This is a genomic window from Rhizobium sp. Root491 (assembly GCF_001427205.1).
GTDB lineage: Bacteria > Pseudomonadota > Alphaproteobacteria > Rhizobiales > Rhizobiaceae > Agrobacterium > Agrobacterium tumefaciens.
This window is the reverse complement of record NZ_LMFF01000016.1, coordinates 57672-286612: the sequence shown is the minus strand read 5'-3', so window position 1 is coordinate 286612 and position 228941 is coordinate 57672. Positions and strand designations below refer to the sequence as shown.

Sequence of the window (228941 nt, the reverse complement as noted above, 5' to 3'; positions counted from 1 at the left end):
CCGCTGGCCTTGAGCCGCACAGCGTCCACACCACGCGGATGATCCCGAAACGGCTTGACGAATTGCTGGAAGGCGGTTCGCTCTATTGGGTCATCAAGGGCCAGGTGCAGGCACGGCAGAAACTTCTCGACATACGTTCCTTCAAGGGCGACGACGGGATTACCCGCTGCGATCTCATTCTCGGCCCCGAGGTGATCGAGACGTCGCCTGCGCCGAAGCGACCGTTTCAGGGTTGGCGCTACCTCAAGGACAACGAGGCCCCACGCGATCTCGGCGGCGGTGATTTCGGCGGCGAGGAGATGCCCTCCGACCTCAAGCGGGAACTGGCCGAACTAGGCCTGCTCTGATCGTCAATGGATGTGATTGAAATGAAAAAGCCGGCTTCCTTCGCGGAGCCGGCTTTTTCTTTTGGGGAGACGGTATTTGCGTGGGTTTGGGTGGCTTCAGTTGATGCCGCCAACCGCAGTGGTGGCGCGGCCATCCTGTATTTTCACCCAGCGTCCGGGATTGGCGGTGTCCTGACGCTTCAGGTAGGTATATTCGGTCTCCGACCAGTTCATAACCTTGTTGCGCATGTTGTCGAGGACGAAATCACCGCGATCGGTGCGAACGGTCAGAACTGCATGGCCTTCGCCATTCGGCTGCAGAACAACCGTGATCAGCAGGTTATTGGCGGAGAAGCCCTTGTTCATCAGCATTTTGCGCTTCAGAAGCACAAAATCTTCGCAATCGCCGACCGTGGTGGGGTAGGCCCAGCGCTCTTCGACGCCGTAGATTTCCATGTCGGTCATCGGCGTGATCGTGGTGTTGGCGGTATAGTTGACGTCCAGCATCGTCTTCCAGCGCTCTTCGGTCAGTTTCATCGGGCCGTTGTCCAGCGATGTCGGCTGGCATTCGCTCTGATAGGTCTGGCAGAACTCGTAGTGGCCGATCGGCGGGTTGGCCTTGCCGATCACGCGCATGGCGGCGGATGGCGAAGCGCTGGCCTGATGGGCGATGGCGCTGACGATGAATGCGATCAGAAAGAAACCGAAACGGTTGTTTTTGTTCATTGCTTGTCTCCCCGTGTTGAGGAGACACTCGCATGTATATTTTGACCCCGCGGAAAGATGCGCGTGTCAATTTGAGCTTATATTTCAGCAAATTAGCGCTTGTTTTGAACTGTATTCGAGTTAGTTTTTACGCGTGTTTGAAGCAAGTTTTATTACAATTTTACGCATCTCGACCTTAGGTTTTTGGTAGCCATTTAGGCTGCTGTATTGAAAGCGATTTTCGGCACAGAGATATTTTTGCGATGATGGGTAGTCAGGCCGCGGAGCGTATCGAAGACGCGGATTTCCCGTTTTGGGATTGGTGTTTCAAGTCGGGACAGGGCAAAAAGGCAGCGAAAAAAACTTCAAGAAAACTGTTTTTTTCTTGGAAAAAATGCCTGGAGCAGTATTTTAAACTGTCAGCGCAAATGCACGAGCGGCATTTTTGTAGACGAAAGCAGTCTGCTCCCATCATTCCGGCCTTGAGCCGGAATCGGATCGATGTGCGCCTGCGTGGCGGGAAAAGCTCTTTCGGCGCAGAGACTTGTGCTGGCTGTAGTCCGGCTCACGGCCGGAGCGCCGGAAAGCGATTGCCGTGACAAGATCTAGCGAATGCCGCACTTGCCGCACGGACATACCGCTCCACGGTATTACGGGAAATGACCTAGAGAAATTCGATCAGGGCGTCGGGCGACTGGACCCGGTCGAATTCGACCGCAACGCCTTCCATGAAGTGGCGTACGATCTTGCCGCTCATGTTCTTGCCAAGCTGGACCCTGGTGCCGAGTGGAGGCCGGTTTTCGATCTCGATGGCTGCGCCCGACAAGGAAAGGTCGATCAGCCGGCAGGCGAGAAGCACGCCGTCTTCCAGCATCAGATGTGCCCGGGTATTGCGTGGTGTCAGGCGGTCGTGGCGGCGGTCTTCCGGCAGGCCGAGCAGCTGGCGTTTGGCGATCCATGCGAGCTGGGCGGCCAGCTTTTCCCGCTTGCGTTCGGGCGCATTGATGGCAATGACGAAGCCTGACGCGGTAAGCGCCGTAACCGTTCCTTCGATGCGACCGATATGCTGGAGATAGGAGATGACGCGATCACCGTTGCGCGCAATGCCCGAGCAGGCGAACAGCGCTCTTTCGGCGGTCATCTCGGTTGCGGTGCAATCATATTCCTGGTGATCGGGCAACATGAGGCGGCCGGTGAAGGACACACGGACGGGATCGTCGAAGTGAACCTCTTCAACCGGACGCAGGGTTTGGGCAGTGTTGACCGAACGTGATGAGAACATGGCAGCGCAATTGTAACCAGTGATGATGACAAATCTCTACGCCGCCCGGGTTAACAGACTGTATTGTTTAACCCTTACAATTTTTGCAATCGTCAAAATCGTTACAGCTTTGACGTATTTCGTACGAAATTCCGGCGCGATCATACGCGATCCACCCTCACCATGCGGGGTGGGATGCGGCAGTCAGCGGGTTACCGCATGCGGCATCACAGCGGTTCGCGCATTCGTAGAATACGTTGTCGGCGCGATATCCATGCGTAGCAGGCGGCTGCTTTTCATGACGAGGCAACTGATCGGTGCTGCGAATTCGTGACGGGGCCGTTCCGGCAGCAGCGCTCCGAGCAATCTCGGGGCTGTGTCATTATCCGAACTTAGTGGCAAGAGCAGCATTTCGAAAGCAAGCGGCGCCGCGCCATGGTCGTCCTCCGCTTCGATATCGAACACCACGGGCAATTGATGTTGCAGGATGCCGCGTGCGACACGGCAGGGGAAGGTGGCACTTGCCGCTGGCCACAGATCCGAGAACGGGCTGTCGCGCAATTCCCGGCCGAACAGGTCGCACAGGTGCGTGCCTGCAAGGCGGAAGAATGGCGTCCTTTCTCCCTTGTCCACGAGGATGAAGAGGTCGCCGAGATGATGTTTCAGCTTTGCGGGATCGAAGTCTTCTCGGCGGGGCGCAGGTTTATTGCCGCGCAGCGTGTCCCAATAGGCATATATCTCCAGTCCGGCCATGCTCTTCATAGCATCGTTCTCCATGTTCGTTTTTGGGACATCATGTCCATCCGAACGTCTGTTACTTGTGGTGTAGCGAATTTCGTGCCAACCGATTTTGTTAAGGTTAACAAATGGTTGAGATTGCGCGACGACCAAGCTCGTGGCATCGCTGCGGCCATGTCGGGGACATGCTCCCAGTCAGCACAATTAATGCTTTCGCCCGTAATTTTACGGCGGGCGTGCAGGCCGGACTGCCCTTTGGGTACACGCGCTTGAACCGATTGCGGTTTTTGCGTCGTGGCCCGAAAAGCAGGACGGCTTTTTTTTCGCGCGGGCTTCCTATATTGCTCGGGAGACGCAAATTTCCACAAAAACAGGGATGGAATCATGTCCAACGGCGACGGCGAACAGCCGCCGGTTTCGGAAAGTCAGGAACTGAAAGAGGACGCACATAATCCCGTCTTCAACCTGCCGCCGCTTCTGGTCGGCATATTGGCGGCGCTGCTCTTGGCCTTTGTGGTTCCGGCCTATCTTCTTTCGGAGGATGGCAACGGCTGGTTCATCTTCACCTTCGGCTTCATTCCGCTGCGTTACGCGGTGCCATTATCCCAGCAGGGGCTGGAATGGCTCTGGACGCCAGTGACATATTCTTTTTTGCACGGCGGCATCGAGCATATTCTTTTTAACGGATTGTGGTTGATGGCCTTTGGTGCGCCGGTTCTGCGCCGGATCGGAACGCTTCGCTTCGTACTGTTATGGTGCATATCCGCCGCCGTTTCAGCTTTTGGCCACGCGGCGCTGAACTGGGGCGATGTGACGGTTCTGATCGGAGCATCTGGTGTCGTTTCGGCCCTGATGGGAGCCGCGTGCCGTTTCGCTTTCCCGTCACGCGGCGGCTACAGCGCCTCTTTCGGCCATCTGATGCCGAGGCAGAGCATTGTCGCGGCGCTTTCGAACAGGACCGTGCTGATCTTCACGCTGATGTGGCTTTTCGGCAATGTCCTGATCGCGGTCGGCGTGCCGCTGTTTGGCGATGTCGGCGGTGAAGTCGCCTGGGATGCCCATGTCTTCGGCTTTCTGCTCGGCTTCCTGTTCTTCGGCCTGTTTGATCGCCCGATCCGCGGGAACCTTTCCAGTGGAAGTGTGGAACACCCGCTTTAGGGCGATCACGCTCCTTGTCGGCCGTGGCGCAAATTTGCTTGTGCAGGTCCCATCCGGGATTGCATTCGCATAGGCCTCAGCGCACCATGTTCCATGATTTGCAACCGCGGAGAGACTTCGCCGCGTTGCAGATTGCTGACAGGAGGAGGAAGGCATGGCAACATTCGTAAAAGATCTTCTCGACCGCAAGGGCCGGAATGTCGTGACTGTGGGACCGAGCGTAAGCATCGGCGAGGCGGCAGCAACGCTGAATGCGCACAAGATCGGTGCACTCGTCGTGACCGATGCCGACGGCGTCGTTCTCGGTATTTTCACGGAACGCGATCTGGTGAAGGTCGTGGCAGGCGAGGGCGCTGCCTCCCTTCTGCAATCCGTTTCGGTGGCCATGACGAAGAACGTCATCCGCTGTCATCACAATTCCACCACCGACGAATTGATGGAAATCATGACCGGAGGGCGGTTCCGCCATATTCCGGTTGAGGACGACGGTCGTCTTGCCGGCATCATCTCCATCGGTGACGTGGTAAAGGCGCGGATCGGCGAGATCGAGGCGGAAGCCGAACATATCAAGGCCTATATCGCCGGATGAGGTTTCGTTTCCGGCGCGTCCGCAATAGTCATTTCGAAACGACTACGTCATTCCTGTGACACGCGCAGGAATGACGGCCTAGGAGGCTGCGGCTACCGCAAGCTGGAATGCTCAGCACGAATATTTGTAGTGTACGTTAGCGTCGGAACGCCTGCTGCATGCGCTCCAGCTCGGGAACGCGGGCGCGTGTTTCCTCGTATCCCCTGTCGATGGCTTCGCTGGCGCGATGGAATTCCGACAGGCCGATATCGTTGATACGGGGATGCAGCATAAGGTCGGGCGGGTCGCCCGCCAGACGCGAGCGCGAAATCCGGTCCTGAATGATATTGAAGGCCTGCACCATGACGCCCGGCAGGCCAGGGCGCGGCGGACCTTCCAGGGAAGGTGCTGCGCCATTAGGGGGCGAAGAGGAATGTTTGACCACGGCAGAGCGGCCGAACAGATCGTAATTGAGATTGACGGCGACGACGAGCGCCTGCTCATAGGCCCTGCAGACCGAAACCGGCACGGGGTTGACGAGAGCGCCGTCGATCAGGGTGCGGCCGTTGCATTGCACGGGCTCGAAAATGCCGGGCAACGCATAGGATGAGCGCAGTGCGGTGACGAGGTCGCCCTGGTGAATCCAGACCTCGTGGCCGGTGCGCAATTCCGTGGCGACGGCGATGAAAGGGTGCTCGAGGTTTTCGACGCGCAAGCCTTCGAGATGCTCCTGCATGCGCTTGGTCAGCCGCATGCCGCCGAAGAGACCGCCGCCGCCGATCGTCAGATCGAGCAGGCCGGCAATGCGCCGCATCGTCAGCGAACGGGCAAATTCCTCCAGCTCGTCGAGCTTTCCGGCGAGATAACAACCGCCGACCAGCGCGCCTATCGAGGTTCCGGCAATCATGCCGATCTTCACCCCGGCCTCGTCTAGTGCCCTCAGGACGCCGATATGGGCCCAGCCGCGCGCAGCACCACCGCCGAGCGCAAGCGCAATCCGGCGCGTATCAACGACCTCTTTGACGATTGTTTCGGTGTTGCCAGCCGCAAGAGCATTGTGACGATTGCTTCCCCAGCCCAACATGACCGTACACTCCCTGCCTGCTCCCAGGACCCGGTCTGTTCCTCCCCGAATCCTGAATTATTGGTAGCAAATTGGTGCGGCGGATGGAAGGTGGCCGTTCACGTGCCAGAATAGGTAGTCGCCGGGTCGAAATGGCGGGTATCGTCGGTGATTCTGGTGACGGCATTGCCATCGGCCAACTCGACCGTGCGGTAGAAGCAGGAGCGACGGCCGGTATGGCAGGTTGCGTCATGGCCGGCGACGGAGACCTTCAGCCATACGGCGTCCTGATCGCAATCGGTGCGGAATTCCTTCACGGTTTGCAGGTTGCCGGAGGTTTCGCCCTTTTTCCAGATCTTGTCGCGCGAGCGGCTGTAATAGTGGGCGATGCCCGTTTCCAGCGTCAACGACAGGGCTTGCGCATTCATATGGGCGACCATCAGCAATTCACCATCACGCGCATCGGTGACCACGGCGGTGACAAGGCCGTGGGCATCGAATTTCGGTGAGAAGAGACCTGAATTTTCAAGCACTTCCTTGTCCGCAGGCGCGGACGGAAACGAAATGGACATTGCTACCCCGGGGAAAAAGCGGAACCGTTAGCGGTTCCGCACCATGGTCATGAAGCGCACCTGCTCTGCCGGGTCGTTCTTGAAGGTGCCGGTGAAGCTGGTGGTGAGGGTCGTGGACCCCTGCTTGTTTACGCCGCGCATGGACATGCACATATGTTCGGCGTCGATCATGACGGCCACGCCGCGCGGCTTCAGAGTTTCCTCGATGGATCTTGCGATCTGCGCGGTCATGTTTTCCTGCGTCTGCAGGCGGCGGCCAAAGATTTCGACGACGCGGGCGATCTTCGACAGGCCGAGCACGCGCCCAGCCGGAAGATAGGCGACATGCGCCTTGCCTACGATCGGAACCATGTGGTGTTCGCAATGGGAGAAGAAGGGGATGTCGCGCACCAGCACCACATCGTCATAACCGCCAACTTCCTCGAAGGTCGTGCCGAGAACGTCCTGGACGTTCAGCTCATAACCGGCGAACAGTTCGCGATAGGCCTTGGCAACGCGCTTCGGCGTGTCCAGGAGTCCTTCGCGGGCGGGATTTTCTCCTGCCCAGCGCAGAAGAACGCGCACTGCTTCTTCCGCTTCCGTCTGGCTTGGGCGAGCCTCTGCCACATCGGGTTTTGCGCCAGCGCCGGGGAAATTCTTCACGATCGCATCCATTCCGTCTCTCCCGATGCGGGTCAAGGCCGCACCTGAACTTTGTTTTTCGTAGCGGGGACTTCGTCCACCGTTGCTGCTATCTGGTTGTTTTACAGCATTTTGGCAAGGCCGATGCTGATATTTCGGTATCGGAGCCGTTAATTTCATATCGGCTTGATGTCCAGGAAGCTCGTTAGCATATAATGGGAATGAAGGGCAGGAAAGCTCCACTGCGACAAACGCTGTGTTTGAAAAAAATATCCTGTCCCGTTTTTGGGCATTCTTGAACGCCGGATACCTGATGATGGACGATATCTACAACAACCGAATTCTGGAATTTGCCGGAAATATTCCGCTGACCGGCGTGCTTGATGATGCCGATGCCAGCGCTGAAAAACACTCGCGGCTGTGCGGTTCCAAACTCAAGGTCTATCTGAAGGTGGAAGGCGGCATCGTCACGGCTTTTTCACATGAGGTTCGCGCGTGCGCGCTCGGCCAGGCATCCGCCTCGATCATGGCACATCATGTCGTCGGCGCCTCCAGCGGTGAGATCCGGCAGGCGCGGGAAGACATGCTTGCCATGCTGAAACAGGGCGGCGAGGGGCCAACAGGCCGTTTCGAGGATATGCGGGTGCTTTCACCCGTCCGGGATTTCAAGGCACGCCACGCCTCGACCATGCTGACCTTCGAAGCAGTGGTCGATGCTCTCGACCAGATCGAAGCCCGGCCGGTTCTGAACGCTGCGGGTTAGGCGATGTGCGGTGAACCGGACTGCGGACATCAGAAGACGGGGGAGAAGGTCGGGCGATCCCGCAACTGGGGGGGAGTCTTTGCGAAGACCCCAGGCCGTCTTTTCGGTGTTGGCTTCATCCGGCTCTATCAGCTGACTTTGTCGGGTTTCGTCGGCAATTCCTGCCGCCACATTCCTACCTGTTCCGAATATGGCTATGAGGCGATCGCCCGCCACGGACTTTGGCCGGGCGGGTGGATGACGCTGTTTCGCGTCGCGCGTTGCGGTCCGGGCGGCACCAGCGGGCTGGACCCCGTGCCGGAAACGCTGGCCGCTGACAAGCACTGGTGGACGCCCTGGCGATACTGGATGCTGCATCGATGACCTATGTCGCTCTTCTGCACAGCATCGTGCTCGGGGCGGGCAAGCGGCTCATCATGGCCGATCTGCGTGAAATGGCGCAGGAGCTGGGCTTTGAGGAATGCAGGACGCTGGTTGCGACCGGAAATCTGGTCTTCCGTGCACCGGAGGCGCCTGTCTGCGAAATCGAGGAGGCGCTGGAGCGCGCCTTTGAAAAACGGTTCGGCAAACACGTCGATATTCTCGTTCGCTCAGCGCCTGATTGGCTGGCCCTGACTGCCACAAACCCGTTTCCGGATGGCAATCCACCGGATGTCTGCGTAAGGGTGATGCGCAAGCCGCTTGCCGGGGATTATCTTGGACTCTTGGAGAAGTACCGCCAGAAGGAAAAGATCGCCATTGTCGGCGGTGACCTGTGGATCGACTTTTGCGGCAAGCCAAGCGAAAGCCGGCTTCTCTCTGCGCTGACCACGAAGAAGCTCGGCATCGGCACGACCCGCAACGCCAATACCGTCAATGGAATTGCCGAAATGCTTCGCTGAGCCGCCGTTCACCTTTGACTGGAACGGGAAAATTCTTTATCAGCCTGCCTGCCCATCTGCGAAAGAGGGCGTTCTTTTTATTCCAACACCACCCGCATTCGTTGGCGGGACTGGATCAGGAGCATTCGACGATGTCACAAACCGTTTCCCTTACATTTCCCGATGGTTCCGTACGCAGCTATCCCGCCGGCACGACCGGCCGCGAGGTCGCCGAATCCATCTCCAAATCGCTTGCGAAGAAGGCTGTCGCCATTGCGCTTGATGGCACCGTGCGCGATTTGTCCGAGGCAATCACCGATGGCAAGATAGAAATCGTCACGCGTGAGGACAGCCGCGCGCTGGAACTCATCCGCCACGATGCCGCCCACGTCATGGCCGAGGCCGTGCAGGAGTTGTGGCCCGGCACGCAGGTGACGATCGGCCCTGTCATCGAGAACGGCTTCTATTACGACTTTGCCAAGAACGAACCTTTTACGCCGGAAGATCTGCCGAAGATCGAAAAGCGGATGAAGGAGATCATTCAGCGCAACAAGCCGTTTACCCGCGAAGTCTGGTCGCGCGAGAAGGCCAAGGAAGTGTTTGCCGCAAAGGGCGAAAACTACAAGGTCGAGCTGGTCGATGCCATTCCCGAAGGTCAGGACCTGAAGATCTATTATCAGGGCGACTGGTTCGATCTTTGCCGCGGCCCGCATATGGCGTCCACGGGTCAGGTCGGTACGGCCTTCAAGCTGATGAAGGTAGCCGGCGCCTATTGGCGTGGTGACAGCAACAATGCGATGCTGTCGCGCATCTACGGCACCGCCTGGGCGACCCAGGAAGAGCTGGACAATTACCTGCACGTTCTGGCCGAAGCCGAAAAGCGTGACCACCGCCGTCTTGGCCGGGAAATGGACCTGTTCCATTTCCAGGAAGAAGGTCCGGGCGTGGTCTTCTGGCACGGCAAGGGCTGGCGCATGTTCCAGACGCTGACGGCCTATATGCGCCGTCGGCTTGCCAATACCTATCAGGAAGTCAACGCGCCGCAGGTGCTGGACAAGTCGTTGTGGGAAACCTCCGGTCACTGGGGCTGGTATCAGGAAAACATGTTCGCGGTGAAATCCGCCCATGCCTTTACCCATCCCGATGACGAGGATGCGGACCAGCGCGTCTTTGCCTTGAAGCCGATGAACTGCCCCGGCCACGTGCAGATCTTCAAGCATGGCTTGAAGTCTTACCGCGAAATGCCCGTTCGCCTTGCTGAATTTGGCAATGTCCATCGCTACGAGGCTTCAGGTGCACTGCATGGCCTGATGCGCGTTCGCGGCTTCACGCAGGACGATGCGCATGTCTTCTGCACGGAAGAGCAGATGGCGGCGGAATGCCTGCGCATCAACGACCTGATCCTCTCGGTCTATGAGGATTTCGGTTTCAGCGAGATCGTCGTCAAGCTTTCGACCCGTCCGGAAAAGCGTGTCGGTTCCGACGATCTCTGGGACCGTGCCGAAAGCGTCATGATGGAGGTTCTGAAAACCATCGAGGAACAGTCCGGCGGCCGCATCAAGACCGGCATTCTGCCGGGCGAGGGCGCTTTCTACGGGCCAAAGTTCGAATATACGCTGAAGGATGCCATCGGTCGTGAATGGCAGTGCGGCACGACGCAGGTGGACTTCAACCTGCCGGAACGTTTCGGCGCCTTCTATATCGATCAGAACTCCGAAAAGACGCAGCCGGTGATGATCCATCGCGCCATCTGCGGCTCGATGGAGCGCTTCCTTGGTATCCTGATCGAGAACTTTGCCGGTCACATGCCGTTGTGGTTCGCGCCGCTTCAGGTCGTGGTCGCGACGATCACCTCGGATGCGGACGATTATGGCCGCGAGGTTGCCGAAGCACTGCGCGAGGCGGGCATGGCTGTCGAAACCGACTTCCGCAACGAGAAGATCAACTACAAGGTCCGCGAGCACTCGGTGACCAAGGTGCCGGTCATCATCGTCTGCGGACGCAAGGAAGCGGAAGAGCGCACTGTCAACATCCGCCGTCTCGGTTCCCAGAACCAGACGCCGATGTCGCTCGAAGACGCGATTACAAGCCTCGTGGAAGAGGCGACGCCGCCGGATGTGAAGCGCAAGCTTGCGGCGAAGAAGCAGGTTGCGTGACAAAAAACAACGGCCCCTTCGGGGGCCGTTTTCGTTACTGGCTGAGGGAAGTGCGGCCTATTCGAAATCGCCGGTCATGTCTTCCGGCGCCTGATCCTTCATCAGCACTTCCACATCGGCGTCCCGGCCGGACGTGACCTTGAAGTTGCGCTGGTAGACCTTGTCCTTGTTGCGGGCCATGGCGGTATATTCGCCTTCCGCCAGAACCATGGTCGAAAACGCGCTGACGCTTTCGTTCACAACGTCGCCGCCGCCGTTCAGCACCGACCAAGCCGTATCGGCAATGGCTTCGCCGCCCTGTTCGGAGACGAGCTTGAGCGTGATCTGTGCCGCCTGATGCTGCAGGGTCGCTTCGGTCAGCTTGCCTGCCTCCACCTGAATATCGGCGCGCACCACCGCATTGACGTTGCCGTATTCGGAAACGACATGATAGGTGCCGGCATTGAGGCGAACGACGGTGTTGGGCTTGATGTCGGCCATGACAAGGCCGCGCTCGCCATCCGGTCGTGCGTCGGAGGAATAGACGGAAAATTTGAGCTGGTTAGCGGAGATCTGTTTGTCGGAACCCGCGATCGCATTCAGAACGAAACCGCCAGCATCGAGAATCAGCACTTGTTTCTGGACATTACCGGAGCTCGGAACATTGAGTTTCTTGGTAACACCTGCGCGCCCGAAGGCAACGTTGACGAAATATTCGCCGGGTACCAGATGGAACTGCGCCGAACCACCTTCGGAGCTTGCCAGCATCGGCAATTTGCCGTCAGCGCCCGGAATGGGGCTGAAGACGCGCCAGGAAAGGCCTTCCTTCACCGCTTCGCCTTCACTCGTCAGTTTCGCTTCCATGTCAATATCACGGGCGGTGCTTGCGGGGGCATTCGGGGCGGTAGGAGCGGTGAACGCATTGAGTTTCGGCATTTTAGGCGTGCCGCCAAGCTGCTTGAAGTCCTTGAAAGCGTCTTGCGAAAAGGCTGCCTGTGATAAAACGCCGATCGCGGCGAACGCAATGGCCAGACGTGCCGCGATTTTGATTGCCGACATTTTCGATACCGATTGACTTCTTGATTTTCCCGCATCACTTCAAAACCAATGCCGTGGCTATTTCAAGGCCCATAATTTCGCGATGACAGCACAATGGAAGAATTTTGATCATGACAAGTGACATCAAGCTCCTCGACTATCTCAAGGTTCGCCGCTCCACCCCCGCCCTGCAACTTGCTGAGCCGGGTCCATCGAAAGCGGAAATCGAGGAAATCCTGCGCCTTGCCGTGCGCGTGCCTGACCATGGCAAACTGGCGCCGTGGCGCTTCATCGTTTATCGCGGCGAAGACCGCGTGCGTCTCGGGGAAGAAGCGCTCCGGATCGCGCTTGAGAAGAACCCGGAACTGGACCTGCAGCAGCAGGACGCGGAGCGCACCCGCTTCACGCGCGCTCCCGTCGTCATCGCCGTCATCAGCACCGCCAAGCCGCATTTCAAGATTCCGGAATGGGAACAGATCATGTCCGCCGGTGCAGTGTGCCTCAATCTCATCTTCGCCGCCAACGCCAATGGTTATGCGGCGAACTGGCTGACGGAATGGCTTGCCTTCGACCCGGCCTTCCTGTCGGAACTGGGGATTGCCGCAGACGAGAAGGTCGCCGGATATATCCATATCGGCTCGACGACATTCCCGCTTGTGGAGCGGCCACGGCCGGAGCTTGCGGATGTGGTAACCTGGGTTGGGGACGTCTGATGTTCTACACCACCGACACCAACCAGCACGGCCTGCCGCATGATCCGTTCAAGGCTATCGTCGCGCCCCGGCCGATCGGCTGGATTGGCTCTAAAGGCCGGGACGGCTCTTTCAACCTGTCGCCCTATTCGTTTTTCAACGCGATTTCGGACCGGCCGAAGCTGGTGATGTTTTCCTCCAGCGGGCGCAAGGACAGCCTTCGCAATGTCGAGGAGACCGGTGTCTTCACTGCCAACCTCGTCAGCCGCCACCTCGTCGACCGGATGAACGCGTCTTCTGCGCCGGTGAACTATGATGTCGACGAGTTCCGGCTTGCCGGTCTGACTGCCGTTGACGGGCGGGTGGTGGATGCGCCTTTCGTGGGGGAGGCGCTGGCCGTTCTGGAATGTCGCGTGACCGAGATCATCCAGCTGAAGGACATCGACGGCACGCCGGCGGATTCCTGGATGGTGATCGGGCAGGTCATGGCTATTCACATCGACGATGCGATCATTCGTGATGGTCGCATCGATATGGGACTGGCACGTCCGGTGGCCCGTATGGGTTACATGGACTACTGCGACGGCGGCAGCGACGTGTTTCAGTTGAAGCGTCCGTCTACTGCGCCGTAGAACTTCTTCGCCGGCAACTGTTAAATTTTATGGTGAACCAAACGTAAACTATTTGCGCCTAGAGTTTTATACATGGCGGCGGCAATGATGCCGTCGTCCATTGTTGCGAATGTGTTTCGAGGCTCAGGTGATCGTACAGGCATTTCTTCGCTGGTCTGAAAAGGCTGGATCGACCGAGCGGGCGAAGGCCGCCAATGCGCTTGGCCGTGCCTATCTGCATTCAGACATGGCGCGGGAGAACCGTGACGCCGCCTATATGGCGATGACCTATCTTCTTGACGACCCATCTCCGCGCGTGCGGCTGGCACTTGCCGAGGCGCTGGCGGATGATCCCGATGCGCCGCGCGCCATTCTCGTTTCGCTTGCCGAAGACCAGCCGGAGATTGCCTGCACCGTGATTGCCCGCTCGCCGGTTCTTGGCGAGGCCGATCTGGTCGATCTCGCCGGGCGCGGTGAAAGCCTAACACGCGCCTTCATTGCGGCAAGGCGGGGCCTGCCGCGCGGTGTCTGCGCAGCACTTGCCGAAGTCGGTGATCTGCCGGAAACGATGATCCTTCTAGAGAACGACGACGCCTTCATCACACCGTTTTCGCTGCGCCGCATTGCCGAGCGGCATGGCTGCAACGCCGACATTCGCGACCTGCTGCTGTGCCGAGAGGTGCTGCCCGCCGATACCCGCCATCTTCTGATGGCGCGCGTCAGCGAGGCCCTGGCAGGTTCGGCGCTGGTTCATGCCCTGATCGCGCGCAACCGCGCCGACAGTATTTTCCGCGAAGCGGAAGATTCCGCCACCATCCTCATCGCCGCCAATGTTTCGTCGCCGGAGTTGCCGGCGCTGGTGGAGCATCTGCGGCAAAGGCTGGAACTGACACCGGCGCTTCTCATCCATGCCGTCTGTTCGGGCAGGCTGGAGTTTTTCACGGCGGCGATGGTCAATCTCTCAGGTCTCGACGACCGCAAGGTGCGCGCCATTCTGGCGACCGGACGGCCGCACGCGCTGAAGGCGCTGTTCCAGTCCGTCGGTCTTTTGGGCGATGTGGTTGATGTCTTCATTGAGGCGACGCTGATGTGGCGCCGCGCCGCCCGATCGCATCTGTCGCAGGCCGCAGCCTCTGTATCGGCCGAACTTCTTGCGCATTTCAGCAGCGTCGATGGTTCCGAAACGCTTTTCGAACTCTTGCACGCCGTGCGTAAACTGACCATTGCCGAGGAGCGGCAGAAAGCGCGGCACTATGCGGAAGCGCTGACGGTCGAGGCTGCCTGAGGCCTACTTCTCGAACCGCTTGGCAATCCACGAATAGCTGTTTTCCACCATTCTGACCGGCGTTCCGAGCAGGTGCTTCACGCCTTCAGTGGAAGGCAGGATGCGGCTGACGCGGCTGATCGCCTGTTTTGTCAGGCTCTCTTCTTCCTTTTGCGTGACCTGTGCCGATGGCTCCTCTGTTCCGGCCGGGGCCGTGGCGGCGGGAGGCTGCGTTGCGGGCGCGTTGCCCGCAGTCTGGGGCGTCTGCTCGCCCGGTGTCTGGCACACGGCCACCACGACCGGGTAGGACGCATTTGCGAAACGTTCCAGCTCTTCCTCCGACACGGCGTCGCATAGTTCGATGCTCGTCCAGCGCTGCTGCGAGGTGGCGAGGTAATGGCAATCGGTGGCGGTGTCGTCACAGCCTAGGAAGGTCATGAGAACGAGGGCTGTTTTCATGGTGTGTGTTGCCTCTGTCGGGAATTATGCTCTAAAAACTCATCTATCTCGATTGCAGTGACATTACGACGAAATACGCATTTTTTTGAGAGAAAGCAGGCATCGCATTGGCCCCCGAAATCAAGCTTGAAACACCCCGGCAGGAAGCGGTTCTGCGCCTTATCGATCTGTCTAACGTCTATATGGCATCGCTTTATCCCGCCGAAAGCAATCATCTGGTCGATATCGGCCAGCTGGAAAAGGACAATGTCTCCTTTTTCGTGGCGCGGCATGATGGCCGTGTCGTTGGCTGCGGCGCGCTGGTGGAGGCGGGTGACGGTACGGCGGAGGTCAAGCGCATGTTCGTCGATCCGGAGGCGAGGGGATTGCGGATCGGCAAGCTGATCATGGATACGCTCATTGCGCGCGGCGCCGAGCTTGGGCTTACCGCCATCCGGCTTGAAACCGGCATCAGCCAGCCGGAGGCGATCGGTCTTTACCGCAAGGCGGGGTTTGTCGAGATAGAGGCGTTTGCGCCTTATAAGCCGGACCCGCTCAGCCTGTTCATGGAGAAGACGCTTTAAAGGCGAGGCGGGCGCTATCGGCGCGCTTTGCAGAACACTCGATGCCGCCCTTGGCGATGTCATCCTCGGCGTCGTGCCGGGGATCTGCCGACGTCTGGTAACATCGTTGGGTTGCAGATGCCAGGGACAGGCCCGAGCATGACGAAGACGAGGTTTAAGACGCTGCTTTTCGGAACGCCGTCGCTTCGTTGCTATCCTCTTCACGCGCAACGATGTCGTCGAGCGGGTCATTTTCAGCTGTAGGGGTCGGCGGAACGTCGACGGTGGCGCCAGTGGAGATTTCCACCTCTCGCACCCATTCCCGCCAGATTGCTACCAGCAGCGCCATCAGCACCGGGCCGATGAAGAGGCCGAGGAAGCCCATGGTCTTGACGCCGCCGACGAGGCCGAAAAAGGTCGGCAGGAAAGGCAGCTTGATCGGGCCGCCGACGAGTTTCGGACGGATGGTCTTGTCGACGATGAAAAGCTCTACCGAACCCCAGATGAATAGCCCCAGGCCATAAGCGGGAGAGCCGCTGGCGACCAGATAGATCGATACGAGAGTGAAAGAGAGCGGCGCGCCGCCCGGGATGAGCGCCATGACACCGGTGAGCACGCCGAGTGTGACGGGCGAGGGGACGCCGGCAATCCAGTAGGCGATGCCGAGGATTATGCCTTCGCCGATGGCGATCAATGTCATGCCGGTGACGGTGGAGCTGATGGTGGCTGGCACGACGCGGGAAATGCGCTCCCACCGCGTCGGCAGGATGCGTTCTCCCACAAGATCGACCTGATGGGAGAAGCCGGCACCGTTGCGATAGACAAAGAACAGCGCGATCAACATGAACAGCAGGGTCAGCACGAGGTGGAACGCGCCGTTGCCCGCGGCGAGGATCGCCCGGTAGATATTGCCGATATTGGCACCGCTGACGAGCTGGATCACTTCGCCGATCGCACCCGGTGTGCCGATATATTTCACCCACTGCTCGCCGAGCCAGGAGCCTACGCCGGGCAGCGCCGCGATCCAGTCTGGCACGGGTGCGCCCACCTTGTTGACATGCACCGCCCAGCCGAACCATTCGCGGATTTCGCTGGCCGTATAGGAAGCGGCGATGAAAATCGGCACCACGAGGAAGGTGAGGATGAGGATGATGGCGATGGAGGCGCCGAGCGTGGTGTTGCCGCCCACCTGCCGCAGAAGCCGCGTATAGACCGGCCAGCTGGCGAAGCCGATGACAAGGGCGGCCAGAACCGGAACGAGAAAGCCGTGGAAGAAGTAGATGCCCGCAAGGGCGACGAGAACCAGCAGCCAGCGCGCAGCCGATATTGGCGGGATCAGGGCGATCCGCGTCGGGCTGGCAGGACCAAGCCATCTCGGTTCGCCACTGGGCTTACGGCTGTCAATATTACTCACGGCAGGCTCTTTCTCGCATTCTCCCCGAAGGGTGCATTCACTCTGTCACACCAATACATATAAGTGCAATATAGCCGTATCACATTACCGTTGTGTGTTTATCGCTCAGCCTATTGAACGATTTTGGTAAAAATAGAACATCGGTCTTGGCGCGCGCATTGAAATATGACAATTGAACTCCGTTTTTATTGCGGCCTCCGCTTGCCGCGCCCGCTCTTCAGGTCACGCCATGCTGCGCCGTTTCTTCGCCTATTACCGTCCCTATCGCGGTCTGTTCATTCTCGATTTTTCCTGCGCGGTGCTGTCGGGCGTGCTCGAACTCGGCTTTCCGATGGCGGTGAAGGCCTTTGTGGACGTGCTGCTGCCGGGTGGCGAATGGGGCATCATCCTTGCCGCCTCCGTCGGGTTGCTCGTCATCTATGTGCTGAATACTGGGTTGATGGCGACCGTCACCTATTGGGGACATATGCTCGGCATCAATATCGAGACCGACATGCGGCGTCTGGCTTTCGATCACCTGCAGAAGCTGTCCTTCCGTTATTTCGACAACCAGAAGACCGGCCATCTGGTCGGGCGGCTGACGAAGGATCTGGAAGAGATCGGCGAGGTGGCCCATCACGGCCCCGAGGATCTGTTCATCGCCATCATGACCTTCATCGGCGCATTCCTGCTGATGCTGTCGGTCAATGTGCCGCTGGCACTTGTCACCGCCGCCGTCGTGCCTGTCACCGCCTGGGTGACGAGCCGTTACGGTGGCCGAATGACGCAGAACTTTCGCGCGCTCTATGGTCGGGTAGGCGATTTCAACGCCCGTATCGAGGAAAATGTCGGTGGCATGCGGGTGGTGCAGGCTTTTGCCAATGAGGACCACGAGCGCGCGCTGTTTGAGAAGGACAACCAGAAATACCGCCGCACGAAGCTGGATGCCTACAAGATCATGGCGGCCAGCACTTCGCTCAGCTACATGAGCATGCGGCTGACGCAGATGATCGTGATGATCTGCGGCGCCTGGTTCGTGCTGCATGGCGGCCTGACGGAAGGCGGCTTCGTTGGCTTCCTGCTTCTGGTCGGCGTGTTTTTCCGCCCGGTGGAAAAGATCAACTCGGTCATCGAGACCTATCCGAAGGGCATTGCCGGTTTTCGCCGCTTTACCGAGCTTCTGGACACGGCGCCGGATATCGTCGACGCACCGGATGCGATCGAGGCACCGGCGCTTTCCGGCGCCATTGAATATCGCCATGTCGGTTTCGGTTATGCCGAGGGCAAGCAGGTTCTCGACAATATCGACCTGAAGATCAATGCGGGCGAGACGGTGGCCTTCGTCGGGCCTTCGGGGGCGGGCAAAACGACGCTTTGCTCTCTGCTGCCGCGCTTTTATGATGTCACCAGCGGTTCGATCACCATTGACGGCATCGATATCCGCAAGATGAAGCTTGCCTCGCTGCGCAACCAGATCGGAATCGTGCAGCAGGATGTGTTCCTGTTTGGCGGCACGATCCGCGAGAATATCGAATATGGCCGGCTCGGCGCTTCCGATGTCGAAATCATGGATGCGGCGCGGCGTGCCCGGCTCGATGGCGTCATCGAAGCGATGCCGATGGGGCTTGACACCGTCATCGGTGAGCGTGGCGTGAAACTTTCCGGTGGTCAGAAACAGCGTCTTGCCATTGCGCGCATGTTCCTCAAGAACCCGCCTATCCTCATTCTCGACGAGGCGACCTCGGCGCTGGATACCGAAACCGAGCGGGCCATCCAGCAATCGCTGACGGAGCTTGCCAAGGGCCGCACAACGCTCGTCATCGCCCACCGGCTGGCAACGATCCGCGATGCGTCACGCATCGTGGTAGTAGACCAGACGGGTATTGCCGAAACCGGCGCCCATGCCGAGCTTCTGGCCGCCAAGGGCCATTATAGCCGCCTGCATGAGGCGCAGTTCAGCGGGCATCTTCAGGGTCTGAGTTAAGCGGCGCATCTTGCGCCGCATATCAGGCGTTCTCCGCTGCGTTTTCCTCGATGATGCCGGTATTCGGCTCGGGCTTGCCGGGATGGCTGGTGACGAGATAACCCATGGCGACAGCGGCGGCGACGATGACGAGCAGCACCACGCCGCTGATGGTCATCAGCCAGTCGCGCGGCCTTCGCTGCGCCATGATATATTTCGGCCACCGGTAAGGCTGGTTCGCCACGCTGAATTTATTGCCGTCTCGCATGAACTTCCCCGGACTATTGTCGCTTCGTGACAGACAAACGCGGGCATGCACGCGGCAGTTCCGCAATGGCGGGGCAGAGGCGATGACAACGCCGTGAGGTTTCGCGGTAGGATTGGCCGTGGGTCCCCCTTGTTCGCTGGTCACTACGCGACGGAGAAGAGTCTTTTCAGCCCAGAGACTTTGGCTTGCTGGCTTCCGGCTTAAGGCTGGAATGACGGAGGAGGGGTATCATTTCACTAAATCCATGACGCGCTGCGCCGGTGGTTGCGTTCAGGCCGAATGTTACTGCGGCGTCTCGCGCCGGCACACAGCTTCGAAACTCCGCTTGCCAGTCCACACCCTTTTATGCGAATGATTTGCAATTGCATTAATTCAATTTCCATTTGAAAGTTCGCAAGATGGACAAGCCTGTCTTTGGATGGCGGCGGAATGGCGACGATCTCTCGCTGTCCGACGTTCACAGCTCGATCAAGATAAGCCCGAATGCCGGTACGTTTCGCCGGGCGATGGCGTTCTTCGGACCCGGATATCTCGTCGCGGTCGGTTACATGGACCCCGGCAACTGGGCAACGTCGCTCGCCGGCGGTTCCAAGTTTGGCTACACGCTGCTGACGGTGGCGTTGATATCGAACATCATGGCCGTCGTTCTACAGGCGCTCTGTGCCCGTCTGGCGATTGCTTCCGGGCGCGATCTGGCGCAGGCCTGTCGCGATGCCTATCCGAAACCGGTGGCGATTGTGCTCTGGCTGCTGGCCGAAATCGCAATCATCGCGACCGATATTGCCGAGGTCATCGGCACGGCGATCGGCCTCAACCTGATTTTCGGCATTCCGCTCGAACTTGGCGTCCTCATCACGGCGCTTGACGTGTTCCTGATCCTTTATCTGCAAAGGCTTGGCTTCCGCTGGGTGGAGGCGCTTGTCATCACGCTTCTCGGCGTCATCGCGGTGTGTTTCGCCATTCAGCTGGCGCTGGCCGATCCCGACTGGAGCCAGGTGATTCGTGGTTTTGCGCCGACGACGGAGATCGTCACCAACCCCGAGATGCTCTATCTGGCGCTTGGCATTCTGGGCGCGACGGTGATGCCGCATAATCTCTATTTGCATTCAGGGATCGTGCAGACGCGCGCCATCGGCGAGACGCTGGCCGAAAAACGCGAGGCGCTCAAATTCGCGACACTCGATTCAACCATCGCCCTGACGTTTGCTCTCGTCATCAATGCCGCGATCCTCATCCTTGCAGCGGCGACCTTCAACAAAACGGGTCAGACGAATGTTGCCGAACTGGGTGAAGCGCATAGTCTGCTCGCGCCGCTGCTTGGCCTTGCGATTGCGCCGACGCTGTTCGGGGTGGCGCTTTTGTGCTGCGGCATCAATTCCACCGTTACGGCAACGCTTGCGGGCCAGATCGTGATGGAAGGCTTCCTCAAGATGCGGCTTGCCCCGTGGCTGCGCCGCCTCATCACCCGAGGCATCGCCATCATCCCCGCCGCCGGCGTCACCATCGCCTTCGGCGAAAGCGGCACGTCTCAACTGCTGATACTGACGCAGGTGGTCTTAAGCCTGCAACTTTCTTTCGCCGTCTTCCCGCTGGTCATGTTCACCGCCGACCGCGCCAAGATGGGCGAACTGTGCGCCCCGCGATGGCTCTCGGCGTTTGCATGGTTCATCGCCATCGTCATCGCCGCGCTGAACGTCAAATTGCTGTTTGATTTTGTGGGGTGAGGGACGCGTCAGGCCGCGCCTTTCCGAAGCGCGGCCGCCGTTCCCTCGGGATAGACGGCGATGACTTTCAGATAGGCGCGGGCCGGTTGATCCGGTTCGCTGCGGCCCTGCTCCCAATCGCGCAGGGTGCCGAGCGGAATATGGTAACGGGCGGAAAACTCCTCCTGCGTCAGCCTCAGCGCCCGGCGGATGATCTTGATACGCGGCATTCTGGGGGCAGAGGCAAGCTGTTCGGAGGAAAGCGGCGGATTGTCGGGATCGGCAAGCGCATTGGCCTCCGCCTCTTCGTCGGTCATGGCGTGGAGGTGGACCCAGTCGGTTTGATCGGTGTTTCCCACTCTTTCGCTATCTACGCTTGCTCGTATTGTATTGTCTTTTCACGTCGAGAAAATGAATTGTTTCATTTGGTTCGAAGTTGTCGCAGCATGAGTTAACCGAGGTATGCCAACATCAATTTTACAATTTTTTGAGCAGTAGTTTTCGCAAGCTCACCCATCACACTACTTGTAAAATTAGTTGCAATCCATCTAAGTGGCTGAATAATTATGCTATTTATTTGATTTTTTGAGACTTTTAGCGATTTTAAGCTCGATAATCCAATCCTCAAGGAGGTCAGAATTCCTCTTTTTTGTTCCGAATCTTTCGCCTCGAGTTCATTGTTTTTTTCTATTTCATCGATGGTTAGATTCAGGCCCTCTATAGCCTCCTCAAGCTCTTCTCCCTCTTCTAGCTCAATTTCTGTCCAACCGCTTTTTTCTGTACGTTCTTCCTCTGTCCAGAAAAGACCATTCATTCCGGCGATTTCATCCAAAGATAAGTCACCTTGAGCGAGAAAGTAGGCGATGTCAGACGCACTGTTGCGAAGAGATTTTTCTACAAATTGTATGCCTGCTGAAGTAATTCTATAGCGCCACTCAGAGCGCTTTGTTCCAGACCGATGAACTAGAGCCTTATCGCTATATCTGGGGCCATAAAGCTCATCTAACGCGGAGCTGATGAGGTTGCGCGACACAGGTACCGAAAATATCGATTTTATCTCGTCTACCGAAAATGCCTCAGTATCACTGTCGTTGACGTGCTGCACATAGAGCTTTGCGAGCACACATCGTGCTAACGGTATTAAGCGATACGGAACATTCTGAAACATATATATTGGCTACCGTTTCACAACAAAAAAAGCAGCAGCTATGCGCTGCTGCTATCTGAATTTAAGAGTTTTCAGTGTCGCGACCGTCGGGCTCCGTTGCGACCCCTTTAAACTTTCCCTCTGATTGCTTCACTTCCATGAAGTGTCCTGTACGCTCATCCCGCTTTTGGTAATGGCCGTCGGGGCGTTCAAATTGAGTGCGTCCCGTTACCGAACCACGTCTGAAGTTATCACCAGTATTTCGCGCCATGTTTTTTCTCCAATGGCTTAAAATGCCGATGCTACCTCGACTCTGATCCTCAAATATCCCATTATGACCATGCTAACAGCTAAGGGATATGAGTCTTTTCGCCCCGCGTGGGGTTCGGCTTTTTCGCGGTATACAAGCCGGGACCATAGTGTCCCGGCTTTTGTATTTCTGAACTTCAAATCACAAATATGATTCTCGTTTTGTTCCCTTTAAAAATCCAGCCCGACGAAATCGCCGGGCTGTAAATTTCTTGGTTATCCACCGATATCTCAGCTGCAACCGCTCGTCGCACCGCAAGTATCGCACTTCTCGCAGGTGCCGTTGCGCACCATCGTGAAGTTCTGGCATTCCGAGCACATGTTGCCGGTATAGCCTTGCGCGATCGAGCGCATGCGGCGTTCGTTTTCCTTCTTCTTGGCTTCCGCCTTGGCCGATGCCGCGTCGGCGGCGGCCTTGTCGGAGAAGAGGGCGGTGGCGGTCTGCTTGGCTTCCTGGACCACATCGTCGATTACCTCTTCGGCAATCTCTTCCGCCAGTTCCTTGGCGCGTTCTTCATAATCGCGCTTGAAGGAGACGATTTCCGAGGTGGAGATCGCGACTGTCGGTTCCAGCTTGCGGGCGGCTGAGCCTGCAAAGGAAGTGATGTTGGCCGAGGCGCGGGCGGGGGCTGCCGTTGCCGAGCCCTTGGGTTCGGAAGCAGCACGTTCGCCTTCGTTGTTGGAAACCAGCGTCGGCTTGTAACCGCGTGTCCAGCCGGTGGAGAGCAGATTGGTCTTGCCTTCCTGGATACCCTTGCCGAGTGCGGTATTGGAGAAGTCAGACGTATCGACATGAGCAAGGTCGTGGCGGCCGAGATAGGAGACGGCGAGTTCGCGGAACACGTAGTCGAGGATCGACGTGGCGTTCTTGATCGCGTCGTTGCCCTGCACCATGCCGGCCGGCTCGAACTTGGTGAAGGTGAAGGCCTCCACATATTCTTCCAGCGGCACGCCATATTGCAGGCCAAGCGAAATGGCGATGGCGAAGTTGTTCATCATCGCACGGAAGGCAGCGCCTTCCTTGTGCATGTCGATGAAGATTTCGCCGATGCGGCCGTCACCGAATTCGCCGGTGCGCAGATAGACCTTGTGACCGCCGACCGTTGCCTTCTGGGTGTAACCCTGACGGCGGTTCGGCAGCTTTTCACGCTCGCGCGATACCCGCTCGATGACGCGCTCGACGATCTTTTCGGTGATCGTCACGGCCTGCTGGGCGAGCGGCTGCTGGATCAGTTCTTCAACGAAGTCTTCGTCGTCCTCATCTTCCACCAGCGAAGCGTTGAGCGGCTGGGAAAGCTTGGAGCCATCGCGGTAAAGGGCGTTGGCCTTGAGCGCCAGCTTCCAGGACAGCATGTAGGCTGCGCCGCAATCTTCCACTGTTGCATCATTCGGCATGTTGATCGTCTTGGAGATCGCACCCGAAATGAACGGCTGTGCTGCCGCCATCATGCGGATATGCGATTCGACCGAGAGATAACGCTTGCCGATCTTGCCGCAGGGGTTGGCGCAATCGAATACGGCCAAGTGCTCGTTCTTGAGGAACGGTGCGCCTTCCAGTGTCATCGCACCGCAGACGTGCACGTTGGCCGCTTCGATGTCCTTTTTGCTGAAGCCGAGGTGCTCCAGCAGGTTGAAGCTCATATCGGACAACTGCTCGTCGGAAACCTTGAGCGTGCCCTTGAGGAAATCGGCGCCCAGCGTCCACTGGTTGAAGACGAACTTGATGTCGAAGGCGCTTTTCAGCGCGCCGTTGACGGCTTCGATCTTCTCATCGGTGAAGCCCTTGGCCTTCAGCGACGAGGGATTGATGGCAGGTGCCTGGTTGAGATTGCCGTGGCCAACGGCATAGGCTTCGATTTCGGCGATCTGGCTTTCCGAATAACCGAGCGAACGCAGGGATTCCGGCACGGCGCGGTTGATGATCTTGAAGTAGCCGCCGCCGGCAAGCTTCTTGAATTTCACCAGCGCGAAGTCCGGCTCGATGCCGGTCGTGTCGCAATCCATCACGAGACCGATCGTACCTGTCGGCGCGATAACGGTGGTCTGGGCGTTGCGGTAGCCGTGCTTTTCGCCAAGCTCCAGCGCCTTGTCCCAGGCGGCGGTAGCGTGGGCGACAAGGTCCTGATCCGTGCAATCGGAATGGATGAGGGCAACCGGGTTCACCGACAGGCCTTCATAACCGTAGGAAAGGCCGTGGGCGGCGCGGCGGTGGTTGCGGATGACGCGCAGCATGTTGTCGCGGTTCGGCGCAAAGCCCGGGAAGGGGCCAAGCTCGCCGGCCATTTCAGCCGAGGTGGCATAGGAAACGCCGGTCATGATGGCGGTCAGCGCACCGGCGATGGCGCGGCCTTCGTCGCTGTCATAGGGAATGCCCGAGGACATCAGCAGGCCGCCGATATTGGCGTAACCGAGGCCGAGCGTGCGGTATTCGTAGGAGCGTTCGGCAATCTGGCGTGAGGGGAACTGCGCCATCATGACCGAGACTTCGAGAACGACGGTCCACAGGCGAACCGCATGCTCGTAGTCGGCGATGTCGATGCGCTTCGTTGCCTGATCCTTGAACTGAAGCAGGTTCAGCGAAGCAAGGTTGCAGGCCGTGTCGTCGAGGAACATATATTCCGAGCACGGGTTGGAAGCACGGATCGGGCCTTCGGCCGGCGAGGTGTGCCAGTCGTTCATGGTGGTGTTGAAGTGCAGGCCGGGGTCGGCCGATGCCCAGGCGGCGTGGGAGATCTTTTCCCATAGGTCGCGGGCCTTCAGCGTCTTCATGACCTTGCCGTCCTTTCGGGCGGTCAGGTTCCAGTCACCGTCGTTTTCAACAGCGCGCAGGAAGTCATCCTTCAGCGATACGGAGTTGTTGGAATTCTGGCCTGAAACCGTGAGGTAGGCTTCGGAATCCCAATCCGTGTCGTAGGTCTTGAACTGGATGTCCTTGTAACCCTGCTGCGCGAACTGGATGACGCGCTTGACGTAGTTTTCCGGCACCATGTCCTTCTTGGCAGCGCGGATTTCGCGCTTCAGGGCAGGGTTCTTGGCCGGGTCGAAGCAATCGCCGTTATCTGCCTCGCAATTGACGCAGGCCTTCATGATTGCCTTGAGGTGCTTGGCAACGATCTTGGAACCGGTGACGAGAGCGGCAACCTTCTGCTCCTCGTTCACCTTCCAGTCGATATAGGCTTCGATATCGGGATGGTCGGCATCAACGACGACCATCTTGGCCGCACGGCGGGTGGTGCCGCCGGACTTGATTGCGCCGGCTGCCCGGTCGCCGATCTTGAGGAAGCTCATCAGGCCGGAGGACTTGCCGCCGCCGGAAAGCTTTTCGCCTTCGCCGCGCAGGTAGGAGAAGTTGGAGCCGGTGCCGGAACCGTATTTGAACAGGCGCGCTTCACGCACCCACAGGTCCATGATGCCGCCTTCGTTGACCAGATCGTCTTCGACAGACTGGATGAAGCAGGCATGCGGCTGCGGATGTTCATAAGAGGACTTGGACTTGGTCAGCTTGCCGGTGAAGGGGTCGACGTAGAAGTGGCCCTGGCCCGGGCCGTCGATGCCATAGGCCCAGTGCAGGCCGGTGTTGAACCACTGCGGGCTGTTGGGGGCTACACGCTGGGTCGCCAGCATATAGGCAAGCTCGTCGCGGAAGGCGAGTGCGTCTTCCTCGGTGGAGAAATATTTGCCCTTCCAGCCCCAGTAGGTCCAGGTGCCGGCAAGGCGGTCGAAAACCTGACGCGCATCGGTTTCGGAGCCATAACGCTCACCCTCGGGGAGGTCCTTCATGGCCTTCTCATCGGCAACCGAACGCCACAGGAAGGAAGGAACATCGTTTTCCTCAACCTTCTTAAGCACCTTCGGCACGCCGGCCTTGCGGAAGTATTTCTGCGCCAGAACGTCGGTCGCGACCTGGCTGAACTGCGCGGGAACGTCGATATCCGCCAGACGGAACACGATGGAACCGTCCGGGTTCTTGATTTCACTGACGGCCTTGCGGAATTCGATTTCCGCATAAGACGATTGGCCGGGCTTCGTGAAGCGGCGTTCGATGCGCATGGTTTCGTGTCCTCGTCCATTGGGCGCCCGGCAAAGGGCGCAAAAATTCGTTCCAGCCGTGCGAACTATGCGCGCAGCCGGTTTTTGCCGATCTGTAAGGGATGTTCATCCTTGGATGTGATCCCTGTATCTCGTGGCTTATTCGGCTGCAAGAGTCATGTGAGTACTAAATATAGTATCAACAGCTTCCTGCCGCCAGTCCCCGCGTCATGTTTTTGGCGGTATCCGCAAGGCACGCAAAATCCACCGGCGAACCGCCCCCTGATGGTCGGGACGCCCCTTCTGGACTTGCGAACTGAGATTGAAAGGAACCGGCCTCGTTACTTTCCGGTCCGTTGCCGCCGCAACATAACTGTCACTTTCCTCCTGCGGCATAGATTCGTCAAGCCATAGATTGAAACCGTTTTTTAACCACAAGATATTGTGTGCAGTGCCTGTGGAAAACGGGGATAGCAAAAGCGTTCAAAAAAATCAGTGACTTGGCGTGAGACTTTGAAGCTTGCGCGAGGCAGGTTTCCGCAGCGGAAAGCGAAAACCCCGCATTTCCGGGGTGCGGCATAAAGGCGACACTGCGGTTTTTCCGTGTTTTTTTGCCGTTACCAAAAAAGCATTTCCACACAAAAAAACCGCCCCGAAGGGACGGCTTTTCAGGCATGGTTTTGGGTTGCGACAGGCGATCAGCCGCGCGATCCCTTGGCGATCGGTTCCTGATAGGTGAAGCCCATGTCCCAGGGGAAATAAATCCAGGTGTCCTGGCTGACCTCGGTGACAAAGGTGTCAATGGTCGGCACGCCCTTCGGCTTGGCGTAAACGCAGGCAAAATGCGCCTTCGGCAACATTTCGCGCACTTCCAGTGCGGTCTTGCCGGTGTCGGTCAGATCGTCAACGACGAGCACGCCTTCGCCGCCGTCGGACATCAGCTCCGGCGCCACGCCCTTCAGGAGAACCGTGTCGCCTTGGTTGACGTAATCGTGGCGGGTGGCGATGCAGACCGTATCGATCAGGCGGATGTTCAGCTCGCGGGAAATGATCGCTGCCGGCACGAGACCGCCGCGGGTGATACAGACGATCGCCCGGAACTCCCGGCCAAGGCCGGCAAGACGCCACGCAAGCGCGCGGGCGTCGCGGTGAAACTGATCCCAGGTTACGGGAAAGGCTTTATCGGGAAGGGACATGTCGTCTACCATCTGGTCAAAATTGTCGATGGCTTTGGCTAATAGCCGCAAGACCTGCAAAAAGGCAAGCATTGCGCGCAGGCTCTTGCGGCTTCATCCACGGCTACCGGTGTTTAACGCGACAAAAGCGTCATCGCCGTCATGGAATCGAGCAGCGTGCGCGTCACGCCGCCGAACAGGAGTTCCCACCAGCGGGAATGGCCGTAGGCGCCCATGACCAGAAGGTCGATGCTGTGGTCTGACAGCCGGTTTTCGATGGCCGCCTGCGGCGAGATGCCGGCGATTTTTTCCTGCGAGGTTACCGTGACGTTGACGCCGTGGCGGGCGAGTGTTGCGGCCAGTTCGGTTCCGGCAAGTCCAGACGATTGCGTTTCGCTCTCGGCCTGATCGACGGAGAAAATCTCGACGCTCTCGGCTGCAATCAGGAAGGGCAGGGCATCGAAGGTGGCGCGTGTTGCCTCGCGGGAGCCGTTCCAGGCGATCAGTACACGCTTGACCGGTTTGGCAACCGTCAGCACATGCGGAACGAGAAGAACAGGGCGGCCGCTTTCATGGAGAAAGCCGTCTATATCCGAGCGGCTGTCGGAGAGTGCGGAGGAGTTGCTCTGGCGGGCGACGATGAGATCGGCGCAGCGCGCGCTATCGATTGCCGATGACGAGGCGTAACCCACTGAGGTTACAAAGCTGCGCCACTCATGCGAGATGCCATTGGCAGACAGCGTGTGTTCGAAGAGGTTTCCAACATCCGTGGTTTCCTTGTGCGCCACGTCCTGAAGCACCTGAACGGTAGCGGGGTCGGGAATTTCCATCGGCGCGACGAGCGGAACGGCGGCCAGCGTTTCCATGTGCAGGCCAATCACATGCGAGGAAAACTGGTTGGCAAGACTTACCACGAAATCGCCGAGCTTTTGCGTGTTCTCCACATTGTCGATCACTGCCAGTATCGTTTTGTAACCCATTTTTTAGCTCCTCGGTGACGCGTCGTTTTTGGGAGAGTGGCTGCCTTTGCCGGGTGCCACCTTGATTTTGGTCAATCCGCTTCCGTCTCAGGCGGTTGCATCGCCCTTGCTGGCCGACAGTGTTTTTTCCTGACCAATGGTTTCGATCATCGTCGCCACTGCATCCGCCGCCGCTTTCAGGACGGTGGCATCACGGGCGCGCACGACGATCTCCGTCGAAAAGCGTTGTCCGTCATATTTCGGGTAGGAGCCGATGCTGGTTTCCGGGTGCGCTTTCTGGATTGCGGTCAGCGGCGTGCCGATGTCACCTTCGCCATAGGGAGAGCGCACCGACTGCGACATAACTTTCGCGCCGGTACGCAGCGTTGGCATGACATTGTCCAGCATGGCCTGAAACACCTGCGGAACGCCGGCCATGACGTGGACGTTGCCGATGACGAAGCCGGGGGCGACCGAGACGGGATTGGCGATGTGGCTTGCCCCCCTTGGCATGCGGGCCATGCGCTTGCGCGCTTCGGTGAATTCCATCTCGCGCACACGGTACATGTCACCCAATATCCGCAAAGCCTCGGCATCGTGCTCGCAGGGCAGGCCGAAAGCCACGGATACCGCATCAGCGGTGATGTCGTCATGGGTCGGGCCGATGCCGCCGGAGGTGAAGACATAATCATAGCGGGCGCGCAGCGCATTCAGCGCTTCGACGATTGCGTGCTCCTCGTCGGCGACGATGCGCACTTCCTTCAGATCTATTCCGGACATGGTGAGCACATCCGCGAGGTGCCCGATATTCTTGTCCTTGGTGCGTCCCGACAGCAATTCGTCGCCGATGGCGAGCATGGCGGCGGTCACGACGGATGGGGTGGGTGAGGGATTGGACATGGGGGTACTCGTCAGCTGTTTTGTCCGACGTTAGTCCGCCGCCCGGTGAATGCAAAGCGGTTTTGAAAAAATGTCTATCTGTGAAAGGTTGACGTTCCGGCGTTTCGTTCACTGATTGCGAACAGTGCGTATGCGGATGCACCGCTGGTGTGCGACCGGCCTCTGGGCTACCTTTGCATCACATGCTTGTAATGGGTCATCACTAATGATCATCGCGTTCTTAAAAAGGCTTCTGGCTGGTACGCCTGAGACGATTAACCCTAAGGATACAAAGAAAATGACAAAAGTTCTGGTGCTTTATTATTCATCTTACGGCCATATCGAGACGATGGCATATGCCGTTGCCGAAGGCGTGAAGTCTGCCGGCGCGGAAGTTGTCGTCAAGCGCGTTCCGGAACTGGTTCCTGAGGAAGTCGCCAAATCCTCGCACTTCAAGCTCGATCAGGCTGCCCCCATCGCGACTGTTGACGAACTGGCAGAATACGATGCCATCATCGTCGGCGCCGGCACCCGCTTCGGCACGGTTGCCTCACAGATGCGCAATTTCTGGGACCAGACCGGCGGTCTGTGGTTCGGCGGCAAGCTTGTCGGCAAGGTCGGCTCTGCCTTCACCTCGTCGGCCACGCAGCACGGCGGTCAGGAATCGACCATCCTTGGTTTCCTCCCCACCTTCCTGCACCACGGCATGGCCGTTGTCGGTCTGCCCTATGCCTTCCAGGGCCAGATGGGCGTCGATGAAATCAAGGGCGGCTCGCCTTATGGCGCCTCCACCATCACCGATGGCGACGGCTCGCGTCAGCCTTCCGCTATCGAACTGGAAGCCGCACGCTACCAAGGCGCACATGTCGCCAAGCTGGCCGCCAAGCTTTCTGCTTGAGCCTGCATTGCTGGAAAAAGAAATGCGGCCCGAAAGGCCGCATTTTCTTACTCCGGCATCTAACGTCGCCGGTACCGCAGGGAATGATTTTTAAGGCGGGTCAGATCGGCAGGTTGACCATGAAAAGGCAGCTTGCAATCACGACGCCGAGCATGGAAATTTCGAGAAAACCATTCAATCCGTCACGCATTTCAATCCTCCTTGTTGATCGAAGAGAGAACGGAAAAGATTTATCGCGGTTCCATAACAGCAGAATGAAATTTAGGAAATTTTAATGCCCTGCCGCTCCGCCACAATACGGAGTGGACATCGGTGCTTCAGCCGGTAACGACGAAGGCGACCACGAGGTGGCCGAGAAGGCCGATGGCGAGGCAGGAGAGGAGAAATATGAACAGGGCTTTTTTCATGTTTCCAGAAGCTTCCATCTGTTTTTACCCTTTAAACCTGTTGTCCTGACTTGTTTAGCCTCAGGACGCCATTTTAATTCTCGACCATGGGTCTTGATGCCGTCAGGCCTTGATGTCGAGGCCAGCCTCGATTGCGGCGGCGATGAAGGCCTTGCGCGCATCTTCCGGCTTTTTCCTGCCGGCATCGACGGCGGCGCAGACCAGCAACGCCGCGTCCAACGCATCGCCGTCCTCTATCGGCCAATCCTCGATCATGGCCCAGGACGCCGCCTGCGTGGTCTCGATGCTCGTATAGTCGCCCGGCGTTTCGAACGCGATCAGGACGGGTTTTTGCCAGCGCGTGTTCATCGCTCATCCGTATTGGTTGTCGTGCCCGGCTCTAAACCAAGCGGGCAGGATGCGCAATTGGTTTCGGTTGGCTTGCGGTGCAGTCAGTCGTCGCGTCCGAACAGCCAATCGCGAATGATGCGGCGGTCTATGAGTTCGAGCGAGCGATCGGGCGCAATGCGATAGGTTTCCACCGCCCTTGTGCTGCCGTCGATGCGGAACTCGTGGCTGAAGGTGCTGCCGATCGGCGATTTCGTCAGCTTGGTGCGCGGCTGGCCCTTATAGGTGATGCTGCCGGGGATCGGTTCGACATAAGCGGCCGGGCCTGAGGTCGCGCAGCCCGCAAGCGTAAGCGCGATTGCGGCCAATGATACGAGCGTTTTCATCCTGTCCTCCGAAGTGCGTCTGCGAAAACGATATGGAGGCGCAACGGTTCCCCGCGAGTGATAAAGGGCAGAGCTATTCGCACCTGCTACTTGCGTCTCGGATTTTGAGTGTCGCGCGCGACCCAGCGAAAGAAAGCGTAGACGAGCAGGCCGAAGATGAAAAGCGGGATGAGGTTCGCAAAACCGGACATATGATTCTCATTTCTCCCTCCCGATCCGGGGTCTAACCGGAGAGAAAGAGGCAAGGCAAGCGTGGCGTGCAGCGCCGCAGGTAAAATGTCCGTGTGCCTGTTTGGGGAACGGTATGCGTGCGGCGGGAAGATCGCCGGAGAAGAAGGAAACAGGTGAGACCTGGCGCACTGCCAGTGATACCAGGTCTCCCAGTCCCCCGCCAGTTTCAGGGAACGGGTGACTTGATTTAGTATGACGAACGGTACGCGATATACATAGACCGAGAAATTACCTCGAATAAATCGCTACCTTGGTCGATCACCCCGGGGGCGGAGCGTGGTGCGTAGCCAATCGCAGCCGCCGTGCGCGCGCACGACCCGCCGCGTTGTCCGCAAATGCCGTTTAACCCGTTGAATCGGCTGGAGATGAATTCTCGGCCCACGCCATAAGCGGATGGAGGAAACGGAACTTTTTGCATGTTTGGTCATTAAATACAGCGCATACCTATTATTCATGGAGGGCTAAACATGATCGGCACCATTCTCGTTATCCTCATCATTCTTTTCCTGATCGGTGCTTTGCCAAGCTGGGGTTACCACAATTACGGTTATGGTCCCTCGGGTGGCCTCGGACTGGTTCTGGTCATCGTCCTCGTTCTTGTTCTGCTGGGTCGCATCTGATCGATCCGCATTGAAGATGCAGCGACTGACCGCACCCGCGCAAAGCGCCGGCTGCGGGCATTGTTTCTTCTGGAATATGAGTGAGATACAAAAAATGTCGGAATCCGAAGGGCTTAGGACGTGGACGATTGCCCTTTGTCCATCGGATCGGAAAAAACAGCACATTCGGAACGAACCCTCTTGCGCGCATAATGGATTCGTTCTAAATGCCCGCCATCGCTCGAATTCATGAGCGTGTGAGGCCTCGTGGCGGAGTGGTGACGCAGAGGACTGCAAATCCTTGTACCCCGGTTCAATTCCGGGCGAGGCCTCCAAAAACTTCACCGAATAGAACCTGTTTTTTCGAACCTTTGGCTAACCTTGCGGTCATCGGCTGCTCTTGCCGTTCTAAAAAATCCCGGCCATTTCTCTTTTTCCAGCACTTAGGGCTCACCGCGCTTGAAAGCGCAGGCTTGGGCAATTATGAGATTGTTTAAAGGCGAGGGGAGACCCGTGCCGTTTTGAGCTTTTGGGGCCGAGGCTTCCCGACCGGCATCCGCGAAATTGAGGCGATAACGATATGATGGATTTCGAAACCGCACGCGCCAATATGGTCGACAGCCAGTTGCGCACGACCGACGTGACGTCGCATTCTGTGCTGAAGGCGTTTTTGAGCGTGCCGCGCGAAGCTTTCGTGCCGGCGGGTGTGCGGCAGATTGCCTATGTGGACGAGGATCTGCAGATCTGTCCCGCCCGGGATGGTCGCCCGGCCCGTTACGTCATGAAGGCCTCGCCGCTGGCGAAGCTTTTGCAGCTTGCGGCGGTGACCAAGGAAGACGTGGTGCTGGAAGTCGGTGGCGGCGCCGGTTATACCGCGGCCATCCTGTCCCAGCTCGCCGGTTCGGTGGTTTCGCTCGAATGCGACGAAACGCTGGCGGCTGAGGCGACTGAGACGCTGGCCTCGCTCGGATATGACAATGTTGCTGTTGTCACCGGCGATCTCGAAAAGGGTTATGCGGGCGAAGCACCCTATGACCTGATTTTCATCAACGGCTCTGTCGAGGAAGTGCCGGCGGCACTGACCGACCAGCTGCGCGATGGCGGACGTCTGGTTGTCGTTGTCGGATACGGTAACGCTGCCAAGGCAACCGTTTACCGTCGCGATGGCAACAGCACCTCGGCTGCAACCTCTTTCAACGCGTCGATCAAGCCTCTACCCGGTTTTGCCAAGGCGGCCGAATTCGTTTTCTGATCTTTAAAAGCGATCATTGTTCTGGACGCCGGGGTGGACTTTCCGCCCCGGCGTTTGTTTTTGCGGGTGCCGCACCGGCAGACCCGCTTCGCCCACCCAATTGCCCCAAAAGACCATTCTCACAAAGCTGTGCATCACGGCGAAACTTGTCGAATCAGTGATTTAGTTCCTGACTATGCTGCCCTAGACTAAGGGTGATTCGGGGTGTGCGTATTTCTACCCCTTTTCAGGCCATCGGCCCGAAAACCGGAAGCGATTTTCGACAGGAACGGTGTGCAGATTTAAAATTTTGGAGCGTCCTTTGGGCGTCCGTATGGACGCAAGGCGGTCTAGAGAGTGGAAACCGGGGATTGATATGGCTCAGCCAAGCGTAGCGCGTGAACCGTCCATGGAAGAGATCTTGGCGTCCATACGCCGGATCATCGAAAGCAACGAGACCGGGCCTACCGGTGCGTTTTCCGGGCAGTTGCCGCCTGTCTATGACGACGAAGACGATGGCGCAGGCGAAGCGTCCTTCGTGACGGAGGCCATCAGCCCGCCGGCGCGCGTTCCCCCCGCCGCAAACCAGGCATTTGGCGCAAGGCCGGTGCAGGATTTTTCCGCGGCCTCCGAAAAACAGACACCAGAACAGCAGGAAATCTCGGCCGAGAAAAGCATGTCGCTTGCCGATGTCGCCGCCCGCGTTCGCGCTGCCGCCGACCGCAACGCTGCCATGGGGCCGCAGGCATTTGCCGCCCAGGCGCAGCGTGAGCCCGCGCAGGCAGCCCCGGCCGCTCATTCCTCCAGCGTACCGCAGCCTTCGGCTGCGCAACAGGTTGAACGCCCTGCGCCGCAGCGCCCGACGGATGTGCGGCCGCTGCTGGCGGCCGCTGCCGCGAGCACCAGTGAACAGCCGGCAGCTTTTGCCGCCGAGGATCGTGCTGCTGCTGCCGCTGTCGAGAGCGCAGCTTTCGAGAACCGCTTCGACCAGCTGACGCTGCGTGGCGCCATCGAAACGCCTGTAGCCCAGGATCATTTCGAGATTTCGGTGCAGGAACCTGCTGTCGAGATGCCGTCATTCGATCTGGCCGAACCCAAGGAAGAGGGCGGTTTGTCGCTCAACCTCATTTCCGAGGCTGCCGGTGCGCAGATCGCCCGTTCCTTCAGCGAACTTGCGGAAATTTTCGATGGCGTCGAACGACGCTCAATCGAGGATATGGCCGCCGAAATGCTGCGTCCGATGCTGCAGGACTGGCTGGAAGACAATCTGCCGACCCTGGTGGAGCGTCTCGTGCGTGAGGAAATCGAACGTGTGGCGCGCGGCTCGCGCCGCTAGGCTCTGTTCGTCCGCATCTTGTAACATGCGCGAGATAATGAAACAGAGGCCGCTCCGGCACCGGGGCGGCTTTTTTGTTGAAGATGAAGGCGCTATGGGGTCATAGTCGCTGACGGGTCGGTTTCTGTTGACTCTCGACCATCCATCCTTATTTAAAAAATCCACACAAGAACTCTAAAATTCAGGTCAGGAAATGCTCGAAAAGACCTACGATTCCGCATCCGTCGAACCGAAAATCGCCAAAGCCTGGGACGAGGCGAACGCTTTTCGTGCCGGCGCCAACGCCAAACCGGGCGCGGAAACCTTCACCATCGTCATCCCGCCGCCGAATGTCACCGGCTCCCTGCATATGGGCCATGCGCTCAACAACACGCTTCAGGACATATTAGTCCGCTTCGAGCGCATGCGCGGTAAGGACGTGTTGTGGCAGCCGGGCATGGACCATGCGGGCATCGCCACGCAGATGGTCGTCGAGCGCAAGCTGATGGAACAGCAGCTTCCGGGCCGCCGCGAAATGGGCCGTGAGGCCTTCGTGGACAAGGTCTGGGAATGGAAAGCCGAATCCGGCGGTTTGATCTTCAACCAGCTGAAGCGCCTCGGTGCGTCCTGCGACTGGTCGCGTGAGCGCTTCACCATGGATGAGGGTCTGTCCGAGGCCGTTCTCGAGGTGTTCGTCACCCTTTACAAGCAGAACCTGATCTACAAGGACAAGCGACTCGTCAACTGGGACCCGAAGCTGCAGACCGCGATTTCCGACATGGAAGTCGAGCAGCTGGAAGTGAAGGGCAACCTTTGGCACTTCCGTTATCCGCTGGAAAAGGGTGTGACCTATCAGCACCCGATCGCATTTGACGAGGAAGGCAAGCCCACCGAGTTCGAAACGCGTGATTACATCGTTGTTGCTACCACGCGGCCAGAAACCATGCTCGGCGATACCGGTGTTGCGGTGAACCCGGAAGACGAGCGCTACAAGGGCATCATTGGCAAGCATGTCATCCTGCCGATCGTTGGCCGCAAGATCCCGATCGTTGCCGATGACTATGCCGATCCGACGGCCGGAACTGGCGCCGTGAAGATCACGCCTGCGCACGACTTCAACGATTTCGAGGTCGGCAAGCGTTGCGGTCTGCGCGCCATCAACGTCATGAATATCGATGGGACGATCTCCATCAAGGAGAACGAGGATTTCCTCGAGGGCCTAAATCATCCGGCGGCGCTGCACGGCGCATGGGATCGTCTGGAAGGACAGGATCGTTTCTTCGCCCGCAAGGTCATCGTCGAAATCTTCGAGGAAGCCGGCCTGCTCGACAAGATCGAGCCGCACAAGCACGTCGTGCCGCATGGCGACCGTGGCGGCGTGCCGATCGAGCCGCGCCTCACAGACCAGTGGTGGGTGGACAACAAGACCCTGGCTCAGCCGGCCATTGCCTCGGTTCGCGAAGGCCGCACCAATTTCGTGCCTAAGAACTGGGAAAACACTTATTTTCAGTGGATGGAGAACATCCAGCCCTGGTGTATCTCGCGGCAATTGTGGTGGGGACACCAGATTCCGGCATGGTACGGCCCTGACGGGCAGGTCTTCGTTGAAAAGACCGAGGAAGAGGCGCTTCAGGCCGCTATCCAGCATTATATTGCCCATGAAGGTCCGTGGAAGGCCTGGGTCGAAGAGAAGCTTGAAAACTTCAAGCCGGGTGAAATTCTGACCCGTGACGAAGACGTTCTCGATACTTGGTTCTCATCGGCGCTGTGGCCGTTCTCGACGCTCGGCTGGCCGGAAAAGACACCGGAACTGGCGCGGTATTATCCGACCAACGTGCTTGTCACCGGTTTCGACATCATCCCGTTCTGGGTCGTCCGCATGATGCAGATGGGTCTGCATTTCATGAAGGACGATGCCGGCAATCCGGTCGAGCCGTTCAGCACCGTTTACATCCATGCGCTCGTTCGCGACAAGAACGGCCAGAAGATGTCCAAGTCCAAGGGCAACGTCATCGATCCCCTGGAACTGATCGACGAATACGGTGCGGATGCGCTGCGCTTCACGCTCGCCATCATGGCGGCGCAGGGTCGTGACGTGAAACTCGATCCGGCACGTATCGCCGGTTATCGCAACTTCGGCACGAAGCTCTGGAACGCCACGCGTTTTGCCGAAATGAACGGCGTAAAGCGCGATCCGCATTTCCTGGCCGAAACCGCATCGCTGACGATCAACCGTTGGATCCTGACCGAGCTTGCCAACACCGCGCGCGATGTGACGGCGGCTCTTGAGAACTTCCGGTTCAACGATGCATCCGGTATCCTCTACCGTTTCGTCTGGAACCAGTTCTGCGACTGGTACCTGGAACTGCTCAAGCCCGTGTTCGGTGGCGAGGATGAGGCGGCAAAGGCGGAATCGCAGGCCTGCGCGGCCTATGTTCTGGATGAGATCTACAAGCTCCTGCATCCCTTCATGCCTTTCATGACGGAAGAGCTGTGGGCGCATACGGCGGGCGAGGGCGAGGAGCGGGCTGATCTTCTCTGCCTTACCGACTGGCCGACTCCGGAATTCCGCGACGATGCCGCGGCTGCGGAAATCAACTGGCTGATCGATCTGGTTTCGGGCATCCGCTCGACGCGTGCCGAGATGAACGTGCCGCCGGGCGCCACCGCATCGCTGGTGGTGGTCGGTGCCAATACCTCGACAGAAGCGCGGCTGGACCGCCATGCCGCCGCTATCCGGCGCCTGGCGCGTGCCGATGAAATCCGTGGTGCCGATGTGGCGCCAAAAGGTTCCGCGCAGATCATCATCGGTGAGGCCACCGTCTGCCTGCCGCTCGGCAACCTCGTCGATCTCGCGGCCGAAAAGGCCCGTCTCGAAAAGGCGATCGGCAAGGTGGATGCGGAAATGGAACGCATCGACAAGAAGCTGTCGAACGAAAAATTCGTGGCCAATGCCGATCCGGAGGTTGTGGCCGCCGAGCGCGACCGCAAGGCGGAGCTGGAAGTTCAGCTGACAAGTCTTCGAACCGCCCTGCAGCGGGTCAGCGAAGCAGGATAAGGTTCCTGTTGCGTGTAAAATCAAAACGCCCCGTGAAAACGGGGCGTTTTGCGTTCTGTCAGGGCCGGCTCAATTCATTGCTGCGTTGCAATGGCGAATCATGCACTGCGTGACAGCGCGATTATTTCTGCCGCGAGGCGCACAAAACCGCGCAGGAAGACGAAAAAGATCAATAAAAACGGCCTGATAAGCGATTTTCTTCGGAAACGTCCAACTGTGGTTATTTGGCGACATTTCCGGTGCGGATTGGGAGTTTGTTTCGTTTTGTGTCGTTTTTTCTAATTGGATTAGAATAATAGCCTAAAATGATTATGTAAGATGCCAAACATCAAAAACTTACGTAAAAAAATGGCCATCCGGTGGCAACCGCGCCGCGCCACGGCAGATTGTCATTTGCCGCAAAGCATTTCACTCTCTCAATGATCACATTGCCTTGATTGGGGAGAGAGATGGCAAAAACTGCATTTTTTCGCGGCGCAGTATGTTTCGTAGCCAGCATCGCGGCGGTCACGCCTTCACTGGCGGGCGGCCTCGAGCGCGGTGGCTACAATATTGACCTGCTGTTCGACCCGTCCGACTATGTTCTCGACAGTTCTGCTACATTCGTTGCGCCACAGCGCAAGGTTGAGAATGCGCGTGACAATCCGCTGAAGAGCGGTCCGCTGCCTGCGACTTGGTCAAGGAGCGCAGATGACTCTGAAAACTTCTGGTCGACCCGCATCGGCGCCAAGGCGGCAATCGGCGATTTCGGCGACTGCATGTTCGATTATTCGCAGCCTTGGGGCGCGCACCTCAATCCCGGCATCTGGCAGGGATCGAGCTACAATATCGAAACCAAGGTAAAGTCGCACAATTACGCCACCACCTGCCGTGTGAAGTTTGATCTTGGCAAGGGCGACTTCTCGATTATCGGCGGCGGCTTTTACCAGGAGATCAGCGGTTATAAATACCGTCAGGTTCTTGGGCCAGCTGTTCTTGGCCTCAATCCGGCCTGGTCCAGCTTCAGCGGCGTCGGCAAACTTGAGATGGAAGGGGACGGTTGGGGTTGGCGCGCCGGCGTTGCCTACGAAATCCCCGAGGTCGCCTTCCGGGCGAGCCTTGTTTATAACAGCGCCGTCGATCACGATCTGACCGGGTTCGCCGATGTCAGAGGGGTTCCGCAGACGCCGCCGTCCATCTCTCCGACGCTGGCGAAATACGGCGGCAAGCTGGTGCCGATCTATGGCTCCGTTTCAATGCCAGACAGCATCGAACTGAAGGTGCAATCCGGCATAGCGCCGGACTGGCTCGCTTTCGGTTCGGTGAAGTGGACTGACTGGAGCCAGATTCAGGTCATTCCTTTCTGCGCGGTAGGGACGTCCCCCTGCGTTCCGAGCGGCGCTGACACGCTGAACACTCTAGACCTGTTTTATCGTGATGGCTGGACGATTTCCGGCGGCGTTGGTCACAAGTTCAACGAGCAGTGGAGCGGTGCTGTGAGCCTGACCTGGGATCGCGGTACATCGACGGTTATCGGCACCCAGACCGACACCTGGACGCTGGGCACGCAGATCGTCTACTCGCCGAACAAGAATATCGAGTTCAAGGTTGCCGGTGCTCTCGGCCTCCTGACCTCCGGTAGCTCATCCATCAACGGTGGACCTTGCGGTGCGGGCTTCACCTGCGGCAATGAGGCGGGCTACGACTTCGGCAACGATCTCGTGGCTGCGATCTCTACTGGCGTCAAGGTCAAGTTCTGACACCATTCGCCACACCTGAACGAAAAGAAAGGTCCGGTTTACCAACCGGACCTTTTTTCATTCCCGACTATGATTCCTGCTCGATAAAAATTTCTAGCCCGAAAGTTTTGTGACGATTTGGCAACACTTTTCTGCAAGCGTGGTGCCGCGTTGGAATGTGGGCATATCTGTCCATTTCCCGCCACAAACAAGGTGCTTGGCTTCTGTTTATGGACGCGGGGATGGAAGAACATGCAGGCGTTTGATGTGGGCCTGCGGAGTTGCGAAGAGTGAAAACGGGTTTGGATTCAGGGTTTAAGCAAGTAATACGGGAATTTGATCCGGGTTTCTTGTTTGGCGCTGACCGGCAGGCGGTCAAACGCCGTTATATTGCCGGAAATTATGCCTATATCTGTCTCACTGAAAATTTGGAGCAATTACCGCATATGACCACCGGCAGTGCGCTGGAAAGTGCTGCCGGAAAGACGCAGTGTGTTCGAAAAATCGCGACCCGGCGGGGTTCAGCTTTGCAGTATTCCGCTAGTATTGGCTATATGCCGGGAAGAGTGAGAGAAGTTCGCCTAAATGCTGAAATGTGAAGCACATGTTCTAAAGCCGCTCATCATGAGCCTTTTGCTTGCGTCGCTCGCAATGCCGGTGCTGGCTTTTGACATCAACGCAGGCGTTACCAAGGAATCCGGCCCCTTCGACCTGTTCAAGTTCGGCTTCAAGGCCTACAAGAACGGTAACAAGGACGAAGCCGTCGAGGCCTATCGCTATGCGGCCGAAAAGGGCCATACCGGCTCGCGCTGGGCGCTTGCCAATATGTATGCCTTCGGCGATGGCGTTGCCAAGAACGACTTCGAAGCCTTCAAGATTTACAGCGAAATTGCCAGCCAGGGCGTCGAGCCGGGCTCCGAGGATACCGGCTTCTTCGTTAACGCGCTGCTTTCTCTTGCCGATTATTACCGCCACGGCATTCCCGGCACTCCGGTAAAGATGGACCTGTCGCAGGCCCGCCAGCTCTATTTTCAGGTGGCTTCCACCTTTGGCGTGGCTGAGGCCCAGTTCCGTCTGGCGGAAATGATCCTTGCGGGTGAGGGCGGCCGGGCGGATGTGCAGCAGGCCAAGAAGTGGCTCAATCAGGCACGCAAGCACGGCCATGCCGGCGCCATGTCGATTTTCGGTAATCTGCTTTTCCAGGAAGGCCAGACGACGCAGGGGCTCGCCTTCATGACGGCCGCGCTCGACAAGTGCACGGCGGTGGATTGCACCTGGATCCAGACCCTTCAGGAACAGGCTTTTTCGCTCGCGGGTGAAAACGATCGCCGCGCGGCTATCGCGCTGGCGCAGAACATGCAGATCGACGATCCGAACTGACAATTATGTCTATTGTGGCTGAGGCGACTCAGAGCACGTCCTGTTTAAACGGAATCGTTTGACGTGCTCTAACTCTTTGTTTCGGCGCACTTTAACCGGAAATTCTCTAACTCGCCCGGCGAGCGCCGTTCAATTGATCGGCGTAAAATTGAAATAACCGCAGACCGGTACGTGGTCGGACGGTTTTTCCCAGGCCCGCACATGTTTTTCGATGCTCACCGATTCCAGCCTGTCGGCCGCTTCCGCCGACAGCATCAGGTGATCGATGCGGATGCCGTTATTCTTAGGCCATGCGCCAGCCTGATAATCCCAGAAGGAATAAAGTCCGGGTTCATCCGTCGTCGCGCGTGCGGCATCGGTAAAGCCGAGATTTTCCAGCCTGCGGAATGCCGAGCGCGTCTTGGGCAGGAACAGCGCATCGCCAGCCCAGACCCGCGGATCGTGGCAATCGAAGGGTTCGGGGATGACGTTGTAGTCACCCGCCAGAATAAGCGGCTCCTCAAGCGCAAGGCGATCTTCGGCAAAGCGGCGTAGCCGCTCCATCCATGCGAGCTTGTAGGGATATTTGACCGGATCGTCAGGCGGATTGCCGTTCGGCAGGTAGAGCGAGCAGACCCGGATCGCACCGCCATCAACGGAAAACACGCCCTCGATGAAGCGCGCCTGTTCATCGGCATCGTCGCCCGGCAGGCCGCGATTGATCTCGTCGGGCTTCATCTTCGACAGAAGGGCGACGCCGTTGAAACCCTTCTGACCATGGGTCTCGACGTGATAGCCGAGCGCCTCCAGCTCAAGGCGGGGAAAGCCTTCGTCAACCGACTTGATTTCCTGAAGGCAAACGATGTCGGGCGATGAATCCTTCAACCACTGGCAGAGGTTTTCGATACGCGCCTTGACGCCGTTGATGTTCCAGGTGGCAATCTTCATCGGAGTTTCCCTTTTGTGAGGTTACTTTTACCCGATGCAAAAGCGATTGCCACCGTTTTTGGAAACGGCTGGTGAGGATGTGGTGGATAGAGGGGAGGTTGGTAGAGTGAACTGGGCCGCGAAGTCAGCGTCATGTCTCTATCCCCTCATTCCTGTGCTTGTCACAGGAATCCAGCCGACGCGCGTCTGCGCGGCGGGGAGACAGGGATGAGGCAGGAGTGGGACGCGGATCACCTCAAAGCTGAGAGCATTGAGGCAGAGCCGCGGGCCGTTTCACTCAGATCGAGAAGCTGGTGCCGCAGCCGCAGCTTGCGACCGCGTTCGGGTTCTTGATCTGGAAGGACTGGCCGAGCAGATTGTCGACGAAGTCGATTTCAGAGCCGGCCATATAGACAACCGACAGGCTGTCGATCAGCACCTTGGCGTCTCCGCGCGCAATCACGATGTCGTCATCGGCGGGGTCTTCCGCCAGGTCGAACTTGTAGGAGAAGCCCGAGCAGCCGCCGCCTTCCACCGAAACACGCAGAGCCTGCTTGCCCGCATCCGCTGCGACGATCTGGGCGATTCGCTTCGCTGCGGCTTCCGAAAGTGTAATGTCGCTGTTTTCCATGTCGTTCCTCGTGCCGGGGTCAAGAACCGGAGAGCAATAGATTTGTCGCCACCATTATAAACCAGTCAAATAAACGGTCTATAGCGATGTCCGCAACGGCCTTTGCCGCGATGATGCTTTGCGCCGACCTTTGCGATAGGTATGAAGGGTGGATGAAAAGGTCAATGGTCAAAGGCCATGGACTTCGGGTCAAAGGAAGTCCCGGCCAGAGAACAGTACAGGTGGATGAATGATTATAGACCAGCGCGCATTGGGTTTCGGAAGTGGCGAGAGGGCGGTTTTCGCCTCTGATCCATGGACCACGCGCGGGCGTCTTTTTGCCGAGGAAGGTAGCCTGACGCGCTCGGAGTTCCAGCGCGACCGGGACCGCATCGTCCACACCACTGCCTTTCGCCGGCTTAAACACAAGACGCAGGTTTTCATCAGCCCTGACGGTGACCATTACCGCACGCGGCTCACCCACACGATTGAGGTTGCGCAGATTGCCCGCGCACTCGCACGTGCTCTGAAGCTGGACGAGGATCTGGCCGAGGGCGTGGCTCTGGTGCATGATTTCGGCCACACGCCGTTCGGCCATACCGGTGAGGATGCGCTGGATGCGGTGTTGTTGCCCTATGGCGGCTTCGATCACAACGCGCAGTCGCTGCGCATCGTCACCAAGCTGGAGCGCCGCTACGCCGAATATGACGGCATCAACCTGACATGGGAGACGCTGGAGGGGCTGGTGAAGCACAATGGCCCGCTGGTCAATGCCGAGGGCGAGGGCGTGAAGGGCCCGGTTCCGCTGCCCATCCTCGAATATTGCGAGCTGCAGGATCTGGAACTCGGCAGCTATGCCAGCCTTGAGGCACAGATGGCGGCTATTGCCGACGACATCGCCTATAATACCCATGATATCGATGACGGCCTGCGTGCCGGTTATCTGAGCTTCGAGATGCTGGAAGAGGTGCCTTTCCTCAGCAAGCTGATGGCTGAGGTACGTGCGAAATATCCCGTGCTCGACAAGGAACGCTTCGCCAATGAAATCATGCGTCGCCAGATCACCCATATGGTCGAGGATGTAATCGGGGTCGCGCAGCAGAATCTTTTCCGGCTGAAACCGAAGAGTGCGGCCGATATCCGCGCCGCCGATTTTACCGTCGCGACTTTCTCGCCGGAAATGGCTGAAACCGACAGGCAGATCAAGAAACTGCTGTTTGCCCATATCTACCGGCATCCGGAAATCATGCGCATCCGCGCCGGCGCTATGCAGATCGTTACCGACCTTTTCCACCGTTATATGGAAGTGCCGGCAGAGATGCAGAGTCACTACTGGGTGGACAGCATTTCCGGTATGAGCAAGGCCGCAAAAGCCCGCCATGTGGGGGATTATCTGGCTGGTATGACCGACAGTTATGCACTGCGCGCCCACCAGCGGCTGTTTGACCACACCCCCGATTTGCGATAGGGCAGCGGGCGATCGCGAAGCCAACCCGGTTATGATGGCCGGACATGAACAGAAGCCCTTCGCGCAGGTTGGAACGATGAACATTTTTGCCGATTTCGATACCAGGATCAAAAACGCGCTCGAGACTCTCGATCTCGTGAAAGAGAACCGCGAAAAGGTCGATTTCAGTCGAATTACGGTCGAATCCCCGCGCGATCTGAGCCATGGCGATGTCGCAACCAATGCCGCTATGGTGTTGGCGAAGCCGCTCGGCACCAATCCCCGGGCGCTGGCCGAACTCATCGTGCCAGCACTTCAGGCCGATGGCGATGTCGATAGCGTCAACGTCGCCGGTCCCGGCTTTATCAATCTCAAGGTCTCTGTCGGTTACTGGCAGCGTCTTCTTGCCGATATGATTGGGCAGGGCATCGATTTCGGCCGCTCGAAGATCGGCACTGGCCAGAAGATCAACGTCGAATATGTCTCCGCCAACCCCACCGGTCCGATGCATGTCGGCCATTGCCGTGGTGCTGTCGTGGGTGACACGCTGGCGAACCTGCTCGCCTTCGCCGGTTATGGCGTGACCAAGGAATATTACATCAACGACGCCGGCTCGCAGATCGACGTGCTCGCGCGTTCGGTCTTCCTGCGTTACCGCGAGGCGCTTGGCGAAGATATCGGCGCCATTCCGTCGGGCTTCTACCCCGGTGACTATCTCGTTCCAGTCGGCCAGGCGCTGGCGGATGAATATGGCATCAAGCTGCGCGCCATGCCCGAGGAAAAGTGGCTGCCTATCGTCAAGGACAAGGCGATCGCCGCAATGATGGTGATGATCCGTGAGGATCTGGAGACGCTGAACGTCAAGCACGACGTGTTCTTCTCTGAGCGCACGCTGCATGAGGGCAATGGCGGCCCCATTCTCTCGGCCATCAACGATCTCACCTTCAAGGGCCACGTCTACAAGGGCACCCTGCCACCGCCGAAGGGCGAGTTGCCGGAAGACTGGGAAGACCGCGAGCAGACGCTGTTCCGTTCCACCGAGGTGGGTGACGACATGGACCGCGCGCTGATGAAGTCGGACGGTTCCTACACCTATTTTGCCGCCGACGTCGCCTATTTCAAGAACAAGTTCGATCGCGGTTTTTCCGAGATGATCTATGTGCTCGGCGCCGACCACGGCGGCTATGTGAAGCGGCTTGAAGCGGTTGCGCGCGCGGTCTCGGAAGGCAAGTCGAAGCTGACGGTTCTTCTGTGCCAGCTCGTGAAGCTGTATCGCGATGGCGAGCCGGTGAAGATGTCGAAACGCTCAGGCGATTTCGTCACGCTGCGCGATGTGGTGGACGAAGTAGGTCGCGATCCCGTGCGATTCATGATGCTCTATCGGAAGAATTCCGAGCCGCTGGACTTCGATTTTGCGAAAGTGACCGAACAATCGAAGGATAATCCGGTCTTTTACGTGCAATATGCGCATGCCCGTTGCATGTCCATCTTCCGCCAGGCGCAGGAAGCGTTTCCGGGTCTTGCGCTCTCGCAGGACGACATGTCGTCTTCCGTTGCTTTGATTAGCGATATCAACGAGTTGCAGCTGGTTGCAAAGCTTGCTGAGTACCCGCGCCTGATCGAATCCGCAGCCCTTGCACACGAGCCGCACAGGCTTGCTTTTTACCTCTATGATCTCGCCAGTTCCTTCCATGGACACTGGAACAAAGGTAAAGACCATCAGGAATTACGTTTTATTAACGATAAAAACCGAGAATTGAGCATTGCCAGACTCGGGCTGGTGAATGCTGTCGCGAATGTTTTGAAGTCTGGTCTTACGCTTTTAGGAGCGGACGCGCCTGACGAGATGCGATAACATATCACCATTATTTGCTCACAATACGCTGGCAAGAGCTGCAATGCGTAGATGGTGGAACACGTAATGGTCGAAAAAAATGTCGCGTATAACCGGGACGCCCGGTCTGAAGGGTTCGCTGACAACGATCCTCTGGCAGAACTGGCGCGTATCGTCGGTTTCGATGAGCGTCCTTCGCATGCGGGTTCCGAAGCTGCGCCACGCGCCGGCTCTGCGGCAACCCGCCGCGAACCCGAATTCAATCTCGAAGACGAGTTGCTTCGAGAGTTCGAGGTTTACGATGCGCCGCATGCCGATCCGGTCGTTCTTGACCCGGCAAACGATGTGCGTGCGGGCATCCACCCCAGCGACTTCATGCAGCGCGTCGAATCGGTTTTCGCCCGGCGTGAGCCTGAGCTTGCGCCAGCGGACGAACCCGTGTTCGAGGCAAGCCCCGCACCCGAAGTGAGCCAGGAGCCACTTCCCGAGGCCGATCAGGCCTACATTCACAATTACGTCGAGACGTCGACGCAGGACATCCGCGCGGATTTCCGTGATGATGCCGGTGCGGTTGCCGAGGTGTTCGATGTGCATTCGCGCCAGTCGCGCCCTGCCGAGCCGGTGGTTTACCAGCAGGCTGCATGGGAAGAGCCGCAGGCTGTCGAGCCGGCTCAAAGCACCTGGCACGCTATGCCTGAGCTTCCGGCCGATGTTTCGAGCAATATTGCGCATTCCGATCAGAGCCATGCGCCTGAGCCGCAGGCTTTCGATCTTGCCGATGAGGTAGAGATCGCCGTCGCCGAAGCGCCTGCACCGATTTCCGTGCGTCCGCCTTCGCATGGTGGCCGTTCTTCGCTGGAATTTTCCAGCCTGCGTCTGCCGCTTGCCAATTTCGGCGCGCGCCGTGATGTTGCGGCTGGTGATCCCCAGCGAATCGAGCCGAGGGCCGAAGCGCTGCCTGCAGCCCGGATCGAGCCACAGGCCGAACCAGTTCCGGCGCCTGAGCCCGTCTTCGTTCAGGCGGAAGAAACTGCGCCGACCTTTGCGCCTTCGGTTGCAGAAAAGCCGGTTGAAACAAATCTTTCGCCGATGGATGAGCTGATCTACGGCGTTGCGAAATATTCCATTCCCGGACGCGGCGAAGAGCCTGTCGTTCAGGATGCCCCCATCGCACAGGCTGCGCCTATCGTTCCGGCTGCAAGAGTGGAGCCGCCTTTGGTTGCCACGGCGCCGGTTGCCGCAGCCCCTGTAAAGGCAGCCCCGGCCGTAACAGCGCCGCCCGTTCAGGAGCCGGACTTTGGGGATTTCGCAGGTTTCAACGACGATGACTTCGAGCTTGCGCTTGATGATCTCGATCTTGACCTCGACCTGTCCGAAATCGCTGCAGCGGAAGTCGCACCTGCGCCTGTGCCGCAGCCCGTTCGCCAGCAGCCGGTCGCTCCGGTAGCGGTTGCTGCCGCCGCGCCGCAGCCGGTGCGAGAACAGCCAGCACCTCAGCCGCGCCCGGCCCCGGTTGCTGCAATTCCGGTAGCCGCGCCTCCGGTTCAGCCGCGTCCGGTCGCAGCCGCACCGCAGCCGGTTGCACCACAAACGCTGGAAAGCCTGCCTTTCGATCCCTCGCAGATCGGTGAGACGGAAGAACATCCGGAAAATATTACCGAGATGGACGTGCCGGAATTGCCGGTCGGCGTTTTCGAACCCAAGCCTGTCGCCCGTCGTCACGAAGAAGACCTCGATATCGACACCGAGCTCGCAACGCTGTTTGCCCCGGCGGTTGCCGGTGGTCTTGACCGTCACAAACATGCGGAAAACCGGGCTGCTGCCCCGCAGGCGCGTCCTCAGGCACAGGGTCCGGAGGAGGTCGACGAATTTGAGCGGGCGCTGGAAGAAGATTTCCGCCGCTCCATGCAGGAGGCTGCTGCCTCGCGCGGCAATGCGCCGCGCGATGCCGAGAATACCTATGTCGACCATCAGCCGGCCTATCGCGAAGAAGAAGAACGTGGCAGTCGCCGCTGGATCATGCCGGTTGCCGCAGCAATCGGTCTGGTGCTTGTCGGTGGTGGTGTTTACGCGCTGATGTCGGGCGGTTCGTCCGGTGCGGGCTCCAATGGCGCGCCGGTCATCATTTCCGCCGATAACGACCCGATGAAGGTGGTGCCGGAAAATCCGGGTGGCCGCGTCGTGCCCAATCAGGACAAGGCGGTTTACGACCGCGTGGCCGGTGGTAGCGCTGCCGATCCGAAGCAACCGGCGCTGATCTCCAGCAACGAAAAGCCTGTCGATGTGGTCCAGCGTACGCTGATACCCGAACAGCTGCCGCTGGAAGGTGAAAACGACGCGGACATGGAAGCCACCGGAACGCCGGTTGGCGAGACTGAAGATCCGCGCCTGCTTTCGCCGGAAGAAAAGGCCAGCCAGAACGAAGGTGCCGGTGCGACGGGCGTTTCGCCGCGCAAGGTCCGCACCATGATCGTCAAGCCTGATGGTACGCTGGTTGCACAGGAAGTCGATGCGCCTGCTGCCCAGCCACCGAAGGCCGACAAGGTCGCGGAGCTTGCTGCACCGCAGGCAGCCAAGCCGGGTGAGGGCGCTCCCGCCGTCATCGCCGCTTCGCGTGTTCCGGTTGCGCCTGAACACCCGCAGGCCAATACGCCAGCCGCTTCCTCCACACCGGCCTCGCAGTCGGCTGCGCCCGTTCCTTCGGCGCGTCCGTCTGCACAGCCTTCCAATGTGGTGGCAACGGTGACCAATCAGGGCAACGTCCGTCCTGCTGCAACTGCTCCGGCCCAGCCGCAGGCTGCACAGCAGCAGACAGCCGCCGCCATGCCCGCAGCAACGAGCGCGCCGTCTTCGGGTGGTTATTACATCCAGATCGCGTCCCTGCCGAGCCAGGCGGAGGCCCAGAAGTCCTACCAGAACATGTCGGCCAAGTTCGGTTCGGTCATTTCTGGTCGGGGCGTCGACATCAAGGCCGCTGAGATCGCCGGCAAGGGCACGTTCTACCGCGTCCGCATCCCGGCGGGGGACAAGAACGAAGCCGTGGCGCTGTGCGAAAAGTTCCGCGCAGCTGGCGGCAGCTGCCTGGTGGCGCGCTGATAGCGGCTGATCCGGTTGAGTGAAGATTGGGGCTGCCGTCTAAGGCAGTCCTCGCAGTGGGGAAAGGCTTTCCTCACATTCGACGTCATCCTCGGCCCCGTGCCGAGGATCTGCCAACGTTTCGCCAACCGGTCGGTTGCAGATGCTCGGGAAAGGCCCGAGCATGACGGCGGAGGGGTTGTCGACTTATCCCCGACGCCTTGCGGTATAAGGCCATTTCCCCATTCTGTGAGCGTGACATCATGACCGATTGCAAAGCTATGATCCTCGGATGCGGCGGGCTTACGCTTTCCGCTGACGAGATTGCCCTTTACCGCAATGAGCGGCCCTGGGGTTTCATCCTGTTCGGGCGCAATATCGGTGATGCGCAACAGATTACCGATCTCGTCGCCTCAATGCGCGATGCCGTCGCGCGGCCGGATGCCCCGGTTCTGATCGATCAGGAAGGCGGGCGCGTTCAGCGCATCAAGCCTCCGCTTTTGCAAGCCTATCCGAATGCCCGCATTCTTGGCGAGATATACGAGCGTGACCGCGAGGAAGGCCTGCGCGCGGCGTGGTTGATGTCGCGTCTGCATGCCTTCGACCTCATGAAATTCGGCATCAATATCGATTGCCTGCCGGTGCTCGACGTGCCGGTGGAAGGCGCCAGCAACGTCATTGGCAACCGGGCCTATGGCTACAGCCCGACCATGGTGGCGGAGATGGGGCAGGCGGCGGCTGACGGTCTCAAGGCGGGCGGCATGTTGCCTGTCATGAAACACATGCCGGGCCACGGTCGCGGCATGGTGGATTCACACCATGAATTGCCTGTTGTCGATGTGCCGCTGGACGAGCTGGACGCCCATGATTTTGTGCCATTCCGCGCGCTGAACCGAGAATTGATGGCGATGAGCGCGCATCTGGTGTTCAACGCCGTCGATCGGGAGCGTCCGGCAACGACCTCGCCAAAGGTGATCGAGGAGATCATTCGTGGGCGAATCGGCTTTGACGGTCTGTTGATGTCCGACGACAGTTCCATGAATGCGCTGAAGGGCACGCTTGGCCAACGTGCCGCGAATATTGTTGCGGGTGGCTGCGATATAGTCTTGCATTGCAACGGCGTGATGGGTGAAATGCTTGAGGTCGTGAAGGAGGTTCCCGTTCTTTCCGGCCGTTCGCTGGAGCGGGTGCGGGCCGTGGAAGCGGGTTTTCCCGCCACTGATGCCTCCGACGAAGCTGAACTGAGAGCCGAATTCAACGCCATGTGGGCCGTTTCCTGACAATCGGGCGGCGGCCCGGTACTCGGGACGACAGGCCGGACGCCCGGCGGATGGAACAATGGCAGCAGACAAGTCTCGTACTTCAACGCCTATGGACAAGCTCTGGCAGGATGTGACGCCGGAGCGGCTGACGGGCGAGGCCGGGCTGGTGATCGATGTCGCGGGTTTCGAAGGCCCGCTCGATCTGCTGCTACACCTTGCCCGCACGCAGAAGGTCGATCTGTCGCGCATTTCGGTGCTGGCGCTTGCCGAGCAATATCTGCAATTCGTGGAAACAGCCCGCCGCGTGCGCATCGAGCTTGCTGCCGACTATCTGGTGATGGCGGCCTGGCTTGCCTTCCTCAAGTCCAAGCTTCTCATTCCGCAGCAGGCGAAGGATGACGGCCCCTCCGGCGAAGAAATGGCCGCGACGCTGGCCTTCCGGCTGAAACGTCTGGAGGCGATGCGGGAGGCGGCTGAACGCCTCGTCAACCGCGCCCAGCTTGGCCGCGATATCTTCGCCCGTGGCGCGCCGGAGCATATTCCGCATATCAACCGCTCGGCTTACGAGGCGAACCTCTACGATCTCCTGAGTGCGTATGCCAATCTGCGGCAAAGGCAGGCCATCACCCAGGTCACGATTGAAAAGCGGCAGGTCTGGTCGCTGGTGGAAGCCCGGGAGCTTCTGAACAGTCTGCTCGGGGATGTCGGCGAGTGGACGGTGCTCGACCAATATCTGCTGCAATATGTGCCTGACCCCGCGATGCGCGTGACGGCAATCGCCAGCGCTTTCGCCGCCTCGCTGGAGCTCGTGCGCGAGGGATCGCTGCAAATCCGGCAGGAGGGCGCGTTCCAGCCCATCTATATGCGCAGGAGCGAGCGAGATGACCGCGCGCCGAATGCGGAAAGGACTGATAATGACGCATGACGACGAGACCGGCGAAGCCGCCATCGTGGCAGATGGGGCGGCGGATGTGGTTGGGGCCGAGCCCGCGGTATTTTCCGAGCGTCAGCTGAAGGAAGCCGAGCGCATTGCCGAGGCGCTGGTCTTTGCCTCGGCCGAACCGGTTTCAGTTGCCTTCATTGCCGAGCGGCTGCCGCGCGGCATGGATGTCGTTGCCATACTCCACGGGCTGAAGGCCGCTTATGGCGAGCGGGGTGTCAATCTGGTGCAGGTGGGCGGGCAATGGGCGTTCCGCACGGCCGGCGATCTCTCCTTCGTCGTCCATTCTGAGGAAAAGGAACCTAAGAAGCTTTCGCGTGCGGCGCTGGAGGTTCTGGCGATTGTGGCTTATCATCAGCCGGTGACACGCGCCGAAATCGAGGAAATCCGTGGCGTGCAAACCTCACGCGGTACCCTCGATGTGCTGATGGAAGCGGGTTGGGTGCGTTTCAGGGGCCGCAGACGCACGCCGGGCAGGCCGGTGACGATCGGCACCACGGTGGAGTTTCTCGACCATTTCGGCCTTGAGGAATTGCGGGACTTGCCGGGCCTTGAGGAACTGAAGGGTGCGGGCCTGCTTTCGGGCCGTATTCCTTCCAATTTCGGCGTGCCTTTGCCGATGATGAGCGACGAATTGCGCGAAGACGAAGACCCGATCACGCAGCTCGATCTGGAAGAGTTGGGCCTGCTTGCACCTGGTGGCGGCGATGGCGACAATTGATATCGTCTTCATGCGGATGACAAGGCACGAAAACTTTATGCCCACAGCCTGTTGAAGCAACGATTTGTTGTTTGAAAAAGCCTTTCAAACGTCTTACATCGTCTGAAAGCGAAATTCAGGAGTTTCAGTTATGGGTTCTTTTAGTGTGTGGCATTGGCTGATCGTGCTGGTGATCGTTCTCGTTCTCTTCGGACGCGGAAAGATCCCGGAACTGATGGGCGATGTCGCCAAGGGCATCAAGAGCTTCAAGAAGGGCATGGCTGACGAAGATCAGACTCCGCCGCCGGCCGATGTCAACGCGAAGACTGTTGACCACAAGGCTGACGAGATCAAGTAAGCGGCTTGAACCTGCTTGTTTTGAGACTGGCGCTAGGGTCTCGGGAGCGTTTTGATGTTTGATATCGGTTGGAGCGAGCTTCTGGTGATCGCGGTCGTTTTGATCGTGGTCGTCGGTCCTAAGGACTTGCCGCCCATGATCCGCGCCTTCGGTAAGACGATGGCCGGCCTTCGCAAGATGGCGGGGGATTTCCGCACGCAGTTCGACGAGGCCTTGAAAGAGGCAGACATGGACGATGTGCGGCAGACGATCTCCGATGTGCGCAATCTCAACCCGACGAATTCCCTGCGCGATGCTATGAACCCGCTTCGCCAGCTCGGCAACGAAATCAAGTCTGATCTCCAGAAGGCGACAGCCGCTCCCGATGCGATGTCGTCGACAGCAGCACCTGCAACAAGTGAGCCGGTGGCTCCTCTTGTCAGCGTGCCGGAGCCCGAGATGAAGCTTCCGGATGTGGCGCCTGCGGTGGTTCCCACGCCTTCTGCATCTGGGCCGGTTACTGCGGTTGCTGCTGCGGAAGAAAAGCCGAAGCGTGCGCGTGCGAAATCTGTTGCGACCGTTGAAGCCGAAGCGGTTGCCGCCAAGCCGAAACGCACCACCCGCAGCAAGCCTGCCGCAGCGCCTGTTGAAGAAGCTGCTGTCCTGAAGCCGACCTTGAAGGCTGTCGCCAAAAAGGTTGCTGTCAGAAAAGCGGCAGCGGAGAAGGCGGTTGCCGTTGCGGATGCCAAGCCGGCCAAACCGGCAAGAACCAAGGCTGCAAAGCCCAAAAAGGATGAAGCATGAGCGGGGACATCGAGGACAAGCCGCAGCCGCTTATCGAACATCTCATGGAGTTGCGCACGCGGCTGATCTGGTCGCTCGGCGCGTTCTTCGTCGCCTTCATCGCCTGTTTCGCCGTTGCCAAGCATCTCTTCAACCTGCTCGTCATTCCCTATAAGTGGGCGGTCATCTGGGCGGGGCTGGATGTGGCGAAATCATCGCTGATCTATACGGCGCCGCAGGAATTCTTCTTCACGCAGATCAAGGTTGCCATGTTCGGTGCCATGGTAATCTCCTTTCCGGTGATTGCCTCGCAGCTCTATAAATTCGTGGCGCCGGGCCTCTATAAGAACGAGCGCGCGGCCTTCCTGCCGTTCCTGATCGCGTCGCCGATCCTTTTCCTCATCGGCGCGGCGCTCGTCTATTTCTTCTTCACGCCCATGGTCATGTGGTTCTTCCTCGCCATGCAGCAATTGCCAGTAGATGGCGAGGTGGCGATTTCCCTGATGCCGAAGGTGTCGGAATATCTCAGCCTCATCATGACGCTGGTTTTGTCCTTCGGCCTGGTATTCCAGCTGCCTGTCGTCACCACGCTTCTGGCGCGGGTCGGGATTCTGACCAGCGACTGGCTGCGGGAAAAGCGCAAGTTCGCCATTGTCATGGCCTTCGTGGTTGCGGCCGTACTGACGCCGCCAGACCCCATGTCCCAGATCGGTCTTGCGCTGCCTGCGATCATTCTCTACGAGATTTCCATCTACATGGCTCGACTCGTGGAGAAGAAACGTGCTGCGGAATCCAAAAGCACGGAGCTGGAAGAGACCTGACGCTTCGCCACGGTCTTCCTGCTCATCAAATTTCCTCGCGCCGGGCCTTTCGCCCGGCGTTTTGCTGATAAAACGCGAGCGACCAACAATAGTCTGGAACGACGATGCACGACATTAAATGGATACGCGAAAACCCCGAAGCCTTTGATGCAGCACTTGCACGGCGCGGCGCAGAGCCTGCCGCAAGCAGCCTGATCGCTCTCGACGAAAAGCGCCGGTCCGTCATCCAGTCCCTGCAGGACATGCAGTCGCGTCGCAATGCCGCTTCCAAGGACATCGGCGCCGCCATGGCGCAGAAGAACATGGAGCTGGCGGAAAAGCTGAAAGCGGAAGTCGCCGACATCAAGGAAAACATGCCGCGCGCCGAGGAGGAGGACCGCCAGGTCACCGCCGAGCTTAACGACGCGCTGTCGCGCCTGCCCAATATACCTTTCGACGATGTTCCTGACGGTAAGGACGAACACGACAATGTGGTGACCCGCGTGGTCGGCCAGAAGCCCGGCTGGAACCATGAAGCAAAGGAGCACTTCGAGATTGGCGAAGCGCTCGGCTACATGGATTTCGAGCGGGCGGCCAAGCTTTCCGGCTCGCGCTTCACCGTGCTGACCAGCCAGCTGGCGCGTCTGGAACGAGCGCTCGGCCAGTTCATGATCGACCTGCACACCTCGGAACATGGCTACACGGAAGTGTCTTCGCCGCTGATGGTGCGCGATGAGGCGATGTTCGGCACCGGCCAATTGCCGAAGTTTTCCGAGGATCTGTTCAAGACTACCGATGGCCGCTGGTTGATCCCGACGGCGGAAGTGACTCTGACCAACCTTGTCTCCGGCGAAATTCTCGAGCAGGAAAAGCTGCCGCTGCGCTTTACGGCACTTACGCCGTCCTTCCGTTCGGAAGCGGGCTCTGCTGGCCGCGACACACGCGGCATGCTGCGCCAGCACCAGTTCTGGAAATGCGAACTCGTCTCCATCACCGACGCGGAAAGTGCTGTTGCCGAGCATGAGCGCATGACGGCCTGCGCCGAAGAAGTGCTGAAGCGTCTTGGCCTGCATTTCCGCACCATGACGCTGTGCACCGGCGATATGGGTTTCAGCGCGCGCAAGACCTACGATCTGGAAGTGTGGTTGCCCGGCCAGAACACCTACCGCGAAATTTCGTCCTGCTCCGTCTGCGGCGATTTCCAGGCGCGGCGCATGAATGCGCGTTATCGCGGCAAGGACGACAAGGCGACGAAGTTCGTGCACACGCTGAACGGCTCCGGCACCGCCGTCGGCCGCTGCCTGATCGCCGTTCTCGAAAATTACCTGAACGACGACGGTTCTGTCACAATTCCAGACGTGCTGCTGCCCTATATGGGCGGTCTGACACGGATCGAGAAGGCGGCCTGAGGGAGCGCAGCGTCGTGCTATTGGAAGGAGAATCTTCCAATACGCCGACGTCATCGTCGGGCCTGTCCCGAGGATCTGCAACCTGTCGATTGATTTAGACGTGATTAGATCCTCGGGACAGGCCCGAGGATGACGTTGAGAGAACTGCACACCTCACTGCTGGTGGGGAGGATGCTCCGTCCCGGAAGATATGAAAAGCGGAGAGAGAAACATGCGGATTTTGCTGACCAATGACGACGGTATCCATGCCGAAGGGCTGGCGGTGCTGGAACGTATAGCCCGCACGCTGTCCGATGACGTCTGGATCGTGGCGCCCGAGACCGACCAGAGCGGTCTTGCTCACTCCCTTACTCTCTCCGAGCCGCTGCGGCTGCGCAAGGTTTCCGACAAGCATTTCGCGCTGCGCGGTACGCCGACCGATTGCGTCATCATGGGCATCCGTGAAGTTCTGCCGGAAAAGCCCGATCTCGTACTCTCAGGTGTCAATGCCGGTGCCAATATGGCTGACGATGTCACCTATTCCGGCACGATTGCCGGCGCCATTGAAGGTACGCTGCAAGGGGTACGCTCCTTCGCACTCAGCCAGGCTTTCAGCCATTCCGAAGGCCGCGTCGTGCCGTGGGAGGTGACCGAGACCCATGCGCCGGATCTGCTGCGCAAGCTGATGAATGTGGAATTGCCTGATGGCACCTTCCTCAATCTCAATTTCCCCAATTGTGCACCTGATGATGTGCAGGGTGTATCCGTCACCGGGCAGGGCAAGCTCGATTTCGGCCTGACGGTAGAAGAACGCCAGGATGGCCGTGGTCTTCCTTACTACTGGCTGCGCTTTGGCGAACGCCTCGGCACCTTCCTCGAGGGCACGGATATCCACGCTTTGAAGCACGGCAAGATTTCGGTCACGCCGCTAAAGCTTGACCTTACGGATTACACGGTCAAGGATCGGGTTGCGCAAGCACTTGGATTCGGAGTCGCCGATTGAAATCCGCAATGGTTGAAAAGGAAGGTTTTGCCGCTCTCGTTCTCCGCTTGCGGGGCGAGGGGATTTCCGACCTCGACCTTTTGACCGCGGTGGAACAGACGCCGCGATCCAGATTCGTGCCGCCGCAATTCGCCGCTGATGCCTATTCCAGCCGTACAATCCCGATCGACTGCGGCGCCTTCATGGAGGGCGCTGACATGGCGGTGAAAATCCTGGCTCGCCTGCAATTGAAGCCGGGCCAGCGCGTGCTGGAAATCGGCACCGGCAGCGGTTTCATGACGGCGATCATCGCGCGCCGGGTGGAGCGGGTCTTTTCGCTGGAGCGCTACAAGACGCTAGTGCAGCAGGCGCAGAACTGTCTGGACGATCTTTCCATCCGCAATGTCGTCATCCGCCAGGCGGATGGCAGCAACGGTCTGGTCGGCGAGGGCACCTTCGACCGAATCGTCGCCACCGCCGCCTTTACCACCATGCCCCGCTTTTTCGCCGAGCAGATCGTCTCCGGCGGCATGATGATCGCGCCGATCATTCTGGAAGACGGGCGCTGCGTGATGACGCGCTTCTCCAAGACCGGCAGCCGCTTCGAGAAGGAAGAGCTGTTCGAGACGCCCTATCTGCCGCTTGGCAGCCATATTGCCCGGCATTTGTGACAAAATGAAAATATCGAAGGCGATTAATTTTCGTCTTAGAATATTCTAAATCATCACAACCAACTGATTTTCCATAATAATATTGTTCCGACATGACACATGCCGTTTTCGTCATGGTTATCGAAGTGTCAAAAAAGCGCCGAGCGGCTTAACGTTTTAACGGCGTGGTAACACTAACGCGCTTTAATCATAAACATCGACGCATGGTTTTCCCGGGATCGGGAAATGGGCCTTGCAAGAAGTGAAATTTGTGCCGGATCGACCTCGATGCGGCGGGTTGGCGTCAGTGTAGATCGAGTTATGCGTATGAGACATTCGTCTAAAATCGGAAAATCAGTCGCAAAAATGTTCGCAGCGGCATTGCTGGCAAGCGTCGCAACGGGCTGTAGCTCGGATGCAACGCGGTTCAGCGGCCTCTTTTCCAGTGGACCGGATCGGATGACGACAGCGTCAATTCCAGCCCGCCAGGGCGGCGGTGCTTATGGGCAGGCCCCGGTCCCGCAAGGCGACATGAACGGTGGTTATGCCTCTGCGGCACCCCAGGGCGGCTACGCCAATCAGAACATGGCGGCCAACTCCTATCCGTCTTCCGGCGGTTACGGCGGTGGCGTTCAGCCTTCGACGGCCCGTTCGGCTTCGGCCTCTCCGGTGCAGCGCTCCGAGCTGTCGGCTCCGCCGGCGGTGGCAAGCCGCGACCCGTCGACCCGCAACGAAGCCATGGCCCAGCCTTTCCCGTCCGCACAACGACCAGCCGCTCCGTCTCTCGCAGCACCTGCACAGCAGGCTGCCGCTCCCGTCGCCGACAATCTCACCACCGCAACCGTCCGTTCCGACAAGAACGGCTGGCATACGGATGGCGCCTCTTCGGTAACGCTGCGTCCGGGTGAAAGCATCGCGACTATCTCCAACCGCTACGGCGTTCCCGAAAAGGAACTGCTGCGGGTCAACGGTCTGAAGACCGCGGCGTCCGCGCAGGCTGGCCAGTCGATCCTAATTCCGAAATTCGGTCAGGTCCGCAATGCCGCTAAGGCTGCGGCCGGTGACATTGCGCTCAATCGCAACGGCGACGAGCCGAACCCGCTGCGTGGTCCAGACCAGAAGGTAGCCGTGCTGCCCTCGCAGAGTGTTGCCCGCGACAAGGTTTCGGCTGAAAACGGCAAGCTCACACCTCCCGGTGGCAAGCCTATGCCGCCAGCCGGTGGTTACAAGGTTCAGCCGGGCGACAGCCTGGCAAAGATCGCCCGTGAAAACGGCGTTTCGGTTGCAGCCCTCAAGGCCGCGAACGGTATTTCCACCGAAAGCATCCGTGTCGGCCAGACACTCGCCATGCCGGGTGCTTCGACCGACGCCATCAAGACAGCCTCCGTACCCGCAAAGGAAGCGGCCAAGGCAGTGGAAACCGCATCCGCCAAGCCGGAACCCTACAAGGCTCCTGCCGCAGCTGCGACCGTACCGTCCGCTCCTGCCGCAACGGCAAGCGTCGGAGATATCGAGAAGAAGTCCGATATGGCCTCGCTCGCTCCGGAATCCACGGGCATCGGCAAATATCGCTGGCCGGTTCGTGGCGCCGTCATCAACAATTTCGGCGACAACGTCGAAGGCAGCCGCAACGATGGCATCAACATCTCCGTTCCGGAAGGCACGCCAATCAAGGCCGCCGAAAACGGTGTGGTCATCTATGCGGGCAATGGCCTTAAGCAGCTCGGCAATACGGTTCTCGTCCGTCATGACGACGGTAAGGTCACCGTTTACGGCAACGCCGCCAATCTCGACGTGCAGCGCGGCCAGAAGGTTCAGCGCGGCCAGACCATCGCCACGTCAGGCATGACCGGCAGCGCCAAACGTCCTCAGGTTCACTTCGAAGTTCGCAAGGATGCGACGCCGGTGAACCCATCCGGTTTCCTTGAATAGGTATTGCGTCTCAAGGAATGATGAAGCCGGGCCGAACGCCCGGCTTTTTCATTTTTGGGGGTAGGCCAAGCGTCCTCACACATTCGACGTCATCCTCGGGCTTGACCCGAGGATCTATGGTACGGTCGGTTTGCGGGCCCTCGGGTCAAGCCCGAGGATGACGGAGGAGAGGAGGTTGCCGAAACGGCAGTTACGCCTTCACCAGCCCAACCGTCTTTTCGATGAAGTCCGCAATCGTGGCGGTATCGTCGAGATCGAAGACGGGAAGGGTGGTGTCGGTCACCGCGTGGTCGGCGGCAATTGCGATGATGTGCGGATCGCTTCCGGCAAGCGGTTCGGTCTTGGCAGCTTCCAGCCGTCGCGCCTCGATCTTCGGCACCGGCTCGTATTTGTAACCCTCGATCAGTACGAGATCGCAAGGGGCGAGGCGGGCGAGGATTTCCTCGAAGGACGGTTCGGCTTCGCCGCGCAATTCATGCATGATGGCAAAGCGGGTGCCGGAGACGATGGTGACCTCGTGCGCGCCCGCCTGACGGTGACGCCAGCTATCGGCGCCGACCTTGTCGATATCGAAATCATGATGGGCATGCTTGATGGTCGAGACCCTATAGCCCCGGGCCGTCAGTTCGGTGACGATGCGGACCGCAAGGCCGGTCTTGCCCGAGTTTTTCCAGCCGGCAATACCGAAGACCTTCTGGCTCATCATGGTTCCATGCTCTCCAGATAGCTTCGAGCGAGCGCCAGTTCATCCGGCGTGTTGATGTTGAAGAACGGATCGAGGCTGCCCTTGGCCGTTTCCAGCGGCGGGAAGGCGATACCGATCGTGACGTGTCGTGCAAGATAGGCGCGGATGCGCCGGTTTGCATCGTTCTTCAGCCATTCCTCCAGATCGTCCGCGAGCGCCACGGGCCATAGCGCGAAAACCGGGTGCAACTGGCCGCTGGAGGCGGCGATGACGATTGCGTCTTCGGCCATGTGTTCGCAGAGGCGGTCGACGAGATCTTCGGGAAAGAACGGGCTGTCGGCGGGCACTGTCAGGAAGTGGCTTTTCCGGGCGTGATGGTTCTGGAAATGCCGCATGCCGGCGAGAACGCCAGCGAGCGGCCCGGCATGGCCGTTCACGGTGTCAGGCAGCAACGGCAGGCCAAAGCTTTCGGCCCAGCCATTCGCGGCATTGATGGTGACATCCGACACCTGTGGCGCGATGCGGCGCACGACATGGGAAAGCAGCGGTTCGTCGCCCAGCATCACGGTCGCCTTGTTGGTGCCCATCCGTCGCGACAGGCCGCCGGCAAGCACAAGACCGGGTATTTCAAATCGCGCCGTCATTGCCGCTTTTCCTGCAGCCTTACAATATAGGTGGTGAGGAGGGCGACAAGGCCGGTCGCCAGCATCACGAGAAGAAGCGGCCAGGTTCCGTCCTCTTTGGACAGAACCGAGGAGGCAAGCACGGAAAGTGCCGCACCGCCGCCGATGGTCATGGCGCCGCCAAGACCGGAGGCGGAGCCTGCCAGATGCGGCTGGACGCTGACCATGCCTGCATTGGCACTTGGCAGGGTCACACCGTTTCCGACACCAATGAGCGCAAGCGGCACGAAAAACGCATAGGGGCTTTCCGCCCCAGTGGAGATCAGCGCTATGGCTGCGACAATCCCGGCGATGGCGACGACATTGCCCGACAGCATCATGCGGGTGATACCGATCTGGCTCGCATAACGGCCGGAGACGAAGTTGCCGAGCATGTAGCCGCTGGCCATGAAGAAGAATTGCAGGCCGAGCATGGCCGGGGCAAGGCCATAAAGCACGCTGCCGACGAAGGGGGCGCCGCCGAGAAACGAAAAGAACATGCCCGACGAGAAGGTCGAGGTCAGCGCATATCCCCAGAAGAGTGGCGAGCGCAGAAGTTCCGGCCAGGCGTGGAACTGCTGCGAGAAGCTTGCCGATCTGTTGTGATTGGTTTCGCCGAGATCAAACCAGGCGAGCACCAGAATGCCGACCCCGAGCAGGGCAAGAAGCGCAAAGCTGGATTGCCAGCCGGAGATATCGTTGAGCAGACCGCCGACCGTTGGGCCGACCATCGGCACCACCGACATGCCCATGGTCACATAGCCGATCATCGAAGCGGCTTGTTCCATCGGCACCATGTCGCGCACGATGGCGCGCGCCAGCACGAAACCGGAAACGACGGCCGCCTGCGCCACACGCCCGAACATGAAGACGGTTATATCTGGCGCCAGCATGCAGACGAGCGTGGCGACGATCATCATCGCGATGCTGGCAAGCATGACGGGCCGGCGTCCGAAAAGATCGGATAGCGGGCCGATGAGGAGTTGCAGGCAGGCGGTGGCGGCAAGATAGCCGGACACGGCAAATTGCATCACGGCGTAATCGGTCTCGAAATGGAGCGCCATCGCTGCAAGCGAGGGCAGGAACAGGTTCATGCAAAGCGCCGCGACGCCGGCGATAACGACGAGCGTGATGATGTGGGGCGGGGTGGTGCGATCCAGAAAGCGGGCGTTCTTCATGTCATTCTCCCGCTTTTTCCGTAAAGGCAGCTTTCGTTACGGAAACTGGCCGCACGGTGGTCGCGGCAGTGGGCGTTGCGGCGGAGCGCTTGGCCATCTGCGAGCGCTTGCGCAGGCTTTCACGGTAGAAGGTGTAGAGGCCCGAGCCGATGACGATCACGGCGCCGACGATCGTGAAACTGTCGATCTTTTCGTTGAAGAAGAACACGCCGATCATGAAACCCCAGAGCAGGCTGGTGTAACGGAATGGCGCGACGAAGGAGATTTCGCCGGTTCGCATTGCCAGAATGATTGCCTGGTAACCGACCAGCACCAGAACGGCAGAACCGGCCAGATGCGACAGGATCATGAAGTTCATGGGCTGCCAGCCGCCGAAGGGCTGGATTAGCAGGCCACCCACCGCCATGTTGACGGAGGCGGTAACGAAGGTGACGGCAAGCGAGGGGACATCCGCATACATCTTGCGGGTCAAAAGATCACGCGCGGCGGTGACCGCAAGCGAGGCGACGACCAGTAGCGCGCCTGAGGTGAAGCCTTCCGGGCCGGGCCGGATGATGACGAGCACGCCAATGAAGCCGACGATGATCGCCGCCCAGCGCCGCCAGCCGACGGGCTCGCGCAGGAACAGTGCCGCACCCAGCGTGACGATCAGCGGCAGGGACTGCAATATGGCCGAGGCGTTGGAAAATTCTATGAGTCCAAGCGCCGTCAGATAGAGAACGGCGGCTGTCACTTCGCAGAGACAGCGCAGGATGATGATGGGGCGCATCAGGGTTTTCAGCGGCCGGAGCGCGCCGAAGTGCCGGGCGGCGATATAAATCAGCACCACCGTCATGATGCCGCGCACGAACATGATCTGGCCGGTATTGATGTAGGGGGTGACGGATTTCGTCAGGGCGTCGTTGGCCGTAAAGCTTGCCATGGCGAGCGCCATCAGAAGGGCGCCGCGCGTATTGTCCGTCAATGCCATTTCATACTGTCCCAGACCATGCGCAGCCTAACCCCAAATTCCTCTCAGGGGTCGCCCGCCGGGCGGGACCGCGCATTCCTCCATGCCAAGAGACCTGACACGGCCAAGCCGGCATTTCAACCGCTTAAATGGGTGGGTGGACGAGAAACAGGTTCAGCCGCCGGTCACACTCATATGGCGGGCGACAGCGGGGCGCTTGTGGGTGCGATCAATGATGAAATCATGCCCTTTCGGCTTGCGCAGAATGGCCTCGTCTATGGCGCCCGAGAGATAGGCGTCGCTGTCGGAAGCGCGCAGCGCCGTGCGAAGGTCGGCGGCATCGTCCTGCCCGAGACACATATAGAGCGTACCGGTGCAGGTGAGGCGGACGCGGTTGCAGCTTTCGCAGAAATTATGGGTCATGGGTGTGATGAAACCGAGCCTGCCACCGGTTTCCTTCACCGTCACGTAGCGGGCAGGGCCGCCGGTCTGGTAGTCGTTGTCAACAAGCGTGAAGCTTTGTTCCAGATCGGCGCGCAGCCTGGAAAGCGGCAGGTAGCGATCGGTACGATCTTCCTCGATCTCGCCCATCGGCATGGTCTCGATGACAGTCAGGTCCATACCGCGACCATGGGCGAAACGCATCAGCTCGGGAATTTCAGTCTCGTTGAAGTCCTTCAGCGCGACGGCATTGAGCTTGATCTTGATGCCGGCGGCCTGCGCGGCATCCAGCCCTTCCATCACACGGTCGATATCGCCCCAGCGGGTGATCTCGCGGAATTTCTGCGGGTCCAGCGTATCGAGCGAGACGTTGATACGCCGCACGCCGCAATCGGCGAGTTCGGCGGCGAATTTCGCAAGCTGCGAACCGTTGGTGGTCAGCGTCAGCTCATCCAGCGCGCCGGTGCCAATATGGCGGCCGAGGTTCCTCACCAGCATCATGATGTTCTTGCGCACCAGCGGCTCGCCGCCTGTCAGCCTTAGCTTGCGCACGCCCCGTTGAATGAAGACGGAACAGAGCCGGTCGAGTTCCTCCAGCGTCAGAAGGTCCTTCTTCGGCAGGAAGGTCATGTGTTCGGACATGCAGTAGGTACAGCGGAAATCGCAGCGGTCTGTCACGGAAACGCGCAGATAGGTTATGGACCGGCCGAAAGGGTCCACCATCGGTGCTTTGTTTTCCGTCAGGGACTGCGCTCTTTCGAGCGATCCGGGGAAACTGTTCACGTCTCCGTCCTCACTGCGCGATGCGCCGGGCACAAGATTGCCGGGCATGTGCTTTACAGGTGATGTAGTGACTTGCCTATCGCGAGGCAAGTCCGTAATTCTGACGCATAAGACGAGCTTGCGGAAGTGAAAAATGAGTGATGCCTGGCCGACTGAACTGCTTGTGTCGAAAGACCGGCGGCAACTGACCGTTTCCTTCGATGATGGAACCGTCTATCGGCTTGGTGCCGAGATGCTGCGCGTGCTTTCACCCTCCGCGGAAGTGCAGGGCCACGGGCCGGGCCAGAAGGTCACTGTTCCCGGCAAGCGCAACGTGACGATCCGCTCCATGATGGCGACGGGCAATTATGCCGTGCGCATCGTCTTCGACGACGGCCATGACAGCGGCATCTTCACCTGGAGATATCTGAAGGAACTGGGAGAGACAGGCGACGCATCGTTTGCCGATTATGAGCGACAGCTCGCCGAAAAGGGCTTGAGCAGGGAACCGCTATCCCGGTAGGCGGGCGCAAGGCCTGCGGATACTCCCCACCCTCATTCCTGTGACAAGCACGGGAATGAGGGGAGAAGGGCAGCGGCATCTGAAGCCCGCATGCCTTATGGACAAATAACCCGTTGAATCTGCGCATCGTCCATCTGTAAAATCATTTTCGATTTTCATACTGATGCGCTAGGAAGTGAGGGAGGGAACACCCTCGTTCTATCAATTTAAACGGGGTGATGTGTGGCGGTCGAAGCGAACGGAAATGATCTGGCCCAGGTGGTCGTGCTTTTGGCGGCGGGCGTGGTGGCCGCGCCGATTTTCAAGCGCATAGGCCTCGGTTCGGTGCTGGGTTATCTGGCCGCCGGCCTGGTGATTGGGCCATATGGCTTCGGCTTCTTCTCCGATTCGCAGGCGATCCTTCATATCGCCGAACTCGGCGTGGTGATGTTCCTGTTCATCATCGGCCTTGAAATGCAGCCGTCGCGGCTGTGGTCCATGCGGCAGGATATTTTCGGGCTTGGCGCGCTGCAGGTGCTGGTCTGTATGGCGGGTCTGACGATGGTTGGCGTCAGTCTCGGCTTTCCGCTCATCATGTCATTTGTCGCCGGTACCGGCTTCGTGCTGACTTCCACGGCAATCGTCATGCAGATGCTGCAGGAACGCAACAGCATGTCCAGCCTCAAGGGCCAGCGCATCATCGCCATCCTGCTGTTTGAGGATCTCGCCATCGTGCCGCTTTTGGCGCTCGTTGCCTTCCTCGGTGCTGGTGGTGAGCACGTCACACAGTCGGAGCGCTGGATTTCCGTCGGCATCGCGCTTGCCGCCGTCGGCGCGCTCATTCTGGCCGGGCGTTATCTTCTCAACCCGTTCTTCCGCCTGCTGGCGGCGTCTGGTGCGCGCGAGGTAATGACGGCCGCGGCCCTGCTCGTGGTGCTCGGTTCGGCGCTGTTGATGCAGGTCAGCGGTCTTTCCATGGCGATGGGCGCGTTTCTGGCTGGTGTGCTGCTGTCCGAATCGTCGTTCCGCCATCAGCTGGAAGCGGATATCGAGCCGTTTCGCGGCATTCTGCTCGGCCTGTTCTTTCTCGGCGTCGGCATGGCGATCGATCTTGCCGTCATTGCGTCGAACTGGCAGCTCGTGGTCGTCAGCGTCGCAGGTTACATGCTGCTCAAGGCATTCCTGATCTACGGCGTGGCGCGGGCGCTCGGCACCACCAGGCGCGAAAGCCTGGAGCGGGCCGTGTTGATGGCGCAGGGTGGCGAATTCGCCTTCGTGCTCTATTCCGCCGCTGTCAGCGCCGGCATCCTCGACCGCGAAGCCAACGCCATCCTGACGGCGACCATCATCATCTCGATGGTGCTGACGCCGCTGATGGTCATTCTGCACGATCGGCTGGTGCCGGCGGCCGTTCCCAAGACCGATGATCTCGATGTGCCGGAAAATGTCGAGGGCAGCATTCTGCTGATCGGTTTCGGGCGTTTCGGCCAGATTGTCAGCCAGCCGCTTCTCGCGCGTGGCTACACGCTGTCGCTGATCGACAAGGATGCCGACTTTGTGCGCGATGCTGCGGAATTCGGTTTCAAGGTCTATTATGGCGATGGCTCACGCGCGGAAATCCTGCATGCCGCCGGGGCAAGCACCGCGCGTGCCGTGCTGATCTGCGTCGACGACAAGGAAGCCGCTGTGCGGATCGCGGAGATCGTCAAGCATGAGTTTCCGCTGGTTCCCGTTCTTGCCCGTGCCTATGACCGTGGCCACGCAATCGATCTTGTGAAGGCCGGCGTGGATTACCAGATCCGCGAGACGCTGGAATCGGCGATGAATTTTAGCGAGGAAGTGCTTGGCGCCATGGGCGAGGAGCGGGAAGATGCTGCCCGCTTGGTGGAGGAATTCCGCGACCGCGACGAGGAACGTTTCGCGATGGAAGTCGTCGGCGGTATTTATGCGGGCCGGTCGCTGATCCGCGGCAATTCCCAGCCGGCGGACCTCGTTGCTGCACGCACCGCGCGCGAGCGGGCGGAGCGGGAAAAAGCGGAAGCGGCAGAGGAATAACGCGCCCTGATTTATGGGTGGGGCAGATTGATTGCAGGAGTTGGAGCGCACAATGACGGTCATTGGCACGGTTGAGGAATTGAAGGCCATTTACGATGGCACAAGCGAGGCATCTATCACGAAGGTGACAGCCACGCTGACCGCCGAATACCGGCAGATGATCGAGGCTTCGCCATTTCTGGCGCTGGCGACTGTCGGGCCGGAAGGCATGGACTGTTCGCCGCGCGGCGACAAGGGCGGTGTGGTAAGGGTGGCCGACGACAGGACGGTGCTTTTGCCCGACTGGCGCGGCAACAACCGCGTCGATTCGCTCTTGAACATCGTGCGCGATCCACGCGTGGCGCTGATGTTCCTGATCCCGGGCTCGAATACAACGATGCGCATCAACGGCCGCGCTGTCGTTTCGGTCGCACCCGATCTGCTGCAAAGCTTCGAAATGGACGGTAAAAACCCGCGCACCGTCATTGTGGTCGAAATCGACGAGGTCTATTTCCAGTGCGCGAGGGCCTTGATGCGCTCGGAACTGTGGAACCCCGACAACTTCGTGGAACCCGCGTCACTGCCCACACCCGGCAGCCTGCTCAAAGCCGCCAAGGCGGAGTTCGATCAGGAGACTTATGACCGCGAATGGGCGGTTCGGGCGGCGAAGACCATGTGGTGAGGGGTGGCGGTGCGGCTTTCGTCCTGACGAGACCAGCACATTCGCCCGTGAGCCATTGGCTTCTCTCCGCCCTCATTCCTGTGACAAGCACAGGAATGAGGGAAGAGGAGAGCGTCCGTTAACTGCGCCCCCGATAAGGACGCACGACGCCCTAGGTACGATAAATCAGCCAGTTCTTGCCGATATAGTTCTTCTGCATGCCGTCCTCGTAAATGACGGAACGGTTCCTGCCGGTTTCCTTGGCGTGGTAAAGTGCCATATCGGCATGTCCGTAAAGTTCGCCCGGATTGTTTGCCTGCGAGGCGGAGGCGAAGCCGATCGAGATCGTCACCGTACCGTAGTCGGCGCCCGATCTTGAATTGCGGAACGGCGTGCTTTCCAGCGACAGGCGGATGCGCTCACAGATCACCATGACTTCTTCCGGCGTGTTGCCATCAAGAATGATGGCGAATTCCTCGCCGCCGCTTCTGGCGACGAAGCCGTCCTTGCGGACATTGGCGCGGATGACGGAGGCGACTGTGGCCAGTATCTTGTCGCCGACCGGGTGGCCGAACGTATCGTTGATCCGCTTGAAATGGTCGATGTCGAGCAGGATGAGCGTCGTATATTGCAGGCCGATGGAGCTGTTGTAGACGGAGGCCAGCCTGTCATCGAAAGCGCGACGGTTGGAAAGGCGCGTCAGCGAATCGGTATTGGCGATGCGCTTGTATTCATCCAGCTCCAGACGCACCTGTTGCATTTCCTCGGCATGGCGGTTGACGTCGTTGAACGCCTTTTCGCCATCGATGATTTTCGAGCCGGTGGCCTCGGCCAGCAGCGCAACCGCATTTTTCAGGATATTGGTGCTCGATACGGTCTTGTCGTCAATGCGCTGACGGGTCTCGCCGAGAATTCTGTTGTAGTTCTCGATGGAGGACTGTTCGCGCCTCAGCGTTCCGAGAAGCGCCTCCAGTTCACGCCGCAGCTTCTCTTGCGCGTCGTCGATCGAGGCGATGGGATTGCCTTCCCCGTACCGCGCGGACAGTTCGTCCAGATCCTCCTGCGTCACCCGGTTTCCCAGTGCCGCCAGATCCCTCGTCAGCGCCGGGTTCGAGCCGATATAGGCTTCGTAAAAAAGGCTATAGTTGCGCGGGATCGGCGACACACCCATGCTCCGCATGGCGTAGGCAATCTGCCCGGCGATGTCGGGCCCCGTGGATTTGGGCGTGGATGCCGTGTTCATCAAGAAACTCCAGTGAGTCTGCTTATCGACTATGATTATTATTATGTAGGCCGTTTTGAAAAGCTTAATTTATGGGAAACTAATTTTTGTTCCCTGCAATTTTGATCTTCGGCAATTTTTATCTTATTTAGCTGATAATTATAAGTAATTCTCATTTCGAGGAAGTTCCGGAGTTTTTTGATTTCTACTGCTCGTCTTGGTGCCAGCTTCGTATTTATTCTGTCAATCCCGATAGTGATTTTAGGGTGATTTATTTCGGCACAACAACGCAGGGTGATAATCGGGAGATGGTTGAGGCACGGAGTTTTTCATCTGGCAAGACGCCGCTTATAAGCAACGAACTTCTTCGCGCATGTCCGGATACAGCAACGTTACAGTTTTTATTACGTCGTCTCAACAGAAGTGGCTGCAGCCCGTCTCATTTCTGTGACTACTTGCGGTGAAAATTGCGCAAGATTTTGAAACAATGCGTTGTTTTGTCTGCCGCCGGAATATGTCCCGTCAGGCTCTAAGCCGTATCACCGAGCATTCCGCACCGGCGTCAACTGCCGGCGCATTTGGCGGGCGCACGATCAGGCCGTCTGAATGTGCCAGTATGTTCATCATGGATGAATCCTGTTTGGCATAGGCTTGCGCCACCAGAGCGCCGTTGTCATCGGTGCTGAAACGGGCGCGAAGATAATCCTGCCGGTGATCGTTCGCCTTCAGCGGTGTGGCGGTTCGGGCCGTGGTGACGCGTTGCGGCAGAATGCGGCGGGCGATTCTGTGGAGCAGTGGCTCGAGGAACAGCAGGCCGCAGACGAGGCTCGCGACTGGATTTCCTGGCAGGCCCAGAACCTGCATGGCATCGATGGCGCCCACCATCAGCGGTTTTCCAGGACGCATGGCAATGCGCCAGAAATCGAGCTGCATGCCTTCGGCCTTAAGCGCCGCCTGAACGAGATCATGGTCGCCGACAGAGGCGCCGCCGAGCGTCACGAGCACATCGGCCTTTGCCGCGACAGCCTTGCCGATGGCGGCGCGGATCAGCGTGTCGTTGTCGGGTATAATGCCGAGATCGAGAACCTCGGCACCGGCTGCCCGCGCAAGTGCGGCGACACCGAAAGTGTTCGAGGCGATGATCTGGGCGGGAAGGGGCGTGCTTCCGGGCGGCAGCAATTCGTCGCCGGTGGCAAGGATGGCGACCAGTGGCTTGCGATAGACTGCAAGCGTTGCGTGATTCATCGCCGCCGCAACGGTGAGATCGGTGAAGCAGAGTTCGCGGCCGGACTTCAAAACGGTGTCGCCCTCGGCAAAATCCTGTCCGCGCGGGCGAATGTGTCTCCCGGCGGTGATGTCGAAGGCGGTGCGGATTTTGCCCTCGCCGAGAAGCTCGGCATCTTCCTGAATGAGAATGGCATCCGCACCCGCTGGCACCGGTGCGCCGGTAAAGATACGCACGGCCTCGCCTTTACCCACCGTGCCCGCGAAAGCGTGGCCTGCGGCAGCCTGGCCTATGACGGTGAGGACTGACCCGATTTGTGGCGCATCGGTACTGCGCAGCGCATAGCCGTCCATGGCCGAGGCATCGAAAGGCGGCTGGGTCAGACGCGCCGCAAGGTCAGCCGCAAGGACGCGGCCATCGCATTCGGCGAGCGGAAGGGTTTCGCTGTCAACCACAGGAACCGCCGCCTCCAGAAGGCGCGTTACGGCCTCATCCACGGGCAGCAGTGGCTTCATTCAGGTCTCCTGTCGCCGGAAATCGCCCGACTTGCCGCCGCTCTTTTCGAGAAGGCGGATATTGACGATCTCCATCGCCTTGTCGGCGGCTTTGGCCATGTCGTAAATGGTCAGGCAGGCGATGGACACGGCGGTCAGCGCCTCCATCTCCACGCCGGTCTTGCCGGAGAGCTTCACCATGGCCTCCACCCGCAGGCCGGGCAGGGCAGCGTCTTCGGTAATGTCCACCGCAACCTTCGTCAGCATCAGCGGGTGGCAGAGCGGAATGAGGTTTGCCGTCTGCTTGGCTGCCATGATGCCCGCGAGCCGGGCTGTGCCGATGACGTCACCCTTCTTGGCATTGCCATCGCGGATGAGCGCCAGCGTTTCCGGCTTCATCTTCACGAAGCCCTCGGCAACGGCGACACGGACGGTCTCGGCTTTGTCGCCGACATCGACCATATGGGCCTCGCCGCTCGCATCGATATGGGTGAGCTTTGTCGCCTCGCTCATCGGCGCATCATTCCGCCGCCAGAACGCCGGATTGGCCGGTTAGCAGGGTTTTGGTAGCTGCCGTCACGTCGTCCTTGCGCATCAGGCTTTCGCCGACGAGGAAGGTGCTGATGCCGCTCTTTTCGAGGCGCTGGCAATCCTCATAGGTGAAGATGCCGCTTTCGCCGACAAGCAGCTTGTCGGCGGGCACGAGGCCAGCCAGTTTCTCGCTGGTTTCGAGGCTGACCTCGAAAGTGCGCAGATTGCGGTTATTGATGCCGAGAAGCGGCGAGGCGAGCTTCAGCGCCCGTTCGGTTTCTTCCGCATCATGCACCTCGACCAGTACGTCCATGCCGAGTGAAAAAGCCTCGTCTTCAAGGCGTTTCGCCTCATCGTCGGAAAGAGACGCCATGATGAGCAGGATGCAGTCCGCGCCCCAGGCGCGGGCCTCATGCACCTGATAGGTATCGAACATGAAATCCTTGCGCAGCGCAGGCAGCGTGCAGACATTGCGGGCAGCCGTCAGAAATTCCGGCGCACCCTGAAAGCTCGGCGTGTCCGTCAGCACGGAAAGACAGGCGGCGCCACCAGCCTCATAGGCGGCGGCTAGTGCCGGCGGATCGAAATCCGGGCGGATCAGCCCCTTGGAGGGGCTGGCCTTCTTGATTTCGGCAATCAGACCGAATTTGCCCTCAGCCTGCTTTGTCCGCAGCGCTTTGTAAAAACCGCGCGGCGCAGTCTGGCCTGCGGCCATCGCCTTGAGATCGGCAAGTGAAACCCTGGCCTTGGCGGCGGCAATTTCCTCGCGCTTGTAGATCTCGATATTTTTCAGAATGTCGCTCATGGTTTCGCTCTCATTCCTTTTAGTGGTCGGCCTGCCCGGAGACTGTTTCATTGGAGACGGCGACCAGGCGGTCGAGCGCTGCTGCCGCCGCGCCGCTGTCGAGCGCTTGGCTCACGGTCGTCATCGCCTCGCCAAGCGTTTCGGCCTTGCCGGCAATGACGAGGGCTGCCGCGGCGTTGCACAGCGATACGTCGCGATAGGCGTTGCGCTTACCGGACAGAACCTCGCGAAGTGCCGCTGCATTGGCAATGCCGTCGCCACCCTTGAGGTCTGCCATTGAAGCGGGTTCAACACCGAAATCCTTCGGCGTCAGGTCGAAGGTGCGGATCTTGCCGTTTTCAAGCGCCGCCACATGGGTGACGCCTGTCGTCGTGACTTCATCCATGCCGTCGCCATGTACGACCCAGATGCTTTCCGAGCCGAGATCGCGCAGCACTTCGGCAAGCGGCACCAGCCAGCGCGGCGAAAAGACGCCGAGCAATTGGCGCTTCGCGCCCGCCGGGTTGGAAAGCGGGCCGAGCAGGTTGAAGATGGTGCGCGTGCCAAGTTCGACGCGGCTTGGACCGACATGGCGCATGGCGGAATGGTGCAGCTGCGCGAACATGAAGCCGAGTCCCGCCTCACTGATGCAGCGGGCGATAAGGTCAGGGCCGATATCCAGCTTCACGCCGAGTGCGGACAGCGCATCCGCCGTGCCGGATTTGGAGCTTAGCGCCCGGTTACCGTGCTTGGCAACGGGAAGGCCCGTGCCGGCAACGATGATCGAGGCGAGCGTCGAGATATTGTAGGTGCCGATGCCGTCACCGCCGGTTCCGACGATGTCGATCGCGTTTTCGGGGGCCGAAACCGGCAGCATGCGCGCGCGCATGGAGGAGACGGCGCCGACAATCTCGTCTACCGTCTCGCCGCGCACGCGCAGTGCCATCAGGAAACCGCCGATCTGCGATGGGGTTGCTTCGCCCGACATCAGAATGTCGAAAGCGGCCCGCGATTCCTCACGGTTCAGGCTTTCCCCGTTTGCGACCTTTGCGATCAGCGGTTTCAGTTCGGCCATCGTTTCCGCCCCCCGGTTAGAAGCCGACCATCGCCTGATCGGCGAGGGCCTGATTGATGGTCACACCGTAGTCGTTCTGCAGGCGGTTGACCATCTGGTCGAGCATGTCGTCACCTGCCGCGCGGGCGATGGCGGCGAACTGCTGATCGTCATTGGCAAGCGCATCGGCAGGCGCGTTGGTGTCGACTGCCGTGACCTTGAAGAGGATGCGGCTGGAACCATCGGCGTCTGCCGCTGTGCCCGTCATGCCTTCAGCGCCGGAGAATACCGCCGTAATCGTCTGGCGACCGAAAATCGCGTCCTCGCTGGTGCGGCGCAGGCCGGATTTCTGCTCGACGGCAAGGCCGAGTTCGCCAGCCACCGCTGCCAGTGTCTCGCCCTTTTCGACACGTGCCTTCAGCTCGTCGGCCTTGGTGGCAAGCGCCGTGCGCTGCTGCTCTGCCGTCCAGTCGGCCACGACATCGTCGCGCACTTCGGCAAGCGTGCGGTCGCGGGCGGGGATGATCTGATCGACGTCGAACCAGATGTAGCCTTCGCGGCCAAGATTGATCGGCAGGGCTTCGGTGCCGGGTTCGGTCTTGAAGACTTCCTGGGCAAGCTGCGGCGAGGGCAGGTCCTGAATGGCGTCGCCCTTTTCATCAAGACCGGCGGCATCGATGGCGTCGATGGTGACGGGCTTGAGGTTCAGCTGCTTTGCCGCATCGGCAAGCGAGGAGCCGCCGGCACGCAGGTCTTCGTAACGGTCATGCACATTGGTGACTTCTTCGGCTGCAGCAGCGGTGGCGAGGTCCTTGCGGATGTCCTCTTTCGCTTCTTCCAGCGTGCGGGTGGTTTCCGGCTTGATGCCGGTGATGCGCAGGATGACCGGGCCGAAGGAGCCTGCCACGACCGGAGACACGCCGCCATCCTTCTGGACGGCGAAAGCAGCATCGGCAATCGACTGGTCGGGGATCGTGTCCTTGGTGAATTCGCCAAGCGTCACGTCGGAGGCGGTCTTGCCCTGATCCTTAACCACCTGATCATAGGTGGTGTTGCCGAGGCGGATCTGCTCTGCAGCGGCTTCTGCCATTTCCTTTTCCGGGAAGGTCAGCTGCTCGACGGTGCGGCGACCGGCGGTGCGGAAGCTGTCCTTGTGGCTGTTGTAATAGTCGGCGATCTGCGCATCCGTCACCGAAGCCTGATCGGCAATGTCCGATGGTTCCAGCTTCACATAGGTGAACTTGCGGAACTCGGGCGCGCGATATTTCGCCTTGTTGGTTTCAAACCAGGGTGCAAGCACGTCGTCGCCCGGCGCCTTGACCGGCGCAATGACGGCGTTGGACAGGATGACGTAATCGACCGAGCGCTGTTCGTTGCGGTATTGCTTGAGTGCGTCCACCAGTACCTGCGGTGCCTTGAAACCATCGGAAACGGCTTCAACGATCTGGCTTCTGACCGCGACCTTGCTGCGTTCCTTGATATAGTCGTCTTCGCGCAGGCCGGAATTGCGCAGCCGTTCGGTGAACAGGGTGCGATCGAACTGGCCATTAACCGATTTGAATGCCGGGTCTTCGGCGATGAGATTGGCGAGGCGGTCTTCCGAAAGGCCGAGATTCATCTTCGACGCCAGTTCATCCAGCGAGGCACCCGCCGCAAGCTGGCTGAACACCTGACGGTCGATGCCGAAGGCCTTGGCCTGTTCGGTGGTCAGTCTCGCGCCAAACTGGCGGCTGAGATCGGAAACCTGACGCTGATAGGCGAGGCGGAATTCCTGCGGGCTGACCGTCTGGTCGCCGACGGTCATGACCGCATGCGAATTGGAGGTGACGAGTGATGCGGAGACGCCCCAGACGCCAAACGAAACAACAAGCAGGAGAAGCAGCAGCTTGGCTGCCATGGTTCGAGAAGCATTTCTCAGGGAATCGAGCATCGTTATGCAAACCTCACAGGAACGTCATTGCGGTCGCCAGCCGTCCGGCCCGCAACGTATCGGCGTTCCTTAAATCAATCCAATGGGAAATTGAAGGGAATTTGCCTTGGAAAAACGGGGTTTTGAAAACGCTTATGTGATTGGGGCTAGGTTTTTACGCCTTCATCTTCGCCATACTGGCCCTTAAGGCGGCAAAATAAAACCGCCCGGAGCGTCCAGGCGGTTGCGGAGAATCATATTCTGAAAGACGGCTAAGTCTGATGGTTGCGGTCAGAACGCGCGGTTGCGTCTTACCGAGGCCTTGAATTCCTCGTCTTCACGTCGCATCTCGGCGACGGCGGAGATCATTGACGTCACGAACATAATGCTGATCAGGGCAAGAAGCAGTGTCAGGAATGTGAACATGATATCATCTCCGTTGGTGGCGAGGAAATCCTAGTTCCTCATCAGTAATAGGTCATGGACTGGTAGCGGGCGGTCATCTGTGGATAGTCCGGTCCCTGGGCAGCAGGCTTCTGATCATAAAGGCTAAACGTTGTTGCTACCATTGCGATGACCAGTACTGTCCAGGCGGTGCTGATGACGCTGATTTTCGCCGAAGTAGACTGTTTTTCTCTTACAAACATCTGTCTGTTCCTTTGGTTTGATATTAACGCGCCACGTCCAATCATGTTCCGCGTCAACCTTAAAAATCGATTAGCATCGCGCCTGTGAAACTTCCTTGAATGGCTTGTTCATCTGGCGTTCAGGAAACCGGCGACTGGCCTCATTCGAGGAAAAGATACTCGGCTGCGAATGATGCGATGACCGAAAAGACGATCATAAAGGCCAGCATTTTCATTTCTCCGGGGGCTTAACGAGGTGAGGGGCATTTCGGTTTCCCGATGCCGTGTATTTATATAAATGAGCCCTGAAACCGCACTGAACGGCGCATTCATCCGTTGTTCAGACCGCACCGGGAGGGCGTCCGGGTTGTAAAAGTCTTGCGCCGCGCCCATCTCCGTGACAAAAGGCGGCACATAACGCCCACCACTTGAGAGCGATATGACGATTGCCTTTTATCCAGGATCCTTCGATCCGATGACCAACGGACATCTGGATGTGCTTATCCAGGCGCTGAACGTGGCGTCCAAAGTCATCGTCGCCGTCGGCATCCATCCCGGAAAAGCACCGCTGTTCAGCTTCGAGGAGCGGGCGACGCTGATAAGCCGGGCGCTTTCTGAAAGCCTGCCCGGTGAGGCGGCGCGCGTTGAGGTCGTTTCCTTCGACAATCTGGTCGTCGATGCAGCCCGTCAACATGGCGCGCGCCTTCTTCTGCGCGGCCTGCGTGACGGCACCGATCTCGATTATGAAATGCAGATGGCCGGCATGAACCGCCAGATGGCACCTGATATACAGACCGTGTTCCTGCCGGCGGGTACGTCGTCGCGACCCATTACAGCCACATTGGTCCGGCAGATCGCCGCCATGGGCGGCAATGTGGATGCCTTCGTTCCCAAAGCCGTGCTTGAAGCCCTCAACGCCAAGCTGAAGCGCTGACTTCAGCCTCACATTCCGGAGCCAATCCAATGAAACTCGTTCGATTTGCCTTTGCCGGCGCCCTGTTTGCGGGCGCGCTTGCCGCCAGCACCTTCGCTTCGGCTGCCGAATTCCTGACCGTCCAGCTGAAGGACGGCCCCGTCGTCATCGAACTGATGCCGGAAGTCGCGCCCAAGCACGTGGCGCAGATTGAAGCGCTGGCGAAAAAGGGCGCCTATGACAACGTGGCCTTCCACCGCGTCATTGACGGTTTCATGGCGCAGACCGGCGACGTGCAGTACGGCAACATGGAGAAGGGCTTCAACGCCCAGCGTGCCGGCACCGGCGGCTCTGACATGGCCGACATTCCGGCTGAGTTCTCCAAGACACCGTTCACGCGCGGCGTTGTCGGCATGGCCCGTTCCAGCGATCCGAATTCCGCCAATTCGCAGTTCTTCATCATGTTTGCCGACGGTCCGTTCCTGAACGGCCAGTACACCGTGGTCGGCAAGGTCGTGTCCGGCATGGAAGCCGTGGACAAGATCAAGCGTGGCGCCGGCGGCAACGGCGAAGTTTCCAACCCCGACCGGATGATCAAGGTCACCGTCGGCAAGAAGTAAGGTAGGGCAATAGAGCCCGAACAGAGGAGAATAATCATGGCCGAGATCAAGGATCCGGAAAACACCATCATCATGGAAACGACGACCGGCAAGGTCGTGATCCAGCTGCTTCCGGAAGTTGCTCCGGGCCACGTTGCCCGTATCAAGGAACTGGTATCGGAAGGCGCTTACGACGGCGTCGTGTTCCACCGCGTCATCGAGGACTTCATGGCCCAGACGGGCGATGTGAAGTTCGGCAAGAAGGGTTCGGAAAGCTTCAACCCGGCCCGCGCCGGCATGGGCGGCTCCGAGAAACCTGACCTCAAGGCTGAATTCTCGGCTATTTCGCACGTACGCGGCACCTGCTCTATGGCCCGTTCGCAGAGCCCGAACTCCGCAAACTCGCAGTTCTTCATCTGCTTCACCGATTCGCCTTGGCTGAACAAGCAGTACACCGTGTGGGGCCAGGTCATCGAAGGCATGGAAGCCATCGACAAGGTCAAGCGCGGCGAGCCTGTGAAGGACCCCGATTCGATCGTTTCGATGAAGCTTGCTTCGGCGGCCTGATAATAGCGTATAAAGTGTTTACCCGCTCCGCAGGAAACTGCGGGGCGTTTCACATTGATGATGGCGCCAACCTCTCAGACCTCATCCTCGCGACAAGCCCGAGGATGACTTTGAGTGTAGTCGGAAGCCTTGTCATCACCCACCACCCGCCCCATGCCATGCAGGGCGGGTTTTGATATTTCGAGAGCCCTTGCAATGCGCGTAGACCTGTTCGATTTCGATCTCCCCGAGGACAATATCGCACTTCGCCCGGCGAACCCGCGCGATAGTGCGCGTCTTCTCGTGGTCGATCCGAATGCGAACCACATGGAAGACCGCATCGTATCCGACCTGACTTCATTCCTGAAGCCCGGCGACGCGCTGGTATTCAACGACACCCGCGTCATTCCAGCCCAGCTTGAAGGCGTGCGGCTGCGCGAAGGTGCGCCTGAAACGGCAGTTTCAGCCACGCTGCACATGCGCGCCGACCAGTCGCGCTGGAAGGCTTTCGCGCGGCCGGGCAAGCGTATCAAGCAGGGTGACCGCATTCGTTTCGGTTATGAGCGCGACAATGCCTGCGGCCTTGCCCATCTGGAGGCCACCGTCGAGGAAAAGGGTGAGGAGGGCGAGATCACGCTGCTTTTTGACGTTTCCGGACCTGTTCTGGACGAGGCGATCGCCTCCGTCGGCCATATTCCTTTGCCGCCCTATATCGCCGCGAAGCGCCCGGAAGATGCGCAGGACCAGACCGATTACCAGACAATTTATGCCCGCGAGAAGGGCGCCGTTGCCGCACCCACTGCCGGCCTGCATTTCACGCCCGATCTGTTTGCGGCGCTGGACGAAGCCGGCATCGAGCGACATTTCGTGACACTACACGTTGGGGCAGGGACCTTCCTTCCAGTTAAGGCCGACGATACCGACGATCACAAGATGCATTTCGAGATCGGCCATGTTTCGCAGGAGACTGCGGCAAAGCTCAATGCCGTCAAGGCGCGCGGCGGGCGGATCGTTTCTGTCGGCACCACCTCGCTGCGGCTTATCGAAAGCGCCACTGATGAGAATGGCGTCATGCAGCCATGGTCGGGCGCGACGGGCATCTTCATCACGCCCGGATACCGTTTCCGCGCGGTCGATATTCTGATGACCAATTTCCACCTGCCGAAATCGACGCTGTTCATGCTCGTTTCGGCTTTTTGCGGTCTCGAGACGATGCGTGCCGCTTATGCGCATGCCATCGAAACCGGATACCGTTTTTATTCCTATGGCGATTCAAGCCTGTTGTTCCGGAAGAACTGATGCACGACAAATTCACCTTTACCCTGAAAGCCACGAGCGGCGGCGCCCGCCTTGGCGAAGTCGCCATGCCGCGCGGCGTCATCCGCACACCTGCCTTCATGCCTGTTGGCACTGTCGGTACTGTCAAGGCCATGTATCTCGACCAGGTGCGCGAGCTCGGGGCCGATATCATTCTCGGCAATACCTATCACCTGATGCTGCGGCCCGGCCCGGAGCGCGTGGCAAGGCTTGGCGGGTTGCATGAGCTTATCCGCTGGCCGCATCCGATCCTCACCGACAGCGGCGGTTTTCAAGTCATGTCGCTTTCCGGCCTGCGCAAGCTGGACGAGAAGGGTGTGACCTTCAAGAGCCATGTGGACGGTTCGCTGCACCATATGTCGCCGGAACGCTCGATCGAAATTCAGGGCATGCTTGATTCGGACATCCAGATGCAGCTCGATGAATGCATCGCGCTGCCGGCCGACCGCAAGGAAATCGAGCGCGCCATGGAAATGTCGCTGCGCTGGGCGGAGCGTTGCCGCGTCGCCTTCGGTGAACAGCCCGGCAAGGCCATGTTCGGCATTGTGCAGGGCGGCGACCAGCCGGATCTGCGCATTCGCTCCGCCGAAGGGCTGAAGCAGCTTGATCTCAAGGGTTACGCTGTCGGCGGCCTTGCCGTCGGCGAGCCGCAGGATGTGATGCTGGGCATGCTCGACATCACGCTGCCGGTGCTGCCCACCGAAAAGCCGCGTTACCTGATGGGCGTCGGTACGCCTGACGATATTCTGAAATCGGTGGCGCGCGGCATCGACATGTTCGACTGCGTGATGCCGACCCGTTCCGGTCGTCACGGGCTTGCCTTCACCCGTCGCGGCAGGGTCAATATCCGCAATGCCCGCCATGCGGAGGATATGCGGCCGCTCGATGAGCAGTCAAACTGCCCGGCCTCGCGTGATTACTCCCGCGCCTATCTGCATCATCTCACGCGCTCCAACGAGGCGCTGGGCGGCATGCTGCTCTCCTGGCACAATCTTGCCTATTATCAGGAGCTGATGCAGGGTATCCGCAAGTCGATCGAGGAAGGCCGTTTCGCTGATTTTTATGCGGAAACCATAGAGATGTGGGCGCGGGGCGACATAGACCCGATCTGATTTTTCCCGACCCTTTCTCCTGTTCGGACGCTTTCCTTGGCACATGCGCCTTACGTTCTTTTCCGGGATGACACGACCGGCACGGTGACAGCCTTCACCGAGCCGGAGGAGATCATCGTCGCGGATGAGCCAGAGGCGTTTTTCGCGGCGCTGAAACGCATGGAGCAGCTGCGCCGCGCCGGGAAATACCTTGCCGGCTATATGTCCTACGAGGCGGGTTTCCTGTTCGAGCCGAAACTTGCGGACTTTGCTGCCGAGCCTCGCAACGTGCCGTTCCTTCGCTTCGGCGTCTTTTCCGGCCCACAGCCGGATGAGGGGCGATTTGCGCGGCCCGAAAGTCTGCCGGATGCCGATGCGTTTCTGTCCGATCCCGCGCCCGTATGGAGCCTTGAAGACTATTGCCAGCGCTTCGAGCGGCTGCACGGGCATCTGCGTCGCGGCGACTGTTATCAGGGCAATCTGACGATGCCCGTTCATGCTCGCTGGAGCGGCGATCCGCTCACGGCTTTCTGGTCGCTGGTCGCGCGCCAGCCGGTCAAATATGGCGCGCTGGTCGATCTCGGTGGACCGGTGATCCTGTCGCGCTCACCGGAACTGTTTTTCTCGGTGGACGGGGAAGGTTTCATTGAAACCCACCCGATGAAGGGAACGACGCCGCGCGGTGCGAATGCGCAAGAGGACCGGGCGATCATCGCGGCGATGCTTGAGGATGAAAAGACGCTTGCCGAAAACCGCATGATCGTCGATCTCCTGCGCAACGATATTTCCCGCATCACCGAGGTCGGCAGCCTCCATGTGCCGCGACTGTTCGATATCGAGACCTATCCCACCGTGCACCAGATGGTCAGCCATGTGCGCGCGAAGCTTTTGCCTGATGTGACGGTGGAGGATATTTTCGCGGCGCTTTTTCCCTGCGGTTCGGTGACCGGCGCGCCGAAAATGTGGGCGATGAAGATCCTGCGCGAACTGGAACAGATGCCGCGCGACGCCTATTGCGGTGCTATCGGTTTCATGTCTCCAGCTGGTGAAATGCGTTTTTCGGTGGCGATCCGCACGCTGACCCTGTTCGATGGCGGCCGCGCGATCTTCAATGTTGGCGGCGGTATTGTGTTCGATTCCGATGCCGAGGCGGAATATGATGAGTGTCTGCTGAAATCCAAGTTTGCGGTTGGGGACAGGCTGTTACGGGGGTGATTATCCCGTGCGTTGCATCTCAGTTTACCGGTATTGCGAATCTGTAGGTCGGACATCCCGAAAGAACGATTTAATTTTATCCTGCACATTCCCGTCAGGCGTCGTTACTTCGTAGAAGCTACTGTCGATTGCCCGAATGGTCACCCATTCCTGATCCAAGGCTGGCGACAAGGCAGTAAACTGCCCCCATATCACTTGTTTTGCCTTCTTCGCGAGGTCGGCCAGAACGGCGCCTGAAATACGCGCATCTTTCTGGGCCAACAACTCGAGGTCATCTCGCGATTCACCCACCACCTCAAACCATTCATCGGCGGATTGCAGAGACTTGACCGTGGAAACGACCCAAGTTGCCGTTTGAGAGGCCGGTGCGAGGAGATGAAGGAGGTCGTAAAGATCGGCTGCAATTACGCCCTCGCGAATGTCATAAATTCTTAGTGTTTGATGGGGATTTTCGGATATGAGGGTAGCAATATTGTCTCCAGCCTTATCTCGAGCCGACGTGACAATGGCGATGTCACCATTTTCGATCAGCACTTCCTTCGCAGCCGGATGGCTGAGAAAACCCGAAGGGCTGGCGGTGGCGCCATAGGCGCCCGATTGCAGGATTGCCAGGAGATCACCAGCCTTCAGCTTCGGCAGGGCCGCATTGCGCGCCAGCGTGTCGAGCGGTGTGCAGAGCGGGCCGACGATGGTTGCCGTTTCCTCATAGTCTGCCTGCATCATGGCCGGTGCGACGATGGGGTAGTTACGCTTGACGATCTGGCCGAGATTGCCGGAGGCTGCCAGATGGTGATGCATGCCACCATCCGTCACCACGAAGGTGGTGCCGCGCGAGGTCTTTACCGAATTGACTTCCGCTACATAGATGCCGCCGGGACCGGCGAGGAAGCGGCCGGGTTCGACGATGATGTGAGCATTCGCAATCAGCGGATGCGCATGCATCAAGGCCTTGAGATCGGAAATGGCGGCACTGACCGCTGCAAGATCGAGCGGCGTCTCCCCGGCGAAATAGGGGATGCCGAGGCCGCCGCCGAGATCGATGGTTTCAAGGGGCCTGCCGAGCATTTCGGCCATGCGTGCGGCAAGCAAAATGGAGTGTCTCCATTGGGAGACAAGCATGTCGGCATCGAGGATTTGCGTGCCACCGTAAATATGGACACCGACGAGATTGATATGCCTGATGTCCCTGAACAGCGGCAGGACGTTTTCGAGTTCTTCCTCGTCGAAACCGAAGGCGGTGGCCTTGCCACCCATGCGCATGGCGCCTGCCTGCGCATCCGGCACCGGATTGATGCGGATCGAAGCCTTGACCGGTTTGCCGATCGCCTCGATGCGGGCAATTTCCTCGGCGCTCTCGATATGGATTTCGCCGATACCGCTCTCGATCACCTCAAGCAATTCAGCTTGGCGCTTGCCGGGACCGGCAAAGATGATCTTTTCCGGTGGCACACCTGCCTTGATGGCGGCGCGATATTCACCGACGGAGGCGATTTCTGCGCCAGCGCCTTCTTCACGGAAAAGCGAGATGATGGCGGGCAGGGGATTGGCTTTCACCGAATAGTAGATATCGGCAAAACCACTGAGCGCGGTTGCGAGATCGCGATAGGCGCGGCGCATGGCGCTGGCATCATAGAGGAAGCACGGCGTTCCGGTCTCAGCGACGATATCGCGCACGGCAAGGCCGCCGATGACAAGATCGTTTTCGTCGACTGCGAATTGCGCGGCGGCAAGGGCAGGGCCGTGGCTTTGGGGTTTATCCGTGGGCGCCATTGTCCGTCCGTTCGCGCACCAGCGCGCGGTAATCCACCTTGCCATTGGCCGTGACCGGAAGCCGGTCGACCAGTTCGATGGCGCGCGGAATCATGAAGGGGGCAAGCATTTCGGCAGCTTTTTTGAGAGCTGCCGAGGTATCGATATTCTCGTTGGCGGCGGTTGCCACGGCATGCACCTTCTCGCCTGCAAAGGGGTCCGGCAGGCCGATGACGGCGACCTGCTGGAAAAGGCCAGTCGACATCAGGCTTTCCTCCACCTCGGTCGGGCTGATGCGATAGCCTGACGATTTTATCATCGCATCGTTGCGGGCAACGAAACTGAAGAAGCCGTTCTCGTCTTCCACCGCCAAATCGCCGGAATAACACACGGTCTCGCCGCCGCGTTCGGCCGGAATGAAAGGGTGAGGGCGCAGCACCTTGGCGGTATCTTCCGGCCGGTTCCAGTAACCCAGCGACACGGTCGGGCCGCGATGGACGAGAATGCCGGGCTCACCCGGTTTTGCCCTCTGTCCCTCTGCGGTGACGATGAAGATTTCACATTCGGGGATAGCCTTGCCGATGGAAGTCGGGCGGCGGTCGATTTCATCAGGCGGCAGGAAGGTGGAGCGGAAGGCTTCGGTCAGGCCATACATCAGATAGATTTTGGTGTCCGGTAGCTTTTCGCGCAACGCCCTCACGGTTTCCTGCGGCACGCGTCCGCCGGAGTTGGTGATGTATCGCAACTGCGGCAGCGGCGTTTTCGCCAGCAACGGCGCGGCCCTCGTCAGGATAGCCCAAACGGTCGGCACGCCGGCAAGCCCGGTAATGGCATGGTCGCGCAAGTCCCTGACAATATCATCGCCGAGCCTGAAGGTGGAGATAACAGTGGTCGCACCCTGTTCAACCGCCGTCAGCAACTGGTTCAGGCCGTAATCGAAACTGAAGGGCAAAATGGAGAGAAGGCGGTCTTTTCCGGTGATCTCCAGATAGGTGCGCACGATTCGCGCGCCGGCCAGAAGATTACGGTGCGACAGCATCACGCCCTTGGGCGAGCCGGTGGAGCCGGATGTGTAGAGGATCGCTGCAAGGTCCTCGCCAATTGACGGCGAGACTTTGGCAGGCACGGGCGGGCGGCGGTCGATTTGTTCCGCCAGCAGTACAGTGACCTCGGGCAGGTCTTCCACAGCCGCGTTCAGCTCATCCATCATCGTAGCACTGCTGATGACGATTTTTGCGCCGCAATCCGCGACGATATGGCGGATTTGCTGCGCCTTCAAAAGCGCGTTGACCGGCACGAAGACGCAGGAAGCCATGCTCACGCCGAAGATCGACCAGCATTCCTCTATGCCGCGCGGCAGGAAGATGACGACACGGTCGCCGCGCTCCGTTCCGGCCTCCTGCAATGCCGCCGCACAACGTGCGGCCGCTTCGGAAAATTCGCGATAGCTCAGTGATTTTTCTTTGTAGACAAGCGCCTCATCGCCGCTTTCCGCCCGCGCGGTGAGCAGGTGGTGCAGCAGGATGTGGGTTGTCATCTGCGCCGTTCCTGCGTGACGAAGGCAATCAGATCGGCCGGCGTGCTGAGATTTTCCGGGGTGAAATGTTCATCGTTGAGAACGATGCCGAAACCTTCGCCGAGAAAGATCATCAGTTCGAGAAAACCGAGCGAATCGATCACGCCGCCTTCGAGCAATTGCGTATCTGCGAAAAACGGGGCATGAGCCGGGAAACGCTGCGAGAGGTAGGAATAGATGGTCTCGGAGACATCGACTTCCCTGGGTTTCGCTGAAAGCATGCTTATTCTCCGCTCGTTCGCGCAGTCGGGACTAGTCTCGGCCGAAGCGCATTTTCTTCTTTTCAGGCAAGGTTTAAGCGCGCGTCTTTTAAGAGCGTCCCAATACCCAGGGTGGCAATAACACCAATTCTGAATATGTTTCGTTAATAAACCGTGGGTTCCATGCTCCCTTTACTTGTATTGGCGAGGATTTGAGTATGGCAAATCCGCCGGCGTCTCGCTTCCCATCGGAAGCCGCCATGGTCAATGCAAGCCGGCCTTTGCCAAAAAGATGGCGGGCAATTGCCGAAATGTGCTTCTGGGCGACTTGCCTGTCCTCGCAATAGATGAGGCGGGCGGAGGGCAGCCTTTTGGTTATGGTTTTTAAAAACACTAGCGGATAATGGCTTCCGTCCGCCTCCATGACCGCCACGATGCAGCCGAAACGCGCATGATCTTCCAGCATGTCGCGCGTGGCGGCAGACAGCGTGCCCTGCGGCACTTCGGCAAGCGGGCGCAGCCGCGCCCTGGCCGGGCCGAATGCCTTTAAAGGCAGGGGATAGAAAAGCGTGCAATTCGTCACCGTTGTAAACCCCAGTCTCTCGTTCAGCCTGCAGGCTTCTGGAGACGGGGTGAGATCGGTGAAGATGTCTTCTTCGGAGGATGTCGCCATTTGCAGCATACGCGGTGCAAACCAGCGGCTGGAAGGTTCGACATACCAACTGGACAGGTTGACGACTGTCCTGCCGGTCTCGGCCAGGCGGCTTCGGATTGTCAGAAGAACGCCAACGGCATCGTCGCCCTTCATCAGCAATTGCCCGATGGGGCCGAGATCCTGCCGCTGATGATGGTCGCTTATAAGGGACACGCCAAGCGCCCAGAAAGCCTCGCTCTTTTCCGGAAAACCTTTCGCCAGAAGTGCAACGGCAGCGACGCGGTTTCCGTTGTCGATCGGTACGGTTCTCAGAGGTCGCTCCCGCTATCTGGCGTCGTTTCGGGCAGGGAGGGATTTTTCAACTCCACCGCGCAATATCGGCATACGACGATAGATTTACCGTCCCGTTAATCGGCACGGCTGTAAGCGGAAAGGTCGGTCAATTCATATGGCAGACGCGCGGTGCGCGCCTGCCATTTTGTCAGCCGATCAATAGACCACGACGCCGCGGATGCTCTCGCCCTTGTGCATCAGGTCAAAGCCCTTGTTGATGTCTTCGAGCGGCATCGTGTGGGTGATCATCGGATCGATCTGGATCTTGCCTTCCATGTACCAGTCGACGATCTTCGGCACGTCGGTGCGACCACGCGCGCCGCCGAAGGCCGTGCCCATCCAGTTGCGGCCGGTGACCAGCTGGAACGGACGCGTGGAGATTTCCTGGCCCGCACCCGCAACGCCGATGATGACAGACTTGCCCCAGCCGCGATGCGAGGCTTCCAGCGCCTGGCGCATGACCTTGGTATTGCCGGTGCAGTCGAACGTATAATCCGCACCGCCGATCAGGTCGCCATTGCGCTTCGTCATGTTGACGAGATAGGGCACGATGTCGTCGCCCACTTCCTTCGGGTTGACGAAGTGGGTCATGCCGAACTTCTCGCCCCAGGCCTTGCGGTCATTGTTGATATCGACACCGATGATCATGTCAGCGCCGGCAAGACGCAGGCCTTGCAGAACGTTGAGGCCAATGCCGCCGAGACCGAAGACGATTGCCGTCGAGCCGATCTCCACCTTGGCGGTGTTGATGACGGCGCCGATACCTGTCGTCACGCCACAGCCGATATAGCAGACCTTGTCGAAGGGAGCGTCAGGATTGATCTTGGCAAGAGCGATCTCAGGCAGGACGGTGAAGTTCGAGAAAGTCGAGCAGCCCATATAGTGGTGGATCTTGTCCTTGCCGATCGAGAAGCGCGAGGTGCCGTCAGGCATCACACCCTGGCCCTGGGTGGCGCGGATGGAGGTGCAGAGATTGGTCTTGCGCGATGTGCAGGAATAGCACTCGCGGCATTCCGGCGTGTAGAGCGGGATGACATGATCGCCCTTCTTGACCGAGGTGACGCCGGGACCGACATCAACGACGATGCCTGCACCCTCATGGCCAAGGATGGCCGGAAACAGACCTTCGGGATCGGCACCGGAGAGGGTGAAATCATCGGTGTGGCAGATACCTGTCGCCTTGACCTCGACCAGCACTTCGCCAGCGCGGGGACCTTCGAGTTGAACGGTCATGACCTCAAGCGGTTTCCCTGCCTGAATGGCAACTGCGGCGCGAACGTCCATATTCTATCTCCTGGCATGGTCTCGTGATTGGATAGGGCTGTTTTGCCCGAGCTTGGCGGCAGGGGCAAGGTACAAATCCGTCTTGCCGTATTCAAAAGACGGCAATGCCCGTTACACCTGTGAGGAATTTGCGCACCGTCGCGGGCCTGCCATCAGGGCAATGTTTCGCGTTGTCTTTATATGGTTTACTTCAGCTATTCTAAATTATGAATACGTGATTTAAGTGTATGTTTTTACATATATTTTTCGGAATAAAGGTGACCATTAATTTACAAATTTGGTGTTTATACCACACTATAGAATTTCGAATGGAGCATAACCCGCAGTCGGCGCTGTATTTCGGCGGCTGTTATTAGTTTTTGCATCTCTTGCTTGCAAGTGGCTCGGCTCATTTGCCGCGTGCCGCCATGATCGCGGTGCATCAGCCTTTGCTGAGTTTGTTTGCTGCCGCCCCAATATTCCCTCCGGCTGTGGCGTAGTGTCTGTCCGGATGCGTGGAGGGAAACTGGGCGATTTATTTTAAGGCGGGTGATAGCCAATTTCATGAAGCGGCATTTTCAAAAGTTGAATTTTAAGACAAAACTGGACGGTCTGGCGGAGATTTTCGGGGCGTTTTTGCACGACCGGAGAGCCAGTTTCGTCATTATGACGGCGTTGCTGTTGCCGGTTTTCCTGCTTTTTTTCGGGTTTCTTTTCGAAGGCGGCCGGGCGTTGGCCTATTATAGCCAGTCGAAGCGGGTGGTTGCACAGGCCTGTGAGCGTTCGACAAAACCGACGCGCACGAACGTACCCCTGGATGAGGTGCGCCGTAAAAACGTGCTCGACACGTTCGACGCACTGATCCGTTCCACCAAACAGGATGTGGTCAGTCGCGATGTTAAAATCGACTGGCTGACGACGGATATAGACGCAAAGTTCAGCTACAAAACCGTGTTCGCTGGCATGTTCGGGGCGGAAAAACTGGACTATCAGCTGTCGTACCGTTGTGGCGGTATACCGCCTTATCCACATGACGGTGAGGTCGTTGTCAACAACACCTTCGAAAAGACGCTGAACGGCACGGAACGTATGCTGAAAAACGGCAGAACCGCCAAAACACCCAACGGCTGCTGGGGTGTTTATACCTATGCTGAACTGGGATGGGATGGCGGTACGGGGCCGGGCATCGAGCTTCAGGACTGGAGCAATGCGGATTGCCGGAAGAACCATGGCTGGCAGGGCTACGGGGATCAGGAAAAGGAGAAGGAGACAAGCGCCGGGATGACATGCACCCCAAAGTCACAGGCTACTCTTCCCAAAGAAAACAACGATTCGAAAAACGGCAGCAAGGCGCAAACAGATGGCAAGGACGCCTTGAATTCCGAGCAGGAGCAGCAGTGTACTACAGAAGAGAAGAACAACACGCCCTCGATGCGCAACGGCCAAAATGAGCGAATACCGCCAACCCGCTACGCTGTCGAACTTGACAGTCACTGGGAAGGGCAAAAAAGACGCGACGCCAACAGCTCGATCTTCAAATATGTGGAAATGCATCCCGGCAAATACGAAATCTCGGTCTGGTACAACGGGCGAAACCAAAATTACGAAGGCTCGAACGACATCGATATTTCGCTGCAGGTGTTGCGGCCCCAAATGGGTGTAGAGAAAAAAATTATCCAGATGAGCCAGAAGGCGAATGAAATTCGATGGGAGCGCCGAAGCTACGAGGTCACTGTCGATACTTATTCGCTGTACAAGCTGTCGATCGCCGCCGCTGGAACGAGCGACAGTCTGGGTGGCATCATAACGGCATTCGAGGTCACTTATCTTGACTCGTTTTAAGATATCGCATCGTGACTTCCCCAGTCTCATCCGGTCGCTTGCCACGGATATCCGTGCGGCTACCGCCGTTGAGTTTGGTTTGCTTTTGCCGGTCTATCTCCTGCTGATCTTCGGTATCATCGAAGTTAGTCTCGTGCTTTTCTTCAGCCTCAATATGTCGACGGCGGCCACTGCCGGGACTGAATATCTGCGCAAGGCGGCGGCTGGCCGAACGTCCGTCACCGCGGCGGAGTTCAGGAAGGTTATTGCCTCGAATTTCCTGCTCGCGACAACTGAAGATGATCTGAAAATATCGCTCATTGCCATTGCTGATGCCAACCTTGCTACTACACCGGTGACATTTCCGGTCGAGAACAAATTCGAGGCGCCAAGCAAGGGCGCCGGGCAATATCTTCTGGCGCTGGGGTATGACTGGAAATTCATTCTTCCCACCACCCATCTGCTCGTTCCCAGTTCCGGGAGCAAGCCGCAATTGCAAAATCTCTCTCTGGCGATCACCGCAGTTCGGGTGACGGAATGATTAGTAAGAGATTGAAATATCTATCCATCTCGCTGATAAGTTCGCGCTCTGGCGTTGCCGCGGTGGAATTAGCGCTATTGATGCCTTTGCTCATTCTAGTACTGGCGATGGTGATCGAAATCGGGCGTGGCTGGATGAGCTATGACCGTTTCGTAACAGTTGTGGACAATACGGCCCGTTGGTCGGCCCGATTCCCGGAATTTGAGGAGCGCGTCAGGACGGGCGTCAAATCCTTTGTCATGGCTGCCGGGCGCCCGCTCGAATCTGAAAAGCTTGATCTGACGCTCAGAAGCGCCAAGCTTGTGGGTGGGGTCGCCGTGACCGAGTTCGCCCCATACAATTTTTTTGGCAACGCCGAAAACGTGAAGTGGGACAAGATATTGACGCAAGGAAACTTCAAGACCGAAGAAGCGGTAATCGTAATTTCGGGGCGTTACAAATACCGCCCGCTCATTTCGTTGCTGGGCAATACGGATATCGAGTTCGAATACGTGACGGCGGTAAACCCGTATTTCTCCCGACACTACAAATATCAGAAGGGAAAGTCGGACTGGCTTTTCTGGAATGTTCGCTGACGGCATTGGTCAGGGTCTTCACCCTAGCCAATCCCGTGGCGTTTCAGCGATAATGATCGGTGACGGTTTCTAGGATGACCTCGCCCCCGTTCAACCACGTTGCACAATCCCTCAACGCCCGCGCTGCAACGAGCTGGCGTTTCATGATTGTCTTGTCCTTGCCGCGAAAACGTTTCACGCCTTCCGGCTTGACGATGGAGCCTGGCTCTAGTTCTGGGAAGAGGCCGAAATTGATGTTCATCGGCTGGAAGGAACGTTTGCCCGGCTCATCATTCGAGGAAAGATGCCCGCCGGTGATGTGGTTGAGAAGTGAGCCGAGGGCTGTCGTTGCGGGCGGCAGGCTCGGGGTCTCGCCTTTCCGTTCGGCGGCAGCGAAGCGTCCGGCCAGAAGTCCGACGGAGGCGCTTTCCACATACCCTTCGCAGCCGGTGATCTGGCCTGCAAAACGCAGGTCAGGCCGGGATTTCAGCTTCAGCGATGGATCGAGCAGGATGGGGGAATCGATATAGGTGTTGCGGTGCAGGCCGCCCAAACGGGCGAATTCCGCATTTTCTAGACCCGGGATCATGCGGAATACATCCGCCTGCGCGCCGTATTTCAGTTTGGTCTGGAAACCCACCATGTTGTAAAGCGTGCCGAGCGCATTGTCCTGGCGAAGCTGGACCACGGCATAGGCCTTGACGGTGGGGTTGTGGGCGTTGGTCAGGCCCATCGGTTTCATAGGGCCGTGGCGCAGCGTCTGGCGGCCGCGTTCAGCCATGATCTCGATTGGCAGGCAGCCGTCGAAATAGGGTGTGCCTTCCCATTCCTTGAAACCCACCGTGTCGCCGGCGATCAGCGCGTCGATGAAGGCGTTGTACTGCTCCTCGTTCATCGGGCAGTTGATGTAGTCCTTGCCTGTGCCGCCGGGGCCAACCTTGTCGTAACGCGACTGGTACCAGCAGATATCCATGTTGATGCTGTCGCGGTGCACGATGGGGGCAATGGCGTCAAAGAATGCCAGGGCATCCTCACCCGTCTCGGCCTGAACCGCCGCCGCCAGATCCGGCGAGGTGAGCGGGCCGGTGGCGATGATGCTGCTGCCCCATTCCTTCGGCGGCAGGCCGGAAACCTCTTCGCGCAGGATCGTCACCAGTGGGTGACTTTCGAGCCGGTCTGTTACGGCCTGAGAAAATCCGTCGCGATCGACGGCAAGCGCGCCGCCGGCAGGCACCTGATGCCTGTCGGCGCAGGCCATGATCAACGAGCCGGCAAGCCGCATTTCCGCATGGATGACGCCCACTGCATTGGCGGTCGCATCGTCGGAGCGGAAGGAGTTGGAACAGACCAGTTCCGCCAGCGTATCGCCCTTGTGCGCTTCCGTGCCGCGCACGCCGCGCATTTCGTGCAGGATGACTGGAACGCCGCTTTCAGCGATCTGCCAGGCGGCTTCCGAACCGGCCAGTCCGCCGCCCACGACGTGAATGGGAGAATAGGTCTTGTCTTGCATGCTGGCGCCCATAGGCCGCGTGGGGGCAAAAGCTCCCCTCCGGCGGCTGTCTTTCGAGTGATTGTTCCGCGCGGGTCCCGAAGGACGCGTTTTTCAGGGCGATGCACTACCATGCATGGCTGCGACAGCCAAATGTTTTTGCGGGTGGGACGATTTGGGCGGAGGGAATGTGGTCTCTATGCTTGTAAGCCAAAAATCTCCGGCGAATACCGCCAGAATCAAAAACGGCGCCAGAGGCGCCGCTTTCTTTTACCTGTCGCTCAATCGTCGCGCCCTGGAGGTCGGGCAGCGGGACGATCTTTTACGCCTTAGCGGAACGAACGGGAAGCTACGTTACGGATGTCGTAACGTGTCAGGCCGATGTCGCTCAGGGCCTGGTTGGACAGGCTGCCAAGTTCGTTGATCGTGCGACGGTAGGAGATCCAGTTCTTTGCAATGCGGATAGGGTTCATGATCGTTTCCTCAATCTTTCTTTGATTTCGTCGGCCGGCTCAGTGTTTCTGTGCTCTCGGCTGTTGAGGTTTTATATATAGACATTGAGCCATGTTGTGCAGTGCAGAATTTAGGCGACTGCCATGCATTTGTGCACTATGTCGGCTAAATTTGCGGCTTTGACTACCGTATGAGCAAAATATGAGCGGAAATGCCTGTCTTTCGGGCGGTTTTGAAGGGGTTTGCGGCCATTGGCGGTGATAGACCGGCTTTTTGCTCCCCTCAGCGGTGCTTGAAGGGCGTTCGGGCTCTCCAGACATGCCGGATGCAGCCGCCTAATCGATGCATTTTTCATCTGTTTGTCACGCGCACATGCCGGTGGGGCGGCGCGGCTCGATCCCGAGAGGGTGCCAGAACGAAAAAAAGGCCGGAGGCGGGAGCCTCTGGCCTTTTGGGAGGGTCGTCTCGCATCCGCCGCTTCAAGCGGCGAAGCGTATTAGATGCCGACGGCGGTGCGTGCGACGCGACGGATGTCCTGACGGCCAATGCCGAGGTCATTCAGTTCGCGGTCGGTCATGCGGCCGAGTTCGGTTACGGTCTGACGATACTTGCGCCAGTTGGTGAGCGAGCGTGTAATGTTCATTGTCATCTTCCTCTTCGTGCTGTCCAGCGTTTCCGGCCCGTCTTGGGAGGATTAGGCTCGGGGCTGAACTCGATCTCTGTATGACCATGAATATAATCGGTTTAATAAAAACAAAAACAGACAAAGCAAGATGCCACCTATGCATGGAACGCAAAGCAAGCCGGTAAATGACCCCAATTGCGGCGGATACTGCATAATTTGTGACCAATTTGTGTGCTTTTAGTGAACTTGGCGGCATCTGTCGCTGCCAAGCCGTGCGGTCCGGCTGAATACCAGGGGTCGGGCAGGGCAGAGGCAAGGATGGGGATGCAAAGGTCGTTCGTATAAGGGATTCGGCTGGAGGCGCGCATTCTCGTAAAATGACGGGCGGCATGTCCTATATATAATGTCCTGTAGCCGCATAAATGTTGCGCGTTTTTCCTGTCGGAACATGTGAAGCCGGACGGGAAAGAGTGAGAAGGCGTGCGCAGCTTTGCGACCCCTCGTGTCATCGTCTGCGGGCGCGCCGTTCTCTTTCGTGCGGGCACGAAACGGCAAGAACGTACCGGCCGGCTTTTGCGGCTGGGGCGGGGACCCAAGAAAAGTCCGGGCGAAACGGGACGCGGCGATAAGGCGTGCTTGACCCTTCCAGAACATTGTGACATACCGCCGCCCAACGTGCGGGTATGGCGGAATTGGTAGACGCATTGGTTTTAGGTACCAACGCTTCGGCGTGGGAGTTCGAGTCTCTCTACCCGCACCACAAGTAAAGCATGGCTGTGCCACGCTTGTGCCAGAGTGCATCCTTAGTGATGCAGGGAGCTTCGGGGTTCATCATCCCCTTCGCGCCCTTGTCTCCTGCGCGAGCGCAATTTTGTCCGGCAGGCGCTTGTGTGAAGAAATAATGGAAGCCACGGCCGGGGAACGACGTTTCCGGCGCAGTGCTCGAAAGTAAACCAACGGCTGTCTGAGCACCGCCGCCATGATGTGAAGGTTTGAGAAAATGCAGGTTATCGAAACGCTGGCTGAAGGCCTGAAGCGCGAACTCAAGGTCGTTATCCCGGCTGCCGACATGAAGGCCCGTCTGGACGAGCGCCTGGTTGACGCCAAGGACAAGGTTCGCATCAACGGTTTCCGTCCCGGCAAGGTGCCGATGGGCCATCTGAAGAAGATGTATGGCAAGTCCATCATGGCCGACCTCGTCAACGAGCTGGTTCGTGAAAAGCCTTCCGAAATCCTTTCCAGCCGCGGTGAGAAGTCTGCAACGCAGCCGGCCATCTCCATGACCGAAGACGAGCAGGAAGCCGAAAAGATCCTTTCGGCTGAAACCGATTTCGAATTCACCGTTGCCTACGAAATCATTCCGGCCATCGAACTGAAGGCCAATGACGGCATCAAGGTTACCCGCGAAGTTGTTGAAGTCTCCGAAGACGAAATCAACGAGCAGATCCTCAAGATCGCTGAGAGCGCCCGTACCTTTGAAGCCAAGAAGGGCAAAGCCGCCGAAGGCGACCGCGTCACCATGAACTATCTCGGCAAGGTTGACGGCGAAGCCTTCGATGGCGGCGCTGCTGAAGACGCTGAACTGGTTCTCGGTTCTGGCCGCTTCATCCCCGGCTTCGAAGACCAGCTCGTTGGCGTCAAGGCCGGCGACGAAAAGACCATCACCGTGACTTTCCCGGCTGACTACCCGGCTGCGAACCTCGCAGGCAAGGAAGCCAACTTCGACATCACCGTCAAGGAAGTTGCTGCTGCCGCTGCTGTTGAAATCAACGACGAACTGGCGGAAAAGCTCGGTCTCGAATCGGCTGAAAAGCTGAAGGAAATCGTTCGCGGCCAGATCGAAAGCCAGTACGGCAACGTAACCCGCCAGAAGGTCAAGCGTCAGATTCTCGACCAGCTCGACGAAATGTACAAGTTCGACACGCCGGCTGGCCTCGTCGATGCCGAATTCGACAACATCTGGCGCCAGATCAACACCGATCTTGCCCAGTCCGGCAAGACCTTCGCTGACGAAGACACCACGGAAGAAGAAGCCCGCGAAGAATATCGTAAGCTCGCTGAACGCCGCGTTCGTCTCGGCCTCGTTCTCTCCGAAATCGGCGAAAAGGCCGGCGTCGAAGTGACCGAAGAAGAAATGCAGCGCGCGCTGTTCCAGCAGCTGCAGCAGTTCCCCGGCCAGCAGAAGGAAATCCTCGATTTCTTCCGCAACACCCCCGGCGCTTCCGCTTCGCTGCGCGCTCCGATCTTCGAAGAAAAGGTCATAGACAAGCTGCTCACGGAAATCTCGGTAACGGACAAGACCGTTTCCAAGGAAGAGCTTCTGGCTGACGACGGCGAAGAAGCAACGGAAACCAAGAAGAAGGCGCCTGCCAAGAAAAAGGCTGCTGCCAAAGCTGACGACGCCGCTGAAGGCGAAGAAGCCGCTCCGAAGAAGAAGGCTCCGGCCAAGAAGAAGGCCACTGAGGCCGACGCCGAATAATCTTGGCTGGCGAAAGCTGAATGAATGGAAGGGCCGTGGCGAAAGCTGCGGCCTTTTTTGTTTCGTCTGGGCGATGCGGTCCATCCGCCTTGCGCGGTGGCCAGCGGGCCCAAATCGCGCCGCTGACCGATCTCGCCTGTTAAAATTGCTCCCGGCTATCGCTTCTGGGATCATTATTCACCTGATGAGGCGCATATAGATCGCTGCGGGCTTTTCGCCGCCATGGTCGTGCGGGATTTTCACGATCGATAGCAATGTCTGCTATTGCGATAGCCGGTAAACCGTTCATCGGGCATTGCGCCACCCAACGGCCATCCGGTGCGGCGATTCCCGAGGGAGCAGCTGTACTCTGAGCCGCCAGGGTGGAATAGCTGGCCCAATAGGTGTTGCTCACCGCATGCCCCAATATTTCGGCTGCAAAAGCCGGGGCATTGGACGGGCCATCACCTGCGGTGGAAAACAGCACGCAATCGACGTTCAGCTTCTCGTATTCCATGAATATTTCTGGGTAGTGCGCCTCCATGCCGAGCGCGCAACCAAAACGGAAGCCATCGATTTCAAACGTCACCCGTACAGTTCCCGGCGAGTACATGAACGAGATTTTGGTGTTCGACAGCAGGCGCTCATCGTAGCGAGTTATAAGCTTCCCGCGATCGGAGATGACGTACAGGCTGTTATACGGTCGATGTGGCGGAGTAAGCTGATGGACGGACCCGAGAATCGTCCAAAGCTTCAGCCTTCGCGCCAGTTTTCTGCTCGCTTCCAGTTCTCTGCGCAGAGTTTCCCATTCAAAGCGCGTCCAGTCGGAAGGCCCGATTTCTCTCGGCCCAGTTTCGGACATGATGCGTTTATTGGGCCAGCACGTTGCCCCTTCCGGAAAATGGATGAGACGGGCGCCGGCCTTATGGGCATCGCACATGAGGCGACGCATTTCTTGCCCGGCTGCTTTCAGTGCCGAAACCATACGAGGGTCGTCGACCAGCGAAGTTTGCGCGACAGCCATTCGTAAAGAAGGGCTAACTGGCATGTCGGGCGTTCGGCGGATATGCTTGAGCGCCGCCGTATAGGACTCGCCGGTTTTCGCTGCACGAGCTCTTACACGGCGTTTGAAATTATTATTTTGCGTCATGATCAGGCCTTTCACGTCCCGGACGCGATTCCCCAGCAACCCGCCCGAAACGATCGGACCAAGACAGTAGCCTGAGACAACGACAGTCCCTTTGCCTCCGTTCAAGACCATGCTGGGGAAGGTCTGGGAGGTTAGGCTCAGGCTTCGCCTTTTTGTCACTATCAGTGGGAAAACGTTGAGTCGTCAAGCGACCGCAATTTCGCATTACATGAAGCGGAGAATTCGACACTCCGACATCTTCACGTCTTTCTCGACTATTATCTTCAGAAGGCATGACAGGACGTTGGGCAGTCGCGGCGATGGGCAGAAGAAATTATTTGATCGAGGGTGTCTCCGGGGCTGGTAAAACCTCGGTTGCAACGGAACTTCAGCAACGCGGCTTTCATGTGATTCACGGCGACCGTGAACTGGCTTACAAAGGCGACCCCGAAACGGGCGAACCCATGGATGTCGCGCTGTTTCAGGGCGACGACACAAAAATCGCCTTCCGTCACCGACATCATATCTGGAATGTCGAAAAAGTTCGGCAGCTTGTGGCTGATCAAGAGCACGCCGTCACCTTCTTCTGTGGCGGATCGAGAAATTTTCGACGCTTTATAGATCTGTTCGACGAGGTCTTCATTCTGGATATCGATGCAGCGACCTTACAAAGACGGCTGGCTGCCAGGCCCGAGGATGAGTTCGGTGGCAATCTGGCCGAAAGACAATTTGTCCTGCAACTCCACGCAACGAAAGAAGACCTTCCAGTCGGTGCATCTGCCATTGATTCATCGAGGTCTTTGGGAGTGGTAGTGGATGATATTCTGGCGCGTTGCGTCGTTCCGAAGGCAGGAAATTAACACGCTGCGCTTCCCGTCACCTTCGTTTTGATCACAATGCAGTGCAGCATGATTTTTTGCTGCATCTGCTCTTGTTCATCTCCCGTTCATCTGGCACCCTGCGCAGCATGATTTGCCTTGGCTGCCTGTGCAGCCGTCAAGGAAACATGGCCGCCAACGCGCGGCTGTCATCGCTGCCAAAACCTTTGGCCTTAAGCTTTTACCGTGCCTGCCGGGTTCACCCGGTGCGCCCTTAATTTGCCAGGGGACAAGATATGTCGCCACGAACGGGCTTCGCCCTGTTGTTCTCTCTGTTCGCCGCGATTGGCACCAACGCCCATGCCGATGAGGCTGGTTTGATCTGGAAGCCGGTCAAGAATTCCGATCGTTCCTATACGGCGCGTATCGGTGCGAAGCTGCCGGTCGAGACGCCGATCCGGGCGGGGCTGGAAATGGGCATGAATGCCTCCAGGACGGGGCAGGTGGTGGATACGCCAGTAAGGTTGTGGGGCAATGTCACGCTTTTGGCGGAACAGTTGCCCGGCGTGTCGCTTGCCCGTGATGTCGGCGTTCTCTTCAACGCGTTGACGGGGTCGAGCAGCGTTTCCATGACGTCACGACAGAAACGCATCGTTACGCCGGAACTGGATATCGAGGCCAACCGCAATTTCACGGTGCGTTATGACGGCACGGCGCAGCAATGGAACGGGCTGGATGTATCGCAGTCGCTGCGCCTTTCCCGCTCGGAAACCGGCACGGCTTTCGTGCTGACGGGGGCAAGCCGCAACAGCTTCAACGAGTTCAGCAGCGGCGTGGCCGTGGAGCAGAAGATCGGCGATCACCTGACAGTGCGCGGAACGCTCGATCAGGGATATGCGGATCATTTTCGGCCGGGTGTGAGTGCGCGGTATAGTATTCGGTGGTGAGGGGCGTCACCGGTTATCGTATGGATGAGCAGAAGGTGATAGACGTTCTTGCGTCGCATTCGGCGTCATCCTTGGGCTAGTCCCATGGATCTAATCACGTCGCATAAAGTCGCGACGTTGCAGAGGCTCGGGACAGGCCCGAGCATGACGGAGGAGAGGTTTGCGCACATTGCAAACGATCTCCACCTGCAACAGCCAGCCTCAATCCTTCTTCAGCTCACCCATGCGGTTCCACGCGTCGAGACCGGCAATCTTGTAGGCCTCGGCAAGTGTGGGGTAGTTGAAGGTGTTCTCGACGAAATACTCCACCGTACCCTTCAGGTTCAGCACGGCCTGGCCGATATGCACCAGTTCGGTGGCACCTTCGCCGACGATGTGGACGCCGAGCAGACGGCGGGTTTTCAGCGAGAAGATCATCTTCAGCAACCCGCTGTCGAGACCCATGATATGGCCGCGTGAGGTTTCGCGGAAATGGGCGATGCCGCATTCGTAGGGAATGTGGCGTTCAGTGACTTCTTCTTCCGTCAGGCCGCAGGTGGAGATTTCCGGAACGGCATAGATGCCGTAAGGGAAGAACTGCGGCGGTTCACCGGCCGGTGCACCGACCGCGTGGCGGGCGGCGATACGGCCCTGTTCCATCGAGGTGGAGGCGAGGCTCGGAAAACCGATGATATCGCCGGCGGCGTAAATGTTCGGCACTGTTGTCTGGAAGGTCTCGGGATTGACCTTCAGGCGGCCGCGGCTGTCGGCTTCCAGCCCACAGGCGGAAAGATTGAGCGTATCGGTTGCGCCGACGCGTCCGGCGGCGAACAAAACCGTCTCGGCTTTAAGGACGCGGCCGTTGCTGAGCGAAACGAGGCATTTGCCGCTGTCGTCGCGCTCCACCTTTTCCGCTTTCTGGCCGAAGATCAGCTTCATGTTACGGTCGCGCAACTGATAGGTGAAGTCCTCGACGATTTCCTTGTCGATGAATTCCAGCATGGTTTCGCGCGGTTCCACCACCGTTACCTGCGTGTCGAGCGCACTGAAGATCGTGGCATATTCGATGCCGATGACGCCCGCGCCGACAACGACCATGGAGCGCGGCAGTTCCTTGATCTCGAGTATCTCGTCCGAGTCGAGCACTGCCGCGCCGTCGAAGGGAATATGCGGTGGCCGGTAGGGCCGCGTGCCGATGGCGAGCAGAATGGAAGCGCCGGTGACGTTCATGACTTCACCGTCGTTCTTCACCACCTTCACCGTGTTGGCATCAACGAAGCTTGCCGTGCCGCGAATGTGCTGCACGCGGTTGCGGGCGAACTGGTGTTCCAGCACCTCGACCTCGTGGTCGAGCGTGATCAGCAGGCGGCGGCGCAGATCGTCCGCGTCGATTTCCTGCTTGACGCGGTAGGAGCGGCCGTAAAAACCGCGTTCGCGCCAGCCGGTGAGATTGAGCGCGGTTTCGCGCAATGTCTTGGAAGGGATGGTACCTGTGTGCACCGAAACGCCGCCGACGCGGCTGCCCTTCTCGATGACCAGAACCCTCTTTTCGAGCTTGGCGGCCTGGATGGCGGCGCGTCTTCCCGCCGGACCGCTGCCGATAACAATCAGATCGAACTGGTACATGAAAACCCCGGAACAGAATGTATTGCAATGACCGGATGTCGCATCCGGGATGGCGCTGCCGCGAAATGGTCGTGATGCCATTTTGACCAGGGGAAGTGATTCCCTTGTCAGCCTTGCACACAAGAGTGCAATGCAACAAACGCCTGCGTCAATCTGTAGCGCAATAATCTGACGGATTCGTAACCGTTTTGTCCGCTTGTCGTTTTGCGACGCAAAGATGCGCCTTTGCGCCCGGAACGGCCTTCGCCGTCGGGTTTTCGCGGTTTCAGACGGGTTGTGCCCGGTCACGCGCTGATTGGGGTTGGAGTGGACGGATGCTTGCGCGACCGGGCCTTTCCAGAAAGCCGTATTTCGCAAGAGGCAGTGCACGGCCTTTTGCGAAATGGTCCTGTCACCATGAACGTGCCACCGTTCCCACCACCAGGACCGTCCTTCGGTTTACGCCACGTCTGGCGTCTACCCGGCAGGACTGCATTCAAGATAACAGGGTAAGGCGGGGCGGGGAAAAGCGGGGATGGATTTTCGCGCGCCGGTTCTTTCTCGTCAGTCTTCTTTCCGGGTCACATGGCGGTGAAGGGCAGCGAGGTCCTGCCTGAGTGCTGCCAGTTCGGCCAGTACCTTCACGTCGATCTTTTCGTGCAGAGACAGCACCTCAAGCTCGGCTTTCAGGTTCACCTCATAATCCTTGGCGGCCTCGAAACGGTCGCGGGCGGCCTGCCGGTTCTGCGACATCATGATGATCGGCGCCTGAATGGCCGCGAGCATGGAGAGCAGAAGATTGAGGAAGATGAAGGGGTAGGGGTCGAAGGCCCGCGTCGTCAGCACGATGGTGTTGATGATTGCCCAGAACACCAGGAAAAAGCAGAAGCTGAGGATAAATCCCCAGGAGCCGCCAACCCTTGCAATGCTGTCGGCCAGCCTGTCGCCCAGGTTTGCCCCAGCGGAAAATTCCGCATTGGTGTCGGTCGAGACCAGCTTTTTCTGGTGCGACAGTTCCAGAATACGACGCTCGACCTCGCCGATTTCCCGGGAGGAGCGCTTGAAGTGCGAAACGATATAGTCGGAGATGTCTGACACGGTGCTTCTCGTGGTGCTGATGGTTCGGTACGGCCCTGTCGAGATAAACCCGCATGGCAAAGGAATTCAAACGATTTCCGCTGCCATGCCGTTCAGCCATCCAGACCCATCAGACAGAGGGCTTAGCGTCGTTTACCCAGTTGAAGCCGGGGAAGAAGCGCTCTCGGCCATATTGCTCGCCGAACATCATGTCGAATTGCAGCAGGCGATAATTGCGCACCACGTCCGGAATGGAATTGGGTGAAATCGACCAGTCGGGCAGGGCCTTGCCATCCGTTGCCACCAGCATATGCCGGTCGACAACGGAAAACGCATCCTGCACTTCACCCAAAGTCCCCGTATAGAAGGGGTCTGAGAAACCGGCTGTTTTCAGTACGTGATAGGGCAGCAGCGCCGGGCTGATGGTGCCGATATTCTTGCGCACGCCCGTCTTCGAGGACCAGACGACAAGCGGCGTCTCGTGTTCCTTTTTCATGACTTCCAGCGGCGCGCGGCGGCTGGCCACCATGCCCGGCATGTAGCCGCTTTCCACGAATGTCTGGCCAAGCGGCGGCAGGTGATCGCCGAAGAGCACTATGATTGTTTCGCGCTCGCGCTTTTTTGCCCAGCGCATCAGCTTCAGAAGGGCGTCGTCGGCCTCCGCCACGCCCTGCGCATAGGTACCAAGCGCCTGCGATGCGGAAGCGGAAAGATCGCCCTCTACGCCGATGGCGTCGCTGGCATAACGGGCCGCCTCGTAAGGTCCATGTCCCTGCAGGGTGACGGCGAAGAGGAAGAGCGGGTTGCGCGCATCGTCCGCGGCCACCATGATCTGGTCCATCAGCGCGTCGTCGGAGGCGAAGTTGCCGCGCTTTTCCATGGGCGGCAATGTCTCTTCCGAGCGGAACTCCTCGAAGCCGAAATTCCTGTAGACTTCCTTGCGGTTCCAGAACCATTCCTGAAACGGATGCATGGCGATGGCCGAATATCCTTCGCCACGGAAGAAGCTGGCAAGCGAGGGCACCGGGCGGCGGATATATTGCTGGTAAGGAATGCTGCCATAGGGCAGGAAGGCGTTGGAAAAGCCGGTCAGCGCCTCGAATTCCACATTCGCCGTCATGCCGCCGAATTCCGGCGAGAACACGTTGCCGGATTGCTTGGCGCGGATGTTGGGCATCGGATCGGCAGAGAGCTTCACGTTTTCAAGCCGTGTCGGATCCCACAGCGATTCGCTCATCAACATGATGACATCAGGGTAATCGCCCGTGTTGGCGGCAAAGGCGGCGGGTTCCGAGGTCAGGTCCGCAATGCTGTTTTCGCCGTAACCCTGCGGCGCCGAGACGTTGGCCATGGGAATATTGAAGGCAAAGGCCATCAGGAAACCGTTATGGCGGTAATTCTCCTGTTGATCCCACATCATGGGGATGATGTTGAGACGATCGCGCACCCACGAATAATGCGAATAGTCCATGAGCGAGGCGAGGCCGGCCAGAAGCGGCAGCGCCAGCACAAGACCTGCGGCGCGTTCGCGCCAGCTCAAGCCCGGCGAATAACGCCGCGCCAGCAGCCACAGGGTGGAAAGGGCCGCAACCGTGGCGCAAAGGCCAAGGCCGACCAGCACGGCCGTCAGCGGCTGGGCTTTCAGCATGGTGGGCAGAAGCTCGAGGATCTGCCGGCCGAACAGCAGGTCGGAGGGATAAAGCGGATCGGAGAGATAGGTCTGTTTCTGCGCGGAAATAAGCCCTGTCAGCGCGCAAAGCGGCGCAACGGCGATGAGCGACAGGTAACGGCGGCCGAGGATGGAATCCAGCGCTACGAGCAGCAGCAGCACGGCGGCGATGTTGGTCATGCCGGGGCGGGCGGATGAGGTGAGGAAGGTGCCGACATCAACTAGCGAACCGCGGGCGATCCATTCCAGCGCGACGACAAGCACGACCGACGAAAATGTCAGATTGGCAAGCGTGTAGGCCTTACCCGAAAGCTTGGAAAGGCTCCGCGTCCATGCAGGCGAAAAGACAAAATCAGCCTTTTCGGAAGCCGTTGTTTTTGGCGCCGAATTTCTCAAACTCATACTCCGGTATTACGAGGCAACACCGCGCAATTCGGGGAGATGAATCGGGGCGTCGCAAAACTGTCATGTAACTGTCACATAAGCGCGATGAACGCGACATGAACTTTGCGGAGTGTGGCCGGTGCGGTGATAACCTTAGCGTGAATGCCTGTTGCGGCTTCATCCTATCAAGGTGGTGCGGCATGCAATTGCCGCGTTGCGGAGCGGGCACGGGCGCGGTATTGAAAAGCCATGAGCGACAGACACGACATCAAAAACCATCTTCGAATTGCCGTCGGGCAGTTCAATCCGACTGTTGGCGACGTGGCGGGCAATCTCGCCAGGGCGCGCGAAGCACGGGCCGATGCGGCGACGCAGGGTGCCGATCTCCTGCTTCTGACCGAGCTGTTCATATCCGGCTATCCGCCGGAAGACCTGGTATTGAAGCCGGCTTTTCTGAAAGCGTGCCTGAAGGCCGTGGAAGAACTGGCGGCGGAAACCGCCGATGGCGGGCCGGGCGTCGTCATCGGTTTTCCGCGTCAGGGCGAAACGGGCCGGCACAATTCGGTTGCGCTTCTGGATGGCGGCAAGATCATCGCGCTGCGTGACAAGATCGACCTGCCGAATTACGGCGAGTTCGATGAAAAACGCGTTTTCGCCGAAGGTTCGATCTCCGGTCCCTATAATTTCCGCGGTGTCAGGATCGGCATTCCGATCTGCGAGGAAATCTGGAACGATATGGGTGTGTGCGAAACGCTTGCCGAAAGCGGGGCGGAAATCCTGCTGGTGCCGAATGGTTCGCCCTATTATCGCGGCAAGCTGGATGTGCGCCATCAGGTGGCGCTGAAGCAGGTAATCGAAAGCGGCTTGCCGCTGGTCTTCGCCAATCAGCTTGGCGGGCAGGACGAGCTGGTTTTCGACGGCGCGAGCTTCGGTTTCAACGCCGACAAGACCCTTGCCTTCCAGATGAGCCAGTTCGAAGCGACCCTTGCCGTTACCGATTGGAAACGCACCGCAGAAGGCTGGCGCTGCGAGAGCGGTCCTTTCTCGAAAATCCCTGAAGGCGAGGAGGCGGATTACCGCGCCTGCATGCTGGGCTTTCGCGATTACGTCAACAAGAACGGCTTCAAGAGCGTGGTTCTCGGCCTTTCCGGCGGTATCGATTCGGCGATCTGCGCTGCGCTTGCTGTTGATGCGCTGGGCGAAGAGCGGGTGCGCTGCATCATGCTGCCGTATCGTTACACCTCCGAGGATTCGCTGAAGGACGCAGCCGATTGCGCCAGAGCGCTTGGCTGCCGTTACGATATCGTGCCCATTGCCGAACCTGTGGAGGGGTTCCTGTCGGCGCTTTCGGAAATGTTCGAAGGCACGGAAGAAGGCATTACCGAAGAAAACCTGCAGAGCCGTACACGCGGCACCATTCTCATGGCCGTTTCCAACAAGTTCGGCTCAATGGTGGTGACAACAGGCAACAAGTCGGAAATGTCGGTGGGGTATGCGACGCTTTATGGCGACATGAATGGCGGTTTCAATCCCATCAAGGACCTCTACAAGATGCAGGTCTACGCCATCTCCAGCTGGCGCAATTCCCATGTGCCGCCGGGCGCGCTCGGGCCATCCGGCGAAGTGATCCCCGCCAATATCATCTCCAAGGCGCCATCCGCCGAATTGCGACCCAACCAGACAGACCAGGATTCGCTGCCGCCCTATCCGGTGCTGGACGATATTCTGGAGTGCCTGGTGGAAAAGGAAATGTCGGTCGAGGAAATCCTCGCGCGTGGCCATGATATCGCGACGGTGCACCGGATCGAGCATCTGCTCTATCTCGCCGAATACAAACGCCGCCAATCCGCGCCCGGGGTGAAGATCACCAAGAAGAACTTCGGCCGCGATCGCCGTTATCCGATTACCAACCGGTTCAGGGACAGGTAGTCGAAGGAGGGCATGGAGGGAGCTTGCTGGACCCCGAATCTAGTTCGGGGTGACGGAGTGCGGATGCTGCGGCTTCGCCATATATCGATGGCGAAGAAGCATCCTTTTCCTCCAACGGCGCGGACACGCCGCGCCGTCTCCCTATCTCGTTAAATAACCTGCCCCACATCGATGCGGTTACCATCCGGGTCTTCGAAAACGAAGGCCCGCAGGCCATAATCCTTGTCCTGCAGACTTTTGATGATGCGAAGCCCGTGGCTTTTGCAAAGCGCATGCAGCGCGTCGGCGTCGCTGACCAGCATATGCGCCACATTGAAGGGGGCCGGTTTGTGCGTTGACTGCAATGTCAGGTGCAACTCGGCGTTACCTTGTTTCAGGATCATGAAACCGACAGGGTTGCCGTTTTCGAAGGTCTTTTCGAAGCCCAGCACACGGACATAAAAGTCATGGGCCTTCTCGATATTCTTGACAGGAAGCATTGCGGCGATCCGACCGAAGCGGATGCCGTGATCGGCGATGGTGTTCATCGCGGAACCTCGGATCTGGGAGAAACGGGCAGGGGTGCGGGCGGTGCCGGAACGCTGCTGTTTTTTCCTATTTGAATTTGCAGGGCGGTGCCTGCGGCAATAGGATCATAATCACGGCGGTGGCGGATGCAAACGGAATGTTTGTGCCATTCAACGCTCCACGCCAGACGATCGACAGGCCTGGGAGGCAGCATGCGCAGTTCCATCGAAATCTTCAACATCCGCACTCGGCAGATGCGGGTGGTCTGGCAGACGCCGGAGCTGTTCGAGGCTCCGAACTGGTCGCCGGACGGGAAATACCTGCTTCTGAACTGCGACGGTCTGCTTTATCGCCTGTCACTTGCCGGCGACCCTTCGCCGGAAAAGGTCGATACCGGCTTTGCGACAATCTGCAACAATGACCACGGCATTTCGCCTGACGGTTCGCTTTATGCCATTTCCGACAAGGTGGAGTTCGGCAAGAGTGCCATCTATCTGCTGCCTTCGACGGGCGGAACGCCGCGGCTGATGACGAGGAACCTTCCCTCCTACTGGCACGGCTGGTCGCCGGACGGGAAAGGTTTCGCCTATTGCGGCATTCGCGATCAGGTTTTCGATATTTATTCCATGGACATAGACAGCGGCGTTGAGACACGCCTTACCCATGGTGAGGGCCGCAATGACGGGCCGGATTATTCGCCGGATGGAGAATGGATCTATTTCAACTCCAGCCGCACCGGCCAGATGCAGATCTGGCGCGTGCGGGTGGATGGCTCGGCCGTCGAGCGTATCACCGACAGCGCCTACGGCGACTGGTTCCCGCATCCGTCTCCCAGCGGTGACAAGGTCGTCTTCGTCTCCTACGACGCCGATGTCTTCGACCATCCGCGCGACCTCAACGTGCGCGTGCGGCTGATGGATATGGATGGCGGCAATGCCGAAACGCTGTTTGACCTTTTCGGCGGGCAGGGAACGATGAATTCGCCCAACTGGTCACCGGACGGGGATGAGTTCGCTTATGTGCGGTATTTTCCCGTTGGGTGATGCGGTAGGGGGTGCTTCAGCCGGCGCGCGTCTGCGCGGCGGCTGAAGGGCGCAATACGCAGGTGAGGTGGCCACGGTCACATTGCCGCATCGCTGCGCAAGATACTTGTATTTGCAATCTTTGTTGCTCATAAGCTTCTTCGTCAGGTGCCCGCCCTTTAGGGCGGGAGAATCGGGAATCCGGTGCAAGACCGGAACGTGCCCAGCGCTGTGAGGCGGATGCCCTTTTTCTTGATGCCACTGAATCCATTCGGGAAGGCGAAAGTGGGCGGATGAAGCCGAGTCAGAAGACCGGCCTGACAGGATAGACCAGACCGCGTGGACGGCGGCAGGTTGTTGCAGCAGCGCGTCGTGCAGGCGAAAACCGGAGCCGGTTTTCGTGGCGGCGCGCCAGCATTGTTGGGGATAGACGATGCCGACCGATCCACTCGCGACCAGTTCGCTCGACGCCAATGCATTCGATCACGCGCTTTCGCCCGCCTATCCGTTTTCCGAGGGGGAGCGAGAGGCGATCTACCGTGCCATCGAAACCCGCCGTGATGTGCGCGACCAGTTCCTTCCGGATCCATTGCCGGAAGATGTGGTCGAGCGCTTGCTGAAGGCGGCGCATTCCGCGCCTTCGGTCGGTTTCATGCAGCCGTGGAATTTCACGCTCGTCACTGACGGTGCGGTCAGGCAGGCAGCCTGGGTTGCCTTCAGCCGCGCCAATGGCGAGGCGGCGGCGATGTTCGAGGGGGAGCAGCAGGCGCTTTACCGCAGCCTCAAGCTTGAGGGCATCCGCAAGGCGCCGCTCAGCATCTGCGTCACCTGCGATCCGACGCGTGGCGGCAAGGTGGTGCTGGGCCGTACCCACAATCCGCGCACCGATGTCTATTCCACCGTCTGCGCCATCCAGAACCTCTGGCTTGCAGCGCGCGCCGAAGGCATCGGCGTCGGCTGGGTCAGCATTTTCCACGATAGCGACATTCGCACCATTCTGGAGATTCCCGACCACATCGAGATCGTCGCCTGGCTATGCCTCGGCCGCGTCGATACACTTTATACCGAGCCGGAACTGGCGGTGAAGGGTTGGCGCCAGCGCGTGCCGCTGGAGGAGCTGGTGTTTCGCAATCGCTGGGGTGGACGGTAAAGAGAAGACGCGACCATCTTGTGAGTGAGACAGAGCGTTGCCAACTCCATACCGCGTGCTTGATGGGAGCTATTGCTGCGGCTGAATGCCCTTCAGCGCCGGGTTTTTCAGGTCGATCCGCCCTGTCTGGTCGGGCAGGAATTTAGGGCCGATGACGCGGACCCTGCTGTTGTTCGGGTCATAGTCGCGTTCCGGAACCGGTTGTTCCGGCGGCTTTGCGGCCTGCTGCAGTTCGGTTGGTTTTTTGGGGGTGTCGCCTTGCGGTGATGGAATGGTCGTGATGCTGGAATAGGGTTTCTCAGCTTCCGGCCGCGCAGCCTCCTGCTGCTTCATCTCCTCGTGATAGGCGGCCATGTTGCAGGCGCAGCCTGGGGCTTTCGTTGAGGCATTTCGATAGGCAAAGGCGGTCGGCAGGTCCTTGTAGGGCTTTCCTGTTTCAGCCGAGACCATGTCAGCCGTTTCCTGCTCCGTCATGGAGTGGAAATAAAGCTCCGTCTGCGTACCCGGGCACATTTTCTGGCATTGTTCGGCCTGCGCACGGAAATCGAGCGGCGAGGCATTGGAAGCGATGGGGAAGAACGAGCCGTCGCAGGTGCGCACGCACAGCGTCCTGAGCCCGCCTTCCGCAGCGGCATTGGGGTAGGGCGAAAGCCCCGCCTGTCCCGGCGGATTGCTCTGTTCGCCGAAGGCGTCGGGGTAACGTGTCACATCGGGTGCCGTCGGCTGGCGCGCTTCCGTTTCCGGAATGGCGCTGCAGCCATTGGCGTCGAGTGCGGCGAGAATGCGCTGGCGTCTGATGTCGCCATCATCGTTGCCCTGGGCCGCCATGGCATCGTCGCGGTCACGGATGATGGCATCGCGTTCGCTCTGCGCATCCGCCATCGCGTCGCTGATCTCTGCGCAGAGTTCCGCATTCGGGCTGCCATAAACGGTGACGCTTGCGGATGAACAGCCGTAACGGCGCAGATCGTTCCTGATCCTGCGGATCTCGATGTTCTGGCGGGTGAGCGCATTGGCGTAACGCCGTACCTCGGCGGTGTTGCCGATGACACGCGGCGGTTCGCGCAGCTGCGCATAAAGCGTATCGCAGACCTGATCCGCGAAAGCAGCGGCCGGGGCGATGAAAACAAGGGGAAGCAGGAGGCCGATAATGCTGCGGCGCCGGGTCAATGGTGCGATCCGTTCGATGTCCCCGGCCGGTGGCGAGGGTGTTATGCTTCGGGAAATCCGTGTTTCAGGAAGATAACATAAGCTGTTGCCGCAATGCGGCAACAGCATGTTCAAAACTGCGTTAATGCGCCTTCATCAGACCGAAGGGTGCGATGCCTGCACGACGGCAAAGGCCGCCATGTTGACAACGCCGCGCGAGGTGACGCTGGGCGACAGTATATGGGCGGGAAGCGCCGTGCCAAGCAGGATGGGGCCGACATGCAGGCCCTCCGTCAGCGTGCGGGTGACGCCGAGCGTGATGTTTGCGGCATCGAGGTTCGGGAAGACCAGCAGGTTTGCTTCGCCGGTCAGCACGCTGTTGGGCATGGCGCGCTTGCGCAGCGCTTCCGAAAGTGCCGAGCCGCCCTGCATTTCGCCGTCCACTTCCAGTTCGGGTGCCGCTGCCTGCACGATCTTCAGGGCGCGGCGCATCTTGCGGGCGCTTTCCGAATCGCGCGACCCGAAATTGGAGTGGCTGGCGAGCGCGATCTTCGGCGTGATGCCGAAGCGGCGGATTTCCTTTGCCGCGAGAATGGCCATTTCAGCCACTTCTTCGGAGGTCGGATCGTTGTTGACGAAGGTGTCGGTGAGGAACAGCGCGCCCTGCTGGGTGATGAGCAGGCTGAGGCCTGCGAAAGAGCGAACGCTTTCCTGCTTGCCGATGATCTGGTTTACGTCGCGCAGGTGCCGGTCGTAACGGCCTTCCAGACCGCAGATCAGCGCATCCGCCTCACCACGCTTCACCGACAGCGCGCCGATGACCGTGGAGTTGGTGCGCACGATGGTGCGGGCCGCCTCCGGGTTGATGCCGGCGCGGCCGACGAGGGCGAAATAATCATCGACGTAGTCGCGGTAACGCGGATCGTCTTCGGGATTGACCACCGCGAAATCGGTATTCGGACGGATGCGCAGGCCGAAGCGCTTCAGGCGCGTTTCGATGATCTGCGGGCGACCGATGAGGATCGGGATGCCGGTGCCTTCTTCCAGAAGCACCTGTGCGGCGCGCAGCACGCGCTCGTCTTCGCCTTCAGCAAAGATGATGCGCTTCTTTTCGGCAACCTTGGCGGCGTTGAAGACCGGTTTCATGATGAAGCCGGAACGCCAGACGAAGCGGTTCAGCTGGTCGAGATAGGCTTCGAAATCGCTGATCGGCCGGGCGGCGACGCCGCTTGCGGCGGCAGCACGGGCAACGGCCGGCGCGATGCGCAGGATGAGGCGCGGATCGAAAGGCGAGGGAATGAGGTAGTTCGGGCCGAAGATCGGCGTTTCGCCGCTATAGGCCTTGGCGGCGACTTCCGAGACTTCCTCGCGGGCAAGCTCGGCGATGGCCTGCACGGCGGCCATCTTCATTTCCTCGTTGATCGTGGTTGCGCCGCAATCCAGCGCGCCGCGGAAGATATAGGGGAAGCAGAGCACGTTGTTGACCTGGTTCGGGAAATCCGAACGGCCGGTGCAGATCATCGCATCCGGGCGGGCAGCGCGGGCCACTTCCGGCATGATTTCCGGATTGGGGTTGGCAAGCGCCAGGATCAGCGGATTTTCCGCCATGCGCTCCAGAAGTTCCGGCTTCAGCACGCCTGCCGCCGAAAGACCGAGGAAGACATCCGCGCCGTCGATCGAGTCGGCCAGAACCCGCTTGTCGGTCTTTTGCGCGTAAACTTCCTTCCACTCGTCCATCAGCGAGTTGCGTCCGTCATAAACGAGGCCCTCGATATCGTGGACCCAAATGTTTTCTTTCTTTGCGCCCATGGCGACAAGCAGATTGAGGCAGGCAAGGGCTGCCGCACCGGCGCCTGACGCAACGATCTTGACGCTCGAAAGCGATTTTCCGGCCAGTTCCAGCGCGTTGGTGACGGCGGCGGCGACGATGATCGCCGTGCCGTGCTGATCGTCGTGGAAGACCGGGATGTTCATCTTCTCGCGCAGCTGGCGCTCCACCTCGAAACATTCGGGCGCCTTGATGTCTTCAAGGTTGATGCCGCCGAAGGTGGGTTCCAGCGCTGCGATGGTGGAGACCATGTCGTTTATGCCGGGCGCATCGATCTCGATATCGAAAACGTCGATGCCGGCGAATTTCTTGAAGAGGACGGCCTTGCCCTCCATGACCGGCTTGGACGCAAGCGGGCCGATATTGCCAAGGCCAAGCACTGCCGTACCGTTGGAAATCACTGCAACGAGATTGGCGCGGGCGGTATATTCCGCCGCCATTTCCGGATTTTCATGGATGGCGAGGCAGGGGGCGGCGACACCCGGCGAGTAGGCAAGCGCCAGATCGCGCTGGTTGCCAAGGGGCTTGGTGGCCTGGATTTCCAGCTTGCCGGGGCGCGGGTAGCGGTGGAAAAAGAGCGCCTGTTCCTCGATGTCGGCCTTTGCCGTGTTGGCGGGCGTGTTGTTCTTATCGTGAGAGGTCATGTCTTCCACCGTCATGTCTGGTTCAATTCCGGCCCTCTGAATACAACAAACTTTCCCGTGGTACAGCCGTTATTTGCCGCCCCCTTATGCAAATGCGGGCATGGCTTATTCGCGTTTTCGTGATGCCATCAGTCATATTCCATACAAAAACCGGCCATTGTCATGTTGCTGCAACACGAGTCTGGTTCTGAGAGGGAAGAAAGCCGCAGGGACGCAACCGAACAAGGGGATTAAATCCGTGGCCGGTCAAATTGAAACCAGACAGTTCAGAACGCTTTTCATTTCGGATGTCCATCTCGGTTCCAAGGCGGCCAAGACGGATTTTTTGCTCGACTTCCTGAAACATCACGAGGCCGATACGATCATCCTGGTCGGTGACATCATCGACGGCTGGCGCCTGCGCCGCAGCTGGTACTGGCCGCAGGGCTGCAACGACGTGGTGCAGAAGTTGTTGCGCAAGGCCCGCAAGGGAACGCGTATCGTTTATATTCCCGGCAACCACGATGAATTTCTGCGCGAGTTTCCGGGCATGCATTTCGGCGGTATCGAAGTGGCCGAGCGCATGATCCACGAGGCGGCAGACGGCAAGAAATATCTCATCATCCATGGCGACGAGTTCGACGTGGTGGTGCGCAATGCCCGCCTTCTCGCCTATCTCGGTGACTGGGCCTACGACGCGGCGATTGCGATCAACATCGTCCTTGCTGCGGTGCGCCGCCGCATCGGCCTGCCTTACTGGTCGTTCTCGGCCTGGGCGAAATTGCAGGTCAAACACGCCGTCAACTTCATCGGCGAGTTCCAGCGCGTAGTGGCCGACGAGGCGCGCCGCAACAATGTGGATGGTGTGATCTGTGGCCATATCCACCACGCCGTGATGGAAGACATGGACGGCATCCGCTACATCAACACCGGCGACTGGGTGGAAAGCTGCACTGCGATTGCCGAAAATGCCGATGGCACTTTCGAGCTGATCACCTGGATGCAGACGAGCGATGTCCCTTCGCAGACATCGGACGAGATGGAGCCGGTGGATATTCCAGGTCTGATTGGCAAGCACGCGGCCTGATTGGGGTTTGTTCAACAGGCAGGGCGATCCCTAAGCGCGGGATGGTTCAGCTCTCTGTCGTCATCCTTGAGCTTGTCCCAAGGATCTGCAACCGATTGATTTCGCGCGACGTGGATAGATCCTCGGGACAAGCCCGGGGATGACGTCGAGTGTGAGGCAAGGCTGGTCACACAGTTTACGTGATACTGCAAAGACTATTGCGATGTGCGGCGGAGTGCTTTCACACGAAACCCGAACGACGGCTCTTATCCCCACAACTCCGGCTGCGGCGGATAAACCAGCGAACCCTCGTAAACGAGGCCCGGCTGCCGGTCCTGCCTGAGAATCAGCGGGCCGTCGAGATCGGAGAAGGCGGCTCCCTGGGCGGCCAGAACGGCGGGGGCCATGCCGATCGAGGTGCCGAGCATGCAGCCGACCATGATGATGAAGCCTAGCCGCTCCGCCTCTGCCTTCATGACAAGTGCTTCCGTGAGACCGCCGGTCTTGTCCAGCTTGATGTTGATCGCATCGTAACGGTCGCGCAGGTCGGCGAGGTCCTTGGTGGAATGCACGCTTTCATCGGCGCAGATGGGGACCGGGTGGTCGATGCGGGCCAGGATGGCGTCCTTGCCGGCGGGAAGCGGCTGTTCGATGAGTGCGATGTTCAGTTCCGCTGCGAGTTTCAGATAATATTCGATATTATCGTCGTTCCAGCCCTCATTGGCGTCGATGATGATGCGCGCGTCAGGTGCTGCGGTGCGCACGGCCCGCAGGCGCGCCTCGTCATCCGCCGTTCCTGTCTTGATCTTCAGCAGCGGGCGGCCAGCGTTTTCCGCCGTTTTAGCCGCCATGGTCTCGGGGTCGGCAAGCGAGATGGTATAGGCGGTAACGAGCGGTTTTGCCGCGTGTCCGAGACTATGTTCGGCAGCACTTTTGCCACTCATCTTGGCTTCGAGGTCCCATAGTGCGCAATCCACTGCATTGCGGGCGGCGCCGGGTTTCATCACCTGCTGCAATTCCTGCCGTGTCAGGCCGCCGGCAATCTGCTCAGCCATTGCTTCGATATCGGCGATAACGCCTTCGATGCTTTCGCCATAACGCGGGTAGGGCACACATTCACCTCTGCCGGTAAAGGAACCATCGCGGATGGTGCACGTTACGACATCCGCATGTGTGCGAGTGCCGCGTGAAATAGTGAAGCTGCCAGCAACGGCGAAACGTTCTGTTGTGGCTTGAAGGTAACGGGGCATGTTTTTTCACTTCCTGACAGGCGTTAAAAGACACATGACGCCAAATTTATCGCGAATTGTCGGCTGTCACTGTGGCTTGCCGAAGGCCAAACCGTTATGAAACCTTTAAGAATCTCGTGACGGCTGCACTCGCTCGGAGCATTATGCAAGAACAGGATATACGGCAACAGGCGAACCCGGCCGCAATCACCGAAGACGACGCCGTCTCCGGCGGCGGCCAGCGGTATGCCTTGAGCGGTTCCTGGCGTAACAGCAATCTTTCCGGCATTTTTGCACGCCTCGAAAACATCGAGAAAAGCGGCCCTGCCGGTCCGGTGGAGATCGATCTTTCCTCGGTGGAGGCAATCGACACGACCGGCGCCTGGGTCATCCGGCGATTGCGCGAAGATATGGAAGCGAAGGGCGTTACCGTCACGCTTACCGGAAACGAGCGAATCGAGGATCTGATCGGCCAATTGCCGGATAAAGCGGCGATGGAGGGTGAGCCTGCCGCCAAGGTGGGACTTGCCGAACGCTTCTTCTCGCCGATCGGCCAGGCTGTCGTCCAGAATGGTGCGGATTTCCTCGCGGGCATGTATATTCTCGGTTCCGCCGTGCGCGGCGCGCAGATGAAGCTCGGGCGCGGCCGTGGCGTCTCGCCGGCGGCCATCGTCAACCAGATCGACCATATGGGCGTGCGCGCCGTGCCGATCATCATGCTGATGTCGTTTTTGATCGGCGCCATCATCGCCCAGCAGGGCGCTTTCCAGCTGCGTTATTTCGGCGCGGAAGTGTTCGTCGTCGATCTCGTCGGCATTCTGCAATTGCGTGAAATCGGCGTGCTTCTGACCGCGATCATGATCGCCGGTCGCTCCGGCAGTGCGATCACGGCGGAAATCGGCTCGATGAAGATGCGCGAGGAAATCGACGCGCTGAAGGTGATCGGTCTCAACCCCGTTGGCGTGCTGGTGTTTCCGCGTCTCGTGGCGCTGACAATCGCACTGCCGCTTCTGACCATCCTTGCCAATTTCGCCGCACTTTTCGGCGCCGCCATCGTCACGCTTCTCTATTCCGGCATCACCTTCGAAGTGTTTCTGTCGCGTCTGCATGGCGCGGTCGAGGAATCGACCATCGCCGCCGGCATGATCAAGGCGCCGTTCATGGCGCTGATCATCGGCATCGTTGCGGCGGTTGAGGGTATGAAGGTCGGCGGTTCGGCGGAATCGCTCGGCAAACACGTCACGTCGTCGGTGGTCAAATCGATCTTCGTCGTCATTCTGGTGGATGGCCTTTTTGCCATCTTCTACGCAGCCATCGATTTTTAAGGAGGGCGCGTTGGAAACTTTGGACCAGAAGCCGCAAGAGACAAAAACTGCAAAGGACGGCCGTGAGACGGTTCTTTCCGTCGAGGGTGTGACTGTCGGTTTCAACGGCAGGAACGTGCTTGAGAATCTCGATCTGGATGTCTATCGCGGTGAAATCCTTGGCTTCATCGGCCCATCCGGCGCGGGTAAATCCGTCCTGATGCGTGCGATCTTGAGGCTTCTGCCACGCCAGGCGGGTGCAATCCGCATTCTCGGCACCGATTACGACAAGGCCAGCGAAGACGACCGCATGATGCTCGACCAGCGGCTCGGCGTGCTGTTCCAGCAGGGGGCGCTGTTTTCCGGCCTGACGGTGAAGGAAAACATCCAGCTGCCGATGCGGGAATATCTGGACCTGCCGAAAAAGCTGATGGACGAGCTTGCCTATCTCAAGATCGAGATGGTGGGCCTCAAGCCCGATGCGGGTGACAAATACCCGTCGGAGCTTTCCGGCGGCATGATCAAGCGTGCGGCGCTTGCGCGCGCGCTGTCGCTCGATCCCGACCTTGTCTTCCTCGATGAGCCGACATCCGGCCTCGATCCCATCGGGGCGGCGGAATTTGATATGCTGATCGCGCGCTTGCGCGATTCGCTCGGTTTGACCGTGTATATGGTGACGCACGACCTCGACAGCCTGTTCTCCGTCTGCGACCGCATTGCGGTGCTAGGGCAGAAGAAGGTGCTGGTGGAAGGGACCTTGCAGGACATGTTTGCCTGTGAAGACCCCTGGGTGCAGTCCTATTTCCGTGGCAAACGGGCGCGCTCTGTCGTTCTTCCGGACGACAGACACGAAAATCCGGTGGAGTAACAAGAAGCATGGAAACCAAGGCGAACTACACCATAGTCGGAATTTTCACGCTGATCGTGATCGCCGCCGCATTCGGCTTCGTTTACTGGATGGCGGAATTCGGCCGGGGTGGACCGACGGCGCAGCTCGTGGTGCGTATTCCCGGCTCGGCAAACGGCCTTTCCGTCGGCTCTCCGGTACGCTTCAACGGCATTCCTGTCGGCACGGTGCGCGGTCTTGCGATCGACCGCGACGATCCGGCCTATTCCATCGCCTTTACTGAAGTGCAGGCGGACGCGCCGGTTTTCCCGTCCACCCGCGCCGTGCTTGAAATTCAGGGCCTGACGGGCGCTGCCTATATCGAGCTTTCCGGCGGCAACAAGGATGGTGAGCGCATTCTGCAGAAATCCGTCGAAAGCGGCGTTCCCGCCGAGCTGACGGCCGATCTTTCCAGCGTCACCAACCTTCTTGCCACCGCCGACAAGATCCTGAAACGCGCCGATGGCGCCATCGGCGAATTGCAGGGTTTCGTGCAGGATGCCCGTGGGCCGCTGACGCAGACGGTGCGTAACGCCGAGAAATTCTCCGATGCGCTGGCCGCAAATTCCGATGGTATCAAGAGTTTCATCGCCAGCCTCAGTTCGCTTTCCACCACCGTTCAATCGGTCTCGGTGCGCCTGGACGGCACGCTGACCGCTGTCGAAGATCTGGTGAAGGCGGTGGATGCCGGCAAGATCGATTCCATCCTGTCTAATGTCGACAAGGTGACGAAGGACGTCGCTTCCGCTTCGAGCGATATTCAGGGCATCATGGAAACGGTGCAGAGCACGGCGCGCAACTTCGAGGCGGCGAGCACGGAAGTGCAGACGGTGGTGAAGCGCGCGGATGAGCTTTTGGCGTCGGTCGATCCCGCAAAGGTCAGCACCGTGGTGGGTGATGTTTCCGCAGCGACTGCCGATGCGCGTGATGCCGTGGCGAACTTCAAGCGAATTGCCGACGATGTCGGTGCGCGCCGGGCCGATATCGACCAGGCGGTCTCCGATTTCACCGACATGGGCCGCAAGCTTAACCTTGCCTCAAGCCGTGTCGATGGCATTCTTGCCAAGGTGGACGGCATGCTTGGAACCGACGATGCCAATTCGCTGTTTGCAAAGGCGCGCGAGACTTTGACCTCGTTCAAGGCCGTAGCCGACAATCTCAATGCCCGAATCGGGCCGATTGCCGACAATCTCACGCGCTTCTCCAGTTCGGGCCTGAAGGATTTCCAGGCGCTTATCGGCAGCACGCGGCAGACGGTCGACAATCTCAACAATGCGATCACCAATATCGACCGCGATCCGCAGCGGTTGATTTTCGGCGGCGAAACCGTGAAACAATATGACGGCAGAACAAGGCGCTAAAAGGGGTATGGGCCAATGACACGATTGATGAACGGCCATAAGCGCCGTGCCCTGCTTCTGGCTCCGCTGCTTGCGGTTGCGATGGCGGGCTGTGCGGGAACCCCATCGAACGATACGTTCGACCTTTCCGTCTCTTCGGCGACTGTGACGCAGGGGCCGTCGCTCAAAGGCCGGCAATTGCTGATCGCCGATCCGACGGCGCTGAAAGCGCTTGATAGCGAAAACATCGTGGTGCGCCTTTCCGGGTCGGAAGTGCAATATCTCGGCAATTCGCAATGGAGCGACCGCCTGCCGCGCATGGTGCAATCCAAGCTGGTGCAAGCATTCGAGGATACCGGCAAGCTCGGTGGCGTCGGCCGGCCGGGGCAGGGGCTGGCGATCGATTACCAGGTGGTCAGCGATATTCGTACCTTCGAAATCGATACGGCAAAAAACACCGCCGATATCGAGATTTCGGTGAAGCTCTTGAACGATCGCAACGGCACGGTAAAGGCGCAGGAAGTATTCCGCGCCAGCGCACGCGTCAGCGGTTCCGGAAATGCCAATTTCGTCAAAGCGCTGGACCAGGCTTTCGCCGCCGCCACCCGCGAAATCGTGGCCTGGACGCTGAAGTCGCTCTAAGTCTGACGACGGTCATTTCCGCTACAAGAGATTGCTCTATGTTGCGGGTGAGGCCTGTTGGTGACGGCGTTGCATTCAATGTTTCCGATCCGCGGGTCCGTCATGCGATTTCTGGTGTTGCTTTGCCTTTCCCTTGTTTCCGCCATGTGCGGAACGGGCACCGTTCTGGCAGCCGGTCTTCGGTTGATCGAGATTCCCTCGGCAGGCGGCAAGCCTTCCATGAGGGCGGCGGTGTGGTCGCCCTGCGCGGCGACTCCGGTGGAGACCCGCATCGGCCCCTTCGCTCTGCAAGCGGTGCGTGATTGCCCTGTTGTCGATGGGCAATATCCGCTCGTCATCATCTCCCACGGTTTCGGCGGTACGTATTTCAGCCATCGGGATACCGCGGCGGCGCTGGCGGATACCGGCTTCATCGTCGCGGCGATCAATCATCCCGGCGATAACGCCATTGACATGAAGCGGGCAGGCGATCTTTCCGCGCTGACCGAACGACCGGCCGATATCGTCCGCCTGCTCGACCATATGCTGGCGAACTGGAACGATGCCCGTTTTATCGATGCTGGAAGGATCGGGGTGTTCGGATTTTCACGCGGTGGTTATACGGCGCTGGTACTTGCCGGCGGCGTTCCGGATTTTCCAAATACCGGATTGCCGTGCCCTGATGGGCAGGCGGCGGTGTGTGCTCAGATGCTGGAAAGGTCTGCTTCGCCTGAGGACCGGGTCTACGATGCGCGGGTGAAGGCTGTGGTTGTTGCAGACCCCCTCAACGCCTTTCCAGGGCGGGCCGATCTGCGAGATATCAAAATCCCCGTTCAGCTCTGGAGTTCAGAGCGCGGCGGCGACGGTGTGGCGCCGGAGGATATTTTAGGGCTGCGCGACGACCTACCGGCAAAACCGGACTATCAGACGGTGAAAGGGGCAGGGCATTTTTCGTTCATAACACCTTGCCCCGCCGAGATGGAAAAAGCCCTGGCCGAGATATGCGGCGATATTCCGGGGTTTGACCGGGCGGAGTTTCATCGTCGGCTGAACAGCGAAGTCATCCGCTTTTTCACGGCTTCGCTACCCTGACGCACACGCCGGTGCCGCCGTCGATCAGACGGCGTCCTGCGACCGCCATTCCGGCAGCGGGAAAAGCCGGTCGTAGCCCCAGTTGAAGACGAAGGCATAGACTACGTAGAATAGCGCAAATGAAATATCCATCACCAGCGCCTGGGCAAGGCTGATGCTGAGATACCAGGCGATGAAGGGCATCAGCACGATCAGCAGACCCAGTTCGAACAGCAGGGCATGGGCGACGCGGATAGCGGGCGTCTTCAGCGTCGTGCCTTTCAGGCGCTGCATGGCATGGTCGAAGCCGAGATTGTAAAGATAGTTCCAGGCGGTGGCGAGCGTGGCGCTGACCAGACCGACAATGCCGATATCTTCCATGGGCATGTGAAATACGAATGCACCCAGCGGCACGACCAGCAGAAGGCCGATGATTTCGAAGCTGAGAGCGTGGCGGATACGATCGGGCAGGGAACGCAATTTATTCTCCGGTATGTGACCGGGCCGTCCCGCATGCTGTCGCCATAATGGCCGAGGTCGTCCTCTCGCAAAGCCATATAGCGGTTTCGGGCAAAATTTCAAGCCTTGGGTCATGGTTGGGTTTGGGAGCGCTCTTCTCAGCGGGAGCGGGATGAGGCGGCGAGGCCGGAGCTATGCGGCGAGACTTCGCCTTCATGCGACTATTCGTGCCACCGTATCACCGGCGTGGAGACGAAGCACGCGGCGGTGCCTTATCTTTTCAATTGTCCGCCGTTTCGCCGCTGCGGAACAAGACCGCTGTTTTTTCGTTATCGCTCATGGAAGGAGGCGTGCCATGCAGCATAATTCTCCAGATGGACGAACGATAAAGGCCGCCAACGCGGCACAGGCCACAACTTACAAGCCTAGCCTCATTTCCCTGAAGGGAAGTTCTGTGGCGATGATATTCCGTAGGCCGCTTTGCCAAAATCCGCTGGATCTGCGGAAAAAATAAAGCGGCACGCCTGACCCATTGCCCCATGGCCCACCGATGACGACTGCCGCAATGACAGAGAGCTTTAGATGTCTCTAAAGTGTGATTTTCAATCCGGACCGTCTCCCCTTAGATTGGGAGATCGCCACGAAAGCGAAGGGAGAATGACATGAAATCAGTTCTCATTATCGCCGCTGTACTTGGTTTTTCCGCCAGTGCAGCGTTGGCGGAGTGCGCAGGTCATGAAAAGATCAACGCTTCCGTTCCTGCTGTCGACCGTGAATTCAAAACTGCGAGCATCGTTCCGCCGACGGATCCGGTGGACAAGCCCATCGTCATACTGAAAAAGACCGATCGCCTTCCGGCGGCAACGGTTGCGACGACTGGCGAACCCGAAGCCGCAATGCAACGCATGCAATAAGACAAGACAATGATCGTTTCATTCTGAAAATCCCGTGTGTGAGGTAATCCGCACGGGATTTGCTTTTTGCGATCTAGCTGTCGAGTTTCAGCGACAATTGCTTCGGGCCTTCATTCTTTTTCAGCACGTAGAGCGGCCGGGCGATGATGACTTCCGTTCGCCGCTGCAATTCCCGTCGTCTCTCGAGCGCGCGCTCGCGCATATCGCGGGAGCGAGCGACCACGGACAGTGCATTTTCTATGGTTGCGTCTGCTGCGTTCATCGCTGACCTCCATAATGTTCACTTTATGTTCTCATTATCGGTCGCTTATGTCAACACTGTGGCAGCGATACTTAAAGGGCAGCTGAAATGCCCTGGAGATGGTCTGTGACGGGGACACTACGGGCTGCGTTGAGGGGGGAAGGGGTCGCCTGGAGCGTTTCTCCCTCGCGCTTGCGACGGAGCATCGAAGGCCCGTGCGGGCGCGACGGGGGATACTCCGGCCTGCTCAATCAATTTTCGGGATGCTTTGGCAATCATGCCGGGTGCTGATCAGCTCCGGCGGGCGGGAGGCTGTCAGGACAGGGGGCGTTGATCGGGTACGGTGAGGCCTGGAAGCAGGTCACTCAGATGTTCACTGGCGAGCGCGACGATGGCAAGCGCGGCCTGCTGGCGGTTCCAGCCAGCGTCTTCCGCTTTTTCGATGAGCCCTTGAATGGAGGGCTCCAGCGCGAACTGGCACTCGGCCTGATAGTCCATGGTATCGATAGAAAGCGATGGAGAATTAATTGCGGCCCGCATCGTTTGGTCTCCCTGTTTTCCGCCATGCACGTCGTTAAGCGACGCGCAAATCGGAAACATGCACATTCAGAGGCCTATGATATCGGGCAGGCCCGTATATCAATGGCAGCGAATCCCCCAGCAGGCGGGACGTTAACGGCAAGTCTCGATGGCTGTCAACGAACGTCCGGTAGCGACGGCGCCGTCTTACCTATTTCAGAGCCTTCCGTTCCGGAAAGGTTTTCGTCTCCAGACCAGCAATGCCATGACATAAAGCGCAAAAAGCACGAACCATGTGACGGGCAGCACCATGAAAAGCGCCGCATAGGCACAACTTCCCTCGAAACAGGAACCGAGAAATCCGGAATCGGCAAGCGTACCCGACAATAGAAACGCACATACGCCGCTTCCGACTGCGCCGAGGGCGAAAAGCAATATGTTGACGATCAATCTCATCACGCCAATCATAGGCATGATTAAGACCGCTTTACGGAGCGGGTGGCACTGCCGCGCTGATATTTCGTCGTTTCAGTAGCTGTGTTGCAAAACCGGCGTTGCGGGAGCGGCTGATTTTTTTGAAGGCCGCTTGTTGGTGCAGGCCCCGCCATAATCGGGCAGGGCCATTATTGCCGGATTATTACTCGGTGATGGTATATTCGCCGAGTTCGCACAGGTTCTGCGTATCCTCGAGGTCTTCCAGCTCATCGCCCTGGAATTCGAAACGCATGTCGTATTTGCACACGCGGCGGCCATCGGCGATGGTGATCTCCATCGTTTCGCCCGGACCAAGCGCCTTTTTTCCGAAAACATCGTCTTCCCAGTCATCGACGCCGACCGGCGAGGTGTAGAAGGCATTGAGAACGGAGTTCGTTCCGTTCTTCAGCGAAAAGACGAGGTCGTCCGCCTGCGCCGCACCAGCAACCGTCAGCGTAGCTCCGAAAAACACCGCCGTTACCCATTTTGATTTCATGATATCCCCCTTTTGCGCCATCGTTCTGGCTGGGCAATGCATACAACCAAACCAGTGGCTTGCAATGCAAACTGCGGGTTTTGGTTAAATTGCGAAGGGTTCTTTATGGGCAACTTTTCGAGATATCCAGTCTATTTTAAATATTACAAATATATATAAATAAATATTTCGAATTTTTGCCTTTTTTGTAATTTTATTTTTATGAAGCAAATATATTATTTTTCTATTTCAAAACTATTTTTTTATTTTCAATTGTTTTTTTATTTATTTTGAGTTTTATTTTGATGTATTTATGATTTTTCTGTGTGTATCGTGGGCTTTATTATTTTTTATATATCGATTGCTGAATCAGCGAAGAGTTTTTACTGACAAAAATATTTTTTCAAAAATGACGTTAATTGGTGGATGGGCCAGGCTGATCGCTTTCCGACAGAGGATAACGGATTTGATCAAGCGTTCGTTTCTATTCTTCTGCGGCCTCAAGCTGCCGGGAATCGTGGCACTGGCCACCCTGTACGCGGGTTTTCTGACGCAGGCTTTGGGCCAGTCGCGGGTCTGCAACGATCCTGCTCCGGTCAGCAACCTCAACGAAATGTTCGATGCGATTTACGCATGCTGGGTGCCGCCGGAAGACACGGAGGGGCTTGTCGTGACGCTGCAGTTCATTCTGCATAAGGATGGGCAGATAAGGGGCAAGGTGGTCGTCACAGCCGCGCGCCCGCAGGAAGACAGTCCAAGACGGCAAGCCTTTATCGATTCCGCCATCGACGCGGTGAGGCGGGCAATGCCTGTTCCTTTCACCGAGGAATTCGCAAGCCGTATTGCCGGGCGGCCCTTGGGGCCACGTTTTATCGGGACAAAAATCATACCCGAAACGAAGTTGTAGGTTTTCTTGGGAGCTAGGTCCGCTGTCGCGGCCGCATGTTTAGGGGCGCCGAATTCGAAATGTTTTTTCAGTCCACGGCGCCGAATGCGATGCTTTAACTTAGCACCGCAACGTCTTGTCATTTTTGAAGAATTTGGTGGGTGATGTAGGGCTCGAACCTACGACCCGCTGATTAAGAGTCAGCTGCTCTACCAACTGAGCTAATCACCCGACCGACACCGTGTGGCGGTGTGAGGGGGGCTATAAAGGGGAAGTTTCGGCTTGTCCAGCGCGGAAATGAAATTTCTTCGATTTTTGTGACGAAAAAATTTCAGTCGCGCTGGAAAACGCTGGAAAACCGGAATTTTACGGATTTTTGTCTTTTGCTATCCTCGCCGGAAGGCTCTGCCGATGACGATGAGGATGCAGGCGCCGATGAAGCCGGCGATGAGATAACCGATCCATCCGGTCAAAACGATTCCGAATACCGAGAGAATGGCGTTAGCGACGATGGCGCCGACGATTCCAAGTAGGATGTTCATGAAAACACCCATATTGCTTTTCATGAATTGTTCGGCGAGCCACCCGGCGACACCACCGATGATGATAGCTGCGATCCAGCCAATACCAGCAGATTCCATGATTTCCTCCCATGATTGCTGCACTATTGAAGGTGATGATTCTCCGGGTGAAAAGCAAGGTAAACTCCCGAAAACCTCGCTTTTTGCGGGTGGTTTTCCGCGCGGCAGGCGATAAATAGCCTGATGCTGGGTGAAGATATGAAAGGCATGGATGTGCGGTTGATGTTTGGCGGAATGATTGACGGTAGGCGGATGTTCGGCGGGCCTTTATCCGGCCGGCGGCGAAAGGCCGCCATGGCTGCGATAATGGTCGCGGTATTAACCCTCCTTGGCAGCTTTCTGTCGTCCGCAACCTTGGCGTCGGCGCAGGATGCGCCAGCGGCCGCACCAGTCGCTATCCAGGCTTCCATCGTCGAGCAGGCGCGCACGGATCTGGAAAAATGGAAGGCCGATATTTCGGCAATCGCCAAACAGGTGGAGGCGGGCGGCAGCGATGACGTGCAGCTGGTGGACCTGAAGGGACGCGCCGATACCATTGCAGCCGATGCTGCCGCCGCCAACACTAAGCTGCGGACCCGTCTGGACCAGATCAAGACGCGTCTCGACGCGCTTGGTGCTGCCCCGGCGGAAGGACAGCCACCCGAAGCGAGCATGGTGACGGAGGAGCGCTCCCGGCTGACGGCGGAGCGTGCCGAGGTGAATGCCATTGCCGGCGAGGTGGAGAGCACGGCCACCAACGCCGCGCAGATTTCCAACAACATAACGGCAGTTCGCCGGGCGCTTTTTGCCGCGACCCTGTTCAAGCGCACCGAAGTCTCTTCCCAGACGCTGGGCGACGCCTCTTCCGCCTTCGTGAGCGAGCTGACCAATCTCAACAACGCCTTCAGCAGCTGGGCGGGTTTCGTCTGGAACTACAAACGCCTGCCGATGTTCGGGGCAGTGATGCTGTCGATCATGGCGGCGCTGTTGTTTCTGGTGGGCGGTTACCGCTTTTTCGGCAGCCGCATGGAAAGGCGGGCCTTTACCGGCGAGCCTTCCTATCTGCGGCGGCTTTCGGTGGCCTTCTGGTCAACCATGGTGCAGTCGCTGTCGCTTTTCCTGTTTCTGGTGACCTCGGCGTTTTTCCTCGATAATTTCAACGTGCTTCGTTCCGATATTGCGCCGATCCTGTTCGGGGCCATGGCAGTTACGGGCTTCGTCTATTTCGTGTCGCGGCTGAGCTACGCGATTTTTGCGCCGACGCAGCCGGAATGGCGTCTGTTGCAGGTTTCCAATCGCGGAGCGCACACGCTGTCCTCGGCCGTGCTTTTGATGGCGCTCGTCAACGGTCTCGATTATCTGTTCGGCACGATCAGCGAGACGCTCTATTCGCCGCTGATCGTCACCGTTGCCAAAAGCTTCATTGCCTCCATCATCATTGGCATCATCCTGCTCACCGTGTCGTTCCTGCGCCCGGTGATCGGTGAGGGGCAGGACTACGAGACCGGCAACCAGCGCCTGCCGCGCTGGCTGGTCATTTTGCTCAGGGTCGGCGGGCTTGTTCTCATCGGTGCCTGCCTGACGGGTTATGTGGGGCTGGCGCGGTTCCTTGCCACGCAGATCGTCGCCACCGGTGCGGTGCTCGCAACGATGTATATCGGCATTCTTTCCGGCAAGGCGATTTCGCGACAGGGCGCCTTTTCCGAATCCCTGGCCGGTCGTTATCTCGGGCGGCGCTACGGTCTCGGCCCGGTTGCGCTGGATCAGGCCGGTCTTGCGGCGGGGCTCGGCATCTATGTCATCGCACTCGCCTTCGGCGTGCCGCTCATCCTGTTTTCCTGGGGGTTCCAGCCGGGCGATATCGAAAGCTGGGCCTATCGTCTGCTGACCGGCATCACCGTCGGCAATGCCTCCATCTCGCTGATCGGCCTGTTCGGCGGCGTCCTCGTCTTTGCTATCGGCTACATCATTACACGCTGGTTCCAGAAGTGGCTGGACAACAACGTCATGGCGCGCGGGCAGGTGGATGCGGGCGTGCGCAACTCCGTCAAGACCGGCATCGGTTATCTCGGTATCGCGGTTGCGGCCATTTTCGGCGTCTCTTCCGCCGGTCTTAACCTCTCCAGCCTGGCGCTGGTGGCGTCTGCCCTTTCGGTCGGTATCGGTTTCGGCCTCCAGAACATCGTCTCGAACTTCGTCTCCGGCCTCATCCTGCTGGTCGAGCGTCCCTTCAAGGTGGGTGACTGGGTGGTGACAGGCACGACGGAAGGCACCGTCAAACGGCTTTCGGTGCGCGCGACCGAGATTGAAACCTTCCGCGGCCAGTCGATCATCGTACCGAACTCGGAATTCATCAATTCCTCGGTCGGTAACTGGACACACCGCAACCGTATCATGCGAGCGGAAATTCCGGTCTCCGTTGCCTATGAATCCGATCCGCAGCAGGTCATGGATATTCTGCTGGAACTGGTGCGCACCCAGCCGCCCGTACTGCGCAACCCCGAACCGCACGTGGAATTCCTCCGTTTCGGCGACTTCTCGCTGGATTTCGAATTGCGTTTCCACCTCGCCGATCTTTCGAATGGGCTTGGCGTGAAAAACGCGCTGAGGATCGCAATCCTGAAACGCTTCCGCGAAGAGGGGATCGCCATCCCGTTCCCGCAGCGTAACCTCAACATCCACGTGGAAGGCGATGCAAATCCGCAAATGCTGGCGGCGCTGCTTTCGGAAGAGGGTGACAAGGCGGTGGCGGCGCATACGGGCGCGGCGGCGCCTGCCGCGGCAACTGCACCGGAAAAGGATGCGGGCAAGGCGGGTGACAAAACCGTGGTGGAGCCGAAGGCGACGTTGAAGGCGGCCGGCAAGGACACTTAATCTGCGGCTACCGCCGCTGCGGCGACGCAGCCGATACGGGCGTTGACGGGCGCGGGGAGTTATCCTCGCGCCCGATTTGCATTGTGGCGGATGAGACGCCCGGGGGAAAGATCTTATTGGGAGGGAAACCGGATTTTGTCGGTCGTCTTCATGAAATACAGTGAAAATTCCCTCGATGACTGTATTGTTTTTTAAACTTTAAGTTGATATGCTGGGTTATACTTAGTTCATTTCTTTCCTGTCGGGGTTCACATGCCGGATCCAGTCGATGAGAATGCCCAGCCTGCCCAGCCTGCCCAGCCTGCCCAGCCTGCCCAGCCTCCGGGCCAAGTTCCCGCGAAAACGTCTTTGCGGGAAAAATTGAGGAGTGCGTGGAGGTGGGTGACACCCCATGCCGCCCGAGTATCCTTACTGGCGACAGGTGTCGTTATCGGTTCTGCCGGTCTGTTTTTCCTGATGGGCGAAACCGATGTGACGGATGATTACCTGCCGAAACGCTGGAATGAATCCATCCGCAGACTGGGCATCGAGCCGGTCTATCCTCCACAGGAGGATATTTATGTCGGAGACATCATCGCCGAGGTCGTGGATTCGGGCCACAAGTTCAAGTTTTTGCCCACCGACCTCGAAAGCGAAGCCTTCATCGGTCGCTACGTCAAGATCACCCAGATACCTAATTTGCGGGGATATCTCGGGGTCAAGTCTGAGGCGCCTTATTTCGGCGACAGCACCTGGTCGGAGGATAAAAAGTCTCTGTCGATTGCTCAACCGCGTACGGAGGTGGCTGTGGATGGGACGACGTCTGGCCTGGTGGTGAAGGACGCGCTGTTTCCCATCGTCAGGATAGAACGCAAGGAAGGAATGGCAGGACTTTTACGCAATATCGCCTTTGGTGGCGCACGGGCGGATATCGAGGAAATCGAGCTTCAGAATGTGCAGACCTATGCGATCAATCCCTTCCATGCACAAAGTGCGCTGATGCGGTTTTGCAATGATGACGACACCAAGGTCTATTGCGCCGACGACTATCTTCGCGAAAAACTCTCGTACATTCTCAGCCGCAATATTTTGAGAACCGCGGAGACAGAGGACTGTGGTTCGCGCTATATTTACGACATTCGCCTGCTGGTCGTGCGTCAGGCGTTTCTGACACGCGGGGTAAAGGTCACCAACGGCCGGGCACGGTCGGGTTTCATCGATGCGGGGGGAAACAAAGGCGACGTCCAGAAGACTGTGGATGGTGCGGACGTTGCCGCGACCACAGGCCCGCAGGGCCAGCAGCCGGCGGCCGAAAACATGGCCGGCAATGACAACACCATTCGCAGCACGAACAGTTCCGGCCTTTTTTCCGATAGCCAGTTTGCGAGGCCGCTCGTCATAGGCTTCAACAGCGTTTCCATCGGTATGCGCAACAGCACGCCCGCATGGCTGGACGCCGCGGCAAAAGCTGCTGCTGGCAAGGACGTAAAAGACCGCGCCAAGGTTTGTGCATCTTCGCAGGAGGTTGCGAAATGAGACTAGCTATTTTTCTCTTCGGTATGTTTTTTCCGTTTCTGGCAAATGCGCAGGATGTGGTTCTCCCGTCTGCGAGTGGAGATATTGCGCAATTCAACGATGATTGCATTTATCGCATTCCACCTTGCAGCAAGGATGGTGGCGGCGTTTTTCCGCCGCCACCACCTCCGCCCGGTGGCGGCGGCGGGATACACAATCTGCCAGGCGGTCCTGTCCTCAAGAACTCGATTATCGTTCCCGGCAATGACGTTATAAAGGGGTTAAACTTGGACGGCCCGGATGTGCGGGGAATGCAATTGCAGCTTCAGACCAGATAGACGGTTTATCCGGCGGTTCAGGCTCCAATCCGTCTTGGCTGACACTTGATCTGTTCCGGTTGGTATTTTCCCATATGTGCGCCACCGTCGTCTTCAAAAGGCGACGGTGGTTTGAAACCCGCCTCCAGCGACGGCATTTTCTCCCCTGTCGCAGCACCCTATGGCCATGTCGCAATCAGGCGGCTGAACGGCCGCCGGGCGCTTCATATTCCATCCCATCGATTTGGCAGCACGACAGGCAATGCCGGCGCTTTTTAGGGGTTCTGTAAATGAAGACACATGCACGGGCGGTGGTGATCGGTGGCGGCGTCGTCGGCGTTTCGACGCTTTATCATCTTGCCAAGAAGGGCTGGAGCGACAGCGTCCTTATCGAGCGCAAGGAACTGACCTCCGGTTCCACCTGGCACGCAGCCGGTCTTTTGCCGCTGTTCAACATGAGCTACTCGGTCGGCCAGATCCACAAATATTCGGTGAAGTTCTACGAGGAGCTTCAGGAAGAGACCGGCATGAATGTCGGTTTCTCCAAGGTCTCGAACATTCGTCTCGCCCGCACCAAGGATCGCTGGGACGAATATATGTATTATGCCGGCATTGCCGAGACCATCGGTGTGCGGGTCAACATGCTGACGCCGGAGCAGGTTAAGGAAATCTGGCCGCTTTGCGAGACGGACGGCCTGCTGGGCGCCATCCAGCACCCCGATGATGGTTATATCCAGCCCGCCGACCTGACGCAGGCGCTGGCGAAGGGCGCGCGAGACCGTGGCGCCACCATCTATCGCAACACCACCGTCACCGCCATCGAGCAGCTGGAAGACGGTCACTGGAAGGTGACGACGGATAAGGGCGAGATCATCGCCGAACATATCGTCTCCTGCACCGGCTCCTTTGCCCGCAAGACCGGCGAGATGGTCGGCATCAATATTCCGGTCATCCCGGTTGAGCACCAATATATTGTCACCGAGCCGCACCCGGCCATTCTGGAGCGCCGCCGTCAGGGTCTGCCGGAAATGGGCGTTCTGCGTGAATCGGATTCGGCCTGGTACATGCGCGAGGAGGCCGGCGGTCTGATCCTCGGCCCTTACGAAGTCGGCGCTCCGGTCTGTTATGTCGACGGTCCCTCTGACGATAGCGAATATGAGCTGTTCCAGGAGGAACTCGACCGCCTTATGCCGCATATCGAAACCGCGATGGTCCGCGTTCCGGCTTTCGGTGAAGTCGGTATCAAGAAGGTCTATAACGGCGCTATCGCCTATACGCCTGATGGCAACCCGATCGTCGGTCCGGCACCGGGCCTGAAGAATTTCTGGCTGAATGAAGGCCACTCGTTCGGCATCACCGCTGCCGGTGGTGCTGGCTGGCAGCTTGCCGAATGGATCGTCGATGGTGAGCCTACACTCGATCTGATGGGTGTCGATCCGCGCCGTTTCGGCCCTCACGCAACGGAAGGTTACCTCATTGCCAAGAATGAGGAAGCCTATGCCAACGTCTTCACCATGCATTACCCTGATGAAGAACGTTCCGCTGCCCGTCCGCTGAAGACGACGCCGGTTTACGACCGTCTGAAGAAGCTCGGCGGTGTGTTCGGTTCCGTTTACGGCTGGGAGCGTGCCAACTGGTATGCTCCGCAAGGTTATGCGTTGCGCGAAGAGGACCTCGGCGTCGGTGCGGATGTCATCACCAGCCACAACTATGCGCCGCCACTGGATGATGGCCGTATCGTCGAGAAGTGGTCGTTCCGCCGCTCGAACTATTTCGAACATGTCGGCAACGAGGTGAAGAACGTCACCCAGAATGTCGGCGTGCTTGACATGTCGGCCTTCGCCAAGATGGAAGTCTCCGGTCCCGGCGCGCGCGCCTGGCTGGACAGCATTCTCGCCAATATCGTGCCGAAGAAGCGCGGCCGTATTGCGCTGACGCACCTTCTGACGCCGAATGGCGGCGTGAAGGTGGAGTTCACCGTCTATGAATGGGCACCGGGCCGGTTCTATCTGGTGTCCGCCGGTGGTCTTGAGGCGCACGATCATGACGTGCTCCAGCGGCTTGCGCCCACCGACGGTTCCGTCGTGCTGCAGCCCATCACCCAGAAATACGGCGTGCTGGTGCTTGCCGGTCCGAAGTCGCGCGATCTCCTGAAGAAGCTGACCCGTACCAGCCTCGAGAACAAGGATTTCCCGTGGCTGACGGCGAAGCAGATCTCCGTGGGTGTGGCGACGGCGCATGCACTGCGCGTCAACTTCGTCGGTGAACTGGGCTGGGAGTTGCACCATCCTATCGAAATGCAGAACTACATCTTCGACCGGCTGATGGAAGCAGGCGCCGAGTTTGGCATCAAGCCATTCGGTATTCGTGCGATGGTGTCGATGTCGCTTGAAAAGTCGTATCGCAACATGGGCCGCGAGCTTTCGGTCGAATATAACGCCTATGAATCCGGTCTCGACCGTTTCCTGCGTCCTGAGAAAAATTTCATCGGCCGCGATGCGCTGGTGGCCTACAAGGAAGCCGGCTTGAAATCGGTATTCTCGACGCTGACCGTTTCGGGCAATACGGATGTCGATGCGCGTGGTTCTGAAGCTATCTTCGACGCAGATGGCGCACTTGCCGGCCGTGTGACGAGCGGCGGCTTTGGCTGGCGTATCGGAAAATCGATTGCGCTTGCCATGCTGAAACCCGAATATGCCACGATTGGCACGAAGCTGAAAATCCGCATTCTCGGCACGCTTTATGATGCCGAGGTGGTGGAAGAAAGCCCCTTTGATACGGAAAACGCGCTGCTGCGCGCCTGAGGGATTTTCCTGGAAGCATTCGAAACACGGCCCCCCCTCGGGGGCCGTGTTTTCTTTTGGGTAAGCATGTATGCCGACTGTTTTCGGGCAAAAGTGTTATTAATCATTCTGAAAAATACGCCTGCTAATTTCCCGTGAAAGACGACGGGGGACTGGGACAAAATGAATTTTCTGGGCATTACGGGCATGCAATATTCGGGTGTGCCATTTACCAATTGCCGCATTTTGCTTGCGGAAGATACCAATGTGTTCACCCAGATGGTGAGCATGCGCCTGAAGGAATTGCTGGGCGTTTCCGTGGAGGTGTGCCGTAACTTCGAGGAGTTGCAGGCGTGCTACGAACACTCGGCCGAACCCGTGACGCTTGCGATTTCCAACATCAATCTTCCGGGGGCGGAGAACGGCGAGGCGCTGGAATATCTGATCGATCTTTCGATCCCGACCATCGTTTTCACCAGCACGTTCCATGAGGCGACCCGCGAAACGCTGATCGCCAAGAATGTGGTCGACTACATTCTGAAAGACAATATCTTTGCCGTGGACATGCTGACGGAATCCATCTGTCGGTTCCTCACCAACCACCGCCACCATGTGCTGATCGTGGATGACAGCCCAACGGCGCGGGCGCTGCTTTCCAGCCGCCTCAAGCGTTATAATTTCCGCGTCAGCCTTGCCGATAGCGGTGCGAAGGCGCTCGAAATCCTTAAGGCCAATCCCGATATCGGGCTGGTGGTGACCGACTACAATATGCCCGATATTGACGGTTTCGAACTGACACGGCGCATCCGCACCGTGCGCGGTTCGCACGAGTTGCGCATCATCGGCGTTTCCTCTTCCACCAACCGGCTTTTGTCGGCGCGGTTCCTGAAGGCGGGTGGCAACGATTTCATGCTGCGGCCCTTCATCGACGAGGAATTTTATTGCCGCGTTAACCAGAACCTCGACACGCTGGTGCAGATACAGCTGGCCAAGGCTGGCGTGAGACCGGCGGCCTGACCGGACTTTTCGTTATCAAAGCCGCGATAAGTCAAAGCTGAGACTCGAGCGGCAGGAAACGCATGATGCCGGCGACGATCCGGCGGCTGATGGCAGCGTCCGGTTCACGCCTGTATGTCTTCGGCTGGCCGTGTTCTTCGGTCATCCAGACGATGCGATTGCCGTTGTCTATATCCAGCTCGAAGCTCATTGAGCGGCGGATCTCTTCGCTGAATATCTCGTCCATGCGCGCAACCAGCGGGGCTGAGGTGAAAACGACGCCCATTTCCGTGTTGAGAGAAGCGGAGCGCGGATCGAAATTGAGCGAGCCAATATAGCCGGTCTTGCCGTCGCGGGAGAAAGCCTTGGTGTGGAGGCTCGCCTGTCCTGAACCGCGAAGCGTAAAGCTTGGCTGGTCCGCCTGTGCACGCAGTTCATGGAGTCGCACCCCGCCCAGCAGAAGCGGCTTTCGATACCGTGCGTAACCGGCGTGAACGGCGGCAACATCTGTTGCAGCCAGCGAGTTGGTGAGGATGGCAACCGAGACGCCGCGCTCGGCAAGGTTTGCAAAAATGTCCAAGCCCTGTTTGCCGGGAATGAAATAAGGGGAGGTGATGTGCAGGCTGTCATTTGCCGCCTGCATCAGCGGCAGCAGGCTCTCCATCAGGAAGTTGTGGCCGTTGCGGCGTTTTCCCGCTGCTTTTTCCGGCGGGTCGGCAAGCACGTCGGCTTCATCGACCCAGTGCAGGCGGTCCGACATCAGGAAATGTCCGCTGCCATATTGGTTTTCGACGCGCTCGAGATAGGGTTTGGCAGCCTCGCTTTTCGGCAGCGCAGCAAGCTCGCGTCTTAACCTGGCAAGCTTGCTCGGCCTGCGCGCCAGAAGCGAGCGCACGGGAACGGAAACGGCGCTGTTCCAGTAGTCGTCGAAGATTTCGGTGGCATCCGCAACGATCCTGCCGAAACCGAGAATGTCGAAATCGTGGAAATTGGCCCGTTCGGCGGCATCGAAATAGGCGTCGCCAATATTACGGCCGCCAACGATCGCGGCGCGTCCGTCGGCAATCCACGCCTTGTTGTGCATGCGCCGGTTGACGCTTCGGAACCGGAGGACCAGTTCCAGGCTTCGATACAGGATGTTTTCCCGCGCCCTGGTTGGGTTGAAGAGCCGCAGCTCAATATTGCGATGGCTGTCGATGGCGTGGAAGATGCGGTCGGACATCGAGACGCCGAGATCGTCCAGAAGCAGCCTCACGCGCACGCCGCGATCTGCCGCGGCAATGACCTCGCGCATCATCAGCCGACCGGTCAGGTCGGCATTCCACATGTAATACATCAGATCAAGGCTGCGCCCAGCCGCCCGCGCGGCCGCCATACGCACTGCAAAGGCATCCAGATTGGAATGCAGCAGGCAGAGCGCGTTTTTCTCGTTCCAGCCGTTCCTTATCGACTGCCAGTGGCGGTCGAGCCCGGTCGCATCCTCGGCAACGGGCAGGGCGGTTGAGGGGCGTTTGGGAATGGCCTTTTCCCGCTGCTTGCTGATGACAACAAACAGGGCTGGTCCGACGACCAGCAGCACCATGGCGATAAAGACCGTAAATGCAGTCACTTGTTTTGATCACTCCCGGCCTGAAGGTTATCAGGCCGGGTGAAAACGCGCGAGCACATAAAGCGTTCACGGCAGAAGAGGGTGCGGGAGCGAAAAAGCCTGCCTTGCGAAGCGAATGCAGGAGGCGGGACTTGTGAATCACATAAGTATATGCTTATCTGTTGTCATGACAGAGAATGATATTTTCCGGGCGCTGGCCGATCCGACACGCCGCGCTATTTTCGAAAAGCTCGCGGATGGTGCCCAGAACGCGTCCGCCTTGCGTGAGGGTTTCGATATCAGCCAGCCGGCCATGTCGCAGCATCTTGCTGTGCTGCGGGGGGCGGGGCTGGTCGTCGAACGGCGGCAGGGTCGTTTCGTCAATTACGAGGTCGATCCGGATGGGCTGACACGGATTGCGACATGGCTTGGCAAATACCGCGCCTACTGGCCGCAGCGCGTAGAAGCACTGAAGCTCTTGCTGAAGGATATGGATCAATGAACAGGGAACTGCCCGCAGCACCGAAACCCGGTATCGAGCTGGAATATGATCTCGATGAGCCGCCGCAAAAAGTCTGGCGTGCGATCAGCATTCCGGCCTTCCGTGAACACTGGTTGCCGAAGGAGGCTTTAGCTGAACCCGAGGCGATTAGGATCACCCCGGGGAAGGAGGTCTGTTACAGGATGCGGGATGACGTTCCGCCATTTCTGGAAAGCACCGTCACCTTCAGTATTGCACCCAACGCGAGCGGCGGCACCAGCCTGCGGGTCATTCATGAGTTGCCCATCACCGGTTCCGGTCGGATGACAAAGGCTGCCGCAAACCACAACGGTTCGCCCATCAAGCTCGCCGCCTGATCCACCACATTTCCTTACATTTTCAAACGACAGGAGTTCGCCGATGCGCGAAGCGATGCAACTCGTCCCTATGGTAGTTGAACAATCCGCTAGGGGAGAAAGGTCCTTCGACATCTATTCCCGGCTGTTGCGGGAAAGGATCATCTTTCTCAACGGTGAGGTCAACGACGCTGTTTCCGCGCTTGTCTGCGCGCAACTGCTGTTTCTGGAGGCGGAAAACCCGAAAAAGCCGATCCATCTCTACATCAATTCTCCAGGCGGCGTCGTGACCAGCGGTCTCGCAATGTATGACACCATGCGCTACATCCGCGCGCCGGTTCATACTCTGTGCATGGGGACCGCCCGTTCGATGGGCTCATTCCTGCTTATGGCGGGCGAACCGGGCGCGCGGGCGGCATTGCCCAACGCCAGCATCCTCATTCACCAGCCGTCCGGCGGGTTTCAGGGGCAGGCGTCGGATATGCTCATCCATGCTGAAGAAATCAGGCAGACAAAGCACCGAATGACGCGGCTTTATGCCGAGCATTGCAAACGCAGCTATGACGAGTTTGAAGCGGCAATGGATCGCGACCGTTTCATGACGGTGGAAGAGGCACTGGAATGGGGTTTGATCGACCGCGTTCTGGACGTTCGCGAAGATGTGGCGGCGGCATGACTCAAATCGTCCCGGTTGGCGCATGGCTGGCCGGGACGGTTGATCAGATATCCAGATTATCCGCGAAGGCAGCGCGTTCCTGAATGAAGCGGAAGCGGGCATCCGCCTTGGTGCCCATCAGATTGTCGACCGCCTCGCGGGTGCCTTCGAAATCCACGTCGTCGATCTCGACGCGCAGCAGGGTGCGCTTTTCGGGATCCATGGTGGTTTCCTTCAACTGTGCCGCCATCATTTCGCCAAGGCCTTTGAAGCGGCCGATTTCGACCTTCTTGCCCTTGAAGACGGTTTCCATCAATTCGGCGCGGTGGGCGTCGTCACGGGCATAGGCGCTCTTGGCACCCTGACGGATGACGTAGAGCGGCGGCACCGCGAGATAGAGGTGGTTGCCACGAATGAGTTCCGGCATTTCCTGATAGAAGAAGGTGATGAGCAGCGAGGCGATGTGAGCACCATCGACGTCGGCATCCGTCATGATGATGATGCGTTCGTAACGCAGATCCTCTTCGCGGTACTTGGTGCGCGTGCCGCAGCCTAGCGCCTGGATGAGATCGGCGATCTGCTGGTTGGCGGAGAGTTTTTCACGGCTGGCGCTGCCGACGTTGAGGATCTTGCCGCGCAGCGGCAGGATGGCCTGATTGGCGCGGTTGCGCGCCTGCTTGGCCGAGCCGCCAGCCGAGTCACCCTCGACGATGAAAAGCTCGGCATTCTCAGCCGTGTTCTGCGAGCAGTCCGCCAGCTTACCGGGCAGGCGCAGCTTGCGCACCGCCGTCTTGCGGTTGACTTCCTTTTCCTTGCGGCGGCGCAGGCGTTCTTCGGCGCGCTCGATCACCCAGTCCAGCAGCTTCGCCGCTTCGCCCGGATTGCCGGTGAGATAATGGTCGAAGGGATCGCGTAGCGCGTTTTCGACGATGCGCTGGGCCTCGACGGTCGCGAGCTTGTCCTTGGTCTGGCCGACGAATTCCGGCTCGCGGATGAAGACGGAGAGCATGCCCGCTGCCGAGATCATCACGTCATCGGTGGTGATTTCCCTGGCTCGCTTGTTCTGGGTCAGCTCCGCATAGTTCTTCAGGCCCTTGGTGAGTGCGATGCGGAAACCGGCCTCATGCGTACCGCCTTCAGGCGTCGGGATGGTGTTGCAATAGGAATGGATCTGCGTGTCGCCGCCATACCAGGTCACAGCCCATTCCAGCGCGCCGTGGCCACCGGTCTTTTCGGTGCGGCCGGAGAAAATCTCGCGGGTGACGGTGAATTCCTTGCCGAGCGTGGCGGCCAGATAGTCCTTCAGACCACCGGGGAAATGGAACACGGCCTTTTCGGGGATTTCGCCACCGGCGGGCACCATGCCGGGATCGCAGCTCCAGCGGATTTCGACGCCACCGAAGAGATAGGCCTTGGAGCGGGCCATGCGGAAAATACGCGCCGGTTCGAATTTCGCGTGATCGCCGAAGATCTGCGGGTCCGGATGGAAACGCACGCGGGTGCCACGACGGTTGTGCACGTCACCCAGTTCTTCGAGACCGCCGATCGGCGCACCGCGCGAAAAGCGCTGGCGGTAAAGCTTGCGGTTACGGGCGACTTCCACTTCCAGAAGATCGGACAGCGCATTGACCACGGAAACGCCGACGCCGTGCAGGCCGCCGGAGGTTTCATAGGCCTTGCCATCGAACTTGCCGCCGGCATGCAGCTTAGTCATGATGACTTCGAGCGTCGACTTGCCCGGAACCTGCGGATGGTTTTCCACGGGAATGCCGCGTCCGTTATCGGTGACGGTCAGGAAACCCTCGGTATCGAGATGGACCTCGATGAAATTGGCGTGGCCTGCGACGGCCTCGTCCATGGAGTTGTCGATGACTTCGGCAAAGAGGTGGTGCAGCGCCTTCTCGTCGGTGCCGCCAATATACATGCCGGGTCGCATGCGCACCGGTTCCAGCCCTTCGAGCACGCGGATCGACGAGGCACCGTAGTCGTCACCGGAGGGGGACACGGGCGCTGGGGGCGGGGGCGTCGTGACGGCCGCAACGGCTGCTGGTTTCGGCTGCACGTTCACGTTCGCGGCTGCGGACACCGGGGCCTTCACGGGTTTTGCCGTGTCCTCGTTCTTTTCCGTTTCGCTGTTTGGTGCCACCGGAAGACCGGAGAAGAGATCGTTGCTATCGTCCATCATGTCCAAGGTTCAAAAAAGCGTGTCGTCAGAATTTCGCCAAGCGAATCAGTATGCCAATAGGGGCGAGTATAGCGCCAAACGTGCAGGGCGTGTGGCCTAACGCGGCGCACCCTATGCCACGACTATGTCAGGGTTTCGCAACAGGAGGATTGCGCTGCCGCCCTGGCAATGGCAAGTCTCGCAGCCACGAATGAACGGTTAACCAAGTCATGTCCACAGCTCATTTCACGTTTTGTACTCTTTTCTGCCTGACTGTTGCGGCGATGCCGGGCGGTGCCGGGGCGGCGGACGGGCCGCTGCGGCCGTTCAAGGACGAGCTGTTTTCCAGCCAGACAGTGCTTTCCACGGCCGATGGCGGCGCATCTGAGGTGATCGATTATCAGGAGATGCGCGATATCAACGGCCGCGACGAGGTACCGGAACGCCGGGTGAAGCGGCAATATGTGGATATGGCGCCCAAGACAGCGCAGGCGATGGAATCCGTGGCGGTTGAGGGCAGGGCGCTTGAGGTGGGCCGCGTCGGGCCATCATCCGGGCAGGCTTTCACCGTGATCTTCATTCACGGGCGCGGCGGCGACCGGCGGCTTGGCATGAACGACTATACGTTCGGCGGCAATTTCAACCGGCTGAAAAATCTGGCTGTCGCCAATGGCGGCACCTATTATGTGCCGAGCGTACCATCCTTCGATGCCAATGGTGTTGCCGACGTTTCCGCGCTGATCACCTATGCGGCTAGAAAATCCGGCGGCAAGCCGGTGGTGTTGGCCTGCGCCTCCATGGGCAGCTTCATCTGCTACGGCATCAGCCGTGATAAGGCGACGGTCGGCAATCTCAAGGGCATGGCGATCCTTGGCGGCGCGGTCGATCCCGATTTTCCGAAGAGCGCCTTTGCGAAAGCCAAAAAGCCGGTGTGGTTCACCCATGGCAGTGCCGACAAGGTCTATTCCGCCGACAGCCAGGCGACCATCTTCCGCACCTTGCTGAAGGCGGGAGAGCCGGCGCGCTTCACGCTTTTTGAGACAGGCACGCATGGAACGCCGGTGCGCATGACCGACTGGCGGGCGGTTTTGAACTGGATTTTGAGCCGATGAGGTCCAGTTTTGGTTCGACAGGCGCGAATTTCGGCAAATTGACCGACGTTTTGAAGCTTATGACTGCTTTTTTGTACCAATTGTCATCAGCTGCGTTTAAGGAAATATTCCGGGATTTCCGGCAGGGTTTCTGTCGCGATTAGGGGCCGCCTGGCGGCTGAGGTAAGGGGTGTTCGCGCAAGCGGCTCTCCGAGACAAAGGGAATGGGATACGCATGACGCCGAATGTTCGACCGCTTGTAGCCGGAAACTGGAAGATGAACGGCACCCGTTCGTCGCTCGATCAGATCAAGGCCATGGCAGAGGGCGTCAAGGGCGCGCTTTCCGAAAAGGTGGATGCGCTGATCTGCCCGCCATCGACGCTTCTTTATGTGGCAACCGCGCTCTGCGACGACAGCCCGCTGATGATTGGCGGACAGGATTGCCACCAGAATGTTTCCGGCGCGCATACGGGTGACATTTCCGCCGAGATGATTGCCGATTGCTTCGGCACCCATGTCATCGTCGGCCACTCCGAGCGTCGCACCGACCATGCCGAGACGGATCATCTGGTCCGCGCCAAGGCCGTTGCCGCCCATCAGGCCGATCTTATCGCCATCGTCTGCATTGGCGAGACGGCGGATGAGCGCAAGGCGGGCCAGACGCTCGATATCCTCAAGCGCCAGCTCGCCGGATCGCTTCCGGACGAGGCAACCGCCGAAAACACCGTCATCGCTTATGAGCCGGTCTGGGCGATCGGCACGGGTCTGACGCCGACCACGCAGGATGTGCGCGAGGCTCATGCCTTCATGCGCGACGAGCTGGTCAAGCGCTTTGGTGATGAAGGCAAGACCATGCGGATTCTTTACGGCGGCTCGGTGAAGCCTGCCAATGCGCTGGAACTGATGGGTGTCGAGAATGTCGACGGCGCACTGATCGGCGGCGCGAGCTTGAAAGCCTCCGACTTCCTTTCCATCTATGCGGCATACGAGCAACTGACGGCTTGAGACACGCTTTCCTGCCACAGTGGCGGGAAAGGGGCTTGGAATAAGCCTTCGCCTCATGTAAAGAGCCGCGAAACCTTCTTTGTAGTGCTCCGCGCGGGGCATGGAATGGATTGTCATGCAGACCGTTTTGATTGTTATTCACCTCATGATCGTGCTGGCGCTTGTCGGCGTGGTTCTGATCCAGCGTTCCGAAGGCGGCGGCCTCGGCATCGGCGGCGGTTCGGGCTTCATGTCCGCGCGCGGAACGGCCAATGCGCTGACCCGCACGACGGGTATCCTTGCCGCGCTGTTCTTCGTGACGTCGCTCGGACTTGGTCTTCTGACCCGGTACGAATCGCGCCCGACGGATATTCTGAACCGTATTCCCGCCACGCAGGGTCAGGGCAACGGCATTCTCGACACGCTCGGCCCGGCACAGACGCCGGCAACGCCGGCTCCGGCTGAGAATGGCGTTCCGACCAACAGCGGCGCTGCAGCACCTGCGCAGACCGCGCCTGCGCCGGCCACTGCTGGTGAAGCCGCTCCGGCACCGGCCAAGCCCGCCGATCCGAACGCAGTTCCGACCGGTCAATAAGCCCGGTTATGATTTAACGCTCCGGCAGGCCAAAAGCCTGCCGGTTTTCTTTTGTTCGCATTTCGCCACATCCCATTGCCAATTCGTCAACAGCGAATTTGCAACAGCATGAAATTTGGGCTGGCGGAATCAGAGGTAAAAAGGTATCCGGTGAATCCCATGGCGCGATATGTATTCATCACAGGCGGCGTGGTCTCCTCTCTCGGTAAGGGCATCGCAGCTGCGGCACTCGGAGCATTGCTGCAATCCCGTGGTTATCGGGTGCGGCTTCGCAAACTTGACCCCTATTTGAACGTCGATCCCGGCACGATGAGCCCGACACAGCACGGCGAAGTGTTTGTGACGGACGACGGTGCCGAGACGGACCTCGACCTTGGCCACTATGAACGCTTCACGGGGCGTTCGGCGACCAAGACCGACAACATCACCACTGGCCGGATCTACAAGAACATCATCGACAAGGAACGCCGCGGCGACTATCTCGGCGCGACCGTTCAGGTCATTCCGCATGTCACCAACGAGATCAAGGATTTCGTGACCGAAGGTAATGACGAGTACGACTTCGTCATCTGCGAAATCGGCGGCACAGTGGGTGATATAGAGGCGATGCCGTTCATGGAGGCGATCCGCCAGCTCGGCAACGATCTGCCGCGCGGCACTGCAATCTATGTTCACCTGACGCTGATGCCTTACATTCCGGCGGCCGGCGAATTGAAGACCAAGCCGACCCAGCATTCCGTGAAGGAACTGCAGGCGCTTGGCATTCATCCCGACATTCTGCTGGTGCGCGCCGACCGGGAAATCCCGGAAGCGGAACGCCGCAAGCTTTCGCTGTTCTGCAACGTGCGTCCTTCCGCCGTCATTCAGGCGTTGGATGTTGCCAACATCTATGACGTTCCGATCGCCTACCACAATGAAGGTCTCGATTCGGAAGTGCTGGCCGCTTTTGGTATCGAACCGGCGCCGAAGCCGCGTCTGGAACAGTGGGAAGAGGTCTGCAACCGTATCCGCACGCCGGAAGGCGAGGTAACGATTGCGATCGTCGGCAAATATACCGGCCTCAAGGACGCCTACAAGTCGCTGATCGAGGCGCTGCATCACGGTGGTTTTGCCAACCGCGTCAAGGTCAAGCTGGAGTGGATCGAGTCGGAAGTCTTCGAAAAGGAAGATCCGACGCCCTATCTCGAAAAGGTCAACGGCATTCTGGTGCCGGGCGGTTTCGGCGAGCGCGGTTCGGAAGGCAAGATCATGGCGGCACAGTTCGCCCGTGAGCGCAACGTGCCCTATTTCGGGATCTGCTTTGGCATGCAGATGGCAGTCGTGGAAGCGGCGCGTCATCTGGCGGGCATCGAGAATGCCTCCTCCACCGAATTCGGTCCGACGGCTGAGCCCGTCGTTGGCCTGATGACCGAGTGGGTAAAGGGCAATGAGCTGGAGAAGCGCTCCACCAAGGGTGATCTCGGCGGCACCATGCGTCTCGGCGCTTACAAGGCAGCGCTGAAGAAGGACACGAAGATCGCCGAAATCTACGGTTCCACGGATATTTCCGAGCGCCACCGCCACCGTTACGAGGTGAATGTGGACTATAAGGACCGGCTGGAAGAATGCGGCCTCGTCTTCTCGGGCATGTCTCCTGATGGTGTGCTGCCGGAAACGGTGGAATATCCTGACCATCCCTGGTTCATCGGTGTGCAATACCACCCGGAACTCAAGAGCCGCCCGCTCGACCCGCATCCGCTGTTTGCCAGCTTCGTTGAAGCGGCGGTGGAGCAGAGCCGGCTGGTTTGATGGTTTGAATGATACGGAGAGGGCCGCTTTTGCGGCCCTTTTTTATTGGGGTGCGCACAGAAAGCGTCAGGCCAGAAGGTTGTGCTTCCTCAGCCATGCCTCATACCATCCAGGCCATTCTTGCGTGGGGGTTCCGGGCTTGCCCATGCCGAAGCCGTGGCCGCCAGAAATGATTGGGTGAAATTCGACATCGACATCCGCCTTCTCGCACGCCTGCTGCATGATACGGCTATTGGCGGAATTGGAAATCCGGTCGTCATCCGCCTGCGTGAGGAAGACCGGAGGGCAATCTTTGCTCACATGGCTTTCCACTGACCACTCTCGTGTTGCCTCATCTGTCGGGTGCCTGCCGATAAGTGACCTCCGGGTCGATGTATGTTCATAGGGCGCTGCAAGCGTGATGACCGGATAGATCAGGGCCGCAACATCCGGCCGGGCTGATTGCATGTCGATGTCATCGACTGCTTCGTAAGACGCAAGAGCCGAGCGGGCGGCGGCCAACCCCATCAAGTGCCCACCCGCAGAAAAACCAAGTGCGCCGATCCTGTACGGATCGATCTGCCGGTCCGAAGCGCGTGCACGCACCAGACGAAATGCGCGCTGCGCATCCTGAATCGGTGCCAGCGGTCCAGCAGCCCATCCTTCAATCGGCAGACGGTAGGTGAGGACAAAAGCATAAATGCCTCTGGCTGCGAGCCAGCGTGCGGCGGGATAGGACTCCTTGCCTTCCTCGATGCGTTTATATCCACCGCCACCTGCAATGATCATTGCGGAACCATTTGGCTTTGCGGGAGCGAACACCTCCAGGCTCGGTACGGCAATGTTGGTGACAGCGCCTTTTTTGCTTATATTCGGGACGCCGTTCGGACCACCGCCTCCCGGAGGCGGGCCGGGCCAAAGCGAAATCCATTGCCGATCGCCTTGCGCAAACAGACTTGGGACTTTCATGGCCGTGGCGAGGAAGGCACCACCAAGAAGCAGGCTGCGGCGGCAGATCATGATGTCATCCTCAATCGTGCATCTGGTTTCGGCATTCTCTGCGGAAGAACAGCTTACGGGGACGATTTAAAAACACCAAGAGTGGTCAGTACCGGGACATCCCAATGCTTTGACCCTACACCACGGTCTCATCGCTCATCCGTCAATCGAACAAACAAAAAACGGGCCCGAAGGCCCGTTCTCTATTCCAGCGATAATCCCGACCGGCTTACTTCGGGCCGATCATGTTTTCCGGGCGCACATACTGATCGAATTCCTCATTCGTGAGGTATCCGCCGCCGACGGCCTCGTCGCGCAGTGTCGTGCCGTTCTTGTGCGCGGTCTTGGCGATCTTGGCGCAGATGTCGTAGCCGAGCTTGCTGTTGAGAGCCGTGACGAGCATCAGCGAGTTCTCGACGCCCTTCCTGATGTTGTCTTCGCGGGCTTCGATGCCGACGACGCAGTTGTCGGTGAAGGAGACGGCGGCATCGCCCAGAAGCTGGACCGACTGCAGGAAGTTGTAGGCCATCATCGGATTATAGACGTTCAGTTCGAAGTGCCCCTGCGAGCCTGCGAAGGAGAGCGCTGCATTGTTGCCGAAGATGTGGGCGCAAACCTGCGTCAGCGCTTCCGACTGCGTCGGGTTGACCTTGCCCGGCATGATCGATGAGCCGGGTTCATTTTCCGGCAGCGACAATTCGCCAAGACCGGCGCGCGGGCCGGAGCCGAGGAAGCGGATGTCGTTGGCGATCTTGAACAGGGCTGCTGCTGCGGCATTGATCGCGCCGTGCGAGAACACCATGGAATCGTGCGAGGCAAGCGCTTCGAACTTGTTCGGCGCCGTCACGAACGGCAGGCCGGTGATCTTGGAAATCTCTTCGGCAACCTTTTCAGCGAAACCGACGGGGGCGTTAAGGCCCGTGCCGACCGCCGTGCCGCCCTGGGCAAGCTTGGAAAGTGCGGGCAGGGTGAGTTCGATATTGGCAATCGCCGAGGCGACCTGCGCGGCATAACCGGAAAACTCCTGGCCGAGCGTCAGCGGCGTGGCATCCTGCGTGTGGGTGCGGCCGATCTTGATGATCTTTTCGAACTGCTTGACCTTGGCTTCCAGCGCCGTGTGCAGGTGCTTGAGGGCCGGCAGCAGGTGGTGAACGATCTCTTCCACGCAGGCGATGTGCATTGCCGTCGGATAGGTGTCGTTCGAGGACTGGCTCATATTGACGTGGTCGTTGGGGTGAACCGGCTTCTTGGTGCCCATTTCGCCGCCGAGCATCTCGATTGCGCGGTTGGAAATCACCTCATTGGCATTCATGTTGGATTGCGTGCCGGAGCCGGTCTGCCAGACGACCAGCGGGAAATGCTCGGTCAGCTTGCCGTCGATGACTTCCTGTGCGGCTGCGATGATGGTGTCGCCTATCTTGGGGTCGAGGCCTGCAAGCGCCATGTTTGCACGGGCGGCGGCCTGCTTGACGATGCCGAGCGCGCGAACGACAGAGGCGGGCTGCTTTTCCCAGCCGATCTTGAAGTTGCCGAGCGAGCGCTGCGCCTGCGCGCCCCAATAGCGATCGGCCTGAACTTCAATGGGTCCAAATGTATCGGTTTCCGTCCGTGTGGCTGTCATCAATCTTGCCTTTTTACTCGTTTTCCTCCGCCAAAACGGCACTTCGCCCGCCTTGCGCGCGCCGATATATAGAATCATCGCGCTGGCAATGAAAGCGTTGCGAGGCATGCCTGGCAGATATTTCCCTTGGGACAGGGCGATTTTGGCGCTCATCCTGCCCGGTTAAGAAAAAGACCTTGGCGTGTCATTTTTACTACGTCGATAAAAGCCCGGAAAACTGGGGTTTCGCCGGCTTGGAACGGCTTGGTCAACCACGGCAAAGTGAATGAAATAAATAGAAATTTAACCATTCTCGCCAATTCTGGAAATTACGTTTTTATGGTTTTGGCCGTAATATGAGGTTCATTTCGGGTGCGTTCTGGACTTCGGCGTTTTCTTTTCAACGGGCCGTCTATCGGCTAGACAAGCATGAAACTGGATGCTCCGTCTTCGTTGGCGGCGCTGGGTGCTACGAGGATCAAATTGCAAGTCACATCTGGAAAAACATCGGCAGCGCTGGTGCTGGCTCTCGGTCTTTCCGTTTCCACCGCTCTTCCCGGCAGCGCCGGCGCGGTAACGCTGATGGACCTTTTGCGTGGCGGGCCTGGCAAGGTTGCGCGCGATCGCGGTGAAATGCCGCCAGCCGGTATCGTCACCTCGCCGCCGACGGTCGGACCGAGCGCCGATGCATCCGATCCCGAGCCTCTGCCGCGTGTTTCCGGTCCACGTTATTACGATTACAAGGCCGATACCGCACGCGCTGTGAACACCGCCAATTTCGGCGAGGGTCTTGCCAATGTGAAGTTCAGCGCCACCCCCGAAATTGGCAAGGCTCTGGAAGCCTATTACGGTGCCGGCGGCAAGGCGCTCTGGGTTTCGGAAGGCGAGCTGACTGCCCGCGCGAACGCCGTCATGGCGTTTTTGGAGACTGTTGGCGAAAGCGGCCTCGATCCGGCCGATTACAGCATTTCAGTACCCGCAAAGGACGTGACCGCCAGCATCAGCGCAGGCGCGAACGCATCCGGCACGCCGGTGGAAGTGGCTTCCGCATCGACCTCCGACGCCTATCAGCGCGCGCAGATGCAGTTCGAGCTTGCGCTTTCCGCCAAGGTTCTGGCCTATGTGCAGGATACGACGCGTGGCCGTGTCGATCCGAACCGGCTGTCCGGTTACCACGATTTCAAGCGCAAGACGGTAAACCTAGCGCCCGTGCTGAAGCTTGCAGGCCTCAGCCCCGATATCGCAGCCTATCTGCGCAGCCGTGAACCTTCGAACGCCGAATATCTGGCGCTGAAGGCCGAACTGGCCCGGTTGCGCAGCGAGGGTGATGCGGCCAACACGGTCAAGGTTCCCGCCGATCTGGTGCTGAAACCCGGCAACAGCAGCGGCGACATGGCGAGCGTCGTCAAGGCAATCGAACATCGCGCTTCGCCTGCCTTCAAGGCGGAACATGCGGCGATCATTTCCGGCTACCAGCAGACGCCGGATTATACGCCTGATCTCGTTGATCTGGTGAAGGCATTCCAGAGCGAAAACGGCCTGAAGGCCGACGGCGTCATCGGCCGCGCGACCGTGCGTGCCATGGTCGGCGAAAGCAACGACGCCCGGATTGCCAAGGTGCAGGTGGCGATGGAGCAGATCCGCTGGCTGCCGGCCGATCTCGGCCAGCGCTATGTCTTGATCAACCAGCCCGCCTTCATGGCCTATTACCACAATGACGGACAGGAACAGTTCGGCATGAAGGTGGTGGTCGGCTCCAAGGCCAACCAGACCTACTTCTTCCAGGACGAAATCCAGACCGTCGAATTCAACCCCTATTGGGGCGTTCCGCAGTCGATCATCGTCAACGAGATGCTGCCGAAGCTGCGCCGCGATCCGTCCTATCTCGACCGTCTGGGTTATGAGGTGCAGGTGGGTGGCCGTGCGGTTTCTTCTACCAGCGTCAACTGGTTCGGCTCGACCAACGCCATTTCGGTGCGTCAGCCGCCAAGCAGCGACAATGCACTGGGCGACCTGAAAATCCTGTTCCCGAATGCGCATGCCATTTACATGCACGATACGCCTGCCAAGAGCTTCTTCAACCGCGACATGCGGGCGCTGAGCCACGGCTGTATCCGTCTGGTCGACCCGCGCCGCATGGCGGCGGCGGTTCTTGGCACCAGCGTCGACAAGGTCAACGAGCAGATTGCAGCGGGCAAGAACCGCGCCGTGCAGGTGCCGGTGAAGATACCGGTCTACGTGGCCTATTTTACTGCCTGGCCGGACAAGGCCGGCAAGGTGCAGTTCTTCGACGACGTCTACGACCGTGACAGCTACGTCCAGAAGGCGTTTGCGGTAACGACGAAGGCGCGGGCCGCGTCGATTTGATAGAAATCTCATTGAGAAAAAGAAAGCGCCGGAAACGGCGCTTTTTTTGTTTCTGCGACTGCCAGTTACTATCGTAGCGACGATGCCGTAAAAAGCGTGAATGCCAGTTCGCCATCGCCGTCGAGCATGTTTGCGCTCAACAGCGCATCTTCCAGCGATGATTTGCGGATGAGGAGTTGGTAAAAGAATAGATGAACGAAAAGCGGCGTTGCCGCACCATCGGGATAGCCGTGTGAGGCTATGTAGGCGTGTGCTCGACCTTCGATGAATACTTTGGCGAAACCCTGCGAACCCGTGCAGCAGGCGGTGCTGAACACCACTGTGTCCCGCAGGTCGATGTTACCAGAGAGAATGTCGGCGTCCATGCTGCCGTCTTTCAGTTCTGTTCGGGTTATCTCCGGGGCGCACTCGCCGACGACTAGGCCGTTTTCATCGCCATGACCGCTGATGATGAGGTAGGGCGGCGGGTTATCTGGTTGTTTCAGGCAGACCAGAATGTCTTCCGGCGTGCCGGGGAGATAAAGCCTTACCGATGCGCCTAGGCTTTCCAGCATTGCCCTCAAAAGCAGGGCCTCGCCAGAATCGCCGACAGCGACAATGCCGACGGCGGTGCGAGGGAAAAGGAAATTGCGATCGACCATGACGAGCCTGTGAGTGTTCCGATTTATGCAGCGGCGTTGCGTTCTGTCAGCAGCCTTCCCACCAGATCTGGCGTTAGCGTTGCAAAATCATCTATCACGACATCCGGTTCGAGTTCGGCCATCGGCACATCCGAATAACCGAAGGTGACGCCGATCGACGGGACGGCCGCATTTTTGGCGGCGAGAATGTCGTTGATGCTGTCACCCACCATGACCGAGCGCTGCGGGTCGCCGCCAGCCTTTTCGATGGTGCCGAGAATATGGCGCGCATCAGGCTTGCGGAAGGGGAAGGTGTCGCCACAGGTGATGGCGGCGAAATATCGGGTGAGATCCAGTTTTTCGAGCAGCGGGAGCGCAAGGATTTCGGTCTTGTTGGTGCAGACCGCGAGCGTGATGCCAGCTGACGAAAGCGCATCCAGTACGCTGACGATGCCGGGGTAGGGGCGGCTGTCGCCGGGCATTTCCGCGCGATAATGGTCAATGAAACGCTCGTACAGCGGCTCCAGTTCGGCTTCCGGCAATTCTACCTGACGCAGCGCGAAGGCCCGCTTGATCATCACGCGCGCGCCCTGGCCGACGAGATGCGTCAGGTCGTCATAGGTAACGGGGGCAAGACTGGCTGCGGCGATGGTGTGGTTGAGGCTCGTAACGAGATCGGCGGCGGTGTCGACGAGCGTACCATCGAGGTCGAAGATGGCGAGCGGGGAGAGCGGGCGGGATGTCACGGGAACTGGCCTCTTGAGAGAATGCTTTTGGCGATGATATCGGTGCGTTCGTTGTGGCCAAGCCTAGGCAAACGGCTTTGTCTTTGCAACCGCGCCACAACGTTCTGTTCGTTGCCTGCAAAAATGCTTTCGTTTGGCTTTCGACCCGTGTAAACAGCACGGCGACGACAAAGCTACCGGAGTTTCAGGCACATGGATGCCCGCCAGATGAAGATCAAGGCCGCCGAGGCCGCATTGTCCCATGTGCAAGACGGGATGCGACTTGGTATCGGCACGGGCTCTACAGCTGAGGAATTCGTCAGGCTTCTGGCGGAAAAGGTTGCTGCCGGCCTGAAGGTCGAAGGCGTGCCGACATCCGAGCGTACCGCGCGCCTTTGCGTGGAGCTTGGTGTGCCGCTGAAATCCCTCGATGAGTTGCCGGAACTGGACCTTACCATCGATGGCGCGGACGAAGTGGATCACGGCCTGCGACTCGTCAAGGGTGGTGGCGGTGCGCTTCTGCGCGAAAAGATCGTAGCGGCGGCATCCGCCCGCATGATCGTCATCGCCGACCAGAGCAAGGTTGTGGAGACGCTTGGCGCCTTTCCGCTTCCCATCGAAATCAATCCGTTCGGTCAGGTGGCGACACAGATAGCCATCGAGAAACTGGCGGCGCGGTCCGGCCTGTCGGGCGACCTGACGATGCGTTCGTCGGGCGACGGCGCCTTCATGACGGATGGTGGACACCTCATTCTCGACGCATCTTTTGGCCGTATTCCTGATGCAGAAGCGCTTGCACGCGAGCTGAACACTATCCCCGGTGTTGTCGAGCACGGACTTTTCATAAATTTGGCATCGCTTGCCATCATTGCGGGTCCTGAAGGCGCCCGCGTGATGCAGGCAGTATAACAGGAGCGAGATTTTCATGATCAAACTAGCGGGACTGGGCAAAGCTGCCGCTGCTTCGATCCTCATTTCCGGCATCGTGTTCGGTACTGCCGCACGCGCTCAGGAAATTTCGGAAGCGCATATCGCTGCCGCACGGCAAGCGATCGCCTCTCTTGGCGTTACTGACCGTTTCGATGATATCCTGCCGGGTCTGGCGGAACGTCTGAAGGCCGAACTCATTCAGGCATCGCCGAATGTGCAGGACGCGATCACCGCGACTGTCGACGCCAAGGCACTTGAGCTTGCGCCGCGCCGCGCCGATCTGGAACGCGAGGCAGCACTCACCTACGCGCGCGCCTTCTCCGTCGAAGAGCTGAACGCCATCTCCACCTTCTACAGCAGCGAAGCCGGCAAGAAGCTTCTGAAGGACGGCCCTATCGCCACGCGCGAACTGATGAAGGCTGCCGACATCTGGGCCGCGGGCATCAACCGCGATCTGAACACCTCCAGCATGACCGAATTGCAGAAGGTGGCCGGCGCTGATCTGAAGCCGCTTCCGGCCGATCAGGGCAACACGGGTGGCGCTCCGGCTCACAAGCCCTGAGTGAAATAGATAGAGCGTCGGGTCCCAAAGCTCACGTTCAGAAATATTCAAAGCCCGGCCGCAAGGTCGGGCTTTTCATTTGTGCGTCGCAGCACCTATATGTGCCATGAATACGCCACAGCCCGCCTTGAGGCCGATGGCACGTGGTTTTGATCAGGGGTTTTGACTATGACAGCTTATGACTACGATCTTTTCGTTATCGGTGGCGGCTCGGGCGGGGTGCGCAGCGCTCGCGTTGCCGCCTCACTCGGCAAGCGTGTGGGAATTGCCGAGGAATACCGTTACGGCGGAACCTGCGTCATCCGTGGTTGCGTGCCGAAGAAGCTGTTCGTTTATGCCTCGCAATTTCCTGAGCATTTCGAGGATGCCGAAGGTTTCGGCTGGAGCGTTGGCGAGCGTCGTTTCGACTGGAAAAAACTGATCGAAGCGAAAGACAGGGAAATCACCCGTCTCGAAGGGCTGTACCGCAAGGGTCTGGATAACGCCAAGGCCGATATTTTCGACAGCCGTGCAGAGCTTGTCGATGCGCATACCGTGAAGCTGACGAAGACTGGTGAGACCTTCACGGCCGAGCGTATCGTGATTGCCGTTGGCGGTACGCCGAACGAACACAAGGCGCTGCCCGGCCACGAGCTGACGATCTCCTCCAACGAGGCTTTCGACCTGGAAGAACTGCCGAAATCGATCCTGATCGCTGGCGGTGGTTACATCGCCGTGGAATTCGCCAATATCTTCCACGGACTCGGTGTCGAAACGACGCTGATCTATCGCGGCAAGGAAATCCTTTCGCGCTTCGATCACGATATGCGCAAGGGCCTTCATGAAGCGATGGAAGCCAAGGGCATTCGCATCATTCTTGAAGACGTCATTCAGGAAGTGAGCAAGGACGGTGCGGGCGGCTTTGTGGCACGCACGAAGCAGGGCAACTCGCTGCATGTCGGCCTGGTGATGCTGGCGCTCGGTCGCGATCCGAATACGCATGGTCTAGGCCTTGAAAATGCCGGTGTGAAGGTGGATGCGCGCGGCGCGATCATCGTAGATGAGTATTCGCGCACGAACGTTCCTGGTATCTTCGCACTGGGTGACGTCACCGATCGGGTACAGCTGACGCCGGTGGCGATCCACGAGGCCATGTGCTTCATCGAAACCGAGTACAAGAACAACCCGACCAAGCCGGACCACGAGCTTATTGCCACTGCGGTGTTCTCGCAGCCGGAAATCGGCACGGTTGGACTTTCTGAAGAGGAAGCGGGCAAGAAATACCCGGAACTGGAAGTCTATCGCGCGCAGTTCCGTCCGATGAAGGCAACGCTGTCCGGGCGTCAGGAAAAGACGATCATGAAGCTGATCGTCAATGCCGCCAACCGTAAGGTCGTCGGCGCACATATTCTCGGCCACGAGGCAGGCGAAATGGCGCAGCTTCTCGGCATCACGCTGAAGGCCGGATGCACCAAGGACGATTTCGATCGCACCATGGCGGTTCATCCGACAGCGGCCGAGGAACTGGTGACGATGTATTCGCCAAGCTACCGCGTGGTGAACGGCGAGCGCGTGTAACGCCGTCGCTTGCGCGACGTGATCACGTCTCCGCTTTGCTCGCCACCACTTGAAAACAGTTGTTCTCCGGGTGGTGGCGGGTTTATTAAATCGTTTAAATTGACTTTTATGCACGTTAAACGCCCAAAACGGGCGGAATGGGCCCGATGGCCCTGACATCGGCTATGCAAAGCCTGTGCTTGGAGCTATAAGCCGCTCAATTTTTCGAGGCGGTCGTGCACAAATGCGCGGGCGAGAAAAGGGTAAGGACATGGCACAGAATTGGACACCCGGCAGTTGGCGGCAGAAACCGATCCAGCAGGTTCCCGAATATCCTGACGCGGCAGCGCTTGCGGCGACGGAAGCCACGCTTGCGACCTATCCGCCGCTCGTTTTTGCCGGTGAAGCCCGCCGCCTGAAAAAGCAGCTTGCCAATGTGGCAGACGGCAACGCCTTTCTGTTGCAGGGTGGCGATTGCGCCGAGAGCTTCCTCGAGCATGGCGCGGATAATATCCGCGACTTCTTCCGCGCTTTCCTGCAGATGGCTGTCGTCCTGACCTATGGTGCGCAGCTGCCGGTGGTGAAGGTCGGTCGTATTGCCGGTCAGTTCGCCAAGCCCCGCTCTTCGAACGTGGAAGTGCTCGATGGGGTGACGCTGCCGTCCTACCGCGGCGACATCATCAACGGCATCGAGTTCAATGAGACCTCGCGCGTGCCGAACCCCGAGCGTCAGCTCGACGCGTACCGCCAGTCGGCGGCGACGCTTAACCTGCTGCGCGCTTTCGCAATGGGCGGCTACGCCAACCTTGAAAACGTTCACCAGTGGATGCTCGGCTTCATCAAGGACAGCCCGCAGGCGGATCGTTACCGCAAGCTGGCTGACCGGATTTCCGAGACCATGAACTTCATGCAGGCAATCGGTATCAGCGCAGAAAACAATCCTAGCCTGCGCGAAACCGATTTCTTCACCAGCCACGAGGCTCTGCTGCTCGGTTACGAAGAGGCGCTGACCCGCGTCGATTCGACCTCCGGTGACTGGTATGCCACGTCGGGCCACATGATCTGGATCGGCGACCGCACGCGTCAGCTCGACCATGCGCATGTGGAATATTTCCGCGGCATCAAGAACCCGATCGGCCTGAAGTGCGGACCGTCGCTGACGCCTGATAATCTGATCGAGCTGATCGACGCGCTGAACCCGGCAAACGAGGCCGGCCGTCTGACGCTGATCTGCCGTTTCGGCCACGACAAGGTTGCAGACAGCCTGCCGAAGCTCATCCGTGCCGTGGAGAAAGAGGGCCGCAAGGTCGTCTGGTCCTGCGATCCGATGCATGGCAACACCATCACGCTCAACCACTACAAGACGCGTCCGTTCGAGCGCATCCTGTCGGAAGTCGAAAGCTTCTTCCAGATCCACCGCGCCGAAGGCACACATCCGGGCGGCATCCACATCGAGATGACCGGCAAGGACGTGACGGAATGCACCGGCGGCGCCCGCGCCGTGACGGCGGATTCGCTGTCGGATCGTTACCACACCCATTGCGATCCGCGTCTCAACGCCGATCAGGCACTGGAACTGGCCTTCCTTCTGTCCGAGCGCATGAAGAGCGGCCGGGACGAGAAGCGTCTGGCAATTGCTACTGCCTGACAGAGGCAGATAAAACAAAAAAGCCGCCGGATACTGCCGGCGGCTTTTTTTATGGTTGTCGGCCTGATTACTGGACGAGTGCCGGCTGCTGGCAGCGAACGTCGGTGACGCGCACATCGGCTTCGCCGATCTTGACGCCGAGTACCAGCAGCACATTGTAGAGCAGCTGATCCACGGGCGCCGTGACTGCCGCGAGCGTGTTGGCAAGCGCTGACTGGATGCCCGCCAGACCTCCCAGATCGATGTTGAGGAAGAGAAGCCTGATATCCAGATTGAGGTTCTTCAGCAGTGAACTGACAAGAGTGGTAACGGTATCCTTGGTGGAAACACTCTTGATCTTGGCCTGGGTGATATCCGACTGGGTGAAGGTCAGCTTGGTCTTCGTCATGTTCGTGGCATTGATGAGGGCGCTGCCATTGATGGCGAGCAGGGCCGAATCCACGATCGCGGTCTTGGTGACGCGCGGATCCTTGCCGAAATTGGCAAAGGCCGTGGTATCGACATTGCCAAGCGCGATTTCTGCGACGCCGGGAACGACTTCGACATCGACCGTACCCTGTCCGCCGCCCGTGCAGCGAATGTCGGCGAGCCGCGCTTCGGCATGGGCGACTTCAACATAAAGCGGAATATTGACCTTCAGACCGGCAATCGCCTGAAGCCCGTCAACCACGACACTGACCGCCAGCCGGGTTTGTGCGGTGCGCACCACCGTGCCCTGGCCGCCGACGGCAAGCGACGGCGTTTCGACGGGTGGCTCACCGATGGCGAGCGTCGTCTTGACCGAGGCGAGACCGAGAAGATTGGCGTTGAGGTTGAGCGCCAGCTGGTTGCCGCCATTGCCTGCCACGGCAGCGGCGTTGAGAAGATCGAAGACGCCTGCGGTGACCTTGAGGTTTTCGCCGCTACCGATCAGCTTGTCCGAGAACGGGCCGAGATTGAGGATTTCTTCAAGCTTGAGCTTGATGTTGCTCTTGTTGGCGGTTTTTGCCAGCGTCTTCAGAATGTTGGCCACAGCCGGCTGCAGGCCGGTGGTCTTCGTCAGCGCGTCCAGGAATTTGCCGTAGGTGATTTCCGTCTTCAGGACATCCTTGTAGGTGCCGGCTGTCAGGTTGAGATCGACAGCCAGCGCTTCGACGACATGCAGCGCGTTGACATCAGCAGCCACAAGCGCCTGGTAATCCATAACCTTGAGCGAGACCGTGGTGCCGAGTAGGCCGCCGAGCAGGCTGTTCAAAATGCCTTCATCGAGGCTCGCCAGTCGCGAGCCCACCGAAAATGCCGCGATCTTTTGGGATGAGGCCGTTCCGGCCGCGGAAATCTTGGGCGGCGTGGTGAAGGCGGAGGCAAAGAATATCTGGCCCTTTTCGACGATATTCACTTTCATCGCATTGGTGGGAAGTGCATTTTCGACGAAACGCTGGCCGACAGGCAGGGTCGCGTCCGGCTCATAGTGACCTTTGACGACTTCGGCATAACCATTGCTCTTGGCAAATTCGTTCAAGGGGTCGAAAGGTTGAAGACCGTCCACGGTCAAGAGGCCATTCGGTGTCTTGACCCCAAGATTCATGCCGTTGAGGGCGAAATATTGCTGGACCGCCTTTTCGGGATCAGCGGCATTGGCCGCCGCTGATATGGCCGCAAGATCGGCGGTCTGCTGCAATTGCCGCTTCTGCAGGGTCAGATAGCCATAGTCGACGCCAAGCGCCAATATGCCGATGAAAAGTGGTGCGGTAAGCCCGGCCGAGATGGCGATGTTGCCTGTGCGATCCTTCAGGAAACGGGGAAGCAAAGAAGAGATATTTTGCATGTCATGCTCCTCCGATCCGGATTGTGGAAAAACGCCGGATGACCGGCTCTGGCAGGGTGTAGCTGTAGAGGCTCCAGATCGGCAGATCACGGGCGTCATATTCCACCTTGACCGTAAACTGGTTGGCATTGGCGGGATCGGTGGCGACATTGACCGTGAAACGCGTCTTGTCCATGAAGGCGTAGCTGAGGTCACTTTTGGTGACGAAATCACGGGCCAGCTGCTGGCGCTCGGTCGTATTCAGTCCGGCAACTGCCGTCCTTGCCGCGTCGGCGGCGATCTGCTGCACAGAATAGGCGGCCATCAGGTAGATACCGTAGGCAATCATGGTCAGCAGGACGAGAAAGAAAATCGGCGCGACGATGGCGAACTCGACAGCGGACGAGCCGGATCGATCACGAAGGAAATGCACTCCATTACGCATAAAGCACCCCCGTTTCTTCAGGCACCAAAGTCAGATGCCTTTATTCTTATTTTCGGAAATGCTAATTTATAGGTGTTAATTTTGTATTGATGTCGCTCTTATGGGTTGCAGGCCGGGAAAGGCCTTCGCGTTGATACCCATGAATTTCAGATCAGCCGAAGCCCTTTGAAGCTGGCGTGGCCGTCTTTGCCGATGATGATGTGGTCGTGCACCGCTATCCCCAGCGGCTTTGCCGTATCGATGATGGTTTTGGTCATCTCGATATCGGCACGCGAGGGGGTAGGGTCTCCACTCGGATGATTATGTATTAAAATCAAAGCCGTAGAGGAAAGTTCGAGGGCGCGGCGCACCACTTCGCGCGGGTAAACCGGCGTGTGGTCCACGGTTCCCTGACCCTGCACCTCGTCGGCGATCAGGACGTTGCGCTTGTCGAGGAACAGGATGCGGAATTGTTCGCGGGTTTCATGGGCCATGGCGGCATGGCAATAGTCGATGACCGAAGACCAGGAGCCGAGAATCTGCTTGTTGCGGATTTCGCCCTTCAGCATGCGCTGGGAAACGGAGGCGACGAGCTTCAGATCGAGCGCCACGGCCTCACCCACGCCCTTCACCTCCTGCAACAGCGGCAGCGGCGCGCCGAGCACCCCGCCAAGGGTACCAAAGCGGGCGATCAACGCCTTGGCGATGGGTTTGGTATCACGCCTCGGTATCAGCCGGAAAAGCAGAAGCTCCAGCAGTTCGTAATCGGCAAGGGCAGTATCGCCGCCGTCGCGATAACGCGCCCGCAGCCTGTCCCTATGGCCGTGATAGTGTGCGATCTCCGCTTCCGGCTCCGCAACGGCTGCGGGGTGTTCCGAGGCCTTCTTCACCGCACTTCGCGGTTCGGCAAAGAAGCCGCGCTCATCCGTTCCGTCGAACAGATCGCCGTTTCCCGCCTGAAAGCCGGAGGTCGATGGAAGATCGGCGGAAGGCGGGGCAGGGCGTTTTGCCATGGCGGTCTGGCCTTATGCGAGTGGCGGCAGGCCCGGACGGTCAAAGCCGCCCGGCGACAGTGTGAAGATTTCGCAACCGGTCGCGGTTACGCCGACCGCATGTTCGTATTGCGCGGAAAGGGAGCGGTCGCGCGTTACTGCCGTCCAGCCATCGGAGAGCACCTTCACATGCGGCTTGCCGAGGTTGATCATCGGCTCGATGGTGAAGATCATGCCCTCGCGAATCTCCGGGCCTTCGTCCGGGCGGCCGTAGTGCAGGATATTGGGGGTGTCGTGGAACAGGCGTCCAACGCCGTGGCCGCAGAAATCACGCACCACCGAGCAACGTTCCGCCTCGGCATAGGCCTGAATAGCCGCGCCGATCGCGCCGGTGCGCGCACCCGGTTTCACTGCCGCGATGCCGAGCATCAGGCATTCATAGGTCACCTCCATCAGACGTTCAGCCGCGCGCTTGATCGTGCCAACCGGATACATGCGGCTCGAATCGCCGTGCCAGCCGTCCAGAATATAGGTCACGTCGATATTGACGATTTCGCCTTCACGCAGCGGCTTTGCGTCCGGAATGCCGTGGCAGACCACATGGTTGATAGAGGTGCAGACGGATTTCGTATAACCGCGGTAATTCAGTGTTGCCGGCAAAGCGCCATGGTCGGCGCCGAACTCGAAGACGAAACGGTCGATGGCATCAGTCGTCACACCCGGCTTGACGATTGCCGCCAGTTCGTCGAGGCAACGCGCCGTCAGCTGGCACGCCTTGCGCATCCCGTCGAAATCCTCAGGGGTATAAAGGCGGATGACGCCGGTATTCTTGAGGGGGGCGGAGGCTGCGTCGATATAGGTGACCATCATAGTGCTTTCTGTCTCTTCACGTCCCTGTTCATAAAACAGCCGGACGCCATTCGTCCATCTTAACCGTTCCCGTGACTGAAATTTGTGCCGGGGAAACGTCGCATTTCACCGCATAGGCCTCCACGCCGCGCGACATGGCTCGCTGAAACGCCAGCCCATAGACCGGATCCAGATCATCGCAGATGCGCATCCGGTCGCAATCGTTGCGCTGAATGAGATAGAGCATTACCGCGCGGTGACCGGCCTCCGCTGCGTCGCCGAGCTCCTCCAGATGTTTGGCGCCGCGTTTGGTGGCGGTATCAGGGAATTCGGCCAGACCTTTTTCGCGCATGAAATGCACGTTTTTTACTTCCACATAGGCATCCGGCCGCCCGATTTCGGAAAGCAGGAAATCGATGCGGGAATTGCGGCCGTATTTCTGCTCGCGCCGGATCGTCGAATAGCCGGCAAGCTGCGGGATGCGGCCATTGAGGATCGCTTCTTCCGCCAGCCGGTTCGGCATGCCGGTATTGATGCCGACCACGGTGCCATCGGCCTCGACCATTTCCAGCATATGCCGGTACTTGCGGGTTGGGCTGTCATGTTCGGACAGCCAGATACGCGAGCCGGGCGTGGTCAATCCGCGCATGGAGCCGGTATTGGGGCAGGAGCCTGTAATCGCCGTGCCGTCCTCCAGAACGGCGTCGAAGAGGAAACGCTTGTAGCGGGCGATCAGCGTGGCGGGAACGAGTGGGGGCGTGAAGAGCATGTGGCCTGAAAGGTGAGAGGTGGGGGCTGGTCAGGACAGGACGTAGGTTCCAGGTGCATCGCCGAGCACTGGTCGCTTGCCGTCTCCCGGCGCCCTTGCCATTACCTTCTCGCCATTCTGGCTTTCGATCCAGTTTTGCCAGTGCACCCACCATGATCCCTTGTGGGCCGTAGCTGCAGCCTGCCAGGCATCGAAGTCTCCGGATGGTGATGCGCCTGTCCAATATTGGTATTTTTCGGATTGCGGCGGATTGACCACACCGGCTATGTGGCCGGAAGCGCCGAGCACGAATTCCACGGGGCCGCCGAACAGTGCCGCCCCCGTGAAGACCGATTTCGCTGGCGCGATATGGTCGTCGCGGGTGGCGAGATCATAGACGGGGATTTTTATGTCGCCGAGGTTGATCCGTTTGTCCGCCACGCGCATCAGCCCGCGGGCGAGATTGTTGTCGAGATAACAATTGCGCAGATAGAAGGAATGGCAGGCAGCGGTCACCCGGGTAGAATCGGAATTCCAGTAGAGGAGATCGAAGGGCAGGGGTTCCGTGCCGCGCAGATAATTATCGACCATATAGGGCCAGATAAGATCGGAGGCGCGCAGCATGTTGAAGACTGTGGCCATGATCGAGCCATCGAGATAACCGACGGCCTGCATGTGCCTGTCGAGCGCGGCGAGCTGGCCTTCGTCGATGAAGACCTTGAGGTCGCCCGCATGGATGAAATCCGTCTGGGCTGCGAGAAGTGTGGCGCTGCGAATGCGCTCATTGCCTTCCTGCGCATGCAATGCCAGGGCCGAAGACAAAAGCGTGCCGCCGACGCAATACCCGATGGCATTGATCTCTTTTTCGTCGGTTTGCTCCTCGATCGTGTCGAGGGCGAAATCGATACCTTCGCGAATATAGTCCTCCCAACCCTTGTCGGCCAGCCTGGCGTCCGGGTTGATCCACGAGACCATGAACACGCTGTGACCCTGATCGAGACACCATTTAACGAAGGATTTCTGTGGGTTGAGATCGAGGATATAAAATTTGTTGATCCATGGCGGCACGATGAGCAGCGGCCGTTTGAGGGCCTTTTTCGTCGTCGGCGCGTAATGGATGATCTCGCAGAGCGGGCTTTTGGCAACCACCTTGCCTGATGTGATGGCGATGTTCTGGCCGATGACGAATTTGCTGTAATCGGTCTGGCGCAGTTTCAGATGGCCGTGGCCGGCCGCGACATCTTCGGCAAGCTGTGCCATGCCCTTGACGAGATTGGCCCCGCTGGACGCGACCGTCTCGCGGAAGACCTGCGGATTGGTGAAGACGAAGTTGGCCGGCGAGAGGGCTTCCGTCACCTGGCGCATGTAAAACAACGCCTTGGTGCGGGTGTGCTCGTCCAGCCCTTCGGCTTCCATAACCATCCGGTCGGCAAAACCGACGGTGGTCTGATAGGCTTTGAGGAGAAAATCGAAAAATGGATTGGCCTGCCAGTCCGCGTCGGCAAAACGCCTGTTCTTTCGCTCTGCCGGGCCGGTCTGTGCGGCTTTTTCCGAGCGGGAATCGGCATCTTCCGAAAACTGCGCCACCGATTTTGTCCACAGATCGTAATAGCTGGAAAGCAGATGGGTCTGCGCTTCGAGCGAGCGCTTCGGTTCAGCCATCCAATATTCGGCGACGTCGGACAGCGTCTTGACGAGGTCGGTCATCGGATCGGCGCTGGTCTGCGGAATTTCACCGCGTTCGCGGGGTGCCAGCCATTCGGACGCGGCTTTGCCGAGGTTTTCCAGCGCGCGGGCGATGTTGACCGCAAAGGCTTCCGGGTCGCGAATCAGGTAAGCCTCGGCGGATGTGGCGTCGAAACCGGGCGTTTTGCCACCCTTTTTCTCTGCCCCGCCGTCAACACCTGCCATGCGCTGTCCTCCACCAAATTTGTGTTTGCACATTCTGCATGAAAACGAATACAAGTTCCACCAGCAAGGGGAGGCCACGAAGAGCCGAACCGCAGTCGAATTCGATATCGGCGATATCCTTACAGGCGGAACATGACGATGGGCAAGCACATGGGTACATGGGGAAGATTTGCGGAAAACGCTGGAAGGATCGCCCTTCTTTCGCTTTCCGGCGCCATGCTCGTTACAGTACTTGCCGCCTGCAAGACCCCGGCACCGATCGTCGCACCGGCCCATATGCCCCACCCGCAAGCCCAGATCGTCGGCCCGCGCCCCGTCAGCGACAATGTGGTGAGCCAGAGACGCGATACCGGCACCTATCCAAGCTTTTCAGCGCCGATTACGGCTGCCGGCAGCCAGATGGGGGATGACGAGGCGTCCAAAATGGAATCGAACCTGTCGCGCCTCGGTGCTGCACGCCGCAACGGCCAGATTTCGGAAGCTGAATACAAACGCCGAGTCGCGGAATTGCGGGCGCTTGGCGAAAACCAGAAGCCGGTTGCGACGCCTGTTACGCAGTGAGGTATTCCGTTCGTCGTTCTGGGGCCTTTACCGAGAATCGACAACCTGTGGATCTCGAGATTCGCTCGGCACAAGGCCGAGGATAACGGCAATCCTTGTGCTTCATTCTGTTACCAAGCCGTTCTCATAACCCCTTATTTACCCTGCCTTTGAACCATATGCTTACTGAAGATGTTAAGCGGATGGATGCGCTTTGCCGCTTATGATGCGGTCATAACAAACAGGCCGCTGAAAAAGCGGTAGACAGGGTGAAATATCATGAGATGCATCGCTGCTTTGCTGGTTCTTGCCGGTTTTGCGCTCGCACCCGCGCAGGCGCGGGCGCCGTACATCAACATCGGAACGTCAGCGCCTCAGGGACGATGAAAGTTGAAAAACGCCGGTCAGTCGTTTCCGGCGGCTTCGCTGAGCATATCGAGGTCCGGCACTGTAATATGACGGTTGTTCTCGATGCTAATCGTGCCTTCCTTGCGCAGCTTAGTCATTTGCCGGCTAACTGTTTCGATGGTGAGACCAAGGAAGTCAGCTATGTCTGCGCGCGATAGCGGCAGGTCGAACGTTGATTTATCGTCCTTTTCCGGATCGATATGCGTGGCGATCATATAAAGGAAGCTGGCAACCTTTTCCTGTGCCGATTTTCGGCCAAGTGTCAGCATCCAGTCGCGCGCCTCATCCAGTTCCTTCAGAGACTGGCTGTGAAGCTTACGTTCCATATCCGGCACTTCGGAAACCATGCGGTCGACGATGCGGCGCGGGAACAGGCAGATTTCCACATCGGTTGCGGCTTCCGCTGTCATCTTGCTTTCCGCCATGAACGGGCGGCCGAGAAAATCCGGTGCAAATTGCAGGCCGACGATCTGCTGGCGGCCATCCGACATCATCTTCGAGAGCTTCACCACGCCGTTGAGAATGTTGCCGTAGGAGCTGACGAGCTCCCCCTGGGCAAGCAGCTCGTTGCCCGCTTCCAGCTTCTTACGGCTGGAATGACGGTTGAGGTCGCAGAGCTGCTGCGGCGTCAACGTGCTGCAAAGACCACCGTGACGCGCCTCGCAGGAGCGGCATACGACGGGATATTCCGAATTGTGGATGGTCTTCTGTAGCGTGTCCATCAGCCTTTTCCGATGCTGGCTTTAAGGGACGAATGCGACCGCAGGTGTAAAATCCGGTCTTTTCGAAGGCTTGCGCCGCGTAGTCGTCGCCCCCGCGTCTACTTTAGCAAGAACTTAAGGTGCAATTTGATTGAAGTCAAAGTTGCAAACTGTCGCAGCCGTTACTCAAGGGGAGGAAATCGACATTTTCTTGATAAAAGGCAAATCCGGGGATGAAAACCGAACTTCTTCGCAAATATTCGGGCGCCGTGCCGCGTTACACAAGCTATCCTACCGCGCCGCACTTTCACGAGGGAATCGATAATGGCACCTATCGCCGCTGGCTCGGCGAGCTTGGCCACCGGAACCGGATATCGCTTTACCTGCATATTCCCTATTGCGACCGGCTGTGCTGGTTCTGTGCCTGCCACACCAAGCACACGCTGAAATACGAGCCGATTGCCGTTTATCTTGAGGCACTTAGGCGGGAGATAGAAGCCGTCGGCTCGCTTGTTTCCCCCGATGCAGTGGTCAGCGCGGTGCATTTTGGCGGCGGTTCTCCCACTATGCTGAGGCCTGAAGACATGGTGGGCCTGATGGACTGTCTAAGACGCCATTTCACCTTTGGTCTGGCGCCCGAAATCAGCGTGGAAATGGACCCGAACGATCTTGACGAAAGTCGCTATGACGCGCTTGCCGTCATCGGCATGACGCGCGCGAGCCTCGGTGTGCAGGACTTTGATGACAAAGTGCAAAAAACCATCAACCGGATTCAGACCTTCGAGCAGACGGAATCGGTGGTAGATGCCGTGCGGGCAAGGGGCGTTCACTCGGTCAATTGCGACATTCTCTATGGCCTGCCGTTCCAGACCTGCGAGACATTGCAACAGACGGTTGACCAGATCATCTCACTCGACCCCGACCGGATCGCGCTGTTCGGTTATGCGCATGTTCCGTGGATGAAAAAACACCAGTCGCTGATCCCTGAGCAGGCATTGCCAGATATTGCCGAGCGCTACCGCCAGATGACGATGGCGGCGGAGATGCTCGGCAAGGCGGGTTACCGGGCAATCGGGATCGATCATTTTGCCAAGCCCGCCGACACTCTGAGCCGGGCGGTCGAGACGGGGGAGCTGCGGCGGAATTTTCAGGGCTACACCACTGACACGGCTGATGCCCTGATCGGGCTTGGTGCATCCGCGATCGGCCGGTTGCCCCAGGGCTACGTGCAGAACATGGTGGCGACGGGGGAATATCAGCGGATGGTGGGCGAGGGTGGTTTCGCGGTTCTCAAGGGAATAGAATTGTCTGACGAGGATCACCTGCGCTCCTATGTCATCGAGCGGCTGATGTGCGATTTTTCGCTCGATCTGGGCGATTTGAAGCGGCGTTTCGGCAAGGCCAGCCATTCCGTCAGCATGGAGGCGCAGCTTTTCGCTGGCGGCGACAGGGACGGTGTGGTGCGGATGGATGGCGATGTTTTTGCCGTGACGGAGGCGGGAAAACCCTTTGTCCGTCATATCGCGGCAACCTTTGACGCCTATCTCGGCAGCGGACGCGGCCGTCATTCGGTTGCTGTTTAGGCAACAGTTTTAAGGCAAATTTCAAAGTTACGTCACGAAACCATTGGCTTTTTTGTGCGACTTGCCTATGTGGTGCGTCAGACAGGATATTTAATACGAACGACAATAAGGATTATGGGCGTGACAGCTACATTCGACAAGGTTGCCGACATTATCGCCGAAACCAGCGAAATCGACCGCGAAACCATTACGCCGGAAAGCCACACGATCGACGATCTGGGCATCGACAGCCTCGACTTTCTGGATATCGTTTTCGCCATCGACAAGGAATTCGGTATCAAGATTCCGCTCGAGCAGTGGACGCAGGAAGTCAACGAAGGCAAGGTTACCACCGAAGAATATTTCGTGCTGAAGAACCTCTGTGCCAAGATCGACGAATTGCGCGCAGCCAAGGGCTGAGGCGATAATGCCCGCTTCGAGCGGGCATTTCTTTTTCTGGACCTGACCTTCAGGGACGGGTCGTAACCGACCAGAAACGGGCCGGACGGATGCTGCTTGAATATTTTCAGATGATCGACAAGGTCGAAGCCGTGGATATGGCGACGCGCACATTGAAGGCGCGGTCTGTCGTTCCCGACAAAAGCCCGGTTTTCGAGGGACATTTCCCCGGCATGCCGCTGGTTCCGGGCGTGCTTCTGATCGAGACCATGGCGCAGGCTTCCGGCATGATGGTTCTGGCGTTCAGCGATTTTTCCGCCATGCCCTTCCTGATGTCGGTTGACGGCGCCAAGATGCGCACCTTCGTGGAGCCGGGCGCGGTTCTCGATATCGAGGCGGTGTTGGAACATGACGGTTCGGGTTTTGCAGTCACCAAAGCGAAGATCACTTGCGAAGGCAAGAAGGTCTGCGATGCGCAGCTGAAGCTCAGGACAATGCCTTTCAGCGAAATTCCGCTCGCGCCTATCGTCAGGAAGCGGGCCGAGGAAGTCGGCCTGATGGCGGCGATTGTCGCGGATGCGCAAAAATAAGCGCTTCCGCTGATGCCGGGAGACGGCATTTTTCCCCTAGACCCGGTTTTGATTCACGAAAATCGTGGGCTTGTGCTGGCGGATCGGGCCTTCACCATTGCCAATCCGCATCGCGCGCTTTATTCCGCAACGCATGGAGTGGTCGTTTGCGACCGCTGTTGGATAGCCGTGACCGCTTCAATGGGTCAGGCTGCAAAGGATGACAGACGATGAAATCTGACAATGATGTGGTGATAACCGGGGTCGGCATCGTGACCTGTCACGGCGTCGGCAGCCAGGCGCATCTTGCGCTTCTTTCGGGAACTGCGGCGCCGGCAACGGTGATCGAGACCGAAAAGTTCAAACCCTATCCGGTTCATCCCATGCCGGAGATCGACTGGTCCACGCAGATTGCCAAGCGCGGCGACCAGCGCCAGATGGAAAACTGGCAGCGTCTCGGCGTTTTTGCCGCCGGCCTCGCGCTTGATGATGCAGGGCTGAAGGAAAACCCGGAAGCCTGCGCTACCATGGACATGATCGTGGCTGCCGGCGGTGGCGAGCGCGACATCAATGTCGATACGCTGATTGTCGATGAGGCGCTGAAACGCAACGACCGCGAAGTGCTGCTCAACGAGAAGCTGACGACGGAATTGCGTCCGACCCTGTTTCTCGCCCAGCTTTCCAATCTGATGGCCGGTAACATCTCCATCGTGCATAAGGTCACAGGGTCCTCCCGCACCTTCATGGGCGAGGAAGCAGCCGGCATTTCCGCAGTCGAGACTGCGTTTCACCGTATCCGTTCCGGCGAATCCAGCCACGCCCTGGTGGGCGGCGCCTTCTCGGCCGAGCGCCCGGACATGATCCTGCTGTTTGAAGCGATCGGCGCGCATGCGCAGGGCGATTGGCAGCCGCTTTGGTCGCGTGGCGGCCAGGACGGCGGCGGCATGATTTCCGGTTCGCTGGGAGCCTTCCTGGTGCTGGAATCGCGCAAGCACGCCAGTGAACGCGGCGCACGCATCTATGCCCGCATCGACGCCATCGAGGGCGATCGCGGTAGCCGTGATGACGGCAAGATGGAAAAGCGCATGGAACGGCTGCTTGCCCCTGCAAAGGACAGTGCTGCGACCGTCGTGTTTTCCGGTGCGAGCGGTTACGACGCCGTGACGCAGCGTGAAAAGAATATTCTCGAAAAAGCTTTGCCGCAGGCCGTCATTCGCGGTTTCGGCGGTATCACCGGCCATGGACTTGAAGCACAGTTCCCGCTTGGGCTGGCGCTTGCTGCCCTGACGCTTGAAAGCGGCGCGAAGGTTCCTACTTTCGATGGCGCCGCGGAAAAGCCTATGGGCGAGGCGGCCAGCGAAGCGGTCGTCACCACCGTCGGCCATGTTCGCGGCGAAGGTGTCGCCGTTCTGTCCCGTGACGTGTGAGGAGAAAAGACCATGACTTCCAACTTCAAGGATCATCTCGGTCGCCCGATCGTTGCAGTCACCGGTATGGGCATCATCACATCGCTCGGGCAGGGTCTTGCCGATAACTGGGCGGCTCTGACTGCGGGCAAGTCGGGCATCCACAAGACTACCCGCTTCCCGACGGAGGGGCTTTCCACAAGGATCAGCGGCACCGTCGATTTCATCGACATCCCGGTTCCGAATTCCGTCGAGCGCTCTTATGCCTTTGCACGCGAGACAACCATTGAGGCTTTGGCGCAGGCCGGCATATCGGGCGATTTCGATGGCCCGCTGTTTCTGGCTGCACCACCGATCGAGCCGGAATGGAGCGCGCGTTTCGAGCTTGCCGACCGGTCTCCTCCGGCCGCCCAGCCGGGTGATGCCTATGAACGGTTCCTGACGGCTTTCCGTCAACGTCCGGACCCGGCGTTTCAGGAAGCGGCTCTTTTCGGTGCGATTTCGGAGCGTCTTTCGGACCGCTTTGGTACACGCGGCCTGCCGGTCACGCTCTCGACGGCCTGTGCATCCGGCGCGACCGCAATCCAGCTTGGTGTCGAGGCTATCCGCCAGGGCCGCACCGAGCGCGCGCTGACGGTTGCGACAGACGGTTCGGTCAGCGCCGAAGCGCTGATCCGCTTTTCGCTTCTCTCGGCGCTGTCGACCCAGAATGAGCCGCCGGAAAAGGCATCCAAGCCGTTCAGCAAGGACCGCGACGGTTTCGTGATCGCCGAAGGTGCGGCAACGCTGGTGCTGGAATCGCTGGAATCGGCGATTGCGCGCGGCGCGAAGGTTCTCGGCATCATCAAGGGCGCCGGTGAAAAGGCGGATAGCTTCCACCGCACGCGTTCCTCGCCAGATGGCGGCCCGGCGATCGCGACGATCCGCGCCGCACTTGCAGATGCGGGTGTTGCTGAAAGCGATATCGGCTACATCAACGCCCACGGCACCTCGACGCCGGAAAACGACAAGATGGAATATGGCTCGATGCTTGCCGTCTTCGGCGAAGGCCTGAAAGACATTCCGCTGTCATCCAACAAGTCGATGATCGGCCATACGCTGACGGCGGCCGGTGCTGTGGAGGCGGTGTTCTCGTTACAGACCATGCTGACCGGCACCCTGCCGCCGACGATCAACTACAACAACCCTGATCCGACCATTTCGCTCGATGTGGTGCCGAATGTGAAGCGGGACGCGACGGTCAATGCCGTGCTTTCCAACTCCTTCGGGTTCGGCGGGCAGAATGCCAGCCTTGTCATGACGCGTGAACCGGCTTAACCGGTTCCGCCAGAAGACAGGGGCGTTTCCGGCCTGAACGAAGCCCGGGAACGCTCTCGCTGGTGTGACTACACATTCCGACCGCAAAACCGTTACAGAGTTTTGCTGGAATTACTCTTGAGATAGACGCCTCCGGGCGAAGGACTAAAAACATGCGCGCTCTTCAACTCGTGGACGACCGGAAGCTCGAAAAAGTGGACCTGCCTGAACCCGATGCACCAGGTCCGGGCGAGGTGACGCTGCGCGTCAAGGCCGTGGCGCTGAACCACATCGACGTCTGGGGCTGGCGCGGCATGGCTTTTGCCAAGCGCAAGATGCCGCTGACGATCGGTGCTGAGGCTTCGGGCGTAGTGGAGGCCATTGGCCCGGGCGTTTCGAATGTGCTGCCTGGCCAGCTCGTCGCGATCTACGGCGCGCGCACCTGCGGGATCTGCAAGCCGTGCCGTGAAGGCCGTGACAATCTTTGCGAACATGTTCAGGGCGTGCACGGTTTCCATCTCGACGGCTTTGCGCAGGAAAAGATCAATATTCCGGCCCGCCAGCTCGTTCCGGCGCCGCATGGCGTCGATGCCATCGGCGCGGCTCTGGCGCCTGTGACCTTCGGCACGGTCGAACACATGCTGTTTGACAATGCCAAGCTGGAATCGGGCGAAACGATCCTCGTGCATGCCGGCGGTTCCGGCATCGGCACGGCGGCGATCCAGCTGGCCAAGAAGATGGGCTGCACCGTCATCACCACGGTCGGCTCCGACGACAAGATCGAACGGGCGAAGGCCCTGGGTGCCGATCACGTCATCAACTACCGGACCGACCGTTTCGAAGGCGTCGTGCGCAAGCTGACGAAAAAGAAGGGTGTAGACGTGGTGTTCGAGCATGTCGGCAAAGACACCTGGGCGGGATCGATGTTCTCGCTGAAGCGTGGCGGCCGTCTCGTCACCTGCGGCTCCACGTCAGGCGTATCGACCGATATCAACCTGATGATGCTGTTCCAGCAGCAGCTGAAGCTGCTCGGCTCCTTCGGTTGCCGCATGGAAAACATGGCCAACGCCATGCAGAAGATGGCGCGCGGCATCGTTCACCCTGTTATCGACACCGAAGTCACCTTCGAGGATATCGACCGGGCGCTGGAGCGCATGGAAACGCGCCAGGTATTCGGCAAAATCGTTCTGCGGATGGATTGACGCCTTGAAACTGTTCATTACGCGGATCGTCCTGAAGCTGGACCATTTCCGGCAATGGCTGATTGCGACGTTTGCCTTCGGCCTTCTCAATCTGCTGAAGATATTTCCAGCTGACGCGGGAATTCGCGCTGCCGACAGGCTGGCGCGTTTCGTGGGGCCGAAAACCGGCCGCCACAAGCTGATGCTCTACAATCTGGCGCGCGCCTTTCCGGAGAAATCCGAAGAGGAGCGGCTTACCATCGCAATGGACAGCTGGGGCAGCATGGGGCGGCTTGCGGCGGAATATGTCTTTCTCGACAGGCTGTTCGATTTCGATCCGGAAAATAGCGAGCCGGGCCGTATCCGGGTCGAGGGTATTTCGACCTTTATCGAGCTTCGCGATAACCCGCGGCCCTTTATCGTATTTACTGCCCATAGCGGCAATTTCGAATTGTTGCCGGTGGCCAGTTCTGCCTTCGGTCTGGATGTGACGGTGCTGTTCCGGCCGCCGAATAATCCTTTCGTGGCCGACAAGGTGTTCAAGTTCCGCAAGGAGCGCATGGGCAATCTCGTGCCGTCGCATGCCGGCTCTTCCTTCGCGCTTGCGCGGCAGCTGGAAAGGGGCGGCGGTGTCGGCGTACTCGTCGACCAGAAGTTCGGCAAAGGCTTGACGACGAAGTTCTTCGGCCATGAGGTGCGCACCAACCCGCTTCTTGCCAAGCTGGTGCGGCAGTTCAATTGCGATGTCTATCCCGCCCGTTGCGTGCGCCTGCCCGATAACCGCTACCGGCTGGAAATAGAGCCGAGGGTTGAAATTCCGCGCGATGAAAAAGGAAATGTCGATATTCAGGCGACGGCGCAGCTTTTGAATGACAAGGTGGAAAGCTGGGTCCGCGAATATCCCGAACAATGGCTGTGGTATCACGACCGTTGGGACGTTAAACACCAGATCTAATTATTTGCAGCGCGGCCGAATTTCTAGTGATTTTTTACAGAATTCGGCCGTAAAATCGCGTTTTTAAGTATTTTTACTTATTAGTGGAACCTTATTTTTCGTTCATGGATTATCGAAATTGAAAAAATAGCAGTAGCTATGATATTTTAGAGATTAATCCCTGCGGCGGTCCTGCGTGTCGTTACGTCATTTTTTAATGCACAGACGCTACAATGAGGGGATAAGTGTCTATCCATTCGGATTGGGAGCGGGCTGTTTGCCCGTTCAGGGAGAGTTGGGTTGAAAGATTTGATTGAGCTGTTCTGGCTGCGTTATACGGAACTGCAATCAGCGGTTGGTAAGAACGAGGCCGACAAGATCGCAGTGCTGGAGCGTGAACTGGAGCTGCTGCTTGATCGGGTCATCGGGCGTAAGACCGGCAGTTCCGAGGACATTCGTGAGCAATTCCGTTTCGCCATCGACCTCCTCAATCACGAGGCGGAAGATCTCGGCTGCGTGCAGCGCAATTCCGATCTTTTGAGAACGCTGGTCGACCGCTATGTCGGCATGCCGCTCAAGGCAAAGGTGATCGGCGACGAGGATGAGGACATTCTGGAGTGGCACCACCGCCATCTCATTCTCGATGAGGATATGCTGAACGACCTCGACGAGCCCGTGGTCGTCGTCTCTCCCGGTTATCGGGTATCATTCTCCAACGGGATCGATGCTTTTCCGCGCAATACGCCGGAAGGGCCTTTGGGATGTCATATCGCCGAGCTTGTCGGAGTACACCGTTTTCAGAACGATCTGCGGGAGAGGCTCGACAATTGCTTCAAGGGCGGTACGTCGAAATACACCTATGCCGAAGATCATGACGGCCACACGATCGTAAAATCGCTGGAAATGTCGCCCTGCTATTCCTCCAACTACAAGCTGGTTGGCGCAATGGTGGTCATCCGCGAAATCGCCGATCGCAGGCGCCGTCGCGCCACGGCATAAATTCACGGTTCGAACGCAAGCGTCGAGCCGTGTCCTCTTCCTGTCATTTCGGGAAGATGGTTTCCCAGATCGTGGCGATTGACCATGCGGATGATGCATCCGCAAGAAGCTTCGTCGCCATTGCCAGACAGGAAAGAACCAAAAGCGGGCGGATGATCTTCGCGCCGTTTTTCATCGCAAACCGCGATCCGATCTGCGCGCCGACGAACTGGCCGATGCCCATGGCGATGCCAAGCTTCCAGAGAACCGCGCCTCCAGCCGCAAAAACAACAAAGCCGCCGAAGTTCGAACCCAGGTTCAGAAGCTTAGTATGGGCGGTTGCCTTCAGCATGCCGAAGCCGGCAAGCCCCACGAAGGCAAGCATGTAGAAGGAACCCGCGCCGGGGCCGAAAACGCCATCATAGAAACCCACGAGCGGTGCGGCGGTGAGGCCGAACACGAAAGGCGTGATGCGGCGATGGCTGTCGATATCGCTGAGATGCGGCTTGAAGGCGAAATAGAGGGCAATCGCGATCAGCAGAAAGGGCATGATGGTGCGCAGGAGGTCTGACGGCACGAAGGCGGCCGTGAAAGCGCCGAGCCCGCCGCCGATCATCGCCATGATCGCCATCGGCAATTGTTCCCTCAGATTGACATGGCCGCGGCGGGCATAGGCAATGGTGGCCGACGCCGAGCCGAACTGCGATTGCAGCTTGTTGGTGCCGAGCGTATCGAGCGGCGGAATTCCCATGATCAGCATGGCCGGGATAGTGATGAGACCGCCGCCGCCGGCGATGGAATCGATAAATCCGGCAAAGATGGCGACGAAGAAAAGAACGAGGAAAACGTTGAGGGCGATGTCTTGCACTTGGCATGTCCAGGCGGGCTTAAGGGAGAGGGCCTCTTCTTTCACCGAAAAGATCGCCACGCAATATTTTTCTCTCCGATCCGGGACGGGCAGGGGGATTGCGGTGTTGCCGCTTATGGGTATGTTTCCGTGGCGCACCGCCAGACGCGGCGATGACGAGACATCAGGATGAGGGCATTATGCATAAAGTGATATTCGATACGGACCCCGGTGTAGATGATGCCATGGCGCTTCTTTTCCTGCACCGTCACCCCGATATCGATCTGATCGGCGTCACCACCGTCTTCGGCAACGCGCCCATCGATATCACCACCCGCAATGCGCTCTTCCTGAAACGGGAATGGCAGATGACGGCGCCGGTAGCGAAAGGTGCGGGCGTGACCTTCGATCCGGCCCGCAAGGAAGGCCACTGGCCGACTTTCATCCATGGCGAAAACGGTCTCGGCGATATCGATATTCCAGAGACCATCGATCTGCCGCTCGATCCGCGTCCCGCGCATCGCTTTATTATCGAGACGGTCAAGGCCAATCCCGGCGAGGTGACGCTGATCGCTGTTGGTCGCATGACCAATCTGGCCTTGGCGCTGCGCGAAGAGCCGGATTTTGCGGCATTGGTGAAGCAGGTGATCGTCATGGGCGGCGCCTTCGATATCAACGGCAATGTGTCGCCGGCGGCCGAGGCCAATATTCACGGTGATCCGGAAGCGGCCGATCTCGTCTTCACCGCGCCCTGGCGCGTGGTCGTCGTCGGCCTGGACGTGACGACGAAAACGGTGATGACCAGCGCCTTCATGGCCGAGATGGCAGATGCGGGCGGCAAGCCGGTACAGATGCTTTCCGATCTGTCGCAATTCTACATCGATTTCTACAAGACACGCACCGGCGATGGCATGGTGGTGCATGACAGCTGCGCCTGCGTTTACCTTGTCGCGCCCGAACTGTTTGAGACCCGCAGCGGCCCTATACGCGTCGTCTGCGGCGGGCTTGCCGATGGCCAGACCATTCAGAAGCCGGATGGCCGCGCCTTTCCGCCGGGCGACTGGGACGGGCATCCGAGCCAGCTCATCTGCACCGATATCAAGCCGGAGCGGGTGCTTTCCGTCATTCGCGCGGCAATTGTGAAGGGCGAGCGCGACTGAAGGGCCGGAATGGCCGTTCTTGACCATGGTCTGCCTTGCAATTTCCAAGAATCTGGCGTTATGCAGGTTTCCTGATTACATTGCGCAATTCGCCTTGCCTGTGGTCTGAAAAGGCCGCGCCGGAGCCACAAGGCGGATGATCGCGATGCCGCGTGGACCGAGAAAACCGCTGTAGGTTTTCTTGTGCTTTGCGGTACAATGAATAGCGCCCGCCGGATCGGTTCGTGTCGGCGGCGTTTAACAACAAGAACGAACTTCGTTATGGGCCGGCAGAACCGGTCCATTTCCATGAGGAAAGTGATGGAAGAGTTTCATAAGGTCCGGCGTCTGCCGCAATACGTCTTCGAACAGGTCAACCGTTTGAAAGCGAGCGCGCGAGCGGCCGGGGCCGATATCATCGATCTCGGCATGGGCAATCCCGACCTTCCGACCCCCAAGGCGATCGTCGACAAGCTGTGCGAAGTCGTTCAGGACCCTCGCACCCATCGCTATTCCTCGTCCAAGGGCATTCCCGGCCTTCGCCGCGCGCAGGCTGGTTATTATGCCCGCCGGTTCGGCGTGAAGCTGAACCCCGATACGCAGGTCGTCGCGACCCTTGGTTCCAAGGAAGGTTTCGCCAATATGGCGCAGGCCATCACCGCGCCTGGTGACGTCATCCTGTGTCCGAACCCCACCTATCCGATCCACGCTTTCGGCTTCCTGATGGCGGGCGGCGTTATCCGTTCCATGAATGTGGAGCCGGACGAGAGCTTCTTCGGGCCTCTGGAGCGGGCGGTGCGCCACTCCATTCCGAAGCCGCTGGCGCTGATCGTCAACTATCCGTCGAACCCGACGGCGCATGTTGCCTCGCTCGATTTCTACAAGGACGTGATCGCATTTGCGAAGAAGCACGAAATCATCGTGCTTTCCGACCTTGCCTATTCGGAAATCTATTTCGACGACAACAATCCGCCGCCTTCGGTTCTCGAAGTTCCCGGTGCAATCGACGTTGCGGTGGAATTCACCTCCATGTCGAAGACCTTCTCCATGCCGGGCTGGCGCATGGGCTTTGCCGTTGGCAACGAGCGGCTGATCGCGGCGCTGACCCGCGTGAAGTCCTACCTCGATTACGGTGCCTTCACGCCGATCCAGGTTGCGGCGACGCACGCGCTGAACGGCGACGGCTCCGACATCGCGGAGGTACGCAGCGTGTATCGCCGCCGTCGCGACGTCATGGTCGATACTTTCGGCAAGGCGGGCTTCGAGGTTCCACCGCCGGCGGCGACGATGTTCGCCTGGGCGAAGATCCCGGAAAAGTTCCGCCATCTCGGGAGCCTGGAGTTTTCCAAGCTTCTGGTCGAGAAGGCAGACATTGCCGTTGCTCCCGGCATCGGCTTCGGCGAAATGGGCGATGATTACGTCCGCCTCGCGCTCGTTGAGAACGAGCATAGAATTCGTCAGGCAGCGCGCAATCTGAAGCGTTTCCTGTCGAGTGCTGACGAAACGATGCACAATGTCGTTTCGCTCAATGCCCACAGATAAGGGCAACCGAAGGCGGCCGGGCCCCGGCCGTCACCATCACCAGCAAATCAGGAACATACCCATGGCAGATTCATTGAGAATCGGCATAGCGGGGCTCGGCACTGTCGGCGCTTCGCTCGTGCGCATCCTCCAGCAGAGAAGCAACGAACTTGCGATTACCTGCGGACGCGCGATTGAGATTATTGCAGTGAGCGCGCGCGACCGTTCGCGTGACCGCGGCATCGATCTCAAGGGTATTACCTGGTTCGATACGCCGGAGCAGCTTGCAAACGAAGCCGATATCGACGTGTTGGTGGAACTGGTCGGCGGTGCTTCCGGCCAGGCGGAAAAAGCTGTGCGCGCGGCACTTTCGCGCGGTCTCCATGTGGTGACAGCCAACAAAGCGCTGCTCGCCAAGCATGGCGTCGAGCTGGCGACGATTGCCGAAGACAAGGGCGCGCTTCTCAATTTCGAAGCGGCTGTGGCCGGCGGTATTCCCGTCATCAAGGCGCTGCGTGAATCTCTCACCGGCAACAATGTGTCGCGCATCTATGGTATCATGAACGGCACCTGCAACTACATCCTGACCAAGATGGAGAAGGAAGGGCTGTCGTTCGAGGTCTGTTTGAAAGAAGCGCAGCGGCTGGGTTATGCCGAAGCCGATCCGGCCTTCGATATCGAGGGTAACGACACCGCCCACAAGCTCGCCATTCTGACGACGCTTGCCTTCGGCAACAAGATTTCGGCCGACGACATCTATCTCGAAGGCATCACCAACATCTCCAGCGAGGACATTCAGGCGGCCGCCGAGCTCGGTTATCGCATCAAGCTTCTCGGCGTGGCGCAGGTGACCGAATCCGGTATCGAGCAGCGGGTGCATCCGACCATGGTGCCGCTCGATTCCGTTATTGCGCAGGTTGATGGCGTCACCAATGCGGTGGCGATCGAGTCCGATATTCTTGGCGAGCTTCTGATGGTTGGCCCAGGTGCGGGCGGCAACGCCACGGCCTCTGCCGTGCTCGGTGACATTGCCGATATCGCCAAGAGCCGTCCCGGTGCCCAGCAGGTTCCGGTGCTCGGCCGTCCGGCGAAGTCGCTGACCGATTATCGTCGCGCCAAGATGAAGAGCCATGAAGGCGGCTATTTCATCCGGCTGACGGTGAAGGACCAGGCGGGCGTCTTCGCCTCAATCGCTACCCGCATGGCGGATAACAACATCTCGCTGGAATCCATCGTGCAGCGCCAGCGCGTGCATGTGGAAGGCGCGCCGCAGACGATTATCCTCGTGACCCACGCGACGATGGAAGATGCGATCCGCAAGGCCGTCAAGGCGATCAAGAACGAGAAATATCTGGTCAGCGAGCCGCAGGTCATCCGCATCGAGCGGACCTGAGACGCTTTACGATTTTTCTGAATTTGAGGGCCGCGCCACCACATGGAGGCGCGGTCTTTTTTCTCCCGAAACCCATTTTGGCGGCCACCGGATAAGCCGCCATAAAATTTGAGGGGATCGCCTCAGAACCGCTGGAAAACAACGCGATTCGGTTCTATGGTTAATCATGTTACTAAGCGAGGGAGGCGTGGCTGTGACATCGATTATCCTTTTCAAGGACAGTAAGCGCGAAAGCGTTCTGGCCGCCCATCATCGGGCGCGGCCTCACAATGCCAACGACAATATTCGAGGCATGGAATTCGATATTGCCGAATATGAGCGCAACTGGTGTTCACTTGCGGTGTTTTCCCTGTTGCTGCTGGTCGGCGCGGTATCGATCGTCAGCCCGTTTTTCTCGATTTTCTCGGTGTGAAACCTCATACGGGCGTTTTTGCTTGAAAAAGGCGCCATCGCCATTTAGCCCGTTGTCATGACAAGGCGCGGATACGCATTCGCATGACAGGACGATGGACAGGATGGCAATGATGGAGCCGGCCGATACGGTGGTCCGCGCATTTCTAAGCGTGGAGCGGTCGGCGACAGAGCAACGTTGGGTTTCGCGGCTGGATCAGGCCGCACAGAACCGTGCGCTGGCCATGTCCCAGATCCATGCCATTCCCGAACTGATTGCCCGGGTGCTGGCCGGGCGAGGGGTGGGGGTGGATGAGGCTCTCGCTTTCCTCGATCCGACCATTCGCTCATTGATGCCCGACCCGCATGTGCTGACAGATTGCGAAAAGGCTGCCGAAAGGCTGGTCCGCGCCATTGAGACCGGTGAGAAGGTGGCGATCTTCGGCGATTATGACGTTGATGGCGCCGCGTCTTCCGCGCTGATGTATCGGTTTCTCGCGCATTTCGGGCTGACGCCGGAAATCTATATTCCAGATCGTATTTTCGAGGGTTATGGGCCGAACCCGGCGGCGATGCAGCAGCTTGCCGCCAATGGCGCGACCCTGATCGTGACGGTCGATTGCGGCTCCACCAGCCATGAATCGCTGAATGCCGCAAAGGATGCGGGAACAGATGTGGTGGTGATCGATCACCACCAGGTCGGTTCGGAACTGCCGCCGGCGGTGGCGCTGGTCAATCCCAACCGCGAAGACGATCTTTCGGGGCAGGGGCATCTCTGCGCCGCAGGCGTGGTGTTCCTGGTTCTGGTCGCCACCCTCAGGCTGTTGAAGGACAGGCGCAACAGACAGGCGTTCACGCTCGATCTGCTGGCGCTGCTCGATATAGTCGCACTCGCTACCGTATGCGACGTGGTGCCCTTGAAGGGGCTGAACCGCGCCTATGTGGTGAAGGGGTTGATTGCCGCGCGCCATATGAACAACGCCGGGCTGGCGGCGCTGTTCAGAAAGGCGGGGTTGGGCGGGCCGGTGACACCGTATCATTTCGGTTTCCTGATCGGGCCACGCATCAATGCCGGTGGCCGTATTGGCGATGCCGCACTGGGTAGCCGTCTGCTTACACTCGACGACTCGTCACAGGCGGACGTGATTGCCGAAAAGCTGGATGAGCTGAACCGCGAGCGACAGGCGATGGAAGCCGTGATGCTGGCGGAAGCCGAAGCGGAAGCGCTTTATGAATATGGGGACGGGTCTGGCGCTGGCGTCATCGTTACCGCACGGGAAAACTGGCATCCTGGCATCGTTGGCCTGCTTGCCTCACGCCTCAAGGACCGTTTCCGCCGCCCGGCCTTTGCCATCGCTTTCGATCCCTCTGGCAAGGGTACGGGCTCCGGCCGCTCGATCAATGGTTTCGATATGGGCAAAATGGTCCGCGCCGCTGTGGATGCCGGCCTGCTGGTCAAGGGTGGCGGTCACGCCATGGCCGCGGGCCTGACGGTGGAACGCGCCAATCTCGGCAAACTCCGGACCTTCTTCGAAGAGGCTGCCGCAAAGACGGTGAGCGAGCTGGTGGAAAGTAGCGTGCTGAAGATCGACGGCGCAATCGGCGCGTCTGGCGCGACCCTGCAGCTTGTCGATCAGCTGGAACAGGCTGGTCCTTATGGCTCCGGCCATTCTCAGCCCATTTTTGCCGTGCCTGCCCACCGGCTGCGCGATGTGCGTCTGGTCGGCACCTCCCACGTCAAGATCACGCTGGAGGCCATGGATGGTTCACGGCTGGACGGCATCGCATTCCGCGCCGCAGAGGCCCCTCTGGGGCAGATGCTGCTGAATGCGCGTGGCAGGTCCATCCACGTGGCAGGCACCGTGGGTGCCGATCTCTGGCAGGGCCAGAGGCGTGTGCAGCTGCGTGTTCTGGACGCGGCTTTCGCGCCCTGACAGTCGGCACAGATCGAGACTTGATTTAACGGGAAAAGCTGAAGGAAGGCCTGAAACGGCATGCATCCTCTATCTCACACATCACGTGAATATTTGAACGCATAATACTGATTTTCAAGGAGAGAGTCGAACCCCTCTTTTCAGAATGAAAATCTGACGTCCTAACCGATAGACGAAGGGCGCGTGCGCTTGTGGTGTGGCGCCCTTATAGTCAGGCTCCCGTTGCTCCGCAAGCGGAAAAATTGATTTTTTCCGCTTCGTGACGAGTTTTTTTATGGAGGCCGGACCGGCTGTGGAAAACTGCGCCGGGACTGGCCAAGGCCTTGAAATTTCGCCGCTATCACGGCGCGCCGGCAATGCCTTCATGACTCGTGGAAGGCCTCGGGTGTGGTTCTCCAACCCTTAGCTGACATCTGCTGCCCGCCAGAAAGAACCGACACTGTGATTTGGCTGGAAGGGGAAAGGCAAGCCGGTCGATTTGCCCGCTGGCGATTCATCCGGCTTGCCTTCCATCGGGGGGACAGCACTCTAACGTATCGCCCGGGAATCGGTTCCGGCGCATCGATCACGCGTGACGAATCCGCTGTCTGCGAAGCTGCTTTATATTTTCGAAAGGGGAAACACGAATGCAAGTGGCGAGTCGAACCCCTCTTTTCAGAATGAAAATCTGACGTCCTAACCGATAGACGAAGGGCGCGTGCGCTTGTGGTGTGGCGCCCTTATAGTCAGGCTCCCCGTGGTCCGCAAGCGGAAAAATGCATGATTTGACAAAAAAATGACATTGGCTGTCAGAACCCCTGGAAAACAAGGATTTCCGTTTCGTAACAAATGGTTAAACCGAGGTCGGCTTGGCAGTTTCAGTGCTTCTCGCGGATGAAGAACGATGTTAAACGACGATTTGCAGGGGCCGGTGATTCACTCAACGGGGCTTCTGGTGCGAAAGAAGCCATCAAAATGAATGGCGAACCTTGCCAAACATTCCGGCGTCACCCTTGGGGTTTTCCCGAGATCTGCAACCGCTCGATTTTGTTGACTTAGATCCTTAGGACAAGCCAATGGATGAGGTCGAGCGTGGAGAGGCTGTCGTCAAATGAAAACGGGGCCGAAATGGCCCCGTTCCATGATGTTAGCTGATTGCAGCGTTTCAGTGCAGGATCTGGCTGAGGAACAGCCTCGTGCGCTCGTGCTGGGGATTGTCGAAGAATTCGGCAGGCGAATTCTGTTCGACGATCTGGCCCTGGTCCATGAAGATGACGCGGTTTGCGACCTGGCGGGCAAAGCCCATTTCGTGGGTCACGCACAGCATCGTCATGCCGTCTTCGGCGAGGCTGACCATGGTATCAAGCACTTCCTTGACCATTTCCGGGTCAAGCGCCGAGGTCGGCTCGTCAAACAGCATGATCTTCGGCTTCATGCACAGCGAGCGGGCGATTGCCACGCGCTGCTGCTGACCGCCGGAGAGCTGGCCAGGGTATTTATGCGCCTGTTCGGGGATCTTGACGCGCTTCAGATAGTGCATCGCCACTTCTTCGGCTTCCTTTTTGGGCATCTTGCGAACCCAGATCGGCGCCAGTGTGCAGTTCTCAAGGATTGTCAGGTGAGGGAAGAGGTTGAAGTGCTGGAACACCATGCCGACTTCACGACGCACCTCATCGATCTTCTTCAGATCGTTGGTGAGTTCGATACCGTCGACGTTGATCGTGCCCGACTGATGTTCTTCCAGCCGGTTGATGCAGCGGATCATGGTCGATTTGCCCGATCCCGAAGGGCCGGCGATGACGATACGCTCGCCCTTCATCACCTTCAGGTTGATGTCGCGCAGGACGTGGAAGTCGCCATACCACTTGTTCATGCCGACGAGTTCGATTGCCACGTCCGTTGTCGAAACGGCCAGTTTTTTTGTTTGGGTTTCTGCCATTTTGAGCGTCCCTTATCGTTTATGCCCGGTGTCGAGGTGCCGTTCCATGAACAGCGAATAACGCGACATGCCGAAGCAGAATATCCAGAATATGAACCCGGCGAAAATATAGCCCGTCATTGCCGTAACGGGTGTCGCCCAGTTCGCATCCGATTGGTTGAGTGTGACAATGCCAAGCAGGTCGAACATGCCGATGATCGAGACCAGCGACGTGTCCTTGAAAAGACCGATGAAGGTGTTGACGATGCCCGGAATGACGAGCTTCAGCGCCTGCGGCAGCACGATCAGCCGGGTTTTCTGCCAATAGTTCAGGCCGAGCGAGTCTGCCCCTTCATATTGCCCCTTCGGGATGGCCTGCAAGCCGCCACGGATCACCTCCGCCATATAGGCGGACGAGAAGAGCGACACGCCGACCAGAGCGCGCAGGAACTTGTCGAAGGTCCAGCCGTCGGGAAGGAACAGCGGCAGCATGATGCTGGCGAAGAACAGGACGGTGATCAGAGGAATACCTCTGATAACTTCGATGAAAAGCACGCACAGCATTTTTATTACCGGCAGGTTCGACCGGCGGCCAAGCGCCAGAAGAATGCCGAAGGGCAGGGACACTGCAATTCCGAAGAAAGACAGGATCAGGGTGACCATCAGGCCGCCCCAGAGCTGCGTTTCCACCACCGGCAGGCCGAAGACGCCGCCGATGAGGAGGAAAAACGCAATGACTGGCAGGATGATGAAAAGCGCCAGCGCATTGAGCCGCTTGAACGGCGCTTTCGGAATGAGCATTGGCACCAGGAGGATGGTGAACATGACCATCACAAGGATAGGACGCCAGCGTTCATCGATCGGGTAACGGCCGAACATGATCTGGCCGAACTTCGCCGAAACGAAGGCCCAGCATGCGCCGGACTGGCCATCGGCCAGCGCACCGCCCTGGGAGGCGGTGAGGCAGGCGATGCGATCCGTACCGGTCCATACCGCGTCTACGAACAGCCACTTGAAGATTGGTGGCAAAAGATAGGCGAGGAACGCGATGGCAAGAACCGTAAGGACGGTGTCCTTCGGCGTGGCGAAAAGTTTAGTGCGCAGCCAATGGCTGATACCAACCGCGCTTGAAGGCGCGGGTTTGGCTTCTTCAATGGTGTGGCGCACGAACGCGTGATTGCTGATCGTCATCTATTATCTCTCCACCAGGGCCATTTTCGCGTTCAACCAGTTCATGACCACGGCCGTGAGAATGGACAGCGAGAGATAGAGAACGAGCCAGATAGCGACAACTTCGACCGCCTGTCCCGTCTGGTTCAGGATCGTGCCGCCAACGGAGACGATGTCGGCGAAACCGACCGCGACCGCAAGCGATGAGTTCTTGGTCAGGTTGAGATACTGGCTTGTCAGCGGCGGGATGATGATGCGCATCGCCTGAGGAACGACGATCAGACGTGTCGTCGTGCTGGCGCGAAGACCCAATGCCTCCGCTGCCTCGGTCTGCCCTTTTGCCACGGCCTTGATGCCGCCGCGAACGATCTCGGCGATAAAGGAAGCAGTGTAGAAGGAGAGCGCCAGAAACAGCGACATGAATTCAGGTGCGACGACCGAACCGCCCGCAAGGTTGAACCGCCCGGCAATCGGGTAATCGAATGTCAGGGGTGAGCCAAGCGCGAGGAATGTCGCAGCCGGAAGGCCGATGATGAGAAGTGTTGCGGTGATGCCGGTGCGGAACTGCTCACCGGTTCTTTCCTGCCTGGCCTTCGCCCAGCGATAAATGAAGACGCTGATGACGATGGCGACCACGAAAGCGAGCGGTATCAGCCACGTCCCTTCGCCCCAGAGAGGCTTTGGAAAGAAGAAGCCGCGATTGTTGAGGTAGGTTCCAAGCGGAAGCTGCAGCGAATCGCGGGCCTGCGGCAGAACGGAGATGACGCCCTTGTACCAGAAGAAGATAACAAGCAGGGGCGGGATGTTGCGGAAGATTTCCACATAGGCCTGCGCCAGCTTCGAGATCAGCCAGTTGTTGGACAGCCGGGCGATGCCGACGATGAAACCGATGATCGACGCGGCGATGATGCCAAAAAATGCGACCTGAATTGTGTTGAGAATACCAACGAGCAATGCCCGGCCATAGGTCGCATCGCTGGTGTAAGCGATCAGCGACTGGCCGATATCGAAGCCGGCTCTTCCATTGAGGAAGCCGAAGCCGGACGAAATGTTTGACCGTTGAAGATTTGTGATCGTATTCGTCACGATGATCCAGACGAAGGCGGTCAGGATGACGACTGTCAGAACCTGATAAAAAATTCCGCGTATGCGTGGATCGTAAATGAGTGACGACGCGCTTTGCGCGCGCGATCGTTGCGAACTGACCGCGTTGCCTGCCATAGGCACCTTTCCCTTTTATATGCTCTTTGCGAGCTTATTCTATAATTTCAAGTGGAGGCCGGGCATTGCCCAGCCTCCCTTCAGTCCTTAGCCAACGATAGTGCCGATCAACGAACCGGCGGTGCGTATTGCAGGCCGCCCTTGGTCCAAAGCGCGTTCTGGCCACGCTCGATCTTCAGCGGCGAGCCGGCGCCAACGTTACGGTCGAAGACTTCGCCGTAGTTGCCGACCTTCTTGACGATGTTGTAGGCCCAGTCGTTCGTCACACCGAGATCGGTACCGATCTTGGTGCCTTCTTCAGTACCAAGCAGACGCTTGATATCAGGGTTGGCGCTGTTCTTCTGCTCGTCGACGTTTTTCGACGTGATGCCCAGCTCTTCGGCGTTGACCATCGCGTAGTGAACCCACGTCACGATGTCGAACCACTGGTCGTCGCCCTGGCGAACGGCCGGTCCAAGCGGCTCCTTGGAGATCACTTCAGGCAGAACGATGTTGTCATCGGGGTTCTTCAGCTTGAGACGGATAGCGTACAGACCGGACTGGTCGGTGGTGTAAACGTCGCAACGGCCGGAATCATAAGCCGAAGTCGCATCGGATTCCTTTTCGAAAACAACCGGGTTGTACTGCAGGTTGTTGGTCTTGAAGTAGTCGGCAAGGTTGAGCTCGGTGGTCGTGCCGGTCTGAACGCAGACAGCGGCGCCGGAAAGCTCAAGCGCGGACTTCACGTTGAGGCCCTTCTTGGCGATGAAGCCCTGGCCGTCATAATAGTTGACGGTACGGAAGTTGAAGCCGAGCGATGTGTCGCGGCTGATCGTCCAGGTGGTGTTACGGGTCAGAACGTCGACCTCGCCAGACTGGAGAGCCGGAAAACGGTCCTTGCTCGAAAGAGCGACAAATTTAGCCTTTGTAGGATCGCCGAAAACCGCAGTGGCAATACCGCGGCAATAGTCCACGTCGATGCCGGACCATTCGCCCTTGTCATCGGGATTGGAAAATCCCGGAATGCCAGCGCTCACGCCGCAGGTGACGAAACCTTTCGACTTCACGTCCTGAAGCGTCGCAGCCGAAGCGACCGAGGCTCCTCCCAAAACTGCTGCGCCGATAACGGCCGACAGAATTGCCTTTTTCATTTTTCCCAACCTTTGTTTGTTATCGTCAATCGGAAGAGGACCGGCATATTGTTTTTGCCCCAGCTCCCCCCTTCAGCAGATCTTTTCGATCCGCTTTTTCTATCACAATCGTAATTGGCAGCGGGGTCAAGACATGCCGACAATAATTGTGCCTATAAAACGGAATTTTCCAAATTTTGGTCGGGAAGTGTGCAAAGGGTGAAAATATAAGCATATTTTTGCGGAAAAATACACTTGCACGAATTTTGTATACTTCTTGTATGCTGTTGCTGGGTGGATCAATCCTCCCATCTACGAATGTTCTGCGGGACTTGACCTTGCCTCCGGCTCTCCGCATTGTCGCTCGCGTCAATATCCCTTCGAAAGCTGATCTGAAATGACCAAGACCAATGACCTGCTTTCCACCGCAGGTATGAATACGCGCCTGACCCATGGCGGCAACGATCCCGCCGACTGTTTCGGTTTCGTCAATCCGCCCATCGTGCGCGGTTCTACCGTGCTTTTCCCCGATGCCGAGACGCTTTCGACCGAAAACCAGAAATACACCTATGGCACCCACGGCACGCCGACGACCGATGCGCTATGCAATCTCGTCAACGAGCTGGAGGGTTCTTTCGGAACCATTCTCGTGCCATCGGGCCTTGCGGCGATCACCGTGCCGTTCCTCGCCTATCTTGGCGCTGGCGATCATGCGCTGATCGTCGATTCGGTTTATTTTCCCACACGCCGCTTCTGCAACACGATGCTGAAGAAGCTTGGTGTGGAGGTGGAGTATTACGACCCGGCGATCGGGGCGGGTATCGAAGCGCTGATCCGCCCGAATACCAAGCTGGTGCATCTCGAAGCTCCGGGTTCCAATACCTTCGAGATTCAGGACGTTCGGCTGATCACCGAGATCGCCCACAGGCACGATTGCGTCGTGACGATGGACAATACCTGGGCGACACCGCTTTATTTCAAGCCACTCGATTTCGGTGTCGATGTTTCCATCCATGCCGCCACCAAATATCCGTCAGGTCATTCCGATGTCCTGATGGGCTTCATTTCCGCCAATGAAAAGCACTGGAAGACGCTTTATCAGGCGAACACCAATCTTGGCATCTGCGTGACGCCTGATGACGCCTATCAGATACTGCGCGGCATGCGCTCCATGGGCATTCGGCTTGCGCACCACCAGAAAAGCGCCCTCGACATCGCCACCTGGCTGGAAAGCCGCGACGACGTCGTGAGCGTTCTGCATCCGGCCCTGCCGAGCTTTGCCGGGCATGAACTCTGGAAGCGCGATTTCAAGGGCGCGAGCGGCGTATTTTCCTTCGTGCTGAAGGCCGAAGAGGGCAAATACAAGCAGACTGCGGCGGCATTCCTGAATGCGCTGACCTTCTTCGGGCTCGGCTATTCCTGGGGTGGATACGAATCGCTTGCCGTGTCGGTGTCGCTTGTCGATAGGACGATTGCCAGAGGCCCGTCGGAAGGTCCGGTCATCCGTCTGCAGATAGGGCTTGAAGATATCGCCGACCTCAAGAAGGATCTCGAGGCCGGGTTTGCGGCGGCAGCCGCGGTTTAACCTCAGCCTTTGGCGCGGTAGCCGTATAGCCAGTCGAAGTCCTTCAGGAAGGCTTCCCTCGGACGTGTCGAGAAGACGAAGTCCCGGGCAAGCCGAACCGGGCCTGTGGCGTGATAGGCGAAACGATTGAGAGAGGCCCGCTTGCGGGCCTTTTCTATGCGCGGCAGACGCAGGGCTTCGAAGGCGGCAAGGGCCTGTGGTACGGTCAGGGATGTTCCGGTCAATGTGCCCGCCAGTTCAAAAGCATCCTCGATGGCCATCGCCGCCCCCTGTGCGGCAAAGGGCATCATCGCGTGGGCAGCGTCGCCGATCAGCACCGTATCGCGACCATTGTGCCAGCGTCCGGGACCGGCCTGATAAAGCGGCCAGAAGGTCGGATTTTCCGACGATGCCAGCAGCCGAACGATATCCGGGCTCCAGCCGCGAAACTGCGCGAGCAGCATGGCTTTCTGTTGGCCGCTCGATTCCGCCCGCCATGTTGCGCCGGGATCGGCGCCGAGTGCGATGGCGACGATGTTGAAGCCGCCGACTTCCTTGAGCGGGTAGGCGACGATATGGCCACCCGAACCGAGATAGGCGGTGACGGCGCTTTTGTTGATGGCTGACGGCACATCTTTTGCCACGACCGTGAAGCGCCAGGCAATATTGCCGGAGAAGGTGGCAGTGGGGGCGGAGGGGACAGCGAAACGGGCCGCGGACCAGACACCGTCTGCGCCGACGATCAGGTCGTGATCGCGGAACGTGGTTGCAGCGATGACGTCTGTCGTCGCGTTTTCGATACGTTTGCCAAGATGCAGGCGGCAGAGCGGATTGCGCGTTACCGCATTGAGAAGCGCGTTTTGCAACGTCGAGCGATGCAGCACGCCATAAGGTGCGCCCCAGCGTGTGCGGGCCGTCGCACCCACGGGTAAGGAAAGCAACGTGGCAAGCGATTTGCCATCGGCCAGATCGACACTGACCGGCTCGGTCCAACGCGCCTCTATCTCAGCCATCACGCCGAGTGCGGCAAGGATGCGGGCGGCATTGGGCGATACTTGCAGGCCCGCACCGACTTCCGTCAGTTCGCCGGCCTGTTCAACGATGTCAGAGCTGATGCCCTGGCGGGCAAAAGAAAGCGCTGCGGTGAGACCGGCGATGCCGGCACCGACGATGGCTACGGATTTGATGGGCATGTCGCGCCCCGATCAGGAAAGGTGGAAGGTCAGGCGGCCTTCACATGGAAGACGCAGCCTGGAGGATTGGTCTGCTCGGCCTTCAGCGACGGATTGTAGCGGTAAAGGGTGGAACAATAGGAACAGACCTTCTCGTTGTCGTCGCCCATGTCGATAAAGATGTGGGGATGATCGAAAGGCACCGAAGCGCCGGTGCACATGAATTCCTTGACGCCGATCTCGATCACGCTGTGTCCGCCATCGTTCTGGAAGTGGGGAATGGAATGCCCGGCCATGTTCGTCTCCAAATGCAATATCGTGGTTAAGCCGCAGGTCGTCATCGAGCATGGGCTTATTGCTGCGGATATGTAGCCTCAAACGCATTGCATCTCCATAAAAATCGTCAGGAAAACATGTTCAAAATTGCGATTTCCTGCCATATGGTCCGGCAAAAAGGATGTCCTTGATGAATCTCAACATGCCGCAATTTTCCGATTTTTCCCATGACGGCCTTCGCCTTGCCTATTTCGATGAAGGTGATCCGGCGGGCGATCCGGTTCTGTTGATTCACGGCTTTGCCTCCAGCGCCAACGTCAACTGGGTGCATCCAGGCTGGCTGAAAACGCTTGGTGACGCCGGTTACCGGGTGATTGCCATCGACAATCGCGGCCATGGCGCAAGCGACAAGCCGCATGATCCGCAAGCCTATTATCCGCCCGTCATGGCCGGCGATGCGGTGGCGCTGCTTAATCATCTCGGCATCGCGGAGGCTCATGTGATGGGCTATTCCATGGGCGCACGCATTTCGGCCTTTCTGGCGATGGCACATCCGGAGCGTGTCCGCTCACTGGTTTTCGGCGGACTTGGCATCGGCATGGTGGAAGGTGTGGGTGACTGGGATCCGATCGCCGAAGCGCTGCTGGCGCCCTCGCTCGATGTCGTCACGCATGAGCGCGGCCGCATGTTCCGCGCCTTTGCCGACCAGACGAAAAGCGACCGGCTGGCGCTTGCAGCCTGTATCGAGACGTCGCGTGTCCTCGTCAGCCGCGAACAGGCCGCAAAGATCGATGCACCGACGCTGATCGCGGTCGGAACCAACGACGATATCGCCGGATCGGGTGCCGAACTTGCTGCGATCATGCCGCATGCGCGCGCTATCGACATTCCCGGCCGTGACCACATGCTGGCCGTTGGCGACCGGGTGTTCAAGGCGGCGGTTCTGGAATTTTACCGCAGCCTTTGATGGGTGGCGGCAAGAAACGGTTTTTCATGCTGCATGAAGAAAAACTGAAGCCTTGCCGCCTTTAAAGTCGTCATTCGAATCCCATTTCTTATGCACGTCTTTTTCTGTATAAAGAACGACTACTGCAAACGAGGAGACCATTCATGGTCGCACGTACCGAGGCCCGTCAGCCGGAACAGCTGGCGATCGTCGATCCGATCTGGGGCAGCCTGCTGCATGAGGCACGAAGCGCCGTGGCGCAGGACCCGCTGCTTTCGGCTTTCCTTTATTCGACAATCCTCAATCACCGGTCTTTGGAAGAATGCGTGATTTATCGCATCTGTGAACTCCTCGATCATCCCGATATGCAGGCCGTTCTTCTGCGCCAGACCTTTCAGGACATGCTGGATGACTGGCCCGAATGGGGCAGCGTGCTGCGCGTCGATATCCAGGCGGTTTACGATCGCGATCCGGCCTGCACGCGCTTCATGGAGCCGCTCCTTTATTTCAAGGGGTTTCAGGCCATCCAGACGCATCGCCTTGCCCATTGGCTGCTGCAAAAGGGCCGCAGGGATCTGGCGCTTTATCTGCAAAGCCGCTCGTCCAGCATTTTCCAGACGGATATCAATCCGGCAGCACGCATCGGCAAGGGTATCTTCCTCGATCATGCCACCGGGCTTGTGGTCGGCGAGACGGCCGTTATCGGCGACAACGTTTCCATCCTGCATGGCGTGACGCTTGGCGGCACCGGCAAGGAGGGGGCGGACCGCCATCCGAAGATCGCCAATGGCGTGATGATCGGAGCGGGCGCGAAAATCCTCGGTAATATCGAGATCGGCAGCTGCTCGCGCATCGCCGCCGGTTCTGTGGTGCTGAAGCCGGTACCGCCGAAGACCACCGTTGCCGGTGTGCCGGCGCGGGTGGTGGGAGAGGCGGGGTGTTCCGAACCCTCGCGCCTGATGGATCAGGTCATCGGAGCCGATATCTGACGGGTCCGATATTTTCTCAATCGTCCGTGTGGAAGGCTCCGCGTGAAAGACATGGCCTGTGAAAGACATTGGCGATGTGCCGCTTTCACTTTACTTTCGCCTTTGTCCCATGCCAAAAGCGGCGCAACCCGAACCGCACAGGAGAATAGTGGTGAAAGCCGACGAAATCAAAAAACTCGACGCCTATTTCAAGCGCACCTTCAATGAAAAGATGGTTGTGAAGGCGCGTCCCCGTAAGGACGATTCCGCCGAAGTGTATCTTGGCGAAGAGTTCCTTGGCGTTGTCTACATCGATGACGAGGACGGCGACCGCTCGTACAACTTCTCCATGGCAATCCTCGACGTCGATCTTTGATCGTCACTGCCCGGTGACGGGTGTTTTCCCGGATTAATAGTCGCCCGCGGTGGTTCACGCCGCGGGCGATTTGTTTTTGCGGTCGGTGATACGCATCATCAAGCGGCTTTGCGGCCGCAACGTCACCCTCATCAGTGGCTCCGCCGGACTTGCCGATCTGTTTTCGAGATGGACGTTCTGCAACAGCACCGCCAGGATCGACACGGCCTCCATCATCGCAAATGCATTGCCGATGCAGACACGCGGACCTGCACCGAAGGGCATATAGGCGTAACGGTGACGCGCCTTGGTCTTTTCCGGCTCGAAGCGGGAAGGGTCGAAACGTTCCGGTTCGTCCCACAGCGCCGTGTGCCGGTGGACAGCGTAGATCGGCACATAAAGAACGGTTCCGGCAGGAATATCATGGTCGCCGAGCTTGAAATCCTGCAACGCCGTGCGGGTAACGACCGGGGCAGGTGGGTAAAGCCGCATCGCCTCGGAAAATACCTGTCTGGTATAGGTCAGTTGGGCGATGTGCTCTGCGGCGACGGGATTTGCACCCGTGACGGCTGCGATTTCCTCAACGACTTTCCGCTCCACGTCGCTGTGTTGCGACAGCAGATTGAACGTCCATGCCAGACCGAGCGCAGTCGTTTCGTGACCGGCGGTGATGAAGGTGAGCAGATTGTCGATGATTTCCTTGTCGCTCATCGTGCGTCCCGTCTCCGGGTCCTTCGCCTCAAGCAGCATGGACACCAGATCGTTTCTCTCGACGGGGTTCCGCCGCCGGTCCGCAATCACCGTCGACAGGCTGGAGCGCAGATAACCGACAGCCGCCCGGGCCTTGCGCCGACCGGGGTGAGGGAGCCATTCCGGTGCGCCCAGCATGGCGAGCGCGAAGGTCCAGCCTGTCGGTTTCAGATAGTCGGTGATGCTTTGCTCCACGCGCCCGATATCGATCCCGTGGCCGCCGGACATCATGGTCTCAACGATGATGTCGAAGGTGGTCCGCATCATTTCATGGCCGATATCGATGTCACCGAAAGGAGATGCGCGCCAGCGTCTGCCGGTTCGCTCCGCCGCCTCGATCATGACGGGCAGCAGCTCCAGCAGCTTTTCGTGCCGGAAGGCGGCGGCAACGGATTGCCGTTGCCATTTCCAGTGATCGCCATCGGCGGTCAGAAGGCCCTGTCCGAGAGCGGGGCCAAGCGCGCGGCGCACGTCCTCACCCTTGCCGAGCAGATGGGCGTTCTTGACTAGGGCCTCATGAATAAGGACAGGATCGGCAAGATGGACGCGCATCGTACCGCCGACACGGATAAACACCGCCGGTTCGTTGAAAATCTCCGGTGGCAATGCGTTCAGCGGGTTGCGGATGAGTGAGAGGGCCAAACGTGCTGTGGCGAATTTCGATACGGGTGCCGCAGCGGATGTATCCGGGAGCGGGGTGCGAAGGTCGGTTCCGGGCATGGACAGGTCCTTTATTCGCGTTGAACACTCAAATTTATTTGTTAAGGTGTGTACCTTATTTTATTTATTTAAGGTGTGCACCTTAGGTTTCAATGGCGGGGTCCGATATCAATGAAGAAAAGCGAGGCCGGACGATCGACGGGGCGTCCTTCCCCCACACGACAGAGAATAATCGCTGCCGCACTCCAACTATTTAACGAGAGGGGGCCTGATCACGTAACCACAGCCGAGATCGCAAGGGCAGTGAATATCAACGAGGGTAATCTTTATTATCATTTCCGCACCAAGGAGGCATTGGTGCTGGCGCTGTTTGCCCTGTTCGAGACCGACGCGCTGGCGGTTGTCGCAAAGATCGACGAAGAGGACGAAGTTGCCGCATCGACATATGCTGGCTTTCTGCGGCTCTGGTTTTCGCTGGTGTGGAACTACCGCTTCCTGTTTCGTGATCTTGTCGGCCTTCTTTCCTCCGCACCTGCGCTGGTGGAGCCGGTTCGCGGCATAAGCGCGGCAATGCGACTTGCCGTTGATGATATCGTCAGCCGGATGGAGAGGGCAGGGCTTGCAGAGATTCCAGAAACCGAGCGGGAGGCCCTGCTTACCAATCTCTGGATCGTCTCGACCTATTGGGCGGCTTATCTCAACCTTCAGGAAGGGGTCACCGAATTCGGGCCGCAGCAGCTGGACTGGGGACTTCGGCAGGTGTCCAGCCTGTTTCGACCCTATCTCTCACCATTGGCCACCTCCGAGCTGGAGGCGATGCTTGAAGTTGATCCATGATTTCACCTGATGGTGACAATGTGAATGCTGGCAAAAACGCCCGCGACAATATCTATCGCGGGCGTTTCCCATCTCGCGGGTCTTAAGCCGCCGTTATCAGGCCGACTTCAGCAGATCGCCATGCGGATCGAGCACGAACTTGGTTGCGGCACCCTGGTCGAAGCTTTCATATCCCTGTACGGCGTCGTCGAGTGCGATGATCTTGGCATTGACGATGTCGGCAATGGGCAGGCGGTCGTGCAGGATCGACTGCATGAGCTGGCGATTGTATTTCAGCACCGGCGTCTGGCCGGTATGGAAAGATTGTGCCTTGGCCCAACCGAGACCGAAGCGAAGCGACAGGCTGCCCTGTTTTGCTGCGGCATCGACCGCACCTGGGTCTTCGGTGACGTAAAGGCCGGGAATGCCGATCGAGCCGGCGGCACGGGTGATTTCCATCATCTGGTTAAGAACGATGGCCGGCTGTTCGCCGCCCGAATGGCCACGCGCTTCGAAACCAACGGCATCGATGGCGCTGTCGACCTCGTTGGTGCCGACGATCTCGGCAATCATGTCGCCCAGCCGGTCACCCTTGGAAAGATCGACGGGCTCGAAGCCGACCTTGGCGGCGTGCGCAAGGCGATCCTTGTTGAAATCACCGATCATGACGACGGCGGCACCGAGAATACGGGCAGACGCGGCAGCCGCCAGACCGACCGGACCGGCGCCCGCGACATAGACCGTGGAGCCGACACCGACGCCGGCCTTGACCGCGCCATGAAAGCCGGTCGGCAGGATGTCCGAGAGCATGGTAAGGTCGCGGATCTTGGACATCGCCCTGTCGCGGTCGGGAAATTTCAGAAGGTTGAAGTCGGCATAGGGAATGGTGACGTATCTGGCCTGTCCGCCGATCCAGCCGCCCATGTCAACATAACCGTAGGCGCCGCCGGCACGGGCGGGGTTCACCGTCAGGCACACACCGGTATCCTGCGACTTGCAGCAGCGGCAGCGACCGCAGGCGACGTTGAACGGCACCGAGACGATATCGCCGATATCAAGCATCTCGACGTCGACGCCTTTTTCAATGACTTCGCCGGTGATCTCATGGCCAAGGACGAGGCCGGGCATCGCCGAGGTGCGGCCGCGCACCATATGCTGGTCCGAACCGCAGATATTCGTGGAAATAACCTTGAGAATGACGCCGTGCTCGATACGGCGGCCATCCGGCGCCTCCAGCTTCGGATCATCGATGTCGCGGACCTCGACCTGGCCGGGGCGCAAATAGACGACGCCTCTGTTTTTGCTCATATCCATCTCCTCCTTGGGTTGAACACCAATACCGGCCCGCTCCTCCGCGGACAGGATATCGTCAAAACTCATGCGCGGACCCGTATGCGGCTCGCGTGGAATCTCAATCGGCGAAGGGATGGAAAGAAGAACAATCGGCGCGTTTGGACAAACGTCGCCTGCCTCTTGATCACCGCCCGCCGCAGATACCCGGCATTACGCCGGATACGTGCAGCAAACCATTTGGCGGGCGATGTGGCGGTCGGGAATACGACAACGCCTATAGCCGCAACGACACCGGCTCTCGCCAGATGTCACGGTGGCGTTATCTGTCGATCGATTTTCTCAGGCGCCCGGCGGCATCCTGAATATATTGCCAGGCGACGCGACCGGAGCGGCCGCCGCGCGTGGTCGCCCATTCCAGCGCCTCGTGATGCAGGGTTTCGCGATCAAGGCCGAGATCGAAATGTTCGGCATAGCTGTCAATCATTGTCAGATAGTCTTCCTGGCCGCATTTGTGGAAGCCGAGCCACAGGCCGAAGCGGTCCGAGAGCGAGACTTTTTCCTCAACAGCTTCCGAAGGGTTGATGGCGGTCGATTGCTCGTTCTCCATCATGTGGCGCGGCAGAAGATGACGGCGGTTGGACGTGGCATAGAACAGCACATTGTCCGGACGCCCCTCTATGCCGCCATCGAGTGCTGCCTTCAGCGACTTGTAGGCCGTGTCGTCGTGATCGAAGGAGAGGTCGTCGCAGAAGACGATGACGCGTTCGCCGGAAGCTTTCAATATATCCAGCAAGGCGGGCAGGGTGTGGATATCTTCGCGATGCACCTCGACCAGCTTCAAGGGAACGCCGCTTGCGGCGCGCACATCTTCGTGAACGGCCTTGACCAGCGAGGATTTGCCCATGCCGCGTGCGCCCCAGAGCAGCACGTTGTTGGCGGGAAAACCATCGGCAAAACGCAGTGTGTTCTCGTGCAGGATATCGCGCACATGATCGACGCCGCGAATGAGTTTCAGCGCGATGCGGTTCGGACGTGAAACCGGCTGCAGAAAGGAATTGACCGGCGTCCAGACAAAGCAATCCGCCGCATTCCAGTCGTTCACGGCAGGTGCCGGGCCTGCCAACCGTTCCATGGCGACGTTAAGCCGGCGCAGTTCGGCAAGAAGCAGGGTGGCCGTCTCTTCTCGAATCATGGTGTTTCTTCCGCTTATCCGATGTTCATAACGATGTTTTCAACCCGGCCTAGCATGGCGTTTCAGGCCCATAAAGGTTAAGAGGTCCGGAATCGGTACGGCGTGGCTTCTGCATCTGTTGCATTCCCGGCGTTCCCCACTATATTCCGGCGGCTTGAAAGCTGGGGCGGCATACGAGGTCGTGCTGTAATCGTTGAGGAGTTTTATATGTTCATTAGTCAAGCTTTTGCCCAGGACACGGCGGGCGGCGCGTCTGCATTCGGTTCCGGCCTTGAGATGCTTTTCCTGTTTGCACCGCTTATGGTGGTCTGGTACTTTTTCCTCATTCGCCCGCAGCGCGCGCAGATGAAGAAGCGTCAGGAAACGTTGACCAATATTCGCCGTGGCGATCAGGTCGTTCTTGGTGGCGGCATCGTTGGCAAGGTGACCAAGGTCATCGACGACAATGAACTCGAAGTCGAAATCGCCGAAGGCGTGAAAATCCGTGCCGCTCGTGCTTACATTGCCGAAGTGCGCGTGAAGGGCGAAGTGGTCAAGACGGAAGCCGCTTCCTGATCCTGCCGGATAATTGAACGTCCGCTTCCGAATTTGACGGGTTGCGCATCGCGCAACCCCAACCCTGACCGAGATCGAAATGCTTCATTTTTCCCGTTGGAAAACAGTCTTTATCTGGTTGCTTGTGCTGGCAAGCGTCTTCATCGCATCTCCCAACCTGTTTTCGGACAAGCAGCTGGAGGGCATGCCTGCCTGGTACAAGGACAACAAGGTAACGCTCGGTCTCGACCTTCAGGGCGGCTCCCACATCATGCTCAAGATCGAGCGTTCCGACATCGTCAAGGAACGGCTTGAAACGATCGTGGGTGACGTGCGCACGCAGCTTCGCGACGCCAACATCCGCTATTCGGGGCTTACGGGCAACGGCCAGCAGATCCAGGTTCGCATCAGCGATCCCGCTCAGTATGAAGCGGCGAAAACCGCGCTTCGCGACCTGACGCAGCCGGTGTCCGCCGGAACGCTGGTCGGCGGTTCGATCACAGAAGTGACGATGAACGACGGCGGCGACAATCTGCTGCGGCTCAACCTGACCGATGAAGGCGTGGATTATCGCCTGTCCTCTGCCGTGTCGCAGTCCATCGAAGTCGTGCGCCGCCGCGTTGACGAAGTCGGCACCACCGAACCTCTCATCCAGCGCCAGGGTTCCGACCGCATCATCGTACAGGTCCCGGGCCTCCAGGATCCGCAGCGCCTGAAATCGCTTCTCAACCAGACGGCAAAGCTGTCCTTCCGCATGGTCGATACCACCATGCCGGTGCAGGAAGCGATGAATGGCCGTCCGCCCGCGACCTCAGAGGTTCTTTATTCGCAGGACGATCCGCCGGTTCCCTATCTGGTGGAACGCCGCGCGCTCGTTTCCGGCGACAATCTCGTCGATGCTCAGGCAAGCTTCAACCAGCAGACCAACGAACCCGTCGTCACCTTCCGTTTCGACAGCCGCGGTGCGCAGCGCTTTGCGCAGGCGACGCAGCAGAATGTCGGCAAGCCTTTCGCCATCGTGCTCGACAATCAGGTCATTTCTGCACCTGTCATCCGTGAGCCGATCATCGGCGGTTCGGGACAGATTTCCGGTAGTTTCTCGGTTCAGGGCGCCAACGACCTTGCAGTCCTGTTGCGTGCAGGCGCACTTCCGGCCACGCTGACCGTGGTTGAGGAACGCACCGTCGGTCCGAGCCTTGGTAACGACTCCATCACCGCCGGCCTCACGGCAAGCGCCATCGGCGCCGTCGGCGTCCTCATCTTCATGTTCGTCTTTTATGGGTTCTTCGGCCTGCTTGCGAACATCGCCCTCATCGTCAACGTGGTCATGCTGATCGCCGTCCTCAGTGTGATCGGATCTACGCTCACCTTGCCCGGTATTGCGGGTATCGTCTTGACGATCGGTATGGCGGTGGACTCCAACGTTCTGATCTATGAGCGAATACGCGAAGAGGTGAAGAGCGGAAAACCGCTGATCCAGTCACTGGATAATGGTTTCACACGCGCCTTTGCGACCATTATCGACGCCAACCTGACGACGCTGATCGTTGCAAGCGTGCTGTTCTACATGGGCACGGGTCCGGTCAAGGGCTTTGCCGTCACGCTTGCGGTCGGTATCATCACCACTGTCTTCACGGCCTATACGCTGACGGCCTGGATGTTTGGCTACTGGGTTCGCCGCAGCCGTCCGAAACATCTGCCGAAGGGTGTACGCACCGCCATGTTCGACGGTCGCGACATTCCGTTCATGCGTTATCGCCGTGTGGTTTTCATGATCACCGGTGTGATCATGCTCGCCTGCGTCGGCGGCTTCGTCGCCAAGGGCCTGAACCTCGGCATCGATTTCCAGGGCGGCTCGGTTATCGAAGTGCGCGCCAAGCAGGGTGAGGCCGATCTTGCAGATATTCGCGAGCGTCTGAACCAGCTGAACCTCGGTGAAATCCAGGCACAGAATTTCGGCACGCCGCAGGACGTTCTCATCCGCATTCAGGCGCAGGACGGCGGCGAAAATGCCGAGCAGTCGGCAATCACCCTGGTGCGCGGCGAGTTGCAGGACAAGTATGATTTCCGTCGCGTGGAAGTCGTTGGTCCGGCTGTGTCCGGTGACCTGACCGTGACCTCCACGATTGGCGTTGTGCTCGCCATGGCGGCGATCATGATCTACATCTGGGTTCGCTTCGAGTGGCAGTTTGCACTAGGTGCGGTCATCTCGATGGTGCACGACGTGGTCTTCACCATCGGCCTGTTCGTCTTCCTGGGTATAGAGTTCAACCTGACCAGTATCGCGGCGATCCTGACGATCATCGGTTATTCGCTGAACGATACGGTGGTCATCTACGACCGTGTCCGTGAAAACCTCCGGCGATACAAGAAGATGCCACTTTCGATGATCATCGACGTATCGCTGAACCAGACCCTTTCGCGCACGATCCTTACCGGTCTGACCGTGCTTCTGGCACTGCTGGCACTGTATCTGTTCGGTGGCGAGGTCATCCGTTCCTTCACCTTCGCAATGTTGTTCGGCGTCGGTATCGGCGTGTTCTCCTCGGTCTATATCGCTGCTCCGGTGCTGATCGCCTTCAAGCTGCGTCCCGACAGCAAGGATGCGGAAGACGAGAAGGATGAGAAGTCCGGCAATGCCATCGGCGGCAAGCCTGCCGTCTGATGGCCGGCGGGATTGAAATACGCCCGGCCCATTTTCCCGGCCGGGCGCCCATCGATGCCTATGGCAATGGCGGTTTCCGTTTCGCAGACATGTCGCACCGCGGCTCTCTCCTGTTGTTGCCTTCCGGCATTCACGGCTGGAGCCCGGTTGATGTGAAAGAATTGACGCTTGAGCATTTCGACAAGGTTCTGGCTGATGCGCAGGATATCGAAGTTCTTTTGATCGGCACGGGTGATGGCATGCGGGTCTTGCCGAAGGAATTGCGCGAAGCCTTCAAGCAAGCGGGCATTTCGGTCGATCCGATGAGCACGGGTGCTGCCGTTCGCACCTATAATATCATGCTTTCGGAATCGCGCGCCGTGGCTGCGGCGCTGATTGCCGTCGAAGGCTGACAGGACGTTTCGCACGGGGAAACATGGCACCCACAGAGAATCTAGACGTCTGCCTCGCGACGCTGCGCGACACCGATCGCGACCGCTATCTCGCGTGCCTTCTGTCTCCGGCCGACAAGCGCGCAGCGCTTGCCGCGCTTTATGCCTTCAATGCCGAAATTGCCCGAATCCGCGATTCCGTGCGCGAGGCTCTGCCTGGCGAAGTTCGTATGCAATGGTGGCGCGATCTCCTTGATGGCAATGCGCATGGGGACAGCCAGTCTCACCCCGTTGCTGCTGCTCTTTTGTTGGCGATCGAGCAATATCGCCTGCCGCGACCGGTTCTTGCCAATATGATCGAGGCGCGCATCTTCGATCTTTATGACGATCTGTTCGTGGATCGTAACGCGCTCGAAGGCTATGCGGGGGAGACCGCCTCGGCACTGATCCAGCTGGCGAGCCTTGTGCTTTCGCCGGAAGACACTCCAGCAAGTGCGGAAGCTGCGGGACATGCGGGGGTTGCGCAGGCCATGGCCGGCATTCTAATGCTGATGCCGCTGCACCGTCGTCGTGGGCAGGTCTACATTCCCGCGGATATGCTTGCGGCTGCCGGGCTTGATCGCGAGACGTTTCTGGAAGGCGACGACAAACAACGCATCGGCATCGCCATCGAGATTTTTGCAACGCACGCGCTTGATCACATCGAGAAGGCGAGACGCGCCAAGATGTCCCGGAATGTCTTTGCGGCCTATCTTCCCGTTGCCTTGTCCGGCCCGGTCATCGCCGCTGCCAGAAAGGCGGGAGTGGGCGTGTTTGAAGGCGAAGTGCAACTGTCGCAGCTTCGCCGGCAATGGCTGCTGGCAAAGGCGTCTTTCCTCAAGCGTTTCTGATTGCTCGACCTGCACATCGCGCAGACAGATCGGAGTAATTTTCGCGTCGAGGCCGGAGAGCCACACTTCACGCAAGCCTCGGTGTTTAAGAGCTTGAGCCGGGTTCGCATCGTTTCGATTCGCGAATCGCGATGTTTCGGTGCTGAGGGAGCCTTCCCGCATGAATATGGCGGTCTGGATAATCGTTTTCGTGCTGCTTGCGGTCTTCGCTGTTTATGCCTGGCGCATGACACGGGCAACGGATGAGGACAATAACCACGATGTGGGGCAGGCGATCATGGATTTTGCCCGCGCGTTTCCCACCGAGGCGATCAGAAGCCTGCATATGACGGTGGATGGCGGCGCAGCCTTCGTGCGCTTGCACGACAACAAGGCCGGCTTCATGCGCAATATGGGATCCCATTATGTGTGCCTTATGATCGATCCCGAGCGGATAAGGGTCGAAAGTCTGGAAAGCGGTGACGGTTTCGTCGTTACGTTTTTCGATACGCCGAAATATAGCGGCTCATACCGCTTCAAATCCGCCGGAGAGGCCGCCGAGGTTTCGCTGTGGCTGCTCGGTAGCCTTGTGGAGGCGCAGGACCATCACGACGAAGGACCGCAGCCCTCGGGCGCCTGAAAGCGTTCTGGGTGTCATTGTCCGTCGAGCGGCGGGTTCGCTTCCGTCTGCACACGCTCGCGCCAGATGATGAAAAGGCCGGATGCGACGATGATGAGGATGCCGAGCCATTTCGATGGCGTCGGAAAATCCGAAAACAGCGCATAACCGAGAACCGTCGCCGAGATGATCTCGAAATACTGGAATGGTGCCAGAAGCGACAGCGGCGCCAGCCTGAAGGCCCTGACGATCAGGAGATGCATATAGCCGGATATCGACCCTAACACGATGAGCAGGGTGAGGGTGAAGCCGGATTGCGGAAGCGAGATCGCGAAATCCTTGTCACCGTAGGCGTCGCCGACCAGAAGGGCTGCCGCCATGAACACCGTGCCGGCAACGCCGGACATGGTCTGCATGACAAGCGGACTGTCGGCATCGCCGATAGCGCGGTTAAGGAACAGGTAGAGCGTGTAGAGAAATGCGCAGGCGACCGGCAGGAGCGATGTCCAGCCGAAAATCTCAAAACTCGGCTGAATGACGATCAGAGCGCCGCCGAAACCCACCGCAATCGCTGTCCAGCGTTTCCAGCCGACCCTGTCGCCAAGGAAGAGGGCCGACATCATCGTCAGCATGAATGGCTCGACGAAATAGATGGCAAAGACATCGGCGAGTGGCATGTATTTGACGGCGGCGAAGAACATCAGGCTGGCACTGGCATGCAGCACGCCGCGCAGGCAGTTCATCCACGGTCGTCTGGCGCTGAACAGCGCTTTGGGTGAGACCAGCAGCAGCAGGGGCAGGGTGCACAGAAGCTGGAAAAAGAAGCGGTAGAAGGTGACCTGCGCCGGTGACATTCCGCCGCTCACCGCCATGTATTTGGCGATGGCATCCATGACGGGCAGCACGAACATGCAGCCCGCCATGATCATCATGCCCTTGGCGACATCGTTCAAACCGGTCTGGCTGGTCATGGGTAGGGCTGCGCTTTCAACCAAAAGGTCCGACGAGGAAACGGGAGCGCCTGAGGGCGCTCCCCCTCGACGAGGTCAGGCGGCCTTCTGGCGTGGCAGGCTCTTCATATCAATGACGAAGCGATAACGCACATCGCTTTTTATCATGCGTTCATAAGCCTCATTGATCTGATCGATATTGATCATCTCGATTTCGGCGGCGATGCCTTTTTCGGCGCAGAAATCCAGCATTTCCTGGGTTTCGGGAATGCCGCCAATCATCGAGCCGGCGAAGGTCTTGCGGCCGGGGATGAGGCTGAATGCGTGCACCGATAGCGGCTTCTCAGGCGCTCCGACCTGCACCAGTGCGCCATCCCGCTTCAGCAACGCAAGATAGGCGTTGATGTCGTGGTCGGCGGCAACCGCGTCGATGATAAGATCGAGGCTGGAAGCCGCTTTCTTCATCTGGTCGGCATCGCGTGAAACGATCACCTCATGGGCACCGAGCTTTTTCGCGTCTTCTGCCTTGCCGGGGGAGGTGGTGATCATCACGACCGTGGCGCCCATGGCATTGGCGATCTTGACTGCCATATGGCCGAGGCCACCGAGACCGACGACGCCGATGCGCTTGCCGGGACCTGCATTCCAGTGCCGCAGCGGCGAATAGGTGGTTATGCCGGCGCAGAGCAGGGGTGCTGCGGCTGCTGGATCGAGCCCTTCGGGGATCCGCAGCACATAGCGATCATCGACGACCACATGGGCGGAATAACCACCAAGCGTATGTGCGCCGCCGCCCATGGCCTTGTCAGGCGAGTTGTAGGTGCCGGTCATGCCGTTTTCGCAATATTGCTCCAGCCCTTCGGCGCAGCTTGCGCATTCACGGCAGCTGTCGACGATGCAGCCGACGCCGACGCGGTCACCCGCCTTGAATTTCGTGACCTGCGCGCCCACCCGACCGACGCGGCCGATGATTTCGTGGCCGGGGACGCAGGGGTAGAGAGAACCCGGCCATTCGCTGCGGGCCGTATGGATATCGGAGTGGCAGACGCCACAGAACTCGATTTCGATTTCGACATCGCGCGGGCCGGGATCGCGACGCTTGATGGTCGCGAGCTTCATCGGCGAAGAACCGTCATCGCAGGCATAGGCTGACGTTGTGAACATGGTCGTTCCTCCTCTTGTGGTGATCGATATTGCATGCACTGGCAGGCGATAAAAAAGTTGCGGCGGGTTTCAGCCGCCGGAGCCGGCTTCGGGCACTGCCGGGCCAAAGACCTCCTCAAAGGCTTCTCGCAGCAGAACATCGACATCGCCGATCATAACCGGCAATCCAAGATCGACAAGGCTGGTGACACCATAGGCGCTGATGCCGCAGGGAACGATGCCGGAAAAATGCGCGAGGTCGGGATCGACATTGATCGACAGTCCGTGAAAGCTCACCCATTTGCGCAACCGGATGCCAAGAGCGGCGATCTTGTCCTCGGCCATGCCGCCATCGGGAAGCAGGGGTTTTTCCGGACGCCTGACCCAGACGCCAACCCGGTCTTCGCGCCGTTCGCCACGGACATTCATCTTGTCTAGCGTGCGGATGATGACATTCTCCAGCGCGGCAACATAGGCGCGGACATCTTGGCGCCGGCGTTTCAGGTCGAGCATGACGTAAACGACGCGCTGTCCCGGCCCGTGATAGGTATATTCGCCGCCGCGACCGGTGGCGAAGACCGGAAAACGCTCCGGCTCGATGAGGTCGGCAACATCGGCGCTGGTGCCTGCCGTGTAGAGTGGCGGGTGCTCCAGAAGCCACACGAGTTCGTCGGCCTCGCCATTGGCTATGGCGGCAACTTCGCGTTCCATCTCTTCTATTGCCTGTTCGTAAGGCACGAGACCTTCCGAGATTCGCCAGCGAACAGGCGGCGAGTCGGGAACGGGCAGCATATTTGTCTCGATATCCGTGCGTGTGAGCATGAAAAAGTCCTTTCCACAGCCTTCTCGCAAAATGATGAGAAGGCTGCAACCCCAGCATTTCCGGGCTTCCTGCATATAGGGTAGGCCGGGCCGATTTTTAATTTCAAAAAACTGTCACGACGCTCTTGTGCACCCAAAATCCTTTTGCTACATGCACCCCCGTCGGCGCAAGTCGACGCCTACCACGATGCGGTCGTGGCGGAATTGGTAGACGCGCAGCGTTGAGGTCGCTGTGGGGCAACCCGTGGAAGTTCGAGTCTTCTCGACCGCACCAAAGAAACCCGCTTCGGCGGGTTTTTTCTTTTTCTGCCAATTGTTTGGCTTTGCTCCTCCCAAAAAAGAAGAAGCAGTTACGTCGATTAAATACGCCTCGGGCGACTTCGACTTGTTTCGTCTCGGCAGCCCGGGCTGTAAATTTCAGGGCGTCAGATTATCGATCTTGCCGCCATTCGGATGAGATGTTTGCGGCTTAGCGTCTCCCCGCGCGATTGCCGTCACCGACCCGGTAGGGGTCGCCATCCATGACCTGGTCCATCCGCCATTCGTTTCCGCGATAAGGGCTTTGCCACGTCTGGCAGCCAGCTAGAAAGACAGTTGCCGACAGCAACCCAAAAGTAAGAGCGGTTCGCAGCATATGAGCATCCTTCGACATTTCATCTTGCAGTCATGTAGGTGCAAGCGGTTGGCTTTGCGACGCTTTTTTTGGAAATTATCGTGCTTTCGAAACCGGCATCCGGATCAGGCGCCATTAAATTTCGGTGGATATCGATACACGTTGTAGTAGCCGGTTAAATACCCCCTCAAAACAAGGGGTGGAATATTAGAGGTCTGATGTTAGCGTTTGTCAGAAAAAAAAGGTCTGGAGGTTTTCGTGCAGGGGGACAAAGCGGATTCAGACAATGCGCTCGGCTATTATATGTGGAGCATTTCCGACAACAGATTGATCATGGACACCGTCACCGCGGAGTGTCATGGCTTTTCCGAAGCGGTGGCATCGCGAGGTGTGTCGATTGAGGATATTCTCGAAAGAATAGATGTGGAAATGCGCGATCAGGTGGCGCGGGCAATTTTCGAAAGCATCACTACCGGCGTGTTTTTCGACCAGCGCTACAAGGTGCATCTGCCTGATGGTTCCATCCGCTGGATCGTGGCGAAGGGCAGGGCGATTTTCGATGCTGAAAATACGCCGTTTCTCGGTCTCGGCAGCGTTCGTGATATCACTCTCAAAAAAACCTACCAGTTCGAGCCACGCCAGTAGCTATCGAGTGTCATGAAAAATGGCGCAAAAAAGAGGCGGCTTTCGCCGCCTTTTTCTGTTCGCACGCTACGGGATATCAGAAGACGGCGAGATATTTGAGCAGCGAAATAATGCCGATGATGATGACGATGACTTGCGCGATCTGTTTCGCGCCGCCGCCGACGGGCAGTCGTGCGATGAGCCACAAGACGAGCACGATCACCAGGAAGGTGATCAGAATGCTGACGAGCGTAGATGTAACCATAGGTCCCAGCTCCCTGTATAATAAAGGTTCAACGGTCGTTCACCGTTGTGTGAGTAAAAAGCGCCAGACAGGTTTTGGTTCCATGCGATTGGTTGCACGCGATTAAATTAGGAATATTTGAATGATAGATGGTGGAAAGGTGAAGTTAAGGCCGGTTGGCGCCACCGCCAAGGTCGGGCGGCTTGGTCGCCCACTGATTTCGACAGTGACCGGCGGCGCCCTGGAAATTGTGACGGGTGTCTCTGAACCGGGCTTCAATCCGATCGACCTCCTTTATTCGTCGCTTGCGGCATGCCTGGCGCTCAGCGCCCGGATTGCGGCGGGCCGCATGGGGTTGCTGGACGGCTTCGAGAGCGTGCTCGTTGACGTTTCCGGTGAGAAATCCGCGCAGGAGCCCTATCGCATCATCCGTTTCGATATCAGGATGGAGATTGCCGGGAGTTTCGATGAGGCGACGCGCGCCGCAATTGCCCATGCGGCCGAAGATATCTGCACCGTCAGCAACACTTTGAAGGGCGACGCGGACTTTGCTCTTTCGATCGCTAGCTGATCGTCACGGCTTTCGGGATTTTTCCCATTTCTTCACAAGCCGGTCGCGTTTCAGCTTCGACAGGCGCTTCAGCCAGAACACACCATCCAGCTGGTCGATCTCGTGCTGGATGCAGATGGCGTGAAATCCCTTGGCGCTCTCTCGATGTTCCACGCCCGCTACGTCCTGAAACCTCACCTCGACCTCAGACGGACGTTCCACCTCCTCGGTGAAGCCCGGCATTGAGACGCTGCCTTCCACATGCCGCATGGTCTGCGCGGAGTGACTGACGATTTCGGGATTGATGTATGTCAGCACGGTTCCCGGTGTCAGCTCAAGCACGAAGACGCGCTGTTTTACACCGATGTGAGCCGCTGTGATGCCGACGCCGGGGGCGGCGCGCATGGTGTCGATCAGGTCCGTGACCAGATTTTGCAGGTGGTCGTCAAAAACAGTGACCGGCGCGCAAATCTCTGAAAGGCCGGCATGGGGGTAGGACAGGATCGGCCTGATTGGCAAGGAATGCTCCGTTCGTTTCAGTTTTGAGAGGATAGCGCGGCGAGCGCCTGTCCCTCCGCTGTGACCTCCAGCCAACTGCGCTGGGTGCGGGCGTCGCGTTTCGTTACCCGCACAAAGCGCGGTGACAGGGCGGAGATTTCGCGCAGGACGAGGGCATGCGCAAGTCCCAGCCGATTGGCGATGCTGCGGCTGTCGGTGGCGATATCCATATTGATGGCCAGAAGGATCGCCGCGCCCGTGGTCGAAAGCGCCTGCGACGATCCTTGCACGATCTGCTCCACCGCTGCCATGAAAGCCGCTGCAGATTGTTCCTCACCCATCAAGCCATCCTGTTCAAGAGGCGGAACCGGCAAGCAGGCGGAAGGAGACGAGTACCGATTTCGACGTTGGCGTGAAGCTGCCTTCGCCATAGCTTGACAGCGGCACCAGCACGTTCAGTTCGGGATAATATCCGCCGACACTGCCGCGCGGAATATTGTAGGGGACCAGCCGGAAATTTTGGGCGATCCGCTCCACGCCATCGCCATATTCGCCGATGACATCGACGCGCTGGCGGGAGTGGGCGCCCAGCGCCTCCATATCCGCAGGATTCATGAAGATGACCTGACGTTCGCCATAAACGCCGCGATAACGGTCGTCCATGCCGTAAATCGTGGTGTTGTATTGGTCGTGGCTGCGGAATGTCTGCAGCACGAAAAGATTGTCGCCCGTGAGAGCCTGCTGATGCTCGGTCTGTTCGGGAAGCGGGCCGCTATAAAAGACAGCCTTTTTTGCCGGCGTGTTCCATTCCCGTTCGGAGGCCGTATTGCGCAGGCGAAAACCGCGCGGCACGCGGACGCGTTCGTTGAAATTGTCGAAACCGGGGATGACCCGCTCGATCATGTCTCGGATGAGATCGTAATCCTCAGCAAGCGCTTTCCAGTCGACCTGCGCATTGCCAAGGGTCGCTTGCGCAATGCCGGCAATGATGGCGACTTCGGAGCGTAGTTCCTCCGAGGCAGGCGGATTGATGCCGCCGGAACCATGCACCATGCTCATGGAATCCTCGACCGTGACGATCTGCGGCTTGCCCGCAGAATTACGGTCGATTTCCGTTCGGCCAAGGCAGGGCAGCACGAAGGAGATTTCGCCCGGCACCAGATGCGAATGGTTGAGCTTGGTGGCGATATTGACCGTCAATTTCTGATTTTCAAAAGCCTTGACGATCAGCGGACTGTCGGGCGTTGCCCGCATGAAGTTGCCGCCGAGCGCGATGAAGGTTTGCGCCTCGCCAGCCAGCATGGCGGCTACTGCTTCGACGGTGTTGTGGCCGGGTTTGCGCGGCATGGCGACGCCGAGTTCTTTTTCCAGTGCGTCTAGCAGCGCCGGCGGCGCTTTTTCATCGATACCGACCGTGCGATCACCCTGAACGTTGGAATGGCCGCGTACCGGGCAAAGGCCGGCACCGGGGCGGCCGATATTACCGCGCAGCAACATGAAATTGGTGATTTCGCGAACCATGATGACGGAGTGGCGATGCTGGGTGACGCCCATGGCCCAGGTGGCGATGACGGAGCCGGCATTCATGTAGATGCGGGCGGCTTCTTCGATTTCTGCGCGGGTGAGGCCGGACTGGTCGAGAATGCTTTCCCAGCTGGTCGCCTCGACGGCATCACGATAAGCCTCGAACTCGACCGCATGTTCCGCGATGAAGTCGTAATCGATGATGGCAGATTCTCCGGCAGTCCTTGCGGCATCGTCGGCTGCAAAGATCGCCTTGCTCATGCCGCGCACCACCGCCATGTCGCCGCCTTGCCGGGGCTGGTAATAGTTGGTGGCGATCTTGGTGTTGCCGCCGGTGATCATCTCGATCTTGTCCTGCGGATCGGCGAAGCGCTCCAGCCCCTTTTCCTTGATTGGATTGAGGACGACGATTTTCGCGCCGCGAAGCGCTGCCCGGCGCAGGTCGCCCAGCATGCGCGGGTGGTTCGTGCCGGGATTTTGGCCGATTACGAAGATCGCGTCTGCCTGCTCGAAGTCTTCCAGGAGCACCGTGCCCTTGCCGACGCCGATCGAGGCTTTCAGGCCGACACCGCTTGCCTCATGGCACATGTTGGAGCAGTCGGGAAAATTGTTCGTGCCGTAAAGCCGAACCATCAATTGATAGATGAAGGCTGCCTCGTTGGAGGCGCGGCCGGATGTGTAGAATTCCGCCCGGTCCGGGCTGTCGAGGCTATTGAGAACGCCGCCGATTTCGGCAAAGGCGTCGTCCCAGGAGACCGGCAGATATTTGTCGCTCGCCCGGTCGTAACGCATCGGGTGGGTGAGGCGGCCCTGTTTTTCCAGATCGTAGTCAGACCAGCCGCGCAGTTCGGAGACGGTGCGGGTGGCGAAAAAATCCGGCGGCACCCGGGCTTCCGTCGCTTCCCATGCGACCGCCTTGACGCCGTTTTCGCAGAATTCGAAGGAGGAGCCATGCTCCGGATCGCCCCATGCGCAGCCCGGGCAATCGAATCCATCCGGCTGGTTTGCCTTCAGCAGCGTGCGTGCGCCGGAAATCGGCGCGCCGGATTCCATCAGCCGTTTGCCAACGCTTTTAAGCGCGCCCCAGCCACCTGCGGCGGCGGAAGCCTTGCCGATGAAATCTGTCTTGCTCATTGTCGTGATTTTCCTGAAATTTTCCTGGCCGCCCAGGGATACTTACCGTTTGGCAACGGCCAATCATATATAAAAAAAAGCTCTTTCAGAATCGTCTATGGACGACATATGTCAATCTCTATCTTACCGGTTCCGACGGAACGGCAAGGGCTTTCCGGACGTTGTGCGGATTGAGGTGCACTGCCTGCCGCTGCATCATCATGGAGTGCTGCGCTCTTCGATCATGGTCTTGCGAAAGGGCGGTCCATGACATTTTCGTCGCAGTTCCGAAGCCCGTTGTTTTTCACCTATCCGGTTGTTGACAATATACTTTTTAACGCCATTCTGCCTGCAAATTCGTGCACTGCGGCATTTAGAGAAGGGGACGCCAGATGACAGACCGTGACGACGATCTTCTCGCGCCCGAAGAGTTGAAACCGACAGAGGCACCCTCCGATATCTACGCCGAGGACGGCTCTGTCCGCTCCGACTTTCTGGCGATGGTGGGGGCAGCGATTGCCGACCGCGATCTGCTTTTCCTGCGCAAGAATGTGGCGCGACTGCATGAGTCTGAACTCGGCGACGTGCTGGAGTCCATCATGCCGGAGCAGCGCCACGCGCTCGTGCGGTTGCTGGGTTCCGATTTTGACATGACGGCGCTGACCGAGGTGGATGAAGGCATCCGTCTCGATATCGTCGACCAGATGTCGAATGAGCAGATCGCTGCCGGTATCGGCGAACTGGATTCGGACGACGCCGTCTACATTCTCGAGGATCTCGACGACGAGGACCGCGAGGACATCCTCTCGCAACTCCCGTTCACCGAACGGGTGCGGCTGATGCGGGCGCTGGATTATCCGGAAAGCTCTGCCGGCCGTCGCATGCAGACGGAATTCGTTGCCGTGCCGCCGTTCTGGACCGTGGGACAGACCATTGATTATCTGCGTGAGGAGGAGGAGCTACCGGATTCCTTCACGCAGATCTTCGTCATCGACCCCACGTTCAAGCTTGTCGGCGCGCTCGATCTCGACAAGGTGCTGCGCGCCAAGCGTCAGGTGAAGATCGAAACGATCATGCACGAGACCAACCACTCCATTCCGGCCGAAATGGACCAGGAAGAAGCGGCGCAACTTTTCGAACAATACGACCTTCTATCCGCCGCCGTGGTGGACAATAACGGCCGTCTGGTTGGCGTGCTCACCATCGATGACGTGGTCGACGTCATTCAGGAAGAAGCCGAAGAGGATCTGCTGCGCCTTGGCGGTGTGGGCGACGAAGAACTGTCTGACAGCATCACCAGCACCTCGCGCTCGCGTGTGCCGTGGCTTGCGGTCAACCTCCTTACCGCCTTTCTGTCTGCCTCCGTCATCAGCCTTTTCGATGCGACGATCCAGCAGATCATTGCGCTGGCGATTTTGATGCCGACGGTTGCCGGCATGGGCGGCAATGCCGGATCGCAGACCATGACCGTGTCCGTGCGGGCTCTGGCTACCAAAAGCCTAGATATTCACAACGCTGCCCGCATTATCAGGCGTGAAGCGGGCGTTGGCATCCTGAACGGGTTGTTGTTCGGCTGTGCCATCGGCATCGTTGCAGGCGTGTGGTTCCAGGATGTCCATATCGGCGGCATCATTGCTGCCGCCATGTGTCTCAACATGCTGGCGGCGGCGCTGGCAGGTATTCTCATTCCGCTGGTTCTCGACAGGTTCGGGGCAGACCCCGCCGTTTCCTCTGCTGTCTTCGTGACAGCGGTAACGGACATTGTCGGCTTTTTTTCGTTTCTGGGCATCGCTACCTGGTGGTACGGTATTTCGGGATAGGCCAGAACAGGCGAAAGCGGCAGGAAAAATTGACTTTTACGTGAAGGTCAAATAATAATTGTCCGGTTATGAATCGGATAGGCCCTTGGACAAGTATTATAGCATAACCGAACTGACGCGCGAATTCGGTGTTTCCACCCGCACCTTGCGATTTTACGAGGATGAGGGCCTCATTCACCCTGAGCGACGCGGGCGTACGAGGCTTTTCAGGTCGGCGGATCGGCGTCTCATTCAGGAAATCCTGCGCGGCCGCCGTATCGGTTTCACGATCGCAGAAATTCGCGAGATCATTCACGTCTACAAGGAGCCGCCGGGCGAATCAGGCCAGCTTGTGCTTCTGATGAAGAAGGTCGATGAGAAGCGCGCCGATCTCAGGCAAAAGCGCAAGGATATCGAAGAGACGCTGGCTGAACTCGACAATGTCGAAGAGGCCTGCCTGACGCGCCTTGCCGAAATCGGCGTAGGGACCTGATGCAGGTTTCCCGCCGTCGCGCTTGATGTGATGGCACTAGATTTCACACGGAGAGGAAAACCTCTCACTTCGTCATGCTTTTGATTTTACGCGACGTGGATAAATCCTCGGGTCAAGCCCGAGGTGACGCAGAGCGTAGATTGGGCGTGTGTCGTTCTTTATTGCGCCTCAACCGTGCACTGTTGCGCCACGTCGCTGACCTTCGTCTGCTGCTCCGCGCTGAGCTTGCCTTCCATCATGATGTCAAACAGGCTTTCTGCCTGCAGCTTTTCAAGCGTGCAGCCGCAGAAACGTTGGCACAGTTCCTGCCCGTTAGCCTGCTGGACGCAGCTTTTTTCACAGCTCGATTTGTAAAGCTCCACCTGGTCGACAGGGGGAGGCGGTGCCACAAGTGATACCGCGTAGACGAGGCCAATCAGCGCCGGCTGATGAATGAGGTAAAAGGCAAGGCTGTGACGGCCCGCTGTTGCTATCAGATTGCGGGGGGAGCTTGGGTTGCGAAAACGGTCCAGCCAGCTGCGCGGTGTGACGAATTGCGAAACCGCAAGTCCGGCAAGAAAGGGCGCGAGCCACGGCAACAGCGGCACATAATCGTTCGAGCGCGGCGGCATGGTGGAGAAACCGACCCATGCCAGCCATTTGCTGTTGAAAAAATCCGACTGGACGTATTGCGGCAGCGCAAAGGCAAGAGCCGCGAAAAGCAGCGTCACCAGCGGGGGTGCCCGCAGGAACAGCAGCCCGACAAGGCTTGCAGCGGCTATGTTGTGCAGGATTCCGAAAAAGATGAAGCTATCCGGAAAGGCGACATAGGTAGCGATGGTGATGAGCAGCGCCGAGCCCGCCACCATTGCAAAACGCTTGCCGAAGGACGGCCAGTCTATGGCTTTGCCATGGGCGAGAAACAGGCTGAAACCGGCGAGGAACAGGAACGAGCTTGCAATGGCGCGCGCATAAAGCTTCCACAGGCCGGTGGTTGCCGTACCCGGCTCCAGATAGCCGAAATACTCCAGATTCCATGTGAAGTGGTAAGACGCCATGGCGATGAGCGCCAGCCCGCGCAGTGTATCGAGACCGCCCATGCGGCCTTTGCGGCGGGTGTCGATTGCAGCTGTTTCTGTTTCCATAATTCCCGCTGTTTCAGCTGTCTGAAGCCGTTGTCTACTCAAGGGCTTGGCCCGTGAAGTAAGGCTATTTCAAGGCCCGGGCCTGTCCATGATGGCGCGGCGTGCCTCGGAGAAGAACTGGCGGCGCAACAGCGCCACTATGATGATGACCGTGCTTGCGATGAAGACATAGGGGCTGATGAACCAGCCGAGATAACCGATCGACAGGAAGATCGTCCGCAGCCCATCATTGAAGTTCTTAGCAGCGATGATGTTCATCTTTATGACGTTTTCAGCGGCACGCTCGGCAGCGTCGCGATCCGCGTTGACATCATGGACCATGGGTATGGCACCGAACAGGATCGTGCAATAATTGAACAGGCGGTAGGACCAGCCGAACTTGAAAAACGAGTAGCCGAAAAGGCAGGTTAGCCCCATGACCTTCAGTTCGAAGGCCGTGCGCCCGGCATACTGCACGAAGGGCAGGTCGCGAAACACGGTTTCGACCCGATCTGTCGCCCCCAGAAGAGCAAAGCAGCCGCCGATGGCAAAGATCGAGGTAGACGCGAAAAAAGCGGTACCATTCTGCAAACCCGCCATGATCTGCGTGTCGATCATCTTCAAGTCGCGTTTGAGAGAATTGTAAATCCAGTCGCGCCGGCGCTCCGCCATCGCCTGATTGAGGCTGGTTCGCGAAAACAGCGTCGTTCCCGTCGTGAGGTGGGTATAGGTGGCCCATAACACGATAAAGACGACGATCGAGATATAGTCCATGACGGTCATCACGGGCAGGTCACCTTGCTGTTTGCGAATCTTCGCGGCCATATTGATTTGAAGGCCATGGCAAGGCAATGGCAGCGGCCTCCATCGGCGAACATTCTCCCGCCGCGTTGCAGCTTCGTCATTTCGTTTTCTGCTAACGTTCCGGTAACCAAGTGGCTTTATCAATCCCGTCGCGGACGGAAAGGTCTGCCGGTTCCGGGTCAAGGTTTTGCGTACCGGTTCCGCTTGATTTTTTGTAGACACCGCTCGCCGATTGACAGAATGACCGTTCGCACCTAGCTTTTTGTCAGGACCGGTGTTTCCGGCATCCGGAGTTGCCAAGGCTGTCATATGTCCCGCATCGTGCGGACAGGTTTTGTCGTCTCCGACCCGGTATCATCGGCAGTCCGGCGTGAATAACCGGGGGACGCCTTTTTCTACGAATCGTTCCCTTCATGTACGGCTGTCTCTGGCTTGCGACACCGCAATGATGCCGGTCCGTCTTATTCTTTTCTTCCAGGTTCTTCATGACAGATAAAAACCGCTCCGTTTTCATTCTAGGCGGCGCGCGCTCCGGCAAGTCCCGTTTTGCCGAGGACCTTGCGGGCAAAGCCGACGGGCGCCTGCATTATCTGGCCACCGGCCGGGCATGGGATGACGAGATGCGCGATCGCATCGACCATCATCAGGCCCGGCGCGGCGAGGAGTGGACGACACACGAGGCGCCCGTTGATATCGCTGCCGTGCTCGCACGGCTGGATGCGCCGGACAATGTCATCCTGATCGACTGCCTGACATTGTGGCTCACCAATCTGATGATGGAGAACGCCGATATCGAGACGGCGTTCGCCACGCTGGCAGCGGCAATCGCGTCCACCAAGGCGAAACTGATTCTCGTCTCTAACGAGGTCGGCCTTGGCATCGTGCCGGAAAACCGCATGGCGCGCGAATTCCGCGATCACGCCGGAAGGTTACACCAGCGCGTCGCGGCCATCGTCGATGAAGTCTATTTCGTCGCAGCCGGGCTGCCGCTGAAAATGAAGGGCTGACGCAAGCCCTATAAAGCCGGTGTCGCGCGTCGGCGTCCGTTCTTTCAGTTTCTATGTACTTTTTATCGCCAAATCCCGGATCGGTTTTGCCGGTGCTGCGACAGCTTCTCTTTCTTGATCTGGATCAAGGTGGCTTCCCCACGCCGGTGGCAATGCTCCAACCGACGCAAAGGCCCGTTTCCGCTTCGTAAAGCGCGCGCCAAGCCTTTCGTCGGTCTGCTTGCACGTTGGGGGAAACCAACAATGAATTACACGTTAGAAACCGCGATCGTGGCCCTTGGGGCTTTTCTCGCGCTGCTCGGGGCTGCTTTCGCTCACGACAGTCTTTTCGCCGCCCATATGTGGGTGCTGTTCTTTACGCTTCTGGTCAGCACGGTGCTTCTGCTGCGCCGTGTTTCTTTCGCGCCTGTCGATCAGGCCGCGCGCGCCCGGCTGAAATCCGAATATTTCGATGAGGTCGTGAAATACGGCGTCGTCGCTACCGTGTTCTGGGGCGTGGTCGGGTTTCTGGTCGGGGTCGTGGTGGCGCTTCAGCTTGCCTTTCCCGATCTCAACATCGCGCCCTATTTCAATTTCGGCCGGATGCGGCCGCTGCACACCTCCGCGGTGATCTTCGCTTTCGGGGGAAATGCGCTGATTGCCACGTCATTTTACGTGGTGCAGAGAACCTGTCGCGCACGCCTGTTCGGCGGCAATCTCGGCTGGTTCGTGTTCTGGGGCTACAACCTCTTCATCGTCATGGCTGCCACTGGCTATCTGCTTGGTATCACGCAGGGCCGTGAGTATGCCGAGCCGGAATGGTATGTCGATATCTGGCTGACGATCGTCTGGGTCGCCTATCTCCTTGCATTTCTCGGCACGATCCTCACGCGCAAGGAGCCGCATATCTATGTGGCAAACTGGTTCTATCTGAGCTTCATCGTGACGATCGCCATGCTGCATATCGTCAACAACCTCGCCATTCCGGTGTCGTTCCTCGGCGTCAAGAGCTACTCCGCTTTCTCGGGCGTGCAGGATGCGCTGACGCAATGGTGGTACGGCCATAACGCCGTCGGCTTTTTCCTCACCGCCGGCTTCCTCGGCATGATGTATTATTTCATTCCCAAGCAGGTGAACCGCCCGGTCTATTCCTACCGCCTGTCGATCATCCACTTCTGGGCTTTGATCTTCATGTATATCTGGGCCGGTCCGCACCATCTGCACTATACGGCGTTGCCGGACTGGGCGCAGACGCTCGGCATGGTGTTCTCGATCATGCTGTGGATGCCGTCCTGGGGTGGCATGATCAATGGCCTGATGACGCTATCGGGCGCATGGGACAAGATCCGCACCGATCCCATCGTTCGTATGATGGTAATGGCGGTGGCCTTCTACGGCATGGCGACCTTCGAGGGTCCGATGATGTCGATCAAGGCCGTCAACTCGCTTAGCCACTATACCGACTGGACCATCGGCCACGTGCATTCCGGCGCTCTCGGCTGGAACGGCATGATCACCTTCGGTGCCATCTATTATCTGACGCCGAAACTGTGGGGCAGGGATCGTCTCTACAGCCTGCAACTGGTCAACTGGCACTTCTGGCTCGCCACGATCGGCATCGTCATCTACGCCGCGGTGATGTGGGTGGCCGGCATCCAGCAGGCCTTGATGTGGCGCGAATACGATACGCAGGGTTTCCTCGTCTATTCCTTCGCGGAATCGGTCGCAGCGCTGTTCCCCTATTACGTGATGCGTGCGCTGGGTGGCCTGATGTTCCTCAGTGGCGCGCTGATCATGGCCTACAACGTCACGATGACCATCCTCGGTCATCAACGCGAGGAGGGCGTCCGCAATGACGCCGCACCTTCGCTGCAGCCCGCTGAATAAGGAGGGGCCGATGTCCATACTCGACAAACACGGCGTCATCGAACGCAACGCCACTCTGCTTCTGGTCGGTTCGCTGCTCGTCGTCTCGATCGGCGGTATCGTGGAAATCGCGCCGCTTTTCTATCTCGAAAATACCATCGAGAAGGTGGAGGGCATGCGGCCCTACTCGCCGCTGGAACTGGCCGGGCGCAACATCTACATCCGCGAGGGATGTTATGTCTGCCACAGCCAGATGATCCGGCCGTTCCGCGACGAGGTGGAGCGTTACGGGCATTACAGCCTGGCGGCGGAATCCATGTACGACCACCCGTTCCAGTGGGGTTCCAAGCGCACGGGGCCGGACCTCGCACGCGTGGGCGACCGCTATTCGAATGAATGGCACGTGCAGCATCTGGCCGATCCGCGCTCCGTCGTGCCGGAATCGATCATGCCGTCCTACGCGTTCCTCAAAACCACGCCGTTGAAGATTACGGATATCTCGATGGAGCTGAAGGCTAACCGCGCCGTTGGCGTGCCCTATAGCGACGAGATGATCGAGAAATCAGCGGCTGATCTTCACGCGCAGGCCGATCCGAACGCCGATACGACCGAGCTTCTGGCGCGCTATCCGAAGGCGAAAGTCGGCGATTTCGATGGCGATCCAGCCAAGCTTACCGAAATGGATGCGCTGGTTGCCTATCTGCAGATGCTCGGCACGCTGGTCGATTTCTCGACCTATGACGATGCCGCCGGATATCGGTGAGGAGGCGACACGATGGAAACCTACACGGCCATGCGCCACTTCGCCGATAGCTGGGGCCTGCTTGCCATGACCCTGTTCTTCGCCGGCGTCGTCGTTTTCACCCTTCGTCCCGGATCGAAAAAAGCTGCGGACGACGCCGCCAGCATTCCGCTTAAGGAGGACTAGGATATGTCCGAAAAACACATTGATGACATCAGCGGCGTCGAAACCACCGGCCATGAATGGGACGGTATTCGCGAGCTTAACAATCCGATGCCGCGCTGGTGGGTCTGGACCTTCTACTTCACGATCCTCTGGGCCATCGGCTACACCATCGCCTATCCGGCATGGCCGCTGATCAATGGCGCAACGCAAGGCTTGCTCGGCTGGAGCAGCCGTTCTGAGATCGCCGCCGATATGGCGGACGCCAGACAGGCGCAGAGCGTCTATTCCGACAGAATCGCCAGTTCCTCGCTCGCCGAGATTGAGGCCGATCCGACGCTAAGGCAATTTGCCCTTTCCGGCGGTGCCGCCGCCTTCAAGGTCAATTGCATCCAGTGTCACGGTTCGGGTGCGGAAGGCGGGCAGGGATATCCCAACCTCAACGACGACGATTGGATGTGGGGAGGCAGTGTCGAGGATATCTATACGACGGTAAAGCACGGCATTCGTTTTGCCGACGATCCCGATACGCGCCTGTCGGAAATGCCGGCCTTCGGCGATATCCTCAACTCCGAGGAAATCCGCGAGGTCGCCGCCTATGTGGTCAGCCTGACAGGAACGCCTTCCAACCCGGCACTCGTAGAACCCGGTAAACAGATTTTCGCCGACAATTGCGCCTCGTGCCACGGTGAGAACGCCAAGGGCAACCGCGAGTTCGGAGCGCCCAACCTGGCCGACGCGATCTGGCTGAAGGCCAATGGGGAGCAGGGGATCGTTGCGCAGATACGGTCACCAAAACACGGGGTCATGCCCGCCTGGGGTGAACGGCTTGGTGATACCACGGTCAAGCAGCTTGCGATCTTCGTGCACTCGCTGGGCGGTGGCGAGTGAATGTCACAGCCAACAAATGGAAAGGGCCGCTCGATGCGGCCCTTTTTCTTATCGATCAGACCAGACGGCCAGTTCGTATCCATCCGGATCGGTGAAATGAAAACGGCGTCCGCCGGGAAAGGTGAATATGGCGACGCTGATCTGGCCACCGGCTGCCTCGACACGCCGGTGCGCATTCTCGATATCGGCGGCGTAAAGAATGACAAGCGGTCCACCCTTGGCTGACACAGGTGCCGTGGTGGTGAACCCGCCGGTCAGCCGGCCGTCGGAAAACTCGCAATATTGCGGGCCGTAATCCTTAAAGGACCAGCCGAAAGCGCCGCCGTAAAATTCCTTGCTGCGCTCGATATCGGCGACGTTGAATTCGACATAGTCGATGCGCAGGTCATTCGTATTCGTGGTCATCGTTTTATCCTTCAATCCGTTTCGAGCAGCGACTTCAGTGTTTCCAGATCGACCCGGACCATCTCCGCATCCCGTTCGAAATCCTCGTCCGTCATGTCCGGCAGGCGAAGCAGGGTAAAGCTGACTTCGGCACCGCTGCCATTCGGTGTTACCCGCAGCGCGTTATACACCTTCATGCCATCCGGTAATGTCACGACGTGGTCTATCACGCCGAATTCGTTTAAGGGCGCGAAATTGACGCGGACCTCACCCAACGGGCCGCCATCGGCGATCCAGTCCTCGCAGTCTGGTTTAAGACCGCCTGCTAGACCGGCGGCCCAGTGCGGCATGTTTTGCGGGTCGGAGGCGAAATCAAAGACATGGCTCCATGGTTTTTCCACCGACAGATGAATGATTTTTGACTGCATGACTGGCATCTCATCCTCCCTGTTAATGCAGGCCGCAGGCTGCGCCACTTTGTCCGCGCTTGATGTAAGTCAAGGATGTTTCGCCGGTGAGATGGGAGAAAGCAAGGAGATAAAAACGGACTGCAATCATGAACATCTATCCCGTCGGACAGGACCGCCCGCAACAGCCCGTCGAAAGGCTGGAAGCGGAGGCCGTCAATTCCGCAAAAACGCGTAAACCCCTTTATGAAGCGCGCAAGAAAATTTTCCCGAAGCGCGCGGAGGGCCGGTTCCGGCGGTTCAAGTGGCTGGTCATGCTCCTCACGCTCGGCATTTATTATCTGACGCCGTTTCTGCGCTGGGATCGCGGTCCCTATGCGCCCGACCAGGCGGTGCTGATCGATATTGCCAACCGGCGCTTTTATTTCTTCTTCATCGAAATCTGGCCGCAGGAGTTCTTTTTCGTCGCGGGATTGCTGGTCATGGCGGGTCTGGGGTTGTTTCTCATCACCTCCGCCGTGGGACGCGCGTGGTGTGGTTATACCTGTCCGCAAACCGTCTGGGTGGACCTGTTTCTGGTCGTCGAGCGGGCGATCGAGGGCGACAGGAATGCCCGCATGAAGCTCGATGCAGCACCTTTCACGTTCGGCAAGCTGCGCAAGCGGGTGATGAAACACGCAATCTGGCTGGTGATCGGCGTTCTGACCGGCGGGGCATGGATCTTCTATTTTGCCGATGCACCGACGCTGGCGAGAGAGTTCATGACGGGGCAGGCACCGACGATCGCCTATACGACCGTCGCGATACTCACCGCGACGACCTATGTTTTCGGCGGGCTGATGCGGGAGCAGGTCTGTACCTATATGTGTCCCTGGCCGCGCATTCAGGCGGCGATGCTGGATGAGAACTCGCTGGTCGTGACCTATAATGACTGGCGCGGTGAACCTCGCACGAGGCACGCCAAAAAGGCTGCGGCCACAGGGGAGAGCGTTGGCGATTGCGTCGATTGCAATGCTTGTGTCGCAGTCTGTCCCATGGGCATCGACATCAGGGACGGGCAGCAGCTGGAATGTATCACCTGCGCGCTCTGTATCGATGCCTGCGATGGGGTGATGGACAAGATTGGTAAGCCACGCGGGCTGATCGCCTATGCGACGCTGTCCGAATACCAGTCCAACATGGCGCTTGCGACCGGCAACGGCCAGCACGCAATCCGGCCTGCGAATGTGCGCAACGAGGACGGCGGGTTCAAAAACAGCATTCGCCATTTCGACTGGCGCATCGTCTTTCGCCCGCGCACGCTTCTTTACACGGCAATATGGGGTGCAGTCGGCATCGGCTTGCTGTTGGCTCTGGTGACGCGCGAGCGGCTGGCTCTTAACGTGCTGCACGACCGCAACCCGCAATATGTGCTGGAATCGAACGGCTCGATCCGCAACGGCTATACCGTTCGCATCCTCAACATGGTGCCGCAACCGCGCCTAATGAGCCTGACGATAGAGGGCATTCCAAGTGCGGTGATGAAGATAAACGGCGTGCCGGATGCAGCCTCTCGCAGCTTCGAGGTGATGGTGGAACCGGACGAGGCGACAACGCTGAAGGTGTTCGTCACCCTGCCGGGCAGTCACGTCGCACGGGCTGCTGAAAATTTCGAATTCATCGTCAGCGATACGGGCGGCCATGAGACGGCCCGTTACGACGCCGTCTTCAACGCTCCGGGAGTGAAAAAATGACAACGACCAATCGCCAGACGTCCGGTTTCATTTTCACCGGCTGGCATATGCTGGGTGTTATGGTGATGTTTTTCGGCATCGTCATCACCGTCAACATGGTGATGGCCTGGAACGCTGTCACCAGCTGGAGCGGGCTGGTGGTGCCCAATACCTATGTTGCCAGCCAGCAGTTCAACGCCAAGGCCGAGGCCGCCAAGGCAAGGGCCGCGACCGGCATCAAGGGCAGGCTGGTGGTGGATGAAAAGACCGTGCGCTACGAGGTGTTTCATCCAGATACCGGCCCTGTGGATACGGATACCGTAACGGCGCGTTTTCGCCGGCCGGTCGGCGAGCACCAGAATTTCGACATGGAGCTGACCCCGGTGTCTACCGGGGTCTTCACCGGCCCGCATGACATGCTGCCCGGCCAATGGATCGTCGAGGTCACTGCCGTAAAAGACGGCAGGATCATCGTGCATGAAGGCACGCGGATCGCGGTGATCAGGGGGCGTCAATGAGCTGCTGTGCACCGGGAACAGAAGGATCGCTTCAACTCGGAGAACCGGTCAACCCACCATCATCAGAGGAGCTGATGCTGGCAAGCCGCGATCTGGGGCAGGGGCTGCGCCAGACAGATCTCAGCGTGCCCGGCGTTTATTGCGGCGCCTGCATCACCACCATCGAAACCGCGCTGCGCCGTCTCCGCCAGGTGGAGCAGGCGCGCGTGAACCTGTCCTCCAAACGGGTGGCGATTGTCTGGAAAGAGGATGTCGATGGCATCAGGACAGATCCCGCCGAACTTGCCCGGGCAATCCTTGCAACCGGATACCGGACGCATCTTTTCGCGAGCGGACAGGATGCTTCGGACGTGTTACGCTCGCAACTGATCAGGGCGGTGGCGCTGTGCGGTTTTGCTTCCGCCAATATCATGCTGCTGTCCGTGTCCGTCTGGTCCGGGGCCGATGCCGCGACGCGTGACATGTTCCACTGGATTTCGGCGATGATTGCCGCGCCGGCGCTGATCTATGGCGGCCGGTTCTTCTATCAGTCGGCCTGGAATGCGCTGAAGCACGGGCGCACCAATATGGATGTGCCGATCGCGCTCGCCATCACGCTATCCTACGCAATCTCGCTGTGGGAGACGATTCATCATGGCGAACATGCGTGGTTTGACGCGACCGTGTCGCTGTTGTTCTTCCTGCTGATCGGCCGCACGCTTGACCATATCATGCGTGACAGGGCGCGCTCGGCCATTGCGGGCCTGGCCCGGCTTTCACCACGCGGCGCAACCGTTATCGGTGAGGACGGAACGCGGGAATATCGCCCGCTTGGCGATGTGCTACCCGGTATGACGATTGCGATTGCTGCCGGTGACCGCGTGGCGGTGGATGCGATGGTCATTAGCGGAAGCAGCGATCTCGACATGTCCATTGTCAACGGCGAAAGCGCGCCGCGTCGGGTGGAGGCGAGTGATCTGCTTCAGGCAGGCACGCTCAATCTCACCGGTTCGCTCGCCGCGCGGGTGACCGCATCGGCAAAGGATTCGTTTCTGTCGGAAGTGATCGGGCTGATGGAGGCGGCGGAAGGGGGGCGGGCGCGCTATCGGCGGATTGCCGACCGTGCCGCGAGCTATTATTCGCCCGTCGTACATCTCCTTGCTCTCATGACATTTCTCGGTTGGGGCGTTTTGGGCGGTGACTGGAAGCAGGCGATGCTGATCGCGATTGCGGTTCTCATCATCACCTGCCCCTGTGCGCTTGGCCTTGCTGTTCCGGTGGTGCAGGTTGTGGCGGCAGGCCGGCTCTTTCGTCATGGCATCATGGTCAAGGAAGGCTCGGCGATGGAGCGACTGGCCGAAATCGACACCGTTCTGTTCGACAAGACAGGCACCCTGACGGTCGGGAAGCCGCGACTGGTGGAAACCGGCGATGTGAACCCCGCCACGATGGCGGTTGCGGCTGGCCTTGCCGCCCATTCACGCCATCCGCTGTCCAAAGCCCTGCATGCAGCCTATGGCGGGATTTTACCGGTCTACGAAGCAGTGCGTGAAATTCCCGGTTCCGGTGTTGAGGCTCTCACGCCGGCGGGAACCTACCGGCTTGGCAACCGCCGTTTTGCCTGCCCGGATGAATCGCAAATGGAAAACGGCGACGCGCGATCGGAAGTGGTGCTTTCGCTTGACGGCGGGTATCTGGCGAGTTTCGGTTTCGAGGACAATCCGCGTCCTGGCGCCGTACAGGCACTGCGCAGCCTTTCTGCGCGAGGACTGGTGCTGGAAATCGTGTCCGGTGACCGGGTACCGGCCGTGAAGGCCATGGCGCAGCGTCTGGGCATTGCGAAATGGAACGCGGACCTGTCGCCGAAAGACAAGGCGGGGCGCTGTGCGGCGCTGGCAGGCGAGGGACGCAAGGTTCTGATGGTGGGCGACGGTATCAATGATGCGCCGGCGCTGGCTGCAGCACATGTTTCCATGGCACCGGCAACCGCTGCCGATATCGGCCGGCAGGCCGCCGACTTCGTGTTCATGCACGAGAATCTGGATGCCGTTCCTGTCGCCATCGAGACATCGCGGCGGGCCGGACGGCTTATCCGGCAGAACTTCGCGCTTGCCATCGGCTACAATGTTATTGCCGTGCCGATTGCGATTGCCGGTTATGCGACGCCGATGATCGCGGCCATCGCCATGTCGACATCGTCGCTCATCGTTGTTGCAAATGCGCTGCGTCTTGCCGGAACGGCTGAAGCCGTTTCTGCGCAACAGAGCGTGCCGACCGGATTTGCGGGCGAGGGGGCGCAACCGGCATGAACATGTTGATCTATCTCATCCCCGTCGCCCTGTTTCTCGGAGCGCTCGGGCTTTTCGCCTTCCTCTGGTCGGTGCGATCAGGGCAATATGAGGATATGGACGGCGCTGCCTGGCGAGCGCTGGACGATGGCGACGACCGGCCACGACCTTCCTAGGGGAGGCGCGTTGGTTACGACCTTCCCCCGACCTGTCGCAAATATGCAAAGCTGATTTGCGTCATCAAAATTTAATCGTTTCAGTCGCCCCTAGCCTTGCCGTTTGTTCATTACAGTGCCACAACACGACCACCTAAAAGCAAGATGGAGGCACATCCGTGGAACAGGCAGAAATCGGTTTGATCGGTCTCGGCGTCATGGGCTCGAACCTGGCGTTGAACATCGCGGAAAAGGGCAACAAGATTGCCGTATTCAACCGAACCCCTGAAGCGACGAAAAAATTCTACGCCGAGGCTGGGGACTTGCAGGGGCAGTTGATCCCTTGCGAAACCATCGAGGAATTCGTCGCCGCCATTCGTCCTCCGCGCCCGATCATTATCATGATCAAGGCCGGCGATCCGGTTGACCAGCAGATGGAAATCCTGAAGCCGCATCTCTCGAACGGCGACATCATGATCGACGCCGGCAATGCGAATTTCCGCGATACGATCCGCCGTTTCGACAATCTGAAGGATAGCGGTCTGACCTTTATCGGTATGGGCGTTTCCGGCGGTGAAGAAGGTGCGCGTCACGGACCGTCGATCATGGTCGGCGGTACCGAAGATAGCTGGAAGCGCGTCGAGAAGGTTCTGACCTCCATTTCCGCCAAGTATAATGACGATCCGTGCGTGGCATGGCTCGGCAACGACGGTGCCGGTCATTTCGTCAAGACGATCCATAACGGCATCGAATATGCCGACATGCAGATGATCGCCGAAATCTACGGCATCCTGCGTGACGGCCTGAAGATGAGTGCGTCTGAAATCGCCGATGTATTCGGTGAATGGAACAAGGGCCGTCTCAACTCCTACCTGATCGAAATCACCGAGAAGGTTCTGCGCGCTGCCGATCCGATCACCGGCAAGCCGATGGTCGATCTGATCCTCGACAAGGCCGGCCAGAAGGGCACAGGCAAGTGGTCGGTTATCGAGGCGCAGAACATGGGCGTCGCCGCAACTGCCATCGAGGCCGCCGTGGCTGCCCGTATCCTGTCGTCGCAGAAGGACGAGCGCGAAGCTGCCGAGAAGATCTTCGGCCTGCCGACCGTTGCAGCTGCACCGGCTGACAAAAAGGCCTTTATCGCCGATCTGGAAAGCGCGCTTCTGGCCGCCAAGGTCGGTGCTTACGCACAGGGCTTTGCCGTCATGTCGGCCGCATCGAAGGAGTTCAACTGGAACCTGCCGATGCCGACGATCGCCCGCATCTGGCGCGCCGGCTGCATCATCCGCTCAGAATTCCTCGATGAGATCACCTCGGCCTTCACCAAGGATCCGCATGTGGCCAACCTCATCGTGACGCCTGCCTTCTCCGGCATCGTCAAGGACACCGACGCCGCCCTGCGCCGTGTCGTTTCCTACGCGGTTCTCTCCGGTCTGCCGGTTTCGGCACTCGCTTCCGCGCTTGGTTATTTCGACGCCTATCGTCGCGCCCGCGGCAGCGCAAACCTTATTCAGGCGCAGCGCGATTTCTTCGGGGCGCATGGCTTCGAACGCACCGACGGTGTCGACAAGCCGCATGGCCCGTGGGGCAGCGGCGCCGACATTTTCTGATCGGCTATAACGATAAACGACAAAAGGCCCGCGCAAGCGGGCCTTTTTCATATCATCCGTCGATTTACTCAGCGTGCCGCAGAAAGGCCGACGATCAGGCCGGTGACGGCGTTGATGAGCAGGAACTGGTTGTCGACGCGTACCCAGCGCTGGTCGCGACGCGGCTCTGCCAGACGGTAACGGCGATAGTCGCGGCGGTCGACGAAATGACGACGCTCTGCCGGGGAGAGGCGCTGACCGCGATCCCAACGGTGCTTCTTGACGATGACCTTTTTGGTGGTCGTGTGACGCTCGACGGTTACACCGCGATGACGATCGTCGTGGCGGCTTTGTGCCTGGGCCATTGGAGCAGCAAGAACAGTTGCAGCCAGAAGAATGGTGACGAACTTTTTCATGAATGTTTCCTCTCGTGTTTCGATAAGGAGAACTTACGAATAAACGAATGAACGGAAACTGAATTTAAAATTACATTTATGTAATGGTTGTTAATGGTTAGACGGGGACGTTAATCTTTCTGTTGGAGATTTCAGTCCAGTTTTTGCGTCGATCAGGCTGCCCGTTGGAAACCGGGCAGCCTGTTTCAAGTATTAGACGCGTTCAGCGGATTTTGCCCAGAGGTTGATATCCGCGTCCTTCGCGTAACCGTCGATTTCCGCAAGCTCCTCTGTGGAGAAGTCGGCATTGTCGAGTGCCTTCACGCAATCCTCGACCTGTTCGACACGGCTCGCACCGATGAGCGCCGACGTGATGCGACCACCGCGCAGCACCCAGGCGATAGCCATCTGCGCGAGCGTTTGGCCACGCCGCTCGGCAATGCGATTGAGCGCGCGGATGTTTTCGACATTGCGCTCGTTGAGGAAGGCGGGGTTGAGTGACTTGCTCTGCGATGCACGGCTACCATCAGGCACGCCACCCAGATATTTCGTCGTCAGCATGCCCTGCGCCAGCGGCGAAAAGACGATGGAGCCAATGCCAAGATCTTCCAGCGTATCGACCAGACCGTCTTCCTCGATCCAGCGATTGATCATGGAGTAGCTCGGCTGGTGGATGATGCAGGGCGTGCCGAGATCTTTCAGGATCGCGGCGGCCTCACGGGTGCGTTTCGAGTTGTATGACGAGATGCCGACATAGAGCGCCTTGCCCGAGCGCACGATCTGGTCCAGCGCGCCGCAGGTTTCCTCAAGCGGCGTGTTGGGATCGAAACGGTGGGAGTAGAAGATATCGACGTAGTCCAGCCCCATGCGCTTCAGGCTCTGGTCGCAGGACGATATCAGATATTTGCGGCTGCCCCACTCACCGTAGGGACCGGGCCACATGTTGTAGCCCGCCTTGGACGAGATGATCATTTCATCGCGGTAGCCTCTAAAATCCGTCTTCAGAATTTCGCCGAAGGCAGTTTCGGCGCTGCCGGGTGGTGGGCCGTAATTATTGGCCAAATCGAAATGGGTAATGCCGAGGTCGAAGGCGCGGCGGCAAATGGCCTGTTTGGTCTGGTGCGGTGTGTCGTTGCCGAAATTGTGCCACAGCCCGAGCGAGATCGCCGGCAGCTTTAGGCCAGTCTTTCCGCAATGATTGTATTTCATGGATGTATATCGGTTTTCGGCCGGTTGCCAAACCATGGGTCTTCCTCCACTTGCTGATGAACGGTTGCCGGAGAAGCCGGCAAACCTTTGAAAGATGAGGGCAGGCGCAACGTTGCCTGCCGTTCCGCTAAGGATGGTTAAGCCTTTCGCCGCGTGGTTTCAATGCGAGGATTGGCAGGTATAAAGATCGAAGATACGGAACTGCGGCTGTCCGCTGCCCTCCTTCGGGGTGAAGATGATCCGACGTGTTTCGCCCGCTGCGAGATCGAACAGATTGTCGGAATAACGCCCGGGCTGATCGGCCTCCAGCATGACGAAGAGGGCAAGACCGGCTGCGGTGACATCGATTTCGAGCTGGCCGTTTTTCAATGTGGCGGTGGAGAACGTCAGCCCAGCGGGCTGGAGCTCCAGAGACTTGTAGGTGTCGCGCACATGATGGCCTTCGCCTGTCATGCCGTTGGATGCTATGAAGTTCCAGGCAAGAATGGAACCATCAGGCAGGCTGTCCATGTTGATTTCTGTCAGCGTCGCAGCCTTGTCCGTTGCGCACGTGCCGTTGGCGGATTTCAGCGGCACGCGGTTACCCTCCATGGTGAGGGCGACAATATTCATGTCGATCTCGACATCTTCCGCGGTGTCGTTGACCATGGAGAAACTTAATCGGCGCCCGTCTTCCGAGGGAATGGCGGAAACCGAGACCGGTTGGAAGAACCGGCGGACAGCATAATGCAGCGCCTTCCAGCCGCCGCCGTAATCCAGGCTCGACCATGAGGCAACCGGCCAGGTGTCGTTGAGCTGCCAGTAGAGCGTTCCCATGCAATGGGGTTTCAGCGAGCGCCAGTAGTCGACCGCGGTTCGGATGGCCAGCGCCTGCTGCACTTGGCTCAGATACACGAAATTTTCGAAATCCTTCGGAAAGCGGAAATAGCGGAACATGGTGCCAGCGATGCGCTCATTGCCGCCGACATTCTTCTGGTGCAGTTCGATCACCGGGGAGGCGATGTTCATGTCTTTCTCTTCCGCATAGGTGCGGATGACAGGCATGGAAGTGTAGGACTGAAAACCGAATTCGGAGCAGAAGCGCGGCTTGACCGAGCGGTAATTGTCGAACGATTTGTTTTCGTGCCAGACGGACCAGTAATGCATGTCGCCGGAACCATCCGCATGCCAGGCATCACCATAATCGAGGTAGCCTGAAGCCGGGCTGGAGGGCCACCAGAGTGCTTCGGGGGCGGCTTTTTTCAGCGCCTTTTCGATGGTGCGGTTGAGGCGGTCGTAAGCCACGAGATAACGGTCGCGGTTGTTGCGGGGCTCCTCGAACCAGGTGAGGGCACCCACCAATTCGTTGTCGCCGCACCAGAGCGCGATGGACGGATGGGAGGACAGGCGTTTTACCTGATAGTCGACCTCGTGTTCGACATTGTCGAGAAAGTCTTCGCTGCAGGGGTAAAGGTTGCAGGCGAACATGAAATCCTGCCAGACCAGAAGACCGAGACGGTCACAGAGATCGTAGAACCAGTCTTCCTCGTAAAACCCGCCGCCCCAGACGCGGATCATGTTCATATTGGCCTCGACGGCCGAACACAGAAGGTCTTCGGTTTTTTCGCGGCTGGTCAGCGAATAAAGCGCATCGGACGGAATCCAGTTCGCGCCACGGCAGAAGATTTCCCGACCGTTGATGCGGAAGGCAAATCGGCTACCGGCCTCATCCTTTTCCGTCAGAAGTTCAATGGTCCTGAAGCCGATCCTGCGGGTGACGGTTTCATCCGGCAACTCCACCGCCAACGTGTAGAGCGTCTGTTCGCCGCTGCCCGCCGGCCACCAGAGCGCGGGGTCTTCCACGAAGAAAACGTGGCGCACCACCGTCTCACCCGCACCCACGCCGCAATCAAGCCGCAGCCTTTCGTCGTTGAGGGAAAGGTAGAGCGGAAGGCTCGGCGGACCTTCGGCAAACAGCGTGATTGCCACATGCAGCTCGACGCCGCCCTCGACATGATGTTGTGAGGTGACGACGTGTTCGACCCGTGCCGTATCGAGGCGCTTCAGCAGGATTTTGCCGTAAAGGCCGAGCGGAGCAATCGCGATATTCCAGTCCCAGCCGAAATGGCACTGTGGCTTGCGCAACATGTTGCCGTTGGCAATCGGCGAGTTGCCCTCATGATAGGGAATGTAAAAAGGTTGCCGCGCCTGCCGTTCCGCCCCGGCTGCGATGTTGGAGTGGAAATGGATACGAATGGTGTTTTCACCGGGCCGCACGGCGCGAGACACATCGGGACGGTAACGTCGGAAGCAATTGTCCGAACTCAAGACCGGAACATCGTTGACGAAGACGATCGCGACGGTATCGAGATAATCGATATCGAGATACCAGCTGGCATCGGCGTCATCGAGGATGAAGGTCCGCTCTATGATCCAGTCCCGATGCGCGACCCATTGCACCGCATTTTCATTTGCACCGTGATAGGGGTCTGGAATGATGCCCGCGTTTTTGAGTGCGCTGTGAACGTCTCCCGGCACGGTAAGGTCGGTCGTATGGTCTCCTTCCAGCGAGGTCAGGCGCCAGAGCCCGGCCAGATCGATGACGGTTTCGGGCGTGGAGGAAGAAATCATGATGGGACCCTGCATGGACGAATTCAAATAGGATAAGCTGGCCATTATGACGCAGGCTTGTGTCGGAATCTGGGGAAGATGCATGCCCGCCAGCCAGCCGTTATCCAGCTCGCTCAGCTCGGCAATCTCCTCCCTCCGGCAACGTTACCGTAAAACAATCGTTCCGTCATGTCTTCGGAGTGAAACTTCATGCGCGAAAAATGCCCGTTGGTACTATTGGAAAACCACGGGTACGGATGCCTTGATATCTATTGACTTTTATTTATAAATATCAATTAATTATTGATACTAATTAATCTAGTTTCTTGGTATTGTTTCTCTCTTGAGCAGAATTTTCGAGAGCGTGTAAGGCCCGTAATCAGGGATAAGCCCGTTCGATATTTTCCACGACCTACATCGTTATAGCCAAAGGCCCGAAGACCGGATCGGGTGTGACGGCGACCGGCGACGTTTGCCTTTGCAAGAAACAAAAAGCTATCTATGATTATTGTTCTGCAAAGCGTGGCGAAATGACATGAACGATACTGGTAATTCCGGCAGGGACGAAGCGAAGGCGACAACGGGCGAGCGCCCGACCTTGAAGACCATCGCCTACATGACGGGTCTTGGCATCACCACCGTGTCACGCGCGCTGAAGGATGCGCCTGACATCGGCGCGGAAACCAAGGAGCGCGTGCGGCTGATTGCCCAGCAGATCGGTTACCAGCCGAACCGAGCTGGTGTGCGCCTTCGCACCGGCAAGACCAATGTGATCGCGCTGGTGCTGAGCGTCGACGAGGAATTGATGGGCTTCACCAGCCAGATGGTATTCGGCATCACCGAGGTCCTGGCGACGACGCAATATCACCTCGTCGTTACCCCTCACACCCACGCCAAGGATTCCATGGTGCCGATCCGCTACATTCTCGAGACCGGTTCCGCGGACGGGGTGATCATCTCCAAAATCGAGCCGAACGATCCGCGCGTCCGTTTCATGACGGAGCGCAAAATGCCCTTCGTTACCCATGGGCGGTCCGACATGGGCATTGAGCACGCCTATCACGATTTCGATAACGAGGCTTATGCCTATGAGGCCGTGGAGCGGCTGGCGCAATGTGGGCGAAAGAGGATCGCCATCATAGTGCCGCCATCGCGGTTTGCGTTCCACGACCACGCCCGCAAGGGGTTCACTCGCGGTATCAGGGATTTCGGCGTTTCCGAATTCCCGTTGGATGCCATCACCATCGAGACGCCGCTCGACAAGATCCGCGATTTCGGCAAGCGCCTGATGCAATCAGACGATCGCCCTGACGGCATTGTCTCCATCAGCGGCAGCAGCACGATTGCGCTTGTGGCGGGGTTTGAGGCAGCCGGTGTCAGGATCGGCAAGGATATCGATATCGTGTCGAAACAGTCCGCCGAATTCCTGAACTGGATCCAGCCGCAAATCCACACAGTCAACGAGGACATCAAGCTTGCGGGCAGGGAGCTTGCCAAGGCTCTGCTGGCACGCATCAACGGTGCGCCGCCAGAAACGCTGCAAAGCATCAGCCGCCCGGTCTGGTCCTCAATGGCGCCGAAGCCTTGATAGAAGGAACGCCTGTCCGGATCAGGACAGGCAATCCTTCAGCGAGCCGGCGATGCCGCGCATCATCTTGAAGTAGAGATCGGGACCCGGTTCAAGCGTGGCCGCTTCGGGATCGAGCGTCGCAGACTTTGCCGCCGTGCCTTCCGTTATGACGGAGATCAGTTTCGGCTCGAATTGCGGTTCGGCAAAAACGCAGGTCGCGCCAAGTTGGCGAACCTTTTCCTGCATCTCCCTGACGCGATCGGCACCGGGCAGGGTTTCGGGGCTAACGGTGATCGATCCCGCCGTTTTTACGCCGTAGCGATGCTCGAAATATTGATAGGCATCGTGGAAGACGATGAAGGGCTTGTCCTTCACAGGCTTGATCGTTTCCGCAATTTCGCTGTCGAGCGCATCGAGATCGTCGATCAGTTTTTTCGTATTGGCCTGATAGGTTTCCGCATTGCCGGCATCGGCGGCAATCAACGCGGTTTCTATCGTCTGGGCCATGGCCTTGGCGTTGGCCGGATCGAGCCACAGATGAGTGTCGTACGCGCCGTGTTCATGGTCGCCGTCATCGTGCGCATGATCATGAGCATGAGCGTCTTCGCTGTCCGAATGGCCGGCATGTTCTCCATGGGCCTCTTCGCCATCGTCATGCGCCTCGAAAGGGCCGCCTTCGCGGAAGGGAAGCTTTTCCAGCCCCTTGGCGTCTTCCAGTTCGACCACTGTTGCCTTGCTGGTCAACGCCTCCAGCGGCTTTTGCAGAAATGCCTCCAGTCCAGGCCCGACCCAGAAGACCAGATCGGCCTTTTCCAGCGTGCGGGCATTGGAAGGCCGCAGATTATAGGTATGCGGCGAGGCTGCGCCGTCGACAATGAGTTGCGGTTCGCCCACGCCACGCATGATTGCCGCGACGAGGGAATGGACAGGCTTGATCGAGACCACGACATTTGGGGCGGCGGTGGCGCCGGAGGCGGCCGCCGCTATTGCTACCGATGCCATGAGCGGGATCACGAACGATCTCATGAAATGCACTCCACTTGAAGAAGTATAGTTATGTTATTACATTTATTGCGTAACTCTATAACGTATGCGATAGCGGTAAGCAACATCGCCGATCGGACAATCCCATGCTTCATTCCGCCCATGCGGGCAAAGAGATACTGGTATCACTTTCCAATGCCGGCGTGCAGCGCAACGGTCGCTGGCTCGTGCGCGGCGTGGAGTTTTCCGTCAGCAAGGGTGAGATCGTCACGTTGATCGGGCCGAACGGTTCGGGCAAATCAACCAGCGCGAAAATGGCGATCGGGGTCTTGAAGCCGAGCGAAGGCGCGGTATCGCGCATTGCCGGTCTGAGGGTCGGGTATGTGCCGCAGAAGCTTTCGGTCGACTGGACCATGCCGCTGTCTGTGCGCCGGTTGATGACGCTGACCGGGCCGCTTCCCGCGCGCGAAATCGACGCCGCGCTGAACGCCACGGGTATCGCGCATCTGGCAAACGCGGAGGTGCAGCATCTTTCTGGCGGAGAGTTCCAGCGGGCGCTTCTTGCCCGCGCCATTGCGCGCAAGCCTGATCTGCTGGTTCTCGACGAGCCCGTGCAGGGTGTTGATTTCTCCGGGGAGATCGCGCTTTATGATTTGATAAAAAATATTAGGAATTCAAATAATTGTGGAATTCTGTTAATCTCGCATGACCTGCATGTGGTCATGGCGGAAACCGATACCGTAATATGCCTGAACGGCCATGTCTGCTGCCGGGGAACGCCGCAGGCGGTGAGCCAGAGCCCGGAATATATGCGGCTTTTCGGTGGGTCGGCCGCCAAGGCGCTTGCCGTTTACAGCCACCATCACGACCACACCCATCTGCCCGATGGCCGGGTGCAGCACGCGGATGGTTCGGTGACCGAACATTGCCACCCCGATGATGGCCATCATCATGCGCATGAGCAGCATCACGACCATAATCATGACCACGGGGATTGCGGCTGCGGCCACGAGCATGACGGACACGCCACTTCAAGCCACCAGCAGGGAGAGCGGCATGTTTGACGATTTCTTCGTTCGCGCCATGATCGCCGGCATCGGTGTTGCGCTCACCGCCGGGCCTCTTGGCTGCTTCGTTGTGTGGCGGCGCATGGCCTATTTCGGCGATACGATGGCCCATTCGGCACTGCTTGGCGTTGCGCTGTCGCTGCTGTTGCAGATCAACCTCATCGTCAGCGTCTTTCTTGTAGCCTCGGCGGTTTCGATCCTGCTGATTTTTCTGCAACGGCGGCAGGCGCTTTCCGCCGATGCGCTCCTCGGCATACTCTCTCATTCGGCGCTGGCGATCGGCCTCGTCATTGTTGCCTTCATGAGCTGGGTGCGCATCGATCTCGTCTCCTTCCTGTTCGGGGATATTCTGGCCGTTACCCGCAGCGATATCGCGCTGATCTGGGGCGGCGGGCTGGTGGTGCTGGTTTCCATGGTGTTCCTGTGGCGATCTCTGCTGGCCTCCACAGTCAATACCGAGTTGGCCGAGGCCGAGGGGTTGAACCCTGAACGCGCCAAGCTCATCTTCACGCTGTTGATGGCGCTGGTGATTGCCATCGCCATGAAGGTGGTCGGCATCATGTTGATCACATCGCTGCTCATCATACCGGCGGCGACAGCCAGACGTTTTTCTTCCACGCCTGAGGTGATGGCTGTGGTCGCGTCTGTGATTGGAGCGGTTGCCGTCGTTGGCGGCCTGTTCGGATCGCTGAGTTACGACACGCCATCAGGACCGTCCATCGTGGTTGCCGCCGTGATCCTGTTCGTTATAAGCCTGTTGCCGGCACCGGGTTTTTCCCGCTCCGCAGATGAAGGAGGCAAGTCATGAATGCGCAGAACCTTACCAAAAACCAGTCGCTGGTCATGAATGCCCTGTCGAATGCGCATGCGCCGCTCAGCGCCTATGTGATCCTCGACAAGCTGCGCGATGATGGTTTTCGCGCGCCGCTGCAGGTCTACCGGGCGTTGGAAAAGCTGGTGGAATATGGTCTCGTGCACCGGCTTGAAAGCCTCAACGCCTTTGTTGCCTGCACCCATACGCAAGCCGAATGCTGCTCGCATCATCATGGCACCGTCGCCTTTGCCATTTGCGAATCCTGCGGGCAGGTGAACGAGTTCCACGATCACGAGATCGACCATCGCCTCGAGCGCTGGGTCAAGGACAGCAAGTTCAAGGCGGAAAAGACCACTATCGAAATTCGTGGTCTGTGTGCCGCCTGCGCGGGGTAACACTGTTTGGCGACAGCGGACGTTCTTGCCCGCCATCCGTCATTCTTCGATGACTTCCAGATCCTTCGAAAAACGCTTCCAGTTTTCGATGTAATTTTCCGCCGAGCGGTGGATGCTGGCGACGGCCTCGTCATCCAGCGTTCGTACGGCACGCGCCGGCGATCCGACGATCAGGGAATTGTCTGGAAACTCCTTGCCCTCCGTCACCAGCGCATTGGCGCCGACCAGGCAGTTGCGGCCGATCTTTGCGCCGTTCAGGATCGTTGCGCCCATGCCGACGAGCGAATTGTCGCCGATGGTGCAGCCGTGGATGATGGCGTGGTGGCCGATAGTGCACATTTCGCCGATCGTGGCGGCAAAACCGAGATCGCTGTGCACCATCACGCCGTCCTGAATATTGGTGCCGCGACCAATGCTGATTGGATCATTATCGCCGCGCAGCGTCGCGCCGAACCAGATGCCGACATCCTCGGCAAGTATCACCGAGCCAATGACATTCGCATCGGGTGCGACCCAGTAGCGATCCGTGGCGGGGGTCTGAGGCACCCGATCTGCGAGGCGATAAAGCGGCATGGCGGTTCTCTCCCTTTCGATTATGCGCCGATAGTGATCAGGCGACCGTTACGGACAGAGTGCCGACACCGTCTACACCACACTCGATCCGATCGCCGCGCACGATAGGGCCGACGCCTGCGGGCGTGCCGGTCATGATGACATCGCCAGCGGCAAGCGTGAACAGCTTGGAAAGCTCGGCAATCACTTCCGGCACTTTCCAGATCATCTGCGCAAGATCGCCTGTTTGCTTGCGCTCACCATTGACATCGAGCCAGATCGCACCGGTCGACGGATGGCCGATCTTGTCTGCGGGAACGATGGCGGAGACCGGCGCGGAATATTCGAACGCTTTTGCGCCCTCCCACGAGCGTCCCATCTTCTTCAAACCATCCTGAAGGTCGCGGCGTGTCATATCGATGCCAACCGCGTAACCCCAGACGTGGCCCAGCGCATCGCTTGCCGGAATATCCGTACCGCCGCTTTTCAACACCACGACGCATTCGACTTCGTAATGCACGTTCGACGACAGCGAAGGGTAGGG

General features: G+C 58.7%; 214 protein-coding genes, 4 tRNA genes, 1 pseudogene and 1 riboswitch (2 of these 220 cut by a window edge). Of the genes and pseudogenes, 123 read left to right on the top strand and 96 right to left on the bottom strand.

Annotated elements, in window-relative coordinates:
• Positions 1–347, top strand: partial view of a DUF1489 family protein gene (locus ASD46_RS19860; RefSeq protein ID WP_013636312.1) — the 3' portion only. It extends 91 nt beyond the left edge of the window; only the last 347 of its 438 coding nucleotides appear in the window; the start codon falls outside the window, past its left edge; it ends in the stop codon at positions 345–347.
• Between the two features lie 96 nt (positions 348–443).
• Here the strand turns inward: ASD46_RS19860 and ASD46_RS19855 are convergent, their stop codons facing one another.
• From ASD46_RS19855 to ASD46_RS19845, 3 genes are all read right to left on the bottom strand, one after another.
• Complete coding sequence (locus ASD46_RS19855; RefSeq protein WP_019566128.1) at positions 444–1052, bottom strand: transglutaminase-like cysteine peptidase; 609 nt, start codon at positions 1050–1052, stop codon at positions 444–446.
• A 643-nt stretch (positions 1053–1695) separates the two neighbouring features.
• Positions 1696–2313, bottom strand: coding sequence for a PilZ domain-containing protein (locus ASD46_RS19850; protein WP_003515693.1), 618 nt, complete (start codon positions 2311–2313; stop codon positions 1696–1698).
• A gap of 183 nt (positions 2314–2496) precedes the next feature.
• Positions 2497–3054, bottom strand: coding sequence for a PAS domain-containing protein (locus tag ASD46_RS19845; RefSeq protein WP_025593679.1), 558 nt, complete (start codon positions 3052–3054; stop codon positions 2497–2499).
• A gap of 360 nt (positions 3055–3414) precedes the next feature.
• Between ASD46_RS19845 and ASD46_RS19840 the strand changes: the two genes are divergently transcribed.
• Positions 3415–4188: a rhomboid family intramembrane serine protease gene (locus ASD46_RS19840; RefSeq protein ID WP_013636308.1), complete on the top strand. Its 774-nt coding sequence runs from the start codon at positions 3415–3417 to the stop codon at positions 4186–4188.
• A 154-nt stretch (positions 4189–4342) separates the two neighbouring features.
• On the top strand, positions 4343–4777 hold the full coding sequence (locus tag ASD46_RS19835; protein ID WP_003515681.1) for a CBS domain-containing protein: 435 nt from the start codon (positions 4343–4345) through the stop codon (positions 4775–4777).
• Positions 4778–4913: 136 nt separating this feature from the next.
• On the opposite strand, the gene ASD46_RS19830 is transcribed toward ASD46_RS19835, so the two are convergent.
• From ASD46_RS19830 to folE, 3 genes are all read right to left on the bottom strand, one after another.
• Complete coding sequence (locus ASD46_RS19830; RefSeq protein ID WP_025593676.1) at positions 4914–5840, bottom strand: patatin-like phospholipase family protein; 927 nt, start codon at positions 5838–5840, stop codon at positions 4914–4916.
• Positions 5841–5938: 98 nt separating this feature from the next.
• Positions 5939–6391 carry a phosphoribosyl-AMP cyclohydrolase gene (hisI, locus tag ASD46_RS19825; protein WP_013636306.1) on the bottom strand — a complete coding sequence of 151 codons (453 nt, stop codon included), beginning with the start codon at positions 6389–6391 and terminating at the stop codon, positions 5939–5941.
• Between the two features lie 27 nt (positions 6392–6418).
• Positions 6419–7045, bottom strand: coding sequence for a GTP cyclohydrolase I FolE (folE, locus tag ASD46_RS19820; protein ID WP_003515674.1), 627 nt, complete (start codon positions 7043–7045; stop codon positions 6419–6421).
• A 283-nt stretch (positions 7046–7328) separates the two neighbouring features.
• Here folE and ASD46_RS19815 point away from each other — a divergent pair, with 283 nt between their 5' ends.
• The 4 genes from ASD46_RS19815 (at position 7329) to thrS (ending at position 10791) form a co-directional block, all read left to right on the top strand.
• Complete coding sequence (locus tag ASD46_RS19815) at positions 7329–7775, top strand: iron-sulfur cluster assembly scaffold protein (protein ID WP_025593674.1); 447 nt, start codon at positions 7329–7331, stop codon at positions 7773–7775.
• Positions 7776–7778: 3 nt separating this feature from the next.
• Positions 7779–8138: a membrane protein insertion efficiency factor YidD gene (yidD, locus tag ASD46_RS19810; protein ID WP_013636304.1), complete on the top strand. Its 360-nt coding sequence runs from the start codon at positions 7779–7781 to the stop codon at positions 8136–8138.
• Positions 8135–8656, top strand: coding sequence for a DUF1697 domain-containing protein (locus ASD46_RS19805; protein ID WP_025593671.1), 522 nt, complete (start codon positions 8135–8137; stop codon positions 8654–8656). The genes yidD and ASD46_RS19805 overlap by 4 nt, the downstream gene beginning before the upstream one ends.
• Before the next feature lie 131 nt (positions 8657–8787).
• Positions 8788–10791 carry a threonine--tRNA ligase gene (thrS, locus tag ASD46_RS19800; protein WP_003515666.1) on the top strand — a complete coding sequence of 668 codons (2004 nt, stop codon included), beginning with the start codon at positions 8788–8790 and terminating at the stop codon, positions 10789–10791.
• Positions 10792–10848: 57 nt separating this feature from the next.
• Here the strand turns inward: thrS and ASD46_RS19795 are convergent, their stop codons facing one another.
• Entirely contained in the window at positions 10849–11829 is a 981-nt protein-coding gene (locus ASD46_RS19795) for a hypothetical protein (RefSeq protein ID WP_003515664.1), read from the bottom strand.
• Positions 11830–11939: 110 nt separating this feature from the next.
• On the opposite strand from ASD46_RS19795, the gene ASD46_RS19790 reads away from it, so the two are divergent.
• The 3 genes from ASD46_RS19790 to ASD46_RS19780 all read left to right on the top strand — a co-directional run bounded on the left by ASD46_RS19790 (position 11940) and on the right by ASD46_RS19780 (position 14396).
• Positions 11940–12521 (top strand): nitroreductase, encoded by a 582-nt coding sequence (locus tag ASD46_RS19790; protein WP_025593669.1) that lies wholly within the window; start codon positions 11940–11942, stop codon positions 12519–12521.
• Positions 12521–13132 (top strand): flavin reductase family protein, encoded by a 612-nt coding sequence (locus ASD46_RS19785; protein WP_025593667.1) that lies wholly within the window; start codon positions 12521–12523, stop codon positions 13130–13132. The genes ASD46_RS19790 and ASD46_RS19785 overlap by 1 nt, the downstream gene beginning before the upstream one ends.
• A 109-nt stretch (positions 13133–13241) precedes the next feature.
• Positions 13242–14396, top strand: a complete 1155-nt coding sequence (locus tag ASD46_RS19780; protein WP_035198346.1) for a DUF2336 domain-containing protein — start codon at positions 13242–13244, stop codon at positions 14394–14396.
• A gap of 3 nt (positions 14397–14399) precedes the next feature.
• On the opposite strand, the gene ASD46_RS19775 is transcribed toward ASD46_RS19780, so the two are convergent.
• On the bottom strand, positions 14400–14834 hold the full coding sequence (locus tag ASD46_RS19775) for a hypothetical protein (protein ID WP_025593664.1): 435 nt from the start codon (positions 14832–14834) through the stop codon (positions 14400–14402).
• A gap of 107 nt (positions 14835–14941) precedes the next feature.
• Here ASD46_RS19775 and ASD46_RS19770 point away from each other — a divergent pair, with 107 nt between their 5' ends.
• The gene (locus ASD46_RS19770; RefSeq protein WP_025593662.1) at positions 14942–15397 is read left to right on the top strand and encodes a GNAT family N-acetyltransferase; all 456 of its coding nucleotides are present in this window, start codon (positions 14942–14944) and stop codon (positions 15395–15397) included.
• A 154-nt stretch (positions 15398–15551) separates the two neighbouring features.
• On the opposite strand, the gene ASD46_RS19765 is transcribed toward ASD46_RS19770, so the two are convergent.
• Positions 15552–16790, bottom strand: coding sequence for an AI-2E family transporter (locus tag ASD46_RS19765; protein WP_003515654.1), 1239 nt, complete (start codon positions 16788–16790; stop codon positions 15552–15554).
• A 229-nt stretch (positions 16791–17019) separates the two neighbouring features.
• On the opposite strand from ASD46_RS19765, the gene ASD46_RS19760 reads away from it, so the two are divergent.
• The gene (locus ASD46_RS19760; protein WP_025593660.1) at positions 17020–18753 is read left to right on the top strand and encodes an ABC transporter ATP-binding protein; all 1734 of its coding nucleotides are present in this window, start codon (positions 17020–17022) and stop codon (positions 18751–18753) included.
• Between the two features lie 22 nt (positions 18754–18775).
• Here ASD46_RS19760 and ASD46_RS19755 read toward each other — a convergent pair whose 3' ends face one another.
• The gene (locus tag ASD46_RS19755; RefSeq protein WP_013636298.1) at positions 18776–19000 is read right to left on the bottom strand and encodes a hypothetical protein; all 225 of its coding nucleotides are present in this window, start codon (positions 18998–19000) and stop codon (positions 18776–18778) included.
• Positions 19001–19398: 398 nt separating this feature from the next.
• On the opposite strand from ASD46_RS19755, the gene ASD46_RS19750 reads away from it, so the two are divergent.
• Positions 19399–20724 (top strand): Nramp family divalent metal transporter, encoded by a 1326-nt coding sequence (locus tag ASD46_RS19750; RefSeq protein ID WP_025593657.1) that lies wholly within the window; start codon positions 19399–19401, stop codon positions 20722–20724.
• 8 nt (positions 20725–20732) lie between these two features.
• On the opposite strand, the gene ASD46_RS19745 is transcribed toward ASD46_RS19750, so the two are convergent.
• From ASD46_RS19745 to ASD46_RS19720, 6 genes are all read right to left on the bottom strand, one after another.
• Positions 20733–21020 carry a helix-turn-helix domain-containing protein gene (locus tag ASD46_RS19745; RefSeq protein ID WP_051376942.1) on the bottom strand — a complete coding sequence of 96 codons (288 nt, stop codon included), beginning with the start codon at positions 21018–21020 and terminating at the stop codon, positions 20733–20735.
• A 134-nt stretch (positions 21021–21154) separates the two neighbouring features.
• Positions 21155–21808 carry a hypothetical protein gene (locus ASD46_RS19740; protein WP_143238563.1) on the bottom strand — a complete coding sequence of 218 codons (654 nt, stop codon included), beginning with the start codon at positions 21806–21808 and terminating at the stop codon, positions 21155–21157.
• Positions 21809–22390: 582 nt separating this feature from the next.
• Positions 22391–26209, bottom strand: a complete 3819-nt coding sequence (locus ASD46_RS19735) for a vitamin B12-dependent ribonucleotide reductase (protein ID WP_060642569.1) — start codon at positions 26207–26209, stop codon at positions 22391–22393.
• Positions 26210–26886: 677 nt separating this feature from the next.
• Complete coding sequence (gene gpt / locus ASD46_RS19730; protein ID WP_003515641.1) at positions 26887–27384, bottom strand: xanthine phosphoribosyltransferase; 498 nt, start codon at positions 27382–27384, stop codon at positions 26887–26889.
• A 113-nt stretch (positions 27385–27497) separates the two neighbouring features.
• A complete protein-coding gene (locus ASD46_RS19725; RefSeq protein WP_003515639.1) occupies positions 27498–28343 on the bottom strand; it encodes a universal stress protein in 846 nt (281 codons plus the stop codon).
• A gap of 87 nt (positions 28344–28430) precedes the next feature.
• A complete protein-coding gene (locus ASD46_RS19720; protein ID WP_013636292.1) occupies positions 28431–29222 on the bottom strand; it encodes a competence/damage-inducible protein A in 792 nt (263 codons plus the stop codon).
• Positions 29223–29499: 277 nt separating this feature from the next.
• On the opposite strand from ASD46_RS19720, the gene wrbA reads away from it, so the two are divergent.
• The gene (gene wrbA / locus ASD46_RS19715) at positions 29500–30099 is read left to right on the top strand and encodes an NAD(P)H:quinone oxidoreductase type IV (protein ID WP_019566148.1); all 600 of its coding nucleotides are present in this window, start codon (positions 29500–29502) and stop codon (positions 30097–30099) included.
• 509 nt (positions 30100–30608) lie between these two features.
• Here wrbA and ASD46_RS19705 read toward each other — a convergent pair.
• Positions 30609–30854 (bottom strand): DUF982 domain-containing protein, encoded by a 246-nt coding sequence (locus ASD46_RS19705; RefSeq protein ID WP_003515635.1) that lies wholly within the window; start codon positions 30852–30854, stop codon positions 30609–30611.
• An 83-nt stretch (positions 30855–30937) separates the two neighbouring features.
• A complete protein-coding gene (locus ASD46_RS19700) occupies positions 30938–31219 on the bottom strand; it encodes a hypothetical protein (protein WP_025593647.1) in 282 nt (93 codons plus the stop codon).
• 698 nt (positions 31220–31917) lie between these two features.
• Between ASD46_RS19700 and ASD46_RS26655 the strand changes: the two genes are divergently transcribed.
• The 8 genes from ASD46_RS26655 (at position 31918) to exoR (ending at position 40751) form a co-directional block, all read left to right on the top strand.
• The gene (locus tag ASD46_RS26655; protein WP_003515628.1) at positions 31918–32070 is read left to right on the top strand and encodes a DUF3309 family protein; all 153 of its coding nucleotides are present in this window, start codon (positions 31918–31920) and stop codon (positions 32068–32070) included.
• Positions 32071–32310: 240 nt separating this feature from the next.
• A tRNA-Cys gene (locus ASD46_RS19695) sits at positions 32311–32384 on the top strand.
• 245 nt (positions 32385–32629) lie between these two features.
• Positions 32630–33301: a protein-L-isoaspartate O-methyltransferase family protein gene (locus ASD46_RS19690; protein ID WP_003515626.1), complete on the top strand. Its 672-nt coding sequence runs from the start codon at positions 32630–32632 to the stop codon at positions 33299–33301.
• A gap of 355 nt (positions 33302–33656) precedes the next feature.
• The gene (gene popZ / locus ASD46_RS19685) at positions 33657–34616 is read left to right on the top strand and encodes a cell division protein PopZ (RefSeq protein WP_013636287.1); all 960 of its coding nucleotides are present in this window, start codon (positions 33657–33659) and stop codon (positions 34614–34616) included.
• Between the two features lie 193 nt (positions 34617–34809).
• Positions 34810–37653, top strand: a complete 2844-nt coding sequence (locus ASD46_RS19680; RefSeq protein WP_003515623.1) for a valine--tRNA ligase — start codon at positions 34810–34812, stop codon at positions 37651–37653.
• A 449-nt stretch (positions 37654–38102) separates the two neighbouring features.
• Positions 38103–39392 (top strand): outer membrane protein transport protein, encoded by a 1290-nt coding sequence (locus tag ASD46_RS19675; protein WP_003515621.1) that lies wholly within the window; start codon positions 38103–38105, stop codon positions 39390–39392.
• Positions 39393–39661: 269 nt separating this feature from the next.
• Positions 39662–39970 (top strand): hypothetical protein, encoded by a 309-nt coding sequence (locus ASD46_RS19670; protein ID WP_233283652.1) that lies wholly within the window; start codon positions 39662–39664, stop codon positions 39968–39970.
• A complete protein-coding gene (gene exoR, locus ASD46_RS19665) occupies positions 39957–40751 on the top strand; it encodes an exopolysaccharide production regulator ExoR (RefSeq protein WP_003515620.1) in 795 nt (264 codons plus the stop codon). The genes ASD46_RS19670 and exoR overlap by 14 nt, the downstream gene beginning before the upstream one ends.
• A gap of 129 nt (positions 40752–40880) precedes the next feature.
• Here exoR and xth read toward each other — a convergent pair whose 3' ends face one another.
• Both xth and erpA read right to left on the bottom strand, forming a co-directional pair.
• Positions 40881–41678 (bottom strand): exodeoxyribonuclease III, encoded by a 798-nt coding sequence (gene xth, locus ASD46_RS19660; RefSeq protein ID WP_003515617.1) that lies wholly within the window; start codon positions 41676–41678, stop codon positions 40881–40883.
• 277 nt (positions 41679–41955) lie between these two features.
• Positions 41956–42288 carry an iron-sulfur cluster insertion protein ErpA gene (gene erpA, locus ASD46_RS19655; RefSeq protein WP_003515615.1) on the bottom strand — a complete coding sequence of 111 codons (333 nt, stop codon included), beginning with the start codon at positions 42286–42288 and terminating at the stop codon, positions 41956–41958.
• A 229-nt stretch (positions 42289–42517) separates the two neighbouring features.
• Here erpA and ASD46_RS19650 point away from each other — a divergent pair, with 229 nt between their 5' ends.
• The 13 genes from ASD46_RS19650 (at position 42518) to ASD46_RS19590 (ending at position 58397) form a co-directional block, all read left to right on the top strand.
• Entirely contained in the window at positions 42518–43735 is a 1218-nt protein-coding gene (locus tag ASD46_RS19650) for a deoxyguanosinetriphosphate triphosphohydrolase (protein WP_060642568.1), read from the top strand.
• 76 nt (positions 43736–43811) lie between these two features.
• Positions 43812–45569: an arginine--tRNA ligase gene (gene argS / locus ASD46_RS19645; protein ID WP_003515610.1), complete on the top strand. Its 1758-nt coding sequence runs from the start codon at positions 43812–43814 to the stop codon at positions 45567–45569.
• A gap of 66 nt (positions 45570–45635) precedes the next feature.
• Positions 45636–48644, top strand: coding sequence for an SPOR domain-containing protein (locus tag ASD46_RS19640; protein ID WP_025593640.1), 3009 nt, complete (start codon positions 45636–45638; stop codon positions 48642–48644).
• 242 nt (positions 48645–48886) lie between these two features.
• Positions 48887–49903 (top strand): beta-N-acetylhexosaminidase, encoded by a 1017-nt coding sequence (gene nagZ / locus ASD46_RS19635; protein WP_003515605.1) that lies wholly within the window; start codon positions 48887–48889, stop codon positions 49901–49903.
• Between the two features lie 58 nt (positions 49904–49961).
• Entirely contained in the window at positions 49962–50810 is an 849-nt protein-coding gene (locus ASD46_RS19630) for a segregation and condensation protein A (RefSeq protein ID WP_025593638.1), read from the top strand.
• Complete coding sequence (gene scpB, locus ASD46_RS19625; protein ID WP_025593637.1) at positions 50800–51546, top strand: SMC-Scp complex subunit ScpB; 747 nt, start codon at positions 50800–50802, stop codon at positions 51544–51546. The genes ASD46_RS19630 and scpB overlap by 11 nt, the downstream gene beginning before the upstream one ends.
• Positions 51547–51676: 130 nt before the next feature.
• Complete coding sequence (locus ASD46_RS19620; protein ID WP_003515599.1) at positions 51677–51883, top strand: twin-arginine translocase TatA/TatE family subunit; 207 nt, start codon at positions 51677–51679, stop codon at positions 51881–51883.
• 54 nt (positions 51884–51937) lie between these two features.
• Positions 51938–52666 carry a Sec-independent protein translocase protein TatB gene (gene tatB / locus ASD46_RS19615; protein WP_025593636.1) on the top strand — a complete coding sequence of 243 codons (729 nt, stop codon included), beginning with the start codon at positions 51938–51940 and terminating at the stop codon, positions 52664–52666.
• On the top strand, positions 52663–53466 hold the full coding sequence (gene tatC / locus ASD46_RS19610; protein ID WP_060642567.1) for a twin-arginine translocase subunit TatC: 804 nt from the start codon (positions 52663–52665) through the stop codon (positions 53464–53466). The genes tatB and tatC overlap by 4 nt, the downstream gene beginning before the upstream one ends.
• 104 nt (positions 53467–53570) lie before the next feature.
• On the top strand, positions 53571–54854 hold the full coding sequence (serS, locus tag ASD46_RS19605; RefSeq protein ID WP_025593635.1) for a serine--tRNA ligase: 1284 nt from the start codon (positions 53571–53573) through the stop codon (positions 54852–54854).
• 211 nt (positions 54855–55065) lie between these two features.
• Entirely contained in the window at positions 55066–55836 is a 771-nt protein-coding gene (gene surE, locus ASD46_RS19600) for a 5'/3'-nucleotidase SurE (RefSeq protein WP_013636276.1), read from the top strand.
• A gap of 8 nt (positions 55837–55844) precedes the next feature.
• Positions 55845–56486 (top strand): protein-L-isoaspartate(D-aspartate) O-methyltransferase, encoded by a 642-nt coding sequence (locus ASD46_RS19595; RefSeq protein WP_029658770.1) that lies wholly within the window; start codon positions 55845–55847, stop codon positions 56484–56486.
• Between the two features lie 345 nt (positions 56487–56831).
• The gene (locus ASD46_RS19590) at positions 56832–58397 is read left to right on the top strand and encodes a LysM peptidoglycan-binding domain-containing M23 family metallopeptidase (protein ID WP_019566161.1); all 1566 of its coding nucleotides are present in this window, start codon (positions 56832–56834) and stop codon (positions 58395–58397) included.
• Between the two features lie 190 nt (positions 58398–58587).
• On the opposite strand, the gene mobB is transcribed toward ASD46_RS19590, so the two are convergent.
• The 5 genes from mobB to moaA form a co-directional block, all read right to left on the bottom strand.
• The gene (gene mobB / locus ASD46_RS19585; RefSeq protein ID WP_025593632.1) at positions 58588–59103 is read right to left on the bottom strand and encodes a molybdopterin-guanine dinucleotide biosynthesis protein B; all 516 of its coding nucleotides are present in this window, start codon (positions 59101–59103) and stop codon (positions 58588–58590) included.
• A complete protein-coding gene (gene mobA / locus ASD46_RS19580) occupies positions 59100–59726 on the bottom strand; it encodes a molybdenum cofactor guanylyltransferase MobA (RefSeq protein ID WP_025593629.1) in 627 nt (208 codons plus the stop codon). Before mobA ends, mobB begins: the two co-directional genes overlap by 4 nt.
• Positions 59723–60922 carry a multidrug effflux MFS transporter gene (locus ASD46_RS19575; RefSeq protein ID WP_025593627.1) on the bottom strand — a complete coding sequence of 400 codons (1200 nt, stop codon included), beginning with the start codon at positions 60920–60922 and terminating at the stop codon, positions 59723–59725. The genes mobA and ASD46_RS19575 overlap by 4 nt, the downstream gene beginning before the upstream one ends.
• A 1-nt stretch (position 60923) precedes the next feature.
• Complete coding sequence (locus ASD46_RS19570; RefSeq protein WP_035198332.1) at positions 60924–61892, bottom strand: DMT family transporter; 969 nt, start codon at positions 61890–61892, stop codon at positions 60924–60926.
• Positions 61893–62045: 153 nt separating this feature from the next.
• A complete protein-coding gene (gene moaA / locus ASD46_RS19565) occupies positions 62046–63143 on the bottom strand; it encodes a GTP 3',8-cyclase MoaA (RefSeq protein ID WP_019566166.1) in 1098 nt (365 codons plus the stop codon).
• A gap of 85 nt (positions 63144–63228) precedes the next feature.
• Here moaA and ASD46_RS19560 point away from each other — a divergent pair, with 85 nt between their 5' ends.
• The 3 genes from ASD46_RS19560 to ASD46_RS19550 all read left to right on the top strand — a co-directional run bounded on the left by ASD46_RS19560 (position 63229) and on the right by ASD46_RS19550 (position 66292).
• Positions 63229–63597 carry a gamma-butyrobetaine hydroxylase-like domain-containing protein gene (locus ASD46_RS19560; RefSeq protein WP_025593622.1) on the top strand — a complete coding sequence of 123 codons (369 nt, stop codon included), beginning with the start codon at positions 63229–63231 and terminating at the stop codon, positions 63595–63597.
• A gap of 222 nt (positions 63598–63819) precedes the next feature.
• A complete protein-coding gene (locus tag ASD46_RS19555; RefSeq protein WP_025593620.1) occupies positions 63820–65631 on the top strand; it encodes a monovalent cation:proton antiporter-2 (CPA2) family protein in 1812 nt (603 codons plus the stop codon).
• 52 nt (positions 65632–65683) lie between these two features.
• Positions 65684–66292: a pyridoxamine 5'-phosphate oxidase family protein gene (locus tag ASD46_RS19550; protein ID WP_025593618.1), complete on the top strand. Its 609-nt coding sequence runs from the start codon at positions 65684–65686 to the stop codon at positions 66290–66292.
• Between the two features lie 151 nt (positions 66293–66443).
• On the opposite strand, the gene ASD46_RS19545 is transcribed toward ASD46_RS19550, so the two are convergent.
• From ASD46_RS19545 to ASD46_RS19510, 8 genes are all read right to left on the bottom strand, one after another.
• Positions 66444–67514 carry a GGDEF domain-containing protein gene (locus ASD46_RS19545; protein ID WP_060642566.1) on the bottom strand — a complete coding sequence of 357 codons (1071 nt, stop codon included), beginning with the start codon at positions 67512–67514 and terminating at the stop codon, positions 66444–66446.
• A 501-nt stretch (positions 67515–68015) separates the two neighbouring features.
• Complete coding sequence (glp, locus tag ASD46_RS19540; protein ID WP_035198330.1) at positions 68016–69233, bottom strand: gephyrin-like molybdotransferase Glp; 1218 nt, start codon at positions 69231–69233, stop codon at positions 68016–68018.
• Entirely contained in the window at positions 69234–69725 is a 492-nt protein-coding gene (moaC, locus tag ASD46_RS19535) for a cyclic pyranopterin monophosphate synthase MoaC (RefSeq protein WP_003515564.1), read from the bottom strand.
• A 7-nt stretch (positions 69726–69732) separates the two neighbouring features.
• On the bottom strand, positions 69733–70548 hold the full coding sequence (gene trpC / locus ASD46_RS19530) for an indole-3-glycerol phosphate synthase TrpC (protein ID WP_035198327.1): 816 nt from the start codon (positions 70546–70548) through the stop codon (positions 69733–69735).
• 19 nt (positions 70549–70567) lie between these two features.
• Entirely contained in the window at positions 70568–71602 is a 1035-nt protein-coding gene (gene trpD / locus ASD46_RS19525; RefSeq protein WP_013636264.1) for an anthranilate phosphoribosyltransferase, read from the bottom strand.
• A 16-nt stretch (positions 71603–71618) separates the two neighbouring features.
• The gene (locus ASD46_RS19520; RefSeq protein WP_013636263.1) at positions 71619–73511 is read right to left on the bottom strand and encodes a peptidylprolyl isomerase; all 1893 of its coding nucleotides are present in this window, start codon (positions 73509–73511) and stop codon (positions 71619–71621) included.
• Positions 73512–73781: 270 nt separating this feature from the next.
• A complete protein-coding gene (locus tag ASD46_RS27825) occupies positions 73782–73916 on the bottom strand; it encodes a hypothetical protein (protein WP_003515556.1) in 135 nt (44 codons plus the stop codon).
• Between the two features lie 41 nt (positions 73917–73957).
• Positions 73958–74137, bottom strand: coding sequence for a hypothetical protein (locus ASD46_RS19510; RefSeq protein WP_003515553.1), 180 nt, complete (start codon positions 74135–74137; stop codon positions 73958–73960).
• A gap of 418 nt (positions 74138–74555) precedes the next feature.
• Here ASD46_RS19510 and coaD point away from each other — a divergent pair, with 418 nt between their 5' ends.
• The 6 genes from coaD to ASD46_RS19480 all read left to right on the top strand — a co-directional run bounded on the left by coaD (position 74556) and on the right by ASD46_RS19480 (position 79797).
• A complete protein-coding gene (coaD, locus tag ASD46_RS19505; protein WP_003515552.1) occupies positions 74556–75050 on the top strand; it encodes a pantetheine-phosphate adenylyltransferase in 495 nt (164 codons plus the stop codon).
• A 29-nt stretch (positions 75051–75079) separates the two neighbouring features.
• Positions 75080–75649, top strand: coding sequence for a peptidylprolyl isomerase (locus ASD46_RS19500; protein WP_019566173.1), 570 nt, complete (start codon positions 75080–75082; stop codon positions 75647–75649).
• Positions 75650–75685: 36 nt separating this feature from the next.
• Positions 75686–76195 carry a peptidylprolyl isomerase gene (locus ASD46_RS19495; protein ID WP_003515547.1) on the top strand — a complete coding sequence of 170 codons (510 nt, stop codon included), beginning with the start codon at positions 75686–75688 and terminating at the stop codon, positions 76193–76195.
• A 195-nt stretch (positions 76196–76390) separates the two neighbouring features.
• Positions 76391–77473, top strand: a complete 1083-nt coding sequence (queA, locus tag ASD46_RS19490; RefSeq protein ID WP_025593609.1) for a tRNA preQ1(34) S-adenosylmethionine ribosyltransferase-isomerase QueA — start codon at positions 76391–76393, stop codon at positions 77471–77473.
• On the top strand, positions 77473–78603 hold the full coding sequence (gene tgt / locus ASD46_RS19485; protein ID WP_025593608.1) for a tRNA guanosine(34) transglycosylase Tgt: 1131 nt from the start codon (positions 77473–77475) through the stop codon (positions 78601–78603). Before queA ends, tgt begins: the two co-directional genes overlap by 1 nt.
• Before the next feature lie 36 nt (positions 78604–78639).
• Complete coding sequence (locus tag ASD46_RS19480; RefSeq protein WP_025593606.1) at positions 78640–79797, top strand: aminodeoxychorismate synthase component I; 1158 nt, start codon at positions 78640–78642, stop codon at positions 79795–79797.
• Positions 79798–80298: 501 nt separating this feature from the next.
• On the opposite strand, the pseudogene ASD46_RS19475 reads toward ASD46_RS19480, so the two are convergent.
• From ASD46_RS19475 to ASD46_RS19455, 5 genes and pseudogenes are all read right to left on the bottom strand, one after another.
• Positions 80299–81567 (bottom strand): annotated as a pseudogene (locus tag ASD46_RS19475) (type III PLP-dependent enzyme); the annotation flags it as partial.
• The gene (locus ASD46_RS19470; protein ID WP_025593602.1) at positions 81551–83083 is read right to left on the bottom strand and encodes an AMP-binding protein; all 1533 of its coding nucleotides are present in this window, start codon (positions 83081–83083) and stop codon (positions 81551–81553) included. The gene ASD46_RS19470 and the pseudogene ASD46_RS19475, both read right to left, overlap by 17 nt.
• On the bottom strand, positions 83080–83343 hold the full coding sequence (locus ASD46_RS19465; RefSeq protein WP_025593601.1) for an acyl carrier protein: 264 nt from the start codon (positions 83341–83343) through the stop codon (positions 83080–83082). The genes ASD46_RS19470 and ASD46_RS19465 overlap by 4 nt, the downstream gene beginning before the upstream one ends.
• An 88-nt stretch (positions 83344–83431) precedes the next feature.
• Positions 83432–84190 (bottom strand): hypothetical protein, encoded by a 759-nt coding sequence (locus ASD46_RS19460; RefSeq protein WP_060642565.1) that lies wholly within the window; start codon positions 84188–84190, stop codon positions 83432–83434.
• Positions 84191–84466: 276 nt separating this feature from the next.
• Positions 84467–85594, bottom strand: coding sequence for an S-(hydroxymethyl)glutathione dehydrogenase/class III alcohol dehydrogenase (locus tag ASD46_RS19455; RefSeq protein ID WP_025593598.1), 1128 nt, complete (start codon positions 85592–85594; stop codon positions 84467–84469).
• Positions 85595–86137: 543 nt separating this feature from the next.
• Between ASD46_RS19455 and ASD46_RS19445 the strand changes: the two genes are divergently transcribed.
• The 3 genes from ASD46_RS19445 to ASD46_RS19435 are packed head-to-tail and all read left to right on the top strand — an operon-like array spanning position 86138 to position 88510.
• Positions 86138–87415 carry a hypothetical protein gene (locus ASD46_RS19445; RefSeq protein WP_029658768.1) on the top strand — a complete coding sequence of 426 codons (1278 nt, stop codon included), beginning with the start codon at positions 86138–86140 and terminating at the stop codon, positions 87413–87415.
• Positions 87402–87935, top strand: coding sequence for a TadE/TadG family type IV pilus assembly protein (locus tag ASD46_RS19440; protein WP_025593593.1), 534 nt, complete (start codon positions 87402–87404; stop codon positions 87933–87935). The genes ASD46_RS19445 and ASD46_RS19440 overlap by 14 nt, the downstream gene beginning before the upstream one ends.
• On the top strand, positions 87932–88510 hold the full coding sequence (locus ASD46_RS19435) for a TadE/TadG family type IV pilus assembly protein (RefSeq protein ID WP_035198320.1): 579 nt from the start codon (positions 87932–87934) through the stop codon (positions 88508–88510). Before ASD46_RS19440 ends, ASD46_RS19435 begins: the two co-directional genes overlap by 4 nt.
• A 43-nt stretch (positions 88511–88553) precedes the next feature.
• Here the strand turns inward: ASD46_RS19435 and trmFO are convergent, their stop codons facing one another.
• The 3 genes from trmFO to ASD46_RS26645 form a co-directional block, all read right to left on the bottom strand.
• Positions 88554–90011 carry a methylenetetrahydrofolate--tRNA-(uracil(54)-C(5))-methyltransferase (FADH(2)-oxidizing) TrmFO gene (gene trmFO, locus ASD46_RS19430; RefSeq protein ID WP_025593591.1) on the bottom strand — a complete coding sequence of 486 codons (1458 nt, stop codon included), beginning with the start codon at positions 90009–90011 and terminating at the stop codon, positions 88554–88556.
• A gap of 296 nt (positions 90012–90307) precedes the next feature.
• Entirely contained in the window at positions 90308–90451 is a 144-nt protein-coding gene (locus tag ASD46_RS19425) for a DUF1127 domain-containing protein (protein WP_003515516.1), read from the bottom strand.
• Positions 90452–90927: 476 nt separating this feature from the next.
• A complete protein-coding gene (locus ASD46_RS26645; protein WP_003502992.1) occupies positions 90928–91074 on the bottom strand; it encodes a DUF1127 domain-containing protein in 147 nt (48 codons plus the stop codon).
• A gap of 659 nt (positions 91075–91733) precedes the next feature.
• Here ASD46_RS26645 and ASD46_RS19420 point away from each other — a divergent pair.
• Both ASD46_RS19420 and tig read left to right on the top strand, forming a co-directional pair.
• Positions 91734–91816, top strand: a tRNA-Leu gene (locus ASD46_RS19420).
• A 240-nt stretch (positions 91817–92056) separates the two neighbouring features.
• The gene (gene tig / locus ASD46_RS19415; RefSeq protein WP_003515514.1) at positions 92057–93535 is read left to right on the top strand and encodes a trigger factor; all 1479 of its coding nucleotides are present in this window, start codon (positions 92057–92059) and stop codon (positions 93533–93535) included.
• Between the two features lie 139 nt (positions 93536–93674).
• On the opposite strand, the gene ASD46_RS19410 is transcribed toward tig, so the two are convergent.
• Positions 93675–94664 carry a carbon-nitrogen hydrolase family protein gene (locus tag ASD46_RS19410; protein WP_082546220.1) on the bottom strand — a complete coding sequence of 330 codons (990 nt, stop codon included), beginning with the start codon at positions 94662–94664 and terminating at the stop codon, positions 93675–93677.
• Positions 94665–94963: 299 nt separating this feature from the next.
• Between ASD46_RS19410 and ASD46_RS19405 the strand changes: the two genes are divergently transcribed.
• Both ASD46_RS19405 and ASD46_RS19400 read left to right on the top strand, forming a co-directional pair.
• Positions 94964–95503, top strand: coding sequence for an AAA family ATPase (locus ASD46_RS19405; RefSeq protein ID WP_025593586.1), 540 nt, complete (start codon positions 94964–94966; stop codon positions 95501–95503).
• 254 nt (positions 95504–95757) lie between these two features.
• Positions 95758–96408 (top strand): hypothetical protein, encoded by a 651-nt coding sequence (locus tag ASD46_RS19400; protein ID WP_003515508.1) that lies wholly within the window; start codon positions 95758–95760, stop codon positions 96406–96408.
• 201 nt (positions 96409–96609) lie between these two features.
• Here the strand turns inward: ASD46_RS19400 and sthA are convergent, their stop codons facing one another.
• The 3 genes from sthA to ASD46_RS19385 all read right to left on the bottom strand — a co-directional run bounded on the left by sthA (position 96610) and on the right by ASD46_RS19385 (position 101140).
• Positions 96610–98013: a Si-specific NAD(P)(+) transhydrogenase gene (gene sthA / locus ASD46_RS19395; protein WP_003515506.1), complete on the bottom strand. Its 1404-nt coding sequence runs from the start codon at positions 98011–98013 to the stop codon at positions 96610–96612.
• 543 nt (positions 98014–98556) lie between these two features.
• A complete protein-coding gene (locus ASD46_RS19390; protein ID WP_003515504.1) occupies positions 98557–99090 on the bottom strand; it encodes a DUF1003 domain-containing protein in 534 nt (177 codons plus the stop codon).
• A 109-nt stretch (positions 99091–99199) separates the two neighbouring features.
• Positions 99200–101140 carry an LTA synthase family protein gene (locus tag ASD46_RS19385; protein ID WP_060642563.1) on the bottom strand — a complete coding sequence of 647 codons (1941 nt, stop codon included), beginning with the start codon at positions 101138–101140 and terminating at the stop codon, positions 99200–99202.
• Between the two features lie 231 nt (positions 101141–101371).
• Between ASD46_RS19385 and ASD46_RS19380 the strand changes: the two genes are divergently transcribed.
• Positions 101372–103051 (top strand): NAD+ synthase, encoded by a 1680-nt coding sequence (locus ASD46_RS19380; protein WP_025593581.1) that lies wholly within the window; start codon positions 101372–101374, stop codon positions 103049–103051.
• A gap of 149 nt (positions 103052–103200) precedes the next feature.
• On the opposite strand, the gene ASD46_RS19375 is transcribed toward ASD46_RS19380, so the two are convergent.
• A complete protein-coding gene (locus ASD46_RS19375; protein ID WP_003515498.1) occupies positions 103201–103578 on the bottom strand; it encodes a VOC family protein in 378 nt (125 codons plus the stop codon).
• A 192-nt stretch (positions 103579–103770) separates the two neighbouring features.
• On the opposite strand from ASD46_RS19375, the gene ASD46_RS19370 reads away from it, so the two are divergent.
• Together ASD46_RS19370 and bluB are read left to right on the top strand one after the other, a co-directional pair.
• Positions 103771–104601, top strand: a complete 831-nt coding sequence (locus tag ASD46_RS19370) for a TolB family protein (protein ID WP_019566187.1) — start codon at positions 103771–103773, stop codon at positions 104599–104601.
• Between the two features lie 128 nt (positions 104602–104729).
• Positions 104730–104916: riboswitch (cobalamin riboswitch) on the top strand.
• Positions 104917–105013: 97 nt separating this feature from the next.
• Entirely contained in the window at positions 105014–105730 is a 717-nt protein-coding gene (gene bluB / locus ASD46_RS19365; protein WP_025593576.1) for a 5,6-dimethylbenzimidazole synthase, read from the top strand.
• A gap of 69 nt (positions 105731–105799) precedes the next feature.
• On the opposite strand, the gene ASD46_RS19360 is transcribed toward bluB, so the two are convergent.
• Positions 105800–106900, bottom strand: coding sequence for a DUF2865 domain-containing protein (locus tag ASD46_RS19360; RefSeq protein WP_025593574.1), 1101 nt, complete (start codon positions 106898–106900; stop codon positions 105800–105802).
• A gap of 135 nt (positions 106901–107035) precedes the next feature.
• Positions 107036–109351: an NADP-dependent malic enzyme gene (locus tag ASD46_RS19355; protein ID WP_003515491.1), complete on the bottom strand. Its 2316-nt coding sequence runs from the start codon at positions 109349–109351 to the stop codon at positions 107036–107038.
• 229 nt (positions 109352–109580) lie between these two features.
• Between ASD46_RS19355 and ASD46_RS19350 the strand changes: the two genes are divergently transcribed.
• Positions 109581–110417 (top strand): UDP-2,3-diacylglucosamine diphosphatase, encoded by an 837-nt coding sequence (locus tag ASD46_RS19350; protein WP_025593573.1) that lies wholly within the window; start codon positions 109581–109583, stop codon positions 110415–110417.
• A 245-nt stretch (positions 110418–110662) separates the two neighbouring features.
• On the opposite strand, the gene dgcA is transcribed toward ASD46_RS19350, so the two are convergent.
• A complete protein-coding gene (gene dgcA / locus ASD46_RS19345; RefSeq protein WP_060642562.1) occupies positions 110663–111646 on the bottom strand; it encodes an N-acetyl-D-Glu racemase DgcA in 984 nt (327 codons plus the stop codon).
• Positions 111647–111789: 143 nt separating this feature from the next.
• Here dgcA and ASD46_RS19340 point away from each other — a divergent pair, with 143 nt between their 5' ends.
• From ASD46_RS19340 to ASD46_RS19320, 5 genes are all read left to right on the top strand, one after another.
• Positions 111790–112950, top strand: coding sequence for an ABC transporter permease (locus ASD46_RS19340; RefSeq protein ID WP_003515483.1), 1161 nt, complete (start codon positions 111790–111792; stop codon positions 112948–112950).
• 10 nt (positions 112951–112960) lie between these two features.
• Positions 112961–113797 (top strand): ABC transporter ATP-binding protein, encoded by an 837-nt coding sequence (locus ASD46_RS19335; protein WP_025593570.1) that lies wholly within the window; start codon positions 112961–112963, stop codon positions 113795–113797.
• Between the two features lie 8 nt (positions 113798–113805).
• A complete protein-coding gene (locus tag ASD46_RS19330) occupies positions 113806–115176 on the top strand; it encodes an MCE family protein (protein ID WP_003515479.1) in 1371 nt (456 codons plus the stop codon).
• Positions 115177–115191: 15 nt separating this feature from the next.
• Positions 115192–115797, top strand: a complete 606-nt coding sequence (locus ASD46_RS19325) for an ABC-type transport auxiliary lipoprotein family protein (protein ID WP_019566194.1) — start codon at positions 115192–115194, stop codon at positions 115795–115797.
• Positions 115798–115899: 102 nt separating this feature from the next.
• Positions 115900–116868: an alpha/beta hydrolase family protein gene (locus ASD46_RS19320; protein WP_025593568.1), complete on the top strand. Its 969-nt coding sequence runs from the start codon at positions 115900–115902 to the stop codon at positions 116866–116868.
• Positions 116869–116892: 24 nt separating this feature from the next.
• Here the strand turns inward: ASD46_RS19320 and ASD46_RS19315 are convergent, their stop codons facing one another.
• Positions 116893–117327 carry a PACE efflux transporter gene (locus ASD46_RS19315; RefSeq protein WP_003515473.1) on the bottom strand — a complete coding sequence of 145 codons (435 nt, stop codon included), beginning with the start codon at positions 117325–117327 and terminating at the stop codon, positions 116893–116895.
• 641 nt (positions 117328–117968) lie between these two features.
• Here ASD46_RS19315 and ASD46_RS19310 point away from each other — a divergent pair.
• A complete protein-coding gene (locus ASD46_RS19310) occupies positions 117969–118220 on the top strand; it encodes a hypothetical protein (RefSeq protein ID WP_003515471.1) in 252 nt (83 codons plus the stop codon).
• A 73-nt stretch (positions 118221–118293) separates the two neighbouring features.
• On the opposite strand, the gene ASD46_RS19305 is transcribed toward ASD46_RS19310, so the two are convergent.
• The 4 genes from ASD46_RS19305 to ASD46_RS19290 form a co-directional block, all read right to left on the bottom strand.
• Complete coding sequence (locus tag ASD46_RS19305) at positions 118294–118482, bottom strand: hypothetical protein (RefSeq protein ID WP_003515469.1); 189 nt, start codon at positions 118480–118482, stop codon at positions 118294–118296.
• 294 nt (positions 118483–118776) lie between these two features.
• Positions 118777–119001 (bottom strand): hypothetical protein, encoded by a 225-nt coding sequence (locus ASD46_RS19300; protein ID WP_003515467.1) that lies wholly within the window; start codon positions 118999–119001, stop codon positions 118777–118779.
• Between the two features lie 195 nt (positions 119002–119196).
• The gene (locus tag ASD46_RS19295) at positions 119197–119448 is read right to left on the bottom strand and encodes a hypothetical protein (RefSeq protein WP_019566197.1); all 252 of its coding nucleotides are present in this window, start codon (positions 119446–119448) and stop codon (positions 119197–119199) included.
• A 169-nt stretch (positions 119449–119617) separates the two neighbouring features.
• Positions 119618–119950 (bottom strand): hypothetical protein, encoded by a 333-nt coding sequence (locus tag ASD46_RS19290; protein WP_025593566.1) that lies wholly within the window; start codon positions 119948–119950, stop codon positions 119618–119620.
• Between the two features lie 445 nt (positions 119951–120395).
• On the opposite strand from ASD46_RS19290, the gene ASD46_RS19285 reads away from it, so the two are divergent.
• The gene (locus ASD46_RS19285) at positions 120396–120836 is read left to right on the top strand and encodes a hypothetical protein (RefSeq protein ID WP_323455132.1); all 441 of its coding nucleotides are present in this window, start codon (positions 120396–120398) and stop codon (positions 120834–120836) included.
• Between the two features lie 134 nt (positions 120837–120970).
• Here the strand turns inward: ASD46_RS19285 and ASD46_RS19280 are convergent.
• Together ASD46_RS19280 and ASD46_RS19275 are read right to left on the bottom strand one after the other, a co-directional pair.
• A tRNA-Lys gene (locus tag ASD46_RS19280) sits at positions 120971–121046 on the bottom strand.
• Positions 121047–121201: 155 nt separating this feature from the next.
• The gene (locus ASD46_RS19275; RefSeq protein ID WP_003515453.1) at positions 121202–121456 is read right to left on the bottom strand and encodes a GlsB/YeaQ/YmgE family stress response membrane protein; all 255 of its coding nucleotides are present in this window, start codon (positions 121454–121456) and stop codon (positions 121202–121204) included.
• Between the two features lie 123 nt (positions 121457–121579).
• Between ASD46_RS19275 and ASD46_RS19270 the strand changes: the two genes are divergently transcribed.
• The 5 genes from ASD46_RS19270 to ASD46_RS19250 all read left to right on the top strand — a co-directional run bounded on the left by ASD46_RS19270 (position 121580) and on the right by ASD46_RS19250 (position 129860).
• Positions 121580–124249, top strand: coding sequence for a mechanosensitive ion channel family protein (locus ASD46_RS19270; RefSeq protein ID WP_025593561.1), 2670 nt, complete (start codon positions 121580–121582; stop codon positions 124247–124249).
• 381 nt (positions 124250–124630) lie between these two features.
• Entirely contained in the window at positions 124631–125764 is a 1134-nt protein-coding gene (locus ASD46_RS19265) for a hypothetical protein (RefSeq protein ID WP_025593560.1), read from the top strand.
• Complete coding sequence (locus ASD46_RS27595) at positions 125761–126081, top strand: hypothetical protein (RefSeq protein WP_025593557.1); 321 nt, start codon at positions 125761–125763, stop codon at positions 126079–126081. Before ASD46_RS19265 ends, ASD46_RS27595 begins: the two co-directional genes overlap by 4 nt.
• A gap of 269 nt (positions 126082–126350) precedes the next feature.
• Positions 126351–128864, top strand: coding sequence for a GcvT family protein (locus tag ASD46_RS19255; protein WP_025593556.1), 2514 nt, complete (start codon positions 126351–126353; stop codon positions 128862–128864).
• A gap of 162 nt (positions 128865–129026) precedes the next feature.
• Positions 129027–129860 carry a response regulator gene (locus tag ASD46_RS19250; RefSeq protein WP_003515447.1) on the top strand — a complete coding sequence of 278 codons (834 nt, stop codon included), beginning with the start codon at positions 129027–129029 and terminating at the stop codon, positions 129858–129860.
• Between the two features lie 31 nt (positions 129861–129891).
• Here ASD46_RS19250 and ASD46_RS19245 read toward each other — a convergent pair whose 3' ends face one another.
• Positions 129892–131448, bottom strand: a complete 1557-nt coding sequence (locus tag ASD46_RS19245; protein WP_025593554.1) for a phospholipase D family protein — start codon at positions 131446–131448, stop codon at positions 129892–129894.
• Between the two features lie 166 nt (positions 131449–131614).
• Here ASD46_RS19245 and ASD46_RS19240 point away from each other — a divergent pair, with 166 nt between their 5' ends.
• The 3 genes from ASD46_RS19240 to ASD46_RS19230 are packed head-to-tail and all read left to right on the top strand — an operon-like array spanning position 131615 to position 132940.
• Complete coding sequence (locus ASD46_RS19240) at positions 131615–131929, top strand: ArsR/SmtB family transcription factor (RefSeq protein ID WP_003515444.1); 315 nt, start codon at positions 131615–131617, stop codon at positions 131927–131929.
• On the top strand, positions 131926–132285 hold the full coding sequence (locus tag ASD46_RS19235) for an SRPBCC family protein (protein WP_025593553.1): 360 nt from the start codon (positions 131926–131928) through the stop codon (positions 132283–132285). Before ASD46_RS19240 ends, ASD46_RS19235 begins: the two co-directional genes overlap by 4 nt.
• Before the next feature lie 43 nt (positions 132286–132328).
• On the top strand, positions 132329–132940 hold the full coding sequence (locus ASD46_RS19230) for an ATP-dependent Clp protease proteolytic subunit (protein WP_013636224.1): 612 nt from the start codon (positions 132329–132331) through the stop codon (positions 132938–132940).
• A 43-nt stretch (positions 132941–132983) separates the two neighbouring features.
• Here the strand turns inward: ASD46_RS19230 and parE are convergent, their stop codons facing one another.
• Complete coding sequence (gene parE, locus ASD46_RS19225; protein WP_013636223.1) at positions 132984–135104, bottom strand: DNA topoisomerase IV subunit B; 2121 nt, start codon at positions 135102–135104, stop codon at positions 132984–132986.
• 209 nt (positions 135105–135313) lie between these two features.
• Here parE and ASD46_RS19220 point away from each other — a divergent pair, with 209 nt between their 5' ends.
• From ASD46_RS19220 to ASD46_RS19205, 4 genes are all read left to right on the top strand, one after another.
• On the top strand, positions 135314–136195 hold the full coding sequence (locus ASD46_RS19220) for an alpha/beta hydrolase (protein WP_060642560.1): 882 nt from the start codon (positions 135314–135316) through the stop codon (positions 136193–136195).
• Between the two features lie 214 nt (positions 136196–136409).
• Positions 136410–137180, top strand: a complete 771-nt coding sequence (tpiA, locus tag ASD46_RS19215; RefSeq protein ID WP_003515430.1) for a triose-phosphate isomerase — start codon at positions 136410–136412, stop codon at positions 137178–137180.
• 115 nt (positions 137181–137295) lie between these two features.
• On the top strand, positions 137296–137754 hold the full coding sequence (gene secG, locus ASD46_RS19210) for a preprotein translocase subunit SecG (protein WP_003515429.1): 459 nt from the start codon (positions 137296–137298) through the stop codon (positions 137752–137754).
• A 150-nt stretch (positions 137755–137904) separates the two neighbouring features.
• Positions 137905–139542: a CTP synthase gene (locus tag ASD46_RS19205; RefSeq protein ID WP_035198927.1), complete on the top strand. Its 1638-nt coding sequence runs from the start codon at positions 137905–137907 to the stop codon at positions 139540–139542.
• Between the two features lie 66 nt (positions 139543–139608).
• Here ASD46_RS19205 and ASD46_RS19200 read toward each other — a convergent pair whose 3' ends face one another.
• On the bottom strand, positions 139609–140541 hold the full coding sequence (locus ASD46_RS19200) for an alpha/beta hydrolase (protein ID WP_025593548.1): 933 nt from the start codon (positions 140539–140541) through the stop codon (positions 139609–139611).
• A 208-nt stretch (positions 140542–140749) separates the two neighbouring features.
• Positions 140750–142141 carry a class II fumarate hydratase gene (fumC, locus tag ASD46_RS19195; protein ID WP_025593546.1) on the bottom strand — a complete coding sequence of 464 codons (1392 nt, stop codon included), beginning with the start codon at positions 142139–142141 and terminating at the stop codon, positions 140750–140752.
• Between the two features lie 408 nt (positions 142142–142549).
• Between fumC and ASD46_RS19190 the strand changes: the two genes are divergently transcribed.
• Positions 142550–144487 carry a L,D-transpeptidase family protein gene (locus ASD46_RS19190; protein ID WP_076845397.1) on the top strand — a complete coding sequence of 646 codons (1938 nt, stop codon included), beginning with the start codon at positions 142550–142552 and terminating at the stop codon, positions 144485–144487.
• Positions 144488–144555: 68 nt separating this feature from the next.
• On the opposite strand, the gene ASD46_RS19185 is transcribed toward ASD46_RS19190, so the two are convergent.
• Positions 144556–145128, bottom strand: a complete 573-nt coding sequence (locus ASD46_RS19185; protein WP_025593542.1) for a hypothetical protein — start codon at positions 145126–145128, stop codon at positions 144556–144558.
• Between the two features lie 23 nt (positions 145129–145151).
• The gene (locus ASD46_RS19180; protein ID WP_025593541.1) at positions 145152–145853 is read right to left on the bottom strand and encodes an HAD family hydrolase; all 702 of its coding nucleotides are present in this window, start codon (positions 145851–145853) and stop codon (positions 145152–145154) included.
• Positions 145854–146045: 192 nt separating this feature from the next.
• Here ASD46_RS19180 and rpiA point away from each other — a divergent pair, with 192 nt between their 5' ends.
• From rpiA to ASD46_RS19160, 4 genes are all read left to right on the top strand, one after another.
• Positions 146046–146741 (top strand): ribose-5-phosphate isomerase RpiA, encoded by a 696-nt coding sequence (gene rpiA, locus ASD46_RS19175; protein WP_003515412.1) that lies wholly within the window; start codon positions 146046–146048, stop codon positions 146739–146741.
• Between the two features lie 16 nt (positions 146742–146757).
• Positions 146758–147324 (top strand): DUF2059 domain-containing protein, encoded by a 567-nt coding sequence (locus ASD46_RS19170; RefSeq protein WP_013636215.1) that lies wholly within the window; start codon positions 146758–146760, stop codon positions 147322–147324.
• Between the two features lie 168 nt (positions 147325–147492).
• Entirely contained in the window at positions 147493–148881 is a 1389-nt protein-coding gene (gene gor / locus ASD46_RS19165; RefSeq protein ID WP_025593539.1) for a glutathione-disulfide reductase, read from the top strand.
• 250 nt (positions 148882–149131) lie between these two features.
• The gene (locus ASD46_RS19160; protein ID WP_003515403.1) at positions 149132–150508 is read left to right on the top strand and encodes a class II 3-deoxy-7-phosphoheptulonate synthase; all 1377 of its coding nucleotides are present in this window, start codon (positions 149132–149134) and stop codon (positions 150506–150508) included.
• Between the two features lie 67 nt (positions 150509–150575).
• On the opposite strand, the gene ASD46_RS19155 is transcribed toward ASD46_RS19160, so the two are convergent.
• From ASD46_RS19155 to ASD46_RS19130, 6 genes are all read right to left on the bottom strand, one after another.
• Positions 150576–152315 (bottom strand): TadG family pilus assembly protein, encoded by a 1740-nt coding sequence (locus ASD46_RS19155; RefSeq protein ID WP_003515402.1) that lies wholly within the window; start codon positions 152313–152315, stop codon positions 150576–150578.
• Position 152316: 1 nt separating this feature from the next.
• A complete protein-coding gene (locus ASD46_RS19150; RefSeq protein ID WP_003515401.1) occupies positions 152317–152739 on the bottom strand; it encodes a TadE/TadG family type IV pilus assembly protein in 423 nt (140 codons plus the stop codon).
• Between the two features lie 146 nt (positions 152740–152885).
• The gene (gene radC / locus ASD46_RS19145; RefSeq protein WP_025593535.1) at positions 152886–153731 is read right to left on the bottom strand and encodes a RadC family protein; all 846 of its coding nucleotides are present in this window, start codon (positions 153729–153731) and stop codon (positions 152886–152888) included.
• Positions 153732–153743: 12 nt separating this feature from the next.
• Positions 153744–154577, bottom strand: a complete 834-nt coding sequence (map, locus tag ASD46_RS19140) for a type I methionyl aminopeptidase (RefSeq protein WP_025593534.1) — start codon at positions 154575–154577, stop codon at positions 153744–153746.
• Positions 154578–154608: 31 nt separating this feature from the next.
• Positions 154609–155328 (bottom strand): DNA/RNA nuclease SfsA, encoded by a 720-nt coding sequence (gene sfsA, locus ASD46_RS19135; RefSeq protein WP_025593532.1) that lies wholly within the window; start codon positions 155326–155328, stop codon positions 154609–154611.
• A gap of 30 nt (positions 155329–155358) precedes the next feature.
• Positions 155359–157218 (bottom strand): PHA/PHB synthase family protein, encoded by a 1860-nt coding sequence (locus ASD46_RS19130; RefSeq protein WP_025593530.1) that lies wholly within the window; start codon positions 157216–157218, stop codon positions 155359–155361.
• Between the two features lie 138 nt (positions 157219–157356).
• Here ASD46_RS19130 and ASD46_RS19125 point away from each other — a divergent pair, with 138 nt between their 5' ends.
• Complete coding sequence (locus ASD46_RS19125) at positions 157357–157779, top strand: hypothetical protein (RefSeq protein ID WP_003515396.1); 423 nt, start codon at positions 157357–157359, stop codon at positions 157777–157779.
• Between the two features lie 383 nt (positions 157780–158162).
• On the opposite strand, the gene fnrN is transcribed toward ASD46_RS19125, so the two are convergent.
• Positions 158163–158888 (bottom strand): transcriptional regulator FnrN, encoded by a 726-nt coding sequence (fnrN, locus tag ASD46_RS19120; RefSeq protein ID WP_003515395.1) that lies wholly within the window; start codon positions 158886–158888, stop codon positions 158163–158165.
• A gap of 212 nt (positions 158889–159100) precedes the next feature.
• Between fnrN and hemN the strand changes: the two genes are divergently transcribed.
• From hemN to ASD46_RS19075, 8 genes are all read left to right on the top strand, one after another.
• Positions 159101–160450: an oxygen-independent coproporphyrinogen III oxidase gene (gene hemN, locus ASD46_RS19115; protein ID WP_025593527.1), complete on the top strand. Its 1350-nt coding sequence runs from the start codon at positions 159101–159103 to the stop codon at positions 160448–160450.
• A gap of 114 nt (positions 160451–160564) precedes the next feature.
• A complete protein-coding gene (locus ASD46_RS19110) occupies positions 160565–160849 on the top strand; it encodes an acyl carrier protein (protein WP_019566223.1) in 285 nt (94 codons plus the stop codon).
• Positions 160850–160938: 89 nt separating this feature from the next.
• Positions 160939–161418 (top strand): 3-hydroxyacyl-ACP dehydratase FabZ family protein, encoded by a 480-nt coding sequence (locus tag ASD46_RS19105; RefSeq protein ID WP_003515392.1) that lies wholly within the window; start codon positions 160939–160941, stop codon positions 161416–161418.
• A gap of 209 nt (positions 161419–161627) precedes the next feature.
• Positions 161628–162824 (top strand): beta-ketoacyl-ACP synthase, encoded by a 1197-nt coding sequence (locus ASD46_RS19095; RefSeq protein WP_003515391.1) that lies wholly within the window; start codon positions 161628–161630, stop codon positions 162822–162824.
• 12 nt (positions 162825–162836) lie between these two features.
• A complete protein-coding gene (locus ASD46_RS19090) occupies positions 162837–164120 on the top strand; it encodes a beta-ketoacyl-ACP synthase (protein WP_060642559.1) in 1284 nt (427 codons plus the stop codon).
• A 152-nt stretch (positions 164121–164272) separates the two neighbouring features.
• Positions 164273–165301 carry a zinc-binding dehydrogenase gene (locus tag ASD46_RS19085; RefSeq protein WP_003515388.1) on the top strand — a complete coding sequence of 343 codons (1029 nt, stop codon included), beginning with the start codon at positions 164273–164275 and terminating at the stop codon, positions 165299–165301.
• A 4-nt stretch (positions 165302–165305) separates the two neighbouring features.
• Positions 165306–166235 carry a lipid A biosynthesis lauroyl acyltransferase gene (locus tag ASD46_RS19080; protein ID WP_019566226.1) on the top strand — a complete coding sequence of 310 codons (930 nt, stop codon included), beginning with the start codon at positions 165306–165308 and terminating at the stop codon, positions 166233–166235.
• A 279-nt stretch (positions 166236–166514) separates the two neighbouring features.
• The gene (locus ASD46_RS19075; RefSeq protein ID WP_013636202.1) at positions 166515–167213 is read left to right on the top strand and encodes a hypothetical protein; all 699 of its coding nucleotides are present in this window, start codon (positions 166515–166517) and stop codon (positions 167211–167213) included.
• Between the two features lie 43 nt (positions 167214–167256).
• Here the strand turns inward: ASD46_RS19075 and ASD46_RS19070 are convergent, their stop codons facing one another.
• Positions 167257–168060 carry a TSUP family transporter gene (locus ASD46_RS19070; RefSeq protein WP_025593522.1) on the bottom strand — a complete coding sequence of 268 codons (804 nt, stop codon included), beginning with the start codon at positions 168058–168060 and terminating at the stop codon, positions 167257–167259.
• A 179-nt stretch (positions 168061–168239) separates the two neighbouring features.
• Between ASD46_RS19070 and ASD46_RS19065 the strand changes: the two genes are divergently transcribed.
• The 5 genes from ASD46_RS19065 (at position 168240) to recJ (ending at position 174416) form a co-directional block, all read left to right on the top strand.
• Positions 168240–169199 (top strand): nucleoside hydrolase, encoded by a 960-nt coding sequence (locus ASD46_RS19065; RefSeq protein WP_025593520.1) that lies wholly within the window; start codon positions 168240–168242, stop codon positions 169197–169199.
• Between the two features lie 300 nt (positions 169200–169499).
• The gene (locus tag ASD46_RS19060) at positions 169500–170720 is read left to right on the top strand and encodes an LL-diaminopimelate aminotransferase (RefSeq protein WP_003515379.1); all 1221 of its coding nucleotides are present in this window, start codon (positions 169500–169502) and stop codon (positions 170718–170720) included.
• A gap of 61 nt (positions 170721–170781) precedes the next feature.
• Positions 170782–172092, top strand: a complete 1311-nt coding sequence (locus tag ASD46_RS19055) for a homoserine dehydrogenase (protein ID WP_003515377.1) — start codon at positions 170782–170784, stop codon at positions 172090–172092.
• A 187-nt stretch (positions 172093–172279) separates the two neighbouring features.
• Positions 172280–172504: a hypothetical protein gene (locus ASD46_RS19050; protein WP_025593517.1), complete on the top strand. Its 225-nt coding sequence runs from the start codon at positions 172280–172282 to the stop codon at positions 172502–172504.
• A 103-nt stretch (positions 172505–172607) separates the two neighbouring features.
• A complete protein-coding gene (gene recJ, locus ASD46_RS19045; RefSeq protein WP_076845395.1) occupies positions 172608–174416 on the top strand; it encodes a single-stranded-DNA-specific exonuclease RecJ in 1809 nt (602 codons plus the stop codon).
• A gap of 1144 nt (positions 174417–175560) precedes the next feature.
• Here the strand turns inward: recJ and ASD46_RS19040 are convergent.
• The 4 genes from ASD46_RS19040 to ASD46_RS19025 all read right to left on the bottom strand — a co-directional run bounded on the left by ASD46_RS19040 (position 175561) and on the right by ASD46_RS19025 (position 179834).
• Positions 175561–176334, bottom strand: a complete 774-nt coding sequence (locus tag ASD46_RS19040; protein WP_003515372.1) for an amino acid ABC transporter ATP-binding protein — start codon at positions 176332–176334, stop codon at positions 175561–175563.
• Positions 176335–176346: 12 nt separating this feature from the next.
• Positions 176347–177504, bottom strand: a complete 1158-nt coding sequence (locus ASD46_RS19035; protein ID WP_013636194.1) for an amino acid ABC transporter permease — start codon at positions 177502–177504, stop codon at positions 176347–176349.
• Between the two features lie 3 nt (positions 177505–177507).
• Positions 177508–178704, bottom strand: a complete 1197-nt coding sequence (locus ASD46_RS19030) for an amino acid ABC transporter permease (RefSeq protein WP_003515368.1) — start codon at positions 178702–178704, stop codon at positions 177508–177510.
• 107 nt (positions 178705–178811) lie between these two features.
• Positions 178812–179834 (bottom strand): amino acid ABC transporter substrate-binding protein, encoded by a 1023-nt coding sequence (locus ASD46_RS19025; RefSeq protein WP_003515366.1) that lies wholly within the window; start codon positions 179832–179834, stop codon positions 178812–178814.
• Positions 179835–180210: 376 nt separating this feature from the next.
• Between ASD46_RS19025 and ASD46_RS19020 the strand changes: the two genes are divergently transcribed.
• A complete protein-coding gene (locus tag ASD46_RS19020) occupies positions 180211–181398 on the top strand; it encodes a cystathionine beta-lyase (protein WP_025593514.1) in 1188 nt (395 codons plus the stop codon).
• A 2-nt stretch (positions 181399–181400) separates the two neighbouring features.
• Here the strand turns inward: ASD46_RS19020 and ASD46_RS19015 are convergent, their stop codons facing one another.
• Together ASD46_RS19015 and ASD46_RS19010 are read right to left on the bottom strand one after the other, a co-directional pair.
• Complete coding sequence (locus tag ASD46_RS19015; protein ID WP_025593513.1) at positions 181401–182570, bottom strand: FAD-dependent monooxygenase; 1170 nt, start codon at positions 182568–182570, stop codon at positions 181401–181403.
• 29 nt (positions 182571–182599) lie between these two features.
• A complete protein-coding gene (locus ASD46_RS19010; RefSeq protein ID WP_003495891.1) occupies positions 182600–182845 on the bottom strand; it encodes a zinc-finger domain-containing protein in 246 nt (81 codons plus the stop codon).
• A gap of 170 nt (positions 182846–183015) precedes the next feature.
• On the opposite strand from ASD46_RS19010, the gene ASD46_RS19005 reads away from it, so the two are divergent.
• From ASD46_RS19005 to ASD46_RS18995, 3 genes are all read left to right on the top strand, one after another.
• Positions 183016–183792 (top strand): alpha/beta fold hydrolase, encoded by a 777-nt coding sequence (locus ASD46_RS19005; RefSeq protein ID WP_025593509.1) that lies wholly within the window; start codon positions 183016–183018, stop codon positions 183790–183792.
• A 143-nt stretch (positions 183793–183935) separates the two neighbouring features.
• On the top strand, positions 183936–184760 hold the full coding sequence (gene cysE, locus ASD46_RS19000; RefSeq protein WP_003515358.1) for a serine O-acetyltransferase: 825 nt from the start codon (positions 183936–183938) through the stop codon (positions 184758–184760).
• A 151-nt stretch (positions 184761–184911) separates the two neighbouring features.
• Positions 184912–185115 (top strand): DUF3126 family protein, encoded by a 204-nt coding sequence (locus tag ASD46_RS18995; protein WP_003515356.1) that lies wholly within the window; start codon positions 184912–184914, stop codon positions 185113–185115.
• A 54-nt stretch (positions 185116–185169) separates the two neighbouring features.
• Here ASD46_RS18995 and ASD46_RS18990 read toward each other — a convergent pair whose 3' ends face one another.
• On the bottom strand, positions 185170–186564 hold the full coding sequence (locus ASD46_RS18990) for a cytochrome P450 (protein WP_025593506.1): 1395 nt from the start codon (positions 186562–186564) through the stop codon (positions 185170–185172).
• Positions 186565–186675: 111 nt separating this feature from the next.
• On the opposite strand from ASD46_RS18990, the gene ASD46_RS18985 reads away from it, so the two are divergent.
• Positions 186676–187341 carry a TetR/AcrR family transcriptional regulator gene (locus tag ASD46_RS18985; RefSeq protein WP_025593505.1) on the top strand — a complete coding sequence of 222 codons (666 nt, stop codon included), beginning with the start codon at positions 186676–186678 and terminating at the stop codon, positions 187339–187341.
• A 96-nt stretch (positions 187342–187437) separates the two neighbouring features.
• Here the strand turns inward: ASD46_RS18985 and fdhA are convergent, their stop codons facing one another.
• A complete protein-coding gene (fdhA, locus tag ASD46_RS18980; RefSeq protein ID WP_025593503.1) occupies positions 187438–188628 on the bottom strand; it encodes a formaldehyde dehydrogenase, glutathione-independent in 1191 nt (396 codons plus the stop codon).
• 304 nt (positions 188629–188932) lie between these two features.
• Positions 188933–189805, bottom strand: coding sequence for an ATP-binding protein (locus ASD46_RS18975; RefSeq protein WP_013636188.1), 873 nt, complete (start codon positions 189803–189805; stop codon positions 188933–188935).
• Between the two features lie 207 nt (positions 189806–190012).
• On the opposite strand from ASD46_RS18975, the gene yajC reads away from it, so the two are divergent.
• The 5 genes from yajC (at position 190013) to ASD46_RS18950 (ending at position 194884) form a co-directional block, all read left to right on the top strand.
• On the top strand, positions 190013–190360 hold the full coding sequence (gene yajC / locus ASD46_RS18970; protein WP_003515350.1) for a preprotein translocase subunit YajC: 348 nt from the start codon (positions 190013–190015) through the stop codon (positions 190358–190360).
• Positions 190361–190439: 79 nt separating this feature from the next.
• The gene (gene secDF / locus ASD46_RS18965; protein ID WP_003515348.1) at positions 190440–193004 is read left to right on the top strand and encodes a protein translocase subunit SecDF; all 2565 of its coding nucleotides are present in this window, start codon (positions 190440–190442) and stop codon (positions 193002–193004) included.
• Positions 193004–193396, top strand: a complete 393-nt coding sequence (locus ASD46_RS18960; protein WP_025593500.1) for an Mth938-like domain-containing protein — start codon at positions 193004–193006, stop codon at positions 193394–193396. The genes secDF and ASD46_RS18960 overlap by 1 nt, the downstream gene beginning before the upstream one ends.
• A 23-nt stretch (positions 193397–193419) precedes the next feature.
• Positions 193420–194265, top strand: a complete 846-nt coding sequence (locus ASD46_RS18955; protein WP_025593499.1) for a phytoene/squalene synthase family protein — start codon at positions 193420–193422, stop codon at positions 194263–194265.
• A gap of 160 nt (positions 194266–194425) precedes the next feature.
• Positions 194426–194884 carry a hypothetical protein gene (locus tag ASD46_RS18950; protein WP_003515343.1) on the top strand — a complete coding sequence of 153 codons (459 nt, stop codon included), beginning with the start codon at positions 194426–194428 and terminating at the stop codon, positions 194882–194884.
• A gap of 14 nt (positions 194885–194898) precedes the next feature.
• On the opposite strand, the gene ASD46_RS18945 is transcribed toward ASD46_RS18950, so the two are convergent.
• From ASD46_RS18945 to lipB, 3 genes are all read right to left on the bottom strand, one after another.
• Positions 194899–195834 (bottom strand): DMT family transporter, encoded by a 936-nt coding sequence (locus tag ASD46_RS18945; protein WP_025593498.1) that lies wholly within the window; start codon positions 195832–195834, stop codon positions 194899–194901.
• A 75-nt stretch (positions 195835–195909) separates the two neighbouring features.
• A complete protein-coding gene (locus ASD46_RS18940; RefSeq protein WP_003515339.1) occupies positions 195910–196977 on the bottom strand; it encodes an NAD(P)-dependent alcohol dehydrogenase in 1068 nt (355 codons plus the stop codon).
• Between the two features lie 69 nt (positions 196978–197046).
• Positions 197047–197778, bottom strand: coding sequence for a lipoyl(octanoyl) transferase LipB (gene lipB / locus ASD46_RS18935; RefSeq protein ID WP_025593496.1), 732 nt, complete (start codon positions 197776–197778; stop codon positions 197047–197049).
• A 189-nt stretch (positions 197779–197967) separates the two neighbouring features.
• Here lipB and ASD46_RS18930 point away from each other — a divergent pair.
• The 3 genes from ASD46_RS18930 to ASD46_RS18920 all read left to right on the top strand — a co-directional run bounded on the left by ASD46_RS18930 (position 197968) and on the right by ASD46_RS18920 (position 199036).
• A tRNA-Leu gene (locus ASD46_RS18930) sits at positions 197968–198052 on the top strand.
• Complete coding sequence (locus ASD46_RS27150; protein WP_143238595.1) at positions 198023–198235, top strand: hypothetical protein; 213 nt, start codon at positions 198023–198025, stop codon at positions 198233–198235. The genes ASD46_RS18930 and ASD46_RS27150 overlap by 30 nt, the downstream gene beginning before the upstream one ends.
• A gap of 414 nt (positions 198236–198649) precedes the next feature.
• Positions 198650–199036: a PAS domain-containing protein gene (locus ASD46_RS18920; RefSeq protein WP_060642576.1), complete on the top strand. Its 387-nt coding sequence runs from the start codon at positions 198650–198652 to the stop codon at positions 199034–199036.
• A gap of 76 nt (positions 199037–199112) precedes the next feature.
• On the opposite strand, the gene ASD46_RS27500 is transcribed toward ASD46_RS18920, so the two are convergent.
• Entirely contained in the window at positions 199113–199280 is a 168-nt protein-coding gene (locus ASD46_RS27500; protein WP_003502827.1) for a Thivi_2564 family membrane protein, read from the bottom strand.
• 121 nt (positions 199281–199401) lie between these two features.
• On the opposite strand from ASD46_RS27500, the gene ASD46_RS18910 reads away from it, so the two are divergent.
• Positions 199402–199830, top strand: a complete 429-nt coding sequence (locus ASD46_RS18910) for an OsmC family protein (protein WP_025593494.1) — start codon at positions 199402–199404, stop codon at positions 199828–199830.
• Between the two features lie 3 nt (positions 199831–199833).
• Here the strand turns inward: ASD46_RS18910 and ASD46_RS18905 are convergent, their stop codons facing one another.
• From ASD46_RS18905 to ASD46_RS18895, 3 genes are read right to left on the bottom strand one after another with little or no spacing between them, the layout of a single operon-like run.
• Positions 199834–200328, bottom strand: coding sequence for a peptide deformylase (locus ASD46_RS18905; RefSeq protein WP_060642558.1), 495 nt, complete (start codon positions 200326–200328; stop codon positions 199834–199836).
• Between the two features lie 17 nt (positions 200329–200345).
• Positions 200346–200648, bottom strand: coding sequence for a hypothetical protein (locus ASD46_RS18900; RefSeq protein ID WP_025593491.1), 303 nt, complete (start codon positions 200646–200648; stop codon positions 200346–200348).
• A 13-nt stretch (positions 200649–200661) separates the two neighbouring features.
• Positions 200662–202965, bottom strand: a complete 2304-nt coding sequence (locus ASD46_RS18895) for an FdhF/YdeP family oxidoreductase (RefSeq protein WP_025593490.1) — start codon at positions 202963–202965, stop codon at positions 200662–200664.
• A gap of 371 nt (positions 202966–203336) precedes the next feature.
• Here ASD46_RS18895 and mgtE point away from each other — a divergent pair, with 371 nt between their 5' ends.
• Both mgtE and ASD46_RS18885 read left to right on the top strand, forming a co-directional pair.
• Positions 203337–204764, top strand: a complete 1428-nt coding sequence (gene mgtE, locus ASD46_RS18890; RefSeq protein ID WP_013636179.1) for a magnesium transporter — start codon at positions 203337–203339, stop codon at positions 204762–204764.
• A gap of 85 nt (positions 204765–204849) precedes the next feature.
• Positions 204850–205236 (top strand): MerR family transcriptional regulator, encoded by a 387-nt coding sequence (locus tag ASD46_RS18885; RefSeq protein ID WP_003515319.1) that lies wholly within the window; start codon positions 204850–204852, stop codon positions 205234–205236.
• A gap of 158 nt (positions 205237–205394) precedes the next feature.
• On the opposite strand, the gene ASD46_RS18880 is transcribed toward ASD46_RS18885, so the two are convergent.
• Complete coding sequence (locus tag ASD46_RS18880) at positions 205395–206360, bottom strand: heparan-alpha-glucosaminide N-acetyltransferase (RefSeq protein WP_025593486.1); 966 nt, start codon at positions 206358–206360, stop codon at positions 205395–205397.
• A gap of 69 nt (positions 206361–206429) precedes the next feature.
• A complete protein-coding gene (locus ASD46_RS18875) occupies positions 206430–207122 on the bottom strand; it encodes a DUF599 domain-containing protein (protein WP_013636176.1) in 693 nt (230 codons plus the stop codon).
• A gap of 506 nt (positions 207123–207628) precedes the next feature.
• On the opposite strand from ASD46_RS18875, the gene cobU reads away from it, so the two are divergent.
• The 5 genes from cobU to ccoP all read left to right on the top strand — a co-directional run bounded on the left by cobU (position 207629) and on the right by ccoP (position 211790).
• The gene (gene cobU, locus ASD46_RS18870) at positions 207629–208150 is read left to right on the top strand and encodes a bifunctional adenosylcobinamide kinase/adenosylcobinamide-phosphate guanylyltransferase (RefSeq protein ID WP_025593484.1); all 522 of its coding nucleotides are present in this window, start codon (positions 207629–207631) and stop codon (positions 208148–208150) included.
• A 243-nt stretch (positions 208151–208393) separates the two neighbouring features.
• A complete protein-coding gene (ccoN, locus tag ASD46_RS18865; RefSeq protein ID WP_025593482.1) occupies positions 208394–210016 on the top strand; it encodes a cytochrome-c oxidase, cbb3-type subunit I in 1623 nt (540 codons plus the stop codon).
• A 10-nt stretch (positions 210017–210026) separates the two neighbouring features.
• The gene (gene ccoO, locus ASD46_RS18860) at positions 210027–210758 is read left to right on the top strand and encodes a cytochrome-c oxidase, cbb3-type subunit II (RefSeq protein WP_003515307.1); all 732 of its coding nucleotides are present in this window, start codon (positions 210027–210029) and stop codon (positions 210756–210758) included.
• A 12-nt stretch (positions 210759–210770) separates the two neighbouring features.
• Positions 210771–210923: a CcoQ/FixQ family Cbb3-type cytochrome c oxidase assembly chaperone gene (locus tag ASD46_RS18855; RefSeq protein WP_003502810.1), complete on the top strand. Its 153-nt coding sequence runs from the start codon at positions 210771–210773 to the stop codon at positions 210921–210923.
• A 3-nt stretch (positions 210924–210926) separates the two neighbouring features.
• Positions 210927–211790 (top strand): cytochrome-c oxidase, cbb3-type subunit III, encoded by an 864-nt coding sequence (gene ccoP, locus ASD46_RS18850; RefSeq protein ID WP_025593480.1) that lies wholly within the window; start codon positions 210927–210929, stop codon positions 211788–211790.
• A gap of 48 nt (positions 211791–211838) precedes the next feature.
• Here ccoP and ASD46_RS18845 read toward each other — a convergent pair whose 3' ends face one another.
• Positions 211839–212195 carry a VOC family protein gene (locus ASD46_RS18845; protein ID WP_025593478.1) on the bottom strand — a complete coding sequence of 119 codons (357 nt, stop codon included), beginning with the start codon at positions 212193–212195 and terminating at the stop codon, positions 211839–211841.
• A gap of 11 nt (positions 212196–212206) precedes the next feature.
• Positions 212207–212611 (bottom strand): SRPBCC family protein, encoded by a 405-nt coding sequence (locus ASD46_RS18840; RefSeq protein WP_025593476.1) that lies wholly within the window; start codon positions 212609–212611, stop codon positions 212207–212209.
• Between the two features lie 119 nt (positions 212612–212730).
• Here ASD46_RS18840 and ccoG point away from each other — a divergent pair, with 119 nt between their 5' ends.
• The 5 genes from ccoG to gndA all read left to right on the top strand — a co-directional run bounded on the left by ccoG (position 212731) and on the right by gndA (position 218843).
• Positions 212731–214314: a cytochrome c oxidase accessory protein CcoG gene (gene ccoG, locus ASD46_RS18835; protein WP_025593474.1), complete on the top strand. Its 1584-nt coding sequence runs from the start codon at positions 212731–212733 to the stop codon at positions 214312–214314.
• Positions 214311–214811, top strand: coding sequence for a FixH family protein (locus ASD46_RS18830; protein ID WP_035198265.1), 501 nt, complete (start codon positions 214311–214313; stop codon positions 214809–214811). The genes ccoG and ASD46_RS18830 overlap by 4 nt, the downstream gene beginning before the upstream one ends.
• Entirely contained in the window at positions 214808–217099 is a 2292-nt protein-coding gene (locus tag ASD46_RS18825) for a cation-translocating P-type ATPase (RefSeq protein WP_025593472.1), read from the top strand. The genes ASD46_RS18830 and ASD46_RS18825 overlap by 4 nt, the downstream gene beginning before the upstream one ends.
• The gene (gene ccoS / locus ASD46_RS18820) at positions 217096–217254 is read left to right on the top strand and encodes a cbb3-type cytochrome oxidase assembly protein CcoS (RefSeq protein WP_003515291.1); all 159 of its coding nucleotides are present in this window, start codon (positions 217096–217098) and stop codon (positions 217252–217254) included. Before ASD46_RS18825 ends, ccoS begins: the two co-directional genes overlap by 4 nt.
• A 158-nt stretch (positions 217255–217412) precedes the next feature.
• Entirely contained in the window at positions 217413–218843 is a 1431-nt protein-coding gene (gndA, locus tag ASD46_RS18815) for an NADP-dependent phosphogluconate dehydrogenase (RefSeq protein ID WP_003515289.1), read from the top strand.
• Between the two features lie 68 nt (positions 218844–218911).
• On the opposite strand, the gene ASD46_RS18810 is transcribed toward gndA, so the two are convergent.
• The 3 genes from ASD46_RS18810 to ASD46_RS18800 form a co-directional block, all read right to left on the bottom strand.
• Positions 218912–219238 (bottom strand): RcnB family protein, encoded by a 327-nt coding sequence (locus ASD46_RS18810; protein WP_003515287.1) that lies wholly within the window; start codon positions 219236–219238, stop codon positions 218912–218914.
• A 192-nt stretch (positions 219239–219430) separates the two neighbouring features.
• Complete coding sequence (gene mgrA / locus ASD46_RS18805) at positions 219431–220462, bottom strand: L-glyceraldehyde 3-phosphate reductase (protein ID WP_013636166.1); 1032 nt, start codon at positions 220460–220462, stop codon at positions 219431–219433.
• A 123-nt stretch (positions 220463–220585) separates the two neighbouring features.
• On the bottom strand, positions 220586–223051 hold the full coding sequence (locus ASD46_RS18800; RefSeq protein ID WP_060642575.1) for a beta-mannosidase: 2466 nt from the start codon (positions 223049–223051) through the stop codon (positions 220586–220588).
• A gap of 499 nt (positions 223052–223550) precedes the next feature.
• On the opposite strand from ASD46_RS18800, the gene ASD46_RS18795 reads away from it, so the two are divergent.
• Entirely contained in the window at positions 223551–224603 is a 1053-nt protein-coding gene (locus ASD46_RS18795) for a LacI family transcriptional regulator (protein WP_019566256.1), read from the top strand.
• A 21-nt stretch (positions 224604–224624) separates the two neighbouring features.
• Here the strand turns inward: ASD46_RS18795 and znuA are convergent, their stop codons facing one another.
• Positions 224625–225611: a zinc ABC transporter substrate-binding protein ZnuA gene (gene znuA / locus ASD46_RS18790; protein WP_025593466.1), complete on the bottom strand. Its 987-nt coding sequence runs from the start codon at positions 225609–225611 to the stop codon at positions 224625–224627.
• A gap of 104 nt (positions 225612–225715) precedes the next feature.
• Between znuA and znuC the strand changes: the two genes are divergently transcribed.
• Genes znuC through zur form a run of 3 tightly spaced genes read left to right on the top strand, consistent with a single transcriptional unit; the run spans position 225716 to position 227845 of the window.
• Positions 225716–226633: a zinc ABC transporter ATP-binding protein ZnuC gene (gene znuC, locus ASD46_RS18785; protein ID WP_025593463.1), complete on the top strand. Its 918-nt coding sequence runs from the start codon at positions 225716–225718 to the stop codon at positions 226631–226633.
• Positions 226626–227444, top strand: coding sequence for a zinc ABC transporter permease subunit ZnuB (gene znuB / locus ASD46_RS18780; protein ID WP_025593461.1), 819 nt, complete (start codon positions 226626–226628; stop codon positions 227442–227444). The genes znuC and znuB overlap by 8 nt, the downstream gene beginning before the upstream one ends.
• Positions 227441–227845, top strand: coding sequence for a zinc uptake transcriptional repressor Zur (gene zur / locus ASD46_RS18775; protein WP_025593459.1), 405 nt, complete (start codon positions 227441–227443; stop codon positions 227843–227845). Before znuB ends, zur begins: the two co-directional genes overlap by 4 nt.
• A 39-nt stretch (positions 227846–227884) precedes the next feature.
• Here the strand turns inward: zur and ASD46_RS18770 are convergent, their stop codons facing one another.
• Positions 227885–228418, bottom strand: coding sequence for a gamma carbonic anhydrase family protein (locus tag ASD46_RS18770; RefSeq protein WP_025593458.1), 534 nt, complete (start codon positions 228416–228418; stop codon positions 227885–227887).
• A 37-nt stretch (positions 228419–228455) separates the two neighbouring features.
• Positions 228456–228941, bottom strand: the 3' portion of a protein-coding gene (locus ASD46_RS18765; RefSeq protein WP_025593457.1) for a fumarylacetoacetate hydrolase family protein. 204 nt of this gene lie beyond the right edge of the window; 486 of the gene's 690 nt are visible here — the last part of the coding sequence; its start codon lies off the right edge, out of view; its stop codon occupies positions 228456–228458.

Bases quoted from the DNA above. Each gene is read 5' to 3' on its own strand.
- ASD46_RS18990 (WP_025593506.1), bottom strand. From the start codon at position 186,564: ATGCCCGGAACCGACCTTCGCACCCCGCTCCCGGATACATCCGCTGCG.
- coaD (WP_003515552.1), top strand. From the start codon at position 74,556: ATGACGATTGCCTTTTATCCAGGATCCTTCGATCCGATGACCAACGGA.
- ASD46_RS18955 (WP_025593499.1), top strand. From the start codon at position 193,420: ATGGCACCCACAGAGAATCTAGACGTCTGCCTCGCGACGCTGCGCGAC.
- exoR (WP_003515620.1), top strand. From the start codon at position 39,957: ATGCTGAAATGTGAAGCACATGTTCTAAAGCCGCTCATCATGAGCCTT.
- ASD46_RS19005 (WP_025593509.1), top strand. From the start codon at position 183,016: ATGAATCTCAACATGCCGCAATTTTCCGATTTTTCCCATGACGGCCTT.
- folE (WP_003515674.1), bottom strand. From the start codon at position 7,045: ATGGATGCGATCGTGAAGAATTTCCCCGGCGCTGGCGCAAAACCCGAT.
- ASD46_RS19200 (WP_025593548.1), bottom strand. From the start codon at position 140,541: ATGATCTGCCGCCGCAGCCTGCTTCTTGGTGGTGCCTTCCTCGCCACG.
- fnrN (WP_003515395.1), bottom strand. From the start codon at position 158,888: ATGGACACGCTACAGAAGACCATCCACAATTCGGAATATCCCGTCGTA.
- ASD46_RS19375 (WP_003515498.1), bottom strand. From the start codon at position 103,578: ATGAACACCATCGCCGATCACGGCATCCGCTTCGGTCGGATCGCCGCA.
- ASD46_RS19545 (WP_060642566.1), bottom strand. From the start codon at position 67,514: ATGAACACGGCATCCACGCCCAAATCCACGGGGCCCGACATCGCCGGG.
- ASD46_RS18875 (WP_013636176.1), bottom strand. From the start codon at position 207,122: ATGACCGTCATGGACTATATCTCGATCGTCGTCTTTATCGTGTTATGG.
- ASD46_RS19110 (WP_019566223.1), top strand. From the start codon at position 160,565: ATGGGCGTGACAGCTACATTCGACAAGGTTGCCGACATTATCGCCGAA.
- ASD46_RS19330 (WP_003515479.1), top strand. From the start codon at position 113,806: ATGGAAACCAAGGCGAACTACACCATAGTCGGAATTTTCACGCTGATC.
- ASD46_RS18830 (WP_035198265.1), top strand. From the start codon at position 214,311: ATGACAACGACCAATCGCCAGACGTCCGGTTTCATTTTCACCGGCTGG.
- znuA (WP_025593466.1), bottom strand. From the start codon at position 225,611: ATGAGATCGTTCGTGATCCCGCTCATGGCATCGGTAGCAATAGCGGCG.
- trpC (WP_035198327.1), bottom strand. From the start codon at position 70,548: ATGAGCGACATTCTGAAAAATATCGAGATCTACAAGCGCGAGGAAATT.
- hisI (WP_013636306.1), bottom strand. From the start codon at position 6,391: ATGTCCATTTCGTTTCCGTCCGCGCCTGCGGACAAGGAAGTGCTTGAA.
- ASD46_RS26645 (WP_003502992.1), bottom strand. From the start codon at position 91,074: ATGAACATTACACGCTCGCTCACCAACTGGCGCAAGTATCGTCAGACC.
- ASD46_RS18910 (WP_025593494.1), top strand. From the start codon at position 199,402: ATGATAGATGGTGGAAAGGTGAAGTTAAGGCCGGTTGGCGCCACCGCC.
- scpB (WP_025593637.1), top strand. From the start codon at position 50,800: ATGACGCATGACGACGAGACCGGCGAAGCCGCCATCGTGGCAGATGGG.
- ASD46_RS19445 (WP_029658768.1), top strand. From the start codon at position 86,138: ATGAAGCGGCATTTTCAAAAGTTGAATTTTAAGACAAAACTGGACGGT.
- ASD46_RS19235 (WP_025593553.1), top strand. From the start codon at position 131,926: ATGAACAGGGAACTGCCCGCAGCACCGAAACCCGGTATCGAGCTGGAA.
- ASD46_RS18900 (WP_025593491.1), bottom strand. From the start codon at position 200,648: ATGGGTGAGGAACAATCTGCAGCGGCTTTCATGGCAGCGGTGGAGCAG.
- ASD46_RS27825 (WP_003515556.1), bottom strand. From the start codon at position 73,916: ATGTTCACATTCCTGACACTGCTTCTTGCCCTGATCAGCATTATGTTC.
- ASD46_RS19270 (WP_025593561.1), top strand. From the start codon at position 121,580: ATGCTGGGTGAAGATATGAAAGGCATGGATGTGCGGTTGATGTTTGGC.
- lipB (WP_025593496.1), bottom strand. From the start codon at position 197,778: ATGCTCACACGCACGGATATCGAGACAAATATGCTGCCCGTTCCCGAC.
- ASD46_RS19155 (WP_003515402.1), bottom strand. From the start codon at position 152,315: ATGCAAAATATCTCTTCTTTGCTTCCCCGTTTCCTGAAGGATCGCACA.
- ASD46_RS19310 (WP_003515471.1), top strand. From the start codon at position 117,969: ATGAAATCAGTTCTCATTATCGCCGCTGTACTTGGTTTTTCCGCCAGT.
- ASD46_RS19355 (WP_003515491.1), bottom strand. From the start codon at position 109,351: ATGACCTCTCACGATAAGAACAACACGCCCGCCAACACGGCAAAGGCC.
- ASD46_RS19700 (WP_025593647.1), bottom strand. From the start codon at position 31,219: ATGAAAACGCTCGTATCATTGGCCGCAATCGCGCTTACGCTTGCGGGC.
- ASD46_RS26655 (WP_003515628.1), top strand. From the start codon at position 31,918: ATGATCGGCACCATTCTCGTTATCCTCATCATTCTTTTCCTGATCGGT.
- ASD46_RS19025 (WP_003515366.1), bottom strand. From the start codon at position 179,834: ATGAAAAAGGCAATTCTGTCGGCCGTTATCGGCGCAGCAGTTTTGGGA.
- ASD46_RS19470 (WP_025593602.1), bottom strand. From the start codon at position 83,083: ATGACAACCCACATCCTGCTGCACCACCTGCTCACCGCGCGGGCGGAA.
- ASD46_RS19455 (WP_025593598.1), bottom strand. From the start codon at position 85,594: ATGGACGTTCGCGCCGCAGTTGCCATTCAGGCAGGGAAACCGCTTGAG.
- trpD (WP_013636264.1), bottom strand. From the start codon at position 71,602: ATGGCCGAACTGAAACCGCTGATCGCAAAGGTCGCAAACGGGGAAAGC.
- ASD46_RS19775 (WP_025593664.1), bottom strand. From the start codon at position 14,834: ATGAAAACAGCCCTCGTTCTCATGACCTTCCTAGGCTGTGACGACACC.
- ASD46_RS19425 (WP_003515516.1), bottom strand. From the start codon at position 90,451: ATGAACCCTATCCGCATTGCAAAGAACTGGATCTCCTACCGTCGCACG.
- ASD46_RS19745 (WP_051376942.1), bottom strand. From the start codon at position 21,020: ATGACCGACGAAGAGGCGGAGGCCAATGCGCTTGCCGATCCCGACAAT.
- ASD46_RS18810 (WP_003515287.1), bottom strand. From the start codon at position 219,238: ATGAAAAAGTTCGTCACCATTCTTCTGGCTGCAACTGTTCTTGCTGCT.
- ASD46_RS19550 (WP_025593618.1), top strand. From the start codon at position 65,684: ATGACGGTCATTGGCACGGTTGAGGAATTGAAGGCCATTTACGATGGC.
- ASD46_RS18840 (WP_025593476.1), bottom strand. From the start codon at position 212,611: ATGCCAGTCATGCAGTCAAAAATCATTCATCTGTCGGTGGAAAAACCA.
- ASD46_RS18795 (WP_019566256.1), top strand. From the start codon at position 223,551: ATGAACGATACTGGTAATTCCGGCAGGGACGAAGCGAAGGCGACAACG.
- yidD (WP_013636304.1), top strand. From the start codon at position 7,779: ATGTGCGGTGAACCGGACTGCGGACATCAGAAGACGGGGGAGAAGGTC.
- ASD46_RS19090 (WP_060642559.1), top strand. From the start codon at position 162,837: ATGACTTCCAACTTCAAGGATCATCTCGGTCGCCCGATCGTTGCAGTC.
- ASD46_RS19040 (WP_003515372.1), bottom strand. From the start codon at position 176,334: ATGGCAGAAACCCAAACAAAAAAACTGGCCGTTTCGACAACGGACGTG.
- ASD46_RS19295 (WP_019566197.1), bottom strand. From the start codon at position 119,448: ATGATTGGCGTGATGAGATTGATCGTCAACATATTGCTTTTCGCCCTC.
- ASD46_RS19340 (WP_003515483.1), top strand. From the start codon at position 111,790: ATGCAAGAACAGGATATACGGCAACAGGCGAACCCGGCCGCAATCACC.
- ASD46_RS19250 (WP_003515447.1), top strand. From the start codon at position 129,027: ATGAATTTTCTGGGCATTACGGGCATGCAATATTCGGGTGTGCCATTT.
- mgtE (WP_013636179.1), top strand. From the start codon at position 203,337: ATGACAGACCGTGACGACGATCTTCTCGCGCCCGAAGAGTTGAAACCG.
- popZ (WP_013636287.1), top strand. From the start codon at position 33,657: ATGGCTCAGCCAAGCGTAGCGCGTGAACCGTCCATGGAAGAGATCTTG.
- ASD46_RS19010 (WP_003495891.1), bottom strand. From the start codon at position 182,845: ATGGCCGGGCATTCCATTCCCCACTTCCAGAACGATGGCGGACACAGC.
- ASD46_RS19465 (WP_025593601.1), bottom strand. From the start codon at position 83,343: ATGCTTTCAGCGAAACCCAGGGAAGTCGATGTCTCCGAGACCATCTAT.
- ASD46_RS19785 (WP_025593667.1), top strand. From the start codon at position 12,521: ATGTTCTACACCACCGACACCAACCAGCACGGCCTGCCGCATGATCCG.
- ccoS (WP_003515291.1), top strand. From the start codon at position 217,096: ATGAACATGTTGATCTATCTCATCCCCGTCGCCCTGTTTCTCGGAGCG.
- ccoG (WP_025593474.1), top strand. From the start codon at position 212,731: ATGAACATCTATCCCGTCGGACAGGACCGCCCGCAACAGCCCGTCGAA.
- ASD46_RS19570 (WP_035198332.1), bottom strand. From the start codon at position 61,892: ATGGCATTGACGGACAATACGCGCGGCGCCCTTCTGATGGCGCTCGCC.
- ASD46_RS19500 (WP_019566173.1), top strand. From the start codon at position 75,080: ATGAAACTCGTTCGATTTGCCTTTGCCGGCGCCCTGTTTGCGGGCGCG.
- ASD46_RS19510 (WP_003515553.1), bottom strand. From the start codon at position 74,137: ATGTTTGTAAGAGAAAAACAGTCTACTTCGGCGAAAATCAGCGTCATC.
- ASD46_RS19060 (WP_003515379.1), top strand. From the start codon at position 169,500: ATGGAAGAGTTTCATAAGGTCCGGCGTCTGCCGCAATACGTCTTCGAA.
- tgt (WP_025593608.1), top strand. From the start codon at position 77,473: ATGCACGACAAATTCACCTTTACCCTGAAAGCCACGAGCGGCGGCGCC.
- ASD46_RS19125 (WP_003515396.1), top strand. From the start codon at position 157,357: ATGGGCAAGCACATGGGTACATGGGGAAGATTTGCGGAAAACGCTGGA.
- znuB (WP_025593461.1), top strand. From the start codon at position 226,626: ATGTTTGACGATTTCTTCGTTCGCGCCATGATCGCCGGCATCGGTGTT.
- ASD46_RS19435 (WP_035198320.1), top strand. From the start codon at position 87,932: ATGATTAGTAAGAGATTGAAATATCTATCCATCTCGCTGATAAGTTCG.
- ASD46_RS19095 (WP_003515391.1), top strand. From the start codon at position 161,628: ATGAAATCTGACAATGATGTGGTGATAACCGGGGTCGGCATCGTGACC.
- ASD46_RS19410 (WP_082546220.1), bottom strand. From the start codon at position 94,664: ATGACGCAAAATAATAATTTCAAACGCCGTGTAAGAGCTCGTGCAGCG.
- ASD46_RS19160 (WP_003515403.1), top strand. From the start codon at position 149,132: ATGGCACAGAATTGGACACCCGGCAGTTGGCGGCAGAAACCGATCCAG.
- ASD46_RS19590 (WP_019566161.1), top strand. From the start codon at position 56,832: ATGTTCGCAGCGGCATTGCTGGCAAGCGTCGCAACGGGCTGTAGCTCG.
- ASD46_RS19300 (WP_003515467.1), bottom strand. From the start codon at position 119,001: ATGCGGGCCGCAATTAATTCTCCATCGCTTTCTATCGATACCATGGAC.
- yajC (WP_003515350.1), top strand. From the start codon at position 190,013: ATGTTCATTAGTCAAGCTTTTGCCCAGGACACGGCGGGCGGCGCGTCT.
- ASD46_RS19030 (WP_003515368.1), bottom strand. From the start codon at position 178,704: ATGGCAGGCAACGCGGTCAGTTCGCAACGATCGCGCGCGCAAAGCGCG.
- ASD46_RS19780 (WP_035198346.1), top strand. From the start codon at position 13,242: ATGTGTTTCGAGGCTCAGGTGATCGTACAGGCATTTCTTCGCTGGTCT.
- ASD46_RS19220 (WP_060642560.1), top strand. From the start codon at position 135,314: ATGTCCACAGCTCATTTCACGTTTTGTACTCTTTTCTGCCTGACTGTT.
- ASD46_RS19170 (WP_013636215.1), top strand. From the start codon at position 146,758: ATGATCAAACTAGCGGGACTGGGCAAAGCTGCCGCTGCTTCGATCCTC.
- ASD46_RS19850 (WP_003515693.1), bottom strand. From the start codon at position 2,313: ATGTTCTCATCACGTTCGGTCAACACTGCCCAAACCCTGCGTCCGGTT.
- recJ (WP_076845395.1), top strand. From the start codon at position 172,608: ATGGCAATGATGGAGCCGGCCGATACGGTGGTCCGCGCATTTCTAAGC.
- trmFO (WP_025593591.1), bottom strand. From the start codon at position 90,011: ATGGGCGCCAGCATGCAAGACAAGACCTATTCTCCCATTCACGTCGTG.
- moaA (WP_019566166.1), bottom strand. From the start codon at position 63,143: ATGCCCGGCAATCTTGTGCCCGGCGCATCGCGCAGTGAGGACGGAGAC.
- ASD46_RS19855 (WP_019566128.1), bottom strand. From the start codon at position 1,052: ATGAACAAAAACAACCGTTTCGGTTTCTTTCTGATCGCATTCATCGTC.
- ASD46_RS19130 (WP_025593530.1), bottom strand. From the start codon at position 157,218: ATGGCAGGTGTTGACGGCGGGGCAGAGAAAAAGGGTGGCAAAACGCCC.
- ASD46_RS19650 (WP_060642568.1), top strand. From the start codon at position 42,518: ATGATTATAGACCAGCGCGCATTGGGTTTCGGAAGTGGCGAGAGGGCG.
- queA (WP_025593609.1), top strand. From the start codon at position 76,391: ATGCGCGTAGACCTGTTCGATTTCGATCTCCCCGAGGACAATATCGCA.
- ASD46_RS19705 (WP_003515635.1), bottom strand. From the start codon at position 30,854: ATGAACACGCGCTGGCAAAAACCCGTCCTGATCGCGTTCGAAACGCCG.
- ASD46_RS19385 (WP_060642563.1), bottom strand. From the start codon at position 101,140: ATGAGTTTGAGAAATTCGGCGCCAAAAACAACGGCTTCCGAAAAGGCT.
- fdhA (WP_025593503.1), bottom strand. From the start codon at position 188,628: ATGAGCAAAAACAGAGGCGTCGTCTATTTGCGCCCCGGCCAGGTCGAG.
- xth (WP_003515617.1), bottom strand. From the start codon at position 41,678: ATGAAGATTGCCACCTGGAACATCAACGGCGTCAAGGCGCGTATCGAA.
- ASD46_RS18845 (WP_025593478.1), bottom strand. From the start codon at position 212,195: ATGACCACGAATACGAATGACCTGCGCATCGACTATGTCGAATTCAAC.
- ASD46_RS18950 (WP_003515343.1), top strand. From the start codon at position 194,426: ATGAATATGGCGGTCTGGATAATCGTTTTCGTGCTGCTTGCGGTCTTC.
- rpiA (WP_003515412.1), top strand. From the start codon at position 146,046: ATGGATGCCCGCCAGATGAAGATCAAGGCCGCCGAGGCCGCATTGTCC.
- ASD46_RS19620 (WP_003515599.1), top strand. From the start codon at position 51,677: ATGGGTTCTTTTAGTGTGTGGCATTGGCTGATCGTGCTGGTGATCGTT.
- ASD46_RS19790 (WP_025593669.1), top strand. From the start codon at position 11,940: ATGACAAGTGACATCAAGCTCCTCGACTATCTCAAGGTTCGCCGCTCC.
- ASD46_RS19370 (WP_019566187.1), top strand. From the start codon at position 103,771: ATGCGCAGTTCCATCGAAATCTTCAACATCCGCACTCGGCAGATGCGG.
- ASD46_RS18975 (WP_013636188.1), bottom strand. From the start codon at position 189,805: ATGATTCGAGAAGAGACGGCCACCCTGCTTCTTGCCGAACTGCGCCGG.
- ASD46_RS19630 (WP_025593638.1), top strand. From the start codon at position 49,962: ATGGCAGCAGACAAGTCTCGTACTTCAACGCCTATGGACAAGCTCTGG.
- secG (WP_003515429.1), top strand. From the start codon at position 137,296: ATGCAGACCGTTTTGATTGTTATTCACCTCATGATCGTGCTGGCGCTT.
- mobA (WP_025593629.1), bottom strand. From the start codon at position 59,726: ATGACGGCGCGATTTGAAATACCCGGTCTTGTGCTTGCCGGCGGCCTG.
- ASD46_RS19065 (WP_025593520.1), top strand. From the start codon at position 168,240: ATGCATAAAGTGATATTCGATACGGACCCCGGTGTAGATGATGCCATG.
- erpA (WP_003515615.1), bottom strand. From the start codon at position 42,288: ATGGAAAACAGCGACATTACACTTTCGGAAGCCGCAGCGAAGCGAATC.
- ASD46_RS19835 (WP_003515681.1), top strand. From the start codon at position 4,343: ATGGCAACATTCGTAAAAGATCTTCTCGACCGCAAGGGCCGGAATGTC.
- dgcA (WP_060642562.1), bottom strand. From the start codon at position 111,646: ATGCCCCGTTACCTTCAAGCCACAACAGAACGTTTCGCCGTTGCTGGC.
- ASD46_RS19840 (WP_013636308.1), top strand. From the start codon at position 3,415: ATGTCCAACGGCGACGGCGAACAGCCGCCGGTTTCGGAAAGTCAGGAA.
- fumC (WP_025593546.1), bottom strand. From the start codon at position 142,141: ATGACAGCCACACGGACGGAAACCGATACATTTGGACCCATTGAAGTT.
- tig (WP_003515514.1), top strand. From the start codon at position 92,057: ATGCAGGTTATCGAAACGCTGGCTGAAGGCCTGAAGCGCGAACTCAAG.
- wrbA (WP_019566148.1), top strand. From the start codon at position 29,500: ATGACAAAAGTTCTGGTGCTTTATTATTCATCTTACGGCCATATCGAG.
- znuC (WP_025593463.1), top strand. From the start codon at position 225,716: ATGCTTCATTCCGCCCATGCGGGCAAAGAGATACTGGTATCACTTTCC.
- ASD46_RS19735 (WP_060642569.1), bottom strand. From the start codon at position 26,209: ATGCGCATCGAACGCCGCTTCACGAAGCCCGGCCAATCGTCTTATGCG.
- ASD46_RS19690 (WP_003515626.1), top strand. From the start codon at position 32,630: ATGATGGATTTCGAAACCGCACGCGCCAATATGGTCGACAGCCAGTTG.
- cobU (WP_025593484.1), top strand. From the start codon at position 207,629: ATGACAGATAAAAACCGCTCCGTTTTCATTCTAGGCGGCGCGCGCTCC.
- ASD46_RS19815 (WP_025593674.1), top strand. From the start codon at position 7,329: ATGGACGATATCTACAACAACCGAATTCTGGAATTTGCCGGAAATATT.
- ASD46_RS19290 (WP_025593566.1), bottom strand. From the start codon at position 119,950: ATGAAATCAAAATGGGTAACGGCGGTGTTTTTCGGAGCTACGCTGACG.
- ASD46_RS19255 (WP_025593556.1), top strand. From the start codon at position 126,351: ATGAAGACACATGCACGGGCGGTGGTGATCGGTGGCGGCGTCGTCGGC.
- ASD46_RS19405 (WP_025593586.1), top strand. From the start codon at position 94,964: ATGGGCAGAAGAAATTATTTGATCGAGGGTGTCTCCGGGGCTGGTAAA.
- ASD46_RS18940 (WP_003515339.1), bottom strand. From the start codon at position 196,977: ATGTTCACAACGTCAGCCTATGCCTGCGATGACGGTTCTTCGCCGATG.
- ASD46_RS18945 (WP_025593498.1), bottom strand. From the start codon at position 195,834: ATGACCAGCCAGACCGGTTTGAACGATGTCGCCAAGGGCATGATGATC.
- ASD46_RS19150 (WP_003515401.1), bottom strand. From the start codon at position 152,739: ATGCGTAATGGAGTGCATTTCCTTCGTGATCGATCCGGCTCGTCCGCT.
- serS (WP_025593635.1), top strand. From the start codon at position 53,571: ATGCACGACATTAAATGGATACGCGAAAACCCCGAAGCCTTTGATGCA.
- hemN (WP_025593527.1), top strand. From the start codon at position 159,101: ATGAAAACCGAACTTCTTCGCAAATATTCGGGCGCCGTGCCGCGTTAC.
- ASD46_RS19680 (WP_003515623.1), top strand. From the start codon at position 34,810: ATGCTCGAAAAGACCTACGATTCCGCATCCGTCGAACCGAAAATCGCC.
- ASD46_RS18960 (WP_025593500.1), top strand. From the start codon at position 193,004: ATGGCCGGCGGGATTGAAATACGCCCGGCCCATTTTCCCGGCCGGGCG.
- tatB (WP_025593636.1), top strand. From the start codon at position 51,938: ATGTTTGATATCGGTTGGAGCGAGCTTCTGGTGATCGCGGTCGTTTTG.
- ASD46_RS27595 (WP_025593557.1), top strand. From the start codon at position 125,761: ATGAGACTAGCTATTTTTCTCTTCGGTATGTTTTTTCCGTTTCTGGCA.
- ASD46_RS19020 (WP_025593514.1), top strand. From the start codon at position 180,211: ATGACCAAGACCAATGACCTGCTTTCCACCGCAGGTATGAATACGCGC.
- ASD46_RS18895 (WP_025593490.1), bottom strand. From the start codon at position 202,965: ATGAGCAAGACAGATTTCATCGGCAAGGCTTCCGCCGCCGCAGGTGGC.
- mobB (WP_025593632.1), bottom strand. From the start codon at position 59,103: ATGATGAGCCAGAAGGTCTTCGGTATTGCCGGCTGGAAAAACTCGGGC.
- ccoO (WP_003515307.1), top strand. From the start codon at position 210,027: ATGTCCATACTCGACAAACACGGCGTCATCGAACGCAACGCCACTCTG.
- ASD46_RS19675 (WP_003515621.1), top strand. From the start codon at position 38,103: ATGGCAAAAACTGCATTTTTTCGCGGCGCAGTATGTTTCGTAGCCAGC.
- ASD46_RS19495 (WP_003515547.1), top strand. From the start codon at position 75,686: ATGGCCGAGATCAAGGATCCGGAAAACACCATCATCATGGAAACGACG.
- argS (WP_003515610.1), top strand. From the start codon at position 43,812: ATGAACATTTTTGCCGATTTCGATACCAGGATCAAAAACGCGCTCGAG.
- ASD46_RS19725 (WP_003515639.1), bottom strand. From the start codon at position 28,343: ATGGGTTACAAAACGATACTGGCAGTGATCGACAATGTGGAGAACACG.
- parE (WP_013636223.1), bottom strand. From the start codon at position 135,104: ATGATGGACGATAGCAACGATCTCTTCTCCGGTCTTCCGGTGGCACCA.
- ASD46_RS19560 (WP_025593622.1), top strand. From the start codon at position 63,229: ATGAGTGATGCCTGGCCGACTGAACTGCTTGTGTCGAAAGACCGGCGG.
- ASD46_RS18855 (WP_003502810.1), top strand. From the start codon at position 210,771: ATGGAAACCTACACGGCCATGCGCCACTTCGCCGATAGCTGGGGCCTG.
- ASD46_RS19320 (WP_025593568.1), top strand. From the start codon at position 115,900: ATGCGATTTCTGGTGTTGCTTTGCCTTTCCCTTGTTTCCGCCATGTGC.
- ASD46_RS19795 (WP_003515664.1), bottom strand. From the start codon at position 11,829: ATGTCGGCAATCAAAATCGCGGCACGTCTGGCCATTGCGTTCGCCGCG.
- ASD46_RS18800 (WP_060642575.1), bottom strand. From the start codon at position 223,051: ATGCAGGGTCCCATCATGATTTCTTCCTCCACGCCCGAAACCGTCATC.
- glp (WP_035198330.1), bottom strand. From the start codon at position 69,233: ATGAAGCCACTGCTGCCCGTGGATGAGGCCGTAACGCGCCTTCTGGAG.
- gpt (WP_003515641.1), bottom strand. From the start codon at position 27,384: ATGTCCCTTCCCGATAAAGCCTTTCCCGTAACCTGGGATCAGTTTCAC.
- ccoP (WP_025593480.1), top strand. From the start codon at position 210,927: ATGTCCGAAAAACACATTGATGACATCAGCGGCGTCGAAACCACCGGC.
- ASD46_RS19400 (WP_003515508.1), top strand. From the start codon at position 95,758: ATGTCGCCACGAACGGGCTTCGCCCTGTTGTTCTCTCTGTTCGCCGCG.
- ASD46_RS19845 (WP_025593679.1), bottom strand. From the start codon at position 3,054: ATGAAGAGCATGGCCGGACTGGAGATATATGCCTATTGGGACACGCTG.
- ASD46_RS19805 (WP_025593671.1), top strand. From the start codon at position 8,135: ATGACCTATGTCGCTCTTCTGCACAGCATCGTGCTCGGGGCGGGCAAG.
- ccoN (WP_025593482.1), top strand. From the start codon at position 208,394: ATGAATTACACGTTAGAAACCGCGATCGTGGCCCTTGGGGCTTTTCTC.
- sthA (WP_003515506.1), bottom strand. From the start codon at position 98,013: ATGTACCAGTTCGATCTGATTGTTATCGGCAGCGGTCCGGCGGGAAGA.
- secDF (WP_003515348.1), top strand. From the start codon at position 190,440: ATGCTTCATTTTTCCCGTTGGAAAACAGTCTTTATCTGGTTGCTTGTG.
- tatC (WP_060642567.1), top strand. From the start codon at position 52,663: ATGAGCGGGGACATCGAGGACAAGCCGCAGCCGCTTATCGAACATCTC.
- ASD46_RS18880 (WP_025593486.1), bottom strand. From the start codon at position 206,360: ATGGAAACAGAAACAGCTGCAATCGACACCCGCCGCAAAGGCCGCATG.
- map (WP_025593534.1), bottom strand. From the start codon at position 154,577: ATGGTCACCTATATCGACGCAGCCTCCGCCCCCCTCAAGAATACCGGC.
- ASD46_RS18770 (WP_025593458.1), bottom strand. From the start codon at position 228,418: ATGCCGCTTTATCGCCTCGCAGATCGGGTGCCTCAGACCCCCGCCACG.
- ASD46_RS19105 (WP_003515392.1), top strand. From the start codon at position 160,939: ATGCTGCTTGAATATTTTCAGATGATCGACAAGGTCGAAGCCGTGGAT.
- ASD46_RS19720 (WP_013636292.1), bottom strand. From the start codon at position 29,222: ATGTCCAATCCCTCACCCACCCCATCCGTCGTGACCGCCGCCATGCTC.
- ASD46_RS19595 (WP_029658770.1), top strand. From the start codon at position 55,845: ATGGTTGAAAAGGAAGGTTTTGCCGCTCTCGTTCTCCGCTTGCGGGGC.
- ASD46_RS18985 (WP_025593505.1), top strand. From the start codon at position 186,676: ATGAAGAAAAGCGAGGCCGGACGATCGACGGGGCGTCCTTCCCCCACA.
- thrS (WP_003515666.1), top strand. From the start codon at position 8,788: ATGTCACAAACCGTTTCCCTTACATTTCCCGATGGTTCCGTACGCAGC.
- ASD46_RS19035 (WP_013636194.1), bottom strand. From the start codon at position 177,504: ATGACGATCAGCAATCACGCGTTCGTGCGCCACACCATTGAAGAAGCC.
- ASD46_RS19750 (WP_025593657.1), top strand. From the start codon at position 19,399: ATGGACAAGCCTGTCTTTGGATGGCGGCGGAATGGCGACGATCTCTCG.
- ASD46_RS18825 (WP_025593472.1), top strand. From the start codon at position 214,808: ATGAGCTGCTGTGCACCGGGAACAGAAGGATCGCTTCAACTCGGAGAA.
- ASD46_RS19085 (WP_003515388.1), top strand. From the start codon at position 164,273: ATGCGCGCTCTTCAACTCGTGGACGACCGGAAGCTCGAAAAAGTGGAC.
- ASD46_RS19640 (WP_025593640.1), top strand. From the start codon at position 45,636: ATGGTCGAAAAAAATGTCGCGTATAACCGGGACGCCCGGTCTGAAGGG.
- moaC (WP_003515564.1), bottom strand. From the start codon at position 69,725: ATGAGCGAGGCGACAAAGCTCACCCATATCGATGCGAGCGGCGAGGCC.
- ASD46_RS19240 (WP_003515444.1), top strand. From the start codon at position 131,615: ATGACAGAGAATGATATTTTCCGGGCGCTGGCCGATCCGACACGCCGC.
- surE (WP_013636276.1), top strand. From the start codon at position 55,066: ATGCGGATTTTGCTGACCAATGACGACGGTATCCATGCCGAAGGGCTG.
- zur (WP_025593459.1), top strand. From the start codon at position 227,441: ATGAATGCGCAGAACCTTACCAAAAACCAGTCGCTGGTCATGAATGCC.
- mgrA (WP_013636166.1), bottom strand. From the start codon at position 220,462: ATGGTTTGGCAACCGGCCGAAAACCGATATACATCCATGAAATACAAT.
- ASD46_RS19830 (WP_025593676.1), bottom strand. From the start codon at position 5,840: ATGTTGGGCTGGGGAAGCAATCGTCACAATGCTCTTGCGGCTGGCAAC.
- radC (WP_025593535.1), bottom strand. From the start codon at position 153,731: ATGGCAAAACGCCCTGCCCCGCCTTCCGCCGATCTTCCATCGACCTCC.
- ASD46_RS19055 (WP_003515377.1), top strand. From the start codon at position 170,782: ATGGCAGATTCATTGAGAATCGGCATAGCGGGGCTCGGCACTGTCGGC.
- ASD46_RS19325 (WP_019566194.1), top strand. From the start codon at position 115,192: ATGACACGATTGATGAACGGCCATAAGCGCCGTGCCCTGCTTCTGGCT.
- ASD46_RS19230 (WP_013636224.1), top strand. From the start codon at position 132,329: ATGCGCGAAGCGATGCAACTCGTCCCTATGGTAGTTGAACAATCCGCT.
- ASD46_RS19755 (WP_013636298.1), bottom strand. From the start codon at position 19,000: ATGCGAGACGGCAATAAATTCAGCGTGGCGAACCAGCCTTACCGGTGG.
- gor (WP_025593539.1), top strand. From the start codon at position 147,493: ATGACAGCTTATGACTACGATCTTTTCGTTATCGGTGGCGGCTCGGGC.
- ASD46_RS19185 (WP_025593542.1), bottom strand. From the start codon at position 145,128: ATGGTCGATCGCAATTTCCTTTTCCCTCGCACCGCCGTCGGCATTGTC.
- sfsA (WP_025593532.1), bottom strand. From the start codon at position 155,328: ATGCTCTTCACGCCCCCACTCGTTCCCGCCACGCTGATCGCCCGCTAC.
- ASD46_RS19575 (WP_025593627.1), bottom strand. From the start codon at position 60,922: ATGAAGAACGCCCGCTTTCTGGATCGCACCACCCCGCCCCACATCATC.
- ASD46_RS19015 (WP_025593513.1), bottom strand. From the start codon at position 182,570: ATGCCCATCAAATCCGTAGCCATCGTCGGTGCCGGCATCGCCGGTCTC.
- cysE (WP_003515358.1), top strand. From the start codon at position 183,936: ATGGTCGCACGTACCGAGGCCCGTCAGCCGGAACAGCTGGCGATCGTC.
- ASD46_RS19520 (WP_013636263.1), bottom strand. From the start codon at position 73,511: ATGCTCGATTCCCTGAGAAATGCTTCTCGAACCATGGCAGCCAAGCTG.
- ASD46_RS27500 (WP_003502827.1), bottom strand. From the start codon at position 199,280: ATGGTTACATCTACGCTCGTCAGCATTCTGATCACCTTCCTGGTGATC.
- nagZ (WP_003515605.1), top strand. From the start codon at position 48,887: ATGACCGATTGCAAAGCTATGATCCTCGGATGCGGCGGGCTTACGCTT.
- ASD46_RS19275 (WP_003515453.1), bottom strand. From the start codon at position 121,456: ATGGAATCTGCTGGTATTGGCTGGATCGCAGCTATCATCATCGGTGGT.
- ASD46_RS19760 (WP_025593660.1), top strand. From the start codon at position 17,020: ATGCTGCGCCGTTTCTTCGCCTATTACCGTCCCTATCGCGGTCTGTTC.
- ASD46_RS19380 (WP_025593581.1), top strand. From the start codon at position 101,372: ATGAGCGACAGACACGACATCAAAAACCATCTTCGAATTGCCGTCGGG.
- bluB (WP_025593576.1), top strand. From the start codon at position 105,014: ATGCCGACCGATCCACTCGCGACCAGTTCGCTCGACGCCAATGCATTC.
- ASD46_RS19305 (WP_003515469.1), bottom strand. From the start codon at position 118,482: ATGAACGCAGCAGACGCAACCATAGAAAATGCACTGTCCGTGGTCGCT.
- ASD46_RS19190 (WP_076845397.1), top strand. From the start codon at position 142,550: ATGAAACTGGATGCTCCGTCTTCGTTGGCGGCGCTGGGTGCTACGAGG.
- tpiA (WP_003515430.1), top strand. From the start codon at position 136,410: ATGACGCCGAATGTTCGACCGCTTGTAGCCGGAAACTGGAAGATGAAC.